This is a genomic window from Novosphingobium mangrovisedimenti (assembly GCF_025153475.1).
Classification (GTDB): Bacteria; Pseudomonadota; Alphaproteobacteria; order Sphingomonadales; family Sphingomonadaceae; genus Novosphingobium; species Novosphingobium mangrovi_A.
Window position 1 is genome coordinate 1 of the sequence record NZ_JANZXA010000012.1, and the last position, 162797, is coordinate 162797.

135 protein-coding genes and 1 pseudogene are annotated in these 162797 nt (G+C 63.8%); 66 read left to right on the forward strand and 70 right to left on the reverse strand.

Features of this window, described 5'->3' with window-relative positions; translation table 11 throughout:
* Positions 1–207: 207 nt before the first annotated feature.
* The 4 genes from NZK81_RS16165 (at position 208) to NZK81_RS16180 (ending at position 7193) form a co-directional block, all read left to right on the forward strand.
* On the forward strand, positions 208–1107 hold the full coding sequence (locus tag NZK81_RS16165; RefSeq protein WP_260047110.1) for a LysR family transcriptional regulator: 900 nt from the start codon (positions 208–210) through the stop codon (positions 1105–1107).
* 257 nt (positions 1108–1364) lie between these two features.
* Positions 1365–2576: an efflux RND transporter periplasmic adaptor subunit gene (locus NZK81_RS16170; RefSeq protein ID WP_260047111.1), complete on the forward strand. Its 1212-nt coding sequence runs from the start codon at positions 1365–1367 to the stop codon at positions 2574–2576.
* A 7-nt stretch (positions 2577–2583) separates the two neighbouring features.
* Positions 2584–5784, forward strand: a complete 3201-nt coding sequence (locus tag NZK81_RS16175) for an efflux RND transporter permease subunit (protein ID WP_260047112.1) — start codon at positions 2584–2586, stop codon at positions 5782–5784.
* Positions 5781–7193, forward strand: a complete 1413-nt coding sequence (locus tag NZK81_RS16180; RefSeq protein ID WP_260047113.1) for an efflux transporter outer membrane subunit — start codon at positions 5781–5783, stop codon at positions 7191–7193. The genes NZK81_RS16175 and NZK81_RS16180 overlap by 4 nt, the downstream gene beginning before the upstream one ends.
* Before the next feature lie 27 nt (positions 7194–7220).
* On the opposite strand, the gene NZK81_RS16185 is transcribed toward NZK81_RS16180, so the two are convergent.
* The 3 genes from NZK81_RS16185 to NZK81_RS16195 all read right to left on the reverse strand — a co-directional run bounded on the left by NZK81_RS16185 (position 7221) and on the right by NZK81_RS16195 (position 10086).
* Positions 7221–8030 carry an SDR family NAD(P)-dependent oxidoreductase gene (locus NZK81_RS16185; protein ID WP_260047114.1) on the reverse strand — a complete coding sequence of 270 codons (810 nt, stop codon included), beginning with the start codon at positions 8028–8030 and terminating at the stop codon, positions 7221–7223.
* A gap of 34 nt (positions 8031–8064) precedes the next feature.
* Complete coding sequence (locus tag NZK81_RS16190) at positions 8065–8817, reverse strand: SDR family oxidoreductase (RefSeq protein WP_311202104.1); 753 nt, start codon at positions 8815–8817, stop codon at positions 8065–8067.
* A 144-nt stretch (positions 8818–8961) separates the two neighbouring features.
* A complete protein-coding gene (locus NZK81_RS16195) occupies positions 8962–10086 on the reverse strand; it encodes a helix-turn-helix transcriptional regulator (RefSeq protein WP_260047116.1) in 1125 nt (374 codons plus the stop codon).
* 124 nt (positions 10087–10210) lie between these two features.
* On the opposite strand from NZK81_RS16195, the gene NZK81_RS16200 reads away from it, so the two are divergent.
* From NZK81_RS16200 to NZK81_RS16215, 4 genes are all read left to right on the forward strand, one after another.
* Positions 10211–11329, forward strand: a complete 1119-nt coding sequence (locus NZK81_RS16200) for an LLM class flavin-dependent oxidoreductase (protein WP_260047117.1) — start codon at positions 10211–10213, stop codon at positions 11327–11329.
* Between the two features lies 1 nt (position 11330).
* On the forward strand, positions 11331–12506 hold the full coding sequence (locus NZK81_RS16205; RefSeq protein WP_260047118.1) for a sulfotransferase family protein: 1176 nt from the start codon (positions 11331–11333) through the stop codon (positions 12504–12506).
* Positions 12507–12642: 136 nt separating this feature from the next.
* Positions 12643–13452 (forward strand): sugar phosphate isomerase/epimerase family protein, encoded by an 810-nt coding sequence (locus NZK81_RS16210; protein ID WP_260047119.1) that lies wholly within the window; start codon positions 12643–12645, stop codon positions 13450–13452.
* A gap of 2 nt (positions 13453–13454) precedes the next feature.
* Positions 13455–14690, forward strand: a complete 1236-nt coding sequence (locus NZK81_RS16215; protein ID WP_260047120.1) for a DUF1214 domain-containing protein — start codon at positions 13455–13457, stop codon at positions 14688–14690.
* 3 nt (positions 14691–14693) lie between these two features.
* Here NZK81_RS16215 and NZK81_RS16220 read toward each other — a convergent pair whose 3' ends face one another.
* From NZK81_RS16220 to NZK81_RS16240, 5 genes are all read right to left on the reverse strand, one after another.
* A complete protein-coding gene (locus NZK81_RS16220; protein ID WP_260047121.1) occupies positions 14694–16223 on the reverse strand; it encodes a DHA2 family efflux MFS transporter permease subunit in 1530 nt (509 codons plus the stop codon).
* Between the two features lie 112 nt (positions 16224–16335).
* On the reverse strand, positions 16336–17103 hold the full coding sequence (locus NZK81_RS16225) for an enoyl-CoA hydratase/isomerase family protein (protein WP_260047122.1): 768 nt from the start codon (positions 17101–17103) through the stop codon (positions 16336–16338).
* A gap of 2 nt (positions 17104–17105) precedes the next feature.
* Positions 17106–18353, reverse strand: a complete 1248-nt coding sequence (locus tag NZK81_RS16230; protein ID WP_311202108.1) for an acetyl-CoA hydrolase/transferase family protein — start codon at positions 18351–18353, stop codon at positions 17106–17108.
* A 125-nt stretch (positions 18354–18478) separates the two neighbouring features.
* Positions 18479–19369, reverse strand: coding sequence for an HpcH/HpaI aldolase/citrate lyase family protein (locus NZK81_RS16235; RefSeq protein ID WP_260047124.1), 891 nt, complete (start codon positions 19367–19369; stop codon positions 18479–18481).
* A 101-nt stretch (positions 19370–19470) separates the two neighbouring features.
* A complete protein-coding gene (locus tag NZK81_RS16240; RefSeq protein WP_260047125.1) occupies positions 19471–20637 on the reverse strand; it encodes an acyl-CoA dehydrogenase family protein in 1167 nt (388 codons plus the stop codon).
* Between the two features lie 205 nt (positions 20638–20842).
* Between NZK81_RS16240 and NZK81_RS16245 the strand changes: the two genes are divergently transcribed.
* The 3 genes from NZK81_RS16245 to NZK81_RS16255 all read left to right on the forward strand — a co-directional run bounded on the left by NZK81_RS16245 (position 20843) and on the right by NZK81_RS16255 (position 25598).
* Positions 20843–22054 (forward strand): CaiB/BaiF CoA transferase family protein, encoded by a 1212-nt coding sequence (locus NZK81_RS16245; protein ID WP_260047126.1) that lies wholly within the window; start codon positions 20843–20845, stop codon positions 22052–22054.
* 188 nt (positions 22055–22242) lie between these two features.
* Complete coding sequence (locus NZK81_RS16250; RefSeq protein WP_260047127.1) at positions 22243–24021, forward strand: thiamine pyrophosphate-binding protein; 1779 nt, start codon at positions 22243–22245, stop codon at positions 24019–24021.
* 155 nt (positions 24022–24176) lie between these two features.
* Positions 24177–25598 carry an aldehyde dehydrogenase family protein gene (locus tag NZK81_RS16255; RefSeq protein WP_260047128.1) on the forward strand — a complete coding sequence of 474 codons (1422 nt, stop codon included), beginning with the start codon at positions 24177–24179 and terminating at the stop codon, positions 25596–25598.
* Between the two features lie 85 nt (positions 25599–25683).
* On the opposite strand, the gene NZK81_RS16260 is transcribed toward NZK81_RS16255, so the two are convergent.
* From NZK81_RS16260 to NZK81_RS16275, 4 genes are all read right to left on the reverse strand, one after another.
* The gene (locus NZK81_RS16260) at positions 25684–26688 is read right to left on the reverse strand and encodes a helix-turn-helix domain-containing protein (protein WP_260047129.1); all 1005 of its coding nucleotides are present in this window, start codon (positions 26686–26688) and stop codon (positions 25684–25686) included.
* A gap of 98 nt (positions 26689–26786) precedes the next feature.
* Complete coding sequence (gene hemH, locus NZK81_RS16265; protein WP_260047130.1) at positions 26787–27803, reverse strand: ferrochelatase; 1017 nt, start codon at positions 27801–27803, stop codon at positions 26787–26789.
* On the reverse strand, positions 27800–30058 hold the full coding sequence (locus NZK81_RS16270) for a xanthine dehydrogenase family protein molybdopterin-binding subunit (RefSeq protein ID WP_260047131.1): 2259 nt from the start codon (positions 30056–30058) through the stop codon (positions 27800–27802). Before NZK81_RS16270 ends, hemH begins: the two co-directional genes overlap by 4 nt.
* On the reverse strand, positions 30058–31026 hold the full coding sequence (locus tag NZK81_RS16275; protein ID WP_260047132.1) for an Mrp/NBP35 family ATP-binding protein: 969 nt from the start codon (positions 31024–31026) through the stop codon (positions 30058–30060). The genes NZK81_RS16270 and NZK81_RS16275 overlap by 1 nt, the downstream gene beginning before the upstream one ends.
* Before the next feature lie 199 nt (positions 31027–31225).
* Between NZK81_RS16275 and hflK the strand changes: the two genes are divergently transcribed.
* From hflK to NZK81_RS16290, 3 genes are all read left to right on the forward strand, one after another.
* On the forward strand, positions 31226–32365 hold the full coding sequence (gene hflK / locus NZK81_RS16280) for a protease modulator HflK (RefSeq protein WP_260047239.1): 1140 nt from the start codon (positions 31226–31228) through the stop codon (positions 32363–32365).
* Positions 32365–33204 carry a protease modulator HflC gene (hflC, locus tag NZK81_RS16285; RefSeq protein ID WP_260047133.1) on the forward strand — a complete coding sequence of 280 codons (840 nt, stop codon included), beginning with the start codon at positions 32365–32367 and terminating at the stop codon, positions 33202–33204. The genes hflK and hflC overlap by 1 nt, the downstream gene beginning before the upstream one ends.
* 114 nt (positions 33205–33318) lie before the next feature.
* On the forward strand, positions 33319–34875 hold the full coding sequence (locus NZK81_RS16290; protein ID WP_260047134.1) for a Do family serine endopeptidase: 1557 nt from the start codon (positions 33319–33321) through the stop codon (positions 34873–34875).
* A 130-nt stretch (positions 34876–35005) separates the two neighbouring features.
* Here NZK81_RS16290 and NZK81_RS16295 read toward each other — a convergent pair whose 3' ends face one another.
* Together NZK81_RS16295 and msrB are read right to left on the reverse strand one after the other, a co-directional pair.
* Positions 35006–37186, reverse strand: coding sequence for a PBP1A family penicillin-binding protein (locus NZK81_RS16295; RefSeq protein WP_260047135.1), 2181 nt, complete (start codon positions 37184–37186; stop codon positions 35006–35008).
* A gap of 145 nt (positions 37187–37331) precedes the next feature.
* A complete protein-coding gene (gene msrB / locus NZK81_RS16300; RefSeq protein WP_260047136.1) occupies positions 37332–37730 on the reverse strand; it encodes a peptide-methionine (R)-S-oxide reductase MsrB in 399 nt (132 codons plus the stop codon).
* Between the two features lie 124 nt (positions 37731–37854).
* Between msrB and NZK81_RS16305 the strand changes: the two genes are divergently transcribed.
* Both NZK81_RS16305 and NZK81_RS16310 read left to right on the forward strand, forming a co-directional pair.
* Positions 37855–38841 (forward strand): CorA family divalent cation transporter, encoded by a 987-nt coding sequence (locus NZK81_RS16305; RefSeq protein ID WP_260047137.1) that lies wholly within the window; start codon positions 37855–37857, stop codon positions 38839–38841.
* A 75-nt stretch (positions 38842–38916) separates the two neighbouring features.
* Positions 38917–40044 (forward strand): GGDEF domain-containing protein, encoded by a 1128-nt coding sequence (locus NZK81_RS16310; RefSeq protein WP_260047138.1) that lies wholly within the window; start codon positions 38917–38919, stop codon positions 40042–40044.
* A gap of 23 nt (positions 40045–40067) precedes the next feature.
* Here the strand turns inward: NZK81_RS16310 and NZK81_RS16315 are convergent, their stop codons facing one another.
* The 3 genes from NZK81_RS16315 to NZK81_RS16325 form a co-directional block, all read right to left on the reverse strand.
* Positions 40068–40514, reverse strand: coding sequence for an NfeD family protein (locus tag NZK81_RS16315; RefSeq protein ID WP_260047139.1), 447 nt, complete (start codon positions 40512–40514; stop codon positions 40068–40070).
* Complete coding sequence (locus tag NZK81_RS16320; RefSeq protein ID WP_260047140.1) at positions 40514–41500, reverse strand: SPFH domain-containing protein; 987 nt, start codon at positions 41498–41500, stop codon at positions 40514–40516. Before NZK81_RS16320 ends, NZK81_RS16315 begins: the two co-directional genes overlap by 1 nt.
* Positions 41501–41589: 89 nt before the next feature.
* Positions 41590–42465: a dienelactone hydrolase family protein gene (locus tag NZK81_RS16325; protein WP_260047141.1), complete on the reverse strand. Its 876-nt coding sequence runs from the start codon at positions 42463–42465 to the stop codon at positions 41590–41592.
* Between the two features lie 101 nt (positions 42466–42566).
* Here NZK81_RS16325 and NZK81_RS16330 point away from each other — a divergent pair, with 101 nt between their 5' ends.
* The 3 genes from NZK81_RS16330 (at position 42567) to NZK81_RS16340 (ending at position 44669) form a co-directional block, all read left to right on the forward strand.
* The gene (locus NZK81_RS16330; protein ID WP_260047142.1) at positions 42567–43022 is read left to right on the forward strand and encodes a protein tyrosine phosphatase family protein; all 456 of its coding nucleotides are present in this window, start codon (positions 42567–42569) and stop codon (positions 43020–43022) included.
* A 94-nt stretch (positions 43023–43116) separates the two neighbouring features.
* Entirely contained in the window at positions 43117–43869 is a 753-nt protein-coding gene (locus NZK81_RS16335) for an SDR family NAD(P)-dependent oxidoreductase (RefSeq protein WP_260047143.1), read from the forward strand.
* Positions 43870–43934: 65 nt separating this feature from the next.
* Positions 43935–44669: an alpha/beta fold hydrolase gene (locus tag NZK81_RS16340; protein WP_260047144.1), complete on the forward strand. Its 735-nt coding sequence runs from the start codon at positions 43935–43937 to the stop codon at positions 44667–44669.
* A 10-nt stretch (positions 44670–44679) separates the two neighbouring features.
* Here NZK81_RS16340 and NZK81_RS16345 read toward each other — a convergent pair whose 3' ends face one another.
* From NZK81_RS16345 to NZK81_RS16360, 4 genes are all read right to left on the reverse strand, one after another.
* Entirely contained in the window at positions 44680–45681 is a 1002-nt protein-coding gene (locus NZK81_RS16345) for a GGDEF domain-containing protein (protein ID WP_260047145.1), read from the reverse strand.
* A gap of 189 nt (positions 45682–45870) precedes the next feature.
* Positions 45871–46272 carry a VOC family protein gene (locus tag NZK81_RS16350; RefSeq protein ID WP_260047146.1) on the reverse strand — a complete coding sequence of 134 codons (402 nt, stop codon included), beginning with the start codon at positions 46270–46272 and terminating at the stop codon, positions 45871–45873.
* 70 nt (positions 46273–46342) lie between these two features.
* On the reverse strand, positions 46343–47197 hold the full coding sequence (gene purU / locus NZK81_RS16355) for a formyltetrahydrofolate deformylase (protein WP_260047147.1): 855 nt from the start codon (positions 47195–47197) through the stop codon (positions 46343–46345).
* Positions 47198–47208: 11 nt separating this feature from the next.
* Positions 47209–48228 (reverse strand): NAD(P)H-dependent flavin oxidoreductase, encoded by a 1020-nt coding sequence (locus NZK81_RS16360; protein WP_260047148.1) that lies wholly within the window; start codon positions 48226–48228, stop codon positions 47209–47211.
* A gap of 187 nt (positions 48229–48415) precedes the next feature.
* On the opposite strand from NZK81_RS16360, the gene NZK81_RS16365 reads away from it, so the two are divergent.
* Together NZK81_RS16365 and NZK81_RS16370 are read left to right on the forward strand one after the other, a co-directional pair.
* Positions 48416–48883, forward strand: a complete 468-nt coding sequence (locus NZK81_RS16365) for a hypothetical protein (protein ID WP_260047149.1) — start codon at positions 48416–48418, stop codon at positions 48881–48883.
* A gap of 126 nt (positions 48884–49009) precedes the next feature.
* Entirely contained in the window at positions 49010–50308 is a 1299-nt protein-coding gene (locus tag NZK81_RS16370) for an acetyl-CoA hydrolase/transferase family protein (protein ID WP_260047150.1), read from the forward strand.
* Between the two features lie 4 nt (positions 50309–50312).
* On the opposite strand, the gene NZK81_RS16375 is transcribed toward NZK81_RS16370, so the two are convergent.
* Positions 50313–50648 (reverse strand): GIY-YIG nuclease family protein, encoded by a 336-nt coding sequence (locus NZK81_RS16375; protein WP_260047151.1) that lies wholly within the window; start codon positions 50646–50648, stop codon positions 50313–50315.
* A gap of 98 nt (positions 50649–50746) precedes the next feature.
* Here NZK81_RS16375 and NZK81_RS16380 point away from each other — a divergent pair, with 98 nt between their 5' ends.
* From NZK81_RS16380 to NZK81_RS16390, 3 genes are all read left to right on the forward strand, one after another.
* Entirely contained in the window at positions 50747–51274 is a 528-nt protein-coding gene (locus NZK81_RS16380; protein ID WP_260047152.1) for a DUF2239 family protein, read from the forward strand.
* Positions 51271–51711: an ester cyclase gene (locus NZK81_RS16385; RefSeq protein WP_260047153.1), complete on the forward strand. Its 441-nt coding sequence runs from the start codon at positions 51271–51273 to the stop codon at positions 51709–51711. Before NZK81_RS16380 ends, NZK81_RS16385 begins: the two co-directional genes overlap by 4 nt.
* 116 nt (positions 51712–51827) lie before the next feature.
* Positions 51828–53156, forward strand: coding sequence for a GGDEF domain-containing response regulator (locus NZK81_RS16390; RefSeq protein WP_260047154.1), 1329 nt, complete (start codon positions 51828–51830; stop codon positions 53154–53156).
* A 41-nt stretch (positions 53157–53197) separates the two neighbouring features.
* Here NZK81_RS16390 and NZK81_RS16395 read toward each other — a convergent pair whose 3' ends face one another.
* Positions 53198–54457: an aspartate kinase gene (locus NZK81_RS16395; protein WP_419181700.1), complete on the reverse strand. Its 1260-nt coding sequence runs from the start codon at positions 54455–54457 to the stop codon at positions 53198–53200.
* Between the two features lie 84 nt (positions 54458–54541).
* Between NZK81_RS16395 and ubiG the strand changes: the two genes are divergently transcribed.
* From ubiG to NZK81_RS16410, 3 genes are all read left to right on the forward strand, one after another.
* Positions 54542–55273, forward strand: a complete 732-nt coding sequence (ubiG, locus tag NZK81_RS16400; RefSeq protein WP_260047155.1) for a bifunctional 2-polyprenyl-6-hydroxyphenol methylase/3-demethylubiquinol 3-O-methyltransferase UbiG — start codon at positions 54542–54544, stop codon at positions 55271–55273.
* 13 nt (positions 55274–55286) lie between these two features.
* Complete coding sequence (locus NZK81_RS16405) at positions 55287–56501, forward strand: APC family permease (RefSeq protein WP_260047156.1); 1215 nt, start codon at positions 55287–55289, stop codon at positions 56499–56501.
* Positions 56502–56611: 110 nt separating this feature from the next.
* Positions 56612–57667 (forward strand): NAD(P)H-dependent amine dehydrogenase family protein, encoded by a 1056-nt coding sequence (locus NZK81_RS16410; protein WP_260047157.1) that lies wholly within the window; start codon positions 56612–56614, stop codon positions 57665–57667.
* A gap of 10 nt (positions 57668–57677) precedes the next feature.
* Here the strand turns inward: NZK81_RS16410 and NZK81_RS16415 are convergent, their stop codons facing one another.
* The 4 genes from NZK81_RS16415 to NZK81_RS16430 are packed head-to-tail and all read right to left on the reverse strand — an operon-like array spanning position 57678 to position 59445.
* On the reverse strand, positions 57678–58184 hold the full coding sequence (locus tag NZK81_RS16415) for an ATP-binding protein (protein ID WP_260047158.1): 507 nt from the start codon (positions 58182–58184) through the stop codon (positions 57678–57680).
* Positions 58181–58792 (reverse strand): nicotinamide riboside transporter PnuC, encoded by a 612-nt coding sequence (pnuC, locus tag NZK81_RS16420; RefSeq protein WP_260047159.1) that lies wholly within the window; start codon positions 58790–58792, stop codon positions 58181–58183. The genes NZK81_RS16415 and pnuC overlap by 4 nt, the downstream gene beginning before the upstream one ends.
* Entirely contained in the window at positions 58789–59136 is a 348-nt protein-coding gene (locus NZK81_RS16425; protein ID WP_260047160.1) for an arsenate reductase, read from the reverse strand. Before NZK81_RS16425 ends, pnuC begins: the two co-directional genes overlap by 4 nt.
* Positions 59137–59445, reverse strand: coding sequence for an antibiotic biosynthesis monooxygenase family protein (locus NZK81_RS16430; RefSeq protein WP_260047161.1), 309 nt, complete (start codon positions 59443–59445; stop codon positions 59137–59139).
* Positions 59446–59599: 154 nt separating this feature from the next.
* Between NZK81_RS16430 and aroC the strand changes: the two genes are divergently transcribed.
* Positions 59600–60682, forward strand: coding sequence for a chorismate synthase (aroC, locus tag NZK81_RS16435; RefSeq protein ID WP_260047162.1), 1083 nt, complete (start codon positions 59600–59602; stop codon positions 60680–60682).
* A gap of 147 nt (positions 60683–60829) precedes the next feature.
* Here the strand turns inward: aroC and NZK81_RS16440 are convergent, their stop codons facing one another.
* From NZK81_RS16440 to NZK81_RS16450, 3 genes are all read right to left on the reverse strand, one after another.
* Positions 60830–61879 (reverse strand): hypothetical protein, encoded by a 1050-nt coding sequence (locus NZK81_RS16440; protein WP_260047163.1) that lies wholly within the window; start codon positions 61877–61879, stop codon positions 60830–60832.
* A gap of 89 nt (positions 61880–61968) precedes the next feature.
* The gene (gene map / locus NZK81_RS16445; RefSeq protein WP_260047164.1) at positions 61969–62799 is read right to left on the reverse strand and encodes a type I methionyl aminopeptidase; all 831 of its coding nucleotides are present in this window, start codon (positions 62797–62799) and stop codon (positions 61969–61971) included.
* A 37-nt stretch (positions 62800–62836) separates the two neighbouring features.
* Entirely contained in the window at positions 62837–63703 is an 867-nt protein-coding gene (locus NZK81_RS16450) for a DUF3298 and DUF4163 domain-containing protein (protein ID WP_260047165.1), read from the reverse strand.
* 49 nt (positions 63704–63752) lie between these two features.
* On the opposite strand from NZK81_RS16450, the gene NZK81_RS16455 reads away from it, so the two are divergent.
* From NZK81_RS16455 to NZK81_RS16490, 8 genes are all read left to right on the forward strand, one after another.
* A complete protein-coding gene (locus NZK81_RS16455) occupies positions 63753–65135 on the forward strand; it encodes a leucyl aminopeptidase family protein (RefSeq protein ID WP_260047166.1) in 1383 nt (460 codons plus the stop codon).
* A gap of 117 nt (positions 65136–65252) precedes the next feature.
* Positions 65253–65552 (forward strand): SH3 domain-containing protein, encoded by a 300-nt coding sequence (locus NZK81_RS16460; protein WP_260047167.1) that lies wholly within the window; start codon positions 65253–65255, stop codon positions 65550–65552.
* On the forward strand, positions 65552–66475 hold the full coding sequence (gene argC / locus NZK81_RS16465; protein WP_260047168.1) for an N-acetyl-gamma-glutamyl-phosphate reductase: 924 nt from the start codon (positions 65552–65554) through the stop codon (positions 66473–66475). Before NZK81_RS16460 ends, argC begins: the two co-directional genes overlap by 1 nt.
* Before the next feature lie 387 nt (positions 66476–66862).
* Positions 66863–67201 carry a P-II family nitrogen regulator gene (locus tag NZK81_RS16470; RefSeq protein ID WP_260047169.1) on the forward strand — a complete coding sequence of 113 codons (339 nt, stop codon included), beginning with the start codon at positions 66863–66865 and terminating at the stop codon, positions 67199–67201.
* A 174-nt stretch (positions 67202–67375) separates the two neighbouring features.
* Entirely contained in the window at positions 67376–68785 is a 1410-nt protein-coding gene (gene glnA, locus NZK81_RS16475) for a type I glutamate--ammonia ligase (protein WP_260047170.1), read from the forward strand.
* Positions 68786–68928: 143 nt separating this feature from the next.
* Entirely contained in the window at positions 68929–69948 is a 1020-nt protein-coding gene (locus tag NZK81_RS16480; protein WP_260047171.1) for a hypothetical protein, read from the forward strand.
* A gap of 23 nt (positions 69949–69971) precedes the next feature.
* The gene (locus NZK81_RS16485) at positions 69972–70556 is read left to right on the forward strand and encodes a fasciclin domain-containing protein (protein WP_260047172.1); all 585 of its coding nucleotides are present in this window, start codon (positions 69972–69974) and stop codon (positions 70554–70556) included.
* A 72-nt stretch (positions 70557–70628) separates the two neighbouring features.
* The gene (locus NZK81_RS16490) at positions 70629–71222 is read left to right on the forward strand and encodes a lysozyme (protein WP_260047173.1); all 594 of its coding nucleotides are present in this window, start codon (positions 70629–70631) and stop codon (positions 71220–71222) included.
* On the opposite strand, the gene dcd is transcribed toward NZK81_RS16490, so the two are convergent.
* Together dcd and NZK81_RS16500 are read right to left on the reverse strand one after the other, a co-directional pair.
* Positions 71223–71777: a dCTP deaminase gene (gene dcd / locus NZK81_RS16495; protein WP_039280892.1), complete on the reverse strand. Its 555-nt coding sequence runs from the start codon at positions 71775–71777 to the stop codon at positions 71223–71225.
* 114 nt (positions 71778–71891) lie between these two features.
* On the reverse strand, positions 71892–72677 hold the full coding sequence (locus tag NZK81_RS16500) for an EF-hand domain-containing protein (protein WP_311202105.1): 786 nt from the start codon (positions 72675–72677) through the stop codon (positions 71892–71894).
* Between the two features lie 124 nt (positions 72678–72801).
* Here NZK81_RS16500 and wecB point away from each other — a divergent pair, with 124 nt between their 5' ends.
* Both wecB and wecC read left to right on the forward strand, forming a co-directional pair.
* A complete protein-coding gene (gene wecB / locus NZK81_RS16505) occupies positions 72802–73941 on the forward strand; it encodes a non-hydrolyzing UDP-N-acetylglucosamine 2-epimerase (RefSeq protein WP_260047174.1) in 1140 nt (379 codons plus the stop codon).
* Positions 73919–75220: a UDP-N-acetyl-D-mannosamine dehydrogenase gene (gene wecC / locus NZK81_RS16510; RefSeq protein WP_260047175.1), complete on the forward strand. Its 1302-nt coding sequence runs from the start codon at positions 73919–73921 to the stop codon at positions 75218–75220. The genes wecB and wecC overlap by 23 nt, the downstream gene beginning before the upstream one ends.
* Here the strand turns inward: wecC and NZK81_RS16515 are convergent.
* On the reverse strand, positions 75204–75542 hold the full coding sequence (locus tag NZK81_RS16515) for a hypothetical protein (protein ID WP_260047176.1): 339 nt from the start codon (positions 75540–75542) through the stop codon (positions 75204–75206). The genes wecC and NZK81_RS16515 overlap by 17 nt on opposite strands.
* On the reverse strand, positions 75539–76735 hold the full coding sequence (locus NZK81_RS16520; RefSeq protein WP_260047177.1) for an aromatic ring-hydroxylating oxygenase subunit alpha: 1197 nt from the start codon (positions 76733–76735) through the stop codon (positions 75539–75541). The genes NZK81_RS16515 and NZK81_RS16520 overlap by 4 nt, the downstream gene beginning before the upstream one ends.
* 143 nt (positions 76736–76878) lie before the next feature.
* On the opposite strand from NZK81_RS16520, the gene NZK81_RS16525 reads away from it, so the two are divergent.
* From NZK81_RS16525 to NZK81_RS16545, 5 genes are all read left to right on the forward strand, one after another.
* Positions 76879–77076: a zinc-finger domain-containing protein gene (locus NZK81_RS16525; protein WP_243919954.1), complete on the forward strand. Its 198-nt coding sequence runs from the start codon at positions 76879–76881 to the stop codon at positions 77074–77076.
* A 43-nt stretch (positions 77077–77119) separates the two neighbouring features.
* Positions 77120–78538 (forward strand): metalloprotease TldD, encoded by a 1419-nt coding sequence (gene tldD / locus NZK81_RS16530; RefSeq protein WP_260047178.1) that lies wholly within the window; start codon positions 77120–77122, stop codon positions 78536–78538.
* Between the two features lie 76 nt (positions 78539–78614).
* Positions 78615–79037: a hypothetical protein gene (locus NZK81_RS16535; RefSeq protein WP_260047179.1), complete on the forward strand. Its 423-nt coding sequence runs from the start codon at positions 78615–78617 to the stop codon at positions 79035–79037.
* A gap of 119 nt (positions 79038–79156) precedes the next feature.
* Entirely contained in the window at positions 79157–79738 is a 582-nt protein-coding gene (locus NZK81_RS16540) for a TetR/AcrR family transcriptional regulator (protein WP_260047180.1), read from the forward strand.
* A gap of 204 nt (positions 79739–79942) precedes the next feature.
* Positions 79943–82207: a TonB-dependent receptor gene (locus tag NZK81_RS16545; protein ID WP_260047181.1), complete on the forward strand. Its 2265-nt coding sequence runs from the start codon at positions 79943–79945 to the stop codon at positions 82205–82207.
* Between the two features lie 74 nt (positions 82208–82281).
* Here the strand turns inward: NZK81_RS16545 and NZK81_RS16550 are convergent, their stop codons facing one another.
* From NZK81_RS16550 to NZK81_RS16560, 3 genes are all read right to left on the reverse strand, one after another.
* Positions 82282–82728 carry a CHRD domain-containing protein gene (locus tag NZK81_RS16550; RefSeq protein ID WP_260047182.1) on the reverse strand — a complete coding sequence of 149 codons (447 nt, stop codon included), beginning with the start codon at positions 82726–82728 and terminating at the stop codon, positions 82282–82284.
* 371 nt (positions 82729–83099) lie between these two features.
* Positions 83100–83852, reverse strand: coding sequence for a peroxide stress protein YaaA (yaaA, locus tag NZK81_RS16555; RefSeq protein WP_260047183.1), 753 nt, complete (start codon positions 83850–83852; stop codon positions 83100–83102).
* Positions 83853–83982: 130 nt separating this feature from the next.
* The gene (locus NZK81_RS16560) at positions 83983–84849 is read right to left on the reverse strand and encodes a LysR family transcriptional regulator (RefSeq protein ID WP_260047184.1); all 867 of its coding nucleotides are present in this window, start codon (positions 84847–84849) and stop codon (positions 83983–83985) included.
* Between the two features lie 108 nt (positions 84850–84957).
* Here NZK81_RS16560 and bla point away from each other — a divergent pair, with 108 nt between their 5' ends.
* From bla to NZK81_RS16595, 7 genes are all read left to right on the forward strand, one after another.
* Positions 84958–85971 carry a class A beta-lactamase gene (bla, locus tag NZK81_RS16565; RefSeq protein WP_260047185.1) on the forward strand — a complete coding sequence of 338 codons (1014 nt, stop codon included), beginning with the start codon at positions 84958–84960 and terminating at the stop codon, positions 85969–85971.
* Positions 85972–86323: 352 nt separating this feature from the next.
* Positions 86324–86878, forward strand: a complete 555-nt coding sequence (locus tag NZK81_RS16570; RefSeq protein WP_260047186.1) for an RNA polymerase sigma factor — start codon at positions 86324–86326, stop codon at positions 86876–86878.
* Positions 86875–87819: a FecR family protein gene (locus NZK81_RS16575; protein WP_260047187.1), complete on the forward strand. Its 945-nt coding sequence runs from the start codon at positions 86875–86877 to the stop codon at positions 87817–87819. Before NZK81_RS16570 ends, NZK81_RS16575 begins: the two co-directional genes overlap by 4 nt.
* Before the next feature lie 150 nt (positions 87820–87969).
* Positions 87970–90960, forward strand: a complete 2991-nt coding sequence (locus NZK81_RS16580; protein WP_260047188.1) for a TonB-dependent receptor — start codon at positions 87970–87972, stop codon at positions 90958–90960.
* Between the two features lie 77 nt (positions 90961–91037).
* Positions 91038–91949 (forward strand): endonuclease/exonuclease/phosphatase family protein, encoded by a 912-nt coding sequence (locus tag NZK81_RS16585; protein WP_260047189.1) that lies wholly within the window; start codon positions 91038–91040, stop codon positions 91947–91949.
* 83 nt (positions 91950–92032) lie between these two features.
* Positions 92033–93118, forward strand: a complete 1086-nt coding sequence (locus tag NZK81_RS16590) for a metallophosphoesterase family protein (protein WP_260047190.1) — start codon at positions 92033–92035, stop codon at positions 93116–93118.
* Between the two features lie 74 nt (positions 93119–93192).
* Positions 93193–94044, forward strand: coding sequence for a glycerophosphodiester phosphodiesterase (locus tag NZK81_RS16595; protein WP_260047191.1), 852 nt, complete (start codon positions 93193–93195; stop codon positions 94042–94044).
* 235 nt (positions 94045–94279) lie between these two features.
* Here the strand turns inward: NZK81_RS16595 and NZK81_RS16600 are convergent, their stop codons facing one another.
* The 8 genes from NZK81_RS16600 to NZK81_RS16635 all read right to left on the reverse strand — a co-directional run bounded on the left by NZK81_RS16600 (position 94280) and on the right by NZK81_RS16635 (position 106769).
* A complete protein-coding gene (locus NZK81_RS16600) occupies positions 94280–96250 on the reverse strand; it encodes a DUF2207 domain-containing protein (RefSeq protein ID WP_260047242.1) in 1971 nt (656 codons plus the stop codon).
* A 5-nt stretch (positions 96251–96255) separates the two neighbouring features.
* Positions 96256–96786 carry a LemA family protein gene (locus tag NZK81_RS16605; RefSeq protein ID WP_260047192.1) on the reverse strand — a complete coding sequence of 177 codons (531 nt, stop codon included), beginning with the start codon at positions 96784–96786 and terminating at the stop codon, positions 96256–96258.
* 186 nt (positions 96787–96972) lie between these two features.
* Positions 96973–97554, reverse strand: coding sequence for a GNAT family N-acetyltransferase (locus tag NZK81_RS16610; RefSeq protein ID WP_260047193.1), 582 nt, complete (start codon positions 97552–97554; stop codon positions 96973–96975).
* A gap of 88 nt (positions 97555–97642) precedes the next feature.
* Positions 97643–98041: a hypothetical protein gene (locus NZK81_RS16615; protein ID WP_260047194.1), complete on the reverse strand. Its 399-nt coding sequence runs from the start codon at positions 98039–98041 to the stop codon at positions 97643–97645.
* Between the two features lie 36 nt (positions 98042–98077).
* On the reverse strand, positions 98078–102676 hold the full coding sequence (locus NZK81_RS16620; protein WP_260047195.1) for an autotransporter domain-containing protein: 4599 nt from the start codon (positions 102674–102676) through the stop codon (positions 98078–98080).
* Between the two features lie 151 nt (positions 102677–102827).
* Positions 102828–103532 (reverse strand): response regulator, encoded by a 705-nt coding sequence (locus NZK81_RS16625; protein WP_260047197.1) that lies wholly within the window; start codon positions 103530–103532, stop codon positions 102828–102830.
* On the reverse strand, positions 103529–106234 hold the full coding sequence (locus tag NZK81_RS16630; protein WP_260047198.1) for a hybrid sensor histidine kinase/response regulator: 2706 nt from the start codon (positions 106232–106234) through the stop codon (positions 103529–103531). The genes NZK81_RS16625 and NZK81_RS16630 overlap by 4 nt, the downstream gene beginning before the upstream one ends.
* Positions 106235–106454: 220 nt before the next feature.
* The gene (locus tag NZK81_RS16635; protein WP_260047199.1) at positions 106455–106769 is read right to left on the reverse strand and encodes a hypothetical protein; all 315 of its coding nucleotides are present in this window, start codon (positions 106767–106769) and stop codon (positions 106455–106457) included.
* Between the two features lie 635 nt (positions 106770–107404).
* Here NZK81_RS16635 and NZK81_RS16640 point away from each other — a divergent pair.
* Positions 107405–107878, forward strand: a pseudogene (locus NZK81_RS16640) (IS5 family transposase); the annotation flags it as partial.
* Positions 107879–108472: 594 nt separating this feature from the next.
* Here the strand turns inward: NZK81_RS16640 and NZK81_RS16645 are convergent.
* The 3 genes from NZK81_RS16645 to NZK81_RS16655 form a co-directional block, all read right to left on the reverse strand.
* The gene (locus tag NZK81_RS16645; protein WP_260047201.1) at positions 108473–109327 is read right to left on the reverse strand and encodes an SMP-30/gluconolactonase/LRE family protein; all 855 of its coding nucleotides are present in this window, start codon (positions 109325–109327) and stop codon (positions 108473–108475) included.
* A gap of 65 nt (positions 109328–109392) precedes the next feature.
* The gene (locus tag NZK81_RS16650; RefSeq protein ID WP_260047202.1) at positions 109393–111189 is read right to left on the reverse strand and encodes an IlvD/Edd family dehydratase; all 1797 of its coding nucleotides are present in this window, start codon (positions 111187–111189) and stop codon (positions 109393–109395) included.
* A 17-nt stretch (positions 111190–111206) separates the two neighbouring features.
* Positions 111207–112355, reverse strand: a complete 1149-nt coding sequence (locus tag NZK81_RS16655) for an aldose epimerase family protein (protein WP_419181702.1) — start codon at positions 112353–112355, stop codon at positions 111207–111209.
* Positions 112356–112493: 138 nt separating this feature from the next.
* Here NZK81_RS16655 and NZK81_RS16660 point away from each other — a divergent pair, with 138 nt between their 5' ends.
* On the forward strand, positions 112494–113813 hold the full coding sequence (locus tag NZK81_RS16660) for a sugar MFS transporter (RefSeq protein ID WP_260047203.1): 1320 nt from the start codon (positions 112494–112496) through the stop codon (positions 113811–113813).
* A gap of 78 nt (positions 113814–113891) precedes the next feature.
* On the opposite strand, the gene NZK81_RS16665 is transcribed toward NZK81_RS16660, so the two are convergent.
* Positions 113892–114659 carry a FadR/GntR family transcriptional regulator gene (locus tag NZK81_RS16665; protein ID WP_260047204.1) on the reverse strand — a complete coding sequence of 256 codons (768 nt, stop codon included), beginning with the start codon at positions 114657–114659 and terminating at the stop codon, positions 113892–113894.
* A gap of 112 nt (positions 114660–114771) precedes the next feature.
* On the opposite strand from NZK81_RS16665, the gene NZK81_RS16670 reads away from it, so the two are divergent.
* From NZK81_RS16670 to NZK81_RS16705, 8 genes are all read left to right on the forward strand, one after another.
* Positions 114772–116298 carry an aldehyde dehydrogenase (NADP(+)) gene (locus NZK81_RS16670; RefSeq protein WP_260047206.1) on the forward strand — a complete coding sequence of 509 codons (1527 nt, stop codon included), beginning with the start codon at positions 114772–114774 and terminating at the stop codon, positions 116296–116298.
* A 61-nt stretch (positions 116299–116359) separates the two neighbouring features.
* Positions 116360–117355, forward strand: coding sequence for an AraD1 family protein (gene araD1 / locus NZK81_RS16675; RefSeq protein WP_260047207.1), 996 nt, complete (start codon positions 116360–116362; stop codon positions 117353–117355).
* An 18-nt stretch (positions 117356–117373) separates the two neighbouring features.
* Positions 117374–118300, forward strand: coding sequence for a Gfo/Idh/MocA family protein (locus tag NZK81_RS16680; protein WP_260047208.1), 927 nt, complete (start codon positions 117374–117376; stop codon positions 118298–118300).
* A gap of 20 nt (positions 118301–118320) precedes the next feature.
* A complete protein-coding gene (locus NZK81_RS16685) occupies positions 118321–119898 on the forward strand; it encodes an alpha-N-arabinofuranosidase (protein WP_260047209.1) in 1578 nt (525 codons plus the stop codon).
* A gap of 38 nt (positions 119899–119936) precedes the next feature.
* The gene (locus tag NZK81_RS16690; RefSeq protein WP_419181703.1) at positions 119937–120959 is read left to right on the forward strand and encodes an arabinan endo-1,5-alpha-L-arabinosidase; all 1023 of its coding nucleotides are present in this window, start codon (positions 119937–119939) and stop codon (positions 120957–120959) included.
* Between the two features lie 85 nt (positions 120960–121044).
* Positions 121045–122478, forward strand: a complete 1434-nt coding sequence (locus tag NZK81_RS16695) for a glycoside hydrolase family 43 protein (RefSeq protein ID WP_260047210.1) — start codon at positions 121045–121047, stop codon at positions 122476–122478.
* Between the two features lie 180 nt (positions 122479–122658).
* Complete coding sequence (locus NZK81_RS16700) at positions 122659–125505, forward strand: TonB-dependent receptor (RefSeq protein WP_260047211.1); 2847 nt, start codon at positions 122659–122661, stop codon at positions 125503–125505.
* 144 nt (positions 125506–125649) lie between these two features.
* Positions 125650–127713, forward strand: coding sequence for an MGH1-like glycoside hydrolase domain-containing protein (locus tag NZK81_RS16705; RefSeq protein ID WP_260047212.1), 2064 nt, complete (start codon positions 125650–125652; stop codon positions 127711–127713).
* Between the two features lie 1321 nt (positions 127714–129034).
* Here NZK81_RS16705 and NZK81_RS16710 read toward each other — a convergent pair.
* Together NZK81_RS16710 and NZK81_RS16715 are read right to left on the reverse strand one after the other, a co-directional pair.
* Positions 129035–129520, reverse strand: a complete 486-nt coding sequence (locus NZK81_RS16710) for a cupin domain-containing protein (protein ID WP_260047213.1) — start codon at positions 129518–129520, stop codon at positions 129035–129037.
* A 129-nt stretch (positions 129521–129649) separates the two neighbouring features.
* Positions 129650–130210 (reverse strand): cupin domain-containing protein, encoded by a 561-nt coding sequence (locus tag NZK81_RS16715; protein ID WP_260047214.1) that lies wholly within the window; start codon positions 130208–130210, stop codon positions 129650–129652.
* A 382-nt stretch (positions 130211–130592) separates the two neighbouring features.
* On the opposite strand from NZK81_RS16715, the gene NZK81_RS16720 reads away from it, so the two are divergent.
* Complete coding sequence (locus NZK81_RS16720) at positions 130593–131072, forward strand: cupin domain-containing protein (protein ID WP_260047216.1); 480 nt, start codon at positions 130593–130595, stop codon at positions 131070–131072.
* Between the two features lie 132 nt (positions 131073–131204).
* Here the strand turns inward: NZK81_RS16720 and NZK81_RS16725 are convergent, their stop codons facing one another.
* The 3 genes from NZK81_RS16725 to NZK81_RS16735 form a co-directional block, all read right to left on the reverse strand.
* Positions 131205–133211, reverse strand: a complete 2007-nt coding sequence (locus NZK81_RS16725) for a pyrroloquinoline quinone-dependent dehydrogenase (protein WP_260047217.1) — start codon at positions 133209–133211, stop codon at positions 131205–131207.
* A gap of 37 nt (positions 133212–133248) precedes the next feature.
* A complete protein-coding gene (locus NZK81_RS16730; RefSeq protein WP_260047218.1) occupies positions 133249–133575 on the reverse strand; it encodes a hypothetical protein in 327 nt (108 codons plus the stop codon).
* Positions 133576–133653: 78 nt separating this feature from the next.
* The gene (locus NZK81_RS16735; RefSeq protein ID WP_260047219.1) at positions 133654–134640 is read right to left on the reverse strand and encodes an NADPH:quinone oxidoreductase family protein; all 987 of its coding nucleotides are present in this window, start codon (positions 134638–134640) and stop codon (positions 133654–133656) included.
* A gap of 245 nt (positions 134641–134885) precedes the next feature.
* Between NZK81_RS16735 and NZK81_RS16740 the strand changes: the two genes are divergently transcribed.
* Positions 134886–136568, forward strand: a complete 1683-nt coding sequence (locus NZK81_RS16740) for an FAD-dependent oxidoreductase (protein WP_260047220.1) — start codon at positions 134886–134888, stop codon at positions 136566–136568.
* A 73-nt stretch (positions 136569–136641) separates the two neighbouring features.
* The gene (locus NZK81_RS16745) at positions 136642–137385 is read left to right on the forward strand and encodes an SDR family NAD(P)-dependent oxidoreductase (protein WP_260047221.1); all 744 of its coding nucleotides are present in this window, start codon (positions 136642–136644) and stop codon (positions 137383–137385) included.
* A gap of 77 nt (positions 137386–137462) precedes the next feature.
* On the opposite strand, the gene NZK81_RS16750 is transcribed toward NZK81_RS16745, so the two are convergent.
* From NZK81_RS16750 to NZK81_RS16780, 7 genes are all read right to left on the reverse strand, one after another.
* Positions 137463–139805 (reverse strand): TonB-dependent receptor, encoded by a 2343-nt coding sequence (locus NZK81_RS16750; protein WP_260047222.1) that lies wholly within the window; start codon positions 139803–139805, stop codon positions 137463–137465.
* A 238-nt stretch (positions 139806–140043) separates the two neighbouring features.
* Positions 140044–142500 carry a TonB-dependent receptor gene (locus NZK81_RS16755; protein WP_260047223.1) on the reverse strand — a complete coding sequence of 819 codons (2457 nt, stop codon included), beginning with the start codon at positions 142498–142500 and terminating at the stop codon, positions 140044–140046.
* A 196-nt stretch (positions 142501–142696) separates the two neighbouring features.
* On the reverse strand, positions 142697–143776 hold the full coding sequence (locus NZK81_RS16760) for a CaiB/BaiF CoA transferase family protein (protein ID WP_260047224.1): 1080 nt from the start codon (positions 143774–143776) through the stop codon (positions 142697–142699).
* A 75-nt stretch (positions 143777–143851) separates the two neighbouring features.
* On the reverse strand, positions 143852–144757 hold the full coding sequence (locus tag NZK81_RS16765) for an SDR family NAD(P)-dependent oxidoreductase (RefSeq protein WP_260047225.1): 906 nt from the start codon (positions 144755–144757) through the stop codon (positions 143852–143854).
* A 111-nt stretch (positions 144758–144868) separates the two neighbouring features.
* The gene (locus NZK81_RS16770; RefSeq protein ID WP_311202106.1) at positions 144869–146239 is read right to left on the reverse strand and encodes an MFS transporter; all 1371 of its coding nucleotides are present in this window, start codon (positions 146237–146239) and stop codon (positions 144869–144871) included.
* A 93-nt stretch (positions 146240–146332) separates the two neighbouring features.
* Positions 146333–148597 (reverse strand): TonB-dependent receptor, encoded by a 2265-nt coding sequence (locus tag NZK81_RS16775; RefSeq protein WP_260047226.1) that lies wholly within the window; start codon positions 148595–148597, stop codon positions 146333–146335.
* 127 nt (positions 148598–148724) lie between these two features.
* Entirely contained in the window at positions 148725–150011 is a 1287-nt protein-coding gene (locus tag NZK81_RS16780) for a phenylacetate--CoA ligase family protein (protein WP_260047227.1), read from the reverse strand.
* 392 nt (positions 150012–150403) lie between these two features.
* On the opposite strand from NZK81_RS16780, the gene NZK81_RS16785 reads away from it, so the two are divergent.
* Complete coding sequence (locus NZK81_RS16785) at positions 150404–151366, forward strand: LysR family transcriptional regulator (protein WP_260047228.1); 963 nt, start codon at positions 150404–150406, stop codon at positions 151364–151366.
* A 29-nt stretch (positions 151367–151395) separates the two neighbouring features.
* Here NZK81_RS16785 and NZK81_RS16790 read toward each other — a convergent pair whose 3' ends face one another.
* Genes NZK81_RS16790 through tcuB form a run of 8 tightly spaced genes read right to left on the reverse strand, consistent with a single transcriptional unit; the run spans position 151396 to position 159747 of the window.
* Positions 151396–152025: a 3-hydroxyacyl-CoA dehydrogenase family protein gene (locus tag NZK81_RS16790; RefSeq protein WP_260047229.1), complete on the reverse strand. Its 630-nt coding sequence runs from the start codon at positions 152023–152025 to the stop codon at positions 151396–151398.
* A gap of 1 nt (position 152026) precedes the next feature.
* Positions 152027–152899 carry a 3-hydroxyacyl-CoA dehydrogenase family protein gene (locus tag NZK81_RS16795; RefSeq protein ID WP_260047230.1) on the reverse strand — a complete coding sequence of 291 codons (873 nt, stop codon included), beginning with the start codon at positions 152897–152899 and terminating at the stop codon, positions 152027–152029.
* Positions 152900–152904: 5 nt separating this feature from the next.
* The gene (locus NZK81_RS16800; protein ID WP_260047231.1) at positions 152905–154077 is read right to left on the reverse strand and encodes an acyl-CoA dehydrogenase family protein; all 1173 of its coding nucleotides are present in this window, start codon (positions 154075–154077) and stop codon (positions 152905–152907) included.
* Positions 154074–154841 (reverse strand): enoyl-CoA hydratase/isomerase family protein, encoded by a 768-nt coding sequence (locus NZK81_RS16805; RefSeq protein WP_260047232.1) that lies wholly within the window; start codon positions 154839–154841, stop codon positions 154074–154076. Before NZK81_RS16805 ends, NZK81_RS16800 begins: the two co-directional genes overlap by 4 nt.
* A complete protein-coding gene (locus NZK81_RS16810) occupies positions 154838–156517 on the reverse strand; it encodes a class I adenylate-forming enzyme family protein (RefSeq protein ID WP_260047233.1) in 1680 nt (559 codons plus the stop codon). The genes NZK81_RS16805 and NZK81_RS16810 overlap by 4 nt, the downstream gene beginning before the upstream one ends.
* Positions 156517–157296: an enoyl-CoA hydratase-related protein gene (locus tag NZK81_RS16815; RefSeq protein WP_260047234.1), complete on the reverse strand. Its 780-nt coding sequence runs from the start codon at positions 157294–157296 to the stop codon at positions 156517–156519. Before NZK81_RS16815 ends, NZK81_RS16810 begins: the two co-directional genes overlap by 1 nt.
* Before the next feature lie 56 nt (positions 157297–157352).
* Positions 157353–158591, reverse strand: coding sequence for a CaiB/BaiF CoA transferase family protein (locus NZK81_RS16820; RefSeq protein ID WP_311202107.1), 1239 nt, complete (start codon positions 158589–158591; stop codon positions 157353–157355).
* Positions 158581–159747 carry a tricarballylate utilization 4Fe-4S protein TcuB gene (gene tcuB, locus NZK81_RS16825; protein ID WP_260047236.1) on the reverse strand — a complete coding sequence of 389 codons (1167 nt, stop codon included), beginning with the start codon at positions 159745–159747 and terminating at the stop codon, positions 158581–158583. The genes NZK81_RS16820 and tcuB overlap by 11 nt, the downstream gene beginning before the upstream one ends.
* A gap of 176 nt (positions 159748–159923) precedes the next feature.
* On the opposite strand from tcuB, the gene NZK81_RS16830 reads away from it, so the two are divergent.
* Both NZK81_RS16830 and NZK81_RS16835 read left to right on the forward strand, forming a co-directional pair.
* Entirely contained in the window at positions 159924–161132 is a 1209-nt protein-coding gene (locus tag NZK81_RS16830; protein WP_260047237.1) for an amidohydrolase family protein, read from the forward strand.
* A complete protein-coding gene (locus NZK81_RS16835) occupies positions 161129–161440 on the forward strand; it encodes a hypothetical protein (RefSeq protein WP_260047238.1) in 312 nt (103 codons plus the stop codon). Before NZK81_RS16830 ends, NZK81_RS16835 begins: the two co-directional genes overlap by 4 nt.
* A 61-nt stretch (positions 161441–161501) precedes the next feature.
* On the opposite strand, the gene tcuA is transcribed toward NZK81_RS16835, so the two are convergent.
* Positions 161502–162671: an FAD-dependent tricarballylate dehydrogenase TcuA gene (gene tcuA, locus NZK81_RS16840; RefSeq protein WP_260047246.1), complete on the reverse strand. Its 1170-nt coding sequence runs from the start codon at positions 162669–162671 to the stop codon at positions 161502–161504.
* Between the last annotated feature and the right edge of the window lie 126 nt (positions 162672–162797).

Sequence of the window (162797 nt, forward strand, 5' to 3'; positions counted from 1 at the left end):
CAATAACGCCATGTCGATCACTCCAATGTCCCCCGACGCAACAGCCAGGGGAAAGGTCAGAACATGGGTCACTTCTCAGCGGAAATTTATGCCTCTCCCGGGTCAACTCTCAGCGGAAATCAACATGCGAGGCATTCTCCCTGTTCGTTCGAGCTGGATAAATGGGTGATTGATGACATCTCCTGTTGGATATTCTAAACAATCGGCATGGACAGGATCGATCTGTTCCGGGTCTTTTGCCGGGTTGTGGAGTGTGCGAGTTTCACGCGCGCCGCGGACCAGCTCGGCCTTCCGCGATCATCGGTTTCGCTCGCGGTGCAGGATCTTGAGGCCCGTCTCGGAGTGCGCCTGCTCCACCGCACCACGCGCAAGGTCGCACCCACCCAGGACGGGCAGCTGTTCTACGAAAAAAGCCTCGCCGTTATCGGGCAAGTCGAAGATGTTGAAGACTTGTTCCGGCAAGGTGACCGGGGCCTTGCCGGGCGTATCCATGTGGACATGCCCGGCCGCATCGGTCGCCTGATCGTCGCGCCGGCGTTGCCCGAATTCCTTGACCGCTATCCGGGTGTGGATGTCATTCTCGGTGTGACCGACCGGGCCTCCAATCTGGTCGAGGACGCGATAGACTGTGTCCTGCGCGTGGGGCCGCTTGCCGATTCATCGCTTGTCGCTCGACATCTGGGCGATATCGCATTCATCAACGTCGCCAGTCCTGCTTATCTGGAACGACACGGCATTCCCCAGACTCCATCGGATTTCGACCAGCATCATATGGTCCTGTTCGCATCGCCAACCACGGGGCGGGTCGAACCATTCGAATGGTGTGAGGGAAGCAAGATCCGCACGATCCGGGTGGGAGGCAGGGTGACAGTCAATAACGCCGAAGCCATGATCGCCGCCTGCATCGCCGGGCTCGGCATCATCCAGGTTCCGGCGTATGATGTGCGTGATGAAGTGCGGTCGGGCCGTCTGGTGGAAGTGCTTCCCGGCTATCCCGCCGAACCGATGTCCGCGAACCTGCTGTTTCCCCGCCGACGTGAGCGCACTCGCCGTGTGTTGGCATTTGCCGACTGGCTCGAAAACCTGCTGGCACAAAGCATCTGGTAGTGCGCGCCGTTATGTTTGGAGGACCTGAACGAACGGCTGCTCTTGGTAAGCCTTATCCATTTCGCGAATGGCAGCAATGTTGGCGGCAATGGCCCAGCGCGAGATGATTCCCGGCCGGCGTCGCCTTGCAGCTGGCTGCGTAGCGCCGATCCTGCGTGCATTGTCTCGTCTCAAATTGTCGCAAGCGCGAACTGGACGCTTGCAGCGCGCGCCGAATGTCTCGATAGCTCGGACAACTGTCCAAGAAAGCGTGCCAAGTGAAACCCGATCAAAATCCGAAACGACCGCTTGCGCGGCGCTGGCGCCTGACGGCGAACTTGCTCGCGGTCGTATCGCTCGCTGCCTGTTCGGGCGAGCCGTCGTCGGACGCTTCCCAGCGTCAGGCCAAGCAAGTCGGCTATATTGTTGCAAACACGACCAATGTCCCGCTTTCCGTGTCGCTCAGCGGGCGAACCGTAGCCTTCGAAACCTCCGAAGTTCGCCCGCAGGTCTCCGGCGTGATCCGCAAGCGCTATTTCACCGAGGGCAGCTATGTGCGCGCGGGCCAGCCGCTGTTCCAGATCGACCCGAGCCTCTACCAGGCGGCGGTCAACCAGGCCGCAGCCAACCTGGCCAGCGCCAAGGCCTCGGCCGACGCTGCGATTGCGAAGGCCGACCGCTTCAAGCCGCTTGCCGACATGGAAGCCGTCGCCAAGCAGGATTACACCGACGCCCTGTCCAGCGCCCGGGTCGCGAAGGCCTCGGTCGCGCAGAACGCCGCCGCGCTCGACACCGCGCGGATCAACCTGCGCTTCACCAACGTCCCGGCCCCGATCAGCGGACGCATCGGCCGCTCGCTGGCCACTGTCGGCGCACTCGCCAGCGCCAGCCAGACCGATCCCCTGGCCCTGATCCAGCGCACCGATCCCATCTACGTGGACATGCAGCAATCCGCGGCGGACCTGGTCGCGCTGCGCCGCAAGCTCGCGGCCGGCGGCGTCAAGCCCGGCAGCACGCAAGTCCATCTGCAACTGGATGACGGTTCGCAATACGGCTTTACGGGCACCGTCGAGTTTTCCGAAGTGACCGTCAGCGAGGATACCGGAACGGTCACCCTGCGGGCCCGCTTCCCCAACCCTGACGGCCTACTTCTTCCCGGCCTGTTCGTCACCGCGGTGTTCGACCAGGCATCGCATCCTTCCGCCTTCCTCGTTCCGCAAAACGCGATCCAGCACGATTTCGACGGCACCGCCTACGTCATGGTCGTGGGCGACGACGGCAAGGCCGCGCGCCGGAAGGTCGTTACCGACCGCACCTACGAGACCAGTTCGGTGGTCACCTCGGGCCTGAACAAGGGCGACAAGATCATCGTGCAGGGGCTGAACGGCCTCAAGCAGGGGGCCGCGATTCGCCCCGTCGCGGCATCGAGCCCACAGCCGGTCGGACCGCCTGAACAAGGCAGCGCAGCCGGCGCCGGCAAGGACGGCTGACTCCGACATGTCGCGCATATTCATCGATCGCCCCATCTTCGCATGGGTGCTGGCCATCATCGTCATGTTGGGCGGCATCGGTGCCCTGTTCTATCTGCCCAAGGAGCAGTATCCGGACATCGCGCCGACGCAGGTCAACATTCGCGCCACGTATCCCGGCGCGTCGGCCGAAACGATCGAGAACAGCGTAACCCAGATCATCGAGCAGCAGCTGACCGGCATCGACGGCCTGCTCTACTTCAGTTCGCAATCGAGCAATCGCGGGCAGGCCACGATCAGTGCGGTCTTCGCCAAGGGCACCGACCCCGACATCGCCCAGGTGCAGGTGCAGAACAAGGTGCAGTCGGCGCTCTCCCGCCTGCCCCAGTCGGTGCAGGACCAGGGCGTGCGCGTCACCAAGTCCAACCCCGACCAGCTCCTGCTCGTCGCGGTCTACGACGAGACCGATACGCGTTCGAACCAGGACGTGTCCGATTATCTGACCTCGAATGTCCAGGACCCGCTCTCGCGCGTGGAGGGCGTTGGCGAGGTGCGCGTTTTCGGCGCGCCGCACGCCATGCGCATCTGGCTCGATCCCAACAAGCTTGCCTCGGTCGCACTGATGCCGAGCGACGTCATCTCGGCGATCCGGGCCCAGAACACCGAAGTCGCCGCCGGCGAACTCGGCGGGCTGCCCGCCGTCGAAGACCAGGCGATCGACGCCATCGTTACCGCCGGTTCGCGGCTGCAGACCGTCGATCAGTTCCGGAATATCGTCGTCAAGACCAACCCGGACGGATCGACCGTCACCGTGGGCGATGTCGCCCGCGTGGAGATCGGCGCGGAGAACTACAGCACCGTCTCGCGCTTCAGCGGACACCCCGGCTCGGGCATTTCGGTCTCGCTCTCGCCGGGGGCCGATGCGCTGGCAACCGCAGAGGCGGTCAAGGCCAAGATGGAGGAACTCGCCACGACCATGCCCGACGGGCTGGCCTATGCCTATGGCAATGATTCGACGAGTTTCATCAAGCTCTCCATCTCCGAAGTCGAAAAGTCGCTGTTCGAGGCGATCGTTCTCGTCGTGATCGTGATGTTCGTGTTCCTGCAAAGCTGGCGGGCCACGCTGATCCCGGCGATCGCGGTGCCGATCGTGCTGCTGGGCACTTTCGCGATCTTCTACGTCGTGGGCTTTTCGATCAACACGATGACTCTGTTCGGACTGGTGCTCGCCATCGGCCTGCTGGTGGACGACGCGATCGTCGTGGTCGAGAACGTCGAGCGCCTTCTCACCGAAAATCCGGGAATGTCCGCGCGCGAGGCGACCATCAAGTCGATGGAGGAAATCCAGGTCGCGCTGATCGCCATCGCCCTCGTGCTGTCCGCGGTATTCCTGCCGATGGCCTTCTTCGGCGGGTCGACCGGCGTGATCTATCGCCAGTTCTCGCTGACGATCATCTCGGCCATGGTGCTTTCGGTGCTCGTCGCCCTGATCCTGAGCCCGGCGCTCACGGCGACGCTGCTCAAGCCCAAGATGAGCGCCGAGGACCGCGTCCCCACGCTGATCGAGCGCCGCTTGCCCTGGCTGGCACACGGCTGGGAGAAGTTCCACACCGGCTTCAACAGCGGGTTCGAGCGCGTCACCGCCGCCTATGGCCGGCAGGTGGAACGGGTGGTGGCGCACAAGTGGCGCTGGCTGGGCCTGTTCGCGATCACCTGCGTCGCAACGCTGATGCTGTTCGAAAGGCTGCCCACCGGCTTCCTGCCAAACGAAGACCAGGGCAATGTCATGGTCCAATGGCGCCTGCCCGCCGGCAGCCCGCGTTCGCGCACCGAGGAAGTCCAGCGCACGATCGAAAATTACATCATGTCCTCGGAAAAGAACAATGTCTGGGGCATGTTCACGATCGCCGGCGGCGGCTTCGGGGCCAGTGGGCAGAACACCGGCCAGGCCTTCCTGAAACTGACCGACTGGGAGCAACGCAAGGACCCGCACGACAGCGCCGAGGCGATTGCGCAGCGCGCATCGGTTGCCTTTCGCAGCCTGCGCGATGCCCAGGTCTTCGCGCTGGTTCCCGGCGCCATCCGCGGCCTTGGCACCTCGTCGGGCTTCACGCTCGAACTGCAGAACCGTAGCGGCATGAGCCGCGCCCAGTTCGCCGAAGCGAGGGACAAGCTGCTGGCCGAAGCGATGCAGAACAGCCAGCTCGCCAACGTGCGCCTGAGCGATCTTCCCGATGTCTCGACACTGAAAATCGACACCAACACGCGCGCGCTCACCACGTATGGCCTGAGCGCCAGCAACGTGAACGCAACGCTGGCGACCGCCTGGGGCGGCACCTACGTCAACGACTTCATCGACAAGGGCCGCGTCAAGCGGGTCTACGTGCAGGGCGATGCGCAGTTCCGTTCGCGTCCGGAAGACCTGTCGCGCTGGTTCGTGCGCGGTTCCAACGGTCAGATGTCGCCCTTCTCGGCGTTCTCGACTATCGGTTGGTCCACCGCCCCCAGCTCGAGTTCGCGCTTCAACGGGCTGCAGGCCTACGAGTTCTCGGGCACGCCGGCACCGGGCGTCAGTTCGGGCACGGCCATGAACGTGATGGAAGAACTGGCCGCGAAAATCCCCGGCGCGAGCGTCGCCTGGGCGGGATCGTCGTATCAGGAGCGGCTGTCCTCGGGGCAGGCGCCGCTCCTCTATGCGCTCTCGCTGCTTGTCGTGTTCCTGTGCCTTGCCGCGCTCTATGAAAGCTGGTCGATCCCCGTTGCCGTAATCCTGATCATTCCGCTCGGCCTGCTCGGCTCGATCGCCTTCGTCACCTTGCGCGGCCTCGAAAACGACGTCTACCTGCAGATCGGCCTGCTCACCACGATGGGCCTCGCGGCGAAGAACGCCATCCTCATGATCGAGTTCGCGGAACAGGCGGAACGGCAAGGCAAGCGCGTGATCGACGCCGCGCTGGAAGCCGCGCGCATTCGCCTGCGCCCGATCCTGATGACCAGCTTTGCCTTCATCTTCGGCGTGCTGCCACTCGCGGCCGCGACCGGCGCAGGCGCCAACAGCCGTGTCGCCATCGGCACTGCCGTGATCGGCGGCATGCTGACGGCCACTATCCTGGCCATCTTCTATATCCCGCTGTTCTTCGTCCTCGTGCGCCGCAGCGTGCGCGACGGTCTGGCAGCGGCCAGAGAGCAGATGCGCCGGCGGGGCCTGACTTCGGGAGAGAGCGCATGAAGGCCGGCACGACCGTGAAACTGGCGGTGGGACTGGCGAGCGCCGTGGCGCTGGGCGCCTGTTCGCTGGCGCCGAAATACGTTGCGCCCGCCTTGCCAGCGCCGGCATCCTGGCCGATCGGCGATGCCTATCTGGCGCAGAGCGAGGCAGACCTGCCGCTGGTTTCCTACAAGGAGATCTTCCGCGATCCCCGGTTGCAAGCCCTGGTCGAACAGGCGCTGGCCAACAACCGGGACTTGCGCGTCGCCGCCGCCGATGTCGCCGCCGCCCGCGCCCAGATCCGGGTGGTGCGCGCCAACCAGTTCCCCGCGCTCGACGTCGACGGCTCTGCGACATACACCGACCTTGGCGGCGGGACATCGGACGACGGCTGGTCCTATTCGGCCAGAGGCGGCGTTTCGAGCTTCGAGCTGGATCTGTTCGGCAAGCTCGCCAATGCCACTGCGGCACAGCGCGACACCGCACTGGCAACGGAAGCCTCGGCCCGCACCGTACGGCTTGGCCTGGTCTCGGACCTTGCGCTGGCATGGGCCACCTATGCGGCGGACAAGGATCTGCTGGCTATCGCCCGGTCGACCGTCGGCAATGCCGAGGACAGCGTCCGGCTGACGGCGGCACGCCTCAAGGGCGGCGTGGCGCCGCGCACGGACCTGCGCCAGGCCGAGCAGGTGCTGGAAAACGCCAAGGGCGATGTCGCCACGCAGACGACAGCTCTCGCCCAGGACATCAATGCCATCCGCCTGCTGGTCGGCGCCGACTTCGACGAAGCGCTGCTTCCCGGCGGCATCGACGAAGTGAACGAGGGCCTTGCCGTGCTGCCCGCCGGCACGAGTTCGCAAGTCCTGTTGCGCCGCCCGGACGTCGTTTCGGCCGAGTACGACCTGCGTGCCGCCAACGCGGACATCGGCGTGGCCCGCGCGGAACTGTTCCCTTCGATCTCGCTGACCGGCCTGCTGGGCTTTGCCAGCGATTCCCTGTCCTCGCTGTTCGACAAGGGCGCCTTTTCCGCCACGGCCGGCGGTGACGCCAGCTGGTCAATCTTCAACGCCGGCGGCAAGGCGGCCAGTGTGAAGGTCGCCAAGGCCCGGCGCGACGCCGCGCTGGCAGGCTATGAAAAGGCCATCCAGACCGCCTTCAGCGAAGTCGCGGACGCTCTGGCCGACCAGGGCACCCTGTCAGAGCGCCTGCGCGCGGCACGCGCCTATACCGCCGCCGCGCAGGACACCGCGCAACTGACCGAGGCGACTTACAAGCAGGGCATCGCCAGCTCGCTCGACAATCTGGATGCGCAGCGCAGCCTCTACACCGCCCGCCGGGCCGAAGTGCGCGTGCGCCTGCAGGCGGCCGCCAACCGGATCACGCTCTATCGCGTGCTCGGCGGTGACCAGGCAACGACGCCGGGCGGCTAGACAGAGCCGCGCCGGCAGCCGCGGGCCTCACGTCCCGTCGGTATTGACGCTGGCAATGCCCGGACGTTCGGCGCCCATGCCGGAAAAGCCGATGCAGTAACCGCCATCGACCGGCAGGACGACGCCGGTCACATAGGCGGCCTCGTCGCTGGCAAGGTACAACGCGGCATTGGCGATGTCCCGGGCCAGCCCCCAGCGCCCCATCGGAATGCCGGCCAGCACCGGGTATTCGGCGGGCGGCTCGGCATGGGTCTGCGAGGCTTCGACGAGCCCTGTCCACATCGTACCCGGAGCAATCGCGTTCACGCGGATGTTCTTGTCCGAATAGTCGAGCGCGGCGGTCTTGGTGAGCTGGTTCACGCCAGCCTTGGCCGCGCCATAGACACTGTGATGCTTCCAGCCGACCACGCCAGATGCACTGGTCGTGTTGACGATCGCGCCGCCCCCGGACTTGAGCATCGAGATGATGCCGTACTTCATGCCCAGGAACGCCCCCTTGATGTTGGTGGCGTGGACCTTGTCCCACGTCTCGCTCGTCTGCGTGTGCAGCGGCGCCATCGGCCCGCCGAAGCCGGCGTTGTTGCACAGCACGTCGAGCCGGCCGAAGGTGTTTTCGGCAACGGCGATCATCGCCTGCACGTCGGCCTCGCTGGAAACGTCGCAGTGCACGCCGACGGCATCGGCACCGAGCGAGGCGGCAACCTCGTCCTGCATTCCCGAAATGTCGGCGAGCACCAGCTTTGCACCTTCGGCATGGAACAGCTGCGCCATCGCCCTGCCCATGCCCGAACCCGCGCCGGTGATGACGCAGACCTTGTCCTGAAGCCTTCCGGCCATTGCATTTCTCCCGTTTCTGTTTCCCTCGGGCCGATCAGGCGCTCGTGTCGATCGTCGGCCGGATCGAGATTTCCGAAATGTTGGTCCGGCGCGGCATCGCCAGAATGAAGACGATGGCCTCGCCGATGTCGCGCGGCTTCACGGCGCCCTCCTTGCTGACGTGGGCCTGGATCGCCTTGCGCCAGTTGGGGTCGGTGATGTTGTCGCCCACTTCGGTTTCGGTCGCACCGGGCATCAGCGTGGTGACGCGGATGTTCCGGTCGCCCAGTTCCTGACGCATGCCGTCGGTCATGAAATTGACCGCATGCTTGCTTGCCGAATAGGCGCTGGTCATCGGTCCGCCCTTGCGGCCCGCGAGCGAGGAGATGGTGATGATGTCGCCGCCGCCCTGCTCCAGCATGTGCGGCACGGCGGCGGCGCAGGTGTAGACGGTGCCCATCAGGTTGATGTCGATCACCTTGCGGTAGATCGCGGTATCGCAGTTCTCGATCCCGCCGGCTTCCATGATCCCTGCCGAATTTATCAGGATGTCGATGCGGCCGAATGCCTTGATCGTTTCCTCGACCGCCCCTCGCGCGTCGTCTTCGACCGTCATGTCCCCCGGGATGGCGAGCGCCTTACCCCCCGTGGCCTCGATCTTCCCGACCAGCCCGGCCAGCCGGTCGGCACGGCGCGCGGTCATGGCGACGGTGGCACCGGCCTCGGCAAGGCACAGCGCGGCGCCCTCGCCGATCCCCGATGAAGCGCCGGTGACGAGCGCGACTTTTCCTGCAAGCGGCTTGGACATTTCAGGCATCTCCCGACTGATTGCTTCGGAGCCTGTGCCCCGGATCGTATCCATTGGCTGGCAAGGGCACGGGCCTGTGTCAACAAATTTTGCTGAACACCTGTTCTAATCGCCCTCGCGAGCGCTGCAGGATGTATCCAAATTTTAGGCGATCACCAGCACCGACCGATGGATGAACCGCACCAGATCGGCCTGTCCGCGCGCGCCGGTCTTGGCGTAGATGCGCTTGGAATAGGTCCGCGCCGATTCCACTGTCAGCCCCAGCTCCGGCGCCGCTTCGCTGATCGACATGCCCCGACTCAGCGCCAGCGCCAGCCGCGCCTCGCTGGGCGCCAGATCGAAGAGCTGCGCCAGTTGCTCGCAGCGGTCGGCGGAGGACCAGTTGTCGGCATGGAGGTAGCAGACGATGGCAGGCGCCGCCTGCGTCGATACCGGGGTCATGTCGAGGCGCGGGCTGGACGGGACGAACAGCAGGTCGAGCCAGGGCTCGCGACTCAGCACCAGGGCCCGCGGCCGCGCCTGTGGATTGCCGGCAAGTTCGCGGATGGCATCGAGCAACTGCCGGCGCAGCTGGGGATCGCGGGCAGTGAGGCGCCCGTCCTTGCTCCGCGAAAGGTGGCCCGCACCTGCCAGCATCTGCGCCCCGTGCGCATCGGCGTCCAGCAAGCGCCCCTCGCCGTCCAACGTCAGCCAGCCGAAGTTCATGCGCCGCACCGCCTCGCGCGCGACTGCCGCGGTCATACGCTCGCGCTCGAGCGCCACGAAACCGGCCAGCGCGGCGCGCATGTGCGGGGCAAGGTCTTCGAGCAGGACATCTATGTCGGGCGCGAAGTCGCCTGCCCTCCGCGTCACCGTGATCCAGCCGCTGACGCCGCCGCGTTCGGTGAAACGGATCATGCGCAAGTGGTTCATCCCCGCCGGCACGAGCAGTTCCGCCAGGTAGGTCTCGTGATCGGGATCGTCGGACTGGAGCAGTTCGCCCAATCGGTATGTCCGCCCCTCGCTCATGTCGTGGTGCGGCATGGGGTCCATGCGATTGAGGTTCTCCCTGTGATGGCGTGCGACGTCGGGAGGGAACGGCTGCCCCGAATAGAGATGTATCACCCGCGCCTGCGGAGTTCCGAAAGGCAAGGGACGGAACACCAGACTGGCATAGTCGCCCCCGACCCGCTCGCGCAGGGCGTCCAGGAAGGCCCGCCAGGGCGGATCTTCCAGAAGTCCCTCGATCAGCGGCGCAAGCAGTGCGTCCGCATCCTCTCCAGTCAGCATATGCATCCCCAAATGGGAATTTTCTTCTCCCGGCCCCTAGCCCACAAATCGGGCTCGGACAACGCGGCATACAGGAACCATCACCCCAGCGTTCCCATCCGCGACCGGGAGAGGACAACACGTGATGAAAGTGCAACCCGCCGCATTCCTGCGCACCACCCTGCCACTCGGCATCGACATGGCTGCGGAATACGATTCGGGCCGCTACCACTCGATCTGGCTGCCCGATCACATGGTCAGCTTCTGGCCCGATTCGATCTGGACACCGGAGTTCACCGATCTGGCCAAGGCCTCGCCCAGTCCGCACCGCCACCTCGACGGTATGGCGGTCAGCGCCGCGGCGGCCGTACTGACCAAGAACACCCCGCTCGCCACTACGGTGGTCGACACCGTGCGTCGGCATCCCTCGATGCTGGCGCAAAGCGCGCTGACGATCAGCCACTTGTCCAAGGGACGCTTCATCCTCGGCCTCGGCTCGGGCGAACTGGAAAACACAGTCCCCTACGGCTTCGATTTCTCCAAGCCGGTGAGCCGGTTCGAGGAAGCGATCAAGGTCATCAAGCTGCTGTGGCATTCGGACGGCCCGGTCGATTTCGAGGGCAATTTCTTCCACCTCGAACATGCGCGAATGGATACCGAGCTCTACGATGGCAAGGCCCCGCCGATCTGGACCGGCGCGGCCGGCCCGCGCATGCTCGGCATTACCGGGCGGGAGGCCGACGGCTGGTGGCCGGCGGGCGCGTGGACACCGGAGGACTATGCCGCCAAGCTCAAGACGATCCTCGACGCGGGCGATGCCGCCGGGCGCGACATGAGCCACTTCACCCCCGCCCTCACCCAGATCTGTCTGATCGGCGAACCGGACGAGGTCGACGAAATGCTGCAGGCACCGATGGTCAAGTCGATCATCCTGATGCTGACCGCGAAGGACCTCGCCCAGTTCGGCTACGAGCATCCGATGGGCCCCGACTGGCGCGGTATCATGGACTTCGACCCGGTGAAGCTCAGCCGGGAGGCCATGATAAAGTTCTGCAACGAGATGAACCCGCAGGCGATCCGGGACATCATGCCGGTCGGCACGCCGAAGGAAGTGGCGCTCAAGATCAAAGGCTTCGCCGATGCCGGGATGCGCGTCTACAAACTGATGGAGTACGGGGGCATGGGCGGCATGAAGTTCTCGGCGACCTCCGCCGCCAAGGTTCGCGAGACCGAGGACGAAATCCAGAAACTGGTGGAGGCCTGAGATGGCGACCACCAGCGCTCTCGACGCGCAGCAACTGCTGCAGCATGCAATGGACGAGACCGGTCTATCCGACTGGGCCGACGAGGGCTTTCCCGAGCGCTTCGCGCTGGCTGTACGGCATATCAACGACATTCCGATGGACGAGGCCGGGCGCGAAGCGGCTGCCGAGAACATCCATTGGCTGCTGACCGATCGGCTTCGCTTCTTCCAGGACCGCCAGGACTATCCGCTCGCGGACGAAGTGATCGACCGCCCGATGTTCGCCACCGGCGAGCCGCGTTCGGGCACCACGCTGATGCATGCGCTGATGTCGGTCGATCCCGACGCCCGCGCGCTGCGCTTCTGGGAAGTCATGCACCCTTCGCCGCCGCCGGGTACCGTTGCCGGCGAGGACCCGCGCAAGGCGCTTGCCGACGACGAGTGGCGCGAGATCAACGCCAAGATGTGGAAGTGGCTGCACTGCCATCCCTACAATGACATGCTGGGAAACGGCCTGCCCGAGGACGAGCGCACCTGGGCCTTCGACTTCCGGGTGATGACGCCCACCGCCTGGTGGCGCGTGCCGATGCAGAACCTCTCGTTCGGCCTGCCCACCGATCCGACCGCGCAGTACCGCATCCACAAGGCCATGCTGCAGGCCTTCCAGTACAGGCGCGAACCGAAATACTGGGTGCTCAAGGGCTTTCACACCACGCGCCTCAAGGAATTCTTCGAGGCCTATCCCGATGCCACGCTGGTATGGCTGCACCGCGATCCGGTGATGGTGGCCGCCAGTTCGACGATGATGATGAGCGACATCATGGAAGGGATCGTCGGCAAGATCGACCTCGTGAAGGAAGCGAAGATGCACCTCGAGCGGGTGCGCTGGTCGATCGGCAACACGATGAGCAATCCCATGGTGAACGACCCGCGCATCCACCATGTGCTCTACCGCGATTTCGTGACCGACCCGATCGCGACGATCCGCGGCTACTACGAGTTCGCCGGACGCCCCTTCGGTGAGCGACAGGAAGCGGCGATGCGCGACTACCTGGCGAGCAACATGGGCGACCGGCACGGCAAGTTCCACTACTCGACCCAGGTGCTGGTCGACGCGGGATACGACATTGATGCGCTGAACGAAGAGTTCACGCCATTCCGCGAACGCTTCGGCGTGCCGATCGAGGTACGAAAGTGAAATCCTCTCCGGCACGGAGAGGGGGACCATGCGCAGCATGGTGGAGGGGACTCTCGACCAGGCGTAGCGGTGGCGGAGAATCCCCTCCACCATCCGCTTTGCGCATGGTCCCCCTCCCCGTGCCGGGGCGGATCTGATGCACCCGCGCGTAAACCTTCATCAGGTTGCCTTCATGGCCGAGACCACGGCCGCGTTCATCGATTTTTGCTGCAGTATAGAAGTGCAGCATTGCATGCTTGTCACCCCCAAGCTGGAGCAAGCCGGAGAGCTTGAGGCCGCACGTAAAGCGCTTGCCGAAACCGGCGTGAAAGTCGGCTGCGTCAACCACCCCTTCGCCATGCAGCCCAACCTGGAAAGCGACAGCGGCGGCGCCGCATCGGGCCTCATGCGCGCCATCGACATGGCCGCAGAACTGGGCGCGCCTTCGATCTATCTGGTAACCGGCGGACGCGGCTGCCTGTCATGGCAAGAGGCCGCAAACCGCTTTGCCGAGCTGATCGCGCCCTGCCGCGATGCTGCGCAGCAAAAGGGTGTGGCGCTGCTGGTAGAAAATGCCTCCGCGCTCAATGTCGACATTCATATGGCGCATACCCTGCCCGATGCGACACGCCTTGCCCGGATCGCCGGGATCGGCGTCTGCATCGACATCCAGCCCTGCTGGATGGAAGCAGCGCTGAAAGAGAACATGGCCGAGGCCATACCGCTGACCGGCCTTGTTCAGGTGAGCGACTATGTGCTCGGCGACCGCACCGCCCCGAACCGCGCGGTGCCCGGCGATGGCGCCGTGCCGCTGGAGCGGATCATCGGCGACCTGCTCGATCTCGGCTATTCCGGGCTGTTCGATCTCGAACTGGTGGGCCCGCGCATTGCCGAGGAAGGTGCGAGGCCGGCCAGCACCCGCGCGGCCGACTATCTCTCCAATCTGCTCGAGAAACTGGGAGCCTGATCATGGCCTATGGCGACGCCCCTTCCGACAAGGACCTCAAGGCGGCGTGGGACCGCTTCTGCGACGACCTCAAGCATGCCGGTACGCAGGCCTTCAAGGATGCCAACCCGGCCAATGCGCTCCAGCGCGCGGACGCCTTCCGGTTCCTGACCCAGAACCTCGGCCAGGCCTTCGATCTCGCGCTCGAAACCAAGGATCCGGCCTTTCCGCAGATCCACTACTTCACCACGCCGACGATGAAACTGGGCGGCGACGTGGCCGACTTCACCTATCGACAGGCGTGGATCTCGGGCGAGCACACCTATCGCCTGACCGGCAAGCGCGGCACCGCGCGCTGGCTCAACGTAACCGTGCAAGGGCCTCGCCCGGAGACGATCCCCGGAACCGACTGGCCCAGCCTGCATGAACCCTTCGGCGACATTCCCGAGTGCAACATCCTGGGTTCGCAGCTCGAAACCGATGCAGAGGGCAGGTTCGAACTCTTCATCGGCGGCGAGGAACGCAGCGGAAACTGGCTCCCCACCACGGCAGGCAGCCGCAAGCTGTTCATCCGCGAAGCCTTCGACTCCTGGGGCGAGCAGCCGACCACGCTCACTATCGAGCGCCTGGGCATGGCCGAGCCGCGCCCGATGCCCCCTCCCGACCGCATGATCGAGGCGATGGAATGGGCCGGCCGCTTCGTCTCCGGTTTCATGGAGCAATGGCCCGAGCATTCGTGGCAGACATCGCGCGGCGTGTGCGATCCCCACCAGCTCAACGCCTTCCCCGCCGACAAGTCCGCCAACGACGCCTCGGACGCCAAGCGCGGACGCATGGCCGCGCACATGATCTGGCGCCTGCGGCCAGACGAAGCGCTGATCGTCGAAATGGACATGCACGAGGGCTTCTGGATCTTCGGCATGGGCGGCGCCTTCATGGGATCGATGGATTTCCTCCACCGCCCGGTGAGCTACACGCCCGCACGCACGAAAGTGGATGCCGACGGCGTCGTGCGCCTCGTGATCGCGCATGACGATCCCGGCGTGCACAACTGGCTCGATACGCAAGGGTTCAGCGACGGCAATCTCACCTACCGCAACCTGCTGACCCAGAGCCCGGCGGCATTCCGCACCAGACTGGTGAAACGCGCGGACCTGATGACGTATCTGCCCGCCGATACCGCCACGGTCACGCCCGGGCAGCGCGCGGCGATGCTGCTGGAACGCTATCGGGCGATCAAGCCGCGTTTCGGCATCTGATGCTCATTCCCCGTGCATCGTCGCCAGCGGCTCGGCCGTGCGCGACGCCTTGCGCATCAGCAAGGCCAGCGGCGCGGCGAGCACCGCAAGGATCAGGATCGCGCGGTAGGAATTGACGTAGGCGACCATCGCCGCCTGCCGGCCGATCTCCCCCATCATCGCCTGAACGCCGGGCACGTTCATCACGTCGAAGTCCGGCATGCCCCAGGCGATCACGGGATTGTCGGGCCGCACGCGTTCGACAAGATGCGACTGCACTTGCGCCTGATCGCGGATCGTCGCCGACTGGATCAGCGAGATGCCCGCCGCCCCCGAGAGATTGCGCACCAGCGTGAAGATCGTCGAACCCTCGTTACGGTATTCGCGAGGCAGCGTGGAAAAGACGATCATCGTCAGCGGCAGGAACAGCAGCCCCGATCCGCAGCCCTGCAGGAAGGTGACGAAGCCCATGCGTGCCTGGCTGACTTCCAGCGACATCGAGGAAAGCAGCGTCAGGCTGCCAACCAACAGTGTCATCCCCGTAAAGATCAGGTAGCGTGCATCGATCACCGAAACGAGACGGCCAACCACCATGATCGTCAGCAGGTTGCCGATCGCGCGCGGGGTCGAGATCAAGCCGGTCAGCAGCACCGGATAGCCCAGCAACTGCTGCATCATGCTGGTCATGATGGGGATGACGCCGGTCAGGAAGATGCCGGTCACAGCCGAAAGCACTGTGCCGAGCAGGAAGTTGCGGTCCGTGAAGATCACTGGCTTGATGAACGGATCGCGCGCGGTGAGCATGTGGACCACCGATATATAGGCAAACAGGCCCGCAATCGTCGCCTCGATGCAGATCTCGATGGAATCGAACCAGTCGACCATCTGCCCACGATCGAGCATGAGCTGGAACGCCGCCAGCGTGATCGAGACGAAGGCGAACCCGCGCGCATCGAAGGGACTGGCGCGGCTCGAATGCAGGTCGCGCGCGAAGATCATCAGCCCAAAGAACGCCATCACACCCACCGGCGCATTGATCAGGAAGATCGCGCGCCACGAAACGTACTCGGTAAGCCAGCCGCCAAGGATCGGCCCCATCATCGGCCCCAGCAGTGTACCCATGCCGAAGGCGGCAATCGCCGGGCCCTGTTTTTCGGGCGGGTTGATGTCGAGCAGCAGCACCTGGCTGAGCGGCACCAGACTGGCACCGGAAAAGCCCTGCACCAGTCGCGCAAACACCAGGAATTCCAGCGTCGGCGCCAGACCGCAAGCAATGGAGCTGAGGGTGAAGCCCACCACCGACAGCGCCATGACGCGCACGCGCCCGAACCTGTCGGCCAGCCAGCCTGCCAGCGGCGTGGCGATGGCGCCTGCCAGCAGGTAGGAGGTGAGCACCCAGGCAATCTGGTCCTGCGAGGCGCCCAGCGTGCTCTGCATGTGCGGCAGCGCGATCACCGCGATGGTGCCGTCGAGCGTGACCATCAGCACCGCGAGAATCGTCGCGCCCGTGATCAGCAACCGGCGCGACGGATCGGGATAACTCGCGCTGTCCATGGGCCTCTGCTGGTTTCCTAAGCGTGCTTAGTAAGCCTTGCACGCGGGCCGAAACCGGGCAAGCGCACCGGTGGCAGCATCGCGCCGCCGATGGCCGGTCATCGCGAGAGGATCAGCGCCCCCGCCACTCCGGCTTGCGCTTTTCGGCAAAGGCGCGCGGGCCTTCCTGCGCATCCTCGGAATGATAGGTCCGCTCGTGCGCGGCGCGGGCTGCCTGCAAGGCGGCGGAACGGCCCATCTCGGTAGAGAGCATCACCGTCTCGCGCGCGGCCTTCACCGACAGCGGCGCGCCGTCGAGCACGTCCTTCGCCAGTTCAATCGCGGCATCGAGCGCACCGCCCGGTTCGGTCAGGCGATTGACGAGGCCGATCTCGTAAGCGCGTTCGGCCGTGATCGGCTTGCCCGTCAGCACGATCTCCATGAAGATACGCTGCGGGATCATGTGGATCAGCGGCGCCGCCCACGGGCTGCCACGGCCCACCTTCACCTCGGTAATTGCGAACCTGGCGTTGGTGCTGGCGACGCACAGGTCGCAGGCCTGCGCGATCATCCAGCCGCCGGCCATGGCGTGGCCGTTTACTGCCGCGATGGTGGGCTTGCTCAGCTCGATGCTGTCGTAGGGCAGCGGGAACATGTCGCGCGGGGGCACCGTCATCCCCGTCTCGACCATTTCCTTGAGGTCGCCGCCGGCACAGAAAGCCTTGTCGCCGCTGCCGGTCAGGATGGCGATGCGCATCGCATCGTCCGCCTCGAACCGGACCCATGCCTCGCGCAGCCCTTCGCGTACTTCGCGGCTGAGGCAATTGCGCTGATCGGGGCGATTGATGGTCAGGACGGCAATGCCGTCTTTGCGGGCATCGTATAGGACGGCATCGGACATGATCAAAACCCTCGCTTGGCGATTTCGTGGGCAGTGCGGTCGAGTTCCTCGCGGAAATCGGGATGGGCAATGGCAACCAGACGCCGCGCGCGCTCGGCCAGCGACTGGCCCTTGAGTTCCGCAGCGCCAAATTCGGTGACGACCACGTCGACCTCGGTGCGCGCGGACGTGACGGGGCCGCCCAGCTTCGGCACGATCTTGGAAAGCGTGCCGCCCTTCGCGGTCGCGCCCAGCACCATCAGCGAGGCGCCGCCCGGCGAACGGGCGCCGGCGCGCACGAAGTCGACCTGCCCCCCGGTCCCGCCGACATAGGAATTGCCCACCTGCTCGGCATTGACCTGCCCGGTCAGGTCGACCTCGACCGCCGAATTGATCGTGACGAGGCGCGAGAGCCGGCCCAGCACGCCCGCATCGTGGGTGTAGCTCGTCGGCGTCATGCGGATCGCCGGATTGTTGTGCGCCCAGTCGTAGAGCCGCTTGGTACCGATCAGCGCGCCGTTGATCGAAACGCCGGTGTCGATTTCCTTGCGGGCATTGGTGAGCACGCCCGCCTCGGCCAGTTCGACAAGACCGTCACCCAGCATGCCCGAGTGCACGCCCAGATCCTTGCGGTCGTGCAGCAGGCGCAGGATCGCATCGGGCACCGCGCCAACGCCGGTCTGGATCACCGAGCCGTCGCCGATGTATTCGGCGCAGAACTTCGCAATCGCCTCGTCGGTGGGGCCGATCTTGGCGGGCGCGACTTCGACCGGCGTGCGGCTGACCCTCACCGCAACGTCGATGACGCTGCCGGGGATCAGCTCGCCCTGCACATAAGGCACCTGCTCGTTGACTTCGGCGATCACCATGCGCGCCTTGTCCACCGCCGCACGCACGTAGTCGGAAATGAGGCCGCAGGAGTGATTGCCCTCGGCATCCGCCGGGCTGACCTGGATCATTGCCACATCGCAGGGCATCACGCCCCATTCGATCAGCGGCGCGACCTGGCTGACGTGAACAGGGATTACATCGAGCAGGTTGGCCTTGGTCATCGAACGTAGCGCGCCGATCGCGCCCATGCTGGACAGGCGGAACGCGCTCGCGGTTTCCGGCGTGAACAGGCCCGAGAAGCTGGTGGCGATGAAAGCGCCGAGATCGCCAATGGCCGCCCCTTGCGCGATCAGCGCTTCCACCAGCGTGGTGGGTTCGCCGCAGGCCTGACCGAAGACGATCTTGTCGCCCGCCTTCAGGTACTTGGAAAGGTCCAGCACTTCGGGGGTAACGGTGTCGGTCATGTATGGGTACCTCTCGTTCCCCACTCCGCTCATCCCGAGCTTGTCCACGCGCAGCGCCAGCGTCCTTCGACAGGCTCAGGACGAGCGGGCGTGGATCGGCATCACAGCTTGCCTGCCTGCCGCAGCAGCCGTTCCGCGCGTGCGAGGTAAGGCCGGTCGAGCATGCCGCCCTTCCAGCCGATCGCGCCCACGCCCGGGTTGGCGGCGAAGATATCGACGACTTCCTGCGCCTCGGCGATTTCCTCTTCGGTGGGGGTGAAGGCGGCGTTGATCACCGGCACCTGCGCCGGGTGGATCGCCATCATCCCGCGATAGCCGTCACGGCGCACCTTTTCGGCGCGAGCCTTGAGCGCATCGAGGTCGCGGAAATCTGCACTGATCGTCTCGATCGCGGTCACCCCCGCAGTCGCCGCGCCCATCACGCAGAAGCTGCGCGCGAGTTCATACGTGAAGGAATAGGACCCGTCCGGATCGCGGTTGGACGAGGCCCCGATCGAATCCGCCAGATCCTCCGCGCCCCAAGTCAGCGCGACCACGCGCGGGCAGTCCTTGTAGTCGCCCCAGTGGAACATGGCCTCGGCGGTTTCGGTCATCAGCACGATCAGCGGCGTGGAACCCTGTTCGATGCCATTGGCGACCTCGAAGGCCTCCAGATACTTGTCGAGCGTTTCCACGTCCTGCCGGCCATAGACCTTGGGCAGCATGATTCCGCCCGGCTGCGCGGGCATCACCGCCGCCAGATCGAGCAGCGTATAGGGTCCGTCGAGCGGGTTGATGCGCACCCACAGGCGGTGGCGCTGCTCGGGGTTGGCCTTGATGAAATCGTGCACCATCGGGCGCGCGTTGGCCTTGTTGTCGATGGCGACCGCGTCTTCGAGATCGATCAGGACGATGTCGGCCCCGCCCTCCATCGCCTTGGTCATCTTCTTTTCGCTGTCGCCCGGCGCGAAGAGCCAGGAGCGGGCGGAGATGGGTTCGTGCTGTATGGGCATCCTCTTCCTTTCACGTCATCCCGGCGCAGGCTGGGATCGCGGACAGTCAGGCCGCGCATTGCCGAGAGCGATCCCGGCCTTCGCCGGGATGACGGCTTGGTTCAATACGACTTCGGCAGTTCCAGAACCCGCTCGGCTATGTAGTTCATGATCTGGTGCGGGCTGACCGGGGCAATGCGCGGGATCATCACTTCGCGCAAGTAGCGCTCGACGTGATATTCCTGCGCATAGCCCATGCCGCCCATCGACATGACTGCGGTCTGGCACGCCTCGTAGCCGGCTTCCGCGGCGAGGAACTTGGCGGAGTTCGCCTCGGCGCCGCAATCCTCGCCCTTGTCGAACAGCGTGGCCGCCTTGAAGACCATGAGGCTCGCCGCCTCGACCTGCATCCACGCCTTGGCGAGCGGGTGCTGGATGCCCTGGTTCTGGCCGATGGGACGGCCGAACACGACGCGTTCACGGGCATAGCGCGAGGCCTTCCGGATGGCGACGCGGCCCAGCCCGGTAGCCTCGGCGCCCAGCAGCACGCGCTCGGGATTGAGGCCCTGCAGCAGGATCTTGAAGCCCTGCCCTTCCTCACCGATGCGGTCTTCCTCGGGGATGAACAGGTCAGTGATGAACAGCATGTTCGAGCCTACCGCGTGACGGCCCATCTTCGGGATCAGCTGATGCTCGATGTGGTCGCGATCGAGCTTGGTATAGAACAGCGTCAGACCTTCGGTCTTGCGCTTCACCTGATCGAGCGGCGTGGTGCGGGCGATCAGCAGCATCTTGTCCGCGACGTGCGCGTTGGTGATCCAGATCTTCTCGCCATTGACCTTGTAGCCGCCCTCGACCTTGTCGGCGCGGGTCTTGAGGCTGGTGGTGTCGAGGCCGGTGTTGGGCTCGGTCACCGCGAAGCACATCTTCTCCTCGCCCGAGAGGATAGGCGGGATCATGCGCTGCTGCTGCTCCTCGGTGCCGAACAGGTACACCGGCTCAAGCCCGAACACGGGGCCGTGGATCGCCGAAGCCGCCGTCATGCCGCCGCCCGATTCGGCGACCGCCTGCATCATCACCGCGGCTTCGGTAATGCCGAGACCCGCACCACCGACCGATTCGGGCATGGCGACGCCCAGCCATCCGGCCTCGGCCATCGACATGTGAAACTCGAAGGGAAATTCGCCACTGCGATCCTTTTCCAGCCAGTACTCGTCAGTGAACTGCGAACAGTGCTTGAGAACCGCTTCGCGGATATTCTGCTGGTCTTCGGTGAAAGAGAAATCCACGAAACTCGACCTTTCCTGAGCACATCCACCGCGCAGGCGCGCGGGCCTTCCCAAATCTCGCCGTCGATGCGGGCGCGACGGGAATTAGCAGCGCAAAGCCCCCCGCACAACCATATTTGTTCCGATATTGGTTCAATGAACGAAAATGCGCATAGACCTGTGATCGCGGCTGCGCTATCAGGCGCACTGAACAGCGGAGAGCAAGATGGCCGGAGAGGCACAGACGAAAGGGCACAGCGGACCACTCGCGGGGATTCGCGTGGTCGATCTCACCAGCGTCGTGTTCGGCCCCTATGCCACCCAGATCATGGCCGACATGGGCGCCGAAGTGTTCAAGGTGGAGCCGCCGGCTGGCGACAACACCCGCTGGATCACCGAGGGCCCGGTGGCCGGCATGGGTGGCATCTATGTCAATGTGAACCGCGGCAAGCGCGGCCTCATGCTCGACCTGCGCCAGGGCGAGGACAAGGACACGCTGCGCCAGCTGATCGCCACGGCGGACGTCTTCATCCATTCTATGCGCGGCAGCGCGATCAGGAAGCTGGGCTTCGACTACGATTCGGTCCGCGCGATTCGCCCGGACATCGTCTATACCAATTGCTACGGCTACTCGCGGCGCGGGCCCGAGGGCGACAAGCCCGCCTATGACGACACCATCCAGGCCGAATGCGGCATTCCCTATGTGCAGGGCCTGATGAACGGCGAGCCCGGCTATGTCGCCACGATCATGGCCGACAAGGTCGCGGGCCTCCACGCACTCTATGCCACGATGATGGCGCTGTTCCACCGCGAGCGCACCGGGGAAGGCCAGGAGGTGGAAGTCACCATGTTCGAGGCGATGAGCTCGTTCATGCTCGTGGAACACGCCAATGGCGCGATGTTCTCGCCGCCGACCACGCCCGCGTTCTATCACCGCGCGGTCGAGAAGAACCGCCGCCCCTACAAGACCAGGGACGGCTACGTCGCCGCGCTCGTCTACAACGACAAGCATTGGAATGCCTTCATCGAGGCGATCCAGCCCGAGTGGGCCATTGGCAAACGGGGCGAGGAGTTCTCCACCCTCGAAAAGCGCGCCAGGCAGATCGGCCGCGTCTACGGCCTGCTGGGCAAAACCTTTCTCACCCGCACCACGCAGGAATGGCTGGAGACGCTGCAGGCACTGCACATCCCCTGTGCCCCGCTGCGCTCCACCGGCGAACTGTTCGAGAATGAACACCTCAACGCCATCGGCTTCTTCGAGGAGGTCGAAACCGCGCAGGGCCCGGTGCGCTTTCCGGGCGTGCCCACGTGGTTCTCCGCCACGCCCGGCCATGTTCACGGCCCCGCGCCGATGCTGGGCGAGGACAACCAGGCCGTGCTGGAGGAACTCGCGGGAAACGCCGAGGCGATTGCTGCGCAGGCCGATGTCAGCAAGTGAACAGCACTGTTGATTTGAACTGGAAAGACCTTAGTCATTCACGCAAAGCGCGTATCACGATCGCACCTTGGGAGAGTGACTGAAATCCACCCGCACGGTCCGGCTTAGCCAGCGAGCGGCCCCGCTCCGAAGCCCGCAACGACAGTGACGCGAAAACAACCGGATCGAGATCGAAGAAAGGCAACCCAATGTACGCAGACGATTCCCAGGCGGAACCCGCCAAGACCGCGCCCAAGGGCGTGCCGGTCTACAAGCGCATCCTCGACCTGTTCGAGGCCGAGGGCATCAAGACCCTTTTCGGCATTCCCGATCCGAACTTCGTCCACCTCTTCCTCGAGGCGGAAAGGCGCGGCTGGACCGTCGTCTCGCCGCACCATGAGGCCGCCGCCGGCTTCATGGCCGAAGCGGCCACCCGCATCACCGGCAAGCCCGCGCTCGCCATCGGTACGCTCGGCCCGGGCATGGCGAACATGATGCCCGCGATCCAGTGCTGCAAGGTCGAGAACTCGCCGGTGATCTTCATGGGCGGCCAGCGCGCCCGCATCACCGAGCGCCGCGTGCGCCGCGGCCGCATCCAGTTCGTGCGCCAGGAGCCGATGATCGAGGATTCGGTCAAGTACTCCAGCTCGATCGAATATGCCGACCAGACCGACGAGATCATCCGCGAGGCGATCCGCGTCGCGATGTCCGGCACCCCCGGCCCCTGCTATATCGAATATCCGCACCACACGGTGCTCGAGGAACTGGACGTTCCCGAAGCGCTGCCGCCGCACCGCTATCGCCTGACCATGCAGGGCGCTGACGGTGATCGTCTTGCCGAAGCGGTCGAACTGATCGCCAATGCCAAGAACCCGATCATCCTCGCCGGCCACGCGGTCTACACCAGCAAGGCCGGCGCCGCGGTGAAGGACCTCGCGCTGAAGATCGGCGCGCCGGTGATCCAGACCTCGGGCGGCACGGCCTTCATCGAAGGTCTCGAAGACCGCACCTTCCCCTATGGCTTTTCCGAAGTCTCGGTCGACGCCGTGGTCGAAAGCGACCTGTGCATCGCGCTGGGCACCGAGCTGGGCGAGCCGAGCCACTACGGCCGCTGGCGCCACTGGGTGGACAACGAAGCCAACCGCAAGTGGATTTACGTCCAGCAGGATCCGACCGCGATCGGCGTCAATCGCCAGATCGACTGCCCGCTAGTGGGTGATCTGCGCGCCGTGGTGCCGCAGCTCGTCCGCGCTCTGGAAGGCAAGACCCTGGCGGGCCACCCGCGCCTTGAGGAATTCATCAAGGGCGACGCGCAGCAGATCAAGGATCTGGACGAGGAATCGCAGACCCGCGACGACGGCACCGGCAACGTTCCGATGAACACCGCCCGCTTCATCGTGGAAGCCACCAAGGCCTTCCCGAAGGACGGCATCATGATCCGCGACGGCGGCGCCACCGTGATCTATACTTGGACCTACAACCAGGCGAAGCCGCACGACGTGATCTGGAACCAGAACTACGGCCACATCGGCACTGGCCTGCCCTATGCGACCGGCGCCATGCTCGCCGATCAGGCCGCCACCGGCAAGGTCCGCCCGGGCATGCTCGTGACCTCGGACTCCTCGTTCCTGTTCCACATCGGCGAACTGGAAGTGGCGGTGCGCAAGAACCTGCCGCTGGTCTGCGTCGTCGGCGTCGACTTCCAGTGGGGTCTCGAAGTGGGCATCTACCGCTCCACCTTCGGTCCCGGCACCAACGAGGCCGGCGTGCACTGGTCGGACACGGTCCGCTTCGACAAGATCGCGGAAGGCTTCGGCTGCTACGGTGAATTCGTCACCGATGCCGCCGACATCGCCGGTGCCATCGAGCGCGGCTATGCCAGCGGCAAGCCGGCGGTCATCCACGTCAAGATCGACCCGGTCGCCAACGCGGAAGACAAGCCCCAGTACAGCGAATTCCGCACCTGGTACGCCGAAGGCACGCAGTAATGTAAGGATCCTCCCCCATCAGGGGGAGGGGGACCACCCGATAGGGTGGTGGAGGGGCACGGGCGTTCAACGCGACCTCTTGCGAACCGGATGTGCCCCTCCACCGTGCTGCGCATGGTCCCCCTCCCCGTTTCGGGGAGGAATGGGAGACTATCATGCGCAACTACACTCAGTTCTACATCGACGGTCAGTGGGTCGATCCGATCACCCCGCGCACCGCCGAAGTCATCAACCCGGCGACCGAGGAAGTCTCCGGCCAGATCTCGCTGGGCTCGCCCGCCGATGTCGACAAGGCCGTGGCCGCCGCCCGCAAGGCCTTCGCCACCTATTCGCAGACCTCGGCGAAGGAACGGCTCGACCTGCTCGAAACGATCCAGGCCGAGTACGCCAAGCGCGAAAGCGAGCTGGGCGAAGCGATCATGGAAGAGATGGGCGCGCCGCGTCCGCTCGCCTGCGGCTTCCACACGATGCTCGGCAGTGGCCACCTTGCTACCGCGATCGAGGTGCTCAAGACCTTCAAGTTCGAGGAAGAGCGCGGCGTCACCCTGATCCGCAAGGAGCCGATCGGCGTGTGCGGCCTGATCACACCGTGGAACTGGCCGATGAACCAGACCTGCGTGAAGATCTTCCCGGCGCTCGCCACCGGCTGCACGATGATCCTCAAGCCACCGCAACTCGCCCCCTACTCGGCCCAGATCCTGGCCGAGATCCTGCACGACAGCGGCGTGCCCGCAGGCGTGTTCAACATGGTGCAGGGCAAGGGCAGCGAGATCGGCACCGCCATGTCGACGCATCAGGACATCGACATGATCTCCTTCACCGGCTCCGAGCCGGTCGGCGTGCAGATCCAGAAGGACGCGGCCGACACCGTCAAGCGCGTCGGCCTCGAGCTGGGCGGCAAGAGCCCGTGGATCGTGCTCGACGATGCCTCGCTGGCTGCCCATGTCGCCGGTGCGACGGCGGGCATGATGGGCAACTCCGGCCAGACCTGCTCGGCCGGCTCGCGCCTGCTGGTGCCCAATTCGCGCATGGACGAAGTGAAGAAGGTCGCCGCGGAGGCTGCCAACGGCGTGACCGTGGGCGATCCCAACGGCAACTTCGCGATGGGCCCGGTCGTCTCCAAGAGACAGTACAACATCATCCAGCAGTACATCGAGAAGGGCCTTGAAGAAGGCGCCGAACTGATCGCGGGCGGCGCCGGCCGTCCCGAAGGGCTCGACAAGGGCTGGTACGTGAAGCCGACCGTATTCGTGGGCACCAACCAGATGGTCATTGCCCGCGAGGAAATCTTCGGCCCCGTGCTCGTCATCATCGGCTACGACGACCTCGACCATGCTGTCGAAATCGCCAACGATTCCGCCTTCGGCCTGGGCGGCTACGTCTCGGGCGAGGACCTCGACACCTGCCGCGCGCTTTCGCGCAAGATGCGCACCGGCGCGATCTGGGTAAACGGCGGATTCGATTTCCACGCGCCGTTCGGCGGCTACAAGCGCTCGGGCAACGGGCGCGAGTGGGGCGACTATGGCTTCGAGGAATATCTGGAAACCAAGGCCGTGATCGGCTGGAACCCGGCCTGACGCACCCTCGGCATTTTCCGCATCTCACGAACGGCCCGCCTGCCACACGGCGTCCGGGCCGTTTTCGTATCCGCACGATCGGATGTTAACCGGCCCTCTCGGCGAAGTAGCGCGCCATCGCCTCCACCGCCTTGTCAGTAAGGTCGATGAAGGCGCGGCGGCGGTCGCTGTCGTCGCAGACACGCACGAACAGGCCCGCCTCTACCATCTGCCCGATCCAGCGCAGCGCCGTCGTCGGCGGAACGCCCGAGGCGATACACAGCGAGGTGACCGAAACCCGCTTGTGCTCCACCCGCGCAGCGGTGAGATCCAGCAGCATGTCCCAGGCCGGATCGGCGAACAGCCCGCCATCGAAGAACCGCGCGCGCTGCTGGCGCTGCCGGATGATCCCGCGCACCAGCCTGGCATCGGGAAGCGACGGCCGCGCCACGTGGCTCCTGCCGTTCTGCAAGCCCCCGACTTCATCGGCCAGACGCCCGGACGAGGACCGTGCGAAACGGAACCCGCCGCTTCCGGTATCCTTCACGAGCGCTCCGCCTGGAGAGAGGCATTCGATCCGCCCCGCGATCTGCCCCACCTGCTCGGACAGGCGCAGCAGCATCAGCCGATCGTCCTCCGAAAGGTCCCGCAACCGGGCCGGACCGAAAGTGGCCAGCACCTGCCCCAGCGCGATCACCCGTTCGGCACGGTTGGGCGCGACCAGCAGCACCGGCTCCGACTGGTCCATGCAGGAAAACACATCATCGAGCGCTTCGACACTGGTCGAAACGATCAGCCGCGCTTCGCATCGGGCGGCACGCAGGTCGAGCCTTGCCAGTGCCGCCAGCGCTTCGGCGTCGACTTGCGGGCAGTCGACCAGAACGACATCCCCCAGCGGTTGCACCTCGCCGCCTTGCAGCAGGTCCGACAGTGCCCCGGCCGCCGTGACGACCAGTCCCGCCGCCTGCGCATCATCCCGCATCGTCGCACGCAAGTGCGGCCGGTCGGCAAAGATCGAGAGCGCCACGGGCAGGCCGCCCGCAACGATGCCGCGTTCCGGCGCACCGGACGCATAAGGAAAATCAGGCTGAAGGAAATCCGTGTCGCGCATCTGTTCCGACTCCGTGTTCCGCATATGGAACAAGAGTAGAACATAAACAGATCAGGTCAAGAATAACGATGGCCCAACCGGTTAAATCACTGCAAGCCTCAATCCCGCCAGCCCGCCAGTTCACGGCGCACCAGCGCCTCCAGCATCGCCATGCCCGGCGCCGCGTCGTTGAGGCAGGCCAGCGTGGCATAGTGCTCGCCTCCCGCGGCCTGAAACACCTCGCGCCCGCGAATCGCCAGTTCCTCCAGCGTCTCCACGCAATCGGCGGCAAACCCCGGAGCGACGACCGCAATGCCGCGGGTCCCTGCCTTCGCCTCGCTTTCCAGCACTGTCTCGGTCGCCGGCTCCAGCCACTTCGCGCGGCCGAAACGCGACTGGAAGCTGGTCTCGATCCGCATGCCCGGCAGGCGCTGCGCCAGCCGCTCGCCCAGCAGGCGCGAGGTCTTGCGGCACTGACAGTGGTATGGATCGCCTAGATGCAGCGTGCGCTCGGGCATGCCGTGGTAGGACAGCAGCAACACCTCGGGCACGAAGTCCAGCGCCTCCACCTGCCGCACGATGTCCTGCTCGAGCGCGGCGATATGGGCCGGATCGTCGTAATAGGGCGGCAGCGTGCGCAGCGCCGGCTGCCAGCGCATGGCGCGCAGGGCATCGCCCACGCTGTCCATCACCGAAGCCGTCGTCGCCCCCGAATACTGCGGATAGAGCGGCGCGACGAGAATGCGGTCGCAGCCGGTCGCGGCCATGGCCTGCAGCTTCGTGGCGATCGGGGGATTGCCGTAGCGCATCGCCCAGTCGACCCGCACATCTGCGCCCAACCGTGCCTGCAACGCCCTGGCCTGGGCAGCGGTGATTGCGGCGAGCGGGGAGCCATGCTGCGTCCAGACCTGCGCATAGGCATGGGCGGACTTTGCCGGACGGGTGCGCAGGATGATCCCGTGCAGGATCGGCTTCCAGGCAATCCGGGGGATCTCGACCACGCGCGGGTCCGAGAGGAACTCGGCAAGGTAGCGGCGCACCGCCGCCGGGGTCGGCGCATCGGGCGTACCGAGGTTGACGAGCAGCACGCCGACCCCGCCGGTCGACACGGAAGGATGGTCTGGCGGCAGCGTCACAATTCCTCCCCGAACAGCGGCAGGTGGCGGGACCGGAGCCCGGTCGCGGAAAACAGCGCGTTGGCGACTGCCGGAGCGACGGCGGCAACGCCCAGTTCGCCGGGGTCTGCGGGCTCCTCGGTGCTCTCGATGAATTCGACTTCGATCGTCGGGCAATCGGCCAGTACCGGCAGGCCCAGTCCAAGCAGGCGGTCGCTGTCGGGCCGGCCGTGCTCGTAGCGGACCGAACAGCCCAGCGCGAGGCCGAGCCCGAAGACAAGCCCCCCTTCGACCTGCTGCCGGGCAATGTCGAAATTGACGATGCGGCCGATGTCGGCAACCGCGCTCAGCCTGTCGACCCGCACGCCGTTCTCGTCGCGGCGGGCGCTGGCGACCACGGCGATGCGTCCTTCGCCGATGACGTGGCAGGCGATGCCCTGCCCGCTGTTGTCGCCCCCGCCGTCCCACTGCGCCAGCGCCGCGACGCGCTGCAGGCATTCGGCGAGGCGCGGGTTCTTGCCCAGCATCGCCATGCGGTAGGACAGCGGCTCGCGACCGGCCTTGTGCGCCAGTTCGTCGACGAAGCACTCGTTGAAGAAGGCGGTGTAGCCATGGGCATTCCCGCGCAGGCGCGCGGTGGGAAGAGCGATCCTGGCAGGCACGTGATCGACCGCGACGCTGGGGATCTCGTAAGGCGGGACCGCGCCTTCGAGCGCGAGCGGGTCCTGCTTGCCGGCCACCGCCTCGATCGCCTCGACCGGCGTGTCGCCGTCGAACAGGCGGCGACCGAACTCGCGCACGGTCGCCGGCATGGCCACGCGCGCGCGCCAGCCGGCGATACCGCCCTCGGTATCGGACCGCGCGGCCATGACGGCCACGACCGGCGTGCGCGGCAGGCTCGCGCGCATCTCCTCGCGCCGCGACCAGGTAAGCTGCACCGGACGGCCGGTTTCCTTCGTCAGGATCGCCGCTTCCACCGCATGGCCGAATTCGAGCCGCCGGTCGAAGCTGCCGCCCAGCGGCATGGGATAGAGCACGACGTCGGCCGGATCGATCCCGATCACACGCGCCGCCGCCTCGCAAGTGGCCGTGGGTGCCTGCGTCCCGACCCAGAGCTCAAGCCGCCCGTCCGCCAGCCGCGCGGTGACACTGGCCGTTTCGATCGTCGCATGGATCGCCGGGACCACTTCGTAGCGCAATTGCAGCGGCAGTCCGCCCTCGACCACGGCCATGTCGCCCGACGCGTGGATGCGGTGCGGCTGTCCGGCACGCATCGCAGCGTCCAGAGCATTGTCGACATCCGTGCTTTCAAGCGCAGTGGCGACCCTGAAGCGCGGCACCATGCGGGCAAGCGCGGTATCGGCGGTCCACCAGTCGCGCGCGACGGCGGCGACCCAGCCTTCGCCTTTCACCACGCGCAGAAAGCCCTTCATGTTCTTTGCCGCATCCTCCTTGATGGAGGACAGCGAGGCGCTGGCGCCCAGCGGTGCGTGACGGATTGCGGCATGGACCATGTCCGGTAGGCGCACGTCCCCCGCGAAGGTCCACGACCCGTCGACCTTGGACGGCAGGTCGAGCCGGGGGTAGCGCAGCGACGCCCCCGGCGGGAATTCGCCGGGGCTCTCGGCCATGGCATCGACCCGCAGCGGCGGCGTGGAAGGCGGCGCGTAGGCGGCGGCTTCCTCCACCAGGGCGCCGAAGGGCAGGCGCTTGTCCGCGTGCACGACGAAGCCGGCCTTGGCCTCGCATTCCTCCCAGGCAACGTTCCAGCGCGCCGCGGCGGCCTGCATCAGCATCGCGCGGGCGGATGCGGCGGCGGCACGTGCAGGGCCTTCGTACGCGGCGAGCGACGTGCCGTCGGCCGTGGCGTTGAAGCGGTGGTCCTGCGCCCAGCGGCGGGTGAGCATATCGTCGGGCTCGTCGCCCAGCGAAGGGGCCAGCGGCAGCCACAGCGGCGCCCAGCGCGCGGCAAGCGCAAGATTGGCGTAGAGCGCGCTCAGCGGCACCGGCTCGACGCCCACCTGCCGCCAGTCCGCACCCAGTTCGTGCGCGACGACCTGCGGGATGAGCGTCGTCACTCCCTGCCCCATCTCCACCTGTGGCACCGCGACCGAGATCACGCCGTCCTTGCCGATCTTGATCCAGGCATCGAAGGCGAATTCGCCCGGCCCCGGTGCGAGCGGCAGGGGGAAATGCCGCGGCCGCAGGAAATAGCCGAGAACCAGGCCGCCCCCGGCCAGCGCCCCGATCAGGATACCGCGGCGGGTAACGGCCATCAGTGCGCGTCCAGCCAGCCCATGACCTTGCCCGCCAGATCGGCAAATGCCCGCGCCTGCGGGCCCTCGCCGGCGGCAGTGGGCGTGCCGGCGTCGCTCTCGCGGCGGATCGCGATGTCGAGCGGAATGCGGCCGAGGAAATCCGTTCCCATGCTGCGCGCAGCCGCTTCCGCCCCGCCGGCTCCGAACGGATCGCTCACTTCGCCGCAGTGCGGGCAGGCATAGCCGGCCATGTTCTCGACCACGCCGATGACGGGCACCCCGCCCTTTTCGAACAGTTCGACGGCACGCGTCGCGTCGATCAGCGCGAGGTCCTGCGGGGTGGAAACGATCACCGCGCCGGCCGGCTTGAATTTCTGCAGCATGGTAAGCTGGATGTCGCCCGTGCCCGGCGGCAGGTCGACGACGAGAATCTCGGCCTCGTCCCAGTGCCCTTCGAGCAGCTGCGTGAGCGCCCCCGAAGCCATCGGCCCGCGCCAGGCGATCGCCTGCCCCGGTTGCGACAAGTGCGCCATCGAGAGCACCGGCACGCCCCACTGGCTGGCCACCGGCACCAGCCGGTTGTCATGGGCAACCGGGCGCTGACCCTCGGTACCCATCAGCCGCGCCTGGGACGGGCCGTAGATATCGGCATCGACCAGCCCCACCTTGCGGCCGCCCCGCGACAGGGCAACGGCAAGGTTCGCCGCGACGGTGGACTTGCCCACGCCGCCCTTGCCCGATCCGACCGCGACGATCTTCTGGACGGCCTTGTCGGCCATCATCGCCACGCGCACCTCGGCAACGCCGGGCGCACCCTCCAGGGCGGACTTGACCGAGGCCTCAAGCCCGTCGCGCGCGGGGGCGGAAAGCCCGGTGGCGTCCAGAACGAGCGTTGCCCGCCCATCGGCCAGCCGCAGCGATTGCAGCCGGGCAACGGCCTGGTCGGGAAGGAGGGATTTCAGTCGGTCGGCAGCGTCACTCGTCATGCGATCTCCAGGTCCGCGCCAAGTCCGCCCCGGCTTCGCGCGGTGCGCGGCTCTGCCGCTCAGGTGGCCCAGTCGCGGAAAAAGGGCAAGAGAGGCCCTGTTTTTTACGGCGTAGGTTCCTATAGATAACGCCATGAAAGCAATCGGTGACGCAATGGCGACCCTGGGCACGGATGTCCGCAGACGCGCGGGACTGGCAATGGCCGGCCGCAACAGCCCCTGGGGCGGCAAGGGTGGTGGAGAGGCCGGCAACGGCAACGACGACAAGGGAAGCGACGCGCCCGACGACAAGGGGAGCGGCGACAAGGGCGATTCGGATTCGAAAGGCCCCCGCAATCCCTGGCTGCCCAGCGGCGACACACCGCCACGCCGTTCGGCCAGTATCGAGGATATTTTCCGCAGCCGCGATCCGCGCCGTCCCGGCGGGGGCGGACCGCGCGGCCCCGGTGGCGGCTTTCCCCAGATGCCGCGCCGGCCGGATGGCAAGTCGTGGCTGCCGCTCGGCATAGGCCTTGCGGTCGCGGTCCTGCTCGGGCTGTCGATGTTCCACATGATCGGCCCCAAGGAGCAGGGCATCGTCACCATGTTCGGCAAGTATGCCCGCCCGATCGATTCCGGCATCAGCATGACGCTGCCCTGGCCGATCGAACAAGTCGACGTGGAGGACGTGCGCTCGTTCCGCGTCGACATGATTCCGGACAACGACAACGAAAAGCTGATGCTGACGAGCGACAAGAACCTCGTCGACCTCAGCTATCTGGTGCGCTGGAACATCAAGAACCTGAAGGACTACAAGTTCCGCCTCGCCGATCCCGGTGAGACCGTACGCGAAGTGGCCGAAGCCGCGATGCGCGCCTCGATCGCGCAGATTTCGCTCAACGACGCGATTTCCGGCGCCGGCCGCGCCCAGGTGGAACAGGACGTGCGCGAGCGCATGCAGCGCATCCTCGACTACTACAAGTCGGGCGTCGCAGTGCAGGGCGTGGAGATCAAGAAGGCCGACCCGCCAGCCAAGACCAAGGCCGCCTTCGAGCAGGTCACCGTCGCCCAGCAGGAAGCCGAGCGCGACCGCTCCGAGGCCCGCGCGTGGGCCCAGCAGAAGCTCGCCGAAGCGCAGGGCAACGCCTCGCAGTTCGACAAGGTCTACGAGCAGTACAGGCTCGCCCCCGAGGTGACGAAGCGTCGCATGTACTACGAAACCATGGAAGGCGTCCTGCGCGACAACGACACCGTCGTCGCCGAAGCCGATGGCGTGACGTCCTACCTGCCCCTTCCCGAAGTGAAGCGGCGCGAGGACTCCCTTTCCTCCACCACCGTGACCGCGAAGGGAGGCCAGTGATGCCGGACCTGTGGCAGAAATACAAAGCCGCCTGGATCGCGCTCGGGGTCATCCTTGTCGGCGCGATGATGAGCGTGATCGTCGTTCCCGAGGACGAGCAGGCCGTGGTCATCCGGGGCGGTAAGCCGGTGCGCGTGTACAACGCCTTCGATCCCAAGGCCGATTTCGGGCAGACCGATGCCGGCGTCCACTGGCGCATCCCCGGCTATGAACGCGTGCAGCGGATCGACAAGCGCCTGCTGTCGGTCGACATGCAGTCGCAGCAGGTTCTCTCGACCGACCAGCAGCGGCTGAACGTCGATGCCTATGCCCGCTACCGCATCATCGACCCGATCAAGATGGTCCAGGCCGCCGGCACCACGGATCGGGTGACCATGCAGCTCGAACCGATCCTGTCCTCGGTCGTGCGCCAGGAACTGGGCAAGCGTACTTTCTCCTCGCTGCTCACCGCCGAACGCGGCGAGGCAATGGCGAACATCCGCGACCTGCTCGACCGCGAAGCGCACGAATACGGCGCCCAGGTCGTCGACGTGCGAATCAAGCGCGCCGACCTGCCCGAAGGAGCGCTTGCCAGCGCCTTCACCCGCATGGAAGCCGCGCGCCAGGAGGAAGCCAAGACGATCACCGCGAAGGGCCAGCGCGACGCGCAGATCATTCGCGCCGACGCCGAGGCACAGGCTGCCAAAATCTATGCCGATGCCTATGGCAAGGATCCCGGCTTCTACGATTTCTACCGCGCGATGCAGAGCTACCGCGTCTCGTTCGCCAAGGACCAGGGTGCCAAGACCTTCCTGCTTTCACCCGACAATGCCTATCTGAAGCACTTCAGGCAGCCGTAGTCGGCCGGGAAGGACCGAAAAAGGAGGCCAATGCCGCCGCCATTCAATCCCGGTTAAGCCTGCAGGGCTTCAATCGGGCCGAGGTCGGATGGATGGCGCCGCAACGCCGCCACAATGGAGGAATCAAAGGACGTGAAGCCCGTGCGATACGCTTATGGATTGACGACGGCGCTCCTTCTCGGGGGCGCGACCCTTTCACTGGCGACCGGCTATCCGGCCGGGGCGCAGGTCGCCCAGAACGAGGCGAGCCAGATATCGAAGGTGGTGCCCCGATCCGGGGCACCGGCCAGCTTCGCTGACCTGACCGCGCAGCTCGCGCCGGCCGTGGTCAACATCTCGACCCGACAGCGAATTCAGGTGCAGAGCGCCAACCCCTTCGCCGGCACGCCGTTCGAAGGCCTGTTCGGCGGCGGCAACGTCGGCCCGCAGACGCGTGAGGCGCAGTCGCTGGGCTCCGGCTTCATCATTTCCGCCGATGGCTACATCGTGACCAACAATCACGTGATCACCGCCGACGGCAAGGGCGAGGTCGAATCGATCACGATCACCATGCCCGACGGCGACGAATACCCCGCGAAGCTGATCGGCAAGGATGCCGCCTCCGACCTCGCGGTGCTCAAGATCGACGCCAAGAAGCCGCTGCCGTTCGTGAAGTTCGGCGATTCGCGCGATGCCCGCGTGGGCGACTGGATCGTTGCCATCGGCAACCCGTTCGGCCTCGGCGGAACGGTGACGGCCGGCATCATCTCGGCAGTCTATCGCAGCACGAATTCGGGCGCGGGCGCCTACGACCGTTACCTGCAGACCGACGCGGCGATCAACCGGGGCAACTCGGGCGGCCCGATGTTCGACATGAACGGGCAGGTCATCGGCATCAACAACGCGATCTTCTCGCCCACCGGCGGCAGCGTCGGCATCGGCTTCGCGATTCCCGCCGAAACGGCCGCCCCCATCGTCCAGAAGCTCATCAAGGGCGAGGCGATCGAGCGCGGTTACCTGGGCGTGCGCATCCAGCAGCTCAACGACGATCTCGCCGATTCGCTGGGCCTCGAGCACAACAAGGGTGAGTTCATCCAGGCTGTCGAGCCGGACGGTGCCGCCGCCAAGGCCGGTATCAAGGCCGGCGACGTCATCACCAAGGTGAACGGCAAGGAAGTCTCCAAGGACCAGACGCTGTCCTATCTGGTGGCCAACACCGAGCCGGGCAGCCGTATCCCGATCGAACTGATCCGGGGCGGCCGGAAGATGACCTTGACCGCCACTGTCGCCAAGCGCCCGAGCGAGAAGGAACTCGCCCAGTCGTTCAGCCCCGACAGCGATCAGAACGACAACCCGTTCAACAATCCGCCCGCGCAGCAGGAACAGGGTTATATCGAGAAGGCGCTCGGCGTCTCGGTCACCCCCATGACCCCCCAGATCGCGCGCCAGCTCGGCGCGTCGGACGGCAGCAAGGGCGTGGTCGTCGTGGCCGTGGATCCCAGCTCGGATGCCGGCCAGAAGGGCCTCGCGCGCGGGTTTATCGTGCTGTCCGCCAACGGACACGACGTGAACTCGGAAGCCGACCTCGAAACCGCGATCAAGGCCGCCAAGGCGGATGGGCGCTCGGCGGTGCTGCTGCGCGTGCAGCCGCGCGGCCAGTCGCCGGTCTTCGTGCCGATCCGCCTGCGCTGACGCAGGCGGGACATCCGCAAGACAAAAGACGCCCGCCGGTTCATCCCGGCGGGCGTTTTCGTTTGGGCGGGGCAATCTGGGCCGCTTCGCTGTCCCTCGAACAAGATTCCCGCGCAGTGCGGGATGGAACTCAATAAGCCCCCGCGGGCGTCCGTGTCGGTGTAGGGGACGGTGCGATCCCCTGCCCCGGACGCAAGCCCGGGTCGGCGGCGGCACCTTTCTTGCCCGTGGCCTGATCGAGGAAATCGTCGCTCGCGGCAGGCGGTGCTGCCGGCGGGCCATAGTCGGGCACCTGTGGCGTGCCGGGGCCCGGACCGGGTCCGACCGTGCCGTCCTCGTAGCGCGGCAGGTCACCGGCGGGGCGCGTTCCGTCGCCCGGCGGCACGAGGTTTCCGTTCTCGTCGACGTAGTAGTAGTCGTCCGGATCGCCCTGGAGATACTCGTCGTCGGGTTCCAGCTGCCATTCGGGCAATTGCAGCTTGGTATCGAACTCCTCGACCGGACGCTTGGCGACCGCAACCTTCATGTAGTCCGCAAAGGCCCGCGCCGGCGCATGGCCGCCCGAGAGCCCGCCAACCCGCTTGGCATCGTCGCGGCCCATCCACACGCCGGTGGTGACGCCGCTCGAGAAGCCGAGGAACCAGCCGTCCTTGTTGGAACTGGTGGTGCCGGTCTTGCCCGCGACCGGCCGCCCGATCTGCGCGGCGCGGCCGGTGCCGGTGGCGACGGCGGTCTGCAGCAAGTCGGTGATCCCGGCGGCCACGTAGTGCGGCACCAGCACCTGCCCGCGCACCGATTTGTGCTGGTAGAGCACCTCGCCGTCGCTGGCAGTCACCTTGGTGATGCCATAGGGCTCGACCGAGGTCCCGCCGGCCGAGACCGCGGCAAAGGCGCGCGTCATGTCGATCACGCGCACTTCCGAGGTGCCCAGAACCATCGCCGGCTGGGTGTTGATCGGCGTGGTGATGCCGAAGCGGCGCGCCATGCTGGCAACCGTGCCGAAGCCCACTTCGTTGCCGAGCTGCGCGGCGATCGTGTTCTTCGAATAGGCAAAGGCGGTGCGCACATCGATCTCGCCGGCGTAGTTGCGGCCTGAATTGTGCGGGCTCCAGCCGTCGATCGTCACCGGCTCGTCGACGACGCGGTCGCTGGGCGTATAGCCCGCCTCGAGCGCCGCCATGTAGACGAACAACTTCCAGGCCGAGCCGGGCTGACGCACAGCGTCGGTCGCACGGTTGTAGTTGGAGGTGACGTAATCGGTACCGCCGACCATCGCCAGCACCGCACCGTCGTTGTCGAGGCTGACGAGCGCGCCCTGCGCGCCGTCGGGCACGTTGGCGTCGATCGCCCTGGTCGCCGCGGCCTGCATCTTGGGATCGAGCGTGGTCCACACCTCGATCGGCCCGTTGGTTTCCGGCAGCAGCAGGTCGAGCTGCGGCAGGGCCCAGTCGGTGAAGTAGCGGACCGAGTTCTGGCCCTTCTCCTTGGCGATGTTGACGTCGGACAGATCGATGGTGCCCGCCTCGGCCGGGGTGATCGCGCCGTTCTTCGCCATCAGGCCGAGCACGACCTTGCCACGTTCGACCGACGCCTCGGCATCGGCGGTCGGCGAATAGTGCGACGGCGCCTTGACGAGACCGGCGATGATCGCGGCTTCCGCGGTCGAGAGTTCGGTGGCGGGATGGCCGAAGAACTTGCGGCTCGCCGCGTCGATCCCGTAGGCACCGCCGCCGAAATAGACCTTGTTGAGATAGAGCTCGAGGATCTGGTCCTTGGTGAACTTGCGCTCGAGCGCCAGCGCGATCACCGCTTCGCGCGCCTTGCGGACATAGCTGCGGCTGTTGTTGAGGAAGATGTTGCGCGCAAGCTGCTGGGTGATCGTGGAAGTGGCCGATATCCTGCGGTCGCCGCTCACCGCCGTATAGACCGCACGCAGCAGTCCCAGCGGATCGACGCCGAAGTGCGAATAGAAGCGCCGGTCCTCCACCGCGACCATGGCCTTCTTCATGATCGCGGGGATCTGGTCGGCGGGCAGCCACTTGCCATAGCTCGGCCCGAGCGAGACGAGCTCGGACCCGTCGCGCGCGCGCACGACGATCATCTGCCCGTTCTGGCTGCTCTTGAGCGCGCTGTAATCGGGCAATTCACGCTCGGTGAAGAAGATCGCCACGCCAAGGAAGATCGCGCCCAGCAGTGCCAGTGCAAATCCCCATAGCACCGTCCCGCGCAGGAGACGGCGCCAGAACGGTTTCTTCGCAGGCTTTCGGGAAGGACCGCTGGACTTGCGGTTCCGGCCGGAATTCTTGGCCATCTTCTAGGTACAAACCCCTTTAGCAGACAGAACTGTCCGATCGTTCGTGTACACCTTGCATGGGGATTTGTAACCCGAGGTTAACGGTCTTCGTCGGGCCTCCTGCGACGTCTGCCGAAGAAGCCCGGCAGACCGGGCCGCCGGTTCATTCGCCGGGCTTGAAATCCATCGATGCGCTGTTGATGCAATAGCGCAGGCCGCCCGGCCCCGGACCATCGGGGAACACATGGCCGAGATGCCCGTCGCACCTGGCGCAGGTCACTTCGGTGCGCACCATGCCGTGCGACACGTCGCGGTGCTCGTCCACCGCGTCCGCGCCGACGGGCGCGGTGTAGCTCGGCCATCCCGAGCCCGAATTGTACTTGGTTTCCGACGAGAACAGGGGCGCACCGCAGCCGGCGCAATAGTACACGCCCTCGGCCTTGTTCTTCTCGTACTTGCCGGTGAAGGCCCGCTCGGTTCCGGCCTCGCGCAGCACGTGGTACTGCTCGGGCGAAAGCCTCTCGCGCCACTCCGTTTCGGTGAGATTGAGCTTTTCGGTCATCGTCTCGCTTCTCCTTGGGGCCGAATATGGCGCGTCGCCACGGGCTTTTCCAGTGCGATGGATATCCTTCAAACGTCGCCGTTCCGTGATAGGTTCGCCCCCGCGCAGCGGCAAGGAGAGCGGAATGGAGCAACCCCACGAAAGGGTCCCGATGGGCCAGGGCCCCGGGCTGATCTGGGGCATAGACTTCGCGCCCGGCCAAAGGCGCGAAGTGGTGAACTGCGACAGCGCGCACACCGGCTTCATACGCTGGCTGCACCTCAATCTGGCCGACCACGGGACGCAGCTGTGGATCGAGACCACGACCGAGCTGACCCCGCCCGCGCGCGACATCCTGCTCTCGCAGGACAAGCACCAACGCGCGCTGGTGGACGGCGAAACGGTCGCCTGCGTGCTGCACGATTTCGAGCGCGATTTCGACGTGCGCGACACCGGCCGCATCGGCGCGCTGCGCGTGGTGCTGACACCCCGCCTGATCATCTCGGCCCGCCATCATCCGATCGGATCGGCCGACATCGCCCGCAGGCGGCTGCGCGACAGCGAGGTCGTCACCTCCCCGGCGCGCGGGCTGGAACTGATCGTCGGCGCCATTCTCGAGAACTTCGGACGCATCAACGGCAGCCTCTCGTCCGAAGTGCAGGCCGCCGAGGACGCGCTGGTCGAGGAACGGCAAGTGCCGAGCGGGCACCGGCTGATGGACATCCGCCGCCGCCTCGCCCAGCTCCACCGCATGCTGGAAGGCATGCAGAGCGTGTTCCGCCGCCTCGAACTCGACGAGGACCTGCCCGCCGACATCCTGCCCATGGTCGAAAAGCTCTCGCAGCGCGTGCAGGGCGCCGATGCCGACATCCAGAGCGTGCTGAGCCAGCTGCGCGCCGTGCGCGACGAGATCAACGACCAGTCCAACCTGCGGATGAACCAGAACCTCTACATCCTCTCGGTGATGACCGCACTGCTGCTGCCGACGACGCTGGTGACCGGCATCTTCGGCATGAACACCGGCGACCTGCCGATGACCGGCCGCGACGGCACGCTGGGCGCCACGGTGGTCGCGGCCGGGGCGGCGCTGGCGACGTACCTGTTCCTGCGGGCCCGCGGGTTCTTCCGGTAGCACCCCCCGTTTAACCGTTCGGCAAGGCCTCGTGCTTACCTTCCCGGAAACCAAACGGGCAGGGTACGCATCAGCATGCATGGGCGCTTGCAGCGCATAGGGACGGAACTGGACGGCTGGACGTCGCCCTTCACGGCGCCGGTGCCCGAACACTTGCGCGCGCAGACCCTGATTCTGCAGGCCGAGCGCCTGCGCGCATTCCTGCCCATGCTCTGCCTGCTGATTGCCGCCAATGCCCTTGCCATGGCGCTCGCGGTCCTGGGCGACCTGCCCTGGTGGCAGCAACTCGCGCCGCCCGCGATCATCATCGGCACTTGCCTTGCCGTGCTCTATATCCGGCGCGGCCATGGCCCCGTTACCGCGCCCGGGCAGGCCGCGCGCCTGCTCCACCGCACCCTGCCGGTCGCCGCCACGCTGGGCGCCGTGGCCGGTATCTGGTGCGTCAACGCCTTCACCGAGACCGAACAATACTACTGCATGGTCGCCCCGGTGTTCATCGGCATTGCCGCGCTGATGTCTTCGACCTGCCTGATCAGCGCGCCGCGTGCGGCCATCGCCGCAATGGCCACCACGGTCACGCCGATCGTCATCAAGATGATGCTCTATGACAACCTGGGCGTCAGGGCGATGGCGGCGATGATGGTGCTGGTCACGATGATGCAGGCCGGCGTGGTCCTCGCCAAGTTCCGGGAAACGGTGCGCATGCTTGGCTATCAGCACGAGCTGGACCGGATCGCTGTCACCGACCCGATGACCGGCCTGCAGAACCGCCTGGCGTTCGACCGGGAACTGGAAGCCCGCCTGTCGGCGGAAGACCGCGTTGTCCTGGCCCTTGCCGATCTGGACGGCTTCAAGCAGGTCAACGACCGCTACGGCCACCTTGCAGGAGACGAGATCCTGCGCACGATTGCCCGGCGCCTCCAGGTGGTCGCCCCCTCTGCCCTCTCCATCGCCCGCCTCGGCGGCGACGAGTTCGCGCTGCTGTTCGCAACCTCGCCTTCGGGCGGGATTCCCGTGGCTTGCGATCCCGAGGCGTTCCGGGCCGCGATCACGCAGCCTGTGCCCTTTCACGGGCACCAGCTCACCGTCGGCTGCAGCTTCGGCATCGCGGCAAACCCGGCCGACGGGCGCACGCCGGACGAACTGGTGCACAGCGCGGACAACCGCCTCTACAGCGACAAGAACACCCGCAAAGCGGCCTGAAGCCGCGGTTCAGACAGAACCGATCAGGCAACCGGCTCCACGATCAGCACCACGCCATCGTGCCCGGCCACGCGCAGCCGCGTGCCCACCGGCGCGTCGGCGCCCTTGGCCAGCCATTCGCTGTCGCCGAGCTTGACCCGGCCGGACCCGCCCTCGATCGCCTGTGTCACCATCACCGTCTCGCCCACGACGCGGGCGCCCCGGTCGTTCATCTTGGGATCGGCACTCACCACCGGATGGCTGGCAATGTAGCGGCGCCCCATGAACACTGCGAGGATCGAGAGCACCGCGAACATCACGATCTGCAGCGGCACCCCGATCGGCACGATCCAGGCGACCAGCCCCGTCACCAGCGCAGCACCCGCCATCCAGATCAGGAAAACGCCGGGAATGGCCATCTCGGCGACGGCCAGAACCAGCCCGAGTGCGAGCCAGGTGTAGTGAAACTCGAACTCGCCGAACAAGTCCATCAGCGCGCTCCGCCCATGCCCGAAGGCGGTACGCTGGGCCGGGGCGACGCCGGACGGCCGCTGGTCCCGCCATCACCGCCCAGCGCTTCCTTCGCCAGCTCGCCGATGCCGCCAAGCGTGCCGATCAGCTGCGTCGCCTCGACCGGGAACAGGATGGTCTTGGCATTGGGCGACGTCGCGAAGGCCTGCACCGCCTCGGTATATTTCTGGGCGACGAAGTAGTTGATCGCCTGGCTGCCGGATTCGGCAATGGCGCTCGACACCATCTGCGTCGCCTTGGCTTCCGCCTCGGCCGCGCGCTCGCGCGCCTCGGCATCGCGGAAGGCGGCTTCGCGGCGGCCTTCGGCCTCGAGGATCGCTGACTGCTTCTCGCCCTCTGCGCGCAGGATGTTGGAAGCCCGGTCGCCCTCGGCCTCGAGGATCTCGGCGCGCTTGAGGCGCTCGGCCTTCATCTGCCGTGCCATCGCCTCGGAAATGTCGACCGGCGGGCGGATGTCCTTGATCTCGACGCGGGTAATCTTGACGCCCCAGGGCGATGTCGCGTGGTCGACCACCGACAGCAGCCGCGCATTGATCTCGTCACGCTTGGACAGCGTCTCGTCGAGGTCCATCGAACCCATGACGGTACGCAGGTTCGTCGTCGTCAGCGCCATGATGGCGGCATAGAGGTTGTGCACCTCGTAGGCCGCCTTGCCCGCATCCAGCACCTGGAAGAACACGACCGCATCGACGCCGACCATGGCGTTGTCCTTGGTGATGATCTCCTGCCCCGGAATGTCGAGCACCTGTTCCATCATGTTGACCTTGTGGCCAACCCGGTCGACGAACGGGATGATGAGGTGCAGCCCCGGTTCGGCCGAGAGCGTGAACTTGCCCAGCCGCTCGATGGTATAGACATAGCCCTGCCGGACCACGCGCACGCCCATCATCAGGAACACCACGACGACGACGATCAGCGCGAATAACGTACTTCCGATACCAGCCATGGCCTGTGAGCCCTCCCGCCTGTTGCGCACACGATCCTAGCGCCGCCGGTAGGGGCGGCAAGCAAAACCGGCGGAAATCCGCCCGCTGTTCAAAGACCGGAAAACAGCGCCAGCATCCGCTGCCACGCCTTGTCGGCGGCATTGGGATCGTAGGCGGGCGAATCCACCACGCACCAGCCGTGGTCGGCAGGATAGACCTCGATCTCGGCCGGGCGCCCGGCGGCATCGGCGGCCTTGCGCAGCTCGGTCTTCTGTTCGGGCTGCCGTTCATCGTCGTTGCGGGCGATGGCGAAGAGGAAACCCGCCTGCGTCCTGGCAAGCAGCCTGTGCGGACTGTCCGGCGCATCGGTCACCATGCCCGCGCCATGGAACGATGCCGCCGCCTTGACCCGCGAAGGAACCGCCGCCGCGGACCGCACGGTGAACGGACCGCCCATGCAATAGCCATTGCTACCGATGCCGCGCGCGATGTCGACTTCTTCCTGCTGGTCGAGGAAGGCCACGAAGGCCTTGGCATCGCTCGTCACCGCATCCGGCGTCAGCGCCTCACGCAAGGGCGCGATCTTCGCCTGCCCTTCCGGCGTGCGCCATTCGGAGAAGCTGTCGAGCACCGGGGCCGGACTGCCGCGATAGTACTGGTTGACGGCCAGCACGGCATAGCCCTCCGCGGCAAGGTTGCGCGCCATGATCTTGAAGGCATCGCGCAGGCCCGCGATGTCCGGCCACAAGATCACGCCCGGATGCGTTCCCTTGGCGGGATGGACGAAGAAAGCGTCGCATATGCCGTCGGCCGTGGTGATCGAGACCATCTTCTCGCTCACGTCGCTGCCGCCGTCCGCCTTGACCGTGCCACTGCAGCCGACCAGCGCCATTCCGGCGGCACCCAACGCCGCGAACTGGCGACGATTGAGACCGCGCCGCGCAAGATGGGCTTCCTCTGCGCCAGCTGTAAATTCGTCACACATTCCGCGAGCTCCGGTCTTGCCTCTGGTTACGTCCAGGCTAGCCTGGGAAGACCGCTCAGGCGAGGACGAAGTTGCACGAACTGACTCAGGAGGCACCGACCGTGAAAAACCTCGACGACATCGCCTGCTGGCAGCGCATCGACGCGCGGCTGACCACGTCGGGACGCCTCGCCCCGGCCGATCCGGCACGGCTCGCGGACCTGGGCGTAAGGCATGTCATCAATCTGGCGCTGGCGGATTCGCCGGGCGCGCTCGCCGACGAGCCGGCGCTGATGGCTGCCGCCGGACTGGCCTATACCCATGTGCCGGTGCCTTTCGATGCCCCGGACGAAGAGCACTTCGCCATTTTCGCACAGGCCCTCGCGGATACGGGAGACGAGCCGGTCCACGTCCATTGCATCATGAACTGGAGAGTCTCCGCCTTCGTCTGCCGCTGGAACCGTTCGCGCGGCATGGATGCGCAGGAAGCGCTCGCGTTGATGCGCGTGCAGTGGGACCCGGCGACGAGCACACACAAGGACGCGGCCGCCTGGCAACGCTTCGTGAACCGGTCCTGAGCGCCCGGCCTTCGCCGGGACGACATTTCTGCCGGCGATGGACAACGCAAACGGCATCCGACACTCTCCCCGAAAAGCCATGGGGAGGATGGGCATGGATTTTACCGGCGAGCACGTGATCGTGACCGGGGCGTCGAGCGGGATAGGCCTCGCCACCGCGCGCCGCATCGCCGGACTGGGTGGCACGGTTACGATGATTGCCCGGCGTGCCGCGGTGCTGGAAGCCGAAGCCGCGAAGATCGGCCCCGCCGCCCGCTGGATCACCGCCGATGTCGGAGACAAGGCACAGGTCATCGCCGCCATGGACGAGGCGGCAGAACGCTCTGGCCCGATCGACGGGCTGTTCCTCAATGCCGGGATCGAGGGCATGTTCGCGCTCACACCGGACTATACCGACGAAGCATTCGAGGCGGTCATGCGGGTCAACGTGACGTCGCTGTTCTGGACGCTGCGCCATGTCCTCCCGGCGATGACCGCGCGCGGCAAGGGCGCGATCGTGGTGACCGGCAGCCTCGCAGCGGAAACCGGGATGGTCGGCAATATCGGCTACCTCGCCAGCAAGCATGCCGCGCTTGGCATCGCCCGCTGCATCGCCATGGAAGCCGCACCGCACGGCGTGCGCTGCAACGTCATCAATCCCGGCTTCATCGACACCCCGATCCTCGAAGGCGTGCCCGAAGAGTTCAAGGCGCAGATGGCGGGACGCGTACCGCAAAAGCGCATCGGCACGCCCGATGAGGCGGCCAACGTCGCCGCCTTCCTGCTCTCGAACGATGCCAGCCACGTGACGGCGCAGAGCCTTGCCGTCGACGGCGGCCTGCTCGGCACGCTGATAATCGAACAATGAACGGCCGCAAGCGAAGGAGACACGCCGTGGACAGGACGACGATCCGGGGCGGGAGAACCTGACCGATGGCGTCCTTCGTCCTCATCCATGGCGCCTTCCATACCGGCGCCTGTTTCGATCTTGTCGCGGCGCAACTGCGCGCACGAGGCCATGCGGTCCTTGCGCCGACGTTGCCCGGCATGGGCGGCGACGAGGCCGCCCTGCGCGCCGCCTCCCTCGAAGGCTGGGCACGCTTCGCGCTCAATGCGTGCCACGCCCTGTGTAGCGAATCCGGCGGACCGGTCGTCCTCGCCGGTCACAGCCGCGGCGGCTCGGTCATCAGCCTCGCAGCCGAAATCGATCCCGCCGCGGCAGACCACCTCGCCTACATCTGCGCCGTGCTGACGCCGGCGGGCGAGGATCGCGCGAAACTGCCCGGCCTGATGCCAAGCCAGCCGGGAATGCAGGCGGCCAGCGCCATGGTGGAGAACGGCGCCGGGATCGTCATGGACGGCGCAGCGGCGCTGCCGTACTTCGCCCAGCTATGTCCCGAAGACCTGCGCGAAGACGCGATCAGCCACCTGGTCGCCGAACCGCTTGGCCCGCTCTCGACCCCAGCCGAAGTGACGGCTCAACGCTGGGGCTCCGTCCCGCGCACCTACATCGAATGCCTGCAGGACCGCACGATGCCGATCGAAAACCAGCGCGGCATGCTGGCGCTGTCCCCCGGAACACGGGTGGTCACGCTCGATAGCGATCACAGCCCGTTCTATTGCGTGCCCGGGCCGCTGGCAGACGCGCTCGAGGCGCTTGCCGGCTGAGCCGAAGACATCAGTCGGCTGCGACGATGCGGTTGCGGCCCTGTTCCTTGGCCGCGTAAAGCGCCACGTCGGCGGCCTTGAGCGCATCCCGGGCGGAAGGGTAGGCGAAAACGTCTGCGACACCGCCCGAAAACGTGATCTTCCCGATGGGCTCGTCAGTCCGGCGATTGACGAAATTGCGCTCGCCAAAGGCCTCACGCACTTCGTCGAGCCGCTGCAGCGCCTCGGTCTTGCCATCGCCGCGAAACAGCATGACGAATTCCTCGCCGCCGTGGCGGGCGACATGGCAATTGTCGTCGGTGATCTTGGCCAGCGCCTTGGCGACTGCCTGAAGCACCCTGTCGCCGGTGTCGTGGCCGTGCGTGTCGTTGATGCGCTTGAAGTTGTCGACATCGCACAGTGCCACGCTGAGCGGCTCCAGGTTCTTCTGGGCATCGCGGAGATGGTGTTCGAGCAAGCCTTCGAAGGCCCTTCGGTTGGGCAGCCCCGTCAGGTGATCGTGATCGGCATCCCGGCGCGCCTTGGCCAGGCTGCTGCGCAGCTTCGCAGCCTCGCGCTCGCTGCGGTGCATTTCCTGCTCGAGGTGCTGGGTACGCTCCAGCATGGCCCGCGCCAGCGTGGTGAGCGTCTGGATCTGCTCCTGCTCCTCCGCCTCGCCGGCCTTCTCGACGTGAACCTGCATCTCGCTGTTATATTGCGCGGCGGTGTCGCGGGCGCTGCGGCTGGTGGCCGCGAAGCTTTCAAGCGAACGTTCCAGCTTGTCGGCGATGCGTCCGATCGAGTCTTCGCCGCCGCGGGACTGCTCATCCAGCCACGCCTGCGTCACCGGCAGCCCGGCGGCGCGGCGATCGGTGACCTTCTTGGCGAGCGCGATGTTGCTGCCCGAACAGATACCCAGGACAACCGCGAGGTTCGCTTCGGAAATTTCCAGCTCATGGTCGATCAGGAAGGCCACGATGTCATCCAGCAGCTGCCGGCGCGCGAGGTCCCGGACGCCGGCTGCCCGCGCCATCCCCTGCGCCGCTCCGTCGCCCTTATCGTCCCGCGTTGCCCTGCCACCGGAAAACAAGCTTTTGAACACCAACGAACTGCCCTCCGCGATATCAGTGCGCCATTATCATGCAATCGCGCGCGGACAATCCGTTAACTATCGTAACTGCCGAGAAACCGGCGATTTCGAGCACCCTGTTTCACGAAAAGCTCAGTCTGCCACGAAATTGAGTTCAAGATTCACGGCATTGGGATCTGTGACCATGATCTGACGAACACCCAGATGCTGCAAGTCGTTCACACGGTATTCGAGCCCCATCTCCTCGAGCTTGCCGATCATTTCATCGAAACCTGCGCATTTGAACGCGACGTGATGGACCGCATTGGTGGAAGCACCCGGCGCGTATCCCTCGTAGCGGTCCATCTGGGGATCCTTCCAGACGAGATGAATGATCGCGTTGCCATGCGCATCGCGCATCCAGGCACCCTTGAACCCCAACGAAATGGCCGGATTCTCCGTCTGGGTAAGCCCCATCAACCGGGCATAGAACTGCGCGGTCCTGTCGAGGTCATCGGTTAGGATGTTGATGTGGTCGATGCCGCTTACGTGCATTTCGCTCTCCCGTGTCTGCACGCCGAGTGTCCTCCAACACCGGGCACGGAGCAAGCGCGAGAGCGATACCTCAGCTGCGGAACACCACCGTGCGACCACCGTTGAGCAGGACCCGGTCCTCGAGATGGAGGCGCACCGCCTCGGCCAGCACGCGGCGCTCGATGTCGCGGCCCTTGCGCACCATGTCCTCGGCGGTGTCCGCGTGCGTGACCGCCTCGACGTCCTGGTGGATGATCGGTCCCTCGTCGAGATCGGCGGTGACATAGTGCGCGGTCGCACCGATCATCTTCACCCCGCGCGCGTGCGCCTGGTGATAGGGCTTGGCCCCCTTGAAGCCGGGCAGGAACGAGTGGTGGATGTTGATGCAGCGTCCCGAGAGAAAGGACGCCATGTCGTCCGAGAGAATCTGCATGTAGCGGGCAAGCACCACGAGTTCGGCGCGCGACTCGTCGACCAGCTTGCGCACGTGCGCTTCCTGCTCGGCCTTGGTTTCCTTCGTCACCGGCATATGGTGGAAGGGAATGTCGCCGATCATCAGCGTGCTGATCGCCTCGCGCGGATGATTGGAGACGATTCCGACGACTTCCATCGCGATTTCGCCGATGCGCTGACGATAGAGCAGGTCGGCCAGGCAATGGTCGAACTTGCTCACCATCAGCAGCACGCGGCGCGGCCGATCGCGGCGCAGCATCGACCAGGCCATGCCATATTCATGCGCGATAGGACCGAAGCCCTCGCGGATCTCCTCGCGATCGGCCTCGCCGGGATCGAAGGCGACCCGCATGAAGAACTTGTCTTCAGCAAGATCGTTGAACTGCTGCGCCTCGATGATGTTGCCACCCATCTGCGCCAGATAGCCGGTAACGCGGGCAACGATGCCGGGGCGGTCGGCACACGACAGGGCGAGGATCAGGGGTCCGGACATCGCGCCTTCCTTCAGGCCGCAGCGCGGTTGGACAGCGCTGCTTCGCTCTCTGCCATGAGCGAGGCGAGGATCTCGGCCACCGGCTCTTCCCTGGTCACCATACCGACCGACTGGCCGGCCATGACCGAACCGCTTTCGACATCGCCTTCGATCACCGCGCGGCGCAGCGCGCCGGCCCAGAAGTGCTCGATCTGAAGCTGGGCCTCGCCCATATCGACCTCACCCGCGTCGAGCTTCTTGGCCACCTCTATCTGCTTGGCCGTGAACTCCTCGGTACCCTTGTTCTTGAGGGCTCGCACCGGGATCACGGGAAGACGCGGGTCGACCTGCACCGAAGCGACGGCATCGCGGGCCGAGGCGCGGAAGAACATCTTCTTGAAATCGGGGTGGGCGATGGATTCGCTCGCGCAGGCAAAGCGCGTGCCCAGCTGTACGCCTGCGGCGCCCATTTCGAGGTAACCCGCCATCGCTTCGCCCCGGCCGATGCCGCCAGCCACGAAAACGAGATTGTCTGCGGCCAGACTGGGCAGGATTTCCTGCGCCAGCACCGAAGTCGAGACCGGACCGATGTGGCCGCCCGCTTCCATGCCCTCGATGACCAGTGCGTCCGCGCCGGAGCGCAGCAACTTCTTGCCGAGCGCCAGCGTGGGGGCAAAGCAGATCACCCTGGCCCCGTTTGCCTTGATCGCCTCGACGCTGCCCTTGGGCGGAATGCCGCCCGCGAGCACGACATGACCGACGCCGTGCTTCTTGCACACTTCGATCAGGTCGAAGAGCTGCGGATGCATGGTGATCAGGTTGACGCCGAAGGGCTTGTCGGTCAGCGTCTTCGTTGCCGCGATTTCGGCATCGAGCAGTTCCGGGGTCATCGCCCCGCAGGCAATCACGCCGAAGCCGCCGGCATTGCTGATCGCCGAAACGAGATTCCGTTCCGACACCCAGGACATCGCGCCGCAAAGAATTGCGTATTCGCTGCCGAGGAACTCGCATCCCCGCGCCATCAGCGCCGAGGTCTTGGTATGGACGGCCATCGATGCTCCCATAGCCGGTTAATCGAAAGGCAGCGCCATAGGACGACGGGCCGTGGCACACAAGCGATGAGCGTGTGAACCATAGATCGTAACCCACGGTTCAGGCGCTTGCAGGAATTTCACGTGCGATTAAGAGCCTGCAAGGGCAGATGAGCCGCTCACAATAACACAAGAGGTCTTCGTTCTAATGCTTTCCAGCTACCTGGGCCGCCTTCGCCAGCCATCCAACATGCTGCTGGCGGCTCTGCTGACGGCAGGACTCGTGGCGATCGCGGGGCTCGCGGTCAGCCGCTTTGTCATTTCCAATGCCGTTGCCACCAGCCTGCCCAAGGAAACGGCATCGCTCGACAACATCAATCCGTCCAGCTTCTCGCCCGAGACGCGCAAGTCCCTGCTCAACCTGGAAGTGAACGCGGGCATCCTGGCCGCGCGCCTCGATGAGGGGACGACGAACATGGCCCTCGCGCTCGACAAATCCGCAGCGCTGATCGCCGATACCTCGCAGATCGGCCCCGACGCTCCGGCCCCGCTCCGTACGCTTCTGTCGGACACGGCCAAAGCCGTGCGCACCAAGGTGAATGCCGGAAAGACCGAGGAAGCCGCACGCGACCTGCGTGCGCTGCAGACCATGCTGCAAGGCCTGCGGATGCAGTAAGGCCGCCCGGGCCCGATCAGAACCCGCGATTTCCCGACGAGAGGCCCGTGCCTGTCCCGGGAACAGGGCTCATCCGTATTCAGACAGTCTTGATCTTGCCGCAGGGCAATGCGAACGTCCCGGACGATGGACGTTCAGGAGATCTACGCAGCAAAGCTGATGTCCGCCGACGCGGCGGCACGGATGGTCGCTTCCGACAGCCATGTGGCGATGGGCATGGCGGTCGCCGAACCGCCCGCCCTGCTCGCAGCCCTCGCGAACCGCGTCGAGGCGGGCGATCTTGCCGACATGCGGCTGTGGTACTTCCACTCGATGGCGCATGCCGCGCAGAGCGTCCTGCGGCGTGACCTGCTCGGCCGGGTGCGCCCGCATTGCATGTTCCTGAGCAGCGTCGAGCGTGCGTTGATCAAGGCCGATCCCACGGTCTACGAGCACCTGATCGATTTCGTCCCCACCGCCTTCAGCGCCTCGCCGCAGCTCCTGCGCGAGGAAATCGCGCTCGACACTTGCGTGACCATGGTCTCGCCGATGGGCAAGCACGGCTATTTCACCTTCGGCACCGCCAACGACTACACCTCGGTGGCCGCGCGGGCGGCCCGACGCCTGATCGTCGAAGTCAATCCGCTGATGCCGCGCGTGTTCGGGGAATCACCGCTCCACGTCTCGGAAGTCGACGCGATCGTCGAGCACCGCTCGCCGCTGATCGAGGTGAACGAACGTGCCGGCGCGGTCGAGGACGAAATGATCGCCGAGACCATCGCGGGCATGATCGATGACGGTGCCTGCCTGCAGATGGGCATCGGCAACCTGCCCGCCGAAGTGTGCCGCCGCCTGACCAATCGCAAGGATCTGGGCATCCATACCGAACTGCTGACCCCGGCGCTTGCCGCGCTGATGCGCTGCGGCGCCGTCACCAACCGGTGCAAGACCACTTTCCCGGGGCGCAGCGTGTTCACCTTCGCGATGGGCGACACCGCCTTCTACGACTGGCTCGACGACAACCAGGCGGTCTATTCGCTGCCCGTCGACGTGGTGAACGATCCGCGCCACATTGCCAAGAACGACAATGTGGTCTCGGTCAATGCCACGCTGCAGGTCGACCTCTCTGGGGCCTGCAATTCCGAACACATGCTCGGCCGCCAGTATTCCGGGTCAGGCGGCCAGCTCGATTTCGTACGCGGCGCCAATGCTTCCAGCGGCGGGATCTCGATCATCGCGTGCCGCTCCACCGCCAGGGACGGCGCCGTCAGCCGCATCGTCCCCAAGCTGGAAGGCCCGGTGACGACGCCGCGCAACGACGTGCACTGGATCGTCACCGAACACGGCGCGGCGAACCTGCGCGGCAAGTCCCTGCGCGAAAGGGCCGAAGCAATGATCGGGCTCGCACACCCGAAGTTCCGCGACGAACTGGCCCGCGCGCTCTAGGCACTCAGAGCCGCGTGGCTCCGAGGCGCTCCATCCAGTGGGCGTGACGGTCCTTCAATTCGCGTTCGAACGCCAGTTCCAGTTTCTCCGGATCGAGTATCTCGAGCACTTCGAATACCAGCCCCTCCTCGCCATGCGCATTCCACGCCGCCTGCAACTTGCGGTGCGGGTTCGCGCCCTGCCGGAGCGTGAAGAAGATACGGTTGCGGATGGCCGGAAGATCCTGCGCGCGCCCCACCCATACTTCGCCGCTCGCCACACAGCGCAGCGCGAAAACGCCCGGCTCGGTCTTGCGTTCGCGGTAGGCGGCCAACGCCGCCTTGCGGTCTTTCCTGTCCATTGATCCTGTCATCCTGCGATTCGTCATTTTTACCCGGATAAATTGACTCGTGCCACAAATCAATTTATCCGGGTAAAAATGATTGCCAGAGACAAGACATGACAGACCTGTGCACGGCCTTCCTCGATGGCAAGCGCATCGCCCGCGGCACGCGCCGCGAACTCGTCGCCACCCTGCGCGGACACCAGGCGGGCGTTCTGGTGTTCGACGACGAGACCGGAAAGGTCGTCGATCTCGACTGGCGCGAGAGCGAGGCTCCTGCTGCCGCGCCCGCCCGCAAGCGCGGGCGGCCGAAACTCGGCGTCACCGCACGCGAGGTCACGTTGCTGCCGCGTCACTGGGACTGGCTGAACCGGCAACCGGGCGGCGCCTCGCAGGCGCTGCGCAGGCTCGTCGATGCCGCGCGCAAGGCCGAAGACGGTCGCGCATCGCGCCGCGTCGCACAGGAACGCGCCTACCGCTTCATGTCGGCCATGGCCGGGGACTTTCCCGGCTTCGAGCAGGCATCGCGGCTGCTTTTCGCGGACGATCCCGAAGGCCTCGCCCAGACCATCGCCCCATGGCCCGCCGACGTGCGCGAATACGTCATGGCGCTCTTGCACAGTTCCGAAGGAGATACACCGTGACCACGCGACAGAAGCTGCTGGCCGATTTCATCGAGCGGGTCTGGAACAGGGGCGAAAGCGCGGCCGTGCCCGAATTCCTCGCCCCCCTGTACACGATCCGGCACGATCCGGGCGATCCCTGGGAAGGCCGCACCCTCGACCAGGCCGGCTTCGTCGAACGGCTCGAAACCTCGCGCACGCCCTTCCCCGACCAGCGTTTCGCGATCGTGCACATGAGTGAGAGCGGGGACTCCGTGATCATCGCCTGGACCTGGGCGGCCACGCACCATGCGGCCATCGCCGGCTTTCCGGCGAGCGGTCAGCCCATCGCGATGTCGGGAGCGAGCGTCTATTCATTCGACGAGGACGACCGGCTGACCGGCCACTGGCAGGTCTCGGACCGACTCGGCGTGTTCCAGCAATTGCAGGCCAATGCGGCGGCGCCGGCAAGCGTCTGACACGTGGCAACTCTCGGAAGCCCCTAGGCCGGTTATTACCGGACGCTAACCGTGCCCGTGCAAAGCCGCGTAACGGCGGCTCCTTTCGGCAGCCCCTACAGTCGAAAGGAGCCACGTTGACCCGCTTCCGCACGATCCATCAGGCAAGGTCCATCGACGCCGCCACGCCGGCCTCCTGCTCCGTCATGCTCGTGGAGGACTCCGCGGCCATGGCGCTCATGCTCAAGTCGCGCATCGAGGCGGAGACCGCCTGCGAAGTGGAATGGTTCAAGACCTACGCCGAAGCCTCGCAGGCGCTTGCGCAGGACCGCCCCGGCCTGGCGGTGACTGGCATGAACCTGCCCGATGCGCCGGACGGCGAAATCATCGACCTGCTGGAGGAAGAAGGGGTCCCGACGATCCTGTTCACCGCCACGCTCAACCGCAAGGTGCGCGAACGTGCCTGCGCCGCGCATATCGTCGACTACTTCATCAAGGACGCGCAGGACACGGTCGATCACATCATTCACACGATCCAGCGGATCACCGACGCCACCGTCGCCTCGATCCTGATCGTGGACGACAGCGAGAGCGCGCGGCTTGCCCTGGCCGACATCCTCAGCCTGCAAAACTACCGAATCCACCAGGCCGGATGCGGCGAGGAAGCGCTCGCGGCGCTCAGGGCGCACGACGACATCCAGCTCGTCGTCACCGATTTCCACATGCCCGACATGGACGGCCAGGAACTGACCCGCCGTATCCGCGCCGCCTATCCACCCGAACAGGTCCGCATCATCGGCATCTCCGCCAGTTCGGACCCGTTCCTCTCGGCCGCGCTCATCAAGGCGGGCGCATCGGACTTCGTCTATCGCCCCTATATCGCCGAAGAAGTGAAGTGCCGGATCTCGAGCAACATCGAGACGCTGAGCCACATGCGACGGCTGCGGTTCCTCGCCGAGCGGGACTTCCTGACCGGCATGTACAACCGCCGGGCCTTCTTCGAGAAGGCGCAGAGCCAGCTCGCCCGGCTGCGCAAGCAGGGCGGCAGCGCATCGCTCGCCATCCTTGACATCGACCACTTCAAGAAAGTGAACGACGGCTACGGCCACGACGTCGGCGATCAGGTGATCCAGATGGTGGCCAAGGCGGTGCAGGCCGTGCTGGCGCGCCACAAGTGCCTGTCGGCCCGCCTCGGCGGCGAGGAATTCGTGCTCCTGCTGGCCGACATGACCAGCGACGAGGCCGTCGCCGTCTGCGAAGAGGTCCGCCGCACCATCGAAGAAGCCGTGGTGCCGCACAACGCGGTGAAACTGCGGGTTACCGCCTCGATCGGTATCGCGCTGATCCAGCCGGACGAAGCGCTCGACAACAATCTCAACGCCGCCGACCAGATGCTCTACATGGCCAAGGAACAGGGCCGCAACCGCATCTGCACCGACGCCGTCTTCTATCGCACGGCGTCGTAGGACGTCCTCCCCGCGCGGGGAGGACGTTCGCCAGGCTTACGTTACGCGGCGGCGTCGAGCCCGTAGGCGGTGTGCAGCACGCGCACGGCCAGTTCGGTCTCGTCGGCATCGATCAGCACCGAAACCTTGATCTCGCTGGTGGAGATGGCGAGGATATTGATCCCGCGGTCCGCCAGCGTCTTGAACATGGTGCTGGCAACACCCGCGTGGCTGCGCATGCCCACGCCCACGACGCTGATCTTGGCGACATTGGCATCGGAAATCATGCGGAAGTAGCCGATCGCTTCCTTGCGCTCCTCCAGCATCGCCAACGCACGGGCCAGATCGGCCTGCGGCACCGTGAAGGTGACGTCGGTCTCGCCCTTGTCCTTGGCGACATTCTGGATAATCATGTCGACGTTGATGTTCGCTTCGGCCAGCGGCGCGAAGATCGAGGCGACCGCGCCCGGACGGTCGGGCACGCGGGTAAGGGTAACCTTCGCCTCGTTCTTGTCGGCGGCGATACCGGTGATCAGCTGGCGTTCCATGTCGCTTCCTTCGAGTTCTTCGTCGCTGACGATCATCGTTCCGGGCAGGGTGTCGGCGGCCGGCGCGGTCTCGTCGATGAACGAAGAGAGCACCTGCACGCGCACGCCTTCCTTCATGGCGAGCGAGACCGAGCGGGTCTGCAGCACCTTCGAGCCGACCGAGGCCAGCTCGAGCATTTCCTCGTACGTGACGAGCGGCAGCTTGCGCGCCTTGGCCACGATGCGCGGATCGGTGGTGTAGACGCCGTCGACGTCGGTGTAGATGTCGCAGCGCTCCGCCTTCACGGCAGCGGCGACCGCCACGGCCGAGGTATCCGAGCCGCCGCGGCCCAGCGTCGTTACCCGGCCTTCCGGCGCGAGCCCCTGGAAGCCGGGGATCACCGCGATCTCGCCCGCGGCCATCGAGGCCAGCAGCGCTTCGGAATCGATGTCTTCGATACGGGCCTTGGCATGGGCATTGTCCGTCTTGATCGGGAGCTGCCAGCCCAGCCACGAGCGGGCCTTGCAGCCCATCGCCTGCAGGGTCAGCGCGAGTAGGCCGGACGTGACCTGTTCGCCCGCGGCCACGACCACGTCGTATTCGGCAGGATCGTAAAGGGCATTCGCCTCCCGGCAGAAGTTCACGAGGCGGTCGGTCTCGCCGGCCATGGCCGAAACCACCACGGCGACTTCGTGCCCGGCTTCCTGCTGGCGTTTGACGATACCCGCCACGCGCCGGATGCGCTCGGTCCCGGCCATCGAGGTGCCGCCGAATTTCATCACGATACGTGCCAAGGTGCCAATGCTCCCGGTGTCGATTGCTGCGCGTGCTCAAAGACGCGTGTGGATAAGAGTCGGGCGCGCTGTTAGGGGGGACTCATGGACAATGCAACTGCGACGATCGATCCGAAGGAGGCGGCACATTTCGGCGCGCTGGCGGCCGACTGGTGGGACCCGAAGGGTTCCTCGGCCATGCTGCACAAGCTCAACCCGGTACGCCTGGCCTTCATCCGCGATTCAATCGATGCCCATTTCGCAACGGATTCAGGCACGCTGCGGCGCCCCCTTTCCGGCAAGCGCGCGCTCGATGCCGGCTGCGGTGCCGGCCTGCTGTGCGAGCCGCTCGCCCGGCTGGGCGCCCAAGTGACCGGCGTCGACGCCGCGCCCGAGAACATCGCCGCCGCACGCGCCCATGCCGATGCCATGGGCCTTGCCATCGACTATCGGCAGGGCGAACTGGGCGCCATGGACCTTTCCGGGTTCGATCTCGTCTGTTCGCTCGAAGTGATCGAACACGTGACCGACAAGGCCGCCTTCCTCGCAAGCCTTGCCGCGGCGCTGTCACCCGAAGGCCTGATGATCCTATCGTGCCCCAACCGCACGCCGCAATCGCGCCTGCTGCTTGTGGAGGCGGCCGAACGGCTCGGGCAGGTGCCGCGCGGCACGCATGACTGGAAGCAGTTCGTCACCCCCGCCGAACTCGCCGAGCTGGCCGAAGCGGCCGGGCTGTCGCTCGGCGAGCCGAAGGGCATCAGCTGGTCGCCCGCGCAGGGTCTGCACCTCTCGGACGATCTCTCGCTCAACTATATCGTGACGGCACAAAGAGCGTAAAGCCCGCATACCGATGGACACCGCAATCGAAATAGCCATGGCGGTGGCGGGCCTTGCCGTTGCTGCGCTGCTCTTCTGGCCGCGCGTCGCGCGTGCCAAGCTATGGCGCGCCACGGTCACGCCGCTGGCCTCGATCATCGGCAGCGGATTCCTGATCCTGGGCCCCATTCTCACCGATGCCTTCGGCTCCTGGGCGATCCTCGCGATGGGCGCGCTTTGCCTGGTGGGCTACCTGTTCGGCGCGGCGATCCGCTACAACATCGAGCGCCTCGACGAGCCCGACCTCGACACTGCCCTGGCTGATCGTCTCGAAGTCATTTCGAGCTGGGCACTGGCCTTCGCCTACGTGATTTCTGTCGCCTACTACCTCAACCTGTTCGGCGCCTTTGCCGCACGCATCTTCGGCGCGCCCTCCGAACTGCTAGGCCGCCTGATCACCACCGGCGCCTATCTGCTCATCCTCGGCGCGGGCCTGACCAAAGGCTTCTCGCTGCTGGAGCGGATGGAACAGCTCACGGTCTCGATCAAGCTGATCGTCATCGCCGCCCTGATCGCCGCGCTGACCATCCATGCCGGGGCCGAGTGGGAAGACCACAATCTTGCCGAAAGCGGCATGGTATTGGGGATGACCGGGTCGATCCAGCTCCTGTTCGGACTGATCGTCACGGTCCAGGGGTTCGAGACCTCGCGCTATCTCGGCAGGTACTATTCCGCCACCGAACGGCAGGAATCGATGCGCATCTCGCAATGGATCGCAACCGGCATCTATCTCGTCTACGTCGTGCTCCTCACGGTCAGTTTCGAGAGCGGCACCTTCGCGCTGGACGAAACGGCGATCATCGACCTGATGCGCACTGTCTCGGTGGTCCTCGGCCCGCTGCTGATCCTCGCCGCCCTGAGCGCGCAGTTCAGCGCGGCCGTGGCCGACACCAATGGCTCGGGCGGCCTGTTCTGCGAACTCACCGGCGGGCGCATGGGCCCGAAGATGACGTATGTCGGCCTCGTCGGCGCGGGCCTTGCCCTCACCTGGCTGGCCGACGTGTTCGAGATCGTCAGCCTCGCCAGCCGCGCCTTCGCCTTCTACTACGCGCTGCAGAGCGCACTGGCCGGGATCCGCGCATGGTACGGCGGCGCTCCGGGCGGACGTTTCCAGCGCTGCTTCGGATTCGCCTTCCTGACCGTGCTCGGCCTTGCCGCCGCGCTGTTCGGCGCGCCGGTGGAGGGATAGTCGGCGCCCAGTACCCGTAGCAGTACCCGCATGGGAACTATCGCGCCTCACCGCTTCGCGTGACACTCCTCGCAAAACCGGCCGGAACAGGCCGAAACGGGAGAGAAGGCATGGACAAGCTGCGCGTCATCCAGTGGACCACGGGCAAAGTCGGCAAGCTGAGCATGCGCGGCGTGCTCGATGATCCCCATCTCGATCTCGTCGGGGTCTATGCCTATTCGGACGACAAGTGCGGCACCGATGCCGGCACGCTGTGCGGCCGGCCGGAAACCGTGACGGGGATCAAGGCCACCCACGATGTCGACGCACTGCTCGCGCTGGGTGCGGACAGCGTGCTCTACACCCCGTTCGAAGCCGATCTCGATCATATCGTGACACTGCTCGAAGCGGGTCTCGACGTGGTCAGCACCAACTTGCTGATGAACCTCGGCGGGGTTCGCGGCGACGTGCGCGAAAGGCTCGAGGCGGCCTGCGCGACAGGCAACAGCTCGTTCTACGTCACCGGGATCAACCCGGGCTGGATCAACGCCGTGCTGGTCTCCCTGACCGCGCCCACGCGCAACGTCACGTCCATTTCGCTCACCGAATCGGCGGACTGCTCGGTCTACGAATCGGTCGAGACCTGGGGGTTCCTGGGCATGGGCGAGCCGGGCGGCGCCACGCCCGCGCTGGTGGAACGCGCGCATACCTGGTTGATCATGTTCAAGGACGTGGTCCAGCGTATCGGCGAGGCCATCGGCGTCACCTTCGACGACATCGAATTCTTCTGCGAATACGCCACCGCCGCCGAGAAGGTGGACCTGGGCTGGTTCTGCATGGAAAAGGGCACCAACGCCGCGCTGCGCGGTGGCTGGAACGGCAAGGTGGGCGGAAGGACCGTCACCAACCTTACCGTGATATGGTACCTGACGAAGACGCTCGCCGAGGGGTGGGACCTCGACGACGATCAGTACCACCTCGTCATCGACGGCGAACCGCATATCGACATGCGCATGCGCTTCACCCCGCCAAAGCATTGGGGCAACCACGAGTGGGACACGATGACGGCCATGCCCGCGGTCAATGCGCTGCACCAGATCAGGGCCGCGCGGCCCGGCGTGCTGGGCCTTCTCGACGTCGGCCTGCCGCATGCCCCGGTCGGCGACTGGATCAGGGCGCGCGGCTGAAGCCGACGCTTCAGGCCGGGGCGCCGAGCAGGTCCGCGATCGCCGCCCGCGCCTGCGCCTCGCGTTCTTCCCAGTGCCCGGAAACAGGGACGAAGGGCACGCCCGCCCGCACCAACATCTCCTCGGCCAGCGCGGCAAAGCGGGCGCGTTCCGCGTCTCCGCCGAAAAGCCGGGTGCCATCCGCAAGCCAAGGCACGTCGGGCGCGAAGAGCAGGTAGAGGTCTGCCTTGGGATATTCGAGCAGCGACGGCGGCACTTCGCCAAACAGCATCTGTGCCCAGGCCGCCGTCATCAGCTGGTCGGTATCGAGCACCAGTAGCGGCGGTGCGCCCGCCATGGCCCTGCGGTTCTCTTCCGCCTGCCCTTCGGCGATCGCCAGCAGGTCCGCCATGGTCAGGTCGGTACCGCGCTCCTCGCAATACGTGCGCCCGTACTCGGGCACCCAAGGATAGCCGAGCTTGCCCGCCAGCACCGACTTGCCAGTACATTCCGCCCCGTGCAGGCATACCGACTTCATGCGATCTGGACGGTGCCCTTCGGCCCGGACTTCGCGGAATGGACCCATTCCTTGAGGCCCAGCAGCGACATCACCAGCATGCCGCCGTAGAGCCCGGCCGTCGGGTGCAGGCCGCGGTTGATGTAAAGCCCGATCGCGGCCACGTCGATCACGATCCACAACACCCAGTTCTCGATCCGGCGGAACGCCAGCAGGATCTGGGCCGAAACGCTCGCACCGGTAATCGCGGCATCGGCATAAGGCATCGCGGCATCGGTGAAGCGGTGCATGACCCATCCGAGATTGAGGCTGATCGCGGCAGTCGCCAGCAACCACACGGCGCGGCTCATGTTGTCGAGCCAGCGCACCGGAACCCGGTCCGGATGGTCCGGGTCCTCGCCGCCGGTCTTGTACCACAGCCACCAGCCCCAGGCCTGCGCGAGAATGAAGAACACCTGCAGCATGGCCTCGCCGTAGAGGCGCTTTTCCCAGAACACGAAGATGTAGAGCGCCACCATCATGATCCCGAAAGGGAAGTTCCAGATGCTGCGCCAGATGAGCAGGGCGATGTTGACGACACCGAACCCGGCCGCCACCCATTCGAGCGTGGTCAGGACCTCGGGCGTCATTTGAGAGCAGCCGTCCAGTCGGCTTCCTTGAAACCGACGAGAATACCCCCCGGATACTCCACCACCGGCCGCTTGATCGTGCTGGGACTGGCTTCCATGATCTTCACCGCCTTGGCCGCGTCGAGATCGACCTTATCGTCTTCGGGCAGCTTGCGGAAGGTCGTGCCCGCGCGGTTGAGCACCTTTTCCCAGCCGGCAGCGGCCACCCAGCGCTCCAGTTTCGCCGGATCGGCACCTTCCTTCTTGTAATCGTGGAAGGTGTAATCGAGCCCCTGCGCCTCAAGCCACTTGCGAGCCTTCTTGACGGTGTCGCAGTTGGGAATTCCGTAAAACGCGATTGTCACTCAAGACCCCCTTGAAAATCGGCGTACTTCGGGCTCATCGCACGAATAGTTCGCGTAGCTGTCGTAATATTCGGCCCTGCCGAGGGCCTGTACGGCGGCATGTTCGGCATGGCGCTGCCAGGCGCTCGCATGCTCCCTGCTCTCCCATTCCGAGATCGTCACCGTCTCGCCATCCTCGGCCGTGAAGCTCTTGTAGGAGACAAAACCCGGCTGCGTGCGCGCAAGATCGCCCATGCGCGCGGCGTCGGCGCGATAGGCGGCCACGTCCATGTCTGCGCTTTTGCGACTGCGGAACACGTTCATATACATGCGGCCTTCTTTGCCCGCAGGCACGCATTTCGACAAGTACGGTATGAACGGAGCACCGTTTCTTGTGCGATTGATGTCTGTGCGATGTTCGCGACGGCCTCGCCGGACAGCACGGCGCTGGACAAACGGCGCATCCCGCGACAAAGCGCGAGGCATGAGCGTCAACAGCTTCGGCCGTCTTTTCCGTTTCACCACCTGGGGCGAAAGCCACGGGCCGGCGATCGGCGCCGTCGTCGACGGGTGCCCCCCGGGCCTCGCCATCGACGAGAGCGCGATCCAGCCGTTCCTCGATGCGCGCCGTCCGGGCCAGTCGAAATTCACCACCCAGCGGCAGGAACCCGATCAGGTTCGTATCCTTTCGGGCGTGTTCGAGGGCCAAGACGGCGTAAGACGCACCACCGGCACCCCGATCAGCCTGATGATCGAAAACGTCGACCAGCGTTCCAAGGACTATTCGGACGTCGCCAAGGCCTATCGCCCCGGCCATGCCGACTATGCCTACGACGCCAAGTACGGTTTCCGCGACTATCGCGGCGGCGGGCGCAGCTCCGCGCGCGAGACGGCCAGCCGCGTGGCGGCAGGCGGCGTGGCGCGGCTGGTGGTGCCCGAAGTGACGATTCTCGCCTATGTCTCCGAGATCGGCGGCGATGCGATCAACATGGCGAACTTCGATGCGGCCGAGATCGGCAACAACCCGTTCTTCTGCCCCGACCCCGAAGCCGCGAAGCGCTGGGAAACGATCGTCGACAAGGCCCGCAAGGCCGGCTCCTCGGTCGGCGCGGTGGTCGAATGCGTGGCGACGGGCGTGCCCGCCGGCTGGGGCGCCCCGCTCTACGGCAAGCTCGATGCAGACCTTGCCGCCGCGATGATGGGCATCAACGCGGTCAAGGGCGTCGAGATCGGCGACGGCTTCGCCGCCGCGCGCCTGACCGGCGAGCAGAATGCCGATCCGATGCGGCCCGGCACCAATGGCCCCGCGTTCGACGCCAACCATGCGGGCGGCATCGCGGGCGGTATCTCGACCGGCCAGCCCGTGGTGGTGCGCGTGGCCTTCAAGCCGACCAGCTCGATCCTTACCCCGCAGCCGACGGTCACGCGAGAGGGTGAGGCAACCGAGCTGTTCACCAAGGGCCGCCACGACCCCTGCGTCGGCATTCGCGGCGTGCCGGTGGTCGAGGCGATGATGGCGCTGGTGCTGGCCGATCACAAGCTGCTCCACCGGGGGCAGTGCGGGTAAGCAGATCCTCCCCGGCACGGGGAGGGGGACCACCCGAAGGGTGGTGGAGGGGCACGTGCCGCAAAGCGTACCCCCTCTTAGTCCCGGTAAACCGCCTGTGCCCCTCCACCATGCTGCGCATGGTCCCCCTCCCCCTGTGGGGGAGGATTAATCCATCACGCTGGGCTTGCTCGACCGCTCGATCATGCCCGTCGTGCGCACGCCGTCCCAGGTGTAGAACGCATGGGCTTGCTGCACGATCGGCCAGTCCTTGGGCCAGTCCGGCGGCAGCACGTGCCCGCCGCGTGAGCGGGTATTGGTGAAAGTCACGCCGTCGATCGCGATGCGCTTGCCTTCCAGCGTTTCAAACACCAGCGGCACCGCCTCCCCGCCCGTCACCAGCTTCCTGAGCCACGGCAGTTGCACCGGGCGCGCGCCGACGCGGCGGCCGTCGCTGTCGATCACCCAGGCTTCCTCGTAGGTCGGCTCGCCATCGTCGCGCGGGGGATAGGCATTGAGGCCGAAGCCGCGCCCGTCGGGGAAGATCGCCGACATCCAGCAGTGCCCGGTGAACCCGGCGAAAGCGCGAAAGCCGGTGCGGCGGATGCGCAGGCCATTGGCCTTGAAGGCATGCGCCTTGCCATCGACCGTCAGCGTGCCGGTGCAGCGGAAGAGCTGTTCGTAGCGCGGGCTCATGAAATCGCCCTGCTTGCCGCCCATCGCGGCGGCGGCCTCGGGCGTCATCGTGCCCGGCTGCCAGGGCACGGCGGCCATTTCCATGTCGATGTCGAACGACACGTCGACCCACTTCTTCTCCTTGAAGTCGGGGTTTTCGAGGATTTCCTGCGCGCTGGTTTCGGCCACGGGGCCTTCGAAACGCACGGTCCAGCGGCGGAACGGCTCTATGCATTCGAACCACATCGGTCCGGTCGCGCGCACCGTGGGCTTGCCGCCGGGACCGATCGCGCTCTGCGTCTCGCCGTCGCCGCGGCGCGAATAGAGACGCCCGTCGGCAAAGGCGATGTCGAGCCACATCTCGTGCCGGCCCCACTGTTCCGCCACGGCCTCGACCCCCACGCGCATGGCGAAAAGGCCGTTCTCTTCCTCGATCCAGACGTTCACGGCATCGCGCACGCCGTCCTCCGGGCGCGCATCGAGCACGTATTCGCGTTCCACCGGGATACCGCCGGACAGGTCCGCCAGAGTATCGGTCGCCATAGCTCTCCCTCCATTCTTGTTGGAGGCAAGCTGTCACGACGCAGGCGAGAGGTCACGCCCCCGGGCAAGCGCAGGGGCGATATCGGGCCTCAAGCGTAGGGCGGCTTGTCGAGGCCCTTGGGGCTGAGCGTGAAGATCTCGCAACCGTCCTCGGTAATGCCGATCGAGTGCTCGAACTGTGCCGAGAGCGACTTGTCGCGGGTCACGGCGGTCCAGCCGTCGCTGAGCAGCTTTACCGGCGGCTTGCCGAGGTTGATCATCGGCTCGATGGTGAAGAACATGCCGGGCTTGATCAGCGGCCCTGTGCCGGGACGGCCGGCGTGGACCACTTCGGGCGCATCGTGGAACAGGCGGCCAAGGCCATGGCCGCAGAATTCGCGCACCACGCCGTAGCGGTTGGACTCGGCATAGGCCTGGATGGCCGCGCCAATGTCGCCGATGCGGTTGCCGGGCTTGGCCTGCTCGATGCCGATCATCAGGCACTCATAAGTCACTTCGACCAGCCGCCGCGCCTTCAGCGAGGGCTCGCCCGCGAAGTACATGCGGCTGGAATCGCCGTGCCAGCCATCGAGCAGCGGGGTCACGTCGATATTGAGGATATCGCCTTCCTTCAGCGTCTTTTCCGAAGGGATGCCGTGACACACGACGTGGTTGATCGAGATGCAGCAGGAATGCGCATAACCGCGATAGCCCAGCGTGGCCGGAACCGCGCCGCCATCCAGCGTGAGTTCGCGCACCTTGTCGTCGATCGCGGCGGTGGTGACGCCCGGCTGCACCATCGGCGCAATCTCGTCGAGGATTTCGGCCGCGAGCCGCCCTGCCTTGCGCATGCCCTCGAAGGCTTCGGGGCCATGCAGCTTGATCGTGCCGTCGCGCAGGACGGTTTCGCTTCCGGGTTCTACAATCTGGTATTCGCTCATCGCGGCTACATAGCGATTTCGCGTGGGAATTGCGAGATCATTGACCGACAGAAAAGCCGGTACGGTACTGCGGCTTGAGCGTGGCCATGACCGCGCCCGTCACCGGCAGGGTCACTTCGTAGGTACCTTCGGCATAGGGACCGGCCTCGTAGGGCCCGACGAGGATGCCGATGCGATCGAAGGTCTTGCGGTTCGACGAGCCGAGAATCAGCGTCTGCGCCACCGGGTCGATGCATTCGCTGAACATCTGCCCGCTGTCACGCTGCACCGGCTCGCCGCGCCGTTTTTCCCGCTGCTTGTCGAGGGCATCGCAGAAGGGTTCGCGAATCGCATTGCGCAAGGCATCGGTGCTGGTGAACAGGTCGCGCGGCTTGCGCACCGCTTCGCCCCGCCTGTCCCACAACAGCGAATTGAAGGCACTCATCCCGTGCGCGCCGCCGGTATAGGTGTAGATCTTCGCCGACAGCGAGAGCCAGCCCGGCAGGTCGGTGACGACTTCCCATTTCGCACCGTAGCTGTGCTGATGATAGGGAAAGCCGTCCTTCTGCGCGGCGTTGCGATCATCGCGCGCGGAAGATTCGAGCCGCTCGCGCGCGGCGTGAAGCTGGGCATCGAGCAGGTCCCTGAAACCGGGAATCGCACCCGCGGCATCGGGATAGGAATAGCTGAATTCATACAGCTCGTTCGATACGTCGACCGAGCGGCCCGTCGCTGCGGGCACTTCGGGCGGCGCCTCGCTCGGCGCCGCACTCGCCTCGGCGGTCGCTCCGCCGGGAAGCATCGCCTCGTCGTCGGGCACGCTGGCGACGGCGCTGGCGCTGCCATCGGGCGCAGAATCGCCCCGCCCACCCTGGCAACCGCTTGCGAGTAACAGGACCACCAGCGACCATCGGCCGTATCGCATCATTTTTCCTCTCGCGCTTGAGCTCACGGGGAGGCTAGAGAAACAGCCCATGAGCGACAAGAACGCATTGATCCAGCCCGATCGCGGCCAGACGGCCATCTCCATCCATCTCGTCGACAAGGACGGGCTGGAAGCCTTCCTGAAGGAGCGCACGCCCGCCCAGCGCGCCGCGCTCGCCGCGCACAAGTTCGAGGCAGACGGCTACGACTATGCCATCATGCCCGATGGCGAGGACTGGGCCATCGCCGCCGGCGTCGCCAATACCGCCGATCTTTCGAGCTGGTGCCTGGCCAAGCTAGCCCGCAACCTGCCCGCCGGCACCTACCGGCGCGCCGGCGGCGAGCCGGGGCCGGCGATGTTCGGCTGGATCACCGGCCAGTACCGTTTCGAACGCTACCTTTCCGAACCCGACGAGGAAGGCCCGCGCGTGCTGCTGACCGGAGAACCCGCCTCGATCGACGCGATCACCGCAGAGGCGGAAGCGGTGATGCTGGTGCGCGACCTCGTCAACACCCCGGCCGAGGACATGGGCCCCGCCCAACTGGAGGCCGAGGCGGAAAACCTGCACAAGGCCTTCCGCGCCGAGATCAGGGTGACCCGCGGCGACATGCTCGAACGCGAATTTCCCATGGTCTACGCCGTCGGCCGGGCCGCCGCCCGCAGTCATGCACCGCGCATGATCGAGCTGGAATGGGGCGATCCCAAGCATCCGAAGATCGCCATTGTCGGCAAGGGCGTCTGCTTCGATTCGGGCGGGCTCGACATCAAGCCGAGCTCGGGCATGCTGCTGATGAAGAAGGACATGGGCGGCGCCGCGCACGCACTCGCGCTCGCCCGCCTCATCATGCAGGCCCAGCTGCCGGTGCGGCTGCACATGCTGGTTCCGGCCGTCGAGAACGCGGTTGCCGGCAACAGCTTCCGTCCGGGCGACGTGCTGAAGAGCCGCGCGGGCATCTCGGTCGAGATCGGCAATACCGATGCCGAGGGCCGGCTGGTGCTGGGCGATGCGCTCGCCCGCGCCGGGGAGAACGAGCCCGAACTCATCATCGACTTCGCCACGCTGACCGGCGCCGCGCGCGTTGCCGTCGGTCCGGACCTGCCGGCGCTGTTCGCCCGCGAGGACGCGACTGCGGACGCCCTGCTCTCCGCCGGCAAGGCCAGCGACGACCCGTGCTGGCGCCTGCCCCTGCACGAAGGTTACCGCGAATACCTCAAGTCCGAGGTGGCAGACATCAACAATGCCGGCTCCAGCGGCTTTGCCGGGGCGAGCACGGCGGCGCTGTTCCTCGACAAGTTCGTGCCCAAGGGAACCGACTGGGCCCACCTCGACACCTTCGCCTGGCGGCCCGCGGACAAGCCCGGCCGGCCCAAGGGCGGAGCCGCGCTGGGCCTGCGCGCGGCCTGGCACATGCTGAAACAGCGCTATGGCTGATCTTGCGAAGAGGCCATGACCCGGCTAAGCGCGCCCATCTTTGCATTTGGAGACGCACCCAAGTTGGTACCTGAGGATTCCTACACTCGCCCCCCCCGGATCGAAGGGCTGCTAGCCATGACCGGGCCGAGCGTGACCGCGGATCCCGGCTGCCTTCCGGTGCGCGGCGACCTAGCGCACATCAAGCTCGCCGGGCGCTACTTCGTGCCGCACTACGCCGCGCCCATGCCGCATGCAATCAAGCCCGGCGCCGTGCTGCGCACCGTGGCTAGCGACAGCGACGAAGCGATCATGGACCTGCCCGAAGGCGAGACCTTCAACGTGCTCGACATTGCCGGTGCCTGGACCTGGGGCCAGCTCGGCGAGGACGGGCCCGTCGGCTACGTCGCGCTCGACCAGCTCACGGCCAGCGCCTGATGAGCGCCACGGTCTTCATCGACGGTGCCGCCGGCACCACCGGCCTGGAAATCGCCGACCGGCTGGGCGGGCGCAGCGAATTCGAACTGGTCGTGCTCGACGACGCGCGGCGCAAGGACGATGCCGCCCGCGCCGAAGCGCTCAACGATGCGGATTTCGTGATCCTGTGCCTGCCCGACGATGCCGCCCGGGCCGCCGTAGGCATGATCCGCAACGCGCGCACGCGCGTGATCGACGCATCCTCGGCGCACCGCGTCGCACAAGGGTGGACCTACGGCTTTCCCGAAGTGATCGGGCGCGAGGCCGTCGCCTCGGCACGCCTCGTCAGCAATCCCGGCTGCTATCCCACCGGCTTCATCGGCCTTGTCGCGCCGCTGGTACGCGCCGGGCTGCTGCCGGCCGACTGGCCCTATGTCTGCCATGCCGTCTCGGGCTATTCGGGCGGCGGCAAGGCGCTGATCGCCCGTTTCGAGGAAGACCGCGACATCGCCTTTCGCGCCTATGGCCTGGCGATGGGCCACAAGCACGTGCCCGAGATGCAGACGCATGTCGGCCTTGCACATGCCCCGCTCTTCGCCCCCGCAGTCGTGCCCGCCCATCGCGGCATGCTGGCCGAAGTACCGCTGCACCTTTCGGCGATGAACGGCGCTGGCTCGCCCGACGAACTGCGTGCCGCGCTGGCGGAGTTCTATGCAGGCAGTCCGATCGTGAAGGTCGAGTCCGACACGCCCGACGAACTGCTGCTGCGTGCCTCGATGACCCCGGTCGACACCCTGACCCTGCGCGTTCTGAGCGCCAAGGACGGCAGCCAGGCCCGCCTCGTCGCGATGCTCGACAATCTGGGCAAGGGCGCGAGCGGTGCTGCAGTGCAGAATCTCAATCTCATGGCCGGGCTCGACGAGACCGCTGGCCTGCGTCTCTGACGGGTCCGTTCCCGCTTTAGCAAAGCCTTACCCGTTCCCGCCCGAACGGGGCCGCCGCACCATGCGGCGGGCCCGTCAGGTGTTTTCGCGAAGTGCCCGCGTTTGTAGCACACAAGGCCCAATGACCCCGTGCTGCACAATTTTCAGGCAGCCACTGCCCGAATCTTGAACAGAACTTGCCGCAGCGTCCTTCATGCCATCACTCATGCGGTTCACCTTACATGGTGAATCATGCGATTCCGGTCTTTTCGCGACTGCACACATGCCCTACCACTAGCACAATCGCATTGGCACGATTCTTGATGGGAGTCGCGCGCGGGGCATCTGGTTCCCGGACCGGAAACCTCAAAGAAAAGTCCGGGAACAAGTGCAGGGGTCTAGGCAGGCGTGAAAAAGATCGAAGCCATCATCAAGCCTTTCAAGCTCGACGAAGTGAAGGAAGCGCTCCACGAAGTGGGCGTGTCGGGCATCACGGTTACCGAAGCCAAGGGGTTCGGTCGCCAGAAGGGCCACACCGAACTCTATCGCGGTGCGGAATATGTCGTGGACTTCCTGCCCAAGGTGAAACTCGAAGTCGTCGTGTCCGACAGTCTGGCCGAGCGCGTGGTGGAAGCCATTGCCGATGCCGCGCAGACCGGCCGGATCGGCGACGGCAAGATTTTTGTCATGCAGGTCGAAACCGCCGTGCGCATCCGCACCGGCGAACGCGACGACGACGCACTCTGAGGTTTCCGGCGACAGCCGGAACCACCATCCGTCTGGCCCGGCCAGACATCTAGATCAGGTCCGGTTTCGGCCGGATCGGGGATAAGCCGGAATGGGGGCCGGCAGCGTTCCCGGAATGCCATCCACCCCTATCCTCTCCCGGGAACGGCAGAGCAAAAACGGAGTACCAAACACATGGCTAGTGCAAAGGACGTCCTCAAGCAGATCAAGGACGAGGAGATCGAGTGGGTCGATCTTCGCTTCACCGACCCCAAGGGCAAGTGGCAGCACCTGACGATGTGCGCTGGCGTCATCGGCGAAGACGAACTCGAAGACGGCCTCATGTTCGACGGTTCCTCGATCGAGGGCTGGAAGACCATCAACGAGTCGGACATGATCCTCAAGCCCGACCTCGACGCGGTCTATGTCGATCCGTTCTCGGCCACCCCGATGATGATCCTGTTCTGCGACATCGTCGAACCCTCGACCGGTGAACTCTACGCCCGCGACCCGCGTTCGACCGCCAAGCGCGCCGAAGCGTTCGTCAAGTCGGCCGGTTTCGGCGACACCGTGTTCGTCGGCCCGGAAGCCGAATTCTTCATGTTCGACGACGTGAAGTTCTATGACGGCTACGACGGCAACGGCTTCAAGCTCGACGACATCGAACTGCCGGGCAACTCGGACAAGACCTACGACACCGGCAACCTTGCCCACCGTCCGCGCGCCAAGGGCGGCTACTTCCCGGTCGCGCCGGTCGACAGCTGCGTCGACATCCGTGGCGAGATGGTCTCGACCATGCTCGAAATGGGCCTGCCCTGCGACAAGCACCACCACGAAGTGGCGGCTGCCCAGCACGAGCTCGGCCTGACCTTCGGCACGCTGACCACCACCGCCGACCGCATGCAGATCTACAAGTATGTCGTCATGATGGTCGCGCAGGCCTACGGCAAGTCGGCCACGTTCATGCCGAAGCCGATCATGAAGGACAACGGCTCGGGCATGCACACGCATATCTCGATCTGGAACGACGGTGACAACACCTTCGCCGGCAACGGCTACGCCGGCCTGTCGGACACCTGCCTCTACTTCATCGGCGGCGTCATCAAGCACGCCAAGGCCCTCAACGCCTTCACCAACCCGACCACCAACAGCTACAAGCGCCTGGTGCCGGGTTACGAAGCTCCGGTTCTGCTCGCCTACTCGGCCCGCAACCGTTCGGCTTCGTGCCGCATCCCCTACGGTGCCGGCACCAAGGCAAAGCGCGTGGAATTCCGCTTCCCCGACGCGATGGCCAACCCCTACCTGTGCTACTCCGCGCTGCTCATGGCCGGCCTCGACGGGATCAAGAACAAGATCCACCCGGGCGAAGCCATGGACAAGAACCTCTACGATCTGCCGCCGGCCGAACTCGCCGAAGTGCCGACCGTCTGCGGTTCGCTGCGCGAAGCTCTGGAATCGCTGACTGCCGACCATGCCTTCCTGCTCGAAGGCAGCGTGTTCACCGAAGACCAGATCGAAGCCTACCTCGAACTGAAGTGGCCCGAAGTGCTGCGTTGGGAAACCACGCCGTCGGCCGTCGAGTTCGACATGTACTACAGCGCCTGATCCTTCGATCGGGCGGCGAACCAGTTCGCCGAGTGGGGCGTCCGGAGCAATCCGGGCGCCCTTTTCGTTACATCTGGCGACAGTGTTCCAGGGAACGTTTGCCCGCATCCCGCGTTGCGCATTCCACGAAAGGAGATGCGTTCATGCGTTCCATCCGCGTTACGCTTGCGGGCACGGCGGCCAGCCTCGTACTGATCGCGGCGCCGGCCGCCGCACAGCCCGGGTCTGGCGACCACGAACAGCGCGCTGCCGGAAAAGTCGCGGAAAAGCCGGCGCACAAGGCCCAGAAACCGGGCAAGACCGGGGAACAGGGCAAGGCCGCGATGCCCGAAAAGGGGAACGCCCGAACGCACACCGCAACGCCTCCGCGCCCGGCAATGGTATCCCCCGTGAATCCCGGAAACCAGCCGCAACGCGACACCGACCGCACCAACCGACAGCCGGAGGCCACGCCCGGGCGCACGCCGCGTCCCGATGTAAAGCGCGTGTCCTATACCGGCCCCAAGGGCACGAAAGTCGTGGTCCCGACCAACGACCGGGTGCACGTCATCACCCGCAAGCGCGCCATCGACTGGGCCCAGATCGACCGGCGCGCCAGCTTTCAGGGCTGCCCGCTCGGTCTGGCGAAGAAATACACCGGCTGCACGCCGCCCGGCCTCGACCAGCCGCCTGCCCGCGCCTGGATGCAGCCCTCCTGGTACTGGCCCAACTACAACCGCGACTATCGCTTCCGCTATGCCGACGGATACATGCTGCGGCTGGGCTCGGGCACCACGGTGCTGAGCTACGTCCCGCTGCTCGGCGGCGCGCTGGCGGTTGGGCAGATCTGGCCCACGCCCTACCAGAGCGTGGACATGCCCGGCTACTACGACCGCTATTACGATCTCGGTTCGGCGAACGCCTATCGCTACTACGGCGACACCATCTACCGCGTCGATCCAGACACCGCCGCGATCCAGTCGGTCGTCGCGCTGCTGACCGGCAACGACATCGTCATCGGCCAGCCCATGCCGCCCGGCTACGAGGTCTACAACGTGCCCTACGGCTATCGCGATCAATACTACGATACGTCGGATGCCATGTACCGCTACAGCGACGGCTACATCTATCAACTCGATCCGGCGACGCGCCTCGTGCAGGCAGCGATCGAACTGCTGGGCTGACACAAAGGGGGGAGAGGACGACAATGCACAACCGCCATCTGGGATTCGCCCTGCTGGCTGCCTCCGGCTTGGCCCTTGCCGCGTGCTCGGGCGACACCGCGCCGTCCGCCACGGCCTCGGCCGATGTCGAGACGGCCGTGGTGACGACCGAACCCGCCGCGCCTTCGGTCGATCAGGCGCTTGAGGACACGGATGGCCTGCAAACCATTGCCGAAGCACTCAAGGTGACGGGCATAGCCGGCGCGTTCAAGGGCAACGGCAGCTACACGCTGCTTGCCCCCGAAGACGATGCCTTCGCCACGCTGGGCGATGCCGGCAAGGACCTGATCGACTCCAGCGACCACGCGGCGCTCGCCGCGCTGATCCGCAACCACATGCTTCCCGGCTACGTCACCCCGCAGGACCTCGGCGCCGCGATCGATGCCAGCGGCAACGGACAAGTGACCCTGACGACCCTCGGCGGCAGCACGCTCGTCTTTGCCCGTTCGAACGATACGATCACCGTCACCGCGCCCGACGGATCGCAGGCCGATCTCGACGGCGATCCGATCACCGGCGGATCGAGCCTCGCGGTTCCGATCACCGGCGTGCTCAGGAAGATCGACTGAACAAACCGTTTTCCTACAGCCCCGCTTTCGGTTTACTTGAATCGCCTTTCCCGCCAGCGACGGAGAAGGCCGATGCTCGACCGCAAGCCGATTTTCGATGAAGTGCGCCACCTGCTGGGGCGCGGGTTCGATCCCCACGAAGTCACCGCACTCGATTGCGCGATCGACCGGGCACTGGGCATGCCTGCGCACGCCGCGACCGGGCACCGGCTGGGTGCGGCGGGCAAAGCCCTGATCCGCAAATGGGAAGGCTGCGGCAAGCGCCGCGCCGACGGCCGCTTCGAGGCCTATCCCGACCCCGGCAGCGCCGACGGCGATCCATGGACCATCGGCTGGGGTTCGACCGGGCCCGACATCGCCCGGGGCGTGATCTGGACGCAGGCGCAGTGCGATGCCCGCTTCGACCGGGATGTCGCGGCCTATGCCGAAGAGGTCGCCGGGGCGCTGGGGCCCGCGCCCACCACGCAGAACCAGTTCGATGCGCTGGTTTCGTTCCACTACAACACCGGCGCGATCGGCACCGCAACTCTGACGAAGCTGCACCGGCAGGGCAGCTTCGCCGAAGCGCGCGGGGAATTCGGCAGGTGGATCTACAACGACCGCAAGCCGATGCGCGGCCTCAAGGCCCGCCGCGCGGAAGAAGCCGACCTCTACGGCCGGGCCTGACTAGAGCCGCGGCAGCGTGACGCCCTTCTGGCCCATGTACTTGCCCGCGCGGTCGGCATAGCTCGTCTCGCAAGGCTCGTTGCCCTGCAGGAACAGGAACTGGCACGCGCCCTCGTTGGCGTAGATCCGGGCAGGAAGCGGCGTGGTGTTGGAAAATTCCAGCGTCACGTGCCCTTCCCAGCCCGGTTCGAGCGGGGTGACGTTCACGATGATGCCGCAGCGCGCATAGGTGCTCTTGCCCAGGCAGATCACCAGCACGTCCTTGGGGACGCGGAAATATTCCACCGTGCGCGCCAGCGCGAAGGAATTGGGCGGGATCACGCAAACGTCGGTCTCGCGATCGACAAAGGAATTGGCCGCGAAGTCCTTGGGATCGACGATGGCCGAATCGACGTTGGTGAAGATCTTGAACTCCGGCGCGACGCGCGCGTCGTAGCCATAGGAGGACAGGCCATAGGAAATACACCCGTCGCGGCGCTGGGCCTCCACGAAGGGTTCGATCATCCCATTGTCCAGCGCCTGCTGCCGGATCCATTTATCGCTGAGAATCGCCATGCCCTGCGTGATTGCCGAAGGCCGCCGCCGCGACAAGGGACCGGCGGGAATTGTCCACCAGTCCCGGACAGCCGCGCCTCAGGCCGATCGGCGCGCTGGTCGGCCCGGGGGCCGTCAATCGGAAGACGCGGCGCAGGTCTCGCCAGGCGGGCACGGCGGACGGCCGCCCGGCGGCGGACCGAAGCCGCCCTGGCCACCCCCCGGTCCGCCTGAACCGCGCGCCTTGCCGGAGCGGTCGTCCGGGCGCATTTCGTCCATGGTGAGGAAACCGTCCTGGTTCTTGTCCGCCGCGTCGAAACGTTTGCCTTCGTAGGCTAGCAATTCGTCGAGCGAGACGCCCCCATCGTAATTGGCATTCGCCTTGGCGATCACGGTTCCGCTCAGTGGCTCGATCAGGCTGGCCAGCATGAGGGCTTCCATGTCCTTGCCGGTTTCGGGCTTGATGACATCGGCGATCTGCCCGTCGCGCGCGCCGAAGCCGCCGCCTTCACTGGAAGCGGCAGAGCCCATCTGCTTCTGCCAGGCCCCGAATTCGGCGCGCGAGAGAGCGCCGTTGCGGTCCGTATCGACCGCCTCGAACCGCTGCGCAATAACCGAGTCCCGCCGCGCCTCGATCACGGCGTGCAGTTCGTCGAGCGTGACAGTGCCATCGCGGTTGGCGTCCGCCTCGCGGAACATGCCGGCCACCAGCTTGTCGAAATCCTTGCGCTTCGCCGGCTTGGGCGCACGCGACGCCTTCCCACCGCCGGGGCCGCCGCCCGGACCATCGCCGCCAGGACCGCCGCCCATACCACCGCCCATGCCGCCACCATCGCCCATGCCGCCGGGCATACCCTGGGCCATCACGGCAGGAGAAGACAGCAGCACCGAGGCCGCAACGAACAGGGAGATCATGCGCATGGCGGCTTTCTGCCTGCGCAATTTAGCCGGAACATTGCAGAGGGCCGAAAAAGTGTCGCAACTTGTCGCGCGGCCGCGGCACGCTTTATTTCAAGGTTAACATTAGCCTGATAAGCCGCCCGGCATGACCCAGCCCGCCCGCATTCTCGTGATCTTCGGCACACGCCCCGAAGCCATCAAGCTGTTCCCCGTCGTCCACGCGCTCAAGGCCGATCCGCGCTTCGAATGCGTGGTCTGCGTGTCCGCGCAGCACCGGCAGATGCTCGATCAGGTGCTGGAGATCGCCGGGATCGTTCCCGACCACGATCTCGACGTCATGCGGCCGGACCAGACGCTCGATGCCCTCACCGCGAACCTGCTCACCGGGCTCGGCAGGGTGATGGACGAAGTGCAGCCGGACCGCGTCATCGTGCAGGGCGATACCGCCACGGCCATGTCCGGCGCGCTCGCCGCCTATTACCGCAAGGTGCCGGTCGATCACGTCGAGGCGGGGCTGCGCAGCTACAATATCTATCATCCCTGGCCCGAGGAGGTGAACCGCAAGATCATCGGCGCCATGGCCAGCCTGCACTTCGCGCCCACCGCCACTTCGGCCGCCGCACTGATCAACGAGAATGTGGACCCCACCCGCGTCCACGTCACCGGCAATACCGTGATCGACGCACTGCACTGGGTCTCGGCAAAGATCGAGGCGCAGCCCGCGCTCGCCGCCGGCCTTGCCGAGCTGGAAGCGAAGTTCGCCGGCAAGCGGATCATCGGCGTCACCAGCCACCGCCGCGAGAACTTCGGCGAGGGCATGGAACAGATCGCGCAGGCCATCCGCCGGATCGCCGGGCGGCCCGACACGGCGGTGATCTTCCCCGTCCACCTCAACCCCAACGTGCGCAAGGTGATGAACGAGCGCCTTTCCGGTCTCGACAACGTCGCGCTGATCGAGCCGCTCGACTATCCGCACTTCGCGCGCCTGCTGAACATCGCCGAGATCATGCTGACCGACAGCGGCGGCGTGCAGGAGGAAGCCCCCGCGCTGGGCAAGCCCGTGCTCGTCATGCGCGAGACCACCGAGCGCCCCGAAGGCGTGGAGGCCGGCACGGCCAAACTCGTCGGCACATCGGCCGACACGATCGTTACCGAAATATCAACTTTGCTCGACGATACCACGGCCTACGAAGCCATGGCGCGCGCCCACAATCCTTTCGGAGACGGGCAGTCCGCGCGCCGAATCGTGGAGCTGCTCGCACATGAAATCGGACAACAAGCCTGACGTCTGCGTCGTAGGGCTGGGCTATATCGGACTTCCCACCGCCGCCGTGATCGCGCGCGCCGGATGCAGGGTGCTCGGTCTCGACGTCTCGCAGAAGGTCGTCGACACGATCAATCGCGGCGAGATCCACATTGAGGAAGTCGACCTCGACGGCCTGGTCCAGGGCGTCGTCTCGCGCGGGCTGCTGTCGGCCGCCACCGAAGTGGCGCCTGCCGATGTCTTCGTGATCGCGGTGCCCACGCCCTTCGACAAGGACCACGCGCCCGACATTTCCTATGTGCTCGCCGCTGGCAGGACCATCGCGCCCGTGCTCAAGAACGGCGACGTGGTGATTCTCGAATCGACCTCCCCCGTCGGCACCACCGAGCAACTGCGCGACATGATCGCGGAGATGCGCCCGGACCTGAAGGTGCCGGGCCTCACCGGGGAAATCCCCGACGTCTCGATCGCCTATTGCCCCGAGCGCGTGCTGCCGGGCCGCATCCTCGAAGAGCTGACCAACAACGACCGCTCGATCGGTGGCGTGACCCCGCGCTGCGCCCGCAAGGCGCTCGCCTTCTACAAGCGCTTCGTGCGTGGCGAATGCGTCACCACCGACGCCCGATCGGCCGAGATGACCAAGCTGGTCGAGAACGCCTACCGCGACGTCAACATCGCCTTCGCCAACGAACTGTCCATCGTCTCCGACAAGATGGGGCTGGACGTGTGGGAAGTGATTCGCCTCGCCAACCGCCACCCGCGCGTGAACATCCTCTCGCCCGGCCCCGGCGTGGGCGGCCATTGCATCGCGGTGGACCCCTGGTTCATCGTCCACGGCGCGCCTGAGGAAACCCCGCTGATCCGCACCGCGCGCAGCGTGAACGATGGCAAGATGCACCATGTGATCGCCAAGGCCGAAGCGCTGGTAGAAGCGCATCCCGACGCGAAAGTCGCCTGCCTCGGCCTCGCCTTCAAGGCCAACATCGACGACTTCCGCGAGAGCCCAGCACGCTTCGTCGCCAGCCGCCTTGCCCGCAAGTTCGGCGAGCGCATCCACATCGTCGAGCCCTATGCCGCCGAGCTGCCGATCGAGTTCACCGATACCGGCGCCAGCCAGATCGACATCGACGACGCGCTGGAGACCTGCGAGATCATGATCGTGCTGGTCGACCACGACGTATTCCGCGTCGTGCCGCTCGCCGAGCGCGCGGACAAGCTCGTCTACGACACGCGCGGCATCTGGCCCGACCAGCCCCGCGTCGTGCGCGAGGAGGAAGCCCGCCTCAAGCTGGTGGGCTGATCTCCGGGGTGATGCGCATGTGCCGGCGCAAGGCCGCATGGCGCACTTCCGCACCGCCCTGCACTTCCACCGCCATGGCAACGTGCGGATAGGCCAGCACCAGCGCCAGCAGTAGCCGCTCGGCCGGGTCCAGCGCATCGAGCGGCTTGCCGTCGAGCCGCTCCAGCGCGGGCCTGACCAGCGACTTCATGGCGGCATGGAAAGCCTGGCGCTCCGCATCGCCGACGGCATCGCGCAGTGCGGCCCGCGCAGCCATGTCGGGAGCACTCCACAAGCCGGCGAAGGGCTCCAGCGCGGCAAAGCCATCCGGCAGGACGCTCATGCCGCCACCTCCGCGAGCGCCGCCGTCTTCCCCCGGGCGCGTACCCGCTTCTCCACTTCGAGATAAAGGTGCCGCAGCAGCACCTCGTGGTCCTGGAAATGGACCTCGTCGATGGCCGCGAGCCCCTGCTGGCTGGCTTCGACCGCCTCGCGATCCTCCGAAAGCACGTCGCGAATCGCCACGGCCGCGAATTCCCGGCTGAACGCGGCCCAGGCATCCGCCGGCGGCGCGGTCCAGTACATACGCACCTGCCCGCGCGTGCGGTCCGGCCCGAGCGGGTACATCGTGTGCGTGTAGTTCTGGTAGGGCGGCAGGCCCACGACATGGAAGCAGGGGAACAGCTTGAAGTCGGTCTTGGGAAAATCGAGCCCTTCCCTGCACGCCAGTTCCCCGACCCTGGCATAGCCCAGCCTGAGGCTGTCCGGAATCGGCGGCGGATCGGGGTTCTTCCAGAGGCGCTGGCCACGGTGCGGCCCCAGAAAGCCGTAGTGCGTGGGATAGCCGAACGGGTTTTCCGGCCCCAGCGCCTGCTCTCCGGTTCGCGGGTGGATGAAGCGCAAGTGGTAGTTTTCCTGGAAGTTGTCGAAGTTCGTCTTCCAGTTGGCCCCGATCTCATAAGTCCATTCGGTGAAGCAGGTGGCCCGCGCCACCGGCAGGCGCTCCATCGCCGCGGCAATCGGGCCGAAGAATTCGCGCGCCGACTGCGCCGGTTGCGGATCGAAGTTCACGAAGACCATCCCCGCCACGACTTCGGTCGCCACCGGCTTGAGCGCGCAGGCTTCGCGCGCGACGTGGAAGCGCTCGAAATCGGGCGCGGAAAGCAGCGTGCCGTCGCTGCCATAGGTCCACATGTGATAGCGGCAGCTCAGCTTGCTGCGCTTGCCGCTCATCTCGTCGACCAGCCGCGAACCGCGATGCCGACAGGCATTATGGAAAGCGCGCACCTGTCCGTCGCGCCCGCGCATGACCAGCAGCGAGGCGCCCGCGAATTCGATCTCGCGGCGCACGAAGCTGCCCGGTTCGGGCACTTCGCAGACATGGCCGATGTGGATCCAGCTCCTGAGGAACACCGCCTCGCGTTCGCGTTCCCACCAGGCCGGATCGTGATAGGGCGCTGCGGGGAGCGGCCCCCGACCGAAGCGCGCGGCGGCTTCGTCGACGCTCAGCATTTCCAGGATCGGTTCGTCGGTCATCGCTCTTCCCATCGGGCTCGTCGCGACCCGTGCCCGCGATCGTATCGGAGTTCCGCGCATGAGCCAAGCGCTTGCTTGGTTTTGACGATCGAACGCAGTTCCCCGCTGGAAATACCTGAAGAGCCCTGCTAGATCGCCGGCTCATGATGAACCCGCCCGAAACCGTCTACACCGATTCCCACCGCGTCTGCTGCGACGGGGCCACCGACATCCGCGCCGGCGCCGCACTCGGCCATCCGCGCGTCTGGCTCGAGATCGACGAGAAGGGCTATGTCGAATGCGGCTACTGCGATCGCCGCTTCGTGCTCAAGGGCGGCCCGGCCGACCAGCAGGCGGCCTGACTTTTCCTTTCGCGACGAGGGAATGCCTCCTATATCGGGAGGCATGACCGCACCCGATCCCCGTTCGCTCCTCTATCGCCAACTCACCCCGGAAGATGCGCAGGCGCTCGCCGCCGAGACGCTCGGGAGCTGTGAGGACGGCGAACTCTACATGCAATTCGTGGCGAGCGAGGCCTTCGGGTTCGACGACGGCCGCCTGAAAACCGCCGACTATTCTCGCGACGCCGGCTTCGGCCTGCGCGGCGTTTCCGGCGAGATGACCGGCTTTGCCCATGCCAACGAGATTTCCGCGTCGGCCATCCGCCGCGCCGGCGAAACGCTGCAACTGCTCGATCCGGCCAAGGGCCCGATGGCCCCGCCGCCTCCCCGGAGCAACCGCCACCTCTACACCGATGCCTCGCCGCTCGATCTCGTCGGCTTCGGCGAGAAGGTGAAGCTGCTCGAGACCATCGATGCCGCAGCCCGCGCCCGCGACCCGCGTGTCGCACAAGTGAGCGCATCGCTTTCCGGCACGTGGTCGGTCGTCGAGATCGTGCGCGCCGACGGGTTCGTTGCCACCGACGTGCGCCCGCTGGTGCGGCTCAGCCTCTCGATCGTCGCCGAAAGCAACGGACGGCGCGAAACCGGCGCGTTCGGCGTGGGCGGACGCTGGCTCTACGACGACCTGTTCAAGCCCGAAACCTGGAACGAGGCGATCGACGCCGCGCTGAACCAGGCGCTGGTGAATCTCGAAAGCGTCGATGCCCCCGCCGGCGAAATGCCCGTCCTGCTCGCCCCGGGCTGGCCCGGCGTGATCCTGCACGAAGCCGTCGGCCACGGCCTCGAAGGCGACTTCAACCGCAAGGGCACTTCGGCCTTTGCCGGCCGCGTGGGCGAACGGGTCGGCGCACCGGGCGTCACCATCGTCGACGACGGTTCGATCGAGGCACGCCGCGGCTCGCTCTCCATCGACGATGAGGGCACACCCACGCAGGAAACCGTGCTGATCGAGGACGGCATTCTCAAAGGCTACATGCAGGACCGCCTGAACGCGCGCCTGATGGGCATGGAACCGACCGGCAACGGAAGACGCGAAAGCTATGCCCACGCGCCGATGCCGCGCATGACCAACACCTTCATGAAGCCCGGGAACGACGATCCGGACGAACTGCTCAGCCGCATCGGCAACGGCATCTTCGCCAAGAGCTTCGGCGGCGGCCAGGTCGACATCGTCTCGGGCAAGTTCGTGTTCTCGTGCACCGAGGCCTACAAGGTGGAAAACGGCAAGCTCGGCGCGCCGATCAAGGGCGCGACCATCATCGGTGACGGTCCCTCGGTGCTGACCAAGGTCAAGGGCATCGGCAACGATCTCGAACTCGATCGCGGCATCGGCGTATGCGGCAAGGGTGGCCAGAGCGTCCCGGCGGGCGTCGGCCAGCCGACGCTGCTGGTCGAGGGACTGACGGTGGGCGGAACGGCCTGACCCCGGTCAGCTTCGGTTCAGCAGCGCCGCGTTACGCGCGGCGGCAAGGTGGGGATTTGTGTTAGGAGACATGACCATGAAAAAGTCTGTAGGCACCATCGCCCCGGCCCTGATCGCGGCAGCCGCCCTTCTTGCGGCGCCCGCCGTCCAGGCCAAGCCCAAGCTCACCGGCGAAGAGCAGCTCGCAAAGATGCTGGAGGGCCGCGAAGCCGGCAAGCCGGTGAACTGCATCCCGCTGTCGCAGGCGACCGATACCACGGTGATCGAGAAGACCGCGATCGTCTATCGCATCGGCTCCACGCTCTACGTCAATCGCCCCACCAACGCCGACCTGCTCGATGACGACGACATCCTCGTGACGCGGCTCTACGGCTCGCAGCTGTGCAGTGTCGATACGGTGCAACTGCACGACCGCAGCGGAAGCCATATGTGGAGCGGCTTCGTCGGCCTGCGCGAATTCGTCCCCTACAAGAAGGTCAAGAAAGAGTCCGGCAACTGACGCCGTGCCCGTCTCTTTCGGCGGGAAGGCGGACGCCCTGACGCGCGCCGCCTTCTCGTCCGAAGACCCCGCGAACACGCAAAATTGCAATTCGCGCTCCCACGCCTAGACTGCTGGCCATGGCAGCCAATCGCGGATACAACTCGACAAGTGCCGGCACGCGCCTGCGGCTGATCGAAGCCGCCTCCGAAATCCTCGACGAGGAAGGCTATCCCGCCTTCACTGCCCGGCGCATCGCCGGCAGGGCCGAACTCAAGCCGCAGCTGGTCCATTACTATTTCCGGTCGATGGAAGAGCTGGTCGTCACGGTGTTCCGGCGCTCTTCGGCCAGCTATTTCCGCCTGCACGACGAGGCGCTCTCGAGCGCCCGCCCGCTCCATGCGCTCTGGGACCTCAACTGCAACATTCCCGAGGCGCGGCGGATGCTGGAATACGTCGCGCTGGGCAAGATCTATCCCGCCCTGCGCGACGAGATGCGCGCCAGCGGCGAGAGCTTCCGCGCGCTCCAGATCGAGGTCATCGAAAAGGTCTGCGCGCAGAACGGCATCGCAACACCGCCGATGCCCGCCGCTGTCCTGGCGACGATGATGTCCGCCCTGGCTCGCAGCATCGTCATCGAGAGCAATGTCGCGATGACCACCGCGCACCGCGAGATCCGCGACTACATCGGGGCGACGCTGGATTTGTACGAGCCCGGCTAAGTGTCATTGCCGCTGCAGGATCGCCGCCCGGCGATGCCTCTCGCCCATGGACTTGACAGGTGTACAGTCCCCTCTAAGGATGCGCCGCGGATTCATTGTGTACATTGACAAGGGCCCGGGAGACGATCCCGCATCGCGTCGGTCCCGGTACACATGAAAGCGACCCGGGCACCCAAGATCCGGGAAGCATAGGGGAGAGAACTGATGGCTTACCGTATCGACGGCTTGCGCCTGCGCGCGCTCCTGGGCACCGCCGCAATCGGCGCCCTAGCCATGACCAGCCCGGCCATGGCGCAGAACACCACGAAACCGGCACCCGAAAAACCGCAGCAAAGCGCCGGTCTCGACGAAATCGTCGTCACCGCGCAGCGTCGCGCCGAGAACCTGCAGGAAGTCCCGATTGCCATCGCCGCGGTCAGCTCGGACACCCTGAGCAAGGCCGGCGTCAACGAGACCAACACGCTCAGCCAGGTCGTGCCCGCCGTGAACTTCCAACGCTCCGGCGCCAGCGGCCTGTTCTTCGTGCGCGGCGTGGGCACCACCAACGCCTCGGTCGGAGACGAGGGCTCGAACGCCTTCTACGTCGACGGTGTCTACATTCCCGACCTGTCAGGCACGGTCACCCAGTTCAACAACATCGAGCGCATCGAGGTACTCAAGGGACCGCAAGGCACGCTGTTCGGGCGCAACGCCTTCGGCGGCCTGATCCACATCATCACCAAGGAGCCGGGCGACTTCCTGGAAGCGCAGGGCGAAGCGGGCTACGCCAACTACCAGACGGTGCATGGCAAGCTCTACGTCGGCGGACCGATCACGAGCAACGTGAGCATGGATCTCGCGCTCACCGGCTACAACCAGAACAAGGGCTGGGGCCGCAACGTCACCGTGGGCCGCGACATCAAGAAAATGAAGTACTGGGGCGCGCGCTCCAAGCTCGTCTGGCGCGCGAGCGACGCCGTCAAGGTGACCGTGGCCGGCGACTACTACGACATGGACGACAACACCGCCATCGGCTGGTCGATCGACGAGGATTTCCCGAGCCGCGGCTTTACCGGCCCGGTCTATTCGATCGGATCGATGGACACCGCGGCAAACGACTATTCGCTTACCAAGCTCAAGACCTGGGGCGTGAGCGGAACCGTCGAGGCAGACCTGGGCGCCGTCTCGCTCACCAGCATCAGCTCGGTGAGCGACAGCAAGAACGTCAGCGACTTCGACGTCGACGGCGGACCGCTGCCCTGGCTGCGCATCGCCTTCACCTCCGGCTCGCGCGCCTACCAGCAGGAACTGCGGCTCACCTCCAACGACACAGATCCGCTGTCCTGGCAGCTGGGTGGCTTCTACCTGCGCTCGGAAGTCTACAACAAGTCGACCTTCTCCGGCCTCGGGCTATCGCCGCTCTCGGGCCTCTACATCGACGCCTCGCTCGATACCGATTCCTACGCGGCCTTCGGCGAAGTCAGCTACAAACTGACGCGGACCACCACCCTGACCGGCGGCGTGCGCTACACCAAGGACATCCGCAAGCTGGGCGGCGGCCAGTCGCCGATCGTGGGCACCACGATGCTCCCGGAAATTCCGACGACTGGCAAGATCTCCTACGGCAAGTTCACCTGGCGCGCCGCGATCCGGCAGGAGCTGACCGACGACCTGAGCGTTTATGCCTCGTACAACCGGGGCTTCAAGGCGGGCACCTATTCGCTGCAGAGCCCTGCCAACGCGCCGGTCCAGCCGCAGTACATCAACGCCTATGAAATCGGCGTGAAGTCGGAACTGCTGGACCGCCGCCTGCGCCTCAACGCCTCGGTCTACCACTACGACATCTCGAACTACCAGATCCGCTCGGCGGCGCTGAGCAATCTGGGTTCGGCCGTTCTGCTCAATGCCGCATCGGTGAAGGTCGACGGTCTCGATGTCGAGTTCGAAGCGGCGCCGGTCGAGAACCTGCGCATCTTCGGTGGCTTCACCTGGCTCGATTCGCGCTTCGACAACTTCGGCGCTCCCGGATCGAGCTATCAGGCCCCCTTCATCTATCCGCTGCCGGCGGTCTGCGATGCGCCCGGCACTTCGGAACCCGGCACGACCACGGGCACGCCCACCGGCGGCTTCCTGACCTGCCTGGGCGACGCATCCGGCTTCCAGACCCCGGGCGCACCGGACTTCACTGGAAGTCTCGGCATGAGCCTGACCGTCCCGGTCCGCGAAAGCGGCGAACTGCGCTTCAACCTGCTCGGCAGCTACAACAGCGGCTTCCCTTTCGAATCCGACGGCACGCTGCGCCAGAAGAAGTACGGGCTGCTCAATGGCTCGGTGGCCTACTGGCTCAACGAGAACTGGGGCGTCGAACTCTGGGGCAAGAACGTCACCAACACCAAATATTTCCAGCAGAAGATCTCCACCGGCCTTGGCGCGACGACCGCCCGTGCGGCGCCCGCGACTTACGGTGTGACTGTGAAGTTCACCTATTGAGCCAACCCTGGCTTACAACCTCGTGCGCCCGGGCCTCGCGGTCCGGGCGCAATTTTTCGAAGGTTGCGCAGCCCCTAGAGCCCCAGTTGCCCGCGGATGGCACCGGCGGGAAACTCGTGGGTGTGGAGGTTGATGTAGTAGCCGGTGAAATCGGACTTCATGCCCTCGTCCAGCCAGTCGGGTGCGGCGACACAGCCCTTGAAGCCGCCCTCGGGGCTCGCGGTCAGCGGGATCGTCGGCGGCCCGTCCTCACCCACGGCGCCGCGATGGATATGCGCGCCGACGACGGGATCGAGACCCTGGATATCGTGAACGTCGTAGCACAGCGTGCCCCGGTCCGCGCTGACGGTGACATCGGCGCTTGCCGAGCCGTCGGGATCGCCCGGCTTCACTTCCTGCGCGCCGGTCAGCGTGGCATGGTAGGTCCTGGCGGCCTCCCCGGCATGGGCACCCGAAACAGGCAGCGCCCATGACCCGGCAAGCACCACGACAGCGGCCAGTCGGCTGGTAAAGCGTCGCATCTTTTCTCTCCCGGTTGTGCACACACATGGCGGGCAATCCGGTAGCGTTGCCCGGTATTACCGGGCTCTGGAGCTTACTCCCACTCGGTTGTTTCGACAACCTTGACATATTGATTTGGTCCGAGGTTACACATTGTGTGCCATTGCTTCAGCCTCGAAAATACCGTCAATCGGCCGCGTTACATGTCCGGTTGTATTTCGCAGCTCGCGAGGCGGACGCCCTCCCCGTCGGGGCCTCATTTGCTCAAAGTCAGGATTCGATCTCGAGGCCATTCGTGCCGCTGTGCGCCATTGGCCTGGCGAAGTCGACCGCAGGCGACGCCAATTCATCGTTGATCGCGATCACATCAATCGACGTTGGCTCGCGCCACTCATGTACGGATAAACCGCCAGCGATCGGTCTCACTCTCGCTCGCATCGAAGCGATATCCATCGGTGTCGAAACCACGCATCGCCTCGACGTCCGTGATATGGTTTTCGCATAGCCAGCGCGCCATCATGCCTCGTGCTCGCTTGGCATTGAAGCTCACGAAACGCGGGCCGTCCGGACCGGGTTCGCGAAACTCCACATCGATAACCCGCACGTCTGCAAGCTTGCCTTTGACGGCTGCGAAGTATTCCTGGCTGGCGAGATTGAGCACGATGCCGGATCCTTCGTCGGCAACCTGCGCATGCAGTAGCTCGGCAATACGCTCGCCCCACCAGTCGGTCAGGCTTTTGCGGCGCGGCGCCCAGCGCGTCCCCATTTCGAGCCGGTAGGGCCGGATCGCGTCCAACGGGCGCAGCAGGCCATACAGCCCGGACAATATCCGCACGTGGGCCTGCGCGAAAACGATGCCAGCTTCGTGCAGCGTATGCGCTTCGAAGCCCGTGTAGACATCGCCGGCAAACGCGAAGAGCGCTGGCCGCTCGGGCAGCCTCGCAAAGTCGCGAAACCGTTCTGCATTGAGCTTAGCCAACCGCGGCGAGATATGCATCAGGTCGCTCAATCGCTTTTGCGACAGGTTGGCCGCCGATTTGGCGAGGCTGCTTGCTTCCTCGGCGAAATGCGGTTCTGTGGCGGTCAGCAGCGGCAGCGCGCGCTCAAAATCGAGCGTCTTGGCGGGGGAGAGCAAGGCAATCATGCACCGTCCGTAGCGGGGGCATGTCCTTGCGTCAAAACGCCGACAAAGCGGTCGCTCAGCGCCGAGGCGCAACTCCTTATAAGCAGACCTTTGTTCAGTATTCACTTTGATCCGAGTCATGCTCCGCATTTCATGCAGCGGCTTGGAGCAGCCATTGCGAGAATCTTGAAGCGGCGTCGGAGACCGGCTTCGAAGACAGGCGCGTCAACCAATAGCTGCCGCGGTCCACTGTAATGTCGAAAGGCGTGATGAGTTGGCCGGCGGAGCGCTCACGTTCGAACATCGGCAGTGGCAACAAGGCAATGCCCATGCCGCGCGCGGCGGCGAGGGCCATAAGATGCGATGCATCAAATATGGGCCCGTTTGCTATCAGTCCCCTCACGCCCGCGGCCTCGAACCAAGTGGACCAGTCCTGCAGCCGGTACGAGCGCAGAAGCGGGAAGCGCGCAAGATCGGTTACATTCACAATTTGGCCTGCCATCGCCGGGCAGCAGGCCGGGGTCATCGGTGCAGGCATCAGTCGCTCAGCTGTTACGCCATGCCACGACCCGTCTCCAAAGCGGATCGCCACGTCCAGGCTTTCCGTCCACAGGTCGACGGCGTTGTTGTTCGTCAGCATACGAACGTCGATTCCTGGGTGAAGTGCCTGGAATTCAGGAAGCCGCTCCATCAGAAAGCCAAGCGCGAACGTGCCGACGACACCGATGGTCAGAACTTCCCGTACACCACCAGTGCTGATGACGGAGAGTGCTTCGGCGACCCGCCCCAGCGCTGCGGAAACCACCGGAGCAAGAAGCGCGCCCTCATCACTGAGAACAAGCCCGCGCGTGGTGCGGCGGAACAGCGCTTTGCCGACATGGGCTTCCAGCATCTTCACCTGCTGGCTTACGGCAGCCTGCGTTACGCATAGTTCATCTGCCGCGCGGGTGAAATTGAGATGCCTTGCTGCAGCTTCGAACGCCCTCAACGTATTGAGCGACAGTGTCCTGATATCCATCACTGATCCTAGAATAGCTAGGGACAAACCTCAGAAACCATCGTTTGCCCGCTCGGTCAACAAGCGCTCACAACAGTCTTGAAGGACGCAATTATCGGAGCTGATTCAATGTTTGACAGGCGGGACGTGCTGACGGGAGCCATGGCGGTTCTAATTTCCGGCTGCATAAGAAGTGGCCCAGAGCCCTTTGGAAAAACCGGGGCTGATGCCCTTCGCCAGATCGAGGCACGCGCCCGCGGCAGACTGGGCGCTTATGTCTTCGATCCGGCGCGCAACCAAGGCTTCGGCTGGCGCGAGCGCGAGCGCTTTGCCCACTGCAGTTCGTTCAAGCTGTCGCTTGCAGCCATGGTGCTGGCAAAGGCGGAGCGCGGCGAGATCATTCCGGAAGAGGTTTTGCACTGGAGCCAAGCAGACTTGCTGTCGCACAGTCCGGTAACCTCCGAAAACGTGGCTGGCGGCCTCTCCGTCAAGGATCTTGCGCATGCTACGGTAGTAACCAGCGACAATACGGCCGCGAACGTCCTGCTTCAAAGATTCGGCGGCCCCGGGGAACTTACCCGCTTTTGGCGCTCGCTTGGCGATACCGTGAGCCGGCTCGACCGCTACGAGCCCGGACTTAACGTTGTTCCGGCAGGCTCAACGCTCGACACCACTACGCCAATAGCGATGGCGGTCACGGTCGCAAAGCTGTTGACGGGCGAACACCTCTCGCTGGAAGGAAGCGCCACGCTGAAGCAGTGGATGGTGGAGGCGAAGACCGGTCGCGACCGTATCCGCGCCGGATTTCCACCGCAATGGGTGGCGGGGGACAAGACGGGAACCGGAATTGGTTCCAATCGACATACCTACGTCGATCTGGCCTTCGGCGGTCCACCGGAAGGGCCGGTCTTTGTAGTTGCGGCCTATTTCGAGCCCGAACATCTGGTCGAGCCGATGGATCCGGTATCGCTCGCAGTCCTGGCTGATGTTGGCCGCGTTGCCGCATCGATGACTCAGAGTGAATGCGACACGGGATCGGCCTGTACCGAGCGATCTGATATCACGCTCGCGCAGCTATCAGTCGGTAGCCTCCCGAAGGACTTGGCCGCAATTGGTATGGGCAGACCTTCGCATGCCATCTGACGGAAGATTGAAGATGGTTCGGCAATGTCCGCAACATGTTGGAAATAGTAGACGTTCGTAGACACGCCTAAGTCCATCTCCAATTCGTGTGCCAGTGCGACCAAGCATCGGGAGAATAAGGTCATGATGGCAGCGACCGAGCATCCGCTTTGCGACGCTTCCCAAATGACCAACGAAGATGCCAAAACGAAGGACAGGATAAGACCTGTCCCAAAATCTCACGCATCAGGCGCATTCCTCGTCAAAAGCGGGAACTAAGATGCCCTCTGCAAAGCGGGCAGAATGATGTTGGCTAACTCGCAGATGTATTGCTGACCTAAAACTATCACATCGCGCGACTAGCACGCGCGCCGTGTCCAAGACCATGAGTTCTCCCACCCTCCCGATTGCCCCGGTCGGTCACGAACGGGACGGGCGTCACGACTGGTCGGGCGTGATGGAAGCCATTCGCCGATATGCGTTGGCTCGCCGCAAGCAGGACGATATCGCTGAGGATATTGCGCAGGAAACAGTGTTGCGCTGCATCGAATACTGCCGGTCTCATGACGTCGCCAGTCTTTACGCTCTGGCCTACAGAATCGCGGCCAACCTCATTGCCGATCACCACCGGGCCGCCAGGGGACAGACCGGAGAGCTCGAAGAAAGCATCGAATGCGACGCGCCCCTGCCAGACCAGATCGTGGCCGACCGTCTGGAAATCGAACGCCTCTCCGGTGCGTTGAGTGGAATGCCGGCGCTGCGCCGCGAGGTTTTTCTGCGGCGGCGCCTGCACGGTGAAAGTTATGCAACAATCACCAAAGATTTGAATATGTCTTCCAAGGCCGTTGAAAAGCACATAGGTCGGGCGCTCGAAACGCTGACAAAAGCAATGAAGCGATCTTCAGGCAGCAAGAGAGACGGCTCTTGAAGGACCGGCAAATCACCGAAGAAGCGACATATTGGCTGGAGCAGATGAACTCGCCGGTCGTCGATGTGTCCGTTGCCAGGGGCTTCGACAAGTGGATGGACGCGGATGCCCGTCACCGGGACGTCTTTTCGGACTTGCAGGGATTGTGGGATTCTCCACTGCTGACCGGAGCCGCGCGCCTTTCCAACAGCGCTCCCCAGCCTGAAGCGGAGGAGATGGCTGGCGGCAGGAAGAAGGTCATGGCGAGCATGGCGTTCGGCCTGATGGTGGCCGCCATCGCGTTGTTGGTGCTTGCCTTGCCCGGCCCGCTGTTCATGACGGACATCTATCGCACGGACAGGGGCGCCGGCGATCACATCACTCTGGCGGACGGGTCTCGGGCCACTCTCAGCGGTGATGCCGAGCTGGAGGTGCGCATCCTGCCGTGGAAGCGCACGGCCGTGCTTCGGCGCGGGGAAGTGTTTTTGGACATCGCGCACGAGCGGTTCCGCGGATTCACGGTTGAAAGCGGCTCGGCCGAAATCAAGGTTCTGGGCACTGCCTTCAACGTCGATCGGCAGGGAGAGCAGGACACCGTGGTGCAGGTCTACCGCGGCGTGGTCGGGCTGGAAGGGCCGACGGGGGAATACATGGTCCTGCGCAAGGGGCAGGCGGCCAAGGCGACGGCGCATCATCTCGTCTGGCAATCGGACTTCATGAACAGGTCCGGACCGGACTGGATTGCCGGATGGTTCGAAATGTCCAACGAGCCGCTCGGCCTGCTGGTGGAGAAGCTCGATCGCTATTCCGAACATCAGATCCGGATCGATGACGAGACGCTGGCACGGCGCAGGGTTTCCGGCCGATTCCACATTTCCCGGCCCGCCTCGGTGCTCTCCGCCCTCAAGTACGCCTACGGTGTGACGGTGGTGGACAAGGGGGACGTCATCACCCTTCAGTGATGGCGTGTACAAATTGTGTTTCATAAAACTGACGCAAATTTGTAATTGAAATATAATAAAAAACTTTGTCGGGTTTTTCTGTTCCGGCCCGTCTAACGCCCAAACTTCACGAGGATGGGCGTAATGCATTTTTCAGGAAAATATCCTTCTTTGCTTTTGTTTTCGGCTGCGGGGATTGCCGTTGTTGCACCTGCCGAGGTGCAGGCTGGTACGAACAGCTACTTTGAATTTGCAATTCCGGCACAGGATCTTGGGGCTGCCCTGTCCACATTCTCCCGCCAGACGGGTTTGCAGATCGCGGCTTCCGGTGCGCTGCTGCAGGGCAGGCACAGCACGGCTGTCCGCGGCCGGCTCACGGCGCGCACCGCTATCGCCCGGCTTGTTTCGGGAAGCGGGATCGAGGCGCAGATCGTCGGCGAAACGGTCATTCTGCGCAAGGCGGCAAAAAAGGCGCCCGCAAAACGCGACACGGCCGCGCGTGAACCGGCGGCAATTGCCGTCGCCGATGAAGAGCCGATCCGGGCCGAGGACATCGTCGTTTCAGGCTACCGGGCGAGCCTGCTGAAGGCCGAACAGCTCAAGAAGAAGGCGATCGGCACGCGCGAGACCATTCTGGCGGAAGACATCGCCGAATTTCCAGAGCAGAACCTCGCCGACGCCCTGCAACGCATCCCCGGCATTACCATCACCCGCGAAGGCGGCGAGGGGCGCCAGATCCAGATGCGCGGCCTCGGGCCCGAATTCACGCAAGTGACACTCAACGGCATGGAAGCGCTCGGCACCACGTCCTCGGCCATGGACTCGCGCGGTTCCGTCAGCCGGACGCGTGCTTTCGACTACAATATCTTCGCCTCCGAACTGTTCTCGCGCGTCGACGTACACAAGACCTACTCAGCCGATCTTGACGAGGGCGGACTGGCTGGCACGATTGCCCTGCGCACGCCGCGCCCGTTCGACTATTCAAGCGACAAGGCCGTGATCAGTGCCCAGCTTCAGCATAACGAAAACGCCGACGACACCTTGGGAAAGCGCTTCGCGGGCCTGTTCAGCAAGCGTCTTGGCGACTTCGGCATCCTGGCCTCCTTCGCCTATAGCCGCCGCGACGTGTCCGAGACCGGTTACGATACCGTCCGCTGGCGGCAGGTGGATGCTCAGGGGGGCGATATTTCCGCGCTTCCTTCGGATGTTCAGGATCTGATCAACGACAAGCAGCTCTGGTTCGCGCGCGGCGCGCGTCCGATCATCTTCAACAGCGATACTGAACGCCTCGGCGGCACCCTGGCGCTGCAATGGCAGGCCAGCGACAACCTGCGTTTCGGCATCGATGCGCTTTACGGCGAACTCAACGCCAAGCGCAGCGAATATCACATCCAGCTCAACACGGGATCATCGACCGGCCTTGGCTGCTATACGCTCCACGGTGTGGAAACCTGCACGAAGATCACCGATCTCCAGTACGCCGGTGCCAATCAGGTCACCTATCTCGCGCTCGAAGACACGAAAGTGGCGAGCGAAAGCCGCATCGAGACGGCACGATCGAAAATCTCGCAGGTCGTCTTCCATGGCGACTGGCAGGTCGACGACCGCCTGAATTTCAAGGCGCTGGCCGGGCACGAAGGCACCGAGTTCAAGGATAACAGTGCCAAGGTCTACATGGTTGTGCCGAATGTCGATGCGACACTCGATTTCCGCAACGGCTTTACGGGCTACAACACCTACTCATCCAATGTCCTTGACCCCGGTTCTCACTATTATGCCGACATCGACCTCTGGCAGCCGGAAATCAAAAACGATTTCGATGTCGCCAAGTTCGATGCCAGCTACGATCTGGACAGCCATCACAACCTGAGCGCGGGCGTTTCATACAAGAAGTACAGGAACGAATACTGGGTCGCGGAAAACGAGAATATCAACAAGACCGGCTTCAATGACGGCACTATCGACGACACTGTCGACCCGAACCTGACCTTCGTCACATGCGCGACCGGCAGTTGCTGGCTGGCCACCGACATCCAGGGCGTGCTGGACAAATACGGCATCCAGCGCGAACTGGATCAGATCTCCGAGGACAAGCGCACCATCGTCATCGAGCAGACGAAAGCCGCCTATCTGCAATATACCTTTCGCGACATAGGGCTTCCGCTCGGTTCGCTGCGCGGCAACCTTGGCCTGCGCTATTACGATACGAAGATCACGTCCAAGGGCATCGCCAATGATGTGCCGGTGTCGATCGACAAGTATTACGACGGCTTCCTGCCCACGCTCAATCTGGCGTGGGACGTGACCGACGCGTTCGTCATGCGCGCCAGCGCCTCGAAGAACATCACGCGCGTCGCGCTGGGGGCGCTGGGCGTGAGCGGGCGCATCAACAACAACCCGACAGTCCTGACGATTTCGGCGGGCAACCCCGATCTGCGGCCGATGAAATCGACGAACCTCGACCTGTCGGGCGAGTACTATTTCAAGGAGGGCGGCTACATCTCCGTCAGCCTGTTCTACAAGCGCGTCACCGACATGATCGGATCGGAAACGTTCGACATCCGCTATGGCGACAGCGGATACCCCCTGTCATGGCTCGACGGTGCGCTGGACGAGTATGGCAACCCGCAGACGGCCGATACGATCTACAGCTATCTCGGCCAGGTCAATCTGAGCAAGAGCACGATCAAGGGCTTCGAAGTCGGGTTCAAGCATGACTTCGATTTCCTGCCGGGCCCGCTCGAAAACCTGGGGCTGATCGCCAACTACACCTATGCTGACGGCCAAACGCTATATCCCGACGTCCAGGGGACCGGCATCAGCGAATACAAGAGCTTCCCCGGGCTGTCGGAGCACACGGCCAATGTCACGCTCTACTACGAGACGGACCGCTGGGGCGCGCGTGTTTCCGGTGCCTATCGCAGCGATTGGATCCTTAGCGTGCAGGCCGGCAATACCGACGAGGACGAGCGCGGCTTTCACGGTTCGACGTTCATCGACTTCAGCAGCCACTACAACGTGAACAAGAGGCTGAAGCTGGCGTTCGACATCCTCAACGTGACCGATGAGCCGATCGAGCAATATTCGGACACCGACGACCGCCTCTATGGCACCACGACGTCGGGCCGGACTTTCACGCTCAAGGCAACCTACAGCTTCTAACCCCCCGGCAGCCCGCGCATGGCTCTTGTCGTGCGCGGGCTGTTTCCTGCTTTCCTATCAAGAAGGGATGCGATCGCATGCGGGCTGCCTTGACCCTTGCCGCCGCTATAAAGATGCTCGCCGGGCCGTTGGTGGCTGCCCTGTTCGGCACGGGCCTGACGGGGCCGGCATGGGCAGGCGAAGCCGGCGCTGCGCTGAGCGTCATGACCTACAATATCCGGATAGATGCTCCGGCGGACGATCCGCCGTGGCCGGTCCGGCGCGGGCCGCTGATCCACCAGATCGCCTTTTTCCGGCCCGACATCGTCGGCGTTCAGGAAGCCAAGACGCCAACGCTGGCCGAACTCGTATCCGGGCTCGATGGCTATGAACACTATGGCCTTGGCCGCGATGACGGCATGCAGGCCGGCGAATACGCAGCGATTCTCTACCGCGCAGAGCGTTTCGAGCGCGTAGCGGCGCAGACCAAGTGGTGCGCGCCCGACCCCGATGTTCCGGCCAAGGGCTGGGATGCCACGCACAAGCGCGTCATTTCCCGCGTCGTGCTCAGGGACCGCGTGAGCGGCCACTATCTCGATGTGCGCAACACCCATTTCGACAACCGCGGCGAAATTGCACGGCGCAATTGCGCCCGCTTGATGGGAAGCCTGCCCGTGGCCGAGATCGCCGGGCAAAAGGCCATGCTCATCGTCATGGGCGATTTCAACTTCGGTCCCGAAAGTGTTGCCTACCAACTGTTGATGACGGGCAATGCCCTCGGGCTGCGCGATACCCGTCTGGTCAGCCCGCTGGTGTTCGGACCCGAGGGAACCGCCAACGGCTTCAATCTGACCCGTCCCGACGCGCCCCGGATCGACTATGTCCTTGCCGGGCCGGGGCCTGCGGTGGAGCGCTACGGCGTCCTCAACAACTCCATCGGCGGCAAGCCCATCTCCGATCACTTTCCCGTTCTGGTGCAGATGACCCTGCCGCCCCGGAACCGGGACTAGCCCAGGGCACAGCGCCTTTCGGCGCCCATTGCCGCCATGTCTCCGCCCGCCCGCCGGGCCCGCCAAGAACGAGGAGTACCTTCATGCACCGCCGGACCTTTCTGACCACCTCGGCCTCGCTGGCCGCTTCCGGCACCATGCTTCTGGGAAATCCGGCCGCGGCCCTTGCCGGCGATGCCGCGCCTTCCGCGGGCAAGGACGCGCTGCGTTTTCGGCCGGACGGCACGTTCAAGATCCTGGTGATCAGCGACCTGCACTATATCCCCGAACCGGATCAGGCCGGGATCGCGCTCACCCGCAAGCTGATCGACATCGAAAAGCCCGATCTCGTGATCGCGACCGGCGACAACATATCCGGCGACCGCTGCGATACGCCTGCCGATGTCGAGGCGGCCGTTCGCAATGTCGGTATCGCGATGGAAAGTCGGAAAGTGCCCTGGGCCGTGGTGCTCGGCAATCACGATCAGGAACACGTCGCCCGCACGGGCGTCACGCGAGAGCAGGTCTTCAACTATTACGAGCGCTATCCCTTCAACCGCAACGGCGGCTGGCAGCGCGGCATTTCCGGGGCCGGAAACAAGGATCTGCTGATCTGGGACGCGCAGGGCAAGGCGCCCGTCAACGCGCTCTGGCTGATCGATTCGGGAGAAAGCTATCCCGACAAGTCGATCCGCTATGACTGGATCCATACCGACCAGATCGCCTGGTACTGGAAGACCTCGAAACTGCTGGAGCAGCGCTATGGGCACAAGGTGCCCGGCCTCATGTTCTTCCACATACCGCTGCCCGAATTCCGCGAAATGGTGATGTCCCGCAAGGTGATCGGGGAGCGTCACGAGACGGAATCGCCCTCGGGCATCAACAGCGGCATGTTCGCCGCCGTGCTGGATCGCGGCGATGTGAAGGGCATCTTCTGCGGCCACGATCACGTGAACAACTACCTCGGAAAATTCCACGGCGTCACCCTTGGACAAGCCGGGGTCGTGGGATTCTACGGCTATCCCCATACGCCCCCCGAAGACGTGACCAACGACCGTGCACGCGGTGCGCGCGTGATCCAGCTCGATCAGGCCAATCCCGACCGGTTCAAGAGCTGGATGCGCTTCCGCGACGGAACGACGAACTGGGAAAGCTGGTCGGACGCCTACGTCGAAACGCAAATCAAGTAGGCACCGCTGCAGGCATTTGAGGCGAGAATCCGCCTCGCCCCGGACTTTCACGAACAGGAATGACAGGACATCTCATGAGCATGGACGTTATCTCACGCCGCAAGGTCCTAGCGGCCATGGCCGCCGGCCCTTTGCTCCTCGGCGCGCGCGGCGCCATCGCCACTGCGGCAAAACAACCTGCCAAGCCCTATCTCATCGCGCATCGCGGCGGTGTCGTCAGCCCCGAGCATCCCGAAAACTCGATGGGCGCGCTCAAGGAGGCCATCCGGCGCGGCTATACCCACGTCGAAGTCGACCTGCGCTGCACCAGGGATGGCCACGTGGTGTGCCTCCACGACCGCAATCTCATGCGCACCACCGGCCTCGACCTCATGGTCGACGAGGTCAGTTTGCAGGAACTCCATCGCCATGTCCGTCCCGATATCGTGCCGACATTCGATGTCTTCGCGCGCACAAGTGCAGCCGGCAAGCTCGGGCTGATGGTCGACATCAAGGAAGTGCCCGCACCGCTCCTGCCGGCGTTCTCAAAGGGGATCGAGACATCGCTTGAACGGCATGGCCTGCTCGCAGGTGCCTTGCTGATCGGCCATGGCCCGGCGATGGCGCGCATTCATGGCCCCGTGCGCACCAAATGGCGCAAGCCCTTCGCGCAGTTCGAAAGCGAAATCCTGGCAAAGGGCGGCGATCCGGCGCACTACTTCGCATTCGATCATCCGCACGATTTTACCCCGGAAGACATCGCCGGATTCCGGCGACACGGCGTGGATGTGATCGTGACCGTCAACCTGCTCCATTACCCGACGACAGATCCGATAATACAAGGACAGCGCGATCTGGCCTATGCCGCGTCGCTAGGCGTTGACGGGTATCAAATCGATGCGGATTACGAGACTTATGTTCAGAGTATAATGGCATCTGCTTTATAAGAGGCCGCCACACCCAGCATGCATTCTTTCGGTCAAGTTCCCTGCCCCAACCAGGTCACTCGCTGTTGCCGGGAAGCAGGTGAACGAAGAACCCGTTTCGGTGGTACGCCCCCACGAGGCAGGTAACGATCCTTTGCCGCCATTCTCAGGTCAATTTTCGCGCCCCAACAGCGGACCGGCCGTTTTGCCCTTCTGAATGAGCAAGACTGGCCAGTGACAGACAACCTTCCGCACATTACCAACCGGAGCCACCACCACCGCCGCCGCCGCCGCCGGACGACCCGCCTCCTGACGACCCGCCACTCCCGCTGCTCGGCGACGTGGCGGCCGACGACACGGTGCTGACAAACGACGAGCCCATGTCCTTGGCAAATCCGCTGGGATCGTCCCATATGTTTCCGTGCCCCGAATACCAGCTGGCCGTCTGCGCGGTCGCGCCCGTGGCCGCGGCGGCAGCCAGCACACCTGCGAACCGGTCGGCCCAGCGGTTTTCCACGTCGAGTGCGATGGCATAGGGCAGATAGCGCTCGAACAGCTCGGGCGTCTTTTCGGGCGGATGCATAGCATCCAGCCGCGCCTCTTCGGTAATGGACAGGTACTGTTTGAAACCGGCGATGCGGTCCATCATCCGGCGCCCTTCGGCCGTCGGTGCCGCCATCCACGAAAAGGCGCCGATCGCGGCCGGCAACAGCAGCAGAGGCACGAAGATCACGAAGGCCCCGGCCGACAGCGCCGCGGCTATCGTGGCAAATGTCGCGCCAATGGCGGCAATGGCCAGCGTGGCCACCCCCGCCCAGACGAAGCACCCTCGGTTTTTCTGCGGTGTCGAGCGATGCAGCCCCCATGCTCCGGCGACCAGTATCGCCGCGAGAAAGGGCAGGCCGACCCTCTCATCCCCAGCAACCGAAGTGTCGGCGAACAGCGCGACCACGGCCACAGCCAGCATCGCCAGCGGTATCAGCAGCATCCCGATCGCGGCCCATCCGCTGTTCTTGCGGAACATCGATCCTTCGTAGGCTTCACCCAGTCCCGTATCGAGTTCGGTCCGGGCGGCCCGTATCGTCTTGTGGTTTTCCTGCTTGAGTTCGATTTCGCTGCCCTCGGTAAAGAGCTTGTCGAGCATTGCCTGCTCGGGAGCGGCCACTGGCTTTGCGGCTTCGCCATCCGTGGCTTCGGTGCGGGTCAGGGTGGTGGTCGCCTTGCTCAGCCAGCCGCCCTTTTCCTGCGTCACATGAAGCCTGTGGCACACGCCCAGGTAGACCAACGCAGCCGAAAAGGCGCGGTTGTCGAAACCCATCCTGCTGATGTAGCGCACCGCGGCAGGCGTCAGGCCATCCGGCGGGGAAAAGGCCGGCACGATGGTGCCCGGTTGCGGGCCCCGGCCCACCGTCCACCAGGTGCGAACATAAAAACCGGCAAGGCCGAGCGATGCGAGCACGGCCGCCGCCAGCGCGCCCCAGTCCTCGAGCCACCACGACGCACGGCGCGCAGCGCCGGGGGCCTGCAGCACGCCCTTGGGAAAGGCCACGGCAACGGTGAGCCCTTCTTCCCGACCAAGCGGTGCGGTGGTCCGGAAGACGATGAAGCCGGGACGTTCCTCGATCACTGCCGCATCGTGACCTGTCGCGCCCTGAGGGCCGGTGTAGACCGCACGATTGCCGAACGTGGTTTCAGCAGGCAACGTGATCCGTGCCTCGGCCATGTCGATGGGAAAGGTCCAGCCGGTGCCGGTGACGTTCCAGTAGAGCTCGTCCTCCTTGTCGCCATAGAGAATCTGGCGGGTCGTGCGATAGCGGATGACGAAGGTATGCTCGCCCGGAGGCAGGTCGACGTCGGCCGATCCGATCCGGATGCGCACCCCGTTCGACAGGCCCATCTGCTCCCACGGTTCATCCTGCCCGTCGCGCTGCACCGAGACCACCGAAAACCCGACGCTGGTGCGCTGGCCTGCGCCATTGTTGTAGGTCGTGGGAAAGTCGCGCTGGATGCCGTGATTGATCTCCTGATGCAGCGAGACCAGCCGGATCGTTTCAATCACATCGAGATCGCCGTCAGGCTGGACCGACACCGCACTGACGAAGCTGAGAATGCGCTCCTGTCCCCGGGACAGATCCCATGCGCGCACCATGGCATCCGGGTCCTGCGGCCATGCCGCCGCAGGCACGAACAGCATCAGTGCGCAAAGCAGGCCCTGCAGGATGCGCATCACCTTCACGAAAAGTCAGCCTTCGGCGCGATGCGGATGCTGTCGTCCGCGTCGGCATAGGATTCGAGTTTCTCGAAGCCGAACGGCCGCGCCACCAGAACGTCCGGAAAGGATTCGACCTGCGTGTTCAGGTCCCGCACCGTGGCGTTGTAATAGCGCCGAGCACCGGCCAGTTCGTCCTCGATCTGGGCGAGTTCGGACTGGAACTGCCGGAAATTCGCGTCCGCCTTGAGGTCTGGATAGGCCTCCGCAACCGCCATGAGCCGCCCCAGCATCCCGCCAAAAGCGCTGTCCGCCTGCGCGGTTTCCCCGACCGTCTTCGTGTGCAGCGCATCGCTGCGGTGTGCGGTCACGCTCTCGAGCAGTTCGCGTTCGTGCGAGGCATAGCCCTTAACCGCGGAAACGAGGTTCGGCACCAGATCGGCGCGGCGGCGCAGCTGCACCGTGATCCCGCTCCACGCCTCGCGCGCCAGTGCCCGCAATTTCACCAGCCGGTTATAAATCACCACGAGATAGAGCAGTATCAAAACTGCCACGCCAGGAATGATCCACATGATCACGGTTCCCCTTGAAATGTTGGAGCGCTTGATAGCGGGCAGTATCGGCGGAATTTTTGAAGATTGAAAATCGAATTGCAATAAAACTCCGGCGTAAACGCCGAAGCCTGATACGGCATTGTTTTAAATGCGTGGCTTGAACCGGGATGACGAGGTCTCAAGCAATCATGCCCGCTGGGCCGTGCTAGTCTGGATCATCGCATCGTCTGCGCCTTGCGAAAGTCTGCAGACCATCCATTCCCGGTTTCGTCCCGACAGGCTGGCGGACCGCGGATCATCCCGGGCAGCCAGCTGCACACGCGAAGACAAGGCGGGCGGACCTGCAACTTCAAACCCCATCGACAGGTAAAATGCCGCGTCCCAGGGAAACGTCAGATCCGTCTGCAACCACACCTCACCGATGCGGCGCGAGCGGGCATCGGCAAGGCAGCGTTCCAGCAACGCCCGCCCTATGCCGCGCCGCTGGAATGCCCGGCGCACGGACAACTCGATGATGGTCAACGCCCCCGCCCCGCCAGGCCGGGCCGCGAGAAACCCGACCCGCTTGCGCTGGCGCCATTCCGCGACGAGGTAGGCGCTCTCGCCCATCCATCGCGCATGCGTGGCCTGATCGATCACCGGCCTGCCTACCAGCGCTTCGGAACCGGCAACGTCCTCGAAAAGCAAGGCGGCGGAACGTTCGATGGCCGGCAGGATCGCCGCATCGGCCAGATTTGCCGCGCGAATGGTAAGCGCATCTCGAATCATGTTGGCGACAGCCCGGCAGAAGAGAAAAAAGAGGAGCGGTGCCGAGGGGGTGGGAATGAGACCGGCACCGCTCCGGAAAGCCCGCTTGTCAGCAGCCGGACGGAGCGGACAAGTAGGACCCGGCTGCGCCGGACTGCGGTGAGGTGCCCGTTTTCTGACGCGCGGGCTTGGTACCGGCGCGTTCAGGCTTGCTGCTGGCGCGCTCGGGCTTGTGATCGGCTCGGGCCGGCTTGCTGTCGGCGCGGGAGGGTTTGCCGCCTGACGTCGTCGCAAGGGTGCCCGAGGACGCACGGGGCAGCTTGCCGGCAATGCCGATCCCGCCGACAGCCCCCTTGGAAGGGCTGCATCCGTTCCCGCCAACCGGTGCCGACCCGATCGGCGGAACCCCGCCGTTGAAGCCGATGCCGGTGGAGGACGAGCAGGCAGCAAGCCCACAGGCTGCCAGTGCGGCAGGAAGCATGCGCAGGGCGCCATTCAGTATGGTCATTGCAAATATCCTCTTCGATGTCTGGAAATTCAGGGGTCAGAACGCGAAGCTGGCGCGGAAGCGGAAGCCATGGCTCTGCATGTCGCTGGAATAGCGGCCGACGTATTCGGCGATGAGCGCCGAGGAGCTGCCGAACAGCACGCGCAGCCCCGCATCGACATCGACGATGGTACGGTCCAATTCGCTGCGGGTTATGAAGCCATCGCCCAGGCCCTGGGCAGCGGCGAAGCGGCCGGTCAGCGCGAAGTCGTTGTCGAACAGCACCGTGGCGCCAACGCGGGCATATGGCTGGAACTGCGCGCCGTTGCCGCCCGCAAAGTTGCCGCCGATCTCTAGAGAGGGACGCGCGGCGAGGTGCCATCCACTGATGCGGTCGATGGCATAGTCGGTGGCATTGCCGCCGTCTTCCACCAACGCGCCGGAATGGAGGTGCGTGGCAACGAGGCTCACGGCGGGCTTGACGTAGAGCTGCCCCAGATCCGCCGTGTAGGATGCGCTCAGTTCACCCGAGAAAGCGCGTAGCTTCTGGTCACCGTCCGACTGTGCGGCAAATTCCCCGAAGGCAATCCGACGCGACACGTCGTAGCGGGTGAAGCCGGCGGTGAGCATACCGCCCAGCGCGAAGCCGCCCTTGCGGTAGGTCAGGCTCGCGCCTGCCTGGAAGCGGTGGCCCTGCGCACGCGACGCGATGTCGTTCTTGATCAGGGTGTCGTCGTAGCCCAGCCCAAGGCCCAGCGTCAGGGTATCGCTCAGCGGCGTGAAATAGGCCGCCTGAACCTTGAGCCGCCCATCCTCGAAACCGATGCGCCCTGCGCCGCCATCGCGATCGAGCATGTCGCCGCCCAGAACGAGCTTCGCGCAGCTCTTGCCGTCCGCCAGCATCCTGCCATCACGGCTCGAGCAACCACCCAGTTCGCTGGAGAAGTCCTGCGCTGCCAGCAGCGACGTCTGCAGCGTATTGAGGTAGATTTCCGGCACCAGCTGGTTGATCGCATCGCCGTAATCATCGAGGGTATCGACGCCCAGAAGGCCATCGGTCAGATCACCGAGCGGCTCGGAATCGGCATCGAACACGTCGTTGATCTCGTCGCCGATTTCCTGCTGATTGGGATCGAGGTTTGCCCCGGGCGGCGAAAAGTCGACCGTCGAAGTCAGATAGAGTTCGTGATCGTTGCGGAAATCCAGTCCCAGCGAAACCAGCGGGCTGAGTTCCATCGTGTTGGAAAGCGTCAGCCCTTCATCGGAAACGGTGCCCACGGCCGAGACGATCAGGTATTCCTGATTCGATGCAACCGGCTTGGACAGAACCACATCCACCGTGCCGGCCAGACTGGCATCGCCCGACAACGCGATACGGTCGGCGACGCCGCCATCGACCTCGACCAGCATCGAGCCGGTTTCGCTCTGGACGAAGTTACCATTGATCTCTGTGAGCAGGATTTGCTCCTGGCCGCCCGAGGAGAAAACCCCGGAATTGGTCATGGTGCCGCCACCCATGTTCACCATGCCGGCGCTCTCGAACAGCGCGCCCGCCATGTTCGTCACGGTCATCCCGTCGGTATCGAACACGATGCCCGCGAAGTGGTTTGCGTTGGTGAAGCTGTCAGCGCCGTCGCCACCAATCAGCGTGCCGGTGAAAGCACCGTTGTTGACCATGCTGTCATCGCCATCGGCCATCCAGACCTCACCGGCCAGAGTGCCTGCGTTGACGAAGCTGTCACCGGCCACGCTGTTCGACAGTGCCACCGCCGGGCCGTTGAGGCCGTCGCCGGTGATCGTGCCGTTGTTGGTGAGCGTCAGCGTCTGGCCGGACGAAAGGTTGAAGAAGTCGACCGCAACGCCATTCGACGCGCGCACGTCGGCAGATTCGGCAATCGTCACGTCGATCGTGCCTGCACCGTCGCCGATGAAGGAGATACCGCGCGTGGTACCCTCGATCGCACCGCGGAACATGGCCGTCACGTCGCTGTCGACACTGTTGACGTGGACCGCCTGGCCGGTGCTGGCGGTGGCATTGTTGACGTCGAGCACCAGCGCTTCATGCGTTTCGACACCCACGCCATATTCGGCGCCGCTAGCCGTTCCGTTGACGGTGAGCGAGGTTCCGGTGCCATTGCCCGTGATCAGCAGGGCGCCATAACCCGTTTGCGAAATGGCATCGTTGAGCGTGACCTGCTTGGCCCCCGAACCGCCGAGTTCGGCGCCGAACGCGACCGAGTCCCCGCTGGAGAGCGTACCGTTGGCAGTGATGGTCGCGTTGAAGGCGTCGAGCCCCTGCAGCACGGAGATACCGCCGAGTTCACCCGAAACATCGTTCACATCGACCGCGAGGCTCCCGGCACCGAAATACTCGACGCGCATACCGCCCACGCCGCCAGTGATCGCACCCTGGCTGGACAGGCTGAAATCCCCGGAGCCATGCACATTGACGAGCGCGCCGACCTGGCCGGCCGTGACGTCGCCCTCGAGTACGAGGCTCTGCGCGGTATCGCCCGCGCTGGTGAAGAACAGGCCATAGGTGCCGGCGACCACATCGCCGTGCACCGTCGCGTTCAACGTGCCGAGGGTCGCAATATCGAGCCCGGTGTCGCTGCTCTCGACGCCGCCGAGTTCGACGCTCGCCTCGGCGGCACGCAGGAACACACCCATGTCGGTGTCGCTGATGTCGCCATCGATGGCCACTACCGCGCTTGAATCGACCGCCTGGACGTGGACGCCGGTGTAATGCCCGCTGATGTCGCCCCCGACATGGACCGAGGTTTCGCCCGTCCCGAAGTTCAACGCCGTTACCGCCCCGAATGCAAGATTGCTGCCCGTGACATTGCCCGCAACGTCGATCGCGACATCGCCATCGCCGCCAGCTGCGACGTCGCCAACGAGGTTCGCTGCAGCCGCAATCTTCACACTGCCTTTGCCCTGGGCAAGGATGCTGACGCCTCCGGACACGATACCCTGCGCGTTTACCGAAACGGGGCCGGTGCCGGTGCTGAAGGCATAAATGCCATTGCCTCCCGCCGTAATGTCGGCGGCCGCAGCAATCGTCATCTCGCCCTGGCCTCCAAGATAGGCATTGATGCCGTCGTCGCCGCTGGAGATCGCACCCGTTGCGTCGATGGCGACGTTTCCGTCACCGATCTTCTGGACGAGAACCCCGCTCAGACCTGCATTGATGGCGCCACTCGTGGCGATCGCGACATCACCGGTAGCCGGCGTGCCGTCTTCCCCCTGGAACAGCCTGACACCGACCTGTTCCGCATCGATGGGGCCGCTGGCGGCAACCGAGATGTCACCGTTGCCGAAGTGGGTGACGCTGATGCCGTTCCAGTCCGCATCGAATGCGCCTTCCGCAGCGATATCGATCGTGCCGTCGCCTTCATGGTAAGCGACGATACCGCTCGCACCCGAGGTCAGATCGCCATGGCTCAGGATGGTGATGTCACCCTGCGAGCCCTTGCCCTGCTGACCCACAATGGCTGAAACGGTCGAGACAACGGCGTCGGTCTCGACCGCGACATTACCGAAGTCGCCCTCGTTGATACCGGCCACGGCAGCGGCTGCATCGGCAACCACGGTCCCTTCGGTGGTCACACGGACATCGCCGTTGCCATCCGAATAGCCAAGAACGCCGAACACGGTGGGCACAGTGACCGCAACATCCTGCGTGGTGAGCGTGACGTCGCCGTCCATCGCATAGGCCCAGACTTCACCTGTAAGCGAACCACTGAACGCGGTGACGTTATCGACATCGAGCAAGGCATTGGTGCGCACATTGCCCGTCACGTCGTTTAAGATTGCGGTCAGTTGCCCATTCCCATGGCCAAGTGCGATCGCAACATCGCCCTCGATCGAACCGGTCGAGATGAAATCGACGTCACCAACACCTTGGTGAATGATCCTGACCGCAGCATCACCTGCCGAAACGATGTCCCCGCTGCTGGAGATGTTGATGTTGCCATTGCCCGTCTTCTCAACATGCAGGCCGTGTTCGCCGCCATAGACGTTGTTGAAAGAGGCGGTCACGCTGCTGTCGCTCTCATCGACGATATGTACGCCGTCGACGGTGCCGGCGGCGGTGCCGGTCACATTGAGGACGCTCGATCCCGCGCCAGCCGTCGTGTTGATGGCAAGGCCGGTGCCGGTCACGCCGGTGAGGTTGTGCCCGGAGAACGAAAGGCCGCCGCTACCCGCGCTAAAGATGCGCACGCCGTCAGTCTGACCGGTAAAGTCGCCCTGCCCGGTCACGAAGATGTTGCCCGAAGCGCCGGTCGAGATCAGGGCACCGATCCCGCGCAGCGAGGTCACGCTCGATCCTGCCGCCACCTGCAGCGCCTGCTGGTCGTTGCCGGTCATGATGACGGCATCGCCAGCCGCGACAACCACGGAGGTCGGAGTGTCCGCCGTACCGACCCTGACGATGGCACTGTCCGCCGTGGTGTAGATCTGGCCGACCGTATCGGGCGCGGGCACCACGCAATCGACTTCGATCGGATCGACACCGCTCGTACTGCATTCGGGCGGCACGGCAGCGGCCGCAGGCGAGGACAGCGCCGCCCAGCCGCAGGCGGCTGCGGCGGTGGAAACGAGCAGGCGGCTTCGCGCGCCGCGGCGTGAACGGGTTACGGAATCCTTGGACATGACATTCTCCAGCAAACTGCCGCCGGAATGCCGGCTGGCCTTGGCCTGTCTGCTGGAGCCTGGACGTATCGCGGCTGTGTCCCGCCACGTCTCAATTGTGGCCTATGTGTCTGGAACTAAGCGCTTGTATCAAATGTATCGGGCGTCCGCCTCAGCCATAGATATAGCCCAGACCGCGCACGGTCCGGATCACCTCGGGCTTCTTCGGATTGCGCTCGATCTTCTGGCGCAGGCGGGAAATGCGCAGGTCGATCGAACGATCGAACGGATCCCAGCTGCGATCGTGTGCCTGTTCAAGCAACTGATCACGGTTGAGCACGCGCCCCCGGTTCGCGGCGAATACCTTGAGGAGCGCGAATTCCATCGCCGTTATCGCGACCTCGTTGCCCTCGCCATCGAATAGCCGCGCCGAGACCAGGTCGAGCGCATTGTCACCGAACACCACCCGCTGCTGCGGCGGCGCTTCGCCGTTCGGGGCCTGAGGCAACCTGCGGCGCAGAACCGACTTCGCCCGCGCTTCCACTTCGCGCAGGTCGAACGGCTTGCCCAGATAATCGTCCGCCCCCAGTTCGAGGCCGAGCACCCGGTCGATCGTCTCGCTGGCGGCGGTCAGCATGATAACGGGAATATCGTGCTTCATGCGCAAGGTGCGCAACGCCGTCAGCCCGTCCATGCCGGGCATGTTGATGTCGAGGATCGCAAGGTCGGCAGGCGCCCGCTCGACCGCGCGCAACAGTTCGTCCGCATCGGCGCAGCCCTTGGTCCTGAAGCCGCGCGTGGACAGATAGTCGCACAGCAGATCGCGGATATCACGCTCATCGTCGCACACGAGCACAAACGGCTCAGCCGAAGTCATATCCCTGCACTCCTACCCCACGGCCTCGGCCGGATACGTTCGACCAGATCGAGCAGTTCCTCGATCACGACCGGCTTCTCGATAAAATGCTGTTTGCCGTCTTCCAGGAAGTCGCGCACGCGCGCGCTCAGGCTGTCCCCCGTGATGAAGCCGATACGGCCGGCCAGTTCGGGGCGCTGCGCCAGCAGTTCGCGCTGCAGCAAATCGCCGGTCATCTCCGGCATCTTCATGTCCGAAAGCACGATGGCGAACGGCTCGCGGGCCGCCGCTTCGATGGCGGCGTTCGGGCTATAGGCGCAGAACACCTCGTGACCGCGCGCCATCAGCACTTCGGCGATCAGGTCCGCCACATCCGCCTCGTCATCGACGACGAGAACCCGCAGGCGTCCATCCGCCTTCACGCCTTCCAGGGCTTCCGCGGCCTCGACATCGTCGAGCGTGGGTAGACCGATCACGAATTCGCTGCCTTGCCCGGGCTTCGAACGGACGTCCAGCGTGCCGGCATGGCTAGTCACGATACGGTGGCAGAAGGCGAGGCCGAACCCGGTTCCGCTGCCGACATCCTTGGTCGTGAAGAACGGTTCGAAGATGCGGTTGCGCGTTTCATCGTCCATGCCGATGCCGTTGTCGCGGATCGCAACCTCGACCCTGCCGTTCGCATGGGTAGCCCGGATGGCCAGCCGCGCTTCCTGCCCCATGCCCTTCATCGCGTGCTCGGCATTGACGATGAGATTGCTGAAGACCTGAACCATCTGGTCCTTGTCCGCTTGCACCAGCGGCAGATCGGGCGCGCAGCCGACGGCGAGGTGCCCGCCCGTCGTGCGCAGCCCGTAGGCCGCGACATCGACGGCCGTCTCGATTACGTCAGCCAGATCGACCGGCTCCATCTTGGCCGGCCGCTGGCGCGCCATGGCCAGGAAGGTCTTGATGATCTTGGCGCTGCGCTCCGCCGCCTGCGTCACGCGCCTGATGCGGTCCTGCTGCCGGGGATCGGTCAGCTCGGCCGAGAGAAGCTGTGAATAACCCACCACGATAGAGAGCGGATTGTTCAGTTCGTGGGCCACGCCCGCCAGCAGCTCGCCCAACGCCGAAAGCTTCTCGTTCTGGTGCGCGATCTGCGCCTGGCGTTCGAGCTCTTCCGCCGCGCGGTGGCGCTCGGTCACGTCGAGCACGGTGATGAGATAGCCGCCCTGCGCCGTCCTGTGGCCGGAAAATTCGACGATCCTTCCCGTATCGAGCCGGATCTCCACGTTCTTGGCAAGGTTCCTGAGCTGGACGTAGCTGCGCTGGGCGAATTCCTCCGCGGTCAGCCCCTCGGGCAGGGACATGGTCGCATTCGCAGCCGCGATGGCGGAAATTTCAAGCCCCGGCTGTCCAGACTCGGGCCGGAAATCGGGGTCCTTGAACACGAGTTCGCAGTAGCGCTCGTTGCACAGGACGAAATTGAAATCCTTGTCCCACAGCGAGAACCCCTCCTCGAGCGCGCCCGACGCATCGCGCAGCGTAGCCAGTGCGCGCTGTTCCGAATCCCTCTTGTCGGTAATGTCGAGCAGAGTGACGAGGAGACCGTTCGAGGCCGTGCGGTTGTAACTGCACAGGACCGTGGTGCCATCGCTGAAATTGTATTCGACCCTTTCGCCATTCTCGATCTTGCGCAGAATTCCGGCGATCGCCTGATCTATGTCGACACCCGGTTCGAGAAGGAATCGCCCGGTCTCCATCACCTTGCGCAGGAATTCGACGCCGTCTTCACCCTTGCGCGGATGCAGCCCGCAATCGCCGCAATACATGCGGTCGTATTGCTCGTTCCACACCTGCAGCGTCAGCGTCTCGTCGTAGAAGGCAAAGCCCTGCTCGAGCGCATCAACCGCCGCGCGCAACGTGGTGATCGCCTGCCGCTCGCTCTTGCGAATGTCGGTAATGTCTCGCAGCGTCAGGATATGGCCGCCCGAGCTGCGGGGCTTCGTCGATGCCAGAAAAATGCGCCCCAGCTTGCCCTCGATCTCGAACGTCGCACCGGCCGGTGTCAGCAGGCCCGCAACCATCGCTTCGGTCATCTGGGCCTTGTCCATGCCAGCGCCGACCAGCAGCGTACCGGTTTCGACGACACCGCGCACGATCTCGCGCGCGGTCTGCCCCAGCGGCGGCGGAGACGTGGGATCGTACGTCAGCAGCGCAACGAACTGGCTGTTGCACTGGATCAGGCGCTGGTCATCATCGAAGATCGCGAAAGCATCGGCGGCCACATCCAGGACTTCGCCAAGGTCGGTCACTTCGCCCATGCGCGAGGGTTCAAGCAGCACCAGCTGGGTGTTTCCACTCGCCAGCGGATAATTGAACGGCACGACGACGCGGCCGTCGTGCGTGACGATGGGATTGAGGCGCCAGTCGCCCTCGCGCAATGCGTTTGCAATGGCGCTGGAGGAGCGGCCGCCGGTTTCGAGCGCCATGTCGCCACTCATGACTACGGGACCATCACTCTCTTCGCCAAGCGCGAACAGCAGGTCCTCGATCGGATCGCCGGCCTCGAGCCCGTGACTATCGGGCAGAAACGAAATGAAATTCCGGTTGAGGCCCAACAGATTCAACCCGCGGTCGAACATGGCCATCGGCAGTACGTGGCTCTCGACCAGATCACTGACCGCCGCCTGCAGGTCCGGATAATTGAAAGTATTCGCCGTGGCGCCTGATGTATCTGCCATCTCGTACCCGATTGCCTTTGGCATGCAGCACTAGCCCGGCGATGTATCAGTTGTTCGTTCGCAATTGTATCAATTGTATCGCTGCTGCCATTCGAATTCGGGCTTCGCATACGGCGGGAAGGATGAACCGGTGACAGCCCACCCTTCCCATTTCAGCTGCTCCCCCATGACTTCGGTGGCTGGGATGCATGCGGGGGAACAACAAGGTGCTCGGTATCTGTTACTTCGGGCGCGGCATGGCCCGGGCGGCCTCGCGTGCCGGCTGAACGGCAGGAACGAGCAGCCCGATCTTCTCGCCATCGCCGCGCTTCTTGATCTTGGTGCCGCGCACGGTCGGGTGTTCGACAGCACCGCCAGCCGGCGTGACGATGTCCTGAGGTGTGTCGCGCTTGGCCTTGGGATCCTTCGGGGTGGCACGCGGGCTTTCGCCGGGAATGTCCGGGATTTTCAGGTGGCCGGTAAACGCCGCCGACACCTGACTCGCGGTCCCGAGAGCGAAACCTGCCAAAATCAATGCAGTAATTGCCTTTTTCATTGCGTATTCCTTTCCTTGAAAGCGGTTTCATTCCGCATCGTTGTGTTGTCGTGAAACTGCGAAGTGCGGCAATTGGGTGCGGTGTATCGAGTGTATCACTCGTACCTAAGGGGCCGCGTCCGGAGAGGGGGGAAATCAGGGCACCCACCAAGGCTTGGTCCCCGCAGGCACATAGTCTTGCCCCGAGTTCTCTCGATGAGCGCGCAGATAATCCCTGTTCGTATTCATGAGACGAGAGGCAGGTGTGGGAGAAACCGGGACTTGCAGCGCGGCATCGACCGGGCTCGCATGCGCTCCTGTGGAGCCGTGCGCGGGCGATTCGACTTCTGTGAACACATTGTATTCACGATCTCGACAGGCGTGCTTTCGGGGCGATTTCATCATTCCCGGAAGATCATGCCCGAACGTATCGGTAAGATTTCAGAGCATGCCGGGCGATGTATCAATCGTATCTAACGTCGCGATGAAGTTCCGTTATTCATAATAATTTTAATTTTCTGAGGATTTTTAAAAAATTTAGATTGAATTTTGTTTAATACTAATGAATTATTTGAATTTTAATTGAACACCCTACTACTAATCATTGGATTCAGGGATGTTCCGGCAAAACTTGGCCGCCCTTTGTGGGAGTTGGCATGGCTCGGGGCGATCTGACGGACGAAGAATGGGAAGTGATCGCAGGGCTGCTGTCATCTGAGCGCAACCGTAAATCCCGTCCTCTCCATGATAATCGGCGCTTCCTCGATGGCATGCTACATATGCTGCGGGTCGGCGGCCCTTGGCGGGACATGCACGAACGCGATGGCCTTTGGAACGCTGTCTATGTGCGGTTTCGGCGCTGGGCCGAACAGGGCGTGTGGGATGCGATCCTGGCAACATTGATGGAGTTGGGGCTGACCGACGACTGGCAGCACATGATCGACAGCACCACAGTTCGCGGCCATGTCTCGGCAGTGGGTGGAAAAGGGGGGCGTGCACAGGCTTTTGGTCGATCACGCGGCGGCTTTACGTGCAAGGTTCACGCCCGCTGTGACGATCAAGGACGCCCTCTCGGCTTCATCCCGACACGCAGTGAAGTCTCCGACTATGGCGTGGTTGGCGCTATGATAAAACCGCGCTTTCGTTCGCCAGCTTTCTAAACCTTGCCACCATCCGCAAATGGTTGCCTCACTCTATCAACGCAGCCTAGCGTATCGCCGCCCCCTCTGGAGGGCTCAGAATCACTCCCACTCGATTGTCTCCATACTTACAGTGCATTGATTTTTATGAGAAATCAACCACATGTCGGTGCCGCTATATTCTCGGCTGCAATATGGCTTGCGAGGCAGGCGCCTTCCCCATCGGCTCCTCCTGTCCTCATAATTTGGATCCAAGGAGATCAAAAATCGAGGGGCTATTCACGATCCGGTTGCGGAGGTTTTCCAACGCCTCAGAGTGAGTGCGCATTCGCTGCGTGCGCCCTCTGGTTATCGGAACAGCAAGTGTGAATTCTCGGCTCGATTATTCAGTCGGCAGCCCATTCCACGGCTTCCGAAGATTGCGGAGTACGCGCGTTACCGCGAGGTAAGAACGCATCCCATCCGTGACGTTCACTTCACCCTTCCATACCACTTCAATGCCTTCGTTACAGTTGACACCGGGCATGCGAATTCAGCAAATTCAGGCGGGATGACGGCGACGGGGCCGCGGGGAAAATGTTGAAGCTAGCCCCGATAGATGCCTGCCGGCACACCGGCCGCGCCGCTCTCCACCTCGAACAAGGCACCGTCGAAGCCGGACTCTGGCAACCCTATGGCGGCCGAGGTGACGAACATGCGATCCAGTCCCTCGCCCGCGAATGTGATGTTGGTGATGCGCCGTGCGGGTAAGCTGATGGCGCGATCCAGCACGCCGTCCGGATCGAAACGGCTGATGCGTCCGCCGTCCCAGTGTGCGACCCAGAGGCAGCCCTCGCGATCGGCGGTCATGCCGTCGGGATAGCCATCGTCCTCGCCGAACCGGATGAAAGCATGCTTCCCTTCGATCCCGGTATCCGTGATCGCAAAGCGGTAGATCGTCCGCCTTGCCGTGTCCGAATGATACAACCAACGCCCGCAGGCCGAAAAGGCGGGACCGTTGGGCACCATGTAATCGCGGTCCATCACTTGCCAGGTGCCGTCCGGATCGAGCCGGTAGAGCGAACCGCGCGCTTGTTCCTCGGCCATGTCCATGGTGCCGCACCAGATCGCGCCGTGCCGGTCCGCCTTGCCGTCGTTCATGCGGTTTCCGGGAAAATGCGGCTCCAGGGCAGCGATGTGGCTGACGGCGCAGCGATCGGCGGAAATCCGTCCGATGCCGCTCTGGAAACCGCCGATCAGATCGCCGGCCTCGTTTTCCACGACCCAGCCGAGCGGCTCGGGCATGTCCCAGCGCTCGATGCTGCCGTCGGCCAGCGACAGCCGGTTGAGAGCGGGCGCCAGGATGTCGACCCAATAGACCGCGTTGTCGCGCGCGCTCCACAAGGTGCCTTCCCCCAGCGTGTCGCGCACGTCGCGTTCGATCTTGCGCCATTCGGCCATGACGCCCTCTCCCTTCCGTGCCCTGTCAGGCTCTGCGCCCTGTCGGGCTCAGTGCCCTGTCCGGCTCAGTGATTGTCGCGCGGCAGGCCCATGGTCTGGGCGATCCGCTGGTACTTCTCCGCGCCTTCGAGGATCGCGCCCGTGTCCATCTGACCGACCACCGAGCGCTGGATTTCCTGCCACGGCGTCTGCGAGGCAGGATAGGCGTAACCGCCCTTCGCTTCCAGCGCGGCCCGGCGCGCGGCCAGTTCCTCATCGGAAACGAGCACATTCACCGTGCCCTTCTTCAGGTCCATGCGCACCCGGTCACCGGTCTCGAGCAGCGCAAGCCCACCCATCGCCGCCGCTTCCGGACTGGCGTTGAGGATCGAGGGGCTGCCCGAAGTGCCCGACTGGCGGCCATCGCCGATGCACGGCAGCGCCGTAACGCCCTCTGTGATGAGATAGGCCGGCGGGCGCATATTCACGACCTCGGCCGCGCCCGGATAGCCGATGGGGCCAGCACCGCGCATGAACATCAGCGTCTCGGGCGTAATGCCCAGCGACGGGTCGTCGATACGGTGGTGGTAGTCCTCGGGGCCATCGAACACGACGGCCGGGCCCTCGAAGGCCTCCGGATCATCAGGGTTCGAGAGATAGCGCTGGCGGAACTCGTCCGAGATCACACTGGTCTTCATGATCGCCGCGTCGAACAGGTTGCCCGACAGCACGAGGAAGCCCGCTTCTTCCACCAGAGGCTGGTCGAACGGCTTGATCACGCGCCCGTCCTCGATCGTGGCATCGCGGCAGTTGTCGCCCATGGTCTTGCCGTTGACGGTCATCGCACCCTCAACGATCAGACCCTGCTTGATGAGCTGGGCGACCACAGCGGGCACGCCGCCCGCACGGTAGTAATCCTCGCCGAGGTATTCGCCGGCAGGCTGCAGGTTCACCAGCAGCGGGATCTTGTGGCCGTAGGTCTCCCAGTCCTTGAGCGGCAGTTCGACACCGATATGGCGCGCGATGGCGGCAAGGTGGATCGGCGCATTGGTCGAACCGCCGATCGCGGCATTGACCACGATGGCGTTGTGGAAGGCATCGAGCGTCAGGATGTCCGACGGCTTCAGGTCCTCGTGCACCATGTCCACGATGCGCTTGCCGGTGTGGTAGGCGCATTCCTGGCGGTCACGGTAGGGCGCGGGAATCGCCGCCGAGCCGGGCAGCATCATGCCCAGCGCCTCGGCGAGCGAGTTCATCGTCGTCGCCGTGCCCATGGTGTTGCAGTAGCCGGTCGAGGGCGCGGACGATGCCACGAGCTTGACGAAACCGTCGGCGTCAAGCTCGCCCTTGGCCATCATCTCGCGGCCCTTCCACACGATCGTGCCCGAACCGGTGCGCTCGCCCTTGTGCCAGCCATTGAGCATCGGACCGACCGACAGCGCGATTGCCGGGATGTTCACGGTCGCGGCCGCCATGATCATGGCAGGCGTGGTCTTGTCGCAGCCGGTGGTCAGCACCACACCGTCGAGCGGATAGCCGTAGAGCGCCTCGACAAGGCCGAGGTACGACAGGTTGCGATCAAGCCCGGCGGTCGGACGCTTACCGGTTTCCTGAATCGGATGGACCGGGAATTCGATGGCAATGCCGCCCGCCTCGCGAATGCCCTCGCGGATGCGTTCGGCCAGCACGAGATGATGACGGTTGCAGGGCGAAAGGTCGCTGCCCGACTGGGCAATGCCGATGATCGGCTTGCCCGAACGCAATTCCTCGAGACTGAGACCGAAGTTGAGATACCGCTCCAGATAGAGCGAGGTCATGTCGATGTTGTCGGGATTGTCGAACCAGGCGCGCGAGCGCAGCTTGGGCTTTTGCGTATCAGTCATATCAGTGGTCGTCTCGATCAACGGTCAACGGACACGCGGTAGATCATGACATGCCGGTAGGGCTTGCCCGGATCGACGCGCGCCGAGACGAAATTGGAATGATTGGGAGAATCCGGGAATTTCTGGGGTTCGAGCGCAATGCCGTCGCCCATGCGGTAAAGGTGGCCCTGCTTGCCGATGTAGGTTCCGTCGAGGAAGTTGCCGGAATAGACCTGCAGGCCGGGCTCGGTGGTGAGCACTTCGAGTACGCGGCCCGAGGCAGGATCCTCCAGAGGGGCGGCAAGTTCGGGTTTTTTGGTCACGCCCTTGTCGAGCGCGAAGTTGTGATCGAAGCCCCGGCCATAGACGATCTGCTGGTCGGTGCCGTCACGCAGCCCGTCTTCCAGCGACTTGCCCTTGCGGAAATCGAACACCGTGCCCTCGACGGACCGCAGTTCGCCGGTCGGGATAAGCGTGGCGTCAATCGGCGTGTAATGGCTGGCCGGGATCGTCAGCACGTTCTGCATGGCGCCCTGCGGCGCACCCTCGCCCGCCATGTTGAAGATGGCGTGGTTGGTCATGTTGATGACCGTCGGCTTGTCGGTCGCCGCATCGAACGTGATGCACAGCGAGCCGGCCTCATCGAGCGTATAGGTCACCTTGGCCTTCACGGTGCCCGGATAGCCGGCATCCCCATCGGAGCTGACCAGCGAGAAGACGACGCTGGCGACCGGGCCTGACTTGATCGAATCGATCTTCCAGTTCCGGACGTCCCAGCCCTTGCCGCCGCCATGCAGCGAGTTGCCGCCGTCGTTCTGCGGAAGCTGGTAGCTCTTGCCGTCGAGCATGAATTTGCCCCCGGCGATACGGTTGGCATAGCGGCCGATAGTGGCGCCCCAGTAGTTCGGGCGCGCCTCGTACTCCGCCAGCTTGTCGTAGCCGAGGGTGATGTCGGCCAGCTTGCCGTCGCGATCGGGAGCCATGAACTTTTCGAGCGTGGCACCGAAAGTCAGGATCGTGGCGGAAACGCCGTTATCCGCCTTGAGCGTTACCGCCGTCACGTCGCTGCCATCGGAGAGCTTGCCTGCCGGGGCCTGAGTCGCTTCGGCAGCCAGAGCCTGCGCGCTCAGCGTGGCGCACAGCGCCAGAGCCGCGGTACCGGCCATGATCCTGGAGAGATTCCTCATTCCCAAAGTGCTCCCAATCGTGCTTGGAATTGTCCTGCCCCATTGACGGGCTGCCGCACCGCATATAGTCCGACAAATAGAAAGAGCGCAAGCAGCTTCGCAATCGACGCCGATCGCGCCCTGATCGAGAGGATAGACATGCCATCAGTGGTCTCTTCAGCAGGCACGCCCGCCGCAGCTCCCCACGACGAGGGAGTCCGCTACGGCCCGGCCCTGACGCTGCTTGCGAGCCTTTTTTTCATGTGGGGCTTCATCACCGTCATCAACAACACGCTGCTGCCGCACCTGCGCAGCGTGTTCGAACTGACCTATTTTCAGGCAGCCCTGATCGAATCGGTCTGGTTCATCGCCTATTTCTTCGCCTCGATTCCCTCGGCGCTGCTGATCGAGCGGATCGGTTACAAGAAATCGCTCGTCACCGGCCTCCTGATCATGGCGACGGGCGCACTGGGCATGATGCTGGCCGCCAGCATTCCTTCCTACGGCGTGACGCTGGTGATGCTCTTCGTGATCGCTTCGGGCATCACCCTGCTGCAGGTGGCGGCCAACCCCTACGTGGCGGTTGTCGGCAAGCCTGAAACCGCCTCTTCGCGGCTCAATCTGGTGCAGGCGATGAACTCGGCCGGTACGATGCTCGCCCCGGCTTTCGGCGCTTACCTGATCCTCGGCCGCTCCAAGAGCGGCACGGCAGCGGCGGGCACAGTCCTGACCGAGGCAGAACGCCTTGCCGACGCCCACGCGGTGATCCTGCCCTACGGACTTGTCGCGGTGGTCCTCGTGGTGCTCGCGGTGGTCATCGCCCGCTTCCCGCTGCCGGTGATGACCAGCGGCAGGAACGGCGAAAGGCGGAAGTCCCGGCTGCTCAATCCTGAACTGCTCAAGCACCGCAACCTGGTCTTCGGCGTGCCCGCCATCTTCATCTACCTGATCGCGGAAATCGGCGTTGCCAACCTCTTCATCAACTTCGTCAGCCGCCCCGACATCGGCAACATGACGCACGAAATGGCAGGCAACTATCTCTCGTTCCTGTGGGGCGGAATGATGGTTGGCCGCTTTGCCGGCTCGGCAATCATGCAGCGCTTCGATGCCGCCAAAGTCCTGGCCCTGTTTTCGATCGGCGCCTTCGTAGTGATGATGATCACCGTCTTCGCGCACGGCCCGGTGGCCATGTGGTCACTGATCCTGGTGGGCCTGTTTCACTCGATCATGTTCCCGACCATCTTCACGCTCGGCATCAAGGGCCTCGGCCCGCTCACCGAAGAGGCCTCGGGCCTGCTGGTCATGGCCATTGCCGGTGGCGCACTGGTCGCGGTGCAGGGCTGGATGGCGGACACCTACGGCCTGCAGACTTCGTTCCTGCTGACGGCCGCCTGTGAACTCTACGTGCTGTTCTACGCGCTCTGGGGCAGCAGGCCGACGCATGTAGAACCCGATCTGGTCGCCGTCGAACCAGATTGACTCCTAAGCAAATCCCTCAAACTGAAATGGCCCCGGCAGCGATGCCGGGGCCTTTTTTTCCGTGTATGCCCAGAGCCTCTAGCCTTCGCCCTGCGGCTCCATCGCGCTGCGGGTATCCTCCAGCGCAAGGTCGACCAGCACATTCATCGCCTCGGCCGCGGCATCGGCATCGCCTACCGCGATGGCATCGTAAACGCGCGCATGATCGGGAATCGGATTGCGCGGCAGCGCGCGGGAACGCTGCTTGAACTGGGTCGTCCAGTTCACCGCCGCGCCGATGCTGGCGCTCAGCACCATCAGCGCGTCGTTGCGCGTGGCGTGAAGAATCGCATTGTGGAAATCGCGGTCCGCCGCCCGCCCTGCTTCTGTCGTCAACGTATGCTGGCGCATCGCGGCGAGCGCATCCTTCATGATCTTGAGGTCCGCCTTGTCCCGCCGCTGCGCGGCAAGGCGGGCCGCCGCCGGTTCGACGATGGCGCGCAATTCGAAGAGGCTGCGCACGAATTCGACGTCGGGCTCTCCGGCAAAGGCCCAGCCCAGCACCTCGGGATCGAGCAGGTTCCAGCGGTCGCGCGGCAGCACGCGCGTGCCCGCCTTGGGACGGCTCGCCACCAGCCCCTTCGCAGTAAGCACCTGAATTGCTTCACGATAAGCGCTTCGCGAAACCTTCAGTTCTTCGGCAAAAGCCACTTCGCCGGAGAGAATATCACCCGGCGCATATTTGCCTGACAAGATGTCCGTACCCAGCTTGTGCGCGATCGCACCATGCAGGCGGCGCCCCGGACCACGGGGTTCCTTGACGGCCTTTGCCCCTTCCACTTCCTTGGTAATGCCAGCTTCTGTCACGATTTCCGCCACCTCCGCAAATAAGCCTACCAGCCCTGACACCGGGAAGGAACGACAAACATTGCGTTTATCCTCATCACGGAATATGTCGGAGTAAATAGGGAGATCCCAGATGACCGAATTCCGTTCCGTGGCTGCCGAAACCGGTGAACCGCAAGGCGCCCCTTTCGATGTCCACGGCCCCGCGGATGTCGCGGCGGCCTGCGCCGAAGCCGATGCCGCGTTCGACATTTACCGCTCCACCAGCCGTGAGGATCGCGCCGCGTTCCTCGAGCGAATCGCCGACGAGATCATGGCGATCGGCGACGCGCTGATCGACGCCTACCTCTCCGAAAGCGGCTTGCCCCGCATGCGCGCCGAAGGCGAGCGCGGCCGCACCTGCAGCCAGCTTCGCCTGTTCGCGGATGTCGTCCGCAAGGGCCAGTGGCAGCAGCTTCGCATCGATCCCGCCCTGCCCGACCGCCAGCCCCCGCGCCCCGACCTGCGCCTGCGCATGATCCCGGTCGGCCCGGTCGCCGTGTTCGGTGCCTCGAACTTCCCGCTCGCCTTCTCGACCGCAGGCGGCGACACCGCGTCGGCGCTCGCCGCCGGCTGCCCGGTCGTGGTCAAGGGCCACCCGGCCCATCCGATCACCGGAGCACTCGTGGCGCAGGCCATCAGCAAGGCGGTGGCCGACAGCGGCCTTCCCAAGGGCGTGTTCCAACACCTCACCGGCCCGTCGAACGAACTCGGCGCCGCGCTGGTGCAGGACCCGCGTATCATGGCGGTGGGCTTCACCGGCTCGCGCGCGGGCGGCCTGGCGCTGGCCAGGCTCGCGCAGCAGCGCGACGTGCCGATCCCGGTCTATGCCGAAATGTCGAGCGTCAACCCGGTCCTGCTGCTTCCCGAAGCCCTGAAGGCACGCGGCCAGGCGCTTGGCACCGCGTTCGTCGGTTCGCTCACCATGGGGGCAGGCCAGTTCTGCACCAATCCGGGCCTCGTGCTCGCGATCCAAGGCGAAGGCCTCGACGCCTTCATCGCCGCAGCCACCGGCGGCGTGTCCGCCGCCAAGCCGCAGACCATGCTCACCACCGGCATTGCCGCCGCTTATGCCAAGGGCGTCGAAGCCCTGGCCGAAACAACGGGCGTAGAGACGCTGGCCAAGGGCGAGGACGGCAGTCACACTTGCGGCGGCGCGTTCCTGTTCCAGACCACTGCCGAAAAGTTCCTCGCCGACAAGGCCATCGGCCACGAGGTCTTCGGAGCCTCTTCGGTGATCGTGCGCTGCAAGGACGAGGCCGAACTCAAGGCCGTGCTCGAAGGCCTCGAAGGCCAGCTCACCGCCACCCTGCACATGGACGAAGCGGACGAAGCCGTAGCTTCCCGCCTGCTGCCCGTGCTGGAACGCAAGGTCGGCCGCATCCTTGCCAATGGCTGGCCAACGGGCGTCGAAGTCTGCCACGCCATGGTCCACGGCGGCCCGTTCCCGGCCACCTCGGATACGCGCACGACCTCGGTCGGCAGCCTTGCCATCGACCGCTTCCTGCGGCCGGTCAGCTACCAGAACCTCGCCCAGCCGGTGCTGCCGTCCGAACTGCGTGACGACGCTTATGGCGACGGTGCTCCGCGCCTGATCGACGGCAAGCTCACGCTGTCCTGATACTTTAGACAATGCCGCGGCGCGCTTCCCAGAACCGGCGCGTCGCGGCCGGGAGAAACCCATGACCTATCTTCGCCTGCTTCAGCATCGCGCGCCCGACGGCTCGCGCTCGGTCATCCTCGCTGAAGGGGATGCTGCCCACATTCTCGAAGGTGTCACCACTGTCCGCGAACTCGCCCTGCGCGCCATCGCCGCTGGCGAGACGCTGGCGCAAGCGGCCAAGGCCTGTCCGGCCGGTCCCGCCATCGACATAGCCGCCGAATTTGCGGCCGGCCGCCTGCTCGCGCCGATCGATCACGACGATCCCGCGCACCTGCTGATGGCGGGAACCGGCCTCACCCACCTTGGCTCGGCCGAAGGGCGCGACAAGATGCACAAGGCCGCCACGTCGGGCGAGCATCTGACGGACTCGATGCGCATATTCCTGGAAGGCCTGGAAGGCGGCAAGCCCGCTCCCGGCGAAACCGGCCAGCAACCGGAATGGTTTTACAAGGGCGACGGCTCGCAGCTTGTCGGCCCGACCGATCCCTTCACCATGCCCTCCTTCGCTCAGGATGGCGGCGAAGAGCCTGAAGTGGCCGGTATCTACATTATCGGCGAGGACGGGACGCCTTACCGCCTCGGCCTCGCGATCGCCAACGAGTTCAGCGATCACGTCACCGAGCGCCACAATTACCTGTGGCTCGCTCACTCCAAGCTGCGCCAGGCCTCGCTGGGCGCCGAACTGCTGATCGGCCAGCCCCCCGAAAACATCGAGGGCACCAGCCGCATCCTGCGCGACGGCAAGGTGATCTGGGAAAAGCCGTTCCTCTCTGGTGAAGCCAACATGTCGCACACGCTGGCCAATCTTGAGAACCATCACTTCAAGTACGACCTGTTCCGCCGTCCCGGCGACGTTCATGTCCACTTCTTCGGCACCGCCACGCTGTCGTTTTCCGATGGGATCGCCACCCGGGAAGGCGATGTGTTCGAGATCTCGGCTTCTCCCTTTACCTTGCCGGTCGCCAATCCGCTGGCCCGCGCCGAAGCGCGTCCGGTCGCGGTGAAGGCACTCTGACTCGAAGGCCTCTGATACATGGACCCTATCCGCATTGCCGTTGTCGGCGTCGGCAAGATCGCCCGCGACCAGCACCTGCCCGCGATTGCCGGCACGCCCGCCTTCAGCCTGGCGGCGACCGTCAGCCCGCACGACCCCGGAGCGGAAGGTATTCCGCACCTTTCCAGTCTCGAGGAACTGCTCGAAAAGGGGCCGGCCATCGATGCAGTCGCGCTCTGCACGCCGCCCCAGGTCCGCTATGGCCTTGCCGTTCAGGCGCTCAAGCGCGGCATTCACGTCTTCCTGGAAAAGCCCCCCGGCGCCACTTTGTCCGAAGTGGTCGCCCTGCGCGACCGCGCGGACAAGGTGGGCGTTACCCTGTTCGCCTCATGGCATTCGCGCTTCGCGGCGGGCGTGGCGCCTGCGCGTGCCTGGCTTGCCGAGCGCAGGATCGAAAACGTCTCGATCGTCTGGCGCGAGGACGTGCGCGTCTGGCATCCGGGACAGGCATGGATTTGGGAGCCGGGCGGCCTTGGCGTATTCGATCCCGGCATCAACGCCCTTTCGATCCTGACGCATATCCTGCCGCGCCCCGTCTTCCTCAAGTCGGCAACGCTGAGCATTCCCGAGAACCGCGCGGCTCCCATCGCCGCCGATCTCAGCATGTGCGACACCGGCGGAGCCGAAATCCACATGGACCTCGACTGGCGCCAGACCGGCCCGCAAAGCTGGGACATCATCGTCGAAACCGACGCCGGCACGCTCAAACTCTCGCAGGGCGGCGCGGTGCTGACGACGCCCACCGGCACCGAGCACAACGAGGATCTGGAATATCCCGGCCTCTACTCGCGCTTCGCCAACCTGATCCGGGGCGGGCGCAGCGATGTCGACATGGATCCGTTTCGCCTCGTCGCCGACGCCTTCCTGCGCGGCCGCCGCGAGACGGTTGAAGCCTTTAACGACTGATTCCTCCGGGAGGGGAAACCATGATCAAAACTCTGCAATACACTGCCGTTGCCGCGCTGCTCGGCGCCACGGCGCTGGCCGGTATTGGTGCCACTGCCGCGCATGCCGATACCAACGGCCAGCCGACCACTGCCGAAATCCACGCCGATACGCCCGGCCCCGTCTATGACAAGCGGATCTTCACCCAGTTCGCCGAGCATCTGGGCAACGGCATCTACGGCGGCCTGTGGGTCGGCCAGGACAGCCCGATCCCGAACACCAACGGCTTTCGCAACGACGTGGTGTCTGCCCTGCGCGCGCTTTCGGTCCCGGTGATCCGCTGGCCCGGCGGCTGCTTTGCCGACGAATACCACTGGCGCGAGGGAATCGGCCCGCAGAACCAGCGCCCGGTCAAGGTGAATACCCATTGGGGCGGCGTGACCGAGCCCAACACCGTGGGCACACACGAATACTTCGAACTGCTGCGGCAGGTCGGCGCCGAAGCCTATATCTCGGGCAATGTCGGCGACGGTTCTCCGCGCGAGATGGCCGAATGGGTCGAATACATGACCGCCCCGGCCGGAACCCTGGCCGACGAACGCGCGAAGAATGGTCACAAGGAGCCCTGGAAGGTTCCCGCTTTCGGTATCGGTAACGAGCTGTGGGGCTGCGGCGGCAACATGCGCCCCGAATATGCCGCCGACGTCACCCGCCGCTATGCCACGTTCGTCAAGGCACCGGCCGGCACGCGCATCCTCAAGATCGCCAGCGGCGCCAATGTCGACGACTACAACTGGACCGAGACCATGATGAAGGTCGCCGGTCCGTTGCTCGATGGTCTCTCGCTCCATTATTACACGCTGCCCGAAGGCGGCTGGCCGCCCAAGGCCGATCCCGTCAATTTCGACGAGACCGCCTGGGCCGACACGCTCCACGAGACCTGGCGGATGGACGAACTCATCACCAAGCACTCCGCGATCATGGACAAGTACGATCCGGACAAGCGGGTCTTCCTTGCGGTCGATGAGTGGGGGGCATGGTATGCTCAGGATCCGGGCACGCACCCGGGCTTCCTGCGCCAGCAGAACACCCTGCGCGACGCGCTGATCGCCGCCATCAACCTCGACATCTTCGCCAGGCACGCCGACCGCGTGAAGATGACCGCCATCGCCCAGATGGTGAACGTCCTTCAGGCCATGATCCTGACCGACGGCAGCGAGATGGTGCTGACGCCCACCTACTACGTCTTCGACATGTACAAGCCCTGGCAGGATGCCACGGTGCTACCCATCGACATCGCGACACCGACCTACACCAAGGGCAAGTTCACGGTTCCGGCCGTGAGCGGTTCGGCGGTGATGGCCAAGAACGGCAAGATCCACGTCGGCCTGTCCAATGCCGACCCGGAAAAGCCCAACACCGTGACCATCAGCCTCGACGGCGTGAAGGCATCCGGCGTGACGGGCACGATCCTGACGGCACCGGCGATCAATTCCCACAACACCTTCGACAAGCCCGGCGTGGTCAAGCCCGCCGCCTTCTCCGGCGCGCGCGTCAAGGGCGGCAAGCTGGTCGTCACCCTGCCCGCCAAGTCGATCGTGACGCTCGAACTGCGATGAGCGGGCGTATCGTCCACGGCAGAGGGAAGCGGCCAGCCTTGCCGGGCCGCTCCCTGTGGCTCGGCGCCTTTCTGGCGGCCGCTGCCCCTGCGGCAGCGGCCGGCACGCAAGCCGAAACGGTGGAAACCGGCACGCTCAATTCCCGGCTTTCGGGCGACCTCACGGCGCATGACCCGGTCATCACCCGCGAGGGCGACACCTATTACGTGTTCAGCACTGTCGGGCACTACATCGGCATCAAGACCTCGAAAGACCTGCAGCATTGGACCGATGCCGGTTCGGTCTTCGCCGAGATCCCGGCATGGGCGAGGAAGGCCATTCCCGGCACCGAAGGCATCTGGGCGCCGGACATCTCCTATGTGAACGGCGAATACCGGCTCTACTACTCGGTCTCCACGTTCGGCTCGAACCGGTCCGCGATCGGCCTTGCCACCAATGCGACGCTCGATCCCAAAGCTAAGAACTACCGCTGGAAGGATCAGGGACTCGTCATCATGTCGACCCGCGACGACGACTTCAACGCGATCGACCCCAATTTCGTGTCTGATGCGCAAGGGCGGCAGTGGCTGGTCCTCGGCAGCTTCTGGACCGGGATCAAGCTGTTCCCGCTCGATACCGCAACTGGCAAACCCAAGCCCGGCACCGAACCTTATTCCATCGCCCGCCGCCTCGTGCCCGCGGGGGCGCCCGATCCGATCGAGGCCCCGTTCATCTTTCGGCACGATGGCTGGTACTACCTGCTCACCTCCTTCGACTACTGCTGCAAGGGCGTGAACAGCACCTACTACACGGTCGTCTCGCGCTCGCGGAAGATCACCGGCCCCTATCTCGGCAGGGACGGCAGCGAGGCCATGATGGGCGGCGGCACGGTCTTCCTGCGAGCCGACCTGCAGGAGCAGCAAAGCTTCCGCGGTCCCGGCCATGCGGGGGTCTTCACCGACACGGACGGGACGACCTACGTCGCCTACCATGCCTATGACAAACAGGCGGACGGCAGGCCGACATTACGCATCGCGCCGATCCGCTGGAGCGCGGACGGCTGGCCCATCGCAGAATACTGATCCACCTGCTGACACCCCGGCTCCCCCGGGCCGGGGTGTCCTTTTTTTGAAGGGCGGTACGAACCGCCCACCCGGAGAGGACGAGATGCAATTCACCCTATCGCGACGCGCTTTTGCTGCCGGAGCAGCCATGGTGCCGATCGCCTGCACGCAGGCAGGCAAGACCATGATGGCGAGCACGCCCGCGCCCGGCGCGCCTTCCGCTTCGGGCATCGTCAACCCGCTGATGAAACAGCGGGCCGACGCGCAGGTCTTCCGCCACGACGACGGCTATTACTACATGACCGGATCTGTGCCGGAATATGACCGGCTGGTCCTGCGCCGTTCGCTCACTTTGGCCGGGCTCACCGATGCCGAAGAACGCGTGCTCTGGCGCCACGAGGCCAGCGGGCCGATGTCCGGCTTCATCTGGGCCCCGGAACTGCACCTCGTCGACGGGCGCTGGGTGATGTACTTCGCCGCTGGCCCCAGCGGCGGCGGTGAGGACGTGTTCCGCATCCGCACTTATGCCGTCGTCTGCGACGGGCCGGACCCGATGCGCGGCAACTGGTCCGTGCTGGGTCAGTTCCAGGCGCCGTGGGACAGCTTCAACCTCGATTCCACCATGTTCATGCACCGGGGCACGCGCTATTTCGCCTGGGCCCAGCGTGAACCGGGGATCGAGACCAATTCGAACCTCTACATCGCCCCCATGGCATCGGCGCTCACGCTGGCGGCCAAGCCCGCGCGCCTGACAGTGCCGACGCTCGACTGGGAAGTCCGCGGTTTCAAGGTCAACGAGGCGCCTGCAGTGCTGGAGAAGAACGGCAAGCTGTTCATCAGCTACTCGGCCAGCGCCACCGATGCGCGCTATTGCCTCGGCCTGCTGACCGCAGATGCCGGTGCCGACATCATGGACCCGCACAACTGGACCAAGTCGCCCAAGCCGGTGTTCACCACCTGCGAGGCAACCTCTGTCTATGGCCCCGGCCACAACAGCTTCACCGTCGACGAGCAAGGCCGCGACATGCTGGTCTATCATGGCCGCGACTACGCGCAGATAGAGGGGGACCCGCTGTTCAACCCGGACCGCCACACCCGCGTGCAGCGGCTCTATTTCGATGCGAACGGCAATCCCGATTTCGGCGTGCCGGTGGGCAACGGCCCCCTGCCCGACCGGTTTCAGGCCGCCGGCAGCCCGGACACCTGGCTCGCCCATGAAGACATGCGTCTTTTGGCAGGCGCTGCCCCTTTGCCGCAGACACAGTTCCGCACGCTTCCGGCCGAAGGCGATACCGTGCAGCTATCCCCCATCCTTCTGCGCGGCCAATGCCTGAATGCAACGCCCGGCGGCGCTGTCGCGCTGACCTCAGCCAGCGGCGCTTCCGCCGCGAGCCTGTTCAGGCGAATCCCGGGGCGAACAAAGGACCAGGTGCGCTTCGAATCGGTCGCCTATCCCGGCAAGGCCATCGCGCCGGGCAGCAACGGGATACAACTCGCCCCCGCCACCGATGCGGCAACCCTGTGGCGGGTATCCTGACTGCCAACAACTCAGACAAAAAATGCCGAAAAACGCACTTCTGCGGCGCGAACGCCACACCAATGTAGGGTTTCTTGCCTGACGTGCGTTTTTCCCTTGCGCTAAATAACTCCGACAAATAACAGGGCGCCAAGGTTTGACGAGGCATGGTACCGGCCAGCCTCATTGGGAGGGTAGATCATGGCATTCAAGCCAATCACATTCTGTACAACATCCGTTCTCGCACTCACCCTGGCGGGCGCTGCCCATGCGCAGGACGCAGCAAACAGCGGCGTTTCCGACACCGACGCGCAGGAGATCATCGTCACCGGCGTCAAGGCGTCGATCATCGGCGCCTTGAACGTGCGCAAGGAATCGACCCAGATCGTCGACTCGATCGTGGCCGAGGACGTAGGCAAATTGCCCGACAACAACGTCGTCGAAGCGCTCCAGCGCGTCACCGGCGTGCAAGTCACCGACCGCGCCGGCGGCGAAGCGGCCACCATCACCATCCGCGGCCTCGCCGATCCGCTGACCACGCTCAACGGCCGCAACGTCTTCACCGCCGCGAACCAGTCGTTCTCGCTGCAGGACATCTCCGCCAACCTCGTCAAGCAGATCGACATCTACAAGACGCGCGCGGCGGACCAGATCGAGACCGGCCTTGCCGGCCAGATCGACGTCAAGACCCGCCGCCCGTTCGATTTCGACGGCTTTGCCATCTCGGGTCTCGCGCGCGGCATCTACAACGAACAGGCGGACAGCTATAACCCCAATGTCGCCCTGCTTGTCAGCGACCGCTGGGAAACCGGCATCGGCGACATCGGCCTCCTCGCCAACGTCAGCTGGAGCAAGACCAAGTACCGCAACATGTCGACCACGGCGGGTGCCATGGTGCCGTTCCTGACCGACGGCAATTTGCTGCAGGTTCTACCGACGCAAAACTGCCCGACCCTCCCGGCAGATTTTGTTCCCTATGAACGCTTGCAGCCGACAGATTGCCGCGTCGCTTCGCCGTCCAATCCCAAAGGGACGATCTGGCAGCCCGGAACCGACTATGGCCTTGCGACCGGTGCAGGGTCGACGCTGGCAGTAGGCGACCAGACAGTCCCTTATTACCTTTCCCGCGACGCGGTCTTCTCATCCGACCTCTACGGCGAACGCGAACGTCCTTCAGCCAACATCGCGCTGCAGTGGGCGCCGAACTCCAGCTCGGTCTATACCGCCGAAGTGTTCTACGCGGGTTTCCGCGGGCACACCTTCAACTCGCTGCAGTTCAGCTTCGTCGACTGGTGGGGCAATCCGGGGCCGATCGAACTCTATGACGGCACCAATATCGTCAAGTCGCGCACGGTGGACGACGTCTACGGCTTCAACAGCGGCGACTATGGGACCAACCGCACCGACAGCTACGTCTATGCGCTGAACGGGCAGTGGGAACTGGGCGAACGCGGCAAGATCATCGGCGACGTCGCCTATCAGACGAGCACCAACAAGACCTCCTTCCTGGCGATGCGCACCGACCGCGTGGCCAGCCAGATCACCGCCGATTTCAACGCCGGCGGCGGTATTCCTTCCTACCACTTTGCCGACGACTCCCTGCTCACCGACCCGAGCGTGTGGAACGTCGCGCAATTCTACGACAACGCCAACAAGAACAAGGGCAGCGCCATCACGGCCTCTCTCGACGGCTACTACACCTGGGACGAAGGCTTCATCCGCCGCGTCAAGGCGGGCCTGCGCTATGACGACCGCAAGGCGTCGAGCTACGTGCGTGCGCAGGACGGCTATCTCGGCGCCTCACTCTCCACCCTGCCTTCGGAAGCCCTGTTCACCAATTCGGACTTCATGAAGGGCATCGCCGACGTGCCGCACAGCTGGGTCCTCCCGAGCGGCAGCTGGCTTTATGACAACGCCGACTATGTGCGCGAGCTCTATGGCCTGTCCACCTCGGACGCCCTGTCGCTGACCAAGACGTTCGACATTGATGAAGTCACGATGTCCGCTTATGTTATGGCCGATGCCGAAGTCTCGATCTTCGGCCGCCCGCTGCAGCTCGAAGGCGGTGTGCGCTACGTGGCAGTGACCACGGACTCGAACTTCTTCGACCGCTACAACGGCGGCGCCCAGACGCGTTCGGGCAGCCAGTCGCAGAAGTTCCTGCCCAGCTTCACCGCGAAGTACGAGATCACGCCCACCCTGCGCCTGCGCTTCAACTATGGCGAGACTCTGCGCCGCCCGAACTTTAGCGACATCAACCCGAACTATTCGCTGACGGGCGATCTCACCAATGTCGGCTATGGCAGCGGTTCGGCGGGCACGGCCGACCTGAAGCCGACGCACTCGAAGAACTACGACCTTGCGCTGGAATGGTATTTCGAACGCAACAGCGCGATCTACGTGACCGGCTTCCGGCGCGAGATCCAGGGGCTAGTGGTGCCGCTGACGGTGATGGAATACATCCCCAACAACGGGATCGTCGCCGGGGCTACGGACTACTTCGCCATCACTCGCCCGGTGAACGCCTCGAACGGCGTGCTCAAGGGCGTGGAAGTCGGGTTGACCTACTTCCCGAACTACCTGCCCAGCATCCTGAACGGCCTCGGCTTCCAGGGCAGCCTGACCGTGCTGGACTCGAAGCAGAACATTCCGATGACGGACTCGGCCGGCAACATCACCGGCGAGACGACCTCGCAGTTCTTCAACGTCTCGAAGTTCTCGTACAACGCAACTCTGGCCTATGACCGGGGCCCGTTCAACGCCCGCGTTTCCTACGTCTGGCGTAAGGGCTTCCTGCACAACAACGAAGCGCGCCTGTTCGCCAACCCGATCGGCGTCTGGTTCAAGCCGGAGGAAAGCCTCGACGTCCAGCTCACCTGGAATGTGACCGACCGCATCGGCCTGACCTTCGACGCGACCAACCTGACCAAGTCGAAGCAGCAGAACTACTACAAGTTCGGCGACGTGGGCAACGCACAGCAGTTCAACCTCGGCACGCTGCAGCTGGCTCGCACCTTTGCCGTCGGCGCACGCTTCACCTTCGATTGACGACATGACCGGCCGGAACGCCACTGCCATTCGCGCGTTCCGGCCGGCACAAAGCGGCTGCTTCCCGGGCTCCTCTCCCAACACAATCCGGGAAGCGGCCGCTTTTCCATTTCTTCCGCAAGGATAATCCGGAGGAGGGCATCAATGCTCGTGACATTCCGCCCGATGCTCGCCGCTGCGGCGGTTCTCGCGACGGTCGCCAGCCCTTCCGTTTCCGCTCCTGCGACGCCAGTCCATGCCCCGACCACGCGCCCGATGCTGGACCATGCCGCGATTGCCCGCGCGCATTTCGGCAACGACGCCCCCTGGTACGAGCATCGCATCCCTTTCTTCGAAAGCGCCGATCCCAGGATCGATGCCGTCTATTACTACCGCTGGTCGATCTTCCGCGCACATCAGCGCGATCTGGGGGTGCGCGGCTACATCACCACCGAATTTGCCGACGACGTATCCTGGCAGCGCGAGCCCTATGCCAGCCTCAACGATGCCAGCGGATTCCATATCGCCGAGGGCCGCTGGCTGAACGACCGCCGTTTCACCGACGACTACATCAATTTCATGTACGAAGGCGGCAACGACCGCCACTTCACCGACTACATGGCGGACTCCGTTTGGGGCCGTTACCTCGTCGATGGAGACCGCGCTGCCGCAACGCGCCATCTGGCCGTGATGCGGCACATCTACGGGTTATGGGACGATCACTACGATTTCGCCAAAGGCCTCTATTTCATCGAGCCCCTGCTCGACGCGACCGAATACACCGTATCTTCGATCGATGCCTCGGGCGGCGAAGACGGCTTCCGGGGCGGCGATGCTTTCCGCCCGACCATCAACAGTTACATGGCCGCCAATGCGCGCGCGATCTCGCGGATCGCCGGGCTGGCCGGAGACACGGCGCTCGCGCACTCGTTCGCGGTCCGTGCCGATGGCCTGCGGGCCCGCCTGCTGGCGGACCTGTGGAATCCGGCGCTCGATCATTTCACCGACCGCTACAAGGCCGGCAACGAGCACGTGAAATACTGGCAGCCGATCCGGGCGCGCGAACTGGCGGGCTACCTGCCCTGGACGTTCGATCTCGTGCCCGACGATCCGCGTTATGCCGCAGCATGGGCGCACCTGCTCGATCCGGCGTCGCTGGCCGGAGAAGCCGGGATGCGCACGGTCGAGAAGACCTATCCCTACTACATGCGCCAGTACCGTTATCTGGGCACCGCGCGCGAATGCCAATGGAACGGCCCGGTCTGGCCCTACCAGACGACGCAGGTCCTGACCGCCATCGCCAACCTGCTCGACCACTACGGCAACACCGGCCCCGTCACGCGCAGCGCCTATATGCGCCTGCTGCGGCAGTACACCGCCCTGCACTATCAGGGGGACCGGCTGGATCTGGAGGAAGACTACGATCCGGCCACCGGCAAGCCGATCGTCGGGCTGGACCGCAGCCACCACTATTTCCATTCGGGCTATATCGACCTGATCCTGTCGGGCCTTGTGGGCATCCGCCCGCGCGCGGACGACGTTCTCGAAGTCAATCCGCTGCTTCCCGCTTCCGGCGATCCCCAGGCGCTCGCGTGGTTCCGTGCCGAGGACATTCCCTATCACGGCCACAAGATCGCCGTGACGTGGGATGCCGATGGCAAGCACTATGGCCGGGGAACGGGTCTCTCGATCGAAATCGATGGCAGGGAAGTGATCCGCCGCGCCAGCCTCGGCCGCCTCACCGTGCCAGTCACGCGGATGCCCAATCCGCCGATTGCCCGCACGATAAACCACGCAGTCCAGCTCGTGCGCGGCCAGTTCCCCATGGCCAGTGCATCGACCAATCCGGACCAGGAAATGCTGCACGATGCGATCGACGGCAGGCTCTGGTTCTTTCCAGAACACCCGAACGGCTGGACGTCCGCGGCTTCGAACGATCCGCAGTGGTTCGAGGTGAACTTCGGCAAGCTGGTCAACGCCGACACCGCCGAACTCGCCTTTTTCGACGACGGCCACGGCATTTCCGCACCTGTCTCAGTGACCATTGAAGGCTGGAGCACCCATCATTGGAGCGTGCTCGCCGAGGCCACGCCGCTGGCCAACGGGATAACACGCCTGACCTGGCCAAAACGCGCTGTCTCGCGCCTCAAGGTCCGCATGGAGCCTGCTCAGGGGAAGCCCCTGCGCCTCATCGAATTCAGAGCCACGTCCAGGCCCAGGGCCCAGTGATTGGTTCGGGCGAATTGAGTGGGACCTCGATCAGCCGGAAACCGGCCCCGACCAATACTTCGCCTACGGCTTCCACTTCATCCGGCAGAACAATGCCCTGCCAAAGCAAGGCCACGACAGCAAATCTGATGTATTGTAGTCAAACCAAGCGCCCCCAAAGCAGAGAACCCAGCGCAGGAATGGCGATTCCCCACCATTCCGGGGTTGATAAATACACACAATCGGGTGACCCGGAGCCGCCCATTTTCAGGCGCGCACGGCACCGATAGGCGCTCTAAATCGTAGTGATGAACAGGTATATCCGTCCGGTGCCGCAGCCGTTGGGTATGCACTGCTACGGATTTCCTTAGCCATTGTGGCCCTGGACGCAGCATCGCGTGTATCCGGCCCCTCCAAGGCAGGCCTATGGCTTCTGGCCGTAGCCGCCAGCACCGGAGCGTGTACGTTTCTCGCGACACCTGCGCTCATTCCTGGATGCACTGCAACTGCGTTTTTCTCGCCGCATAAGATCCCTGTGAGCTTCGTCCTTCTGGAAGGTCTTGCCCTCTGGCTCACGGGGCCGGGGGGCCTATCCGCTAGACGGGCTCCGGTTCGTAAGGCGCAGAATCAAGCTGCGGGACAAATCGCCCCAATGAAAGCGTCGTGTGCTTCCCCCTGGGCAGCGTTCACGTCGCCAGCAGCACAGTTTACCACCAAACAGACGGTCGAGGGCGAGTCTAAGTCGACACTATCGTGGTGCGCGTTGGCGACGAGGTCGCCGCAGAACAGCGCAACTGGACGAATGGCAGCTACGCCAATTTGCCTTTCGAAAGGAGCCGTCCGGAAAGTCGGGGGAAGCGAACGTTCCCGACCTGCAGATGCCCCAGCCCCTGCTGCTTGTCAGCCGGTTTCGCTTCGCAAGGAAGCGATTCTGAGAGACTGGATCGGCGGCGGCGTCATACGGCGCATTGCATACCGTCTTAGCCAGTCCTCCGAGCCGATTCAGATCGCCTTTCTCGGCAGACCAGCGTCAGTTGGAGGCTCGCAGTGGCGACCCCAGGCACGAAATGAGCACGCTGCTGGTCCTCCCCAGAGATCACATATTGCGCAAAAGCCGGGCACTCGTCTGTCGAATGATCGAGCAACCGGGAGGAGAGCAACTTCAGGCTACGGCGTTGCCCGTTGGACAGCTCGGACATGTCCTCGCTCAATTCGTTGAGCGGGGCCGATCCGAAAAGTGAAGCGTTTGCCCAGAAGGCAAGTCCCGCCGCATTCGTGCGGAGTTCGCGGCCGCGGCCAGACAGGCGGACAAGTCGACCGACCCGTCCACCTGCCGACTTCGTCACCTCTTCGGCGGGCTCAAATGTTCGGCCGCGTTGTTGCCCGCGGCCAGATCGTACATGTAGTTGCAGTCGATGTAGGTCCCGGTCGGCTTGTTGTCATCGCCGATCCGACTGAAGCCACCTTCGAACACGACATAGTAGATCACGCCTTCCGGACCGGCCACGCGCTCGCTGGCGACGCCACCCTGATCCAGGTAGAAATCATTGTGACGCAGTTCATGGCCATCGAATGAAAAGCTGCCTTCCCGAATGTAGGTCTGAACCTGGCCATGATTGAAATGCGCGGGAATCACAGCGTTCGGCCCGGCCTTGATGAAAGCCGTCCAGCCCCCTGTTTGCCTGTCGATGTGATTCAATCGGAAGGACAAGCCCTCCAAAGGCCCATCAGTCCAAGGCAACTCAAGCGGGCGGATAATGGCCGACCCATCGGCGAAAAGGCTCGCCCCCTTGAACTTCGTTTCCCACTTTTGTGCTTCTTTCAGCATTGCGATCATCCCGCTCCAAACTGTTCTTGTGTCACTGGCTCTCCCGGCGCCCGACGGCACCGCCGCTCGGACACCGAGATAGCTTCAGTCCTGCTTCTGTAATTTCCCGGCCACCTCTGGCGCAGCGGCTCAGCCTTCGAAGAACATCTCGCGCACCGGCGGCGGCGATTCCAAGTGACCTGCGGCGTTGTTCGCCTTGGCCGCCTTGTACATCCATTCGACATCGACATAGTCGCCGACCGGATTGCCTTCGGCATCGGTCCCGGAAATACCGCCGTAGAAGATGTTAAAGCTTTCCTGCCCGTCCGGGCCGATCGTGGGCTCGTGCGCCACGCTGCCGCACTCGATGTTGATTTCCTCTGCGTTCACGCGGTCATGAACGTAGGAATGCCCGCCGCTGGTAACGTACACGTGCACGTCACCGAAATGGTAATGATTGTCCGTTTGCGTGTTCGGATCGATCTTCATCATCACGGTCCACATTCCCGAGCGACGGTTGATCGCCAACAGCTTGAAATAGGTGCCGTCCAGCGCCCACGGGGTCCAGGGAATACTATCCGGACGCACAATCATGGAACCGTCCGAAAGCCTCTCGGTCGTCACGTTCCTGATGCTCGTTTCACTCGCCATACCAAACTCCTTCCCAATGGCCACATCCCGGCGGCCGTTGCATTCCGCCGCCTGTTGCATGCCTGTCGTTATTATGGCTCCATGTTATGCACTGGCCTAATATGAATTCAACCAGAGGTTCGCATGAAGCAGGTTCAATCAAATGTGCACGCAGGCTTGGTACCCACAACAATCGTTATTATTACGTATATTATGCGTATAGTATACTTTTAATGCATATCTAATATGCGTCAACTGCAATGGGTTGTTTTTCGGCTAATTGCTCTTCAGGAAAGCCGGATTGAAGCCGCAGAACCGAATTGACGACAAAGGGATTTGCTCCACGAGACGATCCCCACCTTCCAAGCCCATCCCGAGTCTCCTTCAGGCCATGTGCATTGCAGATACAATGAATATCAGATATGCAAATATTCGCAAGCATTAAGCGCCACGTCAGCGGTCGTTGCTGCGTGAAAACAAATTGGAGAGAGCATTGCCGCACGAAATCGAAAAACAACCCGTCCTGACACTCCCCAGGTGCGAAGACGCCGACTTTTCTTCGGCCATGGGAACGTCGAGCTTCCAGAATCTGGCACTGCGGGGCGACATGATGAAGGAAGGCTGCACGTTCCTGTCGCGCATGGCTCCGGGTGCCATTGCCCCCTGGCACTGGCACACGCACACAGAAGAGTTGGTGGTCCTGAAGGGCACGATCGTCGCACACCTTGAAGGACAGGATCCCGTACGCGTGGAAGCGGGTGGATATTCGCAATTGCCGGGCAAGCACATCCATCGCTTCCGCTGCACAGACGAAGGAGAATGCCTCGTCTTCGTGGTGGATGAAGGCCCTTTCGACCTGCATTGGGTCGATACGAAAGGCAATGAGATTTCCGAGGAGGAAGCCAATAGGCGGGCCCTGGAAGAAGGAACCGAAGGCTGGTGACACAAGCCAATGGATCATAACGCGGAGCTTTGAGCGCAGTAGCGCTTAGATGGCCGCATCAAAAAGGGAGCGAAGATCATGCCGACCTTTGCTCCCTTTCCTGTTGGCACCGCGGGCCAATCGACCGTACGACTACTTTCCCGAAGGAAGTGCATAGGCGATCAGGTAATCGCCCGCCTTTGTGCCCAGTAACGAATGGCCGCCGGCAGCAATCACGACGAACTGCCGTCCAGACTTCGAAGACACATAAGTCATCGGGGTCGCCTGGCCGCCTGCCGGCAGCCTCTTTTCCCAGAGCTTCTTGCCAGTCGAAGTGTCGAATGCGCGGATATAGTCGTCCATCGAGGCGCCAATGAAGGTAAGACCGCTTCCGGTAACGATGGATCCGCCGGCACTGAAGACACCAGTCGGCAGGGATAGCCCCAAGGGGGCCGCATCTTGCGTTGTCCCGAATGACCGGCGCCACAAGATCTTGCCCTTGCGCAGGTCGATTGCCGCCAGTTCACCCCATGGCGGCGCGTTGCATGGCAGACCAAAGCGCGAGGTCCAGGGCGTCGACGTGGCCGCATAGGGCGTCCCCGCCTGGGCGTAGACCCATCCCTTGGGCGCCGGTTTGGTCGGAGCCTTTTCCGGCTTCTGGTTGAAGACCGTGATGCCTTCGGCTACGGCCTCCTCGCGGGGGATAAGGCCTGTCAGGTAGGGAATGTAGTTGGCGTTGACCACCAGGACCTGGCGCCGGGGATCGAAAGAGCCACCGCCCCAGTTGAACACACCGAAGATGTCGGGATAGCCAATGGACCCATCAAGGCTTGGTGGAGTGAACTGGCCATAATAGCGGCGCTGCTTGAAGGTGATGCGGCACAGCATCTGGTCCAGGAACGTAGCCCCCCACATGTCGCGCTCGCGCAGATGAGGTGGAGAAAAGGAAGCGAAGTCCTTGGGATAGGGCTGCGTCGGAGAAAGTCGCTCGCCGGGAGCGGCCCCCGATTGCGGAACCGGACGCTCGACAATCGGAACCAGCGACTTGCCAGTCACACGGTCAAGCATCCAGATTTCGCCCCGCTTCGACGTGGAAACCAACGCCTTCTTGATTCCGTCTGCAGTCCTGATGTCGGCCAGAATGGGCTGCGCGGCCACGTCCATGTCCCACAGATCGTGATGCATCATCTTGAAGTTCCAGCGGACATTGCCAGTGTCCACCTCAAGCGCGACAATGCCGCTGCCATAGAGGTCGTTCTCCGGGGGCCGAAGCCCGCCATAGTAGTCCGGCGCGGGATTGCCCATCGGAAGGTACACCAGCCCCAGTTCCGGATCGGCGCTGAACACACCCCATGCATTGGGAGTTGCCGGAGCGTAATGTTCACCGGGCTTCAGCGGACCGCGGCTTGTGGGGGAGTTTCCTTCCCACGCCCATTTGAGTTCGCCAGTCTTCGCATCATACGCTCGCACCACGCCGGACGGCGCGTGGACTGACTGGTTGTCGTAGACGAAACTTCCGACAACTGCCGTACCGCCCAAGACCAGGGGAGGCGAAGTCACATAGGCATGGCCGGGGGTAGACCAGTCCATGCCTGCGTTCAGGTCGACCGAACCGGCATTGCCGAAGTCGGCACAAGGTTTGCCACTGGCCATATCGAGTGCGATCAACCGGTTGTCGATTGTCCCGGTCAGGATCCGCTGATCGCAAAAGGCCGTGCCACCGGTGCCGTGGTAGTACGAGACCCCGCGGCAGGTATTGGTCGGAGCCGCGCTGCCATCAACATGGGGATCGAAACGCCAGACTTGCTTGCCCGTTTCAGCATCGACGCTGATAACTTCGTTTACCGCCGTACACAGGTAAAGGTTATCGCCAACCTTGAGCGGCGTCGCTTCAAAGGAACGCCCGTTGTGGCCGGTCCGAAAGGTCCAGGCCACCTCGAGATCGGCGACATTGGCCGGCGTGATCTGGCCCGCGCCCGAGAAACGATCTCCGGCAAGCGTGTTGCCGTAGTTCAGCCACTGATCGGCAGGCTGATCCGGCGCGGCGGCGATCGACTGTATCGTGGAACCGCTCGGCCTGAACGCTCCCGCGAAATAGGTGCTCACGACAAGTACGACGGCGGCCAGTGCCAGTAACGGCCCCATGATTGCCGCAAGCAACCTCGCCCTGCCTCGGAAAATGGACCAGCCCCTTGCTTCATGCCCCCAAGGCAAGATGAACCAGAGCGCCAAGCCGGCCGGCATCATGATCCGTGCGAGGAGCCCCCCAGGGCGACAAGCCTACTTCGCCCAGAGCCCACAGCATCGTCGCGACAACTAGGGCGAAATAGAGCCATGCCGCCCTGTTGTCCCGGCGCGCGATAAGGAAAGCGACAACCAGGAAACCAACCCCGGCGAGAAGGTAGTAGAGCGAGCCCCCCAAAGTAACGAGGTAGCTTCCGCCAGAAACAAGAAACATGCCGATGATCGCGAAAAGGACCACGCCGATCCAGTTCAATTTCGACACCAGAGAACTGTCTTCCATTAGGCCCTCCAAAGAATCATCATAAGTGTTGATCGGGCGCGGACATTCACCGTCGATGGGTGGTCCGCCGCCGACCCGTCAAAGCCGGACGACGGTCCGCCCTTCCGTCTTGCCAGCAAGGTTGAGAGCCAATGCCTCCGGCAGGTCTTCGAATGCGGCAAAGCTACCGATCCGCGGGGAAAGCAGGCCTTTGGCCCACAGGGCGCCCAGCGCTTCATGCGCCTCCTGTACCGCCTCAGGTCGCCGATCGCGGTAATCCGTCCATTGCATTCCACTAACGGCGATATTCTTCACCAGCAGATAGTTGGCCTTGATGTTCGGTATCTCTCCAGCGGCGAACCCGACCACGACCAACCGGCCACACCAGGCCATGGCGCGCATGGCTGCCCCCAGGAAGGCACCTCCGACAGGATCGATCACAACATCCGCACCATGGCCATCCGTTGCCGCCATGACCTGTTCGCGCAGGCTGTTGGCGAGATCGTCACCGGACAGATCGATCACCGCATCGGCACCAGCTTCGTGCACGATCCTGGCCGCGCGCTCAGAACGCACGCCTGCGAGCACTTTCGCCCCCATCGCCTTTGCAATCTGAAGCGCCGCATATCCGACATCCCCATTTGCCCCGCCAACAAGAACGACGTCATCAGGCGTGAAGCTCGCTCGCTCCGAAAGTGCAATGTATGCCGTCTGATAGGCCAGCCCCATACCGGACGCGATCTCGAAGCTCATGCCATCGTCAAGTTTGAAAAGCGCTTCCGGCCGCGCGACCGCTTGTTCGGCAAATGCACCGATCCCCGGCTGGGCGATCACACGATCACCGGGAAGAAATTCAGTCACGCTAGAGCCGACGGATCTGACTATCCCGCTGAATTCCATACCTGGCACGAAGGGGCACGAAGGCAGCTTCTGGTACTTGCCAGCGATCAGGAGATTATCGGGAAAGTTGAGACCGATAGCCTTCACCTCGACCACTACATCGCGATCGCCGGTTTCTGGCGCCGGTCGTTCCTCAAGCGCCAGCGAATGCGGCGGACCGAACGCGTTCACAATGTAGGATTTCATGTCAGCGCGCCCACGCGGCGCCCCGAAATCGGCCTGCCCCACCTGCCCATCCACGTGCGAAGGCGGCTGCACGGCAAGTGCCGACCCGAAAATTTGGCTGCTTGCATCCTCTACCCCATCGATCTTGGCTCTTGCGCCAACTGATTACAAATGCATAACGGATATGCAATAAAGGTCAATAAGCAAGAGCCGGGCAGAGCCCGTGCAAGTGACCGCCGCAACGCGAAAGACAGGGCAGAGGCAGAATGGCTGACCAGTATGACGTGATCGTAGTTGGCGCTGGCGCAGCGGGCCTCACCGCAGCATGCGTCGCAGCGGTACGCGGCTGTTCGGTGCTGCTGCTGGAACAGGCAGCCCAGATCGGGGGAACCAGCGCGATTTCCGGCGGGATGGTCTGGATGCCTGCCAATGACAAGATGAAAACGATCGGGCTTGACGATGATCTGGAGAAAGCCCGGCAATACTTGTATCCCCTGACGGGGGACGCTTCGAACGAACGTCTAGACGCGTTCCTCGAACGCAGCAGCGAAGCGCTGACCTTCCTTGAACGACACACGTCAGTTCGCCTGCGCCCGGTCAGGTCTTACCCGGACTATTATCCCTTTCTCGCAGGAGCCCAGCCCGGAGGGCGTGTACTGGAACCCGTGCCCTTCGACGCAACCAAGCTGGGCGAAGCCTTTGCATGGCTGCGCCCGCCCCTGCCCGAATTCATGCTGCTTGGCGGAATGATGGTCAGTCGCGAGGACATTGCCCATTTCCGCCGGTTCGGTCGCTCGTTGGGTTCGTCATGGCGCGTACTCGGGCTTGTGGCCAGCTACCTCAAGCAGCGCATCGCCGCGCCGCGCGGAACGACACTCTACCTGGGCAATGCATTGATCGCACGCCTCTTGAAGTCGGCGCGCGACGTCGGCGTCGACATGCGCCTGGGAGCAAGCGTCAATTCGCTGCTGCTCGAACAGGGGCGCGTGATCGGAGTGCAGGCTAACGTCGATGGCAAGGTGGTCGAATTCCACGGCAAGGGCGGCGTCGTTCTGGCAACGGGCGGCCTGTCTCAGGACGCTGGCTTTCGCGCGCATTACGTGCCGGAAACCATCGGAGCCTGCACGGCGACCGTACCGCGCAACGGTGCAGCCTGCGGAGCGCGCCTTGCCACCACGGTTGATGCGCGCATGAGCGATCCAGCCGAGGGCAGTGGTTTCTGGGTGCCGATATCCAGTTTCACGTATCGCGACGGCAGCCCCGGCTATTTCCCGCACACGGTGACGGACAGGGGCAAACCGGGAATGATCGCCGTGGCTGCGGACGGCAAGCGCTTCGTCAACGAAGCGCTATCCTACCATGAATTCGGCCTGGCCCAGATTGCAAGAGGGCGTGCAGCCATCCCGGCCCACCTCATCTGCGACAGCGCCTTCCTCTGGAAATACGGCATAGGCCGCATCCGTCCATTCACGATGGCGCTCAAGCCCTTCATCGCAAGCGGTTACTTGCGCACGGCCCAGACAATCGAGGAACTGGCGGCGCACATCGGCGTACCGCCGGCTGTTCTGAATGGAACCGTTGCACGATTCAACAAAGATGCGGCGCACGGGCAGGACCACGAGTTCGAACGAGGCGCAGACATATATCAGCGCCACCTTGGCGACGGCGAGGTACAGCCGAATCCATGCGTTGCACCTGTCGCCAAGCCGCCGTTTTACAGCGTTGCCGTACGGCCGGGCGACCTTGGCATGTCAGCCGGCATCGTGACGAGCCCGACGACCGAAGTCCTTTCAAGCTCGGGAGAAAGCGTACCGGGGCTCTATGCATGCGGAAACGACATGCAGTCAGTGATGAACGGGGCATATCCGGGTCCGGGCATCACCCTGGGGCCTGCCCTGACATTCGGGTACGTCGCCGCGACCAGGATCGCTGACGGCTTGCAGTCCTGAAGCATGCCACCAGGCAGAAACCGCGCACTTTATTCCAGCGGCCATGTGCCGCGCATTTCGTGAGGCAGTTCAAGTGAATGAGATCGTCATAGTGACGGGTGCAAGCCGCGGCATAGGGGCTGCCATTGCCTATCAGCTGGCAAGCTCCGGCTATACCGTCGGGTGCATTTCGCGCTCGGGTTCATTGCCGCAAGTAGAGGCACCGGAACCTGAAGTCATGGCAAGGTGCGCCGCTCTCAGCGCAGACGTGACCGACGAGGGCGCGCTGCGCAAAGCGATCGCCGATCTGGCCGCGTCCGGGGCAAGGCTCGTGGGACTGGTCAACAACGCCGGCTTTCATACGGAATGCCCATCCGCTGAATTATCTCTGGCCGAATGGCGCGCGGTGATGGCAGGCAACGCGGAATCCGTGATTGTGGGATGCCAGGCAGCCTTCCCGTTTCTGCGGGATTCAGGCGGTCTGATCGTGAATATCGGATCCTTCTTCGATAAGCTCGGGGTGAAACAGAACCTTGCGTACTGTGCATCGAAAGCCGCGGTCGGCTCGATAAGTCGCGTTCTGGCGGTAGAATGGGCGCGTCATGGTATTGCCGTTGTCAACATCGCCCCCGGCTACATCCTGACGGACCTGAACCGCGACGATTGGGAAAAGCCGGGTGGGATGCTGCGGCCTTATCTGGAAAAGCGCATCCCGGGCCGCAAGCCCGGTTCGCCGCGGGATATCGCAGCGCTCACCGCCAATCTGTTTTCCACGTCCGGCACATTCCTGTCGGGCGAGACCATCTATGTCGACGGGGCGCAGGCCCTGGTTGCCTGACGGCACCGCACTCCCCCGAATGCATGAAGGGCGCGGCAAGACGCCGCGCCCTTCAATCCCCCAACCGGCCAGCTGGCTCAGTAGCGGTAGCTGATCGTCGCTCCGTAGGTGGCCGGCATGCCGGGATACCGGGTCAGGGTTTCGTAGCTCGCGACGACGTTCGTCCAGTAGTACTTGTTGGTGATGTTCTTGCCCCAGATCTGGAACCGCCACGTATCATCGCTGCTGTGGATACCGGCGCGCAAATCAATCAGGGCATAGTTGGGAATTTCGTACGTCGGTTCGCTGAAGCCGACAACCGAATTGGCCTTCGACCTGTATTTCAGCGAGCCTCCCAGGAAGGCATCGACCCGATCGCTGACCGGAAAATCATAGTCGGCGGACACCGAGGCCTGATATTTGGGCGAGAACGGCACGAGCGCCCCGGCGAAATCATCCTCGACACCGCCCGCGTTTATCCCGACGTATTCCTTAACCTTGGAATCAAGGTAGATGAAGGCACCGTTGATGCTCAGGCCCCGGACCGGCCATAGGCTGAGTTCCAGTTCAACGCCCTCGGATCGCGACTTCGGGATGTTCACCAGCGCATCGACGATACCGAACACGGGATCGATGATCTTGGTTCGAAGCTGCTTGTTCTTGTAGTCGTAATAGAACGCCGCCGCGCTCAGCTGCGCCTTCTTGTCGAACAGCGTCAGTTTCGTGCCGATCTCGAAGGCCATGACCGATTCCTGCACGACCGGCAGGTATTCTGACTGCACTGCAGCGGACACGGCGGGGTAGCTGCCTGCCTTGTACCCCTTGGCCACGTTGGCATAGATCAGCGTCCCCTGCTGGGGCTTGAAATCAAGACCGGCTCGCCACGAGACATTGTCTTCCTTCAACGTATCGCTGAACGGCCCGCCCAGATAATCTGCCGGATCGCCGTCGCTCGTGATGTTGTCGAGCACGAAGCAGGCCCCAGGCTCATACGGGCCCAGCCCCGGATTGAAGATGCTTGAAAGCGAATTGAAAAAGTCACCGGTAGGGTAGGCACCATCGACACCCTGATCATAGTAGCAAGTGTAGTATTTTCGCCTTGCATTAGTGTATCGTATTCCTGCCTTTGCAGTAAGGTGATCCGCGATATCATATTCAGCGTCACCAAATGCCGCAATCGTACGCATAGATTGCTGCGTGGTGTACTCTCCGGTCAGGATGCCGAAGAATTCGTTCGACGAATTGTCACTGAAATCCAGCTCGCTGATCTCGTCCGCAGTACTGCGATCGTAATTGCCGCCAATCGTGAAGCGGAAAAGCCCCGAGGTATCGTTGGAAATCCGGAGTTCCTGCGAAAACGAGGTAACATTTCCGCGCTGGTTGTAGACATCCAGAATGCGCGGCGCCACGCCGTCGCCACCCTGGGTCTGGCGCAACTTGAAGTCCAAGTATGAGGTGAGGCTGGTCAACGTCAAGCCTCCGCCCAACTCGATATCCCCGCGCAGGGACGCCTGGTAGAACCGGTTGTTGGAATAGGGCTTGTGGCTGGGCGTATAATCCGCCGCCCGCGCATCCTCTGGCGAAACAGGATAGTCGCTCAGGCTTGCTGGGAGGTTGTCGGGGTCCACCTGGGGTTGAAAGCCGAAAACCTGGGGCACAATCGGATCGGACCGGTCATTCCAGGCATTGAGTGCCAATTCGAACTTAACAGTGTCCGTTGGTTCGAAATCGAACAGAGCGCGCCCCGTGTAGACTTCGCGAGAACCGTTGGTCAGATCGTTGGCATAGTAGCCCCTCTGCCAGTCATCCCCCTTGATGATGCGCCCCGCCACACGCGCCTTGAGCGTATCGCTAAGTGGTCCGGAAAGATATGCGTTGGCCTCGAAGGTGGAAAACCGACCATAGGTCAGATCACCTCCGGCAGTGAAGCTGCTGGTCGGCTTGGCGGCAACGAAGTTGATCGCACCCCCGGTAGAGTTCTGTCCGAACAGCGTGCCCTGCGGCCCCTTGAGAACTTCCACGCGCTCAACATCGAAATTGGCTTGTCCGGTCAGGATCGAAAATGGCAGTGAAACCTGATCCACATAGACACTGACCGTAGGTGAAGCACCGATGGTGACATCATAAAAGCCTACGCCGCGCAAGGTGAAGACCGGTGCGTTGCTTGCGCTGGTCGTGAAGGAAAGGCCCGGTACGGTTGTGGCGATATCCTCGAGGGAGGATATCTGCTGGTTCTTCAAGGCCTCGCCACTGAGCGCGGTAATTGCCATGCCGACATCGTTTATTGACTGTTCGCGCTTTTGCGCGGTCACGATGATGGCATTGCCATAGCCTTCGTCATCACCTGCCGCCTGCGCGAACGCAGGTGTAGCGGCAAGAATGGCCATCAAACTGGTCGTGACCTGCAGACCAACGAACTTCGATCCTGTACGCCTGAACATTGACAAACCTCCTCCCCCCACCGACCAGCGCCCAAGTCGCCTGGCCTGCTCCCATCACTCTTGCCTTCAAATCATCCCAATTCCACAGGTGCCCGGCATGATCGCCTGGCGCGCAGCGTCGGGGCAGAGCCATGTCCGCAACTCTCGCAACCTGTGGCGTTCTGCAAGGCAGGCGACTTAGCCTGCAAAGCTTGCTTCTCGCTCAACCAGCCCTAACGCCCTGCCCTGGCACGAACATTCAGAATTGATACCGTGCCTCCAGCATCCATGTACGAGGGCTACCGGGCACGGCACTGTTGGACTGAAACAGTTCGCCCAGCGCAACGCCGCCAACCCAGTATTCCTTCTTGGTCACATTCTTGACGATCGCAGCCACACTGAATCCGGTGTCGTTGTCCGCGATCTGAGCGCGCAAGTTGACCAGAGCGTATCCGGGAAGAACGGCCCCCGGATTGAGATTGGCGGTCGACACGAAATAGACTTTGGACTGCGCGTAGACATCGCCACGAACGGATAGGTCGAAGCGGGACGAGAGCGGCACCGAAACATTGGCGAATGCCGCCCCGGACCACTTGGCAACGTCCGGATACGTTCCGAATTCAACCGGTGTACCGCCGGCCACCGAAACCAGGTTGTCGGTAAAGTCCGCATCGGTGAAGTTGAGCTGACCACCTACCGTCAGCCAGTGAGTCAGATCGACATGGGCGTCCAACTCGGCTCCGCGCACACGCGCCTTGGGCACGTTGACTGTCACTGCCGCCGGACTGATCCCGACAAGGGTATAGGCCACACGCTGCGCATCGCGAATCCAGCTTTGATACAGGGCTATATTGATGTGATACGGCATCGCGCCGCGCCCCTGATGCTTCAGCCCCAGTTCCAGGTCGGTCAGCGATTCCGTTCCATAAATGGTGCCGCCCTCTTCGGTGGAAATCGGGAACGGCTTGACCAGGCCATTCAGGCCGCCGAGGCGGTAGCTCCTGCGCTGGGCCAGGTAAATCAGCGTGTCCGGGGTGGCCTGGTATTGCAAACCCAGCGTCCAGCTCACCGAATCGAAGCTCTTGTTCTGCTTGAAATCGAAACCCGGCTCAGGCGCGAGAACATTGAAATCGCGAGGCTGATGACGAAGCCTGGATTCCTGATTCGTGTAACGCAGCCCAGCAGTGAAGCTGAGACCTTCGACCCCCAGCGCATCCCCCAGGTCATAAGTCCCCTGTCCGAAGACCGCGTAAGTCGTGTTTCGCTTGATGTATTCCGAAACCTGAATGACCCGGGTTCCCGGAAAGTCGAACAGGTCGCTGGTCGTCAGGTTGTAGATCTTGTCTTTCGAGAAAAACGCGCCAAGCACGTAGTCGAGATTTCCGGCAGCCGCCGTCCCCTGCAATTGCAGCTCGGACGAGAAACTCTTGAGTTTGTCACGGCGGCCCAGTGGCTCGCCATCCGCAGTTTTCGGGTAGAAACCGTTGCTGTCGATGCCGAACGGAGTACCGTCGATATCACTGAACGTGGTCGAGTTGCTATCGATATATCCCAGGACCAGCTTGATCTTGGTGGCGGGACCGACATCGACCGACGTCGCATTGGAGATCAACAGCGCCTTGCTGTCGTACGAGTTCAGGCCGTCGATATCCACCTTGTAGGGGCCACGCTGACGCTGGAGTTCCAGGAAAGCCGGCAGTCCACCGTCCGGAAGATGCGGCGTGGCCGCAGCATAGGCTGCCCCCGCTTCAGGACCGAGCAGGTAGTCGTCAGGTGAAGACACGTCCGTGAAACCGATGCCTGGCACCAGGCCTGTAGGCAGGATGCTGTACAGCACGCCCGTGGTGGAAGACCCGCCGCTCTTCAAATAGTCGGCAACGAAAGTGTTCTCGACCCCCGGCGCGGGTCGCGCCAATATCGTTAGGCGCCCGCCGGTCCGATCGACCACGCCGATTGTGCAATTGCGATCGGAACGCAGGTCATCCCGAGAAGGATCCTGAGGCAGCCCGAACAACGGATAAGGCTGGCGGCAGGACGGGTTCAGGTTCTCCTGGAAACCATCGCGGTACTGGTGGACGCCGGCCAGGCGTACGATGAAGTTGCCATCGGCCAAAGGCACGTTGATGGCGCCTTCGGCATGGATCGCGCGAAAGTTGCCGCCTCGGCCAAGCAGGTAGCCGCCAAAGGTCTCGGCAGGACGAGCCGTCGTGAACAGCACGGCACCGCCTGTCGCGTTCCTGCCGAACAAGGTGCCTTGCGGCCCTTTCAGCACCTGGATCGATTCAAGATCATAGAAGGCCGAGGCACCTGCGATGCCTGTGGAGAGCGGCACTTCGTTGAAATAGGGCAGAACGCCGGGAACGGTGTTGCTGAAAGCATCCAGCGACTGACCACGGATCACGTAGTTGAGCTGGTTGGAGTTCTGCGAGGAACGAACCGTGAGCCCCGGCGAACTGATCTGCAGGTCGTCCTCGGACGAAATGGCCCGCTCCTTCAGGGCTTCCGACGTCAGGGCCGCAACCGAAACCGGAGTGCGTTGAAGGCTTTCCGCACGGCGGCGCGCAGTAACGATGATGTCGCCCGCAGCAATACCGCCTTCGGCGGATACGGCATCCGTTTCCATTCCGGCGTTACCGGCAACTTGCGCGTAAACCGACGCAGGCGCCAGAGCCGCCAAGGCCACCGACGCCGAAAAGATACCCTTCAAGATTGCCATCTTGTACCCCTCTCCCAGATCTTTCATGCATTAAATGCATTTCGTTTATGCATTTAATGCATGACTCGCCCAGCGGTGTCAATACACTTATTGCATTCCTAATATGCAAAATATCTTCAGATCACAGTTCCCCGCATCCGTTCACATACGAGACGAAGTCTTCAGAACTTCCGAGTGTGGAGGGAACCGAGCCCCGTCAGCGCCGCTCACCAAGCCGAGGTGCAGGGTTCAACGCATCATCCGACTGGAACACGCGCGCGATTGGCAAAGGAAGTGCGGGCAACGTCACGCCGTCAACGACGACTTTCCTGCCGAAGGTCTTCCGCACTGCCTGGTGATCCCCGCTGACAGCCTCGGGCAGATCGCAGACCAGCGAGCAGCAAACGTCGGATAGGCCGAAAGCCTTCATCCAGTCCGCGGCACTACGCTGCGCCATGATCTCTGCGACCGCCGACCGGACCTGTTCGGGATTTTCATCACACGAATCGCGCAAGGCATCGGGCAAACCGATGATCCGGCAGAATTCGACCCAGAACCTTTCCTCCATGGGCGCTGCGGCAATGTGACGGGCGTCTGACGTTCGGTAGTATTGATAGCGCGGGCTTCCACCATTGGTCAGGCCCAGATTGGGGGCCGTCCAGTGACCGGAATAAAACCCCTCGCCCAGATCGGCATAAGCGAACATCGGCAAGGCGTCGCACATGGCCACATCAATGTAGCAACCTTTGCCCGTTTGCTGGCGCTTCAACAGCGCCAGCAGCACATTGATGACTGCAGGCATACTGCCACAGGCGATGTCCGCAATCAGCGCAGGAGGCAAGATCGGGTCGCCTTGCGCATCCACTGAGCGCTGCGCGAGCCCACTTTCCGCAAAGAAGTTCAGATCGTGCCCGGCTATCGAGGCACGCGGCCCTGTCTGGCCCCACCCCGTCACCGAACAATAGATCATACGGGGATTGATCCGGCTGACCGTTTCATAGTCCAGCCCGAACTTCGCCATCACGCCGGGCCGGAACTGCTCAACCAGAATATCCGCGCGTTCAAGCCAGGGGCGCAATGCCTTTTGATCATCGGCATTCTTCAGGTCCAATACCAGGCTCTCCTTGCCCCGGTTGAGCATGTGGAAATTGGTACTGTCAGCGCCCAGCCTGGGTTCGTAATGGCGCATATCATCGCCCCGCCCGGGCCGCTCGATCTTGATGACACGGGCGCCAGCCTCGCACAGCATCAGGCTCGCAAGCGGGCCGGGCAGCAGCATGCCGAAGTCGAGGACCAACAGGCCGCTTAGCGGAGACATGCCTGATCCGTGCGGTTCATGGACACGATCGAAAGAGCTTCGCTGATCGCCAACTCAGATCGGGTCCCAGGCGAACACGTCTGACGAGACCTCGAGATCGTGAAACGAAGGCCGGAATGCAGGCAGCATATGTTCCGCCACGGTTGCCGGGCTCCATCCCCCATCCCGGTGGATGGAACGCACGGGCCTTTGCGGAGCAAAAAGGAATATCTCGTCCTTGCGCACGCAGAAGACCTGCGCGTTCACGTCCTTCGCAGCATCGGAAACGAGGAACACGGCCAGCGGCGCGATCTTCGCCGCCGACATCGACTGGAAGCGCTTGACCCGGATCTTGTCCTCTTCGGTCTCGCTGGCCATCGTGGCCGCAAGCCTGCTCCAGGCAAAAGGCGAAATGCAGTTGGAACGCACATTGTAACGCTTCATGTCGAGCGCGATCGACGTCGACATGCCGATCACGCCAGCCTTCGCCGCAGCGTAGCTCGATTGCCCGATATTGCCGATCATTGCCGAGGTCGACGTGAAATGAACGTAGGCTCCCGAACCCTGCTCTCGAAAACGGGTCGCTGCTGCGCGAGATACATAGAAGTATCCGTTTAGATGGACGTTGATGATGTCATCCCAGTCCGCGCGGTCGAGGTTGTAGAACATGCGATCGCGCAGGAAGCCTGCATTGTTGATGACCCCGTCTATCCGACCGAATGCTTCCACGGCATCGTCGATGATGGACTGCGCACCTTCCGGATCTCCAATATTGGCTGCATTGGCCACGGCCTGCCCGCCGTTAGCCATGATTTCGGCGACGGTCGCTTCGGCGGCTGATGCGTCAGGCTGCCGCCCATCGGGAGCGACACCCAAATCGTTGACCACGACGCGCGCGCCTTCGCTTGCGGCCATCAAGGCCATTTCCCGTCCAATCCCCCGGGCGGCGCCCGTTATCGCGATAACCTTTCCCGCCAACATCCCACGATCCGACAAAGCACCCCTCCAACAACCATCTATCAAATGAAATTCTTCGACATTTCACATGCGAAGTGAGCCGCAAGGGGGGCTCACTTTTGGCGAATCCGTGCCTCATCCATGGGCGGTGGCGGCAATCGCGTTGCGCAAGTGCGGACGCGCCCAGGTGAACAAGCCGATGGCCGTCAACGACGATGCCGCTGAAATGCACGCAACGGCCAGCCCCACCGCATTCTCGGAATGGAAGACACTATCGGCCACGATGGCCGTTAGCACCGGGGAAAGGCCAGCGCCCAATACCGTTGCGCACAGGGTATAGAGCGCGGTGATCGTGCCGCGCGCGCGTGGCAAGGTTATCGAGACCATGCCGCTCGCGGCAGCTCCGAACGGAAAGTTGGAAAAGAACCCGACTATCCACAAGGCAAGTGCAGCCAGCGCCGAATTGCGCGAAACCATCGCAACGATTGTACCAAGCCCCAACCCCATCGCTGCGACAATGCCCACGAGGAAGGCGGCCTCGCCCTTCCCCCTCGCCTGCAAATGGTCGTTCATCCAGCCCCCTGCCCAGAGGCCAAATGGCCCCAGCAGGACGATCGGCAGGCCCACCTGCAGGCCGGCCTGGGCCAGGCTCATGCCGTGACTGCGCACGAAGTGCTGCACGCCAAAGATCTGAATCGTCTGCAGCGACATCGCGGACAGGCCGAAGCCCAGGAGCAGGGCCGAATAGACCTGCCAGCGGCACAGGAACGACCGTACAACGGCAATGAAGCGCATCGGTTCAAGGTCCGCCCTGGAACCGCTCCGGGCGGGCTCGCTCATGGCCCCCAATGCCAGTGAGAGGAATACTCCCGGCGCCCCTACCACGAGAAACGTCACCTGCCAGGGCTTGACCTGGCCGATCAGCGGTAAATCATAGAACGGTTGGCCAGCAATCGCCGCGTACAACGCGCTGCCGAACACCAGGGCGATACCGGTACCGACGGTGGCCCCCATGATAAGGACAGAGTATGCCCGCCCCAGCTGAGCCCTGGAAAAACGATCGGCCAAAATGGAATAGGCGCAGGGTAGCAGCGCAGCCTCTCCCATCGCCACCAAGATCCTGGCCGCGCAAAGACTCCAGAAACTGGAAGCCAGCATGGAGAACATGGTCGCCACGCTCCACAGCATGATCGCGGCCCGAAGGATCGACAATCGCCGAAAGTGATCGGCCAACCGCCCCGCAGCCAGCGTCGCGATCGCATAAGGGCCTGCAAAGATCAGGCCGAACAGCATGCTGAACCGGGTGTCTGAAAGCCCAAGATCGGACCTGATCGGCTTGATCAGCAAACCCAGGACAACCCTGTCCAGAAACGAAAGAACGACAGCGAGCGTCAACAGGACAAGCAGTGCGATCGTCCCCGGTGATGGCCGGCTGTCGCGAACGGTTTGCGCGGCAAGGTGTCCCTCTGAAGCTGGCGCGAGGCGGCCAAAGCGCTGCATGTTCATGGTTTCAGACACCTCGCAGGGCGCAGCAGACGTGTTTGGGACGTCGGCCGTGCCGGATACCGGCGATACCAGACGGCCGACCCAGTCCCTTGCTTAGTAGCGGAAGCCAAGCTCGATACCGAACTCGCGCGGCTCGCCGCCATACATGACGTACATTCGCTGCTCCTCCGGCGTACCTGCGCCCACCACGAAGCGCGTCCCCTGATCGCCGAAGTACTCCCTTGTCAGGTTCTTGCCGAACAGAGTGACGGAGTAGTGGTCAGTCTCATACCGGATGTTCGCGCTGAACATGTTGATCGCAGGCTGCTTGAACTCGTTCAGCGTATCGAAGTATTGCGAGCTTTGATAGTAATACTTACCCCCCACCGTCACGCGGGCTCCGTTTGCCAATTCATGCCTGTAGCTTGCCTGGATCGTGCTGGTCCATTCGGAGACACGATTGAAACGCAGGCTCGAATCGAAACCCTCGAATTCGTCAAAGCGTGGCTGGACATAGGCCAGGTTCGCGTCCAGTTCGAAGCCGGCAAAGGGGCGAAAACCACTTTCGATTTCGAAACCCTTGATCGTGGCGCTGCCGGCATTGGCAAAGGTCTGGATGCCATTGACCGAGATAGTCCGCTGGATGTCGTCGTACTTCTCCCGGAACGCTGCGATGTTCAGGCGCGCCTTCCCTTCGAGAAACGTTGTCTTCAATCCGGCTTCCAGCGCCTTGACCGTTTCCGGAAGTGCCGGCCCCAGCGTCGCGAGGTTCGTCGCGCGCCCATTGAAGACACCGCTGCGATACCCCTTGGTGTAACTGGCGTAGATCAAAGTCTGCGGCGTCACCTGGTATTCAATCGAGAAGCGCGGCGTGTATTCGTCGAGCGAAAGCTTCTGCCGAGGCAGGTATTCCGTCGGGCAACCGACGAAATCCACGGTTGCGCACGTGCCGCGCGGGATCATGTCGATCCGCTTCTTGTCCTTGGTGTAGCGTCCTCCATGAGACAGGGTAAGACCATCAAGCGGATTGATATCGAAGTTGTAGAACAGGGCCTTGGAGCTGCCGTCCTGTTCGAAATACCCGCGCTGGGAGATGACGGTCGGGTTGTCCAACCCCGCCACATAAAGACTCAGTGTACGCAGTTCCGCCTGATTGATCGACAGCTTGCTGTAGAAGCCGCCAACGACGAAATTCACGAAATCCGAGAAATCGGACGCGAAGCGCACTTCCTGGCTGAACTGCTTGCTCGTCGTCTCGTTTCCTTCCGGGAATCCGAAAAGCTGGAACGGCGTACCATCGCCGTCGAAGGACCCTGCATAGTTTACCTTTCGGTAGCCTGTGATCGACGTGACCTTGCCGACGCCGTCGAAGTTCCAATCGACCTCGCCGACCATCTTCCAGGCCTCCATGTCGATCGATCCATGATCATTCAGATTGATTTCAAACTTGCCGGTCGGGGGAGTGTACCCGAACAGATCCTGCAAATTCGTGGGAACGGTTACGTCATAACCCAGTTCAGGCGAGGCAACGCGACCACCGCTACCGGCTTCGCCGGTTTGCTTCGAGTATTCACCGATCAGCGAAATGCTGAGATCGGGGGTGGGGGTGAACACGATCGCGGGCCGGACTGAAAAGACTTCCGCCTTGGCGACATGTCCGGTCGGGCTGGTGTCGATGCCGCTCGGATTTTGAGGAGCCGGCACGAAAGTCCCGCCGTTGTCATCGTCGAAGATGCCAGCTTCCCGACGGTAATAGGTGGAGATCTTCGCCTTCAGCACGTCCTTGGCTACCGGCCCTGCGACCAAGCCGGAAAACTCGAACTTGTTCTGTGAGCTGTAGACCGCGTGCGCCTCTGCCTCGAAGTAGTCCTTGGGACGCCGTGTGCGCATCGAAATCACACCGGCCGTTGCGTTGCGCCCCTGCAGGACACCCTGCGGACCGCGCAACACTTCGACCGCTTCAAGATCGAACGTATCGATGATGTTGCCGAGCAGGAATTCGTGCACCATTCCGTCAACGACGACCGCGACCTGCGGCTCGATGTTGATGACCGTGCCATCCAGACCCTTGCCGCGGATCCAGAAGTTGGCGAAGCCTGCAAAGCTGGCCTCGTTGAGATGGACGCCAGGGACCGCGTGGCCCACGTCCTTGAGCGAATTGAGTTGCTCGTCGCGCAGCGAAACCGTGTCCATCGCAGTGATGGAAAGAGGCACTTTTTGCACACTGTCGCCCCGCGCACTTTTCGTGGCAGTAACGACAATCTCGCTGAATCCACCCACGGATGCCTTGTCCGCAGCCTGTGCGCCATCGGCATTATCTTCCGCGAATGCAGGCGTGGACAGCAAAAGACCCGCCAATGCCAGACAAGAAGATTTCATAATCTCCCTCCTCTTCTCCAATTTACCCCTCCTTTATTGTCGGGGCTTTTATATTTTTTTATTTTATCTATGCACGCAGGTCAGGTTGGAGCGTATGCAAGGCACTCCACCCGACACTGTTCTTGACTTATTCTGAAAGTCCGGCCCGGACGTAGGCATCGATCGTGCCCGCACATCCGATGTGATCATCCACGCCAAGCTGCGTGTATCGCGCCACTGTATCCAGCAGCGACGGACCAGACCGCCCACAGGCGCACTGGTCGGACATGTCCAGCGTCGCCTGGTCACCGGTAATGAGACCGCCCCAACGCCCCTCGTACAAGAGGTCGAGAAAGCCCACGCGGCCGGTCAGCTTTCCGTCGACCTCGTCTTCCTTGCCCAGAAGGCGCTCACCAGCCTGGTCCAAAAGGAGCAGGATCAGACCGGGCGGAACATGGTAGCGCCCGGCTTCGCAGCGCGGCATCAGCTGGGCCATCTCGGTCATTCCATAGACCCCGAGCTTGGCGATTTTCGGGCCGTAGAATGCATAGACCTGGTCACGATAATCGTCTGGAAGCGCAAGCCCCTTCACGCCGCCCGCCGCCATCAGCACGGTATCGGGATGAAAGTCTCCGGGCTCGATCCCGCGCTCCCTGGCCCGATCCCGCACCATAAGCTGCTGCGCCCATCCGCTGTAGATCAGCAGCGGCTCGTGACGGCGGTCGAGAAGTTCGTCGATCAGGGCGGCCAGTTCCTGGCGCGATGCCCGGCCCTTCGCCTTTTGCTCCGCCTCGAATTCGGCAATTTCATCCGGCGTTGCCACGCCCTCGGCCAAGCGCTGCTGCATTGCTGCGCTTTTGCTGACTTCCGAGATCAGCAATGGGCGCTCGTCCAGAGCGCGCGTCTCGCCTTCGGCGCCCCAGTTCTGCTCATTGGTGATGGCCAACTCGACAGCACTGTTGCGCCCCCGCATGGGTCCGAACCAGAAGATCGTTCGCCCCGGCCCCGGCTCAAGAAACGGCCACGCCTGGGTGTGCTTGATATGACGGGTCTTGAGAGCGCGATCGCCCATCGTGTGGACCAGAAATGACACCTTCCCGCTCGACCCGCTGGTCGTCAGGACGGCGTGACCGGCCTGCCAGAGACGCTCGACGAACTCGTCCACGTCCGCCACGCCCTCGACATCCACGTTCGACAGATCGGACACTGCGAGCGACTGCATCCACTTGAGCAATTGGGTCCAGCGCCCCTTGTCGAACAGGCTTTTCGGATAGGACTTGTAGACCGTATGCGCGAAAAGCAGCGGGACGAGATCCGAGAACGTCTCGATCCGATCGATACCGGCTTCCTGAGCCCTCTTTTTCAGAAGCGGGATCTGCTCGATGCGTTCGGCAAACAGTTCCTGCGCCGCCTCCAGCCGCAGCGGATCGAGCACGGCCGCCGGGACGCTGAACGCCTTGTCCGGCTCAAGGCTCATGTCGATCAGTTGCCTTCGCTTCGAAGGGAGGTTGCTCGCCATGGCCCTTTCATCCGCGATCGAATTCACGCATTCGCCAGCCGTCATCTCCACCCTCCCTGTATATTATCTGATATTTACATATCTCCAATTGAACTATCTGTCATGTATTTTTTGTATGTTTTGGTTTGTGCAATTTTTACACAATTTATTAGATGGTTACGCGGTCAATGCGCCAGGACTCGGGCCAGAAACATGCTTAAACACCGATCCAATCGGCTTCGGAATACGTCTGACTTGCCAGCGCTGGTTGTCAGCCGTCTAGAGTTGGAATAGTGACGAGGTTCGCTAGGACTTTGGAACCCCGACCGATGGACAACCTGATCCCGAAACTCATCGATTCGCGTCGCCTGTGGCTCTTTTACAATGTAGCCCACACCGGCAGTTTCAGCCGCACCGAAGCCCTGATCGCGGTACCCCAGCCTGCGATCAGCAGACATATCGGCAAGTTGGAAGACGACCTGAATGTGAGGCTGCTCGAACGTCATGGCCGCGGGGTAACACTAACGCCGATGGGCGAGGTGCTGTTCGAGCATGCAGGGGCAATCCTCGGTGAGATGGCATCAGCGGTCGACGCGATCGAACTTGCCAAGCGCCAGCCGGCCGGTCGGGTCAGCATTTGTGCTTCTTCGATCGTTATGTCCCGCTTCATGCCCGAGATCATGCATCGGTTCATGCAGAAGTTTCCCGAAGTCGAACTTACCGCCATCCAAGCCGTATCCGGCCAGATCTACGACCAGCTCGTCAGCGGAAAGGTCGACGTGGCCATCGTCATCAGCAAGCCGAACACGCATCGCTTCGAGGCTATCCAACTGCTTGAAGAACCCATGGTCCTGATCGCGCACAAGTCGCATCCCGTGGCGCAGATGAAGGTGATCAAGCAATCCACCCTGGCCGACCTCAAGATGGTCTTGCCGGCATCCCCGAACGGGATGAGAGGCCTGATCGATGCCTACTTCGAGAAGCTGAATCTGTCGATCACCGCCCACCTGCAAGCAGACAGCGTGCCGTTGACCGTCAAGATCGTGGGTGAAGGGCAGTTCGTCACCATCATGCCCATCTCGACCTTCGAACACGAATTCGACACCAAGAACATGGTCGGTATACCGCTAAGCCCCAGCTTCACCCGCACGCTCTATGCGGCCTACGCAAAGCCGAAAGACGGAAGTCACTCGTCCCACGCGCAGGCCCTGATCGAAGAAGTGATCACCGTGTTCCGGGGCGCAGGCCGCGGCAAGCGCAAGCCTGCTCACGCAAAGGCCGGCGCTGCCTGAAGGAGTGACAGCGCCGCCCAATTCCTTGCCTAACGGCGAGCGGCCACCACTTGCGCCCTTCGCGCGGGTGCAAAGTCCGGGTCCGCAAGCTGCTGGTAGAGCGCCGCACTGACATCGTGATGCGCGGCCAGACCGGTGCGCTTCAGCAGAGCCAAGGGGCCTTCCGGGTATCCCAGGCCCAGCATCAGTGTTCGATCCATATCCGCAGCCGATGCCAGACCATCGTCCAGCCTGCGCAGTACTGCGTTGAGATAGGGGCGGATCAGGCGGTCAACGATACGCCCTGCAAAATCCTCGCAAACCGCCACGGTCAGCCCGGCATTCTCGAAACAAGCTCGCGCGGCTTCAACAGCCGCAGGGTCTGTCCACGGCATCTTCACCAGCTCCACCAAGCGGGTCGGTTGCGCATCGCCCATGCGGAACCGGGCGAAACCCACCGTGCGGACGTTGTCCTCGCTCTCCTCCAGCCCGAGATGCTCGGCCAGGCATTCGCTTCCCAGTTCCACCGCCACGAAATCGCGGGACGCCGACGGGAAGGCCGCCAGTTGGCCGCCCGCTTCGGAACCGACTAGGACAACGCCATTGCCCTCGCCGAAAGCAAGGTCTTCTCCGATCGCGAAAGAACGGCTTTCATCCGCCCTGATTACCGTCACCGCCATGTCACGCTCCAAACATCTTCGTGTCGCCATATTCATGGAAGCCCCGGCCACTCTTCTTGCCGAGGCGGTTGGCCGCAATCATCCGCTTGACGATAGCGGGACAAGCGGCGCGCTTTTCGTGCGTCAGGTCATGCATGGCCTCGCTCAGCAGGCGCTGCGTATCCATGCCAACAAGATCGAGCAGTTCCAGCGGCCCCATCGGATACCCCATGGCCACCTTAATTGCCTTGTCGATCTCGGCTGGTTCGGCCACACCTTGCTCCACAAGCCGGATCGCATCGTTGTTGAACGGGATGAGGAAGTAATTAAGAATAAAGCCCGGTGTATCCTTGGTTTCGACTGCCGTCTGGCCAAGCTTGGCACAGAATTTCCAGGCCTTTTCCCACGTCTGGTCTGACGTATTCATGCCCCTGGACATCTCGACCAGTTTCATGAGCTGAGCCGGCAGGCAGAAATGCATGCCCACAAACCGATCGGCACGACCGGAACCTCCGGCGATTTCCGTGATGGAGATCGTCGACGTATTCGAGGCGAATATCGTATCGGGACCGCATATGGCATCCAGCTTCGCAAACAGCTCATGCTTGGCGCCCAATTCCTCGAAAATGGCCTCTATCACATAATCGCAATCAGCCAGATCACGCACATCGGTCGTACCACTCCACGATGCCATGATCTCGTCCAACCGTTCGGGCGCAAGCTTTCCGCGCGCGACGGATTTTCGCAGGAAGCTTTCAGTCTGCGCCCGCGCACCGTCCAGTGCGTCCTGGCGACTGTCCAGCACGATCGTCTCGAACCCTGCCCGGGCTGCAACGATGGCGATACCTGCCCCCATCGTGCCGCACCCGGCCACACCTACCTTGCCGATGGCCATAGTATTCATTTCCTCAAGAAGCTTCGGCCCACCAACTGGCGGTGGATCTGATTTGTGCCTTCCCAGATCTGGGTGATCTTGGCATCGCGCATGAGCCGCTCGACCCGGTAGTCGCGCGTGTAGCCGTATCCGCCGAGCAACTGGACAGCGTCCGTCGCGATTTGCATGGCAAGATCGCTGGCCCGCATCTTGGCCATCGACGCCTCGATGCCAAAGTCGGTCTGCCCCCCGTCGACCATGGCCGCGACCCGCCACAGCCATGTTTCGCACATGGCAAGATCCACGGCCAGGTCCGCGACCATGAACTGGATTCCCTGGAACTCGATGATCGCTCGCCCCGACTGGCGCCGCTCGTTGATATATGCGGTCGCTTCCTCGAATGCTGCACGGGCAATGCCGAGCGCATGCGCAGCAATACTGGGCCGCGATCGATTGAGCGATCCGAAGAGGATCGGCAATCCGTCGCCAGGATCCCCGATCAGATTGGATCGCGGCACCCGGACCTCGTCGAAACTGATTGCCGCAGTGCTGGAAGCCCTGGTGCCCATCTTGTCCTCCAGGCGCAGGACCTCCAGGCCCTTAGCGCCCTTCTCGACAACCACCACCGAGATCGCCTTCCTGGGATCATCAATCAGCGACCACTTCCCGAACAGGAGGTAGAGATCGGCGACATCTCCGTTGGTGATGAAGGTCTTTGATCCCGTGATGACGATCTCATCTCCATCGGGGACGAAACGCGTGGTCATGCCCGTCGCGTCCGACCCGGCCGACGGTTCGGTGATTGCCAGCGCAGCCAGCCCTCCTTCCGCCATTACCGGCAGGAACCGGCGCTTTTGCGCGTCGCTCGCGTATTCCACGACCGGCTTGATGGCATGGAAATTGGTGGCCCAGACGATAGCGGTTGACGCGCAGGCCTTGGCAATCTCGCGCACGCACGCAAGATAGCAACGAAAGCTCAAGGGATATCCGCCGTACTCTTCGGGCAGGAACATCGTGTTAAGGCCGAGCGCGTTAATCGCCTCGATGTTCGACCACGGGAACGTTCCGGTCCTGTCGAAGTCCTCGGCACGCTCCGCGATATCGCGGCAGATGCCTTTTACGGCATCCAGAACCTGCTGCTCTTCCGTGGAAAGCGAGCCCTCAAATTCGGCGTCCAGCCGCTGAAGAACGTCGCTCATCGGTCGGCAAAGCGCGCAGGGCGCTTCTCCGAGAAGGCGCGCATACCTTCATCCGCGTCCGCGGTCTCGAAGCCCAATGTTGCCAGGTCCGTTTCAAGAGCCAGGCCATGCTCGAGAGACATCTGCAGCCCGCGATGGATGGCCATGCGTGCACTGTGCGCGGCCAGCAAGCTGTAGCCCGTAAACTCGGCAGCGAACGCCTTGGCCGCGGCCAGGCCCGGATTTTCCACGATCCTGTTGACGAGGCCGATCCGCAAGGCTTCACTTGCATCGACCGTGCGCCCGGTCAGTATCAGCTCGGCTGCGCGTGCTTCCCCGACAAGGCGCGGCAGACGTTGCGTTCCGCCGTATCCCGGTATCAACCCAAGCTTGATTTCCGGAAGTCCGAACTTTGCCTCGGGCAAGGCAAGCCGAAACGTGCAAGCTAGTGCCAGCTCGGTGCCTCCACCGAAGCTGAACCCGTTCACCAGAGCGATCGAGGCGATGCGCAAGTCATCAAGTTTCGCGAATGCCTGTCGGCCCAGCGTCAGGCCGCGCCGGGCGTCTTCCTGACTGCGTCCCATCAATTCCTTGATGTCCGCGCCAGCGCAGAAGGCCCGATCACCAGCGCCTGTCACGATCAACGCACGGGCGTCGGAACGATCGACCGCGTCAATTGCCTCGCCAATCTGGTGCAGCAGCTGGAAAGACAGCGCGTTGAGCGCATCGGGCCGGTTGATGGTGATGACCGCGAGGCCATCGGCGAAATCCAGATCTATGCTCATGACGAAGTGATTTCCCGTTTCGCGTTCCATCTGACCGGAACCGGATCGATGACACCCGCGCGCAGCATGGAAACCAGCTCGCGCTTCAGGACCTTGCCGGTCGGCCCAAGCGGGAAGGACGGAACGACGGCAAAGTACTCGGGCATGTCGTACCGCGAGAGGCCACTTGCATTGAGGTGCTCCAGCGCAATGTCGCCGGACAGCGGCTGACCATCAATGGTCGTCACCAGCAGGCATACCTTTTCGCCCAGACGCTCATCGTCGACTGGAACCGCCGCAGCCCTTTCGATCGCGGCGTGATGCATGGCAAGATCCTCGATCCCGGCCGGATGGATGTTGTGGCCGCCACGGATAATCATGTCCTTCTGGCGACCGACGACCTGCAGGTTGCCCTGTGAATCCAGCCGTCCCAAGTCACCTGACAGGAACCAGCCGCTCGCGTTGATCGAAGCCTGCGTCACGTTCTGGTTGGCAAAATAGCCCAGCATGCGCATCGCGCCCTTGCCCGCGATCTCGCCGACTTCGCCGTGAGGCACCTCGACGTCCGGATTCTGCGGGTCGAAAAGCTTCACGGCATAGGCATTGCAAGGCTTGCCGCAGGTCGAAGTGATGATGTTCGCAGCATCGCAGGGCATCGTATAGTTGTGCGAACCATTTTCAGTCATGCCGTAGATGTTCTGCGGCTTCACACCCAACGCCAGCAGATGCTCTGCCGTTTCCGTCGGGATGGGGGCACCGGCCATGTAAAAGGTCTTCACATTCCCGAGCGCCTGCCTGCCAGTACGCTTGAGTGCCGAAAGGATATCCATCGCATGGGTCGGGACGCCCATCACATAGGTCGCCCCGGATTGCTCTATCCGATCGATCGGCTCGATCCCCGCTGCCGTATCGTGCAGGACAAGCTCCATGCCGCCGATGAGCACCTGGTTCAGCGCCACGATGCCGATATGGTGGCTGAGCTGGCTGAAAGTCAGCAGCACCGTTTCGTGGTCGTGCCCCCAGTCCTCCACCATTGCTCGCGCATTGGCGAGCAGCGTGTTGGCAGAGTGCATCACACCCTTGGCAGCGCCTGTCGTCCCCGACGTGAAGGCAAGGTAGACAACCTTGTCGGGATCATCGACCGGCTCGGCTGACGATGCGAAGCTCGCGTCGGGAAAGGGCCGCACGCCGTCGGGCAGGGGCTGATCTCCGGCGCGATCCTGCAGCGCAAAGACCGCCTTGATGGAGGGAAGCGCACGAACCTGCGTGAACACGTCCGTGACCTTGCCATCAGCGCCATGACCGATTTGCCCGAAGAACGCCGAACAGCTGACATGTTCGAGCAGTCGCACCACTTCGGCTACCGTGTAGGTGTGATGCAGCGAAGTGTTGAACACGTAATTGTTGCGCGAACAGGCGAGGAAAACCGCCACGGCCTCGACCCGGTTGCTCATCCAGACCGACACTCGATCCCCCTCCCGAAGCCCTGCGGCCTGAAGCGCAGCGGAAACCTGCTCCACGCGCTCGTGCAACTCGGCCCAGGAAAGCCGCTGGTAGGGATCGCTCACGGCAATTGCCGAGCCTCGCTCGCGGGCATGATCCGACGCGAGGCTGTAAAGCGTATCGCGACGCCACAGGCCGGCCTCGTAGTATCCGCGCGCCTCCGCCGGATCGTGCAGGGTGAGGAGCCTTGACATCAGTGCCCGAAGTGCTCGCTGTCGGGCTTGCGCCGCTCGGCAAAGGAGGAGGACAGTTCCTTTGCTTCCTTGGTGCGCAGGTAGCCCGGTAGAAGCAGATCGTGCGAAATTCGCGAGAGCCCTCCGACACCGCCGTGCCGCGCATTGAATGCCGACTTGATGGCAGCAAGCGCAAAGGCACCGCGGTCTGCAATTTCCAGCGCGTACGTCCTGGTTTCAGCAGCCAGGTCCGCATCGGGCACGACCAGATTGATCAGCCCGATGTCCTGCGCCTCACGCGCGCTCATTTTTGGATTGCGGAACCAGATGTCCTTGGCCCGCTTCTTGCCGACAAGGTCTTCCAGGTACCACGTGCCGTAACCGGCATCGAAACTGCCCATCATCGGGCCAACCTGGCGGAACACCGCGCTTTCCTTTGCGATCGTCACATCGCAGACCATCTGCAACACGTTGCCGCCGCCCACCGCAAATCCATTGACGCAGGCGATCACCGGCTTCTGCAGGCGATCGATGCTCTCGTACATCTCGAGGGTAGGCAGCACGCCAGCATAGAGGTTGGTGTCTTCCATCCCCTCCTTGCGTCCGCCGATGCAAAAGAACCGATCACCGGCACCGGTCAGCACGATCACGCGCGTGCGCGTTTCCCGGCGGATCTCGTTGATGCAATCCCTGATCTCATGGCACATCGTTTCGGTGAACATGTTGCCGTCGTCAGGACGATTGAGCGTGATGGTGCCGACCGGTCCATCTTCGGAATAGGTGATTTCAGTATAGCTCATGTCCAGAATCCGATTGAAAGTTGATATGTTCGTGCCGCGTGTCCGGCGGCGTCCTTTCAAGGCTTGCCAAGGACCTCGCGGGTATGTTCGCCGAGCCGTGGTGGCGGCCGAGTGGCCCCTTCGCTGTGACCGTCGAATGCAATACCCAGTCCCACTTGCGGGAAACGCGTGCCGTCCCGATCGAACGAATAGAGAAAACCCTGCTCGATCAGGTCGGCATCCTCGCCGACCTGATCGAGCCGATTAATCGGCCCGGACGGAATCCGGGTTTCCGCAAACAGCGCCAACCAGTGCGCGCTTGGTTTCGTGCGCAAAATGTCCGCAATCCGGGCAACGATTTCCGGTCGGTGCTCTCTCCGCATCGCGTTGGTTGCGAAACGCGGATCGGATCCAGTCTCCGGATCACCAAGCGCGTGCCAGAACCGCTTCCAGATCGCATCGTTGCCCAACCCCAGCGTGATGGGATCGTCTGCCGTGTCGAAGGCCTGGTAGACAGCGATAACGCTGTCGCGCCCGCCCGACCGGGTCCATGCGTCGCCCGATCCCAGATGCGGCATCAGGCGCGGGGCCATGAAGCGGGTCATGCTGGAAACCAGCGAAACATCCACCGCCGCGCCTTGTCCCGTGCGGGTTCGACGAAAAAGGGCCGCAATCGCGGCAAGCGCCGCATCTTCGCCGGCCAGAAGATCGGCCGCCGGCGTGCCGACCTTCTGAGGCGGACCGTCCAGTTCACCCGTCATGTCCATCACGCTCGAGATGCCTTCGGCAATCAAGTCATAGCAGGGCATGTCGGCCCGTGCGCCGGACATGCCGAAGCCCGTGATCGATACGTGCACCAGATCCGGCCGAACGGCCGAAAGCGTGGCATGGTCGATTCTCAGCTTGCGCTGAATTCGCAAGGTCGTGTTGACAAGAACCACGTCGGCACCAGCAACAAGCCCCAGCAGGGTTTCGTGCCCTTCATCCGAAGCGATATCGAAAGCAACGCTGCGCTTGTTGCGGTTCACGCTCAGGAACCAGAGCGATTCACCGTCCAGAAACGGCGGCCCCCAACTGCGGCAGTCATCCCCCCTGCCCGGCGTCTCTACCTTGATCACGTCCGCCCCCAGATCGCCGAGCATCTGCCCCGCATAGGGGCCGGCGACTGACGAGGTGAGATCGATCACCCTGATGCCATCCAGTAGGTCGAGCGAACTGGTAGTCTTTTCCGGTAGCCGATCTGCAGGAATCATTGGACCTCTCCGTCCGGAATCGAGCGCTGGCGAACGCGATGAGCCTGCTTCATCACACGACATTCCTGCGTCGCTCGATGGCGGCCCTGAACAGCGCGAGCGAGCGATAGAGACCGTGGGTCATCTTGCTGTAGGGAATGAACAGGAACAGGCTGCTCACGGCTCCAAGATGGACCGCGAGCAGGATACCCATCGCCGGAGTTTCGCGCAGCGCAAGCAAAGCCAGCCCCGTCGTTGAAACCAGCATGAGCAACGCAAGCAGCGCGAAATCGCCCCCCATGACACGGCGCGAGGCGGGCTCCGGATCGCCAACTACCTTCAGCCAAGCGAGCCCAGCCGGACCAATCACCAAGCCCAGTCCGCCCCAGAAGCCCAATTGCACAGGAAAGGAAAGGAACGGGTACGGCGCGATCAACCCGAAAGCATGATCGTAGATCGTGGCGACCGAAGTGGCCGCGAAACACAGCATGAAGCCGTAAAACGTTAGGTGGTGAAAGCCGCGACGCAGATTGGAGTATCGCTCGTTCAAGTCGTTGCAGCCGCCACCGCCACCTCCGAGATTGCGCAAGGTGAGTACGTCCGAGACGGCCTCGACCGCCGGGGCAGGCATGCGCACCGAACCTCCACCCGTATCGCGCCAGAACCGCACGCCGCCCACAGCAAGCGCCACCAGCGAGAATGCGAACACCCCGCCCGCTACCGTGACCATCGCGTCCCACGAGATGACGCGGTAAAACGCCCCCGGACTGCCATCGGCGGCATAGAGCACGCCCGGGTCCGCAAAATGCGCGACCAGCGCCAGCACTGTCGCGATCGCGATCGCGGTTGCAATGGAAAGCACCGTGCCATTCCTGCGAAAGGCCACGGCGAAGGCATCGGGCCAGGCATAGGCCTCGTAACTTGCGGCGCGTACGTCCGAGAACAATCTCGGGACATTGATGCCGAACTCGTGCGGCGGCGCATATTGGCAGGAATAGTAACAACCACGGCAATTGTGACAGAGATTTGCTAGGTAATTCAAATCGCCCTTGGTGAACTCGCGACGCGTGGTCATTGCCGGGAAGACGGCACAGAAGCCCTCGCAATACCGGCAGGCATTGCAGATTTCCATTGCACGCCTGGCATCGGCGTAGAGGGTTTCGGCCTCCCTCTTCGAACAGGACTTGCCGCACTCTCCCGTGCCGCAAGTCCGTTCCGCAATGGTCGATGACGCCTGCAATTTCAGCCTCTCCGCAACTCTTATTCAAAACGCATATCTGCTATGCAGTCAGTATTCAACCGCAAAAATTTTACCCGCGCCCGTCTCGCCGAGATCCAACGCGGAAGCGCTTGCAAGCAACCGCTACATTATATATTGCCATATCAGTTATGCATTATTTTGAAGAGGAGAGCATGATGAGTGAAGCAATCGCCAAAGAGCCGGTCAGGGCCGCCGACCCGGCGGCGGAAAAGGCATCTCTCAAGGAATTCTTCGTCGTGTCGGCGGATTGTCACGTCAACGAACCCAACGACGTCTGGGCCGCGCGTGTCGACAAGCAGTTCCAGGAACGCCTGCCCCGCATCAAAGTCGACGAGAAGGGCCGGAAATGGTTCGTGGCCGAAGGTATCAGGCCATCGCGCATCCGCGAAGCGCCCAGAGACGAATCGGTTTCCGTGAACGAGTTCGTGGAGAAGAGCGAGCGCCCGCATCTGGACAGAACGCGCGGTGCCATGTTCCAGAACCAGGGCGGCATCAACGAAGACCGCTATCGTGACATGGACTATGACGGTATCGACTGCGAAATCGTTTTCCCGAACAAGGGCCTTGTGAACTGGCATTCGCCCGACCCGGCCCTGAACACGGCGATGTGCCACGCCTGGAATGTCTGGGCCTACGAGACATTCGGTGGGCACAGCCGCAGCTTTCCAGCCGCATGCGTTGCCCCGGCAGATGTCGAAGCCGCCGTGGCCGAGATCGAATGGGCGGCCAAGCACGGCTTCAAGTCGATCATGCTTCCCCCTCTCATGAAGGAGGGCAAGGGTTACAACCTGCCCGAATTCGACCCGATCTGGGCGGCCGCATGCGATGCCAACATGCCTATCCTTTTCCATGCCGGCACGGGCAAGGATCCGCGCAGCGCGACGGGCAATGGCGGGGCGCTGATCAACTATGTCGTCCATGCCATGAACACGGTCGTGCAGCCCACAGTCGAGCTATGCGTATCTGGTGTTTTCGACCGCTTCCCCAAGCTCAAGTTCGCGACCATCGAGGCCGGCGCCGGCTGGGTTCCCTATACCCTGCACGCGATGGACTTCGGCAACTACGCGCACGCGTTCTGGGTAATGCCCAAGCTCAAGTACAAGCCCAGCGAGTATTACCACATGCACGGCCATTCGAGCTTCGAAACCGATCCGATCGGTGTTGAACTGCGCCACCGCATGGGAGTGGACAACCTGCTGTGGGGCAACGACTATCCTCATATCGAGGGATGCTGGCCGCATTCGGAAGAACAGCTCAAGGTCTGGGGCAAGGGCCTGACCAAGCAGGAAATCGCCAAGATCATTGGGCTGAATTCCGCTCGGCTGTTCAACATTGATGTGCCCAAGCAGTTCGCCATCGCATGACTGCCGCGCCGATCCCGTGCACGCGGCATGACCGGGTCGGCACCGACGACCCTCTTCTGCGGCGAGTGCTGGCAGGCGCCGGCACTCGCCACGGGTGCGAGCTGACGCCGCTCCTGCTGGCTCTCTACATGCACGAAGGACAGCTGCTGGCGACCTGGAAATGCCGCAAGGACCTGAAATCCGGATCAGCGGCTCTGGATGCGGCGTGGCATGCCGAGGAAGGCGAAGGCACGATCTTGCATCTCGTTCCCTCGGATGCGGAATACGACTACCAGGAAGAAGTTATGGAAAACCCGTTCCAGGATTGAGCACCAAAGCGGCGCGTACCCGCCCCGGACGAGCAAGGCAGGCCCTTCCGGGGCATTTTTCCTATCGCAGCAGTGCAGCCTCCCGCGCAGCCCCATTCCCTGCAGCTCGGCCGAACACCGTACCGATGGCCATGCCGAAACCGGCCAGATAGCCCTTTCCAAGCACGGACCCGGCCATGATTTCTCCGGCGCCGAACAGGTTCCGCATCGCCGTGCCACCTTCCCGGTAGACCCGCGCGTCAGCATCGACTTTGACCCCAAGGTAGGTGAAAGTGATGCCAGGGCGCAGTGGATAACCGATGAACGGCGGCTCGACGATCGGACGCGCCCAGTTTGACTTGTCGGGGGTCAAGCCGGAAGTACGGCAGCCGTCCAAACGCTGATTGTCGAACGTTCCCGGCTGCACGGCTGCATTGTAGCTTGCAACGACCTGCTCCAGCTTGTCACCATCAAGGCCGAGTTTCCCGGCGAGCTCACGCACACTGGGGGCCTCGATCGCGGGGAAAACCGAGGGCATGAACAGCTTGCGGGCCTTCGCATCGATAATGGCATAGGCGATCTGACCCGGCTGCTGCGCGACCAGCCTTCCCCATATCGCGTAGCGCTTGGGCCAGACATCTTCGCCTTCATCGTAGAAGCGATCACCATTGGCGTTGACCACGATCGAGAAAGGAACGCAATCGAGCCGCGTTACGATCCCTCCGTCAAACTTCGGCGCTCGCCCGTCAATCGCAACCGCGTGGCACTGAGTCGGGTCGCCTATGGAGGCAATGCCTTGATCAAGCAGATTGCGCAGCACCTTGCCCCGTGCGTAGGGCGTGCCGCGGATCAGGAAGTTCTCGGCAATGTCCCCCCAACCCTCCTTAAGCCACTCCCGGTTCGCCTGAAAGCCGCCCGAGGCGACGACGACAGCCCGTGCTCGCACGAATTCGGGAAATCCACGACTGGTCATTTCCACTAAGGCGATGCGATCATCCTCGACGTGAAGAACCTCGACCTCGCTTTCGTACAGAATGTCGATACCCAACGCCTCGGCGGCAAGATAATAGGCGTTGACCAGCGACTTCCCGCCGCCAAGGAAGAAGGCATTTGTTCGCGCCAGGGAAAGCGTACCGGAAAGCGATGGCTGGAAACGCACGCCGTGCGCCTGCATGAAATCCAGGGCATCGACGGTCCCCCGGATGGTCCTGCGGGCCAGATCCTCGTCCGTTTCCCCACCGGTAACGCGCAGCTGTCAACGGCGGTCGGATTCCAGGCCAGCATGGCGGAGTAAAAGCAGGCCATTGAGGATGAGCTCGGATGATATGCAAAGGGCCCCGATCGGGGCCCTTTGCATATTTGCCGTTTTGCGTCGGGT

Excerpts from the sequence above, each read along its gene's own strand:
- purU (WP_260047147.1), bottom strand. The coding sequence starts at position 47,197 with ATGTCCGGACCCCTGATCCTCGCCCTGTCGTGTGCCGACCGCCCCGGC.
- NZK81_RS16295 (WP_260047135.1), bottom strand. The coding sequence starts at position 37,186 with ATGGCCAAGAATTCCGGCCGGAACCGCAAGTCCAGCGGTCCTTCCCGA.
- NZK81_RS16540 (WP_260047180.1), top strand. The coding sequence starts at position 79,157 with ATGGCAGCCAATCGCGGATACAACTCGACAAGTGCCGGCACGCGCCTG.
- NZK81_RS16275 (WP_260047132.1), bottom strand. The coding sequence starts at position 31,026 with ATGACGAGTGACGCTGCCGACCGACTGAAATCCCTCCTTCCCGACCAG.
- NZK81_RS16270 (WP_260047131.1), bottom strand. The coding sequence starts at position 30,058 with ATGGCCGTTACCCGCCGCGGTATCCTGATCGGGGCGCTGGCCGGGGGC.
- NZK81_RS16245 (WP_260047126.1), top strand. The coding sequence starts at position 20,843 with ATGGCCGGAGAGGCACAGACGAAAGGGCACAGCGGACCACTCGCGGGG.
- NZK81_RS16260 (WP_260047129.1), bottom strand. The coding sequence starts at position 26,688 with ATGCGCGACACGGATTTCCTTCAGCCTGATTTTCCTTATGCGTCCGGT.
- NZK81_RS16815 (WP_260047234.1), bottom strand. The coding sequence starts at position 157,296 with ATGAGCTATACTGAAATCACCTATTCCGAAGATGGACCGGTCGGCACC.
- NZK81_RS16620 (WP_260047195.1), bottom strand. The coding sequence starts at position 102,676 with ATGTCCAAGGATTCCGTAACCCGTTCACGCCGCGGCGCGCGAAGCCGC.
- NZK81_RS16430 (WP_260047161.1), bottom strand. The coding sequence starts at position 59,445 with ATGTATATGAACGTGTTCCGCAGTCGCAAAAGCGCAGACATGGACGTG.
- NZK81_RS16335 (WP_260047143.1), top strand. The coding sequence starts at position 43,117 with ATGGATTTTACCGGCGAGCACGTGATCGTGACCGGGGCGTCGAGCGGG.
- NZK81_RS16670 (WP_260047206.1), top strand. The coding sequence starts at position 114,772 with ATGACCGAATTCCGTTCCGTGGCTGCCGAAACCGGTGAACCGCAAGGC.
- NZK81_RS16550 (WP_260047182.1), bottom strand. The coding sequence starts at position 82,728 with ATGCGACGCTTTACCAGCCGACTGGCCGCTGTCGTGGTGCTTGCCGGG.
- NZK81_RS16795 (WP_260047230.1), bottom strand. The coding sequence starts at position 152,899 with ATGGCCATCGGCAAGGTAGGTGTGGCCGGGTGCGGCACGATGGGGGCA.
- NZK81_RS16750 (WP_260047222.1), bottom strand. The coding sequence starts at position 139,805 with ATGTTCAGGCGTACAGGATCGAAGTTCGTTGGTCTGCAGGTCACGACC.
- NZK81_RS16180 (WP_260047113.1), top strand. The coding sequence starts at position 5,781 with ATGAAGGCCGGCACGACCGTGAAACTGGCGGTGGGACTGGCGAGCGCC.
- NZK81_RS16625 (WP_260047197.1), bottom strand. The coding sequence starts at position 103,532 with ATGACTTCGGCTGAGCCGTTTGTGCTCGTGTGCGACGATGAGCGTGAT.
- NZK81_RS16305 (WP_260047137.1), top strand. The coding sequence starts at position 37,855 with ATGGAGCAACCCCACGAAAGGGTCCCGATGGGCCAGGGCCCCGGGCTG.
- NZK81_RS16185 (WP_260047114.1), bottom strand. The coding sequence starts at position 8,030 with ATGGCCGGAAGGCTTCAGGACAAGGTCTGCGTCATCACCGGCGCGGGT.
- NZK81_RS16315 (WP_260047139.1), bottom strand. The coding sequence starts at position 40,514 with ATGGACTTGTTCGGCGAGTTCGAGTTTCACTACACCTGGCTCGCACTC.
- NZK81_RS16485 (WP_260047172.1), top strand. The coding sequence starts at position 69,972 with ATGCACAACCGCCATCTGGGATTCGCCCTGCTGGCTGCCTCCGGCTTG.
- NZK81_RS16480 (WP_260047171.1), top strand. The coding sequence starts at position 68,929 with ATGCGTTCCATCCGCGTTACGCTTGCGGGCACGGCGGCCAGCCTCGTA.
- NZK81_RS16755 (WP_260047223.1), bottom strand. The coding sequence starts at position 142,500 with ATGGCAATCTTGAAGGGTATCTTTTCGGCGTCGGTGGCCTTGGCGGCT.
- NZK81_RS16215 (WP_260047120.1), top strand. The coding sequence starts at position 13,455 with ATGGCCTATGGCGACGCCCCTTCCGACAAGGACCTCAAGGCGGCGTGG.
- glnA (WP_260047170.1), top strand. The coding sequence starts at position 67,376 with ATGGCTAGTGCAAAGGACGTCCTCAAGCAGATCAAGGACGAGGAGATC.
- NZK81_RS16590 (WP_260047190.1), top strand. The coding sequence starts at position 92,033 with ATGCACCGCCGGACCTTTCTGACCACCTCGGCCTCGCTGGCCGCTTCC.
- NZK81_RS16705 (WP_260047212.1), top strand. The coding sequence starts at position 125,650 with ATGCTCGTGACATTCCGCCCGATGCTCGCCGCTGCGGCGGTTCTCGCG.
- NZK81_RS16500 (WP_311202105.1), bottom strand. The coding sequence starts at position 72,677 with ATGCGCATGATCTCCCTGTTCGTTGCGGCCTCGGTGCTGCTGTCTTCT.
- bla (WP_260047185.1), top strand. The coding sequence starts at position 84,958 with ATGTTTGACAGGCGGGACGTGCTGACGGGAGCCATGGCGGTTCTAATT.
- NZK81_RS16615 (WP_260047194.1), bottom strand. The coding sequence starts at position 98,041 with ATGACCATACTGAATGGCGCCCTGCGCATGCTTCCTGCCGCACTGGCA.
- NZK81_RS16715 (WP_260047214.1), bottom strand. The coding sequence starts at position 130,210 with ATGCAACAGGCGGCGGAATGCAACGGCCGCCGGGATGTGGCCATTGGG.
- NZK81_RS16290 (WP_260047134.1), top strand. The coding sequence starts at position 33,319 with ATGGAGGAATCAAAGGACGTGAAGCCCGTGCGATACGCTTATGGATTG.
- NZK81_RS16380 (WP_260047152.1), top strand. The coding sequence starts at position 50,747 with ATGACAGACCTGTGCACGGCCTTCCTCGATGGCAAGCGCATCGCCCGC.
- NZK81_RS16440 (WP_260047163.1), bottom strand. The coding sequence starts at position 61,879 with ATGGCGACCGATACTCTGGCGGACCTGTCCGGCGGTATCCCGGTGGAA.
- NZK81_RS16700 (WP_260047211.1), top strand. The coding sequence starts at position 122,659 with ATGGCATTCAAGCCAATCACATTCTGTACAACATCCGTTCTCGCACTC.
- NZK81_RS16205 (WP_260047118.1), top strand. The coding sequence starts at position 11,331 with ATGGCGACCACCAGCGCTCTCGACGCGCAGCAACTGCTGCAGCATGCA.
- NZK81_RS16600 (WP_260047242.1), bottom strand. The coding sequence starts at position 96,250 with ATGCGCATCCTGCAGGGCCTGCTTTGCGCACTGATGCTGTTCGTGCCT.
- NZK81_RS16370 (WP_260047150.1), top strand. The coding sequence starts at position 49,010 with ATGGACGTTCAGGAGATCTACGCAGCAAAGCTGATGTCCGCCGACGCG.
- NZK81_RS16535 (WP_260047179.1), top strand. The coding sequence starts at position 78,615 with ATGAAAAAGTCTGTAGGCACCATCGCCCCGGCCCTGATCGCGGCAGCC.
- araD1 (WP_260047207.1), top strand. The coding sequence starts at position 116,360 with ATGACCTATCTTCGCCTGCTTCAGCATCGCGCGCCCGACGGCTCGCGC.
- NZK81_RS16415 (WP_260047158.1), bottom strand. The coding sequence starts at position 58,184 with ATGAAGTCGGTATGCCTGCACGGGGCGGAATGTACTGGCAAGTCGGTG.
- ubiG (WP_260047155.1), top strand. The coding sequence starts at position 54,542 with ATGGACAATGCAACTGCGACGATCGATCCGAAGGAGGCGGCACATTTC.
- NZK81_RS16210 (WP_260047119.1), top strand. The coding sequence starts at position 12,643 with ATGCACCCGCGCGTAAACCTTCATCAGGTTGCCTTCATGGCCGAGACC.
- map (WP_260047164.1), bottom strand. The coding sequence starts at position 62,799 with ATGAGCGAATACCAGATTGTAGAACCCGGAAGCGAAACCGTCCTGCGC.
- NZK81_RS16220 (WP_260047121.1), bottom strand. The coding sequence starts at position 16,223 with ATGGACAGCGCGAGTTATCCCGATCCGTCGCGCCGGTTGCTGATCACG.
- NZK81_RS16630 (WP_260047198.1), bottom strand. The coding sequence starts at position 106,234 with ATGGCAGATACATCAGGCGCCACGGCGAATACTTTCAATTATCCGGAC.
- NZK81_RS16525 (WP_243919954.1), top strand. The coding sequence starts at position 76,879 with ATGATGAACCCGCCCGAAACCGTCTACACCGATTCCCACCGCGTCTGC.
- argC (WP_260047168.1), top strand. The coding sequence starts at position 65,552 with ATGAGCGCCACGGTCTTCATCGACGGTGCCGCCGGCACCACCGGCCTG.
- NZK81_RS16165 (WP_260047110.1), top strand. The coding sequence starts at position 208 with ATGGACAGGATCGATCTGTTCCGGGTCTTTTGCCGGGTTGTGGAGTGT.
- NZK81_RS16190 (WP_311202104.1), bottom strand. The coding sequence starts at position 8,817 with ATGTCCAAGCCGCTTGCAGGAAAAGTCGCGCTCGTCACCGGCGCTTCA.
- NZK81_RS16225 (WP_260047122.1), bottom strand. The coding sequence starts at position 17,103 with ATGTCCGATGCCGTCCTATACGATGCCCGCAAAGACGGCATTGCCGTC.
- NZK81_RS16650 (WP_260047202.1), bottom strand. The coding sequence starts at position 111,189 with ATGACTGATACGCAAAAGCCCAAGCTGCGCTCGCGCGCCTGGTTCGAC.
- hflC (WP_260047133.1), top strand. The coding sequence starts at position 32,365 with ATGCCGGACCTGTGGCAGAAATACAAAGCCGCCTGGATCGCGCTCGGG.
- dcd (WP_039280892.1), bottom strand. The coding sequence starts at position 71,777 with ATGGCGATTCTCAGCGATAAATGGATCCGGCAGCAGGCGCTGGACAAT.
- NZK81_RS16320 (WP_260047140.1), bottom strand. The coding sequence starts at position 41,500 with ATGGCTGGTATCGGAAGTACGTTATTCGCGCTGATCGTCGTCGTCGTG.
- NZK81_RS16655 (WP_419181702.1), bottom strand. The coding sequence starts at position 112,355 with ATGAGGAATCTCTCCAGGATCATGGCCGGTACCGCGGCTCTGGCGCTG.
- pnuC (WP_260047159.1), bottom strand. The coding sequence starts at position 58,792 with ATGACGCCCGAGGTCCTGACCACGCTCGAATGGGTGGCGGCCGGGTTC.
- NZK81_RS16365 (WP_260047149.1), top strand. The coding sequence starts at position 48,416 with ATGCTTTCCAGCTACCTGGGCCGCCTTCGCCAGCCATCCAACATGCTG.
- NZK81_RS16360 (WP_260047148.1), bottom strand. The coding sequence starts at position 48,228 with ATGGCCGTCCATACCAAGACCTCGGCGCTGATGGCGCGGGGATGCGAG.
- NZK81_RS16255 (WP_260047128.1), top strand. The coding sequence starts at position 24,177 with ATGCGCAACTACACTCAGTTCTACATCGACGGTCAGTGGGTCGATCCG.
- NZK81_RS16250 (WP_260047127.1), top strand. The coding sequence starts at position 22,243 with ATGTACGCAGACGATTCCCAGGCGGAACCCGCCAAGACCGCGCCCAAG.
- wecC (WP_260047175.1), top strand. The coding sequence starts at position 73,919 with ATGAAATCGGACAACAAGCCTGACGTCTGCGTCGTAGGGCTGGGCTAT.
- NZK81_RS16405 (WP_260047156.1), top strand. The coding sequence starts at position 55,287 with ATGGACACCGCAATCGAAATAGCCATGGCGGTGGCGGGCCTTGCCGTT.
- NZK81_RS16455 (WP_260047166.1), top strand. The coding sequence starts at position 63,753 with ATGAGCGACAAGAACGCATTGATCCAGCCCGATCGCGGCCAGACGGCC.
- wecB (WP_260047174.1), top strand. The coding sequence starts at position 72,802 with ATGACCCAGCCCGCCCGCATTCTCGTGATCTTCGGCACACGCCCCGAA.
- NZK81_RS16490 (WP_260047173.1), top strand. The coding sequence starts at position 70,629 with ATGCTCGACCGCAAGCCGATTTTCGATGAAGTGCGCCACCTGCTGGGG.
- NZK81_RS16800 (WP_260047231.1), bottom strand. The coding sequence starts at position 154,077 with ATGAGCGACGTTCTTCAGCGGCTGGACGCCGAATTTGAGGGCTCGCTT.
- NZK81_RS16785 (WP_260047228.1), top strand. The coding sequence starts at position 150,404 with ATGGACAACCTGATCCCGAAACTCATCGATTCGCGTCGCCTGTGGCTC.
- NZK81_RS16560 (WP_260047184.1), bottom strand. The coding sequence starts at position 84,849 with ATGGATATCAGGACACTGTCGCTCAATACGTTGAGGGCGTTCGAAGCT.
- NZK81_RS16235 (WP_260047124.1), bottom strand. The coding sequence starts at position 19,369 with ATGCCCATACAGCACGAACCCATCTCCGCCCGCTCCTGGCTCTTCGCG.
- NZK81_RS16310 (WP_260047138.1), top strand. The coding sequence starts at position 38,917 with ATGCATGGGCGCTTGCAGCGCATAGGGACGGAACTGGACGGCTGGACG.
- NZK81_RS16410 (WP_260047157.1), top strand. The coding sequence starts at position 56,612 with ATGGACAAGCTGCGCGTCATCCAGTGGACCACGGGCAAAGTCGGCAAG.
- NZK81_RS16520 (WP_260047177.1), bottom strand. The coding sequence starts at position 76,735 with ATGACCGACGAACCGATCCTGGAAATGCTGAGCGTCGACGAAGCCGCC.
- NZK81_RS16685 (WP_260047209.1), top strand. The coding sequence starts at position 118,321 with ATGATCAAAACTCTGCAATACACTGCCGTTGCCGCGCTGCTCGGCGCC.
- tldD (WP_260047178.1), top strand. The coding sequence starts at position 77,120 with ATGACCGCACCCGATCCCCGTTCGCTCCTCTATCGCCAACTCACCCCG.
- NZK81_RS16730 (WP_260047218.1), bottom strand. The coding sequence starts at position 133,575 with ATGGAAGACAGTTCTCTGGTGTCGAAATTGAACTGGATCGGCGTGGTC.
- NZK81_RS16735 (WP_260047219.1), bottom strand. The coding sequence starts at position 134,640 with ATGAAATCCTACATTGTGAACGCGTTCGGTCCGCCGCATTCGCTGGCG.
- aroC (WP_260047162.1), top strand. The coding sequence starts at position 59,600 with ATGAGCGTCAACAGCTTCGGCCGTCTTTTCCGTTTCACCACCTGGGGC.
- NZK81_RS16175 (WP_260047112.1), top strand. The coding sequence starts at position 2,584 with ATGTCGCGCATATTCATCGATCGCCCCATCTTCGCATGGGTGCTGGCC.
- NZK81_RS16635 (WP_260047199.1), bottom strand. The coding sequence starts at position 106,769 with ATGAAAAAGGCAATTACTGCATTGATTTTGGCAGGTTTCGCTCTCGGG.
- NZK81_RS16595 (WP_260047191.1), top strand. The coding sequence starts at position 93,193 with ATGAGCATGGACGTTATCTCACGCCGCAAGGTCCTAGCGGCCATGGCC.
- NZK81_RS16450 (WP_260047165.1), bottom strand. The coding sequence starts at position 63,703 with ATGCGATACGGCCGATGGTCGCTGGTGGTCCTGTTACTCGCAAGCGGT.
- NZK81_RS16765 (WP_260047225.1), bottom strand. The coding sequence starts at position 144,757 with ATGTTGGCGGGAAAGGTTATCGCGATAACGGGCGCCGCCCGGGGGATT.
- NZK81_RS16460 (WP_260047167.1), top strand. The coding sequence starts at position 65,253 with ATGACCGGGCCGAGCGTGACCGCGGATCCCGGCTGCCTTCCGGTGCGC.
- NZK81_RS16790 (WP_260047229.1), bottom strand. The coding sequence starts at position 152,025 with ATGGCGGTGACGGTAATCAGGGCGGATGAAAGCCGTTCTTTCGCGATC.
- NZK81_RS16645 (WP_260047201.1), bottom strand. The coding sequence starts at position 109,327 with ATGGCCGAATGGCGCAAGATCGAACGCGACGTGCGCGACACGCTGGGG.
- NZK81_RS16710 (WP_260047213.1), bottom strand. The coding sequence starts at position 129,520 with ATGCTGAAAGAAGCACAAAAGTGGGAAACGAAGTTCAAGGGGGCGAGC.
- NZK81_RS16200 (WP_260047117.1), top strand. The coding sequence starts at position 10,211 with ATGAAAGTGCAACCCGCCGCATTCCTGCGCACCACCCTGCCACTCGGC.
- NZK81_RS16515 (WP_260047176.1), bottom strand. The coding sequence starts at position 75,542 with ATGAGCGTCCTGCCGGATGGCTTTGCCGCGCTGGAGCCCTTCGCCGGC.
- NZK81_RS16195 (WP_260047116.1), bottom strand. The coding sequence starts at position 10,086 with ATGCTGACTGGAGAGGATGCGGACGCACTGCTTGCGCCGCTGATCGAG.
- NZK81_RS16585 (WP_260047189.1), top strand. The coding sequence starts at position 91,038 with ATGCGGGCTGCCTTGACCCTTGCCGCCGCTATAAAGATGCTCGCCGGG.
- yaaA (WP_260047183.1), bottom strand. The coding sequence starts at position 83,852 with ATGATTGCCTTGCTCTCCCCCGCCAAGACGCTCGATTTTGAGCGCGCG.
- NZK81_RS16680 (WP_260047208.1), top strand. The coding sequence starts at position 117,374 with ATGGACCCTATCCGCATTGCCGTTGTCGGCGTCGGCAAGATCGCCCGC.
- NZK81_RS16835 (WP_260047238.1), top strand. The coding sequence starts at position 161,129 with ATGACTGCCGCGCCGATCCCGTGCACGCGGCATGACCGGGTCGGCACC.
- NZK81_RS16610 (WP_260047193.1), bottom strand. The coding sequence starts at position 97,554 with ATGATTCGAGATGCGCTTACCATTCGCGCGGCAAATCTGGCCGATGCG.
- NZK81_RS16545 (WP_260047181.1), top strand. The coding sequence starts at position 79,943 with ATGGCTTACCGTATCGACGGCTTGCGCCTGCGCGCGCTCCTGGGCACC.
- NZK81_RS16340 (WP_260047144.1), top strand. The coding sequence starts at position 43,935 with ATGGCGTCCTTCGTCCTCATCCATGGCGCCTTCCATACCGGCGCCTGT.
- NZK81_RS16770 (WP_311202106.1), bottom strand. The coding sequence starts at position 146,239 with ATGAACATGCAGCGCTTTGGCCGCCTCGCGCCAGCTTCAGAGGGACAC.
- NZK81_RS16740 (WP_260047220.1), top strand. The coding sequence starts at position 134,886 with ATGGCTGACCAGTATGACGTGATCGTAGTTGGCGCTGGCGCAGCGGGC.
- NZK81_RS16695 (WP_260047210.1), top strand. The coding sequence starts at position 121,045 with ATGCAATTCACCCTATCGCGACGCGCTTTTGCTGCCGGAGCAGCCATG.
- NZK81_RS16830 (WP_260047237.1), top strand. The coding sequence starts at position 159,924 with ATGAGTGAAGCAATCGCCAAAGAGCCGGTCAGGGCCGCCGACCCGGCG.
- NZK81_RS16810 (WP_260047233.1), bottom strand. The coding sequence starts at position 156,517 with ATGTCAAGGCTCCTCACCCTGCACGATCCGGCGGAGGCGCGCGGATAC.
- NZK81_RS16325 (WP_260047141.1), bottom strand. The coding sequence starts at position 42,465 with ATGTGTGACGAATTTACAGCTGGCGCAGAGGAAGCCCATCTTGCGCGG.
- NZK81_RS16820 (WP_311202107.1), bottom strand. The coding sequence starts at position 158,591 with ATGTCGTGTGATGAAGCAGGCTCATCGCGTTCGCCAGCGCTCGATTCC.
- hflK (WP_260047239.1), top strand. The coding sequence starts at position 31,226 with ATGGCCGGCCGCAACAGCCCCTGGGGCGGCAAGGGTGGTGGAGAGGCC.
- NZK81_RS16775 (WP_260047226.1), bottom strand. The coding sequence starts at position 148,597 with ATGAAATCTTCTTGTCTGGCATTGGCGGGTCTTTTGCTGTCCACGCCT.
- NZK81_RS16345 (WP_260047145.1), bottom strand. The coding sequence starts at position 45,681 with ATGGCGCGGGCAGCCGGCGTCCGGGACCTCGCGCGCCGGCAGCTGCTG.
- NZK81_RS16660 (WP_260047203.1), top strand. The coding sequence starts at position 112,494 with ATGCCATCAGTGGTCTCTTCAGCAGGCACGCCCGCCGCAGCTCCCCAC.
- NZK81_RS16350 (WP_260047146.1), bottom strand. The coding sequence starts at position 46,272 with ATGCACGTAAGCGGCATCGACCACATCAACATCCTAACCGATGACCTC.
- msrB (WP_260047136.1), bottom strand. The coding sequence starts at position 37,730 with ATGACCGAAAAGCTCAATCTCACCGAAACGGAGTGGCGCGAGAGGCTT.
- NZK81_RS16805 (WP_260047232.1), bottom strand. The coding sequence starts at position 154,841 with ATGAGCATAGATCTGGATTTCGCCGATGGCCTCGCGGTCATCACCATC.
- NZK81_RS16375 (WP_260047151.1), bottom strand. The coding sequence starts at position 50,648 with ATGGACAGGAAAGACCGCAAGGCGGCGTTGGCCGCCTACCGCGAACGC.